Annotated in this window: 227 protein-coding genes, 4 tRNA genes and 2 riboswitches (2 of these 233 cut by a window edge); of the genes, 133 read left to right on the plus strand and 98 right to left on the minus strand. The window is 70.6% G+C overall.

The features are described from left to right. Positions 1-67 carry the start of a peptide MFS transporter gene (locus tag RY94_RS06270; RefSeq protein WP_052274019.1) on the minus strand. It extends 1397 nt beyond the left edge of the window, so 67 of the gene's 1464 nt are visible here — the first part of the coding sequence; its start codon is at positions 65-67; its stop codon lies off the left edge, out of view. A gap of 46 nt (positions 68-113) precedes the next feature. Then, positions 114-1508, minus strand: a complete 1395-nt coding sequence (locus tag RY94_RS06275; protein WP_043442807.1) for an amidase — start codon at positions 1506-1508, stop codon at positions 114-116. An 84-nt stretch (positions 1509-1592) separates the two neighbouring features. Here RY94_RS06275 and RY94_RS06280 point away from each other — a divergent pair, with 84 nt between their 5' ends. The 4 genes from RY94_RS06280 (at position 1593) to RY94_RS06295 (ending at position 4341) form a co-directional block, all read left to right on the plus strand. Further along, on the plus strand, positions 1593-1919 hold the full coding sequence (locus RY94_RS06280) for a rhodanese-like domain-containing protein (RefSeq protein ID WP_043442810.1): 327 nt from the start codon (positions 1593-1595) through the stop codon (positions 1917-1919). Further along, positions 1916-2896 (plus strand): prephenate dehydratase, encoded by a 981-nt coding sequence (gene pheA, locus RY94_RS06285; protein ID WP_052274020.1) that lies wholly within the window; start codon positions 1916-1918, stop codon positions 2894-2896. Before RY94_RS06280 ends, pheA begins: the two co-directional genes overlap by 4 nt. A gap of 44 nt (positions 2897-2940) precedes the next feature. Continuing rightward, entirely contained in the window at positions 2941-3915 is a 975-nt protein-coding gene (locus RY94_RS06290) for a DNA topoisomerase IB (protein ID WP_043442813.1), read from the plus strand. Positions 3916-3987: 72 nt separating this feature from the next. Then, positions 3988-4341, plus strand: coding sequence for a hypothetical protein (locus RY94_RS06295; protein WP_043442814.1), 354 nt, complete (start codon positions 3988-3990; stop codon positions 4339-4341). Here the strand turns inward: RY94_RS06295 and RY94_RS06300 are convergent. Then, positions 4338-5480 (minus strand): diacylglycerol/lipid kinase family protein, encoded by a 1143-nt coding sequence (locus RY94_RS06300; protein WP_082046166.1) that lies wholly within the window; start codon positions 5478-5480, stop codon positions 4338-4340. The two genes, RY94_RS06295 and RY94_RS06300, sit on opposite strands and share 4 nt — an antisense overlap. Positions 5481-5547: 67 nt before the next feature. Here RY94_RS06300 and serS point away from each other — a divergent pair, with 67 nt between their 5' ends. Next, positions 5548-6828, plus strand: a complete 1281-nt coding sequence (serS, locus tag RY94_RS06305; RefSeq protein WP_043442816.1) for a serine--tRNA ligase — start codon at positions 5548-5550, stop codon at positions 6826-6828. A 46-nt stretch (positions 6829-6874) separates the two neighbouring features. Further along, positions 6875-7711 (plus strand): HAD family hydrolase, encoded by an 837-nt coding sequence (locus RY94_RS06310; protein ID WP_043442818.1) that lies wholly within the window; start codon positions 6875-6877, stop codon positions 7709-7711. A gap of 29 nt (positions 7712-7740) precedes the next feature. Here RY94_RS06310 and RY94_RS06315 read toward each other — a convergent pair whose 3' ends face one another. Both RY94_RS06315 and RY94_RS06320 read right to left on the minus strand, forming a co-directional pair. Next, positions 7741-8370, minus strand: a complete 630-nt coding sequence (locus RY94_RS06315; RefSeq protein ID WP_043442820.1) for a hypothetical protein — start codon at positions 8368-8370, stop codon at positions 7741-7743. 140 nt (positions 8371-8510) lie between these two features. After that, positions 8511-9077 carry an inorganic diphosphatase gene (locus RY94_RS06320; protein WP_043442822.1) on the minus strand — a complete coding sequence of 189 codons (567 nt, stop codon included), beginning with the start codon at positions 9075-9077 and terminating at the stop codon, positions 8511-8513. Between the two features lie 172 nt (positions 9078-9249). On the opposite strand from RY94_RS06320, the gene dacB reads away from it, so the two are divergent. The 25 genes from dacB to dhaM all read left to right on the plus strand — a co-directional run bounded on the left by dacB (position 9250) and on the right by dhaM (position 34403). Continuing rightward, on the plus strand, positions 9250-10683 hold the full coding sequence (dacB, locus tag RY94_RS06325; RefSeq protein WP_052274021.1) for a D-alanyl-D-alanine carboxypeptidase/D-alanyl-D-alanine endopeptidase: 1434 nt from the start codon (positions 9250-9252) through the stop codon (positions 10681-10683). A gap of 76 nt (positions 10684-10759) precedes the next feature. Next, complete coding sequence (locus tag RY94_RS06330) at positions 10760-11917, plus strand: zinc-dependent metalloprotease (RefSeq protein WP_043442827.1); 1158 nt, start codon at positions 10760-10762, stop codon at positions 11915-11917. Beyond that, the gene (gene tilS / locus RY94_RS06335) at positions 11910-12842 is read left to right on the plus strand and encodes a tRNA lysidine(34) synthetase TilS (RefSeq protein ID WP_052274022.1); all 933 of its coding nucleotides are present in this window, start codon (positions 11910-11912) and stop codon (positions 12840-12842) included. The genes RY94_RS06330 and tilS overlap by 8 nt, the downstream gene beginning before the upstream one ends. Before the next feature lie 3 nt (positions 12843-12845). Continuing rightward, the gene (gene hpt / locus RY94_RS06340; RefSeq protein WP_043442830.1) at positions 12846-13397 is read left to right on the plus strand and encodes a hypoxanthine phosphoribosyltransferase; all 552 of its coding nucleotides are present in this window, start codon (positions 12846-12848) and stop codon (positions 13395-13397) included. A gap of 170 nt (positions 13398-13567) precedes the next feature. Then, positions 13568-15637, plus strand: a complete 2070-nt coding sequence (ftsH, locus tag RY94_RS06345; RefSeq protein ID WP_052274023.1) for an ATP-dependent zinc metalloprotease FtsH — start codon at positions 13568-13570, stop codon at positions 15635-15637. A 76-nt stretch (positions 15638-15713) separates the two neighbouring features. Further along, positions 15714-16331 carry a GTP cyclohydrolase I FolE gene (gene folE, locus RY94_RS06350; protein WP_052274024.1) on the plus strand — a complete coding sequence of 206 codons (618 nt, stop codon included), beginning with the start codon at positions 15714-15716 and terminating at the stop codon, positions 16329-16331. A gap of 11 nt (positions 16332-16342) precedes the next feature. Next, the gene (gene folP / locus RY94_RS06355; protein WP_043442834.1) at positions 16343-17245 is read left to right on the plus strand and encodes a dihydropteroate synthase; all 903 of its coding nucleotides are present in this window, start codon (positions 16343-16345) and stop codon (positions 17243-17245) included. A gap of 2 nt (positions 17246-17247) precedes the next feature. Beyond that, positions 17248-17655 (plus strand): dihydroneopterin aldolase, encoded by a 408-nt coding sequence (gene folB / locus RY94_RS06360; RefSeq protein WP_052274025.1) that lies wholly within the window; start codon positions 17248-17250, stop codon positions 17653-17655. Then, positions 17652-18146: a 2-amino-4-hydroxy-6-hydroxymethyldihydropteridine diphosphokinase gene (folK, locus tag RY94_RS06365; RefSeq protein ID WP_043442836.1), complete on the plus strand. Its 495-nt coding sequence runs from the start codon at positions 17652-17654 to the stop codon at positions 18144-18146. The genes folB and folK overlap by 4 nt, the downstream gene beginning before the upstream one ends. A 6-nt stretch (positions 18147-18152) precedes the next feature. Next, positions 18153-18644 (plus strand): DUF3180 domain-containing protein, encoded by a 492-nt coding sequence (locus tag RY94_RS06370; RefSeq protein WP_043442838.1) that lies wholly within the window; start codon positions 18153-18155, stop codon positions 18642-18644. Beyond that, a complete protein-coding gene (locus RY94_RS06375; RefSeq protein WP_043442841.1) occupies positions 18637-19152 on the plus strand; it encodes a PH domain-containing protein in 516 nt (171 codons plus the stop codon). Before RY94_RS06370 ends, RY94_RS06375 begins: the two co-directional genes overlap by 8 nt. Beyond that, a complete protein-coding gene (locus tag RY94_RS06380) occupies positions 19149-20867 on the plus strand; it encodes a PH domain-containing protein (RefSeq protein ID WP_082046100.1) in 1719 nt (572 codons plus the stop codon). The genes RY94_RS06375 and RY94_RS06380 overlap by 4 nt, the downstream gene beginning before the upstream one ends. Then, positions 20854-21819 carry a Rossmann-like and DUF2520 domain-containing protein gene (locus tag RY94_RS06385; RefSeq protein ID WP_043442844.1) on the plus strand — a complete coding sequence of 322 codons (966 nt, stop codon included), beginning with the start codon at positions 20854-20856 and terminating at the stop codon, positions 21817-21819. The genes RY94_RS06380 and RY94_RS06385 overlap by 14 nt, the downstream gene beginning before the upstream one ends. A 64-nt stretch (positions 21820-21883) precedes the next feature. After that, complete coding sequence (panC, locus tag RY94_RS06390; RefSeq protein WP_043442847.1) at positions 21884-22810, plus strand: pantoate--beta-alanine ligase; 927 nt, start codon at positions 21884-21886, stop codon at positions 22808-22810. 92 nt (positions 22811-22902) lie between these two features. Further along, positions 22903-24360 carry a lysine--tRNA ligase gene (lysS, locus tag RY94_RS06395; RefSeq protein WP_082046167.1) on the plus strand — a complete coding sequence of 486 codons (1458 nt, stop codon included), beginning with the start codon at positions 22903-22905 and terminating at the stop codon, positions 24358-24360. 38 nt (positions 24361-24398) lie between these two features. Beyond that, on the plus strand, positions 24399-24560 hold the full coding sequence (locus RY94_RS06400) for a hypothetical protein (protein ID WP_231554435.1): 162 nt from the start codon (positions 24399-24401) through the stop codon (positions 24558-24560). An 83-nt stretch (positions 24561-24643) separates the two neighbouring features. Beyond that, positions 24644-24979, plus strand: a complete 336-nt coding sequence (locus RY94_RS06405; RefSeq protein WP_043442857.1) for a histone-like nucleoid-structuring protein Lsr2 — start codon at positions 24644-24646, stop codon at positions 24977-24979. A 124-nt stretch (positions 24980-25103) separates the two neighbouring features. Beyond that, entirely contained in the window at positions 25104-27611 is a 2508-nt protein-coding gene (locus RY94_RS06410) for an ATP-dependent Clp protease ATP-binding subunit (protein ID WP_043442860.1), read from the plus strand. Between the two features lie 162 nt (positions 27612-27773). Next, a complete protein-coding gene (locus tag RY94_RS06415; RefSeq protein WP_043442862.1) occupies positions 27774-29801 on the plus strand; it encodes a S9 family peptidase in 2028 nt (675 codons plus the stop codon). 181 nt (positions 29802-29982) lie between these two features. Next, positions 29983-30873: a bacteriorhodopsin-like gene (locus tag RY94_RS06420; RefSeq protein WP_082046102.1), complete on the plus strand. Its 891-nt coding sequence runs from the start codon at positions 29983-29985 to the stop codon at positions 30871-30873. A gap of 88 nt (positions 30874-30961) precedes the next feature. Next, a complete protein-coding gene (locus RY94_RS06425; RefSeq protein ID WP_043442864.1) occupies positions 30962-31471 on the plus strand; it encodes an amino-acid N-acetyltransferase in 510 nt (169 codons plus the stop codon). A 128-nt stretch (positions 31472-31599) separates the two neighbouring features. After that, entirely contained in the window at positions 31600-31776 is a 177-nt protein-coding gene (locus RY94_RS06430) for a CsbD family protein (protein ID WP_043442868.1), read from the plus strand. A 214-nt stretch (positions 31777-31990) separates the two neighbouring features. Further along, positions 31991-32992, plus strand: coding sequence for a dihydroxyacetone kinase subunit DhaK (dhaK, locus tag RY94_RS06435; protein ID WP_043442871.1), 1002 nt, complete (start codon positions 31991-31993; stop codon positions 32990-32992). A 2-nt stretch (positions 32993-32994) separates the two neighbouring features. Next, positions 32995-33645 carry a dihydroxyacetone kinase subunit DhaL gene (dhaL, locus tag RY94_RS06440; RefSeq protein WP_043442874.1) on the plus strand — a complete coding sequence of 217 codons (651 nt, stop codon included), beginning with the start codon at positions 32995-32997 and terminating at the stop codon, positions 33643-33645. Further along, a complete protein-coding gene (gene dhaM, locus RY94_RS06445) occupies positions 33642-34403 on the plus strand; it encodes a dihydroxyacetone kinase phosphoryl donor subunit DhaM (protein WP_043442877.1) in 762 nt (253 codons plus the stop codon). The genes dhaL and dhaM overlap by 4 nt, the downstream gene beginning before the upstream one ends. A 149-nt stretch (positions 34404-34552) precedes the next feature. On the opposite strand, the gene RY94_RS06450 is transcribed toward dhaM, so the two are convergent. After that, positions 34553-35575, minus strand: coding sequence for an A/G-specific adenine glycosylase (locus RY94_RS06450; RefSeq protein WP_082046103.1), 1023 nt, complete (start codon positions 35573-35575; stop codon positions 34553-34555). An 82-nt stretch (positions 35576-35657) separates the two neighbouring features. Here RY94_RS06450 and RY94_RS06455 point away from each other — a divergent pair, with 82 nt between their 5' ends. Continuing rightward, positions 35658-36380 carry a hypothetical protein gene (locus RY94_RS06455; RefSeq protein WP_043442879.1) on the plus strand — a complete coding sequence of 241 codons (723 nt, stop codon included), beginning with the start codon at positions 35658-35660 and terminating at the stop codon, positions 36378-36380. A gap of 30 nt (positions 36381-36410) precedes the next feature. Here RY94_RS06455 and disA read toward each other — a convergent pair whose 3' ends face one another. The 3 genes from disA to RY94_RS06470 all read right to left on the minus strand — a co-directional run bounded on the left by disA (position 36411) and on the right by RY94_RS06470 (position 40272). Next, entirely contained in the window at positions 36411-37487 is a 1077-nt protein-coding gene (gene disA / locus RY94_RS06460; RefSeq protein WP_043442881.1) for a DNA integrity scanning diadenylate cyclase DisA, read from the minus strand. Between the two features lie 221 nt (positions 37488-37708). Then, complete coding sequence (gene radA, locus RY94_RS06465; protein WP_043442884.1) at positions 37709-39094, minus strand: DNA repair protein RadA; 1386 nt, start codon at positions 39092-39094, stop codon at positions 37709-37711. A gap of 50 nt (positions 39095-39144) precedes the next feature. After that, positions 39145-40272: an FUSC family protein gene (locus RY94_RS06470; RefSeq protein WP_043442886.1), complete on the minus strand. Its 1128-nt coding sequence runs from the start codon at positions 40270-40272 to the stop codon at positions 39145-39147. 221 nt (positions 40273-40493) lie between these two features. On the opposite strand from RY94_RS06470, the gene pstS reads away from it, so the two are divergent. The 4 genes from pstS to pstB all read left to right on the plus strand — a co-directional run bounded on the left by pstS (position 40494) and on the right by pstB (position 44663). Next, positions 40494-41615 (plus strand): phosphate ABC transporter substrate-binding protein PstS, encoded by a 1122-nt coding sequence (pstS, locus tag RY94_RS06475; RefSeq protein WP_043442889.1) that lies wholly within the window; start codon positions 40494-40496, stop codon positions 41613-41615. A gap of 153 nt (positions 41616-41768) precedes the next feature. Further along, positions 41769-42701, plus strand: coding sequence for a phosphate ABC transporter permease subunit PstC (gene pstC / locus RY94_RS06480; protein ID WP_043442891.1), 933 nt, complete (start codon positions 41769-41771; stop codon positions 42699-42701). A 1-nt stretch (position 42702) separates the two neighbouring features. After that, positions 42703-43806 carry a phosphate ABC transporter permease PstA gene (gene pstA, locus RY94_RS06485; protein ID WP_043442893.1) on the plus strand — a complete coding sequence of 368 codons (1104 nt, stop codon included), beginning with the start codon at positions 42703-42705 and terminating at the stop codon, positions 43804-43806. Positions 43807-43883: 77 nt separating this feature from the next. Next, positions 43884-44663: a phosphate ABC transporter ATP-binding protein PstB gene (gene pstB / locus RY94_RS06490; RefSeq protein ID WP_043442895.1), complete on the plus strand. Its 780-nt coding sequence runs from the start codon at positions 43884-43886 to the stop codon at positions 44661-44663. Positions 44664-44752: 89 nt separating this feature from the next. Here the strand turns inward: pstB and RY94_RS06495 are convergent, their stop codons facing one another. The 3 genes from RY94_RS06495 to RY94_RS06505 form a co-directional block, all read right to left on the minus strand. Then, complete coding sequence (locus tag RY94_RS06495) at positions 44753-45763, minus strand: inorganic phosphate transporter (protein ID WP_043442898.1); 1011 nt, start codon at positions 45761-45763, stop codon at positions 44753-44755. After that, positions 45764-46381 carry a DUF47 domain-containing protein gene (locus RY94_RS06500; protein ID WP_043442901.1) on the minus strand — a complete coding sequence of 206 codons (618 nt, stop codon included), beginning with the start codon at positions 46379-46381 and terminating at the stop codon, positions 45764-45766. A 214-nt stretch (positions 46382-46595) separates the two neighbouring features. Continuing rightward, on the minus strand, positions 46596-47243 hold the full coding sequence (locus RY94_RS06505; RefSeq protein ID WP_043442903.1) for a hypothetical protein: 648 nt from the start codon (positions 47241-47243) through the stop codon (positions 46596-46598). A gap of 142 nt (positions 47244-47385) precedes the next feature. Here RY94_RS06505 and RY94_RS06510 point away from each other — a divergent pair. From RY94_RS06510 to RY94_RS06535, 6 genes are all read left to right on the plus strand, one after another. Beyond that, positions 47386-47459 (plus strand) — tRNA-Lys (locus RY94_RS06510). A gap of 231 nt (positions 47460-47690) precedes the next feature. Continuing rightward, positions 47691-48311 (plus strand): hypothetical protein, encoded by a 621-nt coding sequence (locus tag RY94_RS06515; protein ID WP_043442906.1) that lies wholly within the window; start codon positions 47691-47693, stop codon positions 48309-48311. A 124-nt stretch (positions 48312-48435) separates the two neighbouring features. Beyond that, positions 48436-49707 (plus strand): endonuclease/exonuclease/phosphatase family protein, encoded by a 1272-nt coding sequence (locus RY94_RS06520; protein ID WP_043442909.1) that lies wholly within the window; start codon positions 48436-48438, stop codon positions 49705-49707. A 249-nt stretch (positions 49708-49956) separates the two neighbouring features. Then, positions 49957-50190: a hypothetical protein gene (locus RY94_RS06525; RefSeq protein ID WP_043442912.1), complete on the plus strand. Its 234-nt coding sequence runs from the start codon at positions 49957-49959 to the stop codon at positions 50188-50190. A 148-nt stretch (positions 50191-50338) separates the two neighbouring features. Beyond that, positions 50339-51076, plus strand: coding sequence for a helix-turn-helix domain-containing protein (locus RY94_RS06530; RefSeq protein ID WP_331375109.1), 738 nt, complete (start codon positions 50339-50341; stop codon positions 51074-51076). Beyond that, the gene (locus RY94_RS06535) at positions 51073-51795 is read left to right on the plus strand and encodes a hypothetical protein (RefSeq protein WP_052274028.1); all 723 of its coding nucleotides are present in this window, start codon (positions 51073-51075) and stop codon (positions 51793-51795) included. Before RY94_RS06530 ends, RY94_RS06535 begins: the two co-directional genes overlap by 4 nt. Before the next feature lie 269 nt (positions 51796-52064). On the opposite strand, the gene RY94_RS06540 is transcribed toward RY94_RS06535, so the two are convergent. From RY94_RS06540 to RY94_RS06560, 5 genes are all read right to left on the minus strand, one after another. Next, entirely contained in the window at positions 52065-52343 is a 279-nt protein-coding gene (locus tag RY94_RS06540; RefSeq protein WP_043442914.1) for an HPr family phosphocarrier protein, read from the minus strand. 52 nt (positions 52344-52395) lie between these two features. Continuing rightward, positions 52396-54489 (minus strand): PTS fructose transporter subunit IIABC, encoded by a 2094-nt coding sequence (locus tag RY94_RS06545; RefSeq protein ID WP_043442916.1) that lies wholly within the window; start codon positions 54487-54489, stop codon positions 52396-52398. Then, positions 54489-55508, minus strand: a complete 1020-nt coding sequence (locus RY94_RS06550) for a 1-phosphofructokinase family hexose kinase (protein ID WP_052274029.1) — start codon at positions 55506-55508, stop codon at positions 54489-54491. The genes RY94_RS06545 and RY94_RS06550 overlap by 1 nt, the downstream gene beginning before the upstream one ends. Continuing rightward, positions 55505-56272, minus strand: a complete 768-nt coding sequence (locus RY94_RS06555; RefSeq protein WP_043442918.1) for a DeoR/GlpR family DNA-binding transcription regulator — start codon at positions 56270-56272, stop codon at positions 55505-55507. Before RY94_RS06555 ends, RY94_RS06550 begins: the two co-directional genes overlap by 4 nt. Positions 56273-56466: 194 nt before the next feature. Further along, a complete protein-coding gene (locus RY94_RS06560; protein ID WP_043442920.1) occupies positions 56467-56721 on the minus strand; it encodes a DUF6458 family protein in 255 nt (84 codons plus the stop codon). A 341-nt stretch (positions 56722-57062) separates the two neighbouring features. On the opposite strand from RY94_RS06560, the gene RY94_RS06565 reads away from it, so the two are divergent. After that, positions 57063-57332 carry a GlsB/YeaQ/YmgE family stress response membrane protein gene (locus tag RY94_RS06565; RefSeq protein WP_043442922.1) on the plus strand — a complete coding sequence of 90 codons (270 nt, stop codon included), beginning with the start codon at positions 57063-57065 and terminating at the stop codon, positions 57330-57332. A gap of 219 nt (positions 57333-57551) precedes the next feature. Then, positions 57552-58307 (plus strand): hypothetical protein, encoded by a 756-nt coding sequence (locus RY94_RS06570; protein WP_231554436.1) that lies wholly within the window; start codon positions 57552-57554, stop codon positions 58305-58307. Here the strand turns inward: RY94_RS06570 and RY94_RS06575 are convergent. After that, positions 58304-59551, minus strand: coding sequence for a DUF445 domain-containing protein (locus tag RY94_RS06575; RefSeq protein WP_052274118.1), 1248 nt, complete (start codon positions 59549-59551; stop codon positions 58304-58306). The two genes, RY94_RS06570 and RY94_RS06575, sit on opposite strands and share 4 nt — an antisense overlap. Positions 59552-59681: 130 nt before the next feature. Between RY94_RS06575 and RY94_RS06580 the strand changes: the two genes are divergently transcribed. Both RY94_RS06580 and RY94_RS06585 read left to right on the plus strand, forming a co-directional pair. Beyond that, positions 59682-60548, plus strand: a complete 867-nt coding sequence (locus tag RY94_RS06580) for a glycerophosphodiester phosphodiesterase (protein WP_156135044.1) — start codon at positions 59682-59684, stop codon at positions 60546-60548. A 19-nt stretch (positions 60549-60567) separates the two neighbouring features. Next, on the plus strand, positions 60568-62400 hold the full coding sequence (locus RY94_RS06585; RefSeq protein ID WP_269429730.1) for a glycoside hydrolase family 15 protein: 1833 nt from the start codon (positions 60568-60570) through the stop codon (positions 62398-62400). A gap of 69 nt (positions 62401-62469) precedes the next feature. Here the strand turns inward: RY94_RS06585 and RY94_RS06590 are convergent, their stop codons facing one another. After that, entirely contained in the window at positions 62470-63660 is a 1191-nt protein-coding gene (locus RY94_RS06590) for a zinc-dependent alcohol dehydrogenase (RefSeq protein ID WP_043442928.1), read from the minus strand. A gap of 98 nt (positions 63661-63758) precedes the next feature. Between RY94_RS06590 and RY94_RS06595 the strand changes: the two genes are divergently transcribed. Next, positions 63759-64496: an AzlC family ABC transporter permease gene (locus tag RY94_RS06595; protein ID WP_052274033.1), complete on the plus strand. Its 738-nt coding sequence runs from the start codon at positions 63759-63761 to the stop codon at positions 64494-64496. After that, positions 64493-64804, plus strand: coding sequence for an AzlD domain-containing protein (locus RY94_RS06600; protein ID WP_043442930.1), 312 nt, complete (start codon positions 64493-64495; stop codon positions 64802-64804). The genes RY94_RS06595 and RY94_RS06600 overlap by 4 nt, the downstream gene beginning before the upstream one ends. A gap of 29 nt (positions 64805-64833) precedes the next feature. On the opposite strand, the gene RY94_RS06605 is transcribed toward RY94_RS06600, so the two are convergent. The 3 genes from RY94_RS06605 to pta are packed head-to-tail and all read right to left on the minus strand — an operon-like array spanning position 64834 to position 68443. Continuing rightward, positions 64834-65172: a YnfA family protein gene (locus RY94_RS06605; protein ID WP_043442932.1), complete on the minus strand. Its 339-nt coding sequence runs from the start codon at positions 65170-65172 to the stop codon at positions 64834-64836. A 26-nt stretch (positions 65173-65198) separates the two neighbouring features. After that, positions 65199-66314 carry an acetate/propionate family kinase gene (locus tag RY94_RS06610; RefSeq protein ID WP_043442934.1) on the minus strand — a complete coding sequence of 372 codons (1116 nt, stop codon included), beginning with the start codon at positions 66312-66314 and terminating at the stop codon, positions 65199-65201. Between the two features lie 47 nt (positions 66315-66361). Continuing rightward, the gene (gene pta, locus RY94_RS06615) at positions 66362-68443 is read right to left on the minus strand and encodes a phosphate acetyltransferase (protein ID WP_043442936.1); all 2082 of its coding nucleotides are present in this window, start codon (positions 68441-68443) and stop codon (positions 66362-66364) included. A 116-nt stretch (positions 68444-68559) separates the two neighbouring features. Here pta and RY94_RS06620 point away from each other — a divergent pair, with 116 nt between their 5' ends. After that, positions 68560-68907, plus strand: coding sequence for an ArsR/SmtB family transcription factor (locus tag RY94_RS06620; protein WP_043442939.1), 348 nt, complete (start codon positions 68560-68562; stop codon positions 68905-68907). A 12-nt stretch (positions 68908-68919) separates the two neighbouring features. Then, positions 68920-69417: an SRPBCC family protein gene (locus tag RY94_RS06625; protein ID WP_043442941.1), complete on the plus strand. Its 498-nt coding sequence runs from the start codon at positions 68920-68922 to the stop codon at positions 69415-69417. An 82-nt stretch (positions 69418-69499) separates the two neighbouring features. On the opposite strand, the gene RY94_RS06630 is transcribed toward RY94_RS06625, so the two are convergent. Next, positions 69500-70645 (minus strand): fatty acid desaturase family protein, encoded by a 1146-nt coding sequence (locus RY94_RS06630; protein ID WP_043442942.1) that lies wholly within the window; start codon positions 70643-70645, stop codon positions 69500-69502. A gap of 19 nt (positions 70646-70664) precedes the next feature. After that, complete coding sequence (locus RY94_RS06635; protein WP_043442944.1) at positions 70665-71777, minus strand: ferredoxin reductase; 1113 nt, start codon at positions 71775-71777, stop codon at positions 70665-70667. Between the two features lie 97 nt (positions 71778-71874). Between RY94_RS06635 and RY94_RS06640 the strand changes: the two genes are divergently transcribed. Continuing rightward, the gene (locus tag RY94_RS06640) at positions 71875-73080 is read left to right on the plus strand and encodes a PucR family transcriptional regulator (protein ID WP_082046106.1); all 1206 of its coding nucleotides are present in this window, start codon (positions 71875-71877) and stop codon (positions 73078-73080) included. Here the strand turns inward: RY94_RS06640 and RY94_RS06645 are convergent. Further along, the gene (locus tag RY94_RS06645; protein WP_231554437.1) at positions 73077-73940 is read right to left on the minus strand and encodes a DNA-3-methyladenine glycosylase family protein; all 864 of its coding nucleotides are present in this window, start codon (positions 73938-73940) and stop codon (positions 73077-73079) included. The two genes, RY94_RS06640 and RY94_RS06645, sit on opposite strands and share 4 nt — an antisense overlap. A 146-nt stretch (positions 73941-74086) precedes the next feature. Between RY94_RS06645 and RY94_RS06650 the strand changes: the two genes are divergently transcribed. The 4 genes from RY94_RS06650 to RY94_RS06665 all read left to right on the plus strand — a co-directional run bounded on the left by RY94_RS06650 (position 74087) and on the right by RY94_RS06665 (position 76837). Then, positions 74087-74686, plus strand: a complete 600-nt coding sequence (locus tag RY94_RS06650; protein ID WP_043442946.1) for an SOUL family heme-binding protein — start codon at positions 74087-74089, stop codon at positions 74684-74686. 99 nt (positions 74687-74785) lie between these two features. After that, entirely contained in the window at positions 74786-75091 is a 306-nt protein-coding gene (locus tag RY94_RS06655; protein ID WP_043442948.1) for a DUF4193 domain-containing protein, read from the plus strand. 110 nt (positions 75092-75201) lie between these two features. Continuing rightward, positions 75202-75843 carry an alpha/beta hydrolase gene (locus RY94_RS06660; protein WP_052274034.1) on the plus strand — a complete coding sequence of 214 codons (642 nt, stop codon included), beginning with the start codon at positions 75202-75204 and terminating at the stop codon, positions 75841-75843. Positions 75844-75910: 67 nt separating this feature from the next. Further along, positions 75911-76837, plus strand: a complete 927-nt coding sequence (locus tag RY94_RS06665; protein WP_043442950.1) for an AEC family transporter — start codon at positions 75911-75913, stop codon at positions 76835-76837. Here the strand turns inward: RY94_RS06665 and RY94_RS06670 are convergent. Beyond that, the gene (locus RY94_RS06670) at positions 76827-77846 is read right to left on the minus strand and encodes a GlxA family transcriptional regulator (RefSeq protein WP_052274035.1); all 1020 of its coding nucleotides are present in this window, start codon (positions 77844-77846) and stop codon (positions 76827-76829) included. The two genes, RY94_RS06665 and RY94_RS06670, sit on opposite strands and share 11 nt — an antisense overlap. An 81-nt stretch (positions 77847-77927) precedes the next feature. Between RY94_RS06670 and RY94_RS17710 the strand changes: the two genes are divergently transcribed. Beyond that, on the plus strand, positions 77928-78095 hold the full coding sequence (locus RY94_RS17710) for a hypothetical protein (protein ID WP_156135045.1): 168 nt from the start codon (positions 77928-77930) through the stop codon (positions 78093-78095). Between the two features lie 36 nt (positions 78096-78131). Here the strand turns inward: RY94_RS17710 and RY94_RS06675 are convergent, their stop codons facing one another. Then, a complete protein-coding gene (locus RY94_RS06675; protein ID WP_043442952.1) occupies positions 78132-79319 on the minus strand; it encodes a low temperature requirement protein A in 1188 nt (395 codons plus the stop codon). A gap of 135 nt (positions 79320-79454) precedes the next feature. Here RY94_RS06675 and RY94_RS06680 point away from each other — a divergent pair, with 135 nt between their 5' ends. Further along, complete coding sequence (locus tag RY94_RS06680) at positions 79455-80330, plus strand: YsnF/AvaK domain-containing protein (RefSeq protein WP_156135046.1); 876 nt, start codon at positions 79455-79457, stop codon at positions 80328-80330. Between the two features lie 80 nt (positions 80331-80410). Here the strand turns inward: RY94_RS06680 and RY94_RS06685 are convergent, their stop codons facing one another. The 10 genes from RY94_RS06685 to RY94_RS06725 form a co-directional block, all read right to left on the minus strand. After that, complete coding sequence (locus RY94_RS06685; protein WP_043442955.1) at positions 80411-80809, minus strand: VOC family protein; 399 nt, start codon at positions 80807-80809, stop codon at positions 80411-80413. Between the two features lie 72 nt (positions 80810-80881). Beyond that, on the minus strand, positions 80882-82975 hold the full coding sequence (locus RY94_RS06690) for an iron ABC transporter permease (protein WP_043442957.1): 2094 nt from the start codon (positions 82973-82975) through the stop codon (positions 80882-80884). Positions 82976-82980: 5 nt separating this feature from the next. Continuing rightward, on the minus strand, positions 82981-83973 hold the full coding sequence (locus tag RY94_RS06695; protein WP_043442958.1) for an ABC transporter substrate-binding protein: 993 nt from the start codon (positions 83971-83973) through the stop codon (positions 82981-82983). A 47-nt stretch (positions 83974-84020) separates the two neighbouring features. After that, positions 84021-84854 (minus strand): ABC transporter ATP-binding protein, encoded by an 834-nt coding sequence (locus RY94_RS06700; protein WP_043442960.1) that lies wholly within the window; start codon positions 84852-84854, stop codon positions 84021-84023. Between the two features lie 60 nt (positions 84855-84914). Beyond that, on the minus strand, positions 84915-85088 hold the full coding sequence (locus tag RY94_RS17715) for a hypothetical protein (protein WP_156135047.1): 174 nt from the start codon (positions 85086-85088) through the stop codon (positions 84915-84917). Next, positions 85085-86935 (minus strand): allophanate hydrolase, encoded by a 1851-nt coding sequence (gene atzF, locus RY94_RS06705; protein ID WP_082046108.1) that lies wholly within the window; start codon positions 86933-86935, stop codon positions 85085-85087. Before atzF ends, RY94_RS17715 begins: the two co-directional genes overlap by 4 nt. After that, the gene (gene uca / locus RY94_RS06710; protein WP_043442961.1) at positions 86932-90642 is read right to left on the minus strand and encodes an urea carboxylase; all 3711 of its coding nucleotides are present in this window, start codon (positions 90640-90642) and stop codon (positions 86932-86934) included. Before uca ends, atzF begins: the two co-directional genes overlap by 4 nt. Next, a complete protein-coding gene (locus RY94_RS06715; RefSeq protein WP_043442963.1) occupies positions 90639-91298 on the minus strand; it encodes an urea amidolyase associated protein UAAP2 in 660 nt (219 codons plus the stop codon). The genes uca and RY94_RS06715 overlap by 4 nt, the downstream gene beginning before the upstream one ends. Beyond that, the gene (locus RY94_RS06720) at positions 91295-92158 is read right to left on the minus strand and encodes an urea amidolyase associated protein UAAP1 (RefSeq protein ID WP_043442965.1); all 864 of its coding nucleotides are present in this window, start codon (positions 92156-92158) and stop codon (positions 91295-91297) included. The genes RY94_RS06715 and RY94_RS06720 overlap by 4 nt, the downstream gene beginning before the upstream one ends. 52 nt (positions 92159-92210) lie before the next feature. Then, a complete protein-coding gene (locus RY94_RS06725; RefSeq protein ID WP_043442967.1) occupies positions 92211-93707 on the minus strand; it encodes an amino acid permease in 1497 nt (498 codons plus the stop codon). 207 nt (positions 93708-93914) lie between these two features. Between RY94_RS06725 and RY94_RS06730 the strand changes: the two genes are divergently transcribed. Next, positions 93915-94652 carry a TetR/AcrR family transcriptional regulator gene (locus RY94_RS06730; RefSeq protein ID WP_052274036.1) on the plus strand — a complete coding sequence of 246 codons (738 nt, stop codon included), beginning with the start codon at positions 93915-93917 and terminating at the stop codon, positions 94650-94652. 122 nt (positions 94653-94774) lie between these two features. Here the strand turns inward: RY94_RS06730 and RY94_RS06735 are convergent, their stop codons facing one another. Together RY94_RS06735 and RY94_RS06740 are read right to left on the minus strand one after the other, a co-directional pair. Continuing rightward, complete coding sequence (locus RY94_RS06735; protein ID WP_043442969.1) at positions 94775-95011, minus strand: DUF1059 domain-containing protein; 237 nt, start codon at positions 95009-95011, stop codon at positions 94775-94777. 93 nt (positions 95012-95104) lie between these two features. Beyond that, entirely contained in the window at positions 95105-95944 is an 840-nt protein-coding gene (locus tag RY94_RS06740) for a sigma-70 family RNA polymerase sigma factor (protein WP_043442971.1), read from the minus strand. An 80-nt stretch (positions 95945-96024) separates the two neighbouring features. On the opposite strand from RY94_RS06740, the gene RY94_RS06745 reads away from it, so the two are divergent. The 3 genes from RY94_RS06745 (at position 96025) to RY94_RS06750 (ending at position 97259) form a co-directional block, all read left to right on the plus strand. Then, positions 96025-96372 (plus strand): hypothetical protein, encoded by a 348-nt coding sequence (locus RY94_RS06745; protein WP_043442974.1) that lies wholly within the window; start codon positions 96025-96027, stop codon positions 96370-96372. Positions 96373-96515: 143 nt separating this feature from the next. Next, positions 96516-96674, plus strand: coding sequence for a hypothetical protein (locus RY94_RS17720; RefSeq protein ID WP_156135048.1), 159 nt, complete (start codon positions 96516-96518; stop codon positions 96672-96674). 183 nt (positions 96675-96857) lie between these two features. After that, positions 96858-97259 carry a phage holin family protein gene (locus RY94_RS06750; RefSeq protein WP_043442976.1) on the plus strand — a complete coding sequence of 134 codons (402 nt, stop codon included), beginning with the start codon at positions 96858-96860 and terminating at the stop codon, positions 97257-97259. A 405-nt stretch (positions 97260-97664) separates the two neighbouring features. On the opposite strand, the gene RY94_RS06755 is transcribed toward RY94_RS06750, so the two are convergent. After that, positions 97665-98453 (minus strand): FadR/GntR family transcriptional regulator, encoded by a 789-nt coding sequence (locus RY94_RS06755; RefSeq protein ID WP_197060606.1) that lies wholly within the window; start codon positions 98451-98453, stop codon positions 97665-97667. A gap of 92 nt (positions 98454-98545) precedes the next feature. Here RY94_RS06755 and RY94_RS06760 point away from each other — a divergent pair, with 92 nt between their 5' ends. Together RY94_RS06760 and pxpA are read left to right on the plus strand one after the other, a co-directional pair. After that, positions 98546-100054 (plus strand): amidase, encoded by a 1509-nt coding sequence (locus RY94_RS06760; RefSeq protein WP_082046111.1) that lies wholly within the window; start codon positions 98546-98548, stop codon positions 100052-100054. A 142-nt stretch (positions 100055-100196) separates the two neighbouring features. Next, on the plus strand, positions 100197-100928 hold the full coding sequence (pxpA, locus tag RY94_RS06765; RefSeq protein ID WP_043442981.1) for a 5-oxoprolinase subunit PxpA: 732 nt from the start codon (positions 100197-100199) through the stop codon (positions 100926-100928). Between the two features lie 567 nt (positions 100929-101495). Here the strand turns inward: pxpA and RY94_RS17725 are convergent. The 5 genes from RY94_RS17725 to RY94_RS06790 form a co-directional block, all read right to left on the minus strand. Then, positions 101496-101717 carry a hypothetical protein gene (locus RY94_RS17725; RefSeq protein WP_156135049.1) on the minus strand — a complete coding sequence of 74 codons (222 nt, stop codon included), beginning with the start codon at positions 101715-101717 and terminating at the stop codon, positions 101496-101498. Positions 101718-101994: 277 nt separating this feature from the next. Further along, positions 101995-102330 carry a GYD domain-containing protein gene (locus tag RY94_RS06775; protein ID WP_043442984.1) on the minus strand — a complete coding sequence of 112 codons (336 nt, stop codon included), beginning with the start codon at positions 102328-102330 and terminating at the stop codon, positions 101995-101997. A gap of 112 nt (positions 102331-102442) precedes the next feature. Next, positions 102443-103210 (minus strand): SCO1664 family protein, encoded by a 768-nt coding sequence (locus tag RY94_RS06780; RefSeq protein ID WP_043442986.1) that lies wholly within the window; start codon positions 103208-103210, stop codon positions 102443-102445. Further along, positions 103210-103758, minus strand: a complete 549-nt coding sequence (locus tag RY94_RS06785) for a DUF3090 domain-containing protein (protein WP_043442988.1) — start codon at positions 103756-103758, stop codon at positions 103210-103212. The genes RY94_RS06780 and RY94_RS06785 overlap by 1 nt, the downstream gene beginning before the upstream one ends. 9 nt (positions 103759-103767) lie before the next feature. Beyond that, positions 103768-104475, minus strand: coding sequence for an MSMEG_4193 family putative phosphomutase (locus RY94_RS06790; protein ID WP_043442991.1), 708 nt, complete (start codon positions 104473-104475; stop codon positions 103768-103770). Between the two features lie 224 nt (positions 104476-104699). Here RY94_RS06790 and RY94_RS06795 point away from each other — a divergent pair, with 224 nt between their 5' ends. From RY94_RS06795 to RY94_RS06805, 3 genes are all read left to right on the plus strand, one after another. Next, the gene (locus tag RY94_RS06795) at positions 104700-105782 is read left to right on the plus strand and encodes a TerC family protein (protein ID WP_043442993.1); all 1083 of its coding nucleotides are present in this window, start codon (positions 104700-104702) and stop codon (positions 105780-105782) included. 197 nt (positions 105783-105979) lie between these two features. After that, entirely contained in the window at positions 105980-106810 is an 831-nt protein-coding gene (locus RY94_RS06800) for an oxidoreductase (protein ID WP_043442995.1), read from the plus strand. 40 nt (positions 106811-106850) lie between these two features. Next, complete coding sequence (locus RY94_RS06805) at positions 106851-107735, plus strand: NAD-dependent epimerase/dehydratase family protein (protein ID WP_043442997.1); 885 nt, start codon at positions 106851-106853, stop codon at positions 107733-107735. Between the two features lie 20 nt (positions 107736-107755). On the opposite strand, the gene RY94_RS06810 is transcribed toward RY94_RS06805, so the two are convergent. The 3 genes from RY94_RS06810 to RY94_RS06820 all read right to left on the minus strand — a co-directional run bounded on the left by RY94_RS06810 (position 107756) and on the right by RY94_RS06820 (position 110633). Next, complete coding sequence (locus RY94_RS06810; RefSeq protein ID WP_043442998.1) at positions 107756-108973, minus strand: cation:proton antiporter domain-containing protein; 1218 nt, start codon at positions 108971-108973, stop codon at positions 107756-107758. A gap of 63 nt (positions 108974-109036) precedes the next feature. Beyond that, positions 109037-110194 carry a glutamate--cysteine ligase gene (locus tag RY94_RS06815; protein WP_043443000.1) on the minus strand — a complete coding sequence of 386 codons (1158 nt, stop codon included), beginning with the start codon at positions 110192-110194 and terminating at the stop codon, positions 109037-109039. A gap of 16 nt (positions 110195-110210) precedes the next feature. Then, positions 110211-110633 carry a hypothetical protein gene (locus RY94_RS06820; RefSeq protein ID WP_043443002.1) on the minus strand — a complete coding sequence of 141 codons (423 nt, stop codon included), beginning with the start codon at positions 110631-110633 and terminating at the stop codon, positions 110211-110213. Positions 110634-110809: 176 nt separating this feature from the next. Between RY94_RS06820 and RY94_RS06825 the strand changes: the two genes are divergently transcribed. Together RY94_RS06825 and RY94_RS06830 are read left to right on the plus strand one after the other, a co-directional pair. Beyond that, positions 110810-112678 (plus strand): alkyl/aryl-sulfatase, encoded by a 1869-nt coding sequence (locus RY94_RS06825; RefSeq protein WP_043443004.1) that lies wholly within the window; start codon positions 110810-110812, stop codon positions 112676-112678. Further along, the gene (locus tag RY94_RS06830) at positions 112675-113343 is read left to right on the plus strand and encodes a GAP family protein (RefSeq protein WP_043443006.1); all 669 of its coding nucleotides are present in this window, start codon (positions 112675-112677) and stop codon (positions 113341-113343) included. The genes RY94_RS06825 and RY94_RS06830 overlap by 4 nt, the downstream gene beginning before the upstream one ends. A 21-nt stretch (positions 113344-113364) precedes the next feature. Here the strand turns inward: RY94_RS06830 and RY94_RS06835 are convergent, their stop codons facing one another. Then, entirely contained in the window at positions 113365-114636 is a 1272-nt protein-coding gene (locus tag RY94_RS06835) for an LssY C-terminal domain-containing protein (protein ID WP_052274037.1), read from the minus strand. Positions 114637-114803: 167 nt separating this feature from the next. Between RY94_RS06835 and RY94_RS06840 the strand changes: the two genes are divergently transcribed. Next, positions 114804-115604: a CPBP family intramembrane glutamic endopeptidase gene (locus tag RY94_RS06840; RefSeq protein ID WP_156135050.1), complete on the plus strand. Its 801-nt coding sequence runs from the start codon at positions 114804-114806 to the stop codon at positions 115602-115604. Positions 115605-115629: 25 nt separating this feature from the next. Here the strand turns inward: RY94_RS06840 and RY94_RS06845 are convergent, their stop codons facing one another. After that, positions 115630-116094: a GyrI-like domain-containing protein gene (locus RY94_RS06845; protein ID WP_052274038.1), complete on the minus strand. Its 465-nt coding sequence runs from the start codon at positions 116092-116094 to the stop codon at positions 115630-115632. A 56-nt stretch (positions 116095-116150) separates the two neighbouring features. Continuing rightward, entirely contained in the window at positions 116151-117713 is a 1563-nt protein-coding gene (locus RY94_RS06850; protein WP_043443010.1) for a chitinase, read from the minus strand. Between the two features lie 197 nt (positions 117714-117910). Here RY94_RS06850 and RY94_RS06855 point away from each other — a divergent pair, with 197 nt between their 5' ends. Further along, positions 117911-120346, plus strand: a complete 2436-nt coding sequence (locus RY94_RS06855) for a glycosyltransferase family 2 protein (protein WP_231554438.1) — start codon at positions 117911-117913, stop codon at positions 120344-120346. A 38-nt stretch (positions 120347-120384) separates the two neighbouring features. Here the strand turns inward: RY94_RS06855 and RY94_RS06860 are convergent, their stop codons facing one another. From RY94_RS06860 to RY94_RS06875, 4 genes are all read right to left on the minus strand, one after another. Next, a complete protein-coding gene (locus RY94_RS06860) occupies positions 120385-120636 on the minus strand; it encodes a hypothetical protein (protein ID WP_156135051.1) in 252 nt (83 codons plus the stop codon). Positions 120637-120798: 162 nt separating this feature from the next. Then, on the minus strand, positions 120799-121101 hold the full coding sequence (locus tag RY94_RS06865) for a hypothetical protein (protein ID WP_043443015.1): 303 nt from the start codon (positions 121099-121101) through the stop codon (positions 120799-120801). Between the two features lie 105 nt (positions 121102-121206). Then, the gene (locus RY94_RS06870; RefSeq protein ID WP_043443017.1) at positions 121207-122670 is read right to left on the minus strand and encodes a protein adenylyltransferase SelO; all 1464 of its coding nucleotides are present in this window, start codon (positions 122668-122670) and stop codon (positions 121207-121209) included. Positions 122671-122743: 73 nt separating this feature from the next. Further along, complete coding sequence (locus tag RY94_RS06875; protein ID WP_043443019.1) at positions 122744-123658, minus strand: LysR family transcriptional regulator; 915 nt, start codon at positions 123656-123658, stop codon at positions 122744-122746. A gap of 72 nt (positions 123659-123730) precedes the next feature. Here RY94_RS06875 and hisD point away from each other — a divergent pair, with 72 nt between their 5' ends. From hisD to RY94_RS17730, 5 genes are read left to right on the plus strand one after another with little or no spacing between them, the layout of a single operon-like run. Further along, positions 123731-125077, plus strand: coding sequence for a histidinol dehydrogenase (gene hisD / locus RY94_RS06880; RefSeq protein WP_043443021.1), 1347 nt, complete (start codon positions 123731-123733; stop codon positions 125075-125077). Then, positions 125074-125883 (plus strand): ABC transporter substrate-binding protein, encoded by an 810-nt coding sequence (locus tag RY94_RS06885; protein ID WP_052274039.1) that lies wholly within the window; start codon positions 125074-125076, stop codon positions 125881-125883. Before hisD ends, RY94_RS06885 begins: the two co-directional genes overlap by 4 nt. A gap of 21 nt (positions 125884-125904) precedes the next feature. Beyond that, the gene (locus tag RY94_RS06890) at positions 125905-126576 is read left to right on the plus strand and encodes an amino acid ABC transporter permease (protein ID WP_082046113.1); all 672 of its coding nucleotides are present in this window, start codon (positions 125905-125907) and stop codon (positions 126574-126576) included. Continuing rightward, positions 126569-127453: an amino acid ABC transporter ATP-binding protein gene (locus RY94_RS06895; RefSeq protein WP_082046114.1), complete on the plus strand. Its 885-nt coding sequence runs from the start codon at positions 126569-126571 to the stop codon at positions 127451-127453. The genes RY94_RS06890 and RY94_RS06895 overlap by 8 nt, the downstream gene beginning before the upstream one ends. Before the next feature lie 50 nt (positions 127454-127503). Beyond that, entirely contained in the window at positions 127504-127662 is a 159-nt protein-coding gene (locus RY94_RS17730; protein ID WP_156135052.1) for a hypothetical protein, read from the plus strand. Positions 127663-127714: 52 nt separating this feature from the next. Here RY94_RS17730 and RY94_RS17735 read toward each other — a convergent pair whose 3' ends face one another. Both RY94_RS17735 and RY94_RS06900 read right to left on the minus strand, forming a co-directional pair. Then, entirely contained in the window at positions 127715-127879 is a 165-nt protein-coding gene (locus RY94_RS17735; protein ID WP_156135053.1) for a hypothetical protein, read from the minus strand. 72 nt (positions 127880-127951) lie between these two features. After that, complete coding sequence (locus RY94_RS06900) at positions 127952-128797, minus strand: metal-dependent hydrolase (RefSeq protein WP_043443023.1); 846 nt, start codon at positions 128795-128797, stop codon at positions 127952-127954. Between the two features lie 143 nt (positions 128798-128940). Here RY94_RS06900 and RY94_RS06905 point away from each other — a divergent pair, with 143 nt between their 5' ends. The 4 genes from RY94_RS06905 to RY94_RS06920 all read left to right on the plus strand — a co-directional run bounded on the left by RY94_RS06905 (position 128941) and on the right by RY94_RS06920 (position 132762). Continuing rightward, positions 128941-129945 carry an MsnO8 family LLM class oxidoreductase gene (locus RY94_RS06905; RefSeq protein ID WP_043443026.1) on the plus strand — a complete coding sequence of 335 codons (1005 nt, stop codon included), beginning with the start codon at positions 128941-128943 and terminating at the stop codon, positions 129943-129945. 110 nt (positions 129946-130055) lie between these two features. After that, positions 130056-131006, plus strand: coding sequence for a PRC and DUF2382 domain-containing protein (locus tag RY94_RS06910; protein ID WP_052274040.1), 951 nt, complete (start codon positions 130056-130058; stop codon positions 131004-131006). A gap of 110 nt (positions 131007-131116) precedes the next feature. Further along, a complete protein-coding gene (locus RY94_RS06915; RefSeq protein WP_043443028.1) occupies positions 131117-131551 on the plus strand; it encodes a hypothetical protein in 435 nt (144 codons plus the stop codon). A gap of 74 nt (positions 131552-131625) precedes the next feature. Further along, positions 131626-132762 (plus strand): aminotransferase class V-fold PLP-dependent enzyme, encoded by a 1137-nt coding sequence (locus RY94_RS06920; protein WP_052274041.1) that lies wholly within the window; start codon positions 131626-131628, stop codon positions 132760-132762. Between the two features lie 180 nt (positions 132763-132942). On the opposite strand, the gene RY94_RS06925 is transcribed toward RY94_RS06920, so the two are convergent. Continuing rightward, entirely contained in the window at positions 132943-133689 is a 747-nt protein-coding gene (locus RY94_RS06925; RefSeq protein WP_043443030.1) for a hypothetical protein, read from the minus strand. Positions 133690-133829: 140 nt separating this feature from the next. Next, positions 133830-134294: a GtrA family protein gene (locus tag RY94_RS06930; protein WP_043443032.1), complete on the minus strand. Its 465-nt coding sequence runs from the start codon at positions 134292-134294 to the stop codon at positions 133830-133832. A gap of 167 nt (positions 134295-134461) precedes the next feature. On the opposite strand from RY94_RS06930, the gene RY94_RS06935 reads away from it, so the two are divergent. After that, positions 134462-135475 carry a zinc-binding dehydrogenase gene (locus RY94_RS06935; protein WP_043443033.1) on the plus strand — a complete coding sequence of 338 codons (1014 nt, stop codon included), beginning with the start codon at positions 134462-134464 and terminating at the stop codon, positions 135473-135475. Positions 135476-135500: 25 nt separating this feature from the next. On the opposite strand, the gene RY94_RS06940 is transcribed toward RY94_RS06935, so the two are convergent. Both RY94_RS06940 and soxR read right to left on the minus strand, forming a co-directional pair. After that, complete coding sequence (locus RY94_RS06940; RefSeq protein WP_043443034.1) at positions 135501-136025, minus strand: flavin reductase family protein; 525 nt, start codon at positions 136023-136025, stop codon at positions 135501-135503. Between the two features lie 34 nt (positions 136026-136059). Further along, complete coding sequence (soxR, locus tag RY94_RS06945; protein ID WP_043443035.1) at positions 136060-136512, minus strand: redox-sensitive transcriptional activator SoxR; 453 nt, start codon at positions 136510-136512, stop codon at positions 136060-136062. A gap of 188 nt (positions 136513-136700) precedes the next feature. Here soxR and RY94_RS06950 point away from each other — a divergent pair, with 188 nt between their 5' ends. Both RY94_RS06950 and RY94_RS06955 read left to right on the plus strand, forming a co-directional pair. Then, the gene (locus tag RY94_RS06950) at positions 136701-137789 is read left to right on the plus strand and encodes a Gfo/Idh/MocA family protein (protein WP_043443036.1); all 1089 of its coding nucleotides are present in this window, start codon (positions 136701-136703) and stop codon (positions 137787-137789) included. Beyond that, entirely contained in the window at positions 137789-138541 is a 753-nt protein-coding gene (locus RY94_RS06955; protein WP_043443038.1) for a ThuA domain-containing protein, read from the plus strand. Before RY94_RS06950 ends, RY94_RS06955 begins: the two co-directional genes overlap by 1 nt. A gap of 10 nt (positions 138542-138551) precedes the next feature. Here the strand turns inward: RY94_RS06955 and RY94_RS06960 are convergent, their stop codons facing one another. After that, positions 138552-139190, minus strand: a complete 639-nt coding sequence (locus RY94_RS06960) for a nucleoside/nucleotide kinase family protein (protein WP_043443040.1) — start codon at positions 139188-139190, stop codon at positions 138552-138554. An 88-nt stretch (positions 139191-139278) separates the two neighbouring features. Next, positions 139279-140025, minus strand: coding sequence for a hypothetical protein (locus tag RY94_RS06965; RefSeq protein ID WP_043443041.1), 747 nt, complete (start codon positions 140023-140025; stop codon positions 139279-139281). Positions 140026-140228: 203 nt separating this feature from the next. On the opposite strand from RY94_RS06965, the gene RY94_RS06970 reads away from it, so the two are divergent. The 5 genes from RY94_RS06970 (at position 140229) to RY94_RS06990 (ending at position 146763) form a co-directional block, all read left to right on the plus strand. Next, complete coding sequence (locus RY94_RS06970; protein WP_043443043.1) at positions 140229-140543, plus strand: MmcQ/YjbR family DNA-binding protein; 315 nt, start codon at positions 140229-140231, stop codon at positions 140541-140543. 373 nt (positions 140544-140916) lie between these two features. Next, complete coding sequence (locus tag RY94_RS06975; protein ID WP_052274042.1) at positions 140917-142377, plus strand: hypothetical protein; 1461 nt, start codon at positions 140917-140919, stop codon at positions 142375-142377. A gap of 58 nt (positions 142378-142435) precedes the next feature. Beyond that, on the plus strand, positions 142436-144130 hold the full coding sequence (gene pelF / locus RY94_RS06980; RefSeq protein ID WP_052274043.1) for a GT4 family glycosyltransferase PelF: 1695 nt from the start codon (positions 142436-142438) through the stop codon (positions 144128-144130). After that, entirely contained in the window at positions 144127-145206 is a 1080-nt protein-coding gene (locus tag RY94_RS06985) for a putative glycoside hydrolase (protein ID WP_043443045.1), read from the plus strand. Before pelF ends, RY94_RS06985 begins: the two co-directional genes overlap by 4 nt. Positions 145207-145254: 48 nt before the next feature. Beyond that, on the plus strand, positions 145255-146763 hold the full coding sequence (locus RY94_RS06990) for a hypothetical protein (protein WP_156135054.1): 1509 nt from the start codon (positions 145255-145257) through the stop codon (positions 146761-146763). Between the two features lie 10 nt (positions 146764-146773). Here the strand turns inward: RY94_RS06990 and RY94_RS06995 are convergent, their stop codons facing one another. The 4 genes from RY94_RS06995 to RY94_RS18090 form a co-directional block, all read right to left on the minus strand. Continuing rightward, the gene (locus RY94_RS06995) at positions 146774-147763 is read right to left on the minus strand and encodes an acyl-CoA thioesterase (protein ID WP_043443048.1); all 990 of its coding nucleotides are present in this window, start codon (positions 147761-147763) and stop codon (positions 146774-146776) included. 54 nt (positions 147764-147817) lie between these two features. Then, a complete protein-coding gene (locus RY94_RS07000; RefSeq protein ID WP_043443049.1) occupies positions 147818-148861 on the minus strand; it encodes a zinc-dependent alcohol dehydrogenase family protein in 1044 nt (347 codons plus the stop codon). Positions 148862-148959: 98 nt separating this feature from the next. After that, complete coding sequence (locus RY94_RS07005; protein ID WP_197060607.1) at positions 148960-150183, minus strand: MFS transporter; 1224 nt, start codon at positions 150181-150183, stop codon at positions 148960-148962. A gap of 167 nt (positions 150184-150350) precedes the next feature. Continuing rightward, on the minus strand, positions 150351-150626 hold the full coding sequence (locus RY94_RS18090; RefSeq protein ID WP_197060608.1) for a hypothetical protein: 276 nt from the start codon (positions 150624-150626) through the stop codon (positions 150351-150353). A 328-nt stretch (positions 150627-150954) separates the two neighbouring features. Here RY94_RS18090 and RY94_RS07015 point away from each other — a divergent pair, with 328 nt between their 5' ends. The 3 genes from RY94_RS07015 to RY94_RS07025 are packed head-to-tail and all read left to right on the plus strand — an operon-like array spanning position 150955 to position 152712. Beyond that, positions 150955-151296, plus strand: coding sequence for a thiamine-binding protein (locus RY94_RS07015; protein ID WP_043443051.1), 342 nt, complete (start codon positions 150955-150957; stop codon positions 151294-151296). Positions 151297-151348: 52 nt separating this feature from the next. Then, a complete protein-coding gene (locus RY94_RS07020; RefSeq protein WP_052274045.1) occupies positions 151349-151885 on the plus strand; it encodes a GNAT family N-acetyltransferase in 537 nt (178 codons plus the stop codon). A gap of 14 nt (positions 151886-151899) precedes the next feature. After that, positions 151900-152712 carry a spermidine synthase gene (locus RY94_RS07025; protein WP_043443053.1) on the plus strand — a complete coding sequence of 271 codons (813 nt, stop codon included), beginning with the start codon at positions 151900-151902 and terminating at the stop codon, positions 152710-152712. 37 nt (positions 152713-152749) lie between these two features. Here the strand turns inward: RY94_RS07025 and RY94_RS07030 are convergent, their stop codons facing one another. Continuing rightward, a complete protein-coding gene (locus tag RY94_RS07030) occupies positions 152750-153640 on the minus strand; it encodes a LysR family transcriptional regulator (RefSeq protein WP_043443055.1) in 891 nt (296 codons plus the stop codon). Between the two features lie 133 nt (positions 153641-153773). Between RY94_RS07030 and RY94_RS07035 the strand changes: the two genes are divergently transcribed. Then, the gene (locus tag RY94_RS07035) at positions 153774-155180 is read left to right on the plus strand and encodes an MFS transporter (RefSeq protein ID WP_043443057.1); all 1407 of its coding nucleotides are present in this window, start codon (positions 153774-153776) and stop codon (positions 155178-155180) included. Further along, the gene (locus tag RY94_RS07040) at positions 155177-155962 is read left to right on the plus strand and encodes a 3-hydroxybutyrate dehydrogenase (RefSeq protein WP_197060609.1); all 786 of its coding nucleotides are present in this window, start codon (positions 155177-155179) and stop codon (positions 155960-155962) included. Before RY94_RS07035 ends, RY94_RS07040 begins: the two co-directional genes overlap by 4 nt. Before the next feature lie 63 nt (positions 155963-156025). On the opposite strand, the gene RY94_RS07045 is transcribed toward RY94_RS07040, so the two are convergent. Beyond that, positions 156026-157477: an NCS2 family permease gene (locus tag RY94_RS07045; protein ID WP_043443059.1), complete on the minus strand. Its 1452-nt coding sequence runs from the start codon at positions 157475-157477 to the stop codon at positions 156026-156028. Between the two features lie 134 nt (positions 157478-157611). On the opposite strand from RY94_RS07045, the gene RY94_RS07050 reads away from it, so the two are divergent. Then, the gene (locus RY94_RS07050; RefSeq protein WP_052274046.1) at positions 157612-158229 is read left to right on the plus strand and encodes a copper resistance CopC family protein; all 618 of its coding nucleotides are present in this window, start codon (positions 157612-157614) and stop codon (positions 158227-158229) included. 34 nt (positions 158230-158263) lie between these two features. On the opposite strand, the gene RY94_RS07055 is transcribed toward RY94_RS07050, so the two are convergent. Further along, positions 158264-158899 carry an FAD-dependent monooxygenase gene (locus tag RY94_RS07055; protein ID WP_052274124.1) on the minus strand — a complete coding sequence of 212 codons (636 nt, stop codon included), beginning with the start codon at positions 158897-158899 and terminating at the stop codon, positions 158264-158266. 264 nt (positions 158900-159163) lie between these two features. Here RY94_RS07055 and RY94_RS07060 point away from each other — a divergent pair, with 264 nt between their 5' ends. Continuing rightward, entirely contained in the window at positions 159164-160183 is a 1020-nt protein-coding gene (locus RY94_RS07060; protein ID WP_043443061.1) for a universal stress protein, read from the plus strand. A gap of 33 nt (positions 160184-160216) precedes the next feature. Here RY94_RS07060 and RY94_RS07065 read toward each other — a convergent pair whose 3' ends face one another. After that, positions 160217-160588, minus strand: coding sequence for a metallopeptidase family protein (locus tag RY94_RS07065; RefSeq protein WP_331375167.1), 372 nt, complete (start codon positions 160586-160588; stop codon positions 160217-160219). Between the two features lie 146 nt (positions 160589-160734). Between RY94_RS07065 and RY94_RS07070 the strand changes: the two genes are divergently transcribed. The 13 genes from RY94_RS07070 to RY94_RS07130 all read left to right on the plus strand — a co-directional run bounded on the left by RY94_RS07070 (position 160735) and on the right by RY94_RS07130 (position 168803). Next, positions 160735-160807: transfer RNA gene (locus RY94_RS07070), tRNA-Glu, on the plus strand. 100 nt (positions 160808-160907) lie between these two features. Then, a tRNA-Asp gene (locus tag RY94_RS07075) sits at positions 160908-160981 on the plus strand. A 71-nt stretch (positions 160982-161052) separates the two neighbouring features. Next, a tRNA-Phe gene (locus RY94_RS07080) sits at positions 161053-161125 on the plus strand. Between the two features lie 311 nt (positions 161126-161436). Then, a complete protein-coding gene (locus RY94_RS07085) occupies positions 161437-161829 on the plus strand; it encodes a hypothetical protein (protein ID WP_156135056.1) in 393 nt (130 codons plus the stop codon). A 61-nt stretch (positions 161830-161890) separates the two neighbouring features. After that, complete coding sequence (locus RY94_RS07090) at positions 161891-162349, plus strand: Asp23/Gls24 family envelope stress response protein (RefSeq protein WP_052274047.1); 459 nt, start codon at positions 161891-161893, stop codon at positions 162347-162349. A 7-nt stretch (positions 162350-162356) separates the two neighbouring features. Further along, the gene (locus RY94_RS07095; protein WP_043443064.1) at positions 162357-162548 is read left to right on the plus strand and encodes a DUF2273 domain-containing protein; all 192 of its coding nucleotides are present in this window, start codon (positions 162357-162359) and stop codon (positions 162546-162548) included. A 44-nt stretch (positions 162549-162592) separates the two neighbouring features. After that, positions 162593-162973 (plus strand): hypothetical protein, encoded by a 381-nt coding sequence (locus tag RY94_RS07100; protein ID WP_052274126.1) that lies wholly within the window; start codon positions 162593-162595, stop codon positions 162971-162973. Next, positions 162970-163572, plus strand: coding sequence for a DUF6286 domain-containing protein (locus RY94_RS07105; RefSeq protein ID WP_052274048.1), 603 nt, complete (start codon positions 162970-162972; stop codon positions 163570-163572). Before RY94_RS07100 ends, RY94_RS07105 begins: the two co-directional genes overlap by 4 nt. Then, positions 163569-164204 (plus strand): hypothetical protein, encoded by a 636-nt coding sequence (locus RY94_RS07110; RefSeq protein WP_043443066.1) that lies wholly within the window; start codon positions 163569-163571, stop codon positions 164202-164204. The genes RY94_RS07105 and RY94_RS07110 overlap by 4 nt, the downstream gene beginning before the upstream one ends. Positions 164205-164384: 180 nt before the next feature. Next, the gene (locus tag RY94_RS07115) at positions 164385-165737 is read left to right on the plus strand and encodes an ABC transporter substrate-binding protein (protein WP_043443068.1); all 1353 of its coding nucleotides are present in this window, start codon (positions 164385-164387) and stop codon (positions 165735-165737) included. Between the two features lie 127 nt (positions 165738-165864). After that, a complete protein-coding gene (locus RY94_RS07120; RefSeq protein WP_043443070.1) occupies positions 165865-166830 on the plus strand; it encodes a carbohydrate ABC transporter permease in 966 nt (321 codons plus the stop codon). Then, positions 166827-167789, plus strand: coding sequence for a carbohydrate ABC transporter permease (locus RY94_RS07125; protein WP_043443072.1), 963 nt, complete (start codon positions 166827-166829; stop codon positions 167787-167789). The genes RY94_RS07120 and RY94_RS07125 overlap by 4 nt, the downstream gene beginning before the upstream one ends. 3 nt (positions 167790-167792) lie before the next feature. Next, on the plus strand, positions 167793-168803 hold the full coding sequence (locus tag RY94_RS07130) for a LacI family DNA-binding transcriptional regulator (RefSeq protein ID WP_043443074.1): 1011 nt from the start codon (positions 167793-167795) through the stop codon (positions 168801-168803). A 42-nt stretch (positions 168804-168845) separates the two neighbouring features. Here the strand turns inward: RY94_RS07130 and RY94_RS07135 are convergent, their stop codons facing one another. From RY94_RS07135 to RY94_RS07180, 10 genes are all read right to left on the minus strand, one after another. Further along, positions 168846-169685, minus strand: a complete 840-nt coding sequence (locus tag RY94_RS07135; RefSeq protein ID WP_043443076.1) for a hypothetical protein — start codon at positions 169683-169685, stop codon at positions 168846-168848. 5 nt (positions 169686-169690) lie between these two features. Then, on the minus strand, positions 169691-170500 hold the full coding sequence (locus tag RY94_RS07140) for an exodeoxyribonuclease III (protein ID WP_043443078.1): 810 nt from the start codon (positions 170498-170500) through the stop codon (positions 169691-169693). A gap of 26 nt (positions 170501-170526) precedes the next feature. Continuing rightward, entirely contained in the window at positions 170527-171351 is an 825-nt protein-coding gene (gene nadE / locus RY94_RS07145; RefSeq protein WP_043443080.1) for an ammonia-dependent NAD(+) synthetase, read from the minus strand. Between the two features lie 114 nt (positions 171352-171465). Further along, the gene (locus RY94_RS07150) at positions 171466-172464 is read right to left on the minus strand and encodes a sugar phosphate isomerase/epimerase family protein (protein WP_043443081.1); all 999 of its coding nucleotides are present in this window, start codon (positions 172462-172464) and stop codon (positions 171466-171468) included. A gap of 25 nt (positions 172465-172489) precedes the next feature. Then, entirely contained in the window at positions 172490-173668 is a 1179-nt protein-coding gene (locus RY94_RS07155; RefSeq protein ID WP_052274049.1) for a Gfo/Idh/MocA family protein, read from the minus strand. Further along, complete coding sequence (locus tag RY94_RS07160; RefSeq protein ID WP_043443083.1) at positions 173665-174573, minus strand: sugar phosphate isomerase/epimerase family protein; 909 nt, start codon at positions 174571-174573, stop codon at positions 173665-173667. Before RY94_RS07160 ends, RY94_RS07155 begins: the two co-directional genes overlap by 4 nt. Positions 174574-174610: 37 nt before the next feature. Beyond that, positions 174611-175849: a substrate-binding domain-containing protein gene (locus tag RY94_RS07165; protein ID WP_052274050.1), complete on the minus strand. Its 1239-nt coding sequence runs from the start codon at positions 175847-175849 to the stop codon at positions 174611-174613. After that, positions 175849-176943, minus strand: coding sequence for an ABC transporter permease (locus tag RY94_RS07170; protein WP_043443085.1), 1095 nt, complete (start codon positions 176941-176943; stop codon positions 175849-175851). Before RY94_RS07170 ends, RY94_RS07165 begins: the two co-directional genes overlap by 1 nt. After that, the gene (locus RY94_RS07175) at positions 176940-178013 is read right to left on the minus strand and encodes an ABC transporter permease (RefSeq protein ID WP_043443087.1); all 1074 of its coding nucleotides are present in this window, start codon (positions 178011-178013) and stop codon (positions 176940-176942) included. The genes RY94_RS07170 and RY94_RS07175 overlap by 4 nt, the downstream gene beginning before the upstream one ends. After that, a complete protein-coding gene (locus tag RY94_RS07180) occupies positions 178010-179527 on the minus strand; it encodes a sugar ABC transporter ATP-binding protein (protein WP_052274051.1) in 1518 nt (505 codons plus the stop codon). Before RY94_RS07180 ends, RY94_RS07175 begins: the two co-directional genes overlap by 4 nt. A gap of 121 nt (positions 179528-179648) precedes the next feature. Between RY94_RS07180 and RY94_RS07185 the strand changes: the two genes are divergently transcribed. After that, positions 179649-180851, plus strand: coding sequence for an ROK family transcriptional regulator (locus tag RY94_RS07185; protein ID WP_052274128.1), 1203 nt, complete (start codon positions 179649-179651; stop codon positions 180849-180851). A gap of 142 nt (positions 180852-180993) precedes the next feature. On the opposite strand, the gene RY94_RS07190 is transcribed toward RY94_RS07185, so the two are convergent. Continuing rightward, a complete protein-coding gene (locus RY94_RS07190) occupies positions 180994-181821 on the minus strand; it encodes a DUF559 domain-containing protein (RefSeq protein WP_043443091.1) in 828 nt (275 codons plus the stop codon). Between the two features lie 335 nt (positions 181822-182156). On the opposite strand from RY94_RS07190, the gene pyrE reads away from it, so the two are divergent. Together pyrE and RY94_RS07200 are read left to right on the plus strand one after the other, a co-directional pair. Continuing rightward, positions 182157-182729, plus strand: coding sequence for an orotate phosphoribosyltransferase (pyrE, locus tag RY94_RS07195; protein WP_043443093.1), 573 nt, complete (start codon positions 182157-182159; stop codon positions 182727-182729). A gap of 32 nt (positions 182730-182761) precedes the next feature. After that, entirely contained in the window at positions 182762-183763 is a 1002-nt protein-coding gene (locus RY94_RS07200) for a thioesterase domain-containing protein (RefSeq protein ID WP_082046116.1), read from the plus strand. 7 nt (positions 183764-183770) lie between these two features. Here the strand turns inward: RY94_RS07200 and RY94_RS07205 are convergent, their stop codons facing one another. Then, positions 183771-184550: an HAD-IIA family hydrolase gene (locus RY94_RS07205; RefSeq protein WP_043443097.1), complete on the minus strand. Its 780-nt coding sequence runs from the start codon at positions 184548-184550 to the stop codon at positions 183771-183773. A gap of 88 nt (positions 184551-184638) precedes the next feature. Between RY94_RS07205 and RY94_RS07210 the strand changes: the two genes are divergently transcribed. The 5 genes from RY94_RS07210 to RY94_RS16745 all read left to right on the plus strand — a co-directional run bounded on the left by RY94_RS07210 (position 184639) and on the right by RY94_RS16745 (position 188297). Next, positions 184639-185307: a TrmH family RNA methyltransferase gene (locus RY94_RS07210; protein ID WP_043443902.1), complete on the plus strand. Its 669-nt coding sequence runs from the start codon at positions 184639-184641 to the stop codon at positions 185305-185307. Positions 185308-185411: 104 nt separating this feature from the next. Then, positions 185412-186431 (plus strand): class II fructose-bisphosphate aldolase, encoded by a 1020-nt coding sequence (fbaA, locus tag RY94_RS07215; RefSeq protein ID WP_043443099.1) that lies wholly within the window; start codon positions 185412-185414, stop codon positions 186429-186431. Positions 186432-186435: 4 nt separating this feature from the next. Further along, positions 186436-186855, plus strand: a complete 420-nt coding sequence (locus RY94_RS07220) for a DUF3151 domain-containing protein (protein WP_043443101.1) — start codon at positions 186436-186438, stop codon at positions 186853-186855. 195 nt (positions 186856-187050) lie between these two features. After that, on the plus strand, positions 187051-187260 hold the full coding sequence (locus tag RY94_RS07225; RefSeq protein ID WP_418909715.1) for a helix-turn-helix domain-containing protein: 210 nt from the start codon (positions 187051-187053) through the stop codon (positions 187258-187260). A 95-nt stretch (positions 187261-187355) separates the two neighbouring features. Next, positions 187356-188297, plus strand: coding sequence for an oxygenase MpaB family protein (locus RY94_RS16745; RefSeq protein ID WP_052274053.1), 942 nt, complete (start codon positions 187356-187358; stop codon positions 188295-188297). A 73-nt stretch (positions 188298-188370) separates the two neighbouring features. On the opposite strand, the gene RY94_RS07235 is transcribed toward RY94_RS16745, so the two are convergent. Beyond that, positions 188371-188973 carry a hypothetical protein gene (locus RY94_RS07235; RefSeq protein WP_043443102.1) on the minus strand — a complete coding sequence of 201 codons (603 nt, stop codon included), beginning with the start codon at positions 188971-188973 and terminating at the stop codon, positions 188371-188373. Between the two features lie 240 nt (positions 188974-189213). Between RY94_RS07235 and RY94_RS07240 the strand changes: the two genes are divergently transcribed. After that, positions 189214-190500: an adenylosuccinate synthase gene (locus RY94_RS07240; protein ID WP_043443104.1), complete on the plus strand. Its 1287-nt coding sequence runs from the start codon at positions 189214-189216 to the stop codon at positions 190498-190500. Positions 190501-190573: 73 nt separating this feature from the next. Here the strand turns inward: RY94_RS07240 and RY94_RS07245 are convergent, their stop codons facing one another. Both RY94_RS07245 and RY94_RS07250 read right to left on the minus strand, forming a co-directional pair. After that, positions 190574-191347, minus strand: coding sequence for a SurA N-terminal domain-containing protein (locus tag RY94_RS07245; RefSeq protein ID WP_043443108.1), 774 nt, complete (start codon positions 191345-191347; stop codon positions 190574-190576). Positions 191348-191450: 103 nt separating this feature from the next. Next, positions 191451-191957: a DUF427 domain-containing protein gene (locus RY94_RS07250; protein WP_043443110.1), complete on the minus strand. Its 507-nt coding sequence runs from the start codon at positions 191955-191957 to the stop codon at positions 191451-191453. Between the two features lie 79 nt (positions 191958-192036). On the opposite strand from RY94_RS07250, the gene RY94_RS07255 reads away from it, so the two are divergent. The 10 genes from RY94_RS07255 (at position 192037) to RY94_RS17745 (ending at position 204148) form a co-directional block, all read left to right on the plus strand. After that, positions 192037-192843, plus strand: coding sequence for a carbon-nitrogen hydrolase family protein (locus RY94_RS07255; RefSeq protein WP_043443112.1), 807 nt, complete (start codon positions 192037-192039; stop codon positions 192841-192843). 76 nt (positions 192844-192919) lie between these two features. Beyond that, positions 192920-193924, plus strand: a complete 1005-nt coding sequence (locus tag RY94_RS07260) for a LacI family DNA-binding transcriptional regulator (protein WP_043443906.1) — start codon at positions 192920-192922, stop codon at positions 193922-193924. 162 nt (positions 193925-194086) lie between these two features. Continuing rightward, on the plus strand, positions 194087-195808 hold the full coding sequence (gene araB / locus RY94_RS07265; RefSeq protein ID WP_043443113.1) for a ribulokinase: 1722 nt from the start codon (positions 194087-194089) through the stop codon (positions 195806-195808). Further along, positions 195805-196518, plus strand: a complete 714-nt coding sequence (locus RY94_RS07270; RefSeq protein ID WP_043443115.1) for an L-ribulose-5-phosphate 4-epimerase — start codon at positions 195805-195807, stop codon at positions 196516-196518. The genes araB and RY94_RS07270 overlap by 4 nt, the downstream gene beginning before the upstream one ends. After that, positions 196515-198029: an L-arabinose isomerase gene (araA, locus tag RY94_RS07275; RefSeq protein WP_043443117.1), complete on the plus strand. Its 1515-nt coding sequence runs from the start codon at positions 196515-196517 to the stop codon at positions 198027-198029. The genes RY94_RS07270 and araA overlap by 4 nt, the downstream gene beginning before the upstream one ends. A 57-nt stretch (positions 198030-198086) precedes the next feature. Further along, complete coding sequence (chvE, locus tag RY94_RS07280) at positions 198087-199205, plus strand: multiple monosaccharide ABC transporter substrate-binding protein (protein WP_043443119.1); 1119 nt, start codon at positions 198087-198089, stop codon at positions 199203-199205. A 116-nt stretch (positions 199206-199321) separates the two neighbouring features. Then, positions 199322-200851 carry a multiple monosaccharide ABC transporter ATP-binding protein gene (gene mmsA / locus RY94_RS07285; RefSeq protein WP_043443121.1) on the plus strand — a complete coding sequence of 510 codons (1530 nt, stop codon included), beginning with the start codon at positions 199322-199324 and terminating at the stop codon, positions 200849-200851. A gap of 4 nt (positions 200852-200855) precedes the next feature. Then, complete coding sequence (gene mmsB, locus RY94_RS07290) at positions 200856-202091, plus strand: multiple monosaccharide ABC transporter permease (RefSeq protein WP_043443123.1); 1236 nt, start codon at positions 200856-200858, stop codon at positions 202089-202091. Between the two features lie 213 nt (positions 202092-202304). Continuing rightward, a complete protein-coding gene (locus RY94_RS07295) occupies positions 202305-202853 on the plus strand; it encodes an RNA polymerase sigma factor (protein WP_043443125.1) in 549 nt (182 codons plus the stop codon). Then, positions 202850-204148: a hypothetical protein gene (locus RY94_RS17745; protein ID WP_043443127.1), complete on the plus strand. Its 1299-nt coding sequence runs from the start codon at positions 202850-202852 to the stop codon at positions 204146-204148. Before RY94_RS07295 ends, RY94_RS17745 begins: the two co-directional genes overlap by 4 nt. Here the strand turns inward: RY94_RS17745 and RY94_RS07305 are convergent. Together RY94_RS07305 and RY94_RS07310 are read right to left on the minus strand one after the other, a co-directional pair. Further along, positions 204145-204657: a CoA-binding protein gene (locus tag RY94_RS07305; RefSeq protein ID WP_043443129.1), complete on the minus strand. Its 513-nt coding sequence runs from the start codon at positions 204655-204657 to the stop codon at positions 204145-204147. The two genes, RY94_RS17745 and RY94_RS07305, sit on opposite strands and share 4 nt — an antisense overlap. Beyond that, positions 204654-206033, minus strand: coding sequence for an O-acetylhomoserine aminocarboxypropyltransferase/cysteine synthase family protein (locus tag RY94_RS07310; protein WP_052274054.1), 1380 nt, complete (start codon positions 206031-206033; stop codon positions 204654-204656). Before RY94_RS07310 ends, RY94_RS07305 begins: the two co-directional genes overlap by 4 nt. Positions 206034-206124: 91 nt before the next feature. Next, positions 206125-206229: riboswitch (SAM riboswitch) on the minus strand. A gap of 84 nt (positions 206230-206313) precedes the next feature. On the opposite strand from RY94_RS07310, the gene RY94_RS07315 reads away from it, so the two are divergent. Continuing rightward, positions 206314-206544 carry a hypothetical protein gene (locus RY94_RS07315; RefSeq protein WP_043443131.1) on the plus strand — a complete coding sequence of 77 codons (231 nt, stop codon included), beginning with the start codon at positions 206314-206316 and terminating at the stop codon, positions 206542-206544. Between the two features lie 120 nt (positions 206545-206664). Continuing rightward, positions 206665-206847, plus strand: a riboswitch (cyclic di-AMP (ydaO/yuaA leader). A 3-nt stretch (positions 206848-206850) separates the two neighbouring features. Beyond that, a complete protein-coding gene (locus tag RY94_RS07320; protein WP_043443133.1) occupies positions 206851-207750 on the plus strand; it encodes a LysM peptidoglycan-binding domain-containing protein in 900 nt (299 codons plus the stop codon). A 91-nt stretch (positions 207751-207841) separates the two neighbouring features. Here RY94_RS07320 and acs read toward each other — a convergent pair whose 3' ends face one another. The 4 genes from acs to RY94_RS07340 form a co-directional block, all read right to left on the minus strand. Beyond that, positions 207842-209788 (minus strand): acetate--CoA ligase, encoded by a 1947-nt coding sequence (gene acs / locus RY94_RS07325; protein WP_052274055.1) that lies wholly within the window; start codon positions 209786-209788, stop codon positions 207842-207844. Beyond that, positions 209779-210639, minus strand: a complete 861-nt coding sequence (locus tag RY94_RS07330) for an ABC transporter permease (RefSeq protein WP_082046119.1) — start codon at positions 210637-210639, stop codon at positions 209779-209781. The genes acs and RY94_RS07330 overlap by 10 nt, the downstream gene beginning before the upstream one ends. Beyond that, positions 210636-211673: an aliphatic sulfonate ABC transporter substrate-binding protein gene (locus RY94_RS07335; protein ID WP_052274056.1), complete on the minus strand. Its 1038-nt coding sequence runs from the start codon at positions 211671-211673 to the stop codon at positions 210636-210638. The genes RY94_RS07330 and RY94_RS07335 overlap by 4 nt, the downstream gene beginning before the upstream one ends. Before the next feature lie 88 nt (positions 211674-211761). After that, positions 211762-212577, minus strand: coding sequence for an ABC transporter ATP-binding protein (locus RY94_RS07340; RefSeq protein ID WP_043443134.1), 816 nt, complete (start codon positions 212575-212577; stop codon positions 211762-211764). 256 nt (positions 212578-212833) lie between these two features. On the opposite strand from RY94_RS07340, the gene RY94_RS07345 reads away from it, so the two are divergent. Beyond that, a complete protein-coding gene (locus tag RY94_RS07345) occupies positions 212834-213250 on the plus strand; it encodes a CoA-binding protein (protein WP_043443136.1) in 417 nt (138 codons plus the stop codon). 3 nt (positions 213251-213253) lie between these two features. On the opposite strand, the gene RY94_RS07350 is transcribed toward RY94_RS07345, so the two are convergent. Continuing rightward, positions 213254-214096, minus strand: a complete 843-nt coding sequence (locus tag RY94_RS07350) for a DUF1206 domain-containing protein (RefSeq protein WP_043443138.1) — start codon at positions 214094-214096, stop codon at positions 213254-213256. A 210-nt stretch (positions 214097-214306) separates the two neighbouring features. Here RY94_RS07350 and RY94_RS07355 point away from each other — a divergent pair, with 210 nt between their 5' ends. Both RY94_RS07355 and RY94_RS07360 read left to right on the plus strand, forming a co-directional pair. Beyond that, positions 214307-214870: a DUF1990 family protein gene (locus RY94_RS07355; protein ID WP_043443140.1), complete on the plus strand. Its 564-nt coding sequence runs from the start codon at positions 214307-214309 to the stop codon at positions 214868-214870. A gap of 128 nt (positions 214871-214998) precedes the next feature. Next, entirely contained in the window at positions 214999-216405 is a 1407-nt protein-coding gene (locus RY94_RS07360) for an acetamidase/formamidase family protein (RefSeq protein WP_043443142.1), read from the plus strand. Positions 216406-216496: 91 nt separating this feature from the next. On the opposite strand, the gene purL is transcribed toward RY94_RS07360, so the two are convergent. Genes purL through purS form a run of 3 tightly spaced genes read right to left on the minus strand, consistent with a single transcriptional unit; the run spans position 216497 to position 219843 of the window. Beyond that, complete coding sequence (gene purL / locus RY94_RS07365; protein WP_043443144.1) at positions 216497-218785, minus strand: phosphoribosylformylglycinamidine synthase subunit PurL; 2289 nt, start codon at positions 218783-218785, stop codon at positions 216497-216499. Further along, entirely contained in the window at positions 218786-219556 is a 771-nt protein-coding gene (purQ, locus tag RY94_RS07370) for a phosphoribosylformylglycinamidine synthase subunit PurQ (RefSeq protein ID WP_052274131.1), read from the minus strand. It lies immediately after the preceding gene. A 26-nt stretch (positions 219557-219582) separates the two neighbouring features. After that, entirely contained in the window at positions 219583-219843 is a 261-nt protein-coding gene (gene purS / locus RY94_RS07375; RefSeq protein ID WP_043443148.1) for a phosphoribosylformylglycinamidine synthase subunit PurS, read from the minus strand. 183 nt (positions 219844-220026) lie between these two features. On the opposite strand from purS, the gene RY94_RS07380 reads away from it, so the two are divergent. Next, positions 220027-220521, plus strand: coding sequence for a hypothetical protein (locus RY94_RS07380; protein ID WP_043443150.1), 495 nt, complete (start codon positions 220027-220029; stop codon positions 220519-220521). Positions 220522-220564: 43 nt separating this feature from the next. On the opposite strand, the gene RY94_RS07385 is transcribed toward RY94_RS07380, so the two are convergent. Both RY94_RS07385 and RY94_RS07390 read right to left on the minus strand, forming a co-directional pair. Continuing rightward, on the minus strand, positions 220565-221161 hold the full coding sequence (locus RY94_RS07385; RefSeq protein WP_052274057.1) for an SSI family serine proteinase inhibitor: 597 nt from the start codon (positions 221159-221161) through the stop codon (positions 220565-220567). Positions 221162-221245: 84 nt separating this feature from the next. Continuing rightward, on the minus strand, positions 221246-222130 hold the full coding sequence (locus RY94_RS07390; RefSeq protein WP_156135058.1) for a 3-methyladenine DNA glycosylase: 885 nt from the start codon (positions 222128-222130) through the stop codon (positions 221246-221248). Positions 222131-222349: 219 nt separating this feature from the next. Here RY94_RS07390 and RY94_RS07395 point away from each other — a divergent pair, with 219 nt between their 5' ends. Continuing rightward, positions 222350-222680 carry the 5' portion of a S8 family peptidase gene (locus RY94_RS07395; protein WP_052274058.1) on the plus strand. It continues 2849 nt past the right edge of the window, so the window shows 331 of its 3180 coding nt (coding positions 1-331); its start codon is at positions 222350-222352; its stop codon lies beyond the right edge, outside the window.

Consider the following 222680-nt stretch of genomic DNA (forward strand, 5'->3'; position numbering starts at 1 on the left):
CCAGCATGCGCGGGTGGCCGAGGAAGGTCTTCCCGCCGGTGTCGATGGTGCGCTGCGTAGTGCTCATTCTTTCCATGGTGCCGCGCGGAACCGGAGGATGCCAAATCGCGGGACTACTGCCGATGCGCCTCGATGTGTGCTGCCGCGGCGAGGAGCTGCGCCTCCTCCCCGGGCCGGCCGATGAGCTGCACGCTCATCGACAGGCCGCCGGGCAGGCGCAGGGTCGGCACGGTCACGGCCGGCAGGCCGCAGACGTTCACCATCGAGGTGTAGGGCGAGTACTGGCACTGCCGCAGGTAGTCGGTGTCGCCGCCGGCATCCGTGTACCAGCCGATCGGTCGCGGCGTCATGGCGAGCGCCGGCGTCAGGATCATGTCGTAGCGGGAATACTGCTCGATCGTGTCGTGCTCGAACTGCCGCAGGACGTCGACGGCGCCCGCGAGGTCCGCCGCGCTGCGTCCCAGGGCCCGGCGCCGCAGCACCCGCGTGATGTCCGTCAGCCGGTCCTCGCGGTCGTCGGGGATCGGGGCCGTGGCCAGTCCGGCCGTCCACACGAGCTGGAAGGCGTCGTGGTAGCGCGGGTCGTAGGACAGGTCGGCGTCGACCAGGTCGTGGCCGGCGCGCTGCAGCGTCCGGATGCCGGCGGTGAACGCGTCCGTCGCCGCGCTGTCCAGGCCGATCTCCAGGGCGCCGGCGAAGGGCGACGCCGTGCTGACGCCGATGCGGAAGCGCCCGTCCGCGCGGAGGGCCGCCTCCGTGAAGGAGCCCGGGTAGCGGGAGGCCGCGCTCGTGGGCCGGTAGTTCGGTTCCTGCACAAGCGCGTCGAGCAGCAGTGCGGCGTCCACCGCCGAGTGCGCGAGGGGGCCGGCGACCACCAGCTGCCCGAGATCGGCCTGCCCGGATCCCGACGGGACGCGGCCCCGGTTGGGCTTGAGGCCCACCAGGCCGGTGGCCGCCGCGGGGATGCGGATCGATCCGCCGCCGTCGGTCCCGGGCGCGAACGGGATCATCCGCGCCGCCACCGCGGCGGCGCTGCCGCCGGAGGAGCCGCCCGGGCTGAGCCGGCGGTCGAGGGGGTTGCGGGCCGGCGGGGCGATCCGGTTCTCGCTGTAGCAGCTCAGCCCGAACTCGGGCACCTGGGTCTTGCCGAGGCTCACCGCCCCGGCCCGCCGCAGCACCGCGGCGAGGGGGGCGTCCTGCCCGGCGACGGCGTGATCGAGGGCGGCCGTGCCCAGCGTGGTCCGCACGCCGGCGACGTCGGTGAGGTCCTTGTGCGCGAGGGGCATGCCGTGCAGGGGCCCGAGGGGCGCACCGGAGGCACGGACGCGGTCGGCGTTGTCCGCGGCGCGGAGCGCGTCCTCGTGCGTGACCGTGACGAACGAGTCGAGCTCGGGGTCCAGGGCGTCGATCCGCCGGAGGAAGTGCTCGGTGACCTCCCGGGCGCCGGCGGCACCGCGCGCCAGGGCGTCCCGGAGGGTGAGTGCGGAGAGTTCGTGGAGTTCGCTCATCAGGCACCACTATAGGAGCCGCCGCGGGGCAGGGGCCGACCGTAGCAATGGCGACGCCCCGCCGGCCCGTGAAAAGGTAGGCGCATGAGCGAAATCCAGAACGTACCGGTGACGGCAGTACCCGACGACGCGCGCATCCTCGACGTCCGCGAGCAGTACGAGTGGGAGGCCGGGCACGTGGCCGGTGCGCTGCACGTCCCCCTCGAGGAGCTGCCGGCCCGGCTCGGGGAACTGGACCCGGACGAGGACCTGCACGTGATCTGCCGCAGCGGTGGCAGGTCGCAGCGCGCCGCCGAATGGCTGGAGGGGAACGGCTACACCGCCGTCAACGTGAGCGGGGGCATGGGCGCCTGGCTCGAGGCCGGGAAGCCGATGGTCTCCGAGGTGGGCGGCGAGCCCACGGTCCTGTGACCGGCACCGCCCGGACGGACCGTCCCTCCTACGCGTACCTGGGACCCGAGGGGACCTTCACCGAGGCCGCACTGCTCCAGGTGCCGGGCGCGCACGCCGCCCGCCGTGTCCCCGCCGCGACGGTGGGGGCCGCGCTCGACGCCGTCCGCGCCCGCTCCGTCGACGCCGCGATGGTGCCCATCGAGAACTCGGTCGAGGGCGGGGTGAGTGCCACCCTGGACGCCATCGCCGTGGGGGAGCCGCTGCGCATCCTGCGCGAGGAGCTCGTGCCCATCACGTTCGTCCTCGCCGCGCGGCCCGGCACCACCCTGGACGGGGTCCGGCGCATCGCGACGCACGGTCACGCCTGGGCGCAGTGCCGGAACTGGGTCGACGCCCACGTGCGGGACGCGGAGTACTTCCCGTCGTCGTCGACCGCGGCGGCCGCCTTCGGCCTCGCCGGGGACGAGCACGCCTACGACGCGGCGATCTGCTCGCCGCTCGTGGCCGAACGCCTCGGCCTGGCCGTGCTCGCCACGGACATCGGGGACGTCACCGATGCCGTCACCCGTTTCATCCTGGTGGGCACGCCGGATGCCCTGCCCCCACGCACGGGAGCGGACAAGACCACCCTCGTGATCCCCCTGCCGGACGACCACCCCGGCGCCCTCATGCAGATCCTCGACCAGTTCGCGGCGCGGGGCGTGAACCTGAGCCGCATCGAGTCGCGGCCCACCGGGCAGTTCCTCGGCGACTACTTCTTCAGCGTGGACGCCGACGGCCACGTGGAGGACGCCCGGGTGGCCGACGCGCTCAAGGGCCTGCACCGCATCAGCCCCGGCCTCCGGTTCCTCGGCTCCTACGCCCGCGCCGACCGCCGCTCGCCGGCCGTGGAACGCCACACCTCCGACGACGCCTTCGGGGCTGCCGACGCCTGGCTGGAGGACATCGTCCGGGGCGGGAGGGCGGCCGAGCGGGGAGGAGCTGAAACACAGTAGGCTTAGTATCGAAGGTCCTCCTCCCACCGAAGGCTGGTTCCACGATGGCTCGATTGCGGCGCAGCAATACGCGCAGGCCCGGTATCACCCGCCGCCGGCACGGCAAGGGCTTCAGCTACCGCGCACCCGACGGCGCGCTCCTCCAGGACCGCGCCGAGGTGGAGCGCATCAGGGAACTGGTGATCCCGCCGGCGTGGAAGGACGTGTGGATCGCGCCCTACCCGAACGGCCACGTCCAGGCCATCGGGACGGACGACGCCGGCCGGCGGCAGTACATGTACCACCCGGCGTGGCGGGAGCAGAAGGACCGCGAGAAGTTCGACCGCGCCCTGGACTTCGGCGCGAAGCTGCCGAGCGCCCGCCGCGCCATCACCCAGCACCTGCGCAGCGACGGCGTCCCCAGGGAACGCGCCTTCGCCGCCGCGCTCCGGATCGTCGACGCCGGGGCCCTGAGGATCGGCTCCGCCCAGTACGCGGAGGCCAACGGGTCCTTCGGCGTCACGACGCTCCTGGTGGAGCACTGCACCGTGGAGGGGCAGGTCATCCTGTTCGACTTCCCCGGCAAGAGCGGCCAGCTGTGGGACACCCGCCTGGAGGACGAGGACCTCGCCGAGGCGCTGCGTCCCATGCTGGAGCGCGAGGACCCCGACACGGTCCTCGCCTACCGGACGGAGGACGGCGCGTGGCACCACGTGGACGGCTCCCAGCTCAACGAGTTCCTGCGGCAGGTCACCGGCGGGCCGTTCACCGCCAAGGACTTCCGGACGTGGCAGGCCACCGTCGTCGCCGCCATGGCCCTCGCCAAGGAGGACCTCGGTGCCACCACCCGCACCGCACGGCAGAAGGCCGTCAGCGCCACCATGCGGGCCGTCGCCGACCACCTGGGCAACACCCCCGCCGTGGCCAGGAGTTCCTACGTGGACCCGCGGCTCGTGGACCGCTTCATGAGCGGCGAGGTCGTCCCCATCACCTCCTACTCGGCCTCGGAGAAGGCCGTGCAGGAATTGCTGCGCGACTGACGCCGAGCATTTCCAACCATCCCGTTCCTCAGTACGCTGGCAGCGGGCGCCCAACGAGGAGCGCATCCTCCCATGAAAGGCAGCATCATGACCGAGAACTCGCATGACGGACACATCGTGAACCCCAACAAGGGTGACGGCTCGACGTCGGACCCCAACTGGCACGGCGACGCCGGCGACCAGGGCAACGATCTCCGCTTCGCCGAGGAGCAGGCGCTGATCAACGAGCAGGCCGAGGGCGGCCCTGCGGAGGCCGAGGACGCCGTCGAGCAGGAGGGCCACTACACCAGTGCCGAGCCCACGGGCGGGTCCGGCGGCTACACCTCCGCGGAGAACCCGGCCGAGGAGGGCGAGTACACCGACAAGGACCGCCCGCTCATCGACAAGCCCCACGGTGAGGGCGAGTACACCGACCGCGACCGCTAGGAGCGGCCGGAGGACCCCTGTCCGGCGAGGCGCAGGCGCCCCCGCCAGGACGGGAGCGCCGGAGCGGACCCCGGTGGTCCGGGGACCGGCGGCGGCACCCTGACCATCAGGGCGCCGGGATCCGCGCGGGCCGTGAGCGAGGTGATCGTCCCCGATGCGTCGCCGTCGAGCTGCGTGGCGATCGGCTCGCCGGACCACACGGTGACCTCCCGGGCGCGGTAGTAGCTGATCACGGGGGTGCCGCCGCGGTGGCGGAGGAGGATCTTCGCGGCCATGAGCGTCCAGCCGAGCAGGCTGCGCGGACTGAGTACGACGACGTCGAGATAGCCGTCGTCGATCCGCGCGTCGGGCACGAAGTCCACGCCCGCCGGCAGCTTTCCGCAGTTGGCGACCAGCAGGCTGCGCACCTTCCGGGTCTGCGGGGGCTGGCCGTCCAGGCTGATCGAGACGCGCCGCCGCCGGCCGGGCAGGTGCCGCACGCCCGCCTCGCTGTAGGCGAGCCAGCCGTATTTCTCCTTGAGGTCGTCCTTGGTGGCCGCCATGACGCTCGCGTCGAAGCCGATCCCGCCCATCACGAGGAAGGGATACTCCGACGCCGTCATCGTGTGCTCGTTGCGGAGCATGATCCGCGCCATGTCGATCCGCCGCTCGAAGCCGTGCAGCGCGAAGCGGAGGCACCCGGCGACGTCGTTGTACGGCAGGCCGAGATTGCGCACCAGCAGGTTGCCGGTCCCGAGCGGCAGCAGGCCGAGGGCCGCGGGCTGATGCGCGAGGGCCCGTGCGACGGCGCGCACCGTCCCGTCACCGCCCGCCGCGATCACGAGGTCCGCCCCGGCCGCCAGCGCCTGCTCCGCCTGGCCCGTGCCGGGGTCCTCGAGCGTGGTCTCGAGGATGAGCGGAGGTCTCCAGCCGGCGTCGGAGCACGCCTGTTCCACCAGGGCCCGCGTGGCCGCGGCCTGCAGCTTGGTGGGATTCAGGACGAGGGCCACGCGCTGCGGTGTGCTGCCCACCGGCACCGGTTCATGGACGGACGGGGCGGGCGTCCGGGTCTGCTGGAGGCGCCGCACGGACCAGAACGACTGGAGGGACGCGACGGCGGCGGACGCCGCGGCGGTCCCGGCGAGCAGTTTGCGGCGCATGATCACCCACAATAGCGGCCCGTCCTGCCGGGCCGGGCGGGCACCGGAGGTTGGGTAGTCTTAGCGGGTGATCGACGTCAACGACCTCCGCCTGAATCCCGAGCAGTTCCGAGCATCGCAGCGTGCCCGCAGGGCGGACGAGTCGCTGGTCGACGCCGTCCTCGCCGCCGACACGCACCGCCGGGAGTCCGTGACGGCGTACGAGACGCTCCGCGCCGAGCAGAACGCCTTCGGCAAGCGGGTGGCCCAGGCCAGGGGCGAGGAGAAGCAGGCGCTGCTCGCCGAGGTCAGGGAGCTCGCCGGTGCCGTGAAGGCCGCCGCAGCGGCGTCCGAGGAGGCCAAGGCCGCGCAGGAGACGCTGCTGCGGAAGCTCCCCAACCTCGTGCAGGACGGCGTCCCCGAGGGCGGCGAGGCCGACTACGTGGTCGTCAGGACGGTGGGGACCCCCCGCGACTTCACGGCCGAGGGCTTCGAACCCCGCGACCACCTCGAGATCGGCGAGCTGATCGGGGCGATCGACATGGAGCGGGGCGCCAAGGTCTCCGGGTCGCGCTTCTACTTCCTGAAGGGCGTGGGCGCGCGCCTCGAGCTGGCCCTGCTGCGGATGGCGCTGGACCAGGCGATGGAGGCGGGCTTCACGCCCATGATCACCCCCACCCTCGTACGCCCCGAGACCATGCAGGGCACCGGCTTCGACATCGCCCACGACGCCGAGATCTACCGGCTCGAGGAGGACGACCTCTACCTCGTGGGCACCTCCGAGGTGGCCCTCGCCGGATACCACTCCGACGAGATCCTCGACCTCGGCGCGGGCCCCCTGCGGTACGCGGGCTGGTCCTCCTGCTACCGCCGCGAGGCGGGCTCGCACGGCAAGGACACCCGCGGGATCATCCGCGTGCACCAGTTCAACAAGGTGGAGATGTTCACCTACACCACGGTGGAGGACGCCGCGGCGGAGCACGCGCGCATGCTGGCCTGGGAGGAGGAGATGCTCGCGAAGGTGGAGCTGCCCTACCGGGTCATCGACACCGCTGCCGGTGACCTCGGGATGTCCGCCGCCCGCAAGTTCGACTGCGAGGCGTGGGTCCCCACGCAGGGCGACTACCGCGAGCTGACCTCGACGTCCAACTGCACCACCTTCCAGTCGCGCCGCCTGAACATCCGCGAACGCCAGGAGGGGGAGGGCCGGAAGGGCACGCGCGCCGTCGCGACCCTCAACGGGACCCTCGCCACCACGCGCTGGATCGTCGCGATCCTCGAGCACCACCAGAACCCGGACGGCTCGGTGACGGTCCCCGCCGCCCTGCGTCCGTACCTGAACGGACTGGAAATCCTTCCCGTACTGTGAGCGCTGCCCTACCCGGAGGTCGGGGGCGTCTGCTTCACTAAGAGGTATGACTACCCTGATCAATGCCGGCATCGATGACCGGCAGGAAAACCGTACACAGCATCTGGTCGCCCTCGACGTCGACGGCACCCTCGTGGATCACGAGGGCACCATGACGGACGAGGTCCGCGACGCGGCCCGGGCCGTCCTCGACGCCGGGCACGACGTCATCATCGCCACGGGGCGATCCCTCGGGGCCACGCTGCCCGTGATCGAACACCTCGGCATCACGCGGGGCTACGCCGTGTGCTCCAACGGGGGCGTCACGCTGAGGCTCGATCCCGCCCTCCCGTCAGGGTTCGAGGTCGTCGACCGCGTGACCTTCGACCCGAAACCCGCCCTCAGCGCGCTGCGGCACCGCCTGCCGTCCGCCAAGTACGCGCTCGAGGACGACCGCGGCAGGTTCCTCTCGACCGAGAGCTTCCAGGACGCGAGCTTCGGCTCCGAAGCGGAGAGCGTCGGCTTCGAGGAGATGCTCGAGTCACGCGCCGTGCGCGTCGTGGTCTTCAGCACCGACAGTTCGGCCGAGGAGTTCGGCGAGGCCGTCGCAGCCATCGGCCTGCACGGTGTCACCTACTCGGTGGGCTGGACCGCGTGGCTCGACATCGCCGCGTCGGGCGTCACGAAGGCCAGCGCCCTGGAGGTCCTCCGGGACCGCCTCGGGACGGCCCCGTCGCTCACGGTCGCCGTGGGCGACGGCCGCAACGACATCGAGATGCTCCAGTGGGCCGGACGCGGCGTCGCCATGGGGCAGGCGCCGGACGAGGTCCGCTCCGCCGCCTCCGAGGTCACGGGCAGCGTGTACGACGACGGCGCGGCGAAGGTCCTCCGCTCCCTGATCTGACCCCGGGCACCAGCGGGTGGTCCTGCGGATCAGTAGGCCAGGGCCGCGGAGGGGAGCGACGCAGGACCGTGCGCGAGGTCCAGCAGCCGCGCCGCTGCGGGCCGCGTGGCCCACTCCTCCGTCCAATGGGACCGGACGACGGCCCGGCTGACGGCCTGCGTGGTGATCCCCAGTTCCTGCGCCACGTACTTCTGCTGTCCCCGCGCGCCGGGTGTCATGAGGTCCACGACGGCCCACTCGGCGTCCGTCCGCGTGGCGACGATCTGCCCGAGCAGCCGCAGCACGGCCTCCGCCTCGGCGGCGATGCCGCCGTCCGGCCCCTCGACAGCGAGCGGGATCCGCTCGCCGGTCCTCCGGGCCCTGTCGACCGCGCGGCGTGCGTACACGAGGCCGTAGCCCTCGGCGTCCACGAGGCGTTCGGGCACCGGGGGCGTGAGGCCGCCGACGCCGATGCCCACGTGCCAGCGCCGGTGGCGGAGGGCGCGGAGCGCCGCCTCCACCGCCGCCGTCGCCGTCGCCACCACACCCTGCACCTCGTCACCGACCGATCGCTGGAACGGCACCGCGGCGGGCACATGGCGCAGCTCCTTCAGCAGGTCGGCGGTGAGGTCCCCGACCTCCCGCGAATCGCGCTGGTTGATCGTCAGGACGAAGTGCATTGCATCAGTATGGAGTCCCGGGCCCGCGAATCAACGCAAGTGCGTTGATTTCGCGCGGCTCCCGGAGCCCGGACACGGAAGAGCCCCCGCCGTCGGTCCCCCGAGGGGGCCGACGGCGGGGGCTCCAGGCAGGCTCCTGCCTAGCGTCCCTCGGGCGTCTCCGTGGCGTTCTTCGCCTCGACGTCGACGGAACGGCCCTGCGGCTCGTCCTCCGCGCTCGCATCGCCGAGGTCCTTGAAGCGCTGGAGGGAGGCCGCGACCTCCGCCTCGGCCTCCTCACGGCCCGCCCAGTCCGCGGCCTCGACCCACTTGCCCGGCTCGAGGTCCTTGTACTTCGTGAAGAAGTGCTTGATCTCGTCGAGCAGGAAGTCCGAGACGTCGGACAGGTCCTTGATGTGGTCGAAGCGCGGGTCCACGGGAACGCAGAGCACCTTGGCGTCCCCGCCGCCGTCGTCGGTCATGTTGAAGACGCCGATGGGGCGCGATTCGACGAGGACTCCCGGGATGAGGTCGAAGTCCTGCAGCATGACCAGCGCGTCCAGCGGGTCGCCGTCCTCGCCGAGGGTGTTCTCGAAGTAGCCGTAGTGCGTGGGGTACTGCATGGCCGTGAACAGGACGCGGTCCAGGCGCAGCCGGTGGGTCTCGTGGTCGATCTCGTACTTGACGCGCGAGCCCTTCGGGATCTCGATGGTGACGTCGAGCTTCATGGCAACTCCTGGGGTAGGTCGATGGTGTCCGCCGGCGGCCGCGCCCTCGGGACAAGGGGGCTCCGCCGGTCTACTGTTTGATCGTCAGCCCTAACATATCGGTCGTCCGCCGGTACCCGGGCATTTCCCGTACCTGCAGTGCTCCTCCCCGCACCGCGCGAAAGGACACCCCGTGCGCCCGCTCCGCCTGCTGACCGGCCTCCTCCTGGTCCTGGTCATGGCAGCGGCCGCGGTCCCCGTGGCCACCCATCTCACGCCGGGCGTGCTGGCCGCGGTGGCCCCGGCGCCCGTGCCGGCACCACCGGTCACGCCGGCAGCCCAGGTCCCACCGACGGCCGTCGCGGTGCCCGACGTCGTCACCCCGCTCTCGCCGTCCGCACCGGTGCCGGACCCGGCGGTGCTGGGGCCGGAGCTCGACGCCGCCCTCCGGATCCCGGGGGCGGGCACCTTCGCCGGGACCGTCGTCGACTCCACGGACGGGAGCGTCCTCTACGCCCGGGACGCCGGACGCCTCCAGGCGCCGGCCTCCAACATCAAGCTCCTCACCGCGGTGGCCGCCATGACGTTCGGACAGCCGGGGCAGGTGCTGACGACGTCGGTCCTCGGCGCGGACTCCACGCCCGGAGCCCTGTACCTCCACGGCGGCGGCGACGTCCTCCTCGGCTCCGGCGCGTCGGACCCGGACGCCGTCGTGGGGCGTGCCGGCCTCGGGACCCTCGCCGCGGAGGCGGCCGCCGCCCTGCCCGGTCCGGGAACCTACACCGTGTACCTCGACGACACCCTGTTCGTCGGGGCGAGCCTCAACCCCACCTGGGCGGAGGGGGACGTGGCGGCGGGAGAGATCGCACCGGTCCACTCCCTGGCCGTCGATTCCGCCTGGCTCGAGGAGGGGCGCCGCGGCGGGCCGCGCTCGCAGGACGCGGCACTCGATGCGGCCCGCGTGTTCGCCGCGGACCTCGTGGCGGCGGCCGCGGACCGCGGGATCGTCGTGGTCCCCGACGTGCAGCGCCGGCCGGCGCCCGAGGACGCCGAGCCGCTCGCGGCCGTGGACTCGGCACCTCTTCAGGACCAGGTCCGGCACATGCTGGAGACCTCCGACAACTACCTCGCGGAGGCCCTGGCCCGCATCGCCGCACGCGCGAGCGGACGGCCGGCCTCGTCCGGTGGAGCCACGGAGGCGCTCGCGGCGGCCGCCGCGGCCACGGGGGTCCCCGGGGACGGGCTGCTGGTCGGGGACGCGGCCGGCCTGTCCACCCGGAACGCCGTCTCACCCGCGCAGCTCGCGGCGCTGATGCGCGGGATCACCACCTCGGAGCTGCCCGGCGTCGCCGGCATCGCCGGATCGCTGCCCATCGCGGGCCTCACCGGCACCCTCTCCACGCGGTTCACGGCGGAGGACGGCCCCGCCGCCGCCGGTGCGGGCACCGTCCGCGCCAAGACGGGGACGCTCAACGCGGTCACCGGGCTCACCGGGCACGTGGTCACCGCGGACGGGCGCCTCCTCGTGTTCTCCTTCCTCGCGGCCGGGCTGGACGGCACGACGGTCGAGGCGCGCGCGGCCGCCGACCGCGCGGCGGCGATCGTCGCCGGGTGCGGCTGCCGCTAGCCGTCCTCCGCCCCGGGGCGGAGCGGCCGGTTGGTCCCTGGGAGCCGCCGCCGGCGGGATGTGATCGAATAGGCGCATGTCCAGGAACGAGTCAGCCACGCCCCGCCCGCAGCTGGTCAACTGGGATCTCGCGGCCTCCACGGCCGCGTCCCTGACCCCCGCCGGGCCCACCATGACACCGGCCGACATCAACCGTGCAGTCGAGAACATGCGCCACCTCGCGGGCGTGTCCGTGAACCATGTCCACACGATCTCGCGGCTCGACGCGGCGCGGGACCTGCGGGACTCCGAACTGCTGGTCGTGGACCGCGCCTCCTGGTCCCGGGCCAATTCGCAGAGCTTCCGCGCCCTCATGGAACCCGCCCTGGACCAGCTCGCCGCAACGAGGCCCGAGGTCCTGAAGTCCGCGTCCCTGACCCTCGGCGGGACCGTGACGGGGGCGCAGCTCGGCGCGATCCTCGCGTTCCTCTCCAGCAAGGTCCTCGGGCAGTACGACCCGTTCGTGCCGCCGCGCACCGGGCTGGGCGGCCGGCTCATGCTCGTGGCCCCGAACATCATCTCGGTGGAGCGGGAACTGAACGTGGACCCGTCCGACTTCCGGCTCTGGGTCTGCCTCCACGAGCAGACGCACCGGGTGCAGTTCGCGGCAGCGCCCTGGCTGAAGGACCACATGACCAGCCATATCGGGCAGCTGACCTCGGGCCTGATGGACCAGGCGGACACGCTCTCCGAACGGCTCGGCGCCGCGGTCAGGAACATCACCGCCGCGAAGGCCCGCTCCCGCGGCGAGGTCGTGGCGCGCGAGGAGGACGCAGCGACCGAGGGTGTACCGCCGCGGCCCGCCGGCGTGCTCTCCCTCCTGCAGGCCCCGGAGGACAAGGCGCTGCTGTCCCACCTCACCGCCGTCATGAGCCTGCTCGAGGGCCATGCGAACGTCGTGATGGACGGCGTCGACGGCAGCATCGTCCCGTCCGTCAAGACCATCCGCCGGCGCTTCAACGCCCGCGGCAAGTCCCGCGGCCCCCTGGAGAAGATCATCCGGCAGCTGCTGGGGCTGGACGCGAAGATGCGCCAGTACAGCGACGGCTCGAAATTCGTCCGGAGGGTCGTCAGCCAGACCGGGATGGACGGCTTCAATGCGGTGTGGGAGTCGGAGTCGCACCTGCCCACCGAGCGGGAGATCCACGCGCCCGACGAGTGGATCGACAGGATGAGCCTGCGGCGACATGGCTAGGCGCCCGCGCCTGCTCCCGGCGGTCGGCACCGCACGCAACCTGCTCGCCGCGAGCCTCGACGGACTCCTCGCGGAGCCCGCGCGGCCGGGCGGGCCCCCCGGTGGCGCCNACCCGGTCGAGGTGTGCCGTGTCACCGTGGAGCGCGACGGCGTGGGCCCGGAGGCCGCGGCCCGCGGCGCCCGCTACGCCGCGCTCGACGACGCCGCCTCCCGGCTCGGGGCGCTCGCCGTGCTGCTCGGCCACACGCTCGACGACCAGGCGGAGCAGGTGCTGCTCGGCCTCGCCCGCGGGTCCGGCACCCGGTCCCTGGCCGGTATGCCCGAGCGCCGCGGACCCTACCTCCGGCCGTTCCTCGAACTGCGCCGGGCCGACACCGAGGCGATCTGCGCCTTCTACGGCCTCGACCCGTGGCACGACCCCACCAACCTCGACCCCGCCTACGCGCGGTCCCGCGTCCGGGCTGAGGTGCTGCCGTTCCTCGAGGACCAGCTGGGGCCGGGCATCGCCCGGGCGCTGGCACGGACGGCGCGCATCCTCGGGCAGGACGCCGACCTCCTCGAGCAGTTGAGCGCCGACGCGTACGCCTCCCTGCGCACCGAGGGCGACGACGGCACGGTGCTCCTGCCGGAGGAGGGCCTGCGGTCGCTGCCCGCTGCGCTCCGCCAGCGCGTCCTCGCGCTCGCCGCCCTCGAGCTCGGCGCGTTCCAGCCGAGCTTCGAGCGGCTCCGCGCGGCCGAGTCGCTGCTGGACCGGAAGGGCTCGGCCGGTCCGGTGCAGCTGGGCGGGAAGGTGAGCGTGCACCGCCAGGTGCGCGGACGATCGGTTCTCCGGGGACAACCAAGCTATGGCAGTCTTGTTCTACGGAACAATGGCAGCAACAACGGTCCCGGCGTGAAGCAGTTCCGCCGGCCAAACCAGGAGTAATCGGTGGATTCCAACGACGTCCAGGCAGATCTCAAGCACGTCCTCTATACCCGGGAGGAGATCCAGCAGCGGATCAACGAGCTCGCGGAGCAGATCGACGCCGACTACCAGGGCCGGGACATCCTCCTCGTGGGCGTGCTCAAGGGTGCGGTGATGGTGATGGCCGACCTCGCACGGGCGCTGAACTCCCACATCACGATGGACTGGATGGCCGTCTCCTCCTACGGCTCGGGTACGCAGTCCTCGGGTGTCGTGCGGATCCTCAAGGACCTCGAGACCGACCTCATGGGCAAGCACGTCCTGATCGCCGAGGACATCATCGACTCCGGCCTGACGCTCTCCTGGCTCAAGGCGAACCTCCTGTCCCGCGGTCCCGCCTCGGTCGAGATCTGCACCCTCCTGCGGAAGCCCGAGGCCGCGAAGGTCGAGATCGACGTCAAGTACGTGGGCTACGACATCCCGAACGAATTCGTGGTCGGCTACGGCCTCGACTTCGCGGAGAAGTACCGCAACCTCGATTTCATCGGCACCCTGGCGCCGCACGTCTACGAGTAGGCCCGCGGCCTGCCGCCGGTACGCCAAGAGGGAACTATTGGCCTGATCCGCGCGTGGTCAATCTCAGACGGTGTATATGTTGAGGTGCTCAGGGGGCACCTGCACGGCAGTGCGCCCGCACATTTTTACTTGCATCAGCAGGAGGGACAGGGCTTGCCGCCCTGAGACGAATGAAATTCAAGAACATCTTCAAGGGGCCCATCTTCTGGATCGTCCTGGCCGTCGTGGCGCTCCTGCTGGTCCTGCCCAGCCTGTTCGGCACGGGCAGCTCCCGCGTCGACACGAACGTCGGGCTCCGGCTCCTCGAAGATAACCAGGTCTCCCAGGCCAAGATCTACGACGGCGAGCAGCGCGTGGACCTCACCCTGCGCGAGGACTACGAGGACATGGGCCAGAGCGTCCAGTTCTTCTACAGCACCGCGCGGGCGGAGGGCGTCGTGGAGGCCATCGATGCCTCCGACACGGACGGCTTCACCGACCAGCCCGCCGAGAGCAACTGGCTCCTCAGCCTCGCCGGCCTGATCTTCCCGATCCTCATCCTCGGCGTCATCTTCTGGTTCCTCCTCAGCCGTATGCAGGGCGGCGGCTCCAAGGTCATGCAGTTCGGCAAGTCCAAGGCCAAGCTCATCACCAAGGACATGCCGCAGGTCACGTTCAACGACGTCGCCGGCGCGGACGAGGCGGTCGAGGAACTGCTCGAGATCAAGGAATTCCTCCAGGAGCCCGCGAAGTTCCAGGCCCTCGGGGCCAAGATCCCCAAGGGCGTGCTCCTTTACGGCCCTCCCGGCACCGGCAAGACCCTCCTCGCCCGCGCGGTCGCCGGCGAGGCCGGTGTGCCGTTCTACTCCATCTCGGGCTCCGACTTCGTGGAGATGTTCGTGGGCGTCGGTGCGTCCCGCGTCAGGGACCTGTTCGAGCAGGCCAAGAACAACGCCCCCGCCATCATCTTCGTCGACGAGATCGACGCCGTCGGACGCCACCGCGGTGCCGGCGTGGGCGGCGGCAACGACGAGCGGGAGCAGACCCTCAACCAGCTCCTGGTCGAGATGGACGGCTTCGACGCCACCACCAACGTGATCCTGATCGCCGCGACCAACCGCCCCGACGTCCTGGACCCCGCGCTCCTGCGCCCGGGTCGCTTCGACCGCCAGATCGGCGTCGAGGCCCCGGACATGAGGGGCCGCGAGCACATCCTCTCCGTGCACTCCAAGGGCAAGCCGATGGCCGGTGGCGTGGACCTCAAGGGCGTCGCCAAGAAGACCCCGGGCTTCACCGGTGCCGATCTCGCGAACGTCCTCAACGAGGCGGCGCTCCTCACGGCCCGCTCCAACGCACAGCTCATCGACGACCGCGCCCTCGACGAGGCGATCGACCGCGTCATCGCCGGGCCGCAGAAGCGCAGCCGCGTCATGAAGGAACTCGAGCGGAAGATCACGGCCTACCACGAGGGGGGCCACGCCCTCGTGGCCGCGGCCCTGCGCAACACCGACCCGGTCACCAAGGTGACCATCCTGCCGCGCGGACGCGCCCTCGGATACACCATGGTGATGCCGAGCGACGACAAGTACTCGGTGACGCGCAACGAACTCCTCGACCAGCTCGCCTACGCGATGGGCGGCCGGGTCGCCGAGGAGATCGTGTTCCACGACCCCTCCACGGGCGCCTCGAACGACATCGAGAAGGCCACCGGGACCGCGCGCAAGATGGTCACCCAGTACGGGATGAGCGAGCGCATCGGCGCGGTGAAGCTGGGCCAGGGCGCGGGGGAGCCGTTCCTCGGACGTGACATGGGCAGCGACCGCGACTACTCCGACCAGCTCGCCCTGGTGGTGGACGAGGAGGTGCGCCGGCTGATCGACAACGCCCACGACGAGGCCTACCAGATCCTCACCGAGAACCGGGACGTCCTGGACCGTCTCGCCCTGGAGCTGCTCGAGCGCGAGACGCTCAACCAGGCCGAGATCGCCGAGGTCTTCACCCACGTCCGCAAGCGCGAGCTGCGGGAGGTCTGGCTGTCCAAGCAGACCCGCCCCGTGCATTCGCTGCCGCCGGTCACCTCACGCAAGGAACGCGCGGAAGCCCTCGAAGGGGGTCAGCCCGCTCCGGAGAGCGTGGCGCCGCAGGACCAGATCGCCCACGCGAACCTCCCCAACGACTTCGACGTCCACGCATCGGACCTGCCGTCGCCCGAGCCGTCGGAGAACGGGCCGCGGAACACCGGGGGCGGCACGGACCGCTAGGACGGCTGGTCCTGCAGAGGAACGCCTCCGGCCATGGGGCCGGCGGCGAGGAGTGCCACACCGAAGGGGAGAACCCGTGACAGATTTCGACGACGAAGTAGTGGACGCAGCCCTGGCCGCCACGGGATCGCCCGTCGACCAGCTCCGCATCCAGCGGGCGGTCCGGGAGATCCTGGCGGCCATCGGCGAGGATCCCGAGCGCGACGGGCTGCTCGAGACCCCGAAGCGCGTGGCGAAGGCCTACGCGGAGATGTTCTCGGGGCTGCACCAGGACGCGGGCGAGGTCCTCTCGACGTCCTTCGACATCGACCACCAGGAGCTCGTGCTGGTGAAGGACATCCCCTTCTACTCCACCTGCGAACACCACCTGGTCCCGTTCCACGGGACGGCGCACATCGGCTACATCCCCTCGGCGGACGGGCGCGTCACGGGTCTGAGCAAACTCGCGCGACTCGTCGAGGTCTATGCGCGGCGCCCGCAGATCCAGGAGAGGCTGACCAGCCAGATCGTTGATGCGATGATGGAACACCTGAAACCCAAGGGCGCGATCGTCGTCATCGAATGCGAGCACATGTGCATGTCGATGCGCGGGGTGCGGAAGCCCGGCGCCAAGACCGTCACGTCGGCCGTCCGCGGCCAGCTCCGTGAGACGGCGACGCGCGCCGAGGCCATGAGCCTCATACTCGGAAGGTAGGACCGATCCCGATGGATTCACTCGCCGCAACGCCCGGAACCGGACCGGCGACCTCGCCGCTGCCCGTCATCCGGCCCGTCCGCGTCGCCCGGACGGTCCAGGACCTTCCCGCGGACCGCGCCGTCGTCCTCGGCATCCTGAACGTCACCCCCGACTCCTTCAGCGACGGCGGCCGGTACGCCACGACGGACGACGCCATCGGCCACGGACTGCGGATGCACTACGGCGGAGCGGACATCATCGACGTCGGCGGCGAGTCCACGCGGCCCAACGCCCGCGAAGTGCCGGTCGAGGAGGAACTGGCGCGTGTCCTGCCCGTCGTCACGGCGCTCGTGAAGGCGGGAGCGCTGGTGAGCATCGACACCATGCACGCGGAGACCGCCCGGCAGGCCCTCGACGCCGGTGCGTCGATCGTGAACGACATCTCGGGTGCAGGGTACGAGGACGCGATGCCGGCGCTGATCGCCGAGCGCAAGGTCCCCTACATCCTCACGCACCGCCGGGGGACCGCCGCGACGATGGGCGGCCTGGCGGAGTACGACGACGTCGTCGCGGACGTGGTGCGCGAGCTCACCACGCTGCGCGACCGCTTCGTCGCGGCGGGGGTCGCCCCCGAGCAGATCATCCTCGACCCCGGGCTGGGCTTCGCGAAGACCGATGAGCAGAACTGGGCCATCCTGCAGAACCTGGACGCCTTCACCGGCCTCGGTCACCGTGTCCTCGTGGGCGCGTCCCGGAAGCGTTTCCTCGGGACCCTGCTCACCGCGGCGGGGAAGACGGCCGCGCCGGTGGAGCGCGACCACGCCTCGCTGGCCGTCGCGACCCTGGCCGCCGCAGGCGGCGCCTGNGTCCACGACCCCGCCGCGACGCTCGACGCCGTCAAGGTCGCGGCTGCCGCCGGCCGGCGACCGTGACCATGGCCGCGACCGTGCGGCCGGGCCGGCCCGGTTCGCCCTCCGGGGACCTCGACACCGTGGTGCTCACGGGCATCACGGCCACGGGCCACCACGGCGTCTTCGAGCACGAGCGCCGCGACGGCCAGCCCTTCGTGGTGGATCTCACCCTCCACCTCGACCTGCACCCGGCGGGGACCAGCGACGACCTCGCCCGGACCGCGCACTACGGCGAGGTCGCCGAGCTGGTGCACGGCATCATCCGGGGCGATCCCTTCGACCTCATCGAGGCCCTCGCCGAGACGATCGCCGCGGCGATCCTCGCGGCCTTCCCCGTGGCGGCCGTCGACGTCACCGTCCACAAGCCGAAGGCCCCCATCACGGTGCCGTTCGGCGACGTGGCCGTGACGCTGCGCAGGAGCCGGGCGTGAGCAGCACCGTGCGGTCCGTCTTGGCCCTCGGCAGCAACCTCGGTGCCAGCAGCGACACGCTGGTGCGCGCCGTCGCCGACCTCGTCGGGTCGGACCGCGTCCGCCTGCACGCGGTCTCGCCCGTGGTGCGCACCAGGCCCGTTGGCGGCCCGGAGCAGCCCGACTACCTCAACATGGTGATCGAGGTCGAGACGGACCTGGGGCCGTACGAGCTGCTCGCCCACTGCCAGGCCGTCGAGGAACGGCACCACCGCACGCGCACCGTCCGCTGGGGCCCGAGGACGCTCGACGTCGACATCATCACCTACGGCACCTGGGTCTCCGACGACGAGACGCTGACCGTCCCGCACCCGCGCGCGGCAGTCCGCGCCTTCGTCCTGCAGCCCTGGGCGTGGATGGATGCGGGGGCCGAGCTCGGCGGTCGGCGCGTGGCCGAACTCGCCGCGGAAGCCGAGGACCTCGCGGGCCTGGTGCCGTTCGAGGGAGTCTAGGACGCCGTGAGCACCCTTCGGTTCCGCTGGCTGGGCCTCGTGGGGCTGGTGGCCGGACTCGCCGGCTGGCTGGTCAACTGGTTCGCCACCCGCAACGGCTACGGCACGCCGGCGCTACCGCTGACCTCCCTCGTCACCACGGCGGTGATCATCGCGATCACCCTGGTGTTCGGCCGCCGCGTGCTGCGCTGGCGCAACGGCAGGCGCGACCGGCCGCTCGATCCGATCCTCGCCACCCGCACCCTCGTGCTCGCCCAGGCCTGCGCCTACGCCGGTGCGGTGAGCCTCGGCTGGCACGCGGGGATCTTCGTCGACCAGGTGGCGCTCCTGTCGGTCCGGTCCACGGTGGCACCCCTCTGGGGGTCGGTGGCGCTCATGGCAGGCGGGATCGTGATGATTATGGTGGGATTGGTGGTCGAGGACTTCTGCCGGCTCCCGTCCGACGACGACGACGGCACGGGCGCACCGGGCGGGGAGAGCGAGGGGGAGTATGCGTAGGGAACCGATCGACCCGTCAGGGCTCGAGTGGTCCAGGGTGTCACCGAAGTACCTGCGGGTCCGGGTGCTCGGCTGGCTCATCGGATCGCTGGTCTGGCTCGTCCTGGCCTGTGTCCCGCTCGTCCTGCGCCTCACCGGCGTCTGGGAGTCCTTCCCGCCCCTCTGGCTGGCGTGGGGGCTGCCCGGCGTCGTCCTCGTCGGCGCGGTGTGGCGCGGGCTGCTTCTTCGGCGGCAGGTGGCGGCCATCGGCTACGCCGAGCGCGACGACGACCTCCTCGTCCGCCAGGGCGTGATCTTCCAGCGCACCATGGTGGTGCCCTACGGCCGGATGCAGTACGTCGACGTCGCCGTCGGCCCCCTCGAGCGGGCCTTCGGGATCTGCACCCTCAAGCTCCACACCGCGTCGCCCGCCACGAACGCCGAGATCCCCGGGCTGCCGGCCGAGGAGGGGGCACGACTGCGCGAGCAGCTGTCCGCCCGCGGACAAGCCCGGCTGGCAGGGCTGTGACCGAGCCGCAGCAGCCGCCGCCCGAAGCGCCGCAGCCCGCGACCGGGGACACGCCGCAGGCCGGTCCCGGCGAGAAGTGGCTGCGCGTGCACGTCATCTCGCCCCTCGTGCGCGGCTGGATCGCCCTCGTCGCCATCCTCTTCATCGTGGGCCGGGACTGGTTCGAGGGGCTGTTCGGCCCGGGGCCGCGCGGCCGCTCCCCCCTGCCCGAGGGGTTCGGGGTCCTCGCGGCCGTCGGGATCCTGCTGGGCGTCGTCGTCATCATCGCCGGCGCGTTCCTCCTGTCCTGGTACTGCACGCGCTACCAGGTCACGCGGGACCACGTCCGCGTGCACTCGGGCGTCGTCTTCCGCCAGCAGCGGCAGGCGAGGCTTGACCGCGTCCAGGCCATCGACATCGTGCAGCCGTTCCTGGCCCGCATCTTCGGGCTCGCCGAACTCAAGTTCGAGGTGGCCGACGCCGGGGAGTCGGCGGTCAGGCTCGCCTTCCTGAAGCTCGACGACGCCCGCCGGCTGCGCGCCATGATCCTCGCCCGGGCTGCGGGGGTGGAACCGGACCCGGAGCACCCCGAGGAGATCGCCGAGGCGCCCGAGCGCGAGGTGGTGGTGGTCCCGCCCGGCCGGGTCGTCGGATCCGCGCTCCTGTCCGGGACGAGCATCGCCCTGGTGGTGGCCACCGTCGTCATCGTCACCCTCGGCGTGGTGTTCGAGACCCCGATCGTGGCGACGTCCTTCATCCCGATCCTGATCGGCGTGGCCGGGGCCTACTGGTCGGCCCTGAGCACGGGCTACAACTTCCGGGCGGCCACCTCCCCCGACGGCCTCCGGATCAGGTACGGCCTGCTGGACACCCGTGCGCAGACCGTGCCTCCCGGGCGCGTGCAGGCGCTGGGGATCGTCCAGTCGCCGCTGTGGCGGCTCAAGGGGTGGTACCGCGTGACCGCGAACGTGGCCGGGTACGGCGCGTCGGCGTCGAACGAGGGGCAGGCCCGCGCCACCCTCCTGCCCGTCGGCACGCGCGACGAGGTGCTGCAGATCCTCGCCCTCGTCCTGCCCGACCCCGGCACGGAGCGTCCCGTCGAGCTCTTCGCTGCCGGGATGGCGGGCCGCGACGGCGGGGAGGGGTTCGTCACCACGCCCCGCCGCGCACGGTGGCTCGCGCCGCTGGCGTGGCGGCGCACCGGGTTCGCGGTGACCGCGACGGCCCTGCTCCTGCGCTCCGGTGTCCTGTGGCGGCGGCTCGCCGTCGTCCCCCACGAGCGGACCCAGTCGCTGGCGATCGAGCAGGGACCCGTGGACCGCCGCTTCCGCGTGGCACAGCTGATCCTGCACACGACGCCCGGTCCGGTCAGCCCGCGCGTGAGCCTCGCCGACGCCCCGACGGCGTGGGAGCTGTTCCACGGCCAGGCGGCACGTGCCGCCGACGCGCGGCGCCGCAGCGGCCCCGAACAGTGGATGCGGCCTCTTCCGGAGACGGTGCCGCCGGCCGCCGTGCCGCCGCTCCCGGACCGTCCCCCCCTCGCCGCCGACTCTCCCCTCGCCGTCGACCCCGCCCCGTCCGCCGCCTTGCCCCTCGCGGAGGGCGAGGCCCTCCCCGACGGCGCCGCGCGGCAGCCCCGGCAGGTGACGCCGGCCACCCACCAGGTGATGCCCGTCGCCCCGCGCTACTCGCCGTCGCCCCGGAACACCGAGGAGGCCGCCGATGGCCCGCACTGACGCCTCCCGGCGCCCCGGCCGGCTCGGTGTCGGCATCGTGGGCGCGGGCCGGGTCGGCTCCGTGCTGGGTGCCGCCCTGCGGTCGGCAGGCCACGCCGTCGTCGGGGTCTCCGCCGTCTCCGAGGCGAGCCGCGAGCGGGCCGAGAACCTCCTGCCCGGGGTTCCGGTGCTCGAGATCCCGGACATCATCGAGCGGGCGGAACTCGTGCTGCTCGCGGTGCCCGACGACGCCCTGCCGGAGCTGGTCGAGGGGCTCGCGCGGCTCGGCGCCTGGCAGGCCGGCCAGCTCGTGGTCCACACGTCCGGGCGCTACGGCACCTCCGTGCTGGCGCCGGCCCGCGCGGCCGGGGCCATCCCGCTGGCGATCCACCCGGCGATGACGTTCACCGGGCTGTCGCTCGATCTCGGGCGCCTCCCGGACAGCGTGTTCGGGGTCACCGCCCCCTCCGCCGTGCTGCCGATCGCCCAGGCGCTCGTCGTCGAGATGGGCGCCGAGCCGGTGGTCATCGAGGAGGAGTCGCGGGCGCTGTACCACGCGGCCCTGGCCCACGCGTCGAACCACCTCGTCACCATCGCCGCCCAGTCCGCGCAGCTCCTCGCGGACCTCGGCGTCCAGCAGCCGGACCGCCTGCTCGGCCCGCTCATGAAGGCCTCCCTCGAGAACGCGCTGTCCTCGGGCGAGGGCGCCCTGACGGGGCCGGTGGCGCGCGGTGATGCGGAGACGGTCCGGGCCCACCGCGCGGCGCTCGAGGCGCACGACGCGCCGGACACCCGGCAGGCCTACCTGGGCATGGCACGCGCCACGGCCCTGCGCGCCCTCGAGCGGGGCGTCCTCGCGCCCGCCCAGGGCGAGGCGATCCTCGCGATCCTCGCGGACGGACCGGGCGGGGGCGGACCGTCCTCCCCCGGGGCCCCGGACGGTCCGGGCGCCTCCGACGTCCGGCCCGCCTGACTCCTCCTGCCCCGGCGGACCGCATCCGCGCGTCGGCCGTCCCACCACCTCCCGAAGGACCCCCGTGACCCCGACCGGCCCCGACAGCCCGGCCCTCCCGCTCCTCGTCTCCACCCCCGCGGATCTCCGCGCGGCCACGGCCACCCTGCTGGACGCCGCCCCGTCCCGGGCGGCGGACGATCCGCCCTCGCTCGGCCTCGTCCCCACCATGGGGGGCCTGCACGCCGGCCACGCCGCGCTCGCGGGTGCGGCGCGCGCCGCCAACGACGTCGTCGTCGCCTCCGTCTTCGTGAATCCCCTGCAGTTCGGCGACCAGGCCGACCTCGAGCGCTACCCGCGGACGCTCGACGAGGACCTGCGGCTGCTCGGGGCCCGGGGCGTCGACCTCGTGTTCGCCCCGGCCGTCGAGGACATGTACCCGGGCGGGGAGCCGCTGGTCCGCGTGAGCGCCGGGCCCATGGGCGAGGTCTTCGAGGGGGCCTCGCGGCCGGGCCACTTCGACGGCATGCTGACCGTCGTCGCCAAGCTCCTCCATCTGGCGCAGCCCGCCACCCGCGCCCGGTACCGGGCGTACTTCGGCGAGAAGGACGCCCAGCAGCTGGCCCTCATCCGCCGCATGGTCCTCGACCTCAACCTGCCGGTGCACATCGAGGGCGTGCCGATCGTGCGCGACGCCGACGGCCTGGCGCTGTCCAGCCGCAACCGGTTCCTGGCCGGCGACGAGCGCGCCGCCGCCCTGGTCCTGTCGCGGACGCTGGCCGCGCTCCGCGACCGGGCAGCACGCGGGGAACCGCTCGACCTCGCCGCCGCCCGTACGCAGATCGCCGCCGAGGAGGGTGTGGACCTCGACTACCTCGACGTCGTCGACCCGGCCTCGTTCGCACCGGCGGGGGGCCCCGGCCCGGAGCGGCCCGCGGCCCTCGCCGTCGTCGCCGCCCGGGTGGGCGCCGTCCGGCTGATCGACAACATCCTCCTGCCCGTCCCGCGCTGACCCGCACCGCACCGGGCGCCCGGGCGGGAGCCGTAAACTTGTCTACCGTGACCCACGACGACACCCTCCCCGCGGACGACCTCAACGAGCAGATGCGCTTCCGGCTGCAGAAGCGCGCAGCCCTGCTCGACGCCGGAACGCAGCCCTACCCGGTCCGCCCGGAGCGCACGCATTCCCTGGGGGAGGTCCGCGAGCAGTTCGCCGACCTCGGGACGGGGGAGTCGAGCGGGACCCACGCCGCCGTCGTCGGGCGCGTGGTCTTCATCCGGAACTCGGGCAAGCTGTGCTTCGCGACCCTGCAGGAGGGCGACGGCACGCGGCTCCAGGTCATGCTGAGCCTCGCCGAGATCGGCGCGGACAGCCTCGCCGAGTGGAAGGCCCTCGTGGACCTGGGCGACCACGTCCAGGTGCGCGGCGAGGTCATCAGCTCCCGCCGCGGTGAACTGTCCGTCATGGCCGACGCGTGGACGATGGCCTCCAAGGCCCTCCGCCCGCTGCCCACGCTGCATGCCGGCGTCAACGAGGAGACCCGCGTGCGCCAGCGCTACGTCGACCTCATGGTGCGCGAGGAAGCCCGCCGGATGGTGCGCACGCGCGCCGCCATCACGCGGACCGTCCGGGAGACGCTCCACCGCCACGACTACATCGAGGTGGAGACCCCCGTCCTCCAGCTCGTCCACGGCGGCGCCACGGCTCGCCCCTTCGACACGCACCTCAACGCGTTCGACCAGAAGATGACCCTCCGGATCGCCCTCGAGCTGTACCTGAAGCGGGCGGTGGTCGGCGGGATCGACCGCGTCTACGAGATCGGGCGCATCTTCCGCAACGAGGGCGTGGATTCCACGCACAGCCCCGAATTCACGATGCTCGAGTGCTACGAGGCCTATGCGGACCAGTTCGTCATGGCGGACCGCATGAAGGAGATCATCCTCGCCTGCGCCGACCTGCTCGGGTCACGCACCATCGAGACCGCGAAGGGCACGATCGACCTGGACGGTGAGTGGGCCTGGCTCGGCGTCTACCCGGGCCTGTCCTCGGCCGTGGGCCAGGAGATCACGCCGGACACCCCGGTGGAGGACCTGCGCGCCGTCGCCGGGCGGCACGAGGTCTCCCTCGACCCGGCGTGGGGTGCCGAGAAGGTGGTGCTCGAACTGTTCTCGGAGATCGTGGAGCCCACGCTCATCCAGCCGACCTTCGTCTACGACTACCCGCCGTCCGCCCAGCCGCTCGCCCGCCCGCACCGCGAGGACCCGCAGCTGATCGAGGCCTGGGACCTGATCATCGGGGGGATGGAACGCGGAACGGCCTTCTCCGAGCTCATCGACCCGGTCATCCAGCGCGAGCGGCTCACGGAACAGTCACGCCAGGCCGCGGCCGGCGACGACGAGGCCATGCAACTGGACGAGGACTTCCTCCGGGCGCTCGAATACGGGGCCCCGCCCATGGGCGGCATCGGACTCGGAATCGACCGCCTCGTGATGCTTTTCACGAACGTCGGAATTCGCGAGTCGATCCTCTTCCCGATCCTCAAGCCCGAAGGCGGCCAGTAGTCGTGGAATACATAGCGGTCCTCCTACCCTCAGCCTGCTTGGCAGTTCTTTTCTACTTCGTGATCAAGGCCATATTCAACGTCGACCGGGCCGAGCGTGAAGCCATGGCGCGCGCGGAGGAATTGCAGGACGCCGAGGACGCGCGGAAGCGCGGAACGGCGGACGAAGAAAAGGGCGAGCAGGAAAACGGATCCACATAGAAAAGTCCTTCTTTGACCTCGATCTAATAGTGCCGCATAATCAATTGAGGGGCATTCACATCGAGGAATATTAGGAGATCACCGTGGCACAGAAGGTAAAGATTATTCTCATCGATGACATCGACGGCGGAGAAGCCGAGGAAACCGTCCGGTTCGGCCTCGACGGCGTGCAGTACGAGATCGACCTCTCGGAGACGCACGCCTCGGAACTGAGGTCGGCATTGTCCGACTACGTCGGCGCGGCCCGTCGTGGCAACCAGCCGAAGCAGCGGTCGAGCACGTCGAGCGCGGCGTCGTCCTCCCGCAACCAGGAGGCCGCCCGGATCCGCGAGTGGGCGAAGGAGAACGGCTACAACGTCTCCTCCCGCGGGCGCGTGAACGGGGAGATCGTGGAGGCGTACCGGGCGGCCCAGCGCTGACCCACCCCGAGGATGCGCCGGGGCGGGGGCCCTCCGGCGTTATCTCGCCTGTGGCGAACACGCGCCCAAAGCACACCCCGTACCCGTAGCATCGAATTACGCGTTAGCTAGGAGTGTGTGTCTGATGTTTGAGAGATTTACAGATCGTGCCCGTCGTGTTGTTGTGCTGGCCCAGGAAGAGGCCCGCATGCTCAACCACAATTACATCGGCACCGAGCACATCCTGCTTGGCCTGATCCACGAGGGTGAGGGTGTCGCCGCCAAGGCGCTGGAGTCGCTCAGCATCTCGCTGGGCGCCGTGCGGGAGCAGGTCCAGGAGATCATCGGCCAGGGCCAGCAGGCCCCGTCCGGTCACATCCCCTTCACCCCCCGCGCCAAGAAGGTCCTGGAGCTCTCCCTGCGGGAGGCCCTCCAGCTCGGCCACAACTACATCGGTACCGAGCACATCCTGCTCGGTCTCATCCGCGAGGGTGAGGGTGTCGCCGCGCAGGTCCTCGTCAAGCTCGGGGCGGACCTGAACCGTGTCCGCCAGCAGGTCATCCAGCTGCTGTCCGGGTACCAGGGCAAGGAGCCCGCTGCCGCGGGCGGTCCCCAGCAGGAGGGAACCCCTGCCGGATCGGTGGTGCTGGACCAGTTCGGCCGCAACCTGACCCAGGCTGCCCGCGAATCCAAACTCGATCCCGTGATCGGGCGCGAGCAGGAGATGGAACGCGTCATGCAGGTCCTCTCCCGCCGCACCAAGAACAACCCCGTCCTGATCGGCGAGCCGGGTGTCGGCAAGACCGCCGTCGTCGAGGGCCTCGCCCAGGCGATCGTGCGCGGCGACGTCCCCGAGACCATCAAGGACAAGCAGCTCTACACGCTCGACCTCGGGTCCCTCGTGGCCGGTTCGCGCTACCGCGGTGACTTCGAGGAGCGGCTGAAGAAGGTCCTCAAGGAGATCCGCACCCGTGGCGACATCATCCTGTTCATCGACGAGATCCACACCCTCGTCGGAGCGGGTGCCGCCGAGGGTGCCATCGATGCCGCCTCGATCCTGAAGCCCATGCTCGCGCGTGGGGAGCTCCAGACGATCGGCGCGACCACCCTGGACGAGTACCGCAAGCACATCGAGAAGGATGCCGCCCTCGAGCGCCGCTTCCAGCCCATCCAGGTCGCCGAGCCCTCCGTGGCGCACGCGATCGAGATCCTCAAGGGCCTGCGCGACCGCTACGAGGCGCACCACCGCGTGTCGATCACCGATGGCGCGCTGACCAGCGCGGCGACGCTGGCCGAGCGCTACATCTCGGACCGCTTCCTGCCGGACAAGGCGATCGACCTCATCGACGAGGCGGGAGCGCGCCTGCGCATCCGCCGGATGACCGCGCCTCCCGAGCTCAAGGAGATCGACGAGCGCATCGCGAACGTCAAGCGCGAGAAGGAATCGGCCATCGATTCCCAGGACTTCGAGGGCGCCGCGGCGCTGCGCGACAAGGAGCAGAAGCTCCACGACGAGCGCAGCGACAAGGAGCGTCGCTGGAAGTCCGGCGGCCTGGACGACATCGCCGAGGTGGATGAGGAACTCATCGCCGAGGTGCTCGCGAACTCCACCGGCATCCCCGTGTTCAAGCTGACCGAGGCCGAGTCCTCGCGACTGCTCAACATGGAGGCCGAGCTGCACAAGCGGGTCATCGGGCAGAACGAGGCCATCAAGGCCATCTCCCAGGCCATCCGCCGTACGCGGGCCGGCCTCAAGGACCCGAAGCGTCCGGGCGGTTCGTTCATCTTCGCCGGTCCCACCGGCGTGGGTAAGACGGAGCTCGCCAAGGCACTCGCGGAGTTCCTCTTCGGCGAGGAGGATGCCCTCATCACGCTGGACATGTCCGAGTACTCCGAGAAGCACACCGTCTCCCGGCTCTTCGGTGCCCCTCCGGGCTACGTGGGCTACGAGGAAGGCGGCCAGCTGACCGAGAAGGTCCGCCGCAAGCCGTTCTCCGTGGTGCTCTTCGACGAGGTGGAGAAGGCGCACGCCGATCTCTTCAACTCGCTCCTCCAGATCCTCGAGGACGGCCGCCTGACGGACAGCCAGGGCCGCATGGTGGACTTCAAGAACACGGTGATCATCATGACCACCAACCTCGGCACGCGGGACATCTCGAAGGGCGTCATGACGGGCTTCCAGTCCGGCACCGACACCAGCACGAGCTACAACCGGATGAAGGCCAAGGTGCAGGAGGAGCTCAAGCAGCACTTCCGGCCCGAGTTCCTCAACCGTGTGGACGACACCGTGGTGTTCCCGCAGCTCACGCAGGACGAGATCGTCCAGATCGTGGACCTGTTCCTCGAGCGGCTGAGCGGTCGCATGGCCGACAAGGGCATGTCGATCGAACTCACGCCTGCAGCCAAGGTGCTCCTCGCGACCCGCGGCTACGATCCGGCGATGGGTGCACGGCCGCTGCGCCGCACCATCCAGCGCGAGATCGAGGACCAGCTCTCGGAGAAGATCCTGTTCGGCGAGATCAAGTCGGGCGAGCGGATCGACATCGACGTGGAGGGCGAGGGTGCCGATGCACGCTTCACCTTCGTCGGACATGGCGCTCCCAAGGAGATCGAGGACGCCCCAGCCGCCCTCGAGGCGACCGTCCCCGAGTAGCACCGGCGTTCCGACGTCAGCATCCGAACCCGCCCTGGACCACCAGGGCGGGTTCGCTGTTTCTCCGGAGACGGCGTGCGGCGGGTAAGTGCCCACAGCAACAACATTCGTCCCTGAGTGAACGGCTGTGACGGCGGCCACAGGCGGTGGTAGAGATGACGCATGACCACGCCCTTCTCCTCTCTCGACGACTTCGTCGCCCTGCCCCGCCTGAGCGGGCTCGCCCTCAACCGGGAGGGCACGCGGCTCGTGACCTCCGTGGCGACCCTCGATCCCAAGAAGACCGCCTACCGGACGGCGCTCTGGGAGGTCGATCCCACCGGCGGACAGCCGGCCCGACGGCTCACCCGCAGCTCCGCCGGTGAGTCCGGGGCGGCGTTCCTCGCGAGCGGTGACCTGCTGTTCACGTCGTCGCGGCCGGACCCGGACGACACCGACGGCGAGAAGCGCCCGGCACTCTGGCGCCTCCCGGCCACGGGCGGGGAGGCCTCGCTGGTGCTGACCCGCGCCGGCGGAGTGGCAGGGGTGGCGACGGCGGAGGCGGCAGACGTCGTCGTCCTGACCGGCAGCGTACTCGCGGGCTCGGCGAACGAGGAGGACGACGCCGCGCGCCGGAAGTCCCGCAAGGAGGCGGGCGTCGCCGCCGTCCTGCATTCCGGGTACCCCGTCCGCTACTGGGACGCCGATCTCGGCCCCGACGAGCCGCGCTACTTCGGGCTGAAGGATCTCGGCGGCTCCGACGGTGAGGCGTCACTCGACGACCTCGTCCCGTCGGCACGCGGCGGCTTCAGGGAGGCCCGCCCCGTCCTGGACCCCGAGGGGACCGCCCTGTTCTCCTCCCTCGCCCTGCCGGAGGAGCGCGGATCCCAGCGCTCCGTCCTCGTCCGCGTCGACGTCGGCACGAAGGAACTGACCGTCCTGCTCGACGACCGCGAGAACGACTACGCCCCGGGGCCCGTCAGCCCCGACGGACGCTTCCTCGCGGTCGTCAGGGACCGGCGCACCACGGTTGACCTCGCGCCGCGGACCGGCCTGCTGCTGCTCCCGCTGGACGGCGGGGAGCCGGTGGCGCTGGCGGAGGACTGGGACCGCTGGCCGTCCCCCGCGGCCTGGCTGCCGGACGGCTCGGCCCTCGTGGTCACGGCCGACGACGACGGCGCCGCGCCGGTCTTCGTCATCGACGTCGCCACCGGTGCCGTCCGGCGGGTGACACAGGACGCCGCCGCCTACACCGACGTCCGTGTGTCCCCCGACGGCGCCACCGCCTACGCCCTGCGCAGTTCCTATCTCTTCCCGGCGGAGGTGGTCCGCATCGACCTCGCGACCGGCCGGACGGAGCGCCTGCGCAACCCGGCGGAGCGCCCCGACCTGCCTGGCTCGCTCGAGCGGATCGAATCCGTGGGCGAGGACGGCCAACCCGTCAGGTCCTGGCTCGTCCTGCCGGAGGGGGCCTCGGCGGACCATCCGGCACCGGCCCTGCTGTGGATCCACGGTGGGCCGATCGGCTCCTGGAACGCCTGGAGCTGGCGCTGGTCGCCCTGGATCATGGCGGCCCGCGGCTACGCCGTCCTGCTCCCCGATCCGGCGCTCTCCACGGGGTACGGCCAGCACATGGTGGACCGCGGGTGGGGGCAGTGGGGGCGCGCTCCCTATACGGACCTGATGGCCGCCACGGACACCCTCGTGGCGCGGGAGGACGTCGACCCCACGCGGGTCGCCGCGATGGGTGGCAGCTTCGGCGGCTACATGGCGAACTGGGTGGCAGGGCACACCGACCGCTTCGCGGCGATCGTCACGCACGCGAGCCTCTGGGCCCTCGATCAGTTCGGCCCCACCACGGATGCCGCCTTCTACTGGGAGCGGGAGATGACGCCGGAGGCCAGGGAGGAGAACTCCCCGCACCACCACGTGGGCAGCATCGGGACGCCGATGCTCGTCATCCACGGGGACAAGGACTACCGCGTCCCCATCGGGGAGGGCCTCCGGCTCTGGTACGAGCTGCTGTCGGCCTCGAAGCTGGCCGCCGGCGAGGGCGGCGAGACCCCTCACCGGTTCCTCTACTTCCCCGACGAGAACCACTGGATCCTCAAACCCCAGCACGCCCGGATCTGGTACGGGGTCGTCGAGGCGTTCCTCGCCACCCACCTCCTGGGCGAGGAGCGTGAGCTGCCCCCCGAGCTCGGGCTGTAGGCGTCGCGGCCGGGGAGGGCCTCCGGCTCTCCCCGGCCCGTGGCGAGGGTCGGGGATCTGCCTCTGGACAAGTCTTCTACAGAGCGTAGAATCAACGCACGCTCCGCGTGGGACAGGCCATCACTGGGTTCGCCGGGGTGCAGGGTTCGATGCCACTGATTTCGTCCGAAGGAGCACGCTCATGATCCCAGACGCCCTCACCCAGGGCCAGTACGATACGGTCTACAACTTCCTCTCGCTCGTCATCGCCGCCCAGCTGTTCACCGCACTCTTCCTGGTACTCGCCCTCCAGCGGGTACTTCCCCGGTACCGGCAGGCCCTCATCATCGCGGCGGTCGTCTGCGGTATCGCCGCGTACCACTACTTCCGCATCTTCGACTCGTTCAGGGAGGCCTTCGTCACCGAGGCGGTCGGTGGCCGTGGCACGTACGAGCAGGCGGCCGGGTCCTCGTTCAACGAGGGGTACCGCTACGTCGACTGGCTGCTGACGGTGCCGCTCCTGCTCGTGGAACTCATCGCCGTGCTCGCCCTGGCCCGCGCGGTGCAGGCACGACTGCTGCGGCAGCTCATCCCCGCGGCGACCCTGATGATCCTCCTCGGGTACCCCGGGGAGATCAGTTCGACGGACGGCGCCCGCGTGCTGTGGGGTGTCCTGTCGACCATCCCGTTCCTGTTCATCCTGTACGTGCTGTTCGTCGAGTTGACGAAGTCCCTCGACCGGCAGCCCCCGGGCGTGAAGTCCCTGATCAGCCGGTTGCGGATCCTGCTGCTGGTCAGCTGGCTCGTCTACCCGGTGGCGTACGCCCTGCCCCTGCTGGGGATCTCCGGCGCGGACGCCTGGGTCCTCAAGCAGGGGGGCTACTCCCTCGCGGACATCGCGGCGAAGGCGGTCTACGGTCTCATTATCTATCGTCTTGCGAAGCTGAAGTCCTACGCGGACGATCCGGCCTTCGCCGCCGTCGAAGGGGGACTCGACGACGAGGAGGAGGACGACGCACGGCCCGGGCGCCGCAGCGCTGCCGCGGAACCTGCGCGCAGCATTCCCCGCCGCGACGCGGACGAGGCCGCCTGACCGCGGGCTCCACCGGCTCCATGCGACAGGCCCGACCGGGAGTCCCGGTCGGGCCTGTCGCACGGTGGGGCTCAGTAGAGTGGGGTCAATGACCGAGTCCATCACCATCCGCCCCGCCCGTACCTCGGACGTCCCCGCCATCAAGGCACTCGTCGAGCCGCTCGCCGAGGAGCGCATCCTGATGGCGAAGGAGACGGTGGCGTACTACGAGGGCCTTCCCGAATTCCGGATCGCGGAGTCCGACGACGGCGAGGTGCTTGGGTGCGGGGCACTGCACATCATGTGGGAGGACCTCGCGGAGGTGCGCACGCTGGCCACCTCGCCGGCCGCCCGCGGTCGAGGCGTGGGGCACGCCCTGGTGGAGCAGCTGCTGGAGGAGGCCCGGGCGTACGGCGTCAGCCGGGTCTTCTGCCTGACGTTCGAGGTCGGGTTCTTCCGGCGTCACGGGTTCGAGGTCATGGCCGACCAGTCCGCGGTGGACCCCCGCGTCTACTCCGAGCTCCTCAGGTCGCACGACGAAGGCGTCGCCGAGTTCCTCGACCTCGCACGCGTCAAGCCGAACACCCTCGGCAACACCCGCATGATCCGGGAGCTGTGACCCGCCGGGCGCGGCGCTGGCCTTCCGCCCGTCCGCGAGGATAAGGTAAGAGGGCTTAGCATCCCTCGGGGATGCCGGCAGGCCACCGGAACCGGTGGCCGTACACCGAGTTGAAGGAGGTCCCCACTATGGGACTGGATGACAAGATCGGGAACAAGGGCCAGGATCTCGGCGGCAAGGTCAAGGAAGGCCTGGGCAAGGCCACCAGCAACGAGAACATGGAAGCCGAGGGCCACAAGGACCAGGCCAGCTCGAGCCTCAAGGATGCCGGCGAGAACGTCAAGGACGCGTTCAAGCGCGACTGATGCATCACGGGACCGCCCCTCAGGGGGCGGTCCATCCACCTGAGGGAGGGGCCCGTACGGGCCCCTCCCTCAGGTGTTCGACGGGCGGGAACGGGCCGGGCCGACCTATAGGCAGGGGCAGGAACGGACGGTAACGTTCACAGTGGCCAGGGTGGTCCATGTGAGGCGGGCTGCAGGCTGTCAAAATGTCCGTTCGCAGTCAAGGAGCAGCGCCATGAAGAAGCTCATCAATGACCCCAAGGCCGTGGTCAACGAGTCGGTCGAAGGGTTCGGCATCGCGCACGCCGACCTCGTGACCGTCCACCCCGAGCCCCTGTTCATCACCCGCAAGGACGCCCCCGTCCGGGGCAAGGTGGGCCTCGTCTCCGGGGGCGGCAGCGGCCACGAACCGCTCCATGCGGGGTTCGTTGGCCGCGGGATGCTCGACGCCGCCGTCCCGGGGGCCGTCTTCACCTCCCCCACACCGGACCAGATCATCCCGGCGACCACCGCGGTCGACGGCGGTGCGGGCGTCCTGCACATCGTGAAGAACTACACCGGGGACGTCCTCAACTTCGAGACGGCGGCCGAGATGGCCGAAGCGGAGGGCGTCACCGTGCGGTCCGTCCTCGTGAACGACGACGTCGCCGTCGAGGACTCGCTGTACACGGCGGGCCGGCGCGGCGTCGGGGGGACGGTCCTCGTGGAGCGGATCGCCGGTGCGGCCGCGGAGCGCGGGGACGATCTCGACGGCGTGACCGCCGTGGCCCAGCGCGTCATCGACAACGTCCGTTCCATGGGCGTGGCCCTCGCGGCCTGCACCGTCCCGCACGCCGGTGTGCCGAGCTTCGACCTCTCCGACGAGGAGATCGAGATCGGTATCGGCATCCACGGGGAGCCGGGGCGGCACAAGATCGCCATGGAGAACGCGGACGGCATCACGCAGCGCCTCCTGGACCCCATCGTGGCGGACCTCAAGCTCGCATCCGGTGACCGCACGATCGTGATGGTGAACGGCATGGGTGGAACGCCCGCGAGCGAGCTGTACATCGTCTTCCGGAAGGTCGCGCAGCTGCTCGAAGGGCTCGGCGTGAGCATCGACCGCTCCCTGGTCGGGAACTACATCACGGCGCTCGAGATGCAGGGGGCGTCGCTGACCGTCCTGCGGGCCGACGACGAGATGCTGGAACTCTGGGACTCGCCGGTGCTCACCGCCGCACTGCGCTGGGGGGCGTGAGGATGACGCAGCCCCTGGACTCCCGGTGGGCCGTGCTGTGGGTCCACGACGCCGCCCGGGTCGTCGCCGAGAACCGCACGCGCCTGATCGAACTCGACAGGGCCATCGGTGACGCCGACCACGGCGAGAACATGGACCGGGGCTTCAGCGCCGCCGTCGCCAAGCTCGATGCGGGGGAGGCCCCCGGTACGCCGGCGGCGGTACTCAAGCAGGTCGCCATGACATTGATGTCCACCGTCGGAGGCGCCGCCGGGCCCCTGTACGGGACGGCGTTCCTGCGGGCCGCGACCTTCCTGGGGGATGCGGAGGAGATCGACGCCGCGGCGGCCGCCGGGATGATCAGGGCCGCGCGTGACGGCATCGTCGCACGCGGAAAGGCGGAGGTCGGGGACAAGACCATGGTCGACGCCTGGACCCCTGCCACCGACGCGGCCGAGACCGCCGCCCAGGCCGGGGCGAGCGCGCCCGACGTGCTGGCGGCGGCGGCCGCCGCTGCGCAGGCGGGAGCCGTCGCCACGGAACCGCTGACCGCCCGGAAGGGCAGGGCGAGCTACCTCGGCGAACGCAGTGCCGGGCATCGGGACCCGGGCGCGGAGTCGACGGCCCTCATCCTGCAGGTCGCGGCGGAGACCGCCGGAGGGCCGGTCGCATGAGCGTAGGCCTCGTCATCGTGTCGCACAGCGAGAAGATCGCGGAGGGGGTCGTCGAGCTCGCAGCCCAGATGGCACCCGACGTCGTCCTCGCATCAGCCGGGGGGACGGGCACCGGCGCCGGGACCGCCCGGATCGGCACGAGCTTCGACCTGGTGCAGGCCGCGATCGGGCGGGCGGACGGCGGCGACGGCGTCGTCATCCTCACGGACCTCGGGTCGGCCGTCATGACGGCCGAGATGGTGCTCGAGTTCCTCGAACCCGAGGTGCGGGAGCGGGTCCGCCTCGCGGAGGCGGCGCTCGTGGAGGGGGCCGTCGCCGCCGCGGTGCAGGCCCAGGGCGGTTCTCCCGTGGACGACGTCGTGCGGGCAGCCGAGGGTGCCGTCGTGTCCATCCGGCCCGAGGAGCTCGAACCCTTCGTGACCCACGCCGCGGCGGCACCCGGGGCGGGCTCGTCGGCCGCCCCGTCGGTCGGCGAGGCGCCGGAGGCGGCGGCAGGACCGACGGCCCGCGGCTCGTGGACGCTGCCGAACCAGATGGGCCTGCATGCCCGCCCTGCGGCCACGCTCGCCACCGGACTCACGGACCTCGACGCGGAGATCACCGTGAACGGCGTCGACGGCAAGTCGGTCATGCTCCTGATGAGCCTCGGTCTCGGCCAGGGCCGGACGCTCACGGTCGAGGCCGTCGGCCCCGACGCGCAGGCAGCAGTGGATTTCGTGGGCAGGGAGGTCGAGGCGGGCTTCGGCGAACCGGCCTGACGGCGTCCCGCTCCGTCCGGCCCTGCCCGCGCCCGGGTGTCCCGTCCGGCCGGCGCGGCCCGCTTCTGCCCGCTCCCGCGCTTGTGCGGGGGAGCCCCGGCCGGCCCGGCCGGCTTCTGCCCGCCCGCTCTCGCGCCCGGGTGTCCCGTTCAGCCGGGCAGTCGGATCCCCTGGGCCAGTTCCTCGGCGAGCCCATCGGCGAGGAGGCCGGCGAGGGCCCGTTCGAGCTGCTCGGTCGGTGCCCGCAGCCCGTGCAGGGCCGCCAGGGGGCCGGGCAGGGAGACGGCGGGACCGGTGGCGCCGTCGGACGATCCCATGCCGAGGTCCACGGGCGCTTCCAGCAGGAGGGGCCGCGGGACCGGGGCGTCGGCGTGCCGCAGCACGGCGACGATGGCGCCGCGCACCTGCCGGTCCGTCCCGGCCCAGGCCTGGCCCTTCGGGACGTAGTCCGGGGCGGGCCGTCCCGCGGCCACCCAGGCGCAGGCGTCCAGCACGGGACAGGCGTGGCACTGCGGGGCCCGGGCCGTGCACACGACGGCCCCGAGTTCCATCACGGCGGCGTTCCACCGGACGGAGAGCGCCTCCTCGCGGGGCAGGAGTGCCACGGCGCGCTTCGTCTCGGCGGCCGTCAGCGCCGGGGCCGGTAGGGCGCTGCCCCCGACGAGGCGCGCGTGGACCCGGCGGATGTTCGTGTCGACGACGGTCTCGCGCCGGCCGAAGGCGAAGGCGGCCACCGCGGCTGCGGTGTAGGTGCCCACCCCGGGCAGGGCCAGGAGGTCGTCGTAGGTGGAGGGGACGGCGCCGCCGTGGCGCTCGAGGATGGCGGTCGCCGCGGCGTGGAGGCGCAGGGCGCGCCGGGGGTAGCCGAGGCGCCCCCAATGCCGCACGGCGCTGCCGGAGGGTTCCCCGGCGAGGTCCGCGGGGGTGGGCCAGCGGTCGAGCCACTCGTGCCAGACCGGGAGCACCCGGACCACGGGGGTCTGCTGGAGCATCACCTCGCTGACGAGGACGCCCCAGGGGGAGCAGTGGGCATCCCGCCACGGAAGATCACGCGCCGAGTCGGCGAACCAGTCGGTCACCCGGCCGTGCAGTGCGGCCAGGGTGGTCGGTGCCGCGCCGATCGCGTCCGTGGGTCGTGCGCGACCGGCGGACGTCGCGGTGCCGGGTTCCATGGGTGCTCCTGGGTTCTTGTCCTGAATACTCTATCCACCGGCGCGGTGCCCGGAAGAACGGAGGACCCCCTAGCCTTGATGGATGGAATCCACGGAGCATGGCACGGGACCGACAGGCGGCGGTGGGCGGCGGCCGAGCCCCGGCGTGTACCGGCGGCGGCGCCTGGCGGTGACCATCCTGGCGCTCCTGGTCGTGGCGGCGCTCGCCGTCGGGGGTGCTGTCGCGGCGGGGCTCTTCGGCCGGCAGGACACCGCGGACGGTCCGCCCGCGGCCGGACCGACGACCTCCCCGACAGGCCCCGCCTACTCGGCGAGCCGGACGCCTCCGAGCGCGAGTGCGTCGCCGAGTGCTGCTCCCTCCTCGGCGCCGGCATCCCCCCGTGCCAGTGCCACTGCCGACGGGAGCCCGTCGGCGTCGGACAGGTGCGATCCCGCCGACGTGGTGGTCGTCGCCGACACAGACGAGCGCACCTACGCCCCGGGGGAGCCCCCGGTCCTGTCCCTGGTCATCCGCAACGGGGGGACTGCGGCATGCACGGTGAACGTGGGTACCTCGCAGATGGAGTTCGTCCTCACCCATGGCGCGGAACGCGTCTTCTCGTCGGTCGACTGCCAGGAGTCCTCGGAGGATCTCGACCGCGTGATCGGACCCGGCGGCGAGGAACGGGCCACCTTCGAGTGGACACGCAACCGCACGGTCCCCGGATGCACCGTCGTGGAGGAGGAGCCGGCCGAGGGCAGCTACACCCTGACCACGCGGCTGGGTGCGAGGAGCAGCGCCCCGGTGACGTTCACGCTGCAGTAGGCCGGCAGCCGCGCCGGGTGGCGCAGCGGCCTACATGAAGCGGTCGAGGAGGCTCGTCTCCGCGATGCGCGACAACCCCTCACGGACCGTTCGTGCGCGCTGCTCGCCGATGCCGTCGACGGCCATGAGGTCCTCGATGTTGGCGGCCATGAGGTTCTGCAGGCCGTCGAAGTGCTCCACCAGCCGGTTCGCCACGGCGGGCGGCATGGCCTTGATGCCCGAGAGCAGCCGGTAGCCCTTCGGCTGGATGACCGCCTCCAGCGAGTCCAGGGAGGGATTGAAGCCCAGCACGCTGGCGATCGTGCCGAGGTCGATGAGGTCCGTGGAGCTGAAGCACTGCAGTGTCGCCACGCGCTCCTCGACCGGCGCCGTGCTGCTGCCGAGGTCCATGTAGTCGCGCAGCACCATCTCGCTGCCGGGACCGAGGCCCGTGGTGAGCTCCTCCACCTGCAGCGAGAGCAGGCGGCCGTCGACACCGAGTTCCAGCACGTACTGCGAGATCTCCTCGGAGATCCTGCGCACCATCTCCTGGCGCTGCAGGGTGACGGCGACGTCGCGCACCGTGACCATCGCCTCGATCTCCAGGGCGGACAGCGAGCTGGTGACCTGGTCGAGCCGCGCGCGGTACCGCTCGAGGGTGGCCAGCGCCTGATTGGCCCGGGCGAGCACCGGCTCGGAGCCCTCGAGGACATGGCGCAGGCCGTCGATGTACAGGGCGATGATCTGCATCGACTGGCTGACGCTGATCACGGGGAGGCCGGTCTGCTTCGCGACCCGCTCGGCGGTGCGGTGGCGTGTCCCGGATTCCTGCGTCTCGATGGTGTGGTCGGGCACCAGCTGCACCGCGGCGCGGAGGATCTTGCTCGCGTCCTTGTCGCAGACGATCGCGCCGTCCATCTTCGCGAGTTCGCGCAGGCGCGTGGGGGAGAACTCGATCCCGATGTCGAAGCCGCCGGAACAGATGGAATCCACCGTGCGGTCGAAGCCGAGGACGATCAGCGCACCGGTCCGTCCCCTCAGGATTCGCTCAAGACCGTCGCGGAGGTGCGTGCCCGGGGCTACTCTGGCGAGGGTGGCTTTGAGCGCGTCCTCGGGAGTCCGAACCATGGCCCCATCCTTTCACCGCCCGCGCTCCTGAAGGCCCGGCGCAGTCGGGCGGCCGCCGTCGAACCCCGGACGGTGGTCGAACCCCGGGCGGCGGGCAGCGGCTCCCGGCGTAACGCCGGGGCCGCACCTAATACTACCGGCGCGCACAAAATCTTCGGTACCCACCGGAGATGCAGCACCGTACCACGCCCGCGTCCCGCCGTTGAGCCGCGGGCGGTACCTCAGAACAGCAGCGCCAGGGCCTCCGCGAGCGTGGAGACCTCCCGCACCGAGAAGCCCTTCGGCACCGGTCCTGTACCGGCGGGCGAGGCGGGGACGATCGCATGCGTGAAGCCGAGACGCTGCGCCTCCTGGATGCGCCGGCCGATGCCCGGGACCGGGCGCACCTCGCCTGCGAGGCCCACCTCCCCGAACGCCACGAGCCGCGCGGCCAGCGGATGGTCCGTCTTCGCGGAGGCGATCGCCAGCGCGACGGCGAGATCGGTGGCGGGCTCGGTCAGCCGGACCCCGCCGACCGTCGCGACGTAGCTGTCGTCCTTGTGCAGGCTGACCGACGCGCGGCTCTGCAGTACGGCCAGCAGCATCGCGACGCGGGAGCTGTCGAGCCCGCTGGTGGCACGCCGCGGCTGGGAGTTCGGCGACTCGGCGAGCAGGGCCTGGACCTCCGCCAGGAGCGGGCGCCGGCCTTCCAGCGTCACCGTGATGCACGTGCCCGACACGGGGTCCTTGGTGCGGGACACGAAGAGGCCGCTGGGGTCGGCCAGCCCCTCGATACCGCTGTCCGTCAGGTCGAAGCAGCCCACCTCGTCCGTGGGCCCGTACCGGTTCTTCACCGCGCGCAGGAGGCGGAGGCGGGAATGGCGCTCGCCCTCGAACTGGCACACGACGTCGACGAGGTGCTCGAGGAGCCTCGGTCCGGCGATGGAGCCGTCCTTGGTGACGTGCCCCACGAGCAGCGTGGTCATCCCCCGCGCCTTCGCTGCCCCGATGAGCGACGCCGCGACCTCCCGCACCTGCGTCACCCCGCCCGCGCTGCCGTCCACCGCGGCGCTGCTGAGCGTCTGCACGGAGTCGACGATGAGCAGGGCGGGGTCCACCTTCTCCACCTGGCCGAGCGCCTGGCCGAGATCCGTCTCCGCGCTCAGGTACAGGGAGTCGGCGACGGCGTCGATCCGGTCTGCCCGCAGCTTCACCTGGGCCGCCGATTCCTCACCCGTCACGTACAGGACGTTCTTGCCGAGCCGGGCGACCCGCGCGGCGACGTCGAGGAGGAGCGTGGACTTGCCGACGCCCGGTTCGCCGGCGAGGAGGATCACGGCACCGGGCACCAGCCCGCCGCCGAGGACGCGGTCCAGCTCGTCGATCCGGGTGGGCTGGTAGCCGGAGAGTGTCGCGTCCACCTCGGCGATCCGCCGGGCCGGCGTCGTGACCGCCGTGGCGGCAGTGGTGCGCGCGAGGACCTGCCCGGTCTCCTCGACGGTGCCCCACGCCTGGCACTCGCCGCAGCGACCCACCCACTTGGCGGTGGTCCACCCGCATTCGGCGCAGCGGTAACCCGGAGTGTTGTTGCGACCCGCACGTGAGGCGGGGGAGGTCTTCGTGGCCATGCTGTCAGGCTACCGGCGCCCACCGACAGCCCCGGCCACGCCGGCGGTCCTCAGAGCCGCGGCAGGTAGTCGGCGGCGTCCTCGTGCGGGAGGCCCGTGGCGCTGAGCAGGTCCACGATGAGCGGCCGGAAGAGGAGCACGAGGCCCTCGCCCTCGAGGCGGCTGATGTGGAGGGTTTTGGGGTGGAGATCCGTCGCGACGGCCGCCAGTTCGTTGCGTGCCTGCCGCAGATTGAGGCGCCGCTCGGCGGGATCGCCGGCCGACAGGGCGCGGCTCAGCACGTCGACGGCGTCGGCCGTGTCCTCGAGGGAATCGCTCAGGGCGTCGATCGCCTCGTCGGTGAGTGCCGCGTGGTTGATGACGGAGGTCAGGCGGCGGGAGAACACGCGGCTGTTGCGGATGGCGAGGTCGATGGAGTCGATGGCGTCCCCCAGGGAGCCGAGTTCCTCACGGTGGCGCCGGTGCGCGGGGGAGATGCGTGCCACCTCCCGGGCGGCCTTCATGCTGCCCGTCAGGCCGTCCAGCTGGGACTGGCAGTTCCGCGCACGGATCAGCGCGTGCCATGCCAGCGTGGAGTCGCTCTTCCGGAGGGCCGAGGCGCCGTCGCGGAGCACGCCGGAGAGTTCGTCCAGGAGCCCACGCACGTTCGTCTTCGGCTCACGGCGCGGGTCGCGGGGCAGGAACACGGTGATCACGAGCGCGAACAGCCCACCCACGATCGCGTCGGCACTCCGCGTGAACGGCCCGCCCTCGGGCGCCGGGAGCAGCACCACCAGCAGCGACTGCAGTCCGAGCTGCGTCGTGAAGATGGTCCCGCTGTCCAGGAACCGGGCCAGCAGGATCGAGATGAACAGCACGAGGGCGGCCTGCCACAGACCGGTGCCGAACAGGGCGAGCAGGAGATCCCCTACTGCGATCCCGAGGGTGCAGCCGATCGCCACCTCGAGGACGCGCCGCAGGCGGGGATCACGGGAGAAGCCCAGCGAGATCATGGAGGACGTCGCCGCGAACAGCGGTCCGTTATGGCCCAGGACCTGCTCCGCGAAGGCATAGGCACCCACCGCACAGACGGTCATCTGCAGGGCGGGGACCACGGAGTTGGCGCTGCGCTTGACGCCGATCCGGGAGCGCTTGCGCAGGAAGTCCAGCGTGGTGGACATTCCCTGGCGCGGCGGCATGGACCCAGTCTAGGAGGTGCGCCCTGCACCGGCGCGCCCCCCTTCGGGCGTGACGTGGCGGACCGGCGGGGGAATGGACCAGCGCTGTTCACCTTCCGTTAATGTTCTTTGGTCAGTCTCTTCACCTGCGCTACCTAGCTTCGATGGAGTACAGGAACGCGTACATCTCTCGAGCGCCGTCCGCGCATCGATGAATTGATCCCTGGAAGGGGCAAAATCTAGTGAAGGTTCTTCGCTTTGGCCGCGCTGCGGCAGTTATCTCTGTGGCCGCGCTGGCGCTGACCGCATGTGGTTCCGACAACGCCACGGGCGAGCCCGCCGCATCCGAGGGCGGCAACGCGTCCGAGGGCGCAGCTGCTGTCAGCGGCACCCTGACGGGTGCAGGTTCTTCCGCGCAGAACGCGGCGATGACGGCCTGGCAGGAAGGATTCTCCTCGGCCAACAGCGGCGCCACCGTGCAGTACTCGCCGGACGGTTCCGGCGCGGGCCGCGAGGCCTTCCTCGGGCAGGCTGCCCAGTTCGCGGGCTCCGACGCCTTCCTCGACGACGAGGAGTACGAGGCCTCGAAGGAGTTCTGCGGTCCCGACGGCGCGATCAACATCCCTGTCTACGTCTCCCCGATCGCCATCGCCTTCAACCTCGAGGGTGTCGATTCCCTCAACCTCGACGCCGACACCATCGCGTCGATCTTCCGCGGCGAGGTCGCCACCTGGGACGCCGAGCCCATCGCCTCGCAGAACCCGGACGCCGAGCTCCCCAGCACGCCGATCACCGTGGTGCACCGCTCCGACGACTCGGGCACCACCGAGAACTTCACGGAGTACCTCGCCGCCGCCGCTCCCGAGGTCTGGACCGACGAGGCCGACGGCGCGTGGCCTGCCGCCTATGTTGCCGAGAACGCCCAGGGCACCAACGGCGTCGTCTCGACGACCACCAGCACCGACGGCGCCATCACGTACGCCGACGCGTCGGCCGTCGGCGATCTGGGTCAGGTCAGCGTCAAGGTCGGCGAAGAGTACGTGCCGTTCAGCCCCGAGGCCGCGGCTCTGGCCGTCGAGACCGGGACTCCGGTCGAAGGCCGTTCGGACGTCGACATGTCCCTCGAGCTCGAGCGCGACACCACCGAGTCGGGCGCCTACCCGGTCGTCCTCGTCTCCTACCACATCGTCTGCAGCACCTACGAGGACCAGGAGACCGTCGACCTCGTCAAGGCCTTCGAGTCCTACGTGGTCAGCGAGGACGGCCAGCAGACCGCCGAGGGCTCCGCAGGGAACGCCCCGATCTCCGACAACATCCGCACGGACGCCGAGGCCGCTATCGAATCCATCACGGTAGCCTCCTAACCGATGCTGATGCCCCGTCCGGTTTCCCTCGGGAACCGGACGGGGCTGTCCACTGTCCGGGGTCCTGCTCGATGGGGACGCGTAGTCGAGGTTCCCGTACCGTGAAACTGTTCTGAGCGCGCAGCGCCCACCACCCGCTATGAAGGATTCCCCGTGTCGACCAACACCCTGACCAGAAGTGACGTGGGAGGGAAGTCCGGAGACAAGATCTTCTCCGGCGCCACCCTCGCGGCAGGCTGCCTCATCCTCGCGATCCTCTTCGGCGTCGCACTTTTCCTCGTCATCGAGGCGCTCCCGATCTTCGGCGCGGATCCTGCGGACATCACCGGTGGTGAGGGTTTCGGGGCCTACATCTTCCCGATCGTCATCGGGACGATCATCGCAGCGTCGATCGCGCTCCTGATCGCGACGCCCCTCGGGATCGGCGTCGCGCTCTTCATCTCGCACTACGCGCCGCGGCGCCTCGCCCAGGGCTTCGGCTACCTGGTGGACCTCCTCGCGGCGATCCCGTCCGTCGTCTACGGGGCCTGGGGATACGCGGTCCTCGCACCGCAGCTCGCCATCGGCTACGGCTGGCTGGCGGAGAATCTCGGCTGGCTGCCCATCTTCGAAGGACCCGCGAGCCAGACCGGGCGCACCATCCTCACGGCGGGCATCGTCCTGGCCGTCATGGTCTTGCCCATCATCACCTCACTCAGCCGGGAGATCTTCCTGCAGACGCCGACACTCCACGAGGAGGCGGCGTTGGCCATGGGGGCCACGAGGCTCGAGATGATCCGCATGGCCGTCCTGCCCTTCGCACGGGCGGGTATCGTCAGCGCGGCGATGCTGGGCCTCGGCCGGGCGCTGGGAGAGACGATGGCCGTCGCGCTCGTTCTCTCCGGAGGGGCGCTCACAGCAAGCCTCATCCAGTCCGGCAACCAGACGATTGCGGCGGAGATCGCCCTCAACTTCCCCGAAGCCTTCGGCCTGAGGCTGAGTGAGCTCATCGCTGCCGGCCTGGTGCTCTTCGTCATCACCTTGGCAGTCAACATCATCGCGCGCTGGATCATCAGCCGCCACAAGGAATTCTCAGGGGCAAACTGACATGAGCAGCTCAACACTCCAGAAGCGGCGCTCGCAGCTGACGAAGGGCAGGATGCCCGGGTACGTCGTGTGGGTGGTCCTGGCTGCGGCGGTCGTCCTCGGCGCAGCAGTCTCCGCCCTCATCGGATTCAACGTGATCGTCTGGGCCATCCTGACCGCGGTGTTCTTCGTCGCCGGTGCCACGATCATCACGGCGGCCTTCGGGGGCACACGCAAGGCCTCCGACTCCCTCATGACGTACCTCGTCTACGGCTGCTTCATCATCGCCCTGCTTCCCCTCCTGTCGGTCATCTGGACGGTCCTCGTACGGGGCCTCCCGGGGTTGTCCTACGACTTCTTCTTCACCTCGATGAGCGGCGTCACGGGAGCCACCGACAATGCGTCGGCGGAGAACGGGACGCCCGTCCTGGGCGGCGCCTACCATGCCATCATCGGGACCCTCCAGATCACTTTCTGGGCCACGCTCATCTCCGTTCCCATCGGATTGATGGCGGCCGTCTACCTCGTCGAGTACGGGACCGGCGGACGGCTCGACCGCGCCATCACGTTCTTCGTCGATGTCATGACCGGCATCCCGTCGATCGTCGCGGGCCTGTTCGCGGCGGCGTTCTTCGGACTCCTGTTCGGTCCCGGAACCCGGACGGGTTTCGTGGCGGCCGTCGCGCTGTCCGTGCTGATGATCCCCGTGGTGGTCCGCTCCACCGAGGAGATGCTGAAGATCGTCCCGAACGAGCTCCGTGAGGCCGCCTACGCACTGGGGGTCCGCAAGTGGCGGACGATCGTGAAGGTCGTGGTGCCGACCGCCATCTCGGGCATCGCCTCCGGAGTGACGCTCGCCATCGCGCGGGTCATCGGGGAGACGGCGCCCATCCTCGTCACGGCGGGCTTCGTGAGTTCGATCAACACGAACGTGTTCGGCGGCTGGATGAGCACCCTGCCGACGTTCATCTACTATCAGATCCTCACGCCGACGTCCCCCACCAACATCGATGCCAGCACCCAGCGCGCCTGGGCGGCGGCACTGATCCTGATCCTGATGGTCATGCTCCTCAACCTGGCCGCCCGTCTCATCGCGCGCGCCTTCGCCCCGAAGACCAGCCGATGACGGCACCTTTCGCCTCGCTTCAGACCTCTCCCACGACCGGCCGCTGACAGCACGCGGTTACTACCGATAAGGAAGCAATGTCCAATCGCATCGACGTCAAGGACTTGAACGTCTACTACAGCAAGTTCCTTGCCGTGGAGGACGTCAACATCAACATCGAGGCACGTTCGGTGACGGCGTTCATCGGCCCCTCGGGCTGCGGCAAGTCCACCTTGCTCCGCACGCTCAACCGCATGCACGAGGTCATCCCCGGTGCCCGCGTGGAGGGGGAGGTGCTGCTCGACGGTGACAACCTGTACGACTCGGACGTGGACCCGGTGACAGTGCGCGGACGGATCGGCATGGTCTTCCAGCGCCCCAACCCGTTCCCCACGATGTCCATCCGCGACAACGTGCTGGCGGGCGTGAAGCTCAACAACAAGCGCATCAGCAAGTCGGATGCCGACGACCTCGCCGAAAAATCACTGCGCGGCGCGAATCTGTGGAACGAGGTCAAGGACCGCATGGCGCGTCCCGGCTCGGGACTCTCCGGCGGACAGCAGCAGCGCCTGTGCATCGCCCGCGCCATCGCGGTCTCGCCCCAGGTGATCCTCATGGACGAGCCCTGCTCGGCGCTGGACCCCATCTCCACGCTGGCCATCGAGGACCTCATCAACGAGCTCAAGGCCGAATACACCGTGGTGATCGTCACGCACAACATGCAGCAGGCGGCGCGCGTGTCCGACAAGACGGCGTTCTTCAACATCGCCGGAACGGGCATGCCGGGCAAGCTCATCGAGTACGGGGAGACCACGGCGATCTTCAACAACCCCGCCGTGAAGGCCACCGAGGACTACGTCTCCGGCCGGTTCGGGTAGGCGCACCCCCGCGACAGCGGCAGGACGACGGCGGCTCCCGTGGGGGCCGCCGTCGTCGTGTCCGGCGACCATGCGTGCCCGGTGCCGATCTACAGGAGCGGGCTGAGGGCCAGGAAAAGGACCGCTCCGAGGAGGGCGGTGGCCGGGGCCGTCGCGAGCCACACGCCGAGGATGCGGATCACCCGCGGGCGCTCGACGGAGGCGAACCGCTGGTTCGCGCCGGAGCCGACGATGGCCGCGGCCATCGTGTGCGTGCTGGACAGAGGCATGTGCAGGGAGATGGCACCGACGAACAGCATCGCCGAGCTCACGCCCTGCGCCGCCATGCCCCGCAGCGGGTCGATGTGCACCAGGCGGTTGCCGAGCGTGTGGGTGATCCGCCATCCGCCGAAGAGGGAGCCCGTTGCCAGGAGCACGGCGGCGAACAGCTGGACCCACAGGGGCATCTCGGATCCGGCCGCGTAGCCCGAGCCGACCAGGGCCAGCAGGATGACCGCCATGGTCCGCTGCCCGTCCTGGAGCCCGTGCCCCAGTGCGAAGGTCCCGGCCAGGACGGACTGCGCCATGCGGTTCCCACGGTTCACCTTCGCCGGTGACCCGTGGCGCAGCAGCCACGTGGCGGGGAACACCGCCGCGTAGGCGAGGAGGTACGCGACGATCGGTGAGAGCACCAGGGGCACCGCGATCTGCAGCAGCAGTGTCTCGCCCGCACCGCTCATCGCGGGCCCGTTCGTCAGCTGCGACGCGGCTCCCGCGCCGAGGATGCCCCCGAGGAGCGCGTGGGTCGACGACGACGGCATGCCGCGATACCAGGTGATCACGCCCCAGAAGCAGGCCGCGAGCAGCGCCGCCATGAGGATCCCGAGCCCGGTCGGCCCGGAGGGGAGGCCGATGGCGGCTTCCGTGAAGAACAGCGCCAGCGCCGTGCCGAGCAGTGCTCCGATGAAGTTGAAGAGGGCCGCGAGCAGGACGGCGACCGTGGGCGTGAGCGCGCGGGTCCGCACGGCGGCAGCCACCGAGTTGGACACGTCGTGGAAGCCGTTGAGGAAGGCGAATGCGCCTGCAGCGATGACCACCGCGCCGAGGAGGAGCGGCTCCACCTACGATTCCTTGACGAGGATGCTGCCCACCTGGGTTGCCACCCGCCGGATGTCCCGGGTGACGTCGACGAGCTGGTTGGCGACGTCGCGGTGCCGCGCGTAGACGAGCGGCTTGTGGTCGGTGAGGAGCTCGGCGCACCAGCTGCGGTGCGTCCGTTCGGCGCGCCGGGCCAGCCGCAGGATCTCGATCCAGTACTCCTCGAGGTCGTCCATCGAGTCCAGGCGCTGCATGGCTACCGCGGTCAGCTCGGCCTGCCGGTTGATCACCTCGAGCTGGTCGGCGGCCCGGTGGCTGAGCTTGCTCAGCTTGTACAGGGCGATCAGCTCCCCGGCGCCGTCGAGCTTCTCGATGGCCTCGTTGAGCAGGCGGGACAGGGCATACAGGTCCTCGCGCGGCAGCGGGTTGATGAAGGAGGTCCGCATCGAGGTCAGGAGGGCGAAGTGAAGGTCCGTCGAGGCCGATTCGTGCTGGTGGAGCTCCTCGGACAGGCGGTCGTACTCCTGGGTCGAGGCACCGAGGATGGCGGACATGGTCCCCACGCCGAGCACGAGCTGCCGGGCCATGCGGGAGAGGAGTTCCAGCCCAGCGTTCTCCTGCGGGAAGAGGCGTAGTCTCACTAAGTCTTCCTCAAAGGACACGGGCCGTCAGCAGACCGACGGCGGCCTCGCTGGATGCGGGAGGGCAGAATAGTGGCGTCGAACCGGGAGCGCCTCTCGGCGGAAGGCCGCTCGAAGCGGCTGAGTGTTGAAGCCCGGGGGTTCCACGGTCCGACGCCGACTTAAGTCTTGCCCCCACCGGAGCCGCTGTCAACATCGGCTCCGGGGAGGGGGGTCAGTCGAGCTCCCCGCGCCGCCAGGACGCCGCGGCGTGCTCGAGATCCTCGGCGGTCTTGATGAGCTGGTGCGAGTTGCGGGTGAGTTTCGTGGCGTGGGGGCCGTTGCCGACCTCGGCGTCGTCGGCGTGGTTCGCCTGTCCGAGCGCGACCACGCGGCAGAACGCGGCGAAGCGTTCGAGCGCGACGTCGAACTCCCCCTCGAACGCCCCGGACAGGATGGTGTCGGCCATCGCGGCCATCTCCACCGCCCCCGGTGGCTCGGCGACGCCGGCCACGACCTTCGAGACCTGCGCGGCCTCCTTGCCCGAGGCGAAGTACGAGGCCATGCGTTCCGGGTTCTGCTGGGTGGCCGCACGGAGCGCGTAGAGGCGCCACAGGGCACCGGGCAGGGACCGCGGCGGACTCGCCGCCCACATCTCCGCGATGGCGTCCAGGCCCTGCTGGTCGGCGAGTTCGACGAGCCGGCGCGTCACGTCCGGATCGTCGGAGTCGCGCCCGTGATGCACCAGGGCGTGGGCGGCCATGTGGGCTGCCTCCGAGACCCTCGACGGATCGATTCCCCCCGCGAAAACCTCGAAGTCCGCGGGGGCGAATGGCTTCGGCTTGTGGGGCCGTGGGCTGTTGTTCCTGTATTCGCCGTCCATGGAACGAGGATACTCCTGGGCGATTTCGGGCAGGAAGGCGGGAGCCCCGGGGCAGTCCTCGGGGCAGGGACGATTGCGATAAAGTAAGCGGGTCGGCGCCCGACGACGGTATCCACGGATGCGACGTCAGGGTGCGTGGCGCGGGCCCTTAGCTCAGTTGGCTAGAGCAACGGACTTTTAATCCGTGGGTCGTGGGTTCGAGCCCCACAGGGCCCACCCGCAGGTGGAGAAGGACCCCGGCCCGGCCGGGGTCCTTCTTCATGTCCGGTCCGCGGAGCGGACCATCCCTCTCCCCGTGATGCCCGGACCCGATGAGCAGCGCCCCCGGGTACATGAAGTCCCCAGCCGATCGGGGATTGACTCGGGGCGCCCGCTCGTTTGAACTGGTAGGAGCTGGTGCCGGTGGGTGTGCCGAGAGGCCTGCCGAGCCGCAGCGGAGAGGGATTGATGGACGCCGTCGCCCTGATGGGTAGCCTGGCCGCCTGTGCCGCCATGGTGGGTGCCGCCGCGCTGACCGCGTGGCGCGTCGATGCCGTCTCCCGGCGCGGCGGTGAGGCGGACGACCCCTTCTGGCTCGCTTTCGGTGGGGCGGTGGTCATCGCCGGGGCCGGCGTCGTCGCCGCAGTCCTCGGAGCCGCATGGCCGGCGTTCGTGGTGGGCATCACCTCCTCCACGGTGGCCGTCGCCTGGACCTTCCGCCGCCATGACCAGCGGCGCCGCCGCTCCGAGCAATCGTCGCGGGAGGCAGCCAGGAAGGACCTGCGGCGCCGCCACGACGACGTGCTGCGGCGGTGGGCGGACTACGACGTCGATCCGGGCAAGGCCATCCACTACCCGGGCATGCACGACTCCGGGCACCCTGCCGTACGCCCGGTGGTGCGGGCCGTCCGCGCGGCAGGGTCGGCCCGCGACACCGTCACGTCCTCCCCCGACGACGAGGCCGGGGAGGCGAGGTACGCGACCGCGGTGGCCCGGCTGGAGCAGGCGTTCGCTGCGGCCGAGCGGGACCTCGGCGCCCTCGAGCCGCGACGCCCGGGACGGCATCGGGCCACCCCGGGCCGACCCTGAATCGTTACCTCCGGGCCTGCTCCCCGACGCTTTCCGCGGCTAGGCTCAAGTTACCCGAGCGAACAGTTTGGGGGAGGGCGAGGCCGGAGTGCCACGCCATCCCGCCGACCCGAGGAGGAAAGCGATGCGACTCCCAGCCCGCTGCGCCACCGGCCTGCTGGCCGTCTCGCTCCTCGTGGTGCCCGCACCCCTCGCCGTCGCGAATCCGGCCGACGATACGCGCACCGTCCTTTCCGGCAGCGGCCGGGGCGCCGGGCAGGAGATCCGTTTCGCCACCTACAACGCGAGCCTGAACCGGTCCTCGGCCGGCGAGCTGGTGCGGGACCTGGAGACGCCCGGCAACGCGCAGGCGAGGGCGATCGCCGAGGTCCTCCAGATCAACCGCCCCGACGTGGTGCTCCTCAACGAGTTCGACTACGTCCCGGGGAACCGGGCCGCCGACCTGTTCGACCAGAACTACCTGTCGGTCGGCCAGAACGGCAAGGCGCCGCTCGACTACCCCTACGTGTACACCGCGCCGTCGAACACCGGTGCTCCCAGCGGGTACGACCTCGACAACGACGGCTCGGTGGGCGGCGCGGACGACGCCCTGGGCTTCGGCGCGTTCGAGGGCCAGTACGGCATGGTCATCTACTCCAGGTACCCGATCCTCACGGAGTCGGTGCGGACCTTCAAGGACTTCCTGTGGAAGGACATGCCCGGTGCGCTGCTGCCCGACAACCCGGCCACGAAAGCCCCGAGGGACTGGTACTCCGCGAGCGAACTCGCCGTGCTCCCGCTGTCCAGCAAGTCCCACTGGGACGTGCCGGTGAGCGTGGGCGGGAAGACCGTCCACGTCCTGGCGAGCCACCCCACCCCTCCCGTCTTCGACGGTGCGGAGGATCGCAACGGCAGGCGCAACAGCGACGAGATCCGCTTCTGGTCCGACTACATCACCGGCGGGACCGACGCCTCCTACATCTACGACGACGACGGGACGGCCGGCGGTCTCCAGCGCGGTGAACGCTTCGTCGTGATGGGCGACCAGAACAGCGACCCCCTCGACGGCGACTCGGCGGCCGGGTCGATCGACCAGCTGCTCGGCAACAAACTGGTCCGGGACCCGCTGCCGTCGTCGAGCGGTGCCACCGAAGCCTCGGCGTTCCAGGGCGGGGCGAATGCCGGCCATCGAAGTGATCCCCGCTTCGACACCGCGGACTTCGAGGATCTCGACGCCGGCAACATCCGGGCCGACTACGTCCTCCCGTCCCGCACGCTGCGGGTCGCGGGTGCAGGGGTGTTCTGGCCGCGGGCGGGCATGCCCGGGTCGGAACTGACCGGGATCTTCCCCTTCCCCACGAGTGACCACCGCCTCGTCTTCGTCGACGTCACGCTGCACGGCATCCGCCGGCGCTAGCCGATCGGCCGGTGGACGCCTCTTGTCCCGCCGCTTCGGCCGGGTGTACGGTCATGGGCATGAGGACACTTCTTTTCCAGTAGGTGAGCAGGCTTCGGCCGAGCTCCACGCCACTTGTCGATGACACCCTCCAAGGGCGCCCACTGAATCTGTCCGGTCCTCCCAGCACGCGTGCCGCAGGTCTTCCTGCGCCCCGCACGCTGACTGTCCAGACGTGTTCCGCGGGCGTCCGCACCCGAAAGGAACACCATGACCAGCACGCCCCAGAACCACCAGCCCCAGGATGACGCGTCGGCCGCCGCCGCCGACAGCATGCCCGCGGCGCCCGGCGCCCGGAAGCTGCAGGACGACCCCCGCGCGCAGCTCGCGCTGGCGAAGAAGAACCACGCCGCCAGTCCCGCCGCCGCGACCGGGGCCGGCCACGCCAAGGCCGCGCACGAGAGCAGCAAGCAGGGAAAGAAGGAGAAGAAGGTCCGCTGGTAGGCCCCGCGGGGCGGCCGATGCCGTCCAGCCACGGGCTGCCGCTTAAGTGGAGCTGGCTCCGAGTTCTGCGTATGGGGGAATCGCAGAACTCGGAGCCAGCGATCTCAGTATACTTCGACAGGAGACAGGAAAGTCCAATCGAAAGGTGATGATGGCCGTCACAGCCAAGGCGTTCCAGCTGTGGCGTTCCCGAATCGCACCCGACGACACCGTGACCGATCTCTGCAGGGTCGCGGGCATCAAGCGGTCCACCCTTGCCCAGCAGCTCGTCCGGGGCAAGGTCTCGGTGCCGACCATCGTGGCCATCGCCCGCGCCTACGGGCTGCCGCCCGCGGAGGCACTCGCCGAGTTCGAGGGCTACGGCGACCTCCCGGCCGGCATCCGGACGCCCACCGACGCGGAACTCGTGAGCCAGGTCTCGCACATCGACATCCTTCGACTGCTGGTGGCCCGCAGCGAGGACACGGAGTGCGCGGGGACCGGCCTGCAGCTGAACCTCGCACCCTTCCCGCACCGGAACTCGGTGCGGGCCTGGATCGAGGCGATCGACCCGGGTGACATCCGCCAGCAGCTGGCGGCCAGTACCGGTGTGGCCCGCCAGAACCTGTCCGCGCAGCTCACGGCGGGCCGGCTCGCACCCGAGATCGCCATCCAGGCCGCCAGGATCGCCGGCGTCTCCCTCACGAGCGGGCTCGTGGTCACCGGGCTGCTGACACCGCACGAGGGGGGCTGGCCGGAGGACGGGCGTGCCCGCGCCCTCTGCGGGCTGAGCGACCTCGAGCTCGTCTTCCTCGCCCGTGACCGCCTCGACGTCCTCGGCAAGCAGATCCGGCGGGCCGAGCTCGACGACGGCAAGGACCGCGCACTGTGGGAGAACCTCGGATGAATGCGACGACGATCCAGTGGGCCGCTCTCGGCCTGTGCTCGGCCGGAGCCGCAGTCCGTATCCCCGGCCTGCGTGAGGGCAGGGGACGCACCATGTTCGTGGCGCTGGTGCTTCTCACCATCGCCGTCGGCCTGTCGATCGAGCCGATCTACCTGGCGGTGGATGCGGCCCTCGGCGGAGTGAACATCGCGAACCTCCTGCTACGGCTGGCGCTGTACGCCGTCTTCCTCCTCTTCGGTATCCGGATGGCGGCGGCATTCGGGTCCACCCGCGCCCGGCGCCTGATCGTGGGACCCTTCGGCCTGTCGATCGTGGCCCTGACCGTCGCGGCGACGCTCTACTTCTTCGTGGCCAGTGAGCTCGCGGGAAGCTCCACCGGCCTGCATGCCTTCGGGGAGCAGGACACCGTGCAGCAGTATGCCGCCGTCGGCCGGCTCTATCCGGGGTATGTGGCCGCCTGCCTCGTGATCCCGGCGGCGCTGTCGGCCTTCGACCGGCATGCGCGGATCGTCCACCGCTTCGCGTGCGCCCTCGTGGCCTGCGGCAACGCGCTCGTCGTGGTGTTCGTGCTGCTGAGGCTGACCACCGTGGACCTGATGTACTGGGACATCCTCCTGCCGTTCTCGGCCATCCTGCTGACCGTCCTGGGCCTCTGCCTGATCTGGGTCAGCCATACCGTCGGCAGGAAGAGCGCCGGCTCCGCGAACAAGCTCGCGTAGAACCTGTTACCGATCAGCCCCGATTGCACTCCGTGCAGGAAAAGTGACGTGATGTGTCCCGTAGGTATTCACGTTTCCATGATCGTATGAGAAAATTATGATTATGTAACTGCCGCTTTCCGTGGGGGGTCAGCGGATCGTTACCCGGCAGGCGGGCGCTTCCATCGGAACGGATGGACTCACCTGCTGGTCCCATGCTGGGGACGCAAAGAAGGGCACCACCCGCCACGTATACACGGCGGATGGTGCCCTTTTCGTCGTGGTGCAGGCTATGCGGCGTCGTGGTCGGTCTCGATGATGCGGGCCAGGGCCTCGAGTGCGCTCTCGGCACCGTCACCCTCGGCACGCAGGACGACGACGTCGCCGTGCGAGGCGCCGAGGCTCATGAGGGAGAGGATGCTCGACGCGTCCATGGCCTCCTCGGCGGGCTCGCCGTCCATCGCGATGGTGACCTCGAGGGGAAGCTCGCCCGCTGCCTCTGCGAAGATCGATGCCGGGCGGGCGTGCAGCCCCACGCGGCTCGCGACGGTTGCCTTGCGTTCTGCCATGATGTGCTCCTTTGTGGTGAATGGGTCCCAGTACAGCCAAGCCGACTGTGGGTCAGGCTGCAACCGGCTCTGCGGCGGGGGTCTCCGTCTTGCGGGTCGCGTAGCGCTTGAGGGCGACCACCGCGAGGGCCGAGATGACCGTGCCGACCGCGATCGCGACCAGGAACATCGCGAAGTTGCCGATCGCGAAGAAGACGAAGAAGCCGCCGTGCGGGGCCTGCGAGGTGACGCCGGTGGCCATGACGATGGCTCCGGCGGCGGCAGAACCGAGCAGGGATGCCGGGATGACGCGCAGCGGGTCGGCTGCCGCGAACGGGATGGCACCCTCGGAGATGAAGCTGGCACCGAGCAGCCAGGCGGCCTTCCCGTTCTCCCGTTCGGGTGCGGTGAAGCGGTTGCGGTCGATCACGGTGGCCAGGGCCATGGCGAGCGGCGGGACCATGCCGGCGGCCATCACGGCCGCCATGATCTGCAGGGGCGCGACGTTGTCGATCGACGCGGCACCGAGTCCGGCGACGGCGAAGGAGTAGGCCACCTTGTTGACGGGGCCGCCGAGATCGACGGCCATCATGAGTCCGAGGATCACGCCGAGGCCGATGGCGGCCGTGCCGGTCAGCCCTGACAGCCAGGCATTGAGGCCCGCGGTGAGGGCGGCGATCGGTCCGCCGAGCAGGAGGAACATCAGGCCGGACGCCACGATGGACGCCACGAGCGGGATGATGACCACCGGCATGAGGCTGCGCAGCCAGCGGGGCACGGACAGGCGGCCGATCATCATGGCGGTGTACCCGGCGAGCAGGCCGCCGACGATACCGCCGAGGAAGCCTGCGCCCATGAAGCCCGCCACGGCGCCGGCGACGAAGCCGGGGGCGATGCCGGGGCGGTCCGCCAGGGCGTACGCGATGTAGCCGGCGAGGGCCGGGACGAGGAACCCGAGCGACAGCTGGCCGATCTTGAAGGCCACGGCCCCGAGGTACTCGCCGAGGCCTCCAGCCGGCAGGTTCGTGAGGCTGTTCTCGAGGACCACGGTGTCCGCGGTCTCGGTGATCAGGTAGCCGCCCAGGAGGAAGCCGAGGGCGATCAGCAGACCGCCACCGGCGACGAACGGGATCATGTAGCTGACACCGGTGAGCAGGGCGCGCTTCAGCGTGCTGCCGACGCTGTCCCGGCCGCCGTCGTCGTCCGACTGCTGGCCGTCGGCCGTGCCGGTGACGCGCCGGGCGTTCGGGTTCCCGGCCGCGGCGAGGGCCTCCTCCACCATCTCGCCGGGCTCGTCGATGCCGCGCTTGACGGGCGAGCTGATGACCGGGAGGCCGGCGAAGCGCTGCTTGTCGCGGACGTCGACGTCGACGGCGAAGATCACGGCGTCGGCTGCGGCGATGACCGCGGGGTCCAGCGGCGTGGCGCCGGAGGAACCCTGGGTCTCGACCTGGAGGTCGATCCCGCGCTCCTTGGCTGCCGCGACGAGGGAGTCGGCGGCCATGTAGGTGTGGGCGATGCCGGTGGGGCAGGCGGTCACGGCCACGAGGCGCCGTACCCGGGTGTCCGTGGCACGCGTGTGGTCGACGGCGGGTCCGGTGGTGTCCGTCCCGGCGGGCGAGGTGCCGAGCGTGGCTGCGGCCTCGCTCGAGCGGGAGCCGGTGGCGGACGCGGCGGGAGCGCCGGCGGAATGGGCTCCGGCGGCCGGCGCGTCGCCGAGGCCGAGGGCACCGTTGACCAGGGCGACGACGTCGGCCGGCGACTGCGCGGCGCGCAGCGAGGCTGTGAAGTCCTTCTTGATCAGTGACCGCGCGAGCTTGGACAGCAGTTTCAGGTGCTCCTGGTCCGCGCCGTCGGGCGCAGCGATGAAGAACACGAGGTCCGCCGGGCCGTCCTTGGCCCCGAAGTCCACGGGCGGTGACAGGCGTGCCATGGCGAGGGTCGCCTCCGAGACGGCCGTGGAGCGGCAGTGCGGGATGGCGATGCCGCCGGGGATGCCGGTCGAGGTCTTCTCCTCCCGGGCCAGTGCGTCGGCGTACAGGCCGTCGACCTCCGTGGAGCGGCCCTCGGCGGCGACCCGCTCCGCGAGGTGGCGGATCACCGAGGAACGGTTCTCCCCCAGGTCCTTGTCCAGAGCCACGAGCTCCGGGGTGATGATGTCGGACATCAGAATTCCTCCTGTTGGGGCCCTGCGATGGACCCGATTGCGCTCGGTACGATCACGGCCTGCGTGACCTTCAGGGGTGTGACCACGACGACGGTCGGCGTCGTCTGGTCGAGGGATGGGACGGTGGACCCGGGAAGGGCGGCGGCCGCCGATCCGTGGGCGACGGCCTGGCGCAGGCAGTTCTCGGGACGTTCTCCTGCAGAGTGCGCCAGCAGGTAGCCGGCCAGCGCGGAATCGCCCGCGCCGACCGTGGAGCGTGCCGTGACCGGCGGGTGCACGGCGTGCCACGCTCCCGCGTCCGTCACGAGCAGGGCGCCCTTGGATCCAAGGGTCGCCAGAACCGCTCCAACCCCCGCGGTGACGAGCACCGCGCAGGCCTTCGCGGCCAGTTCATGGTCCTGCTCGAGCTCGTCGCCCGTACCGATGCCGGTCAGCTCGCTGAGTTCCTCGGCGTTGGGCTTCAGCAGGTCAGGAGCCGGGACGCCGGCGGCGGCCTCGATGAGGGGCTCCCCGCTCGAGTCGATCGCGATCAGGGGCGCCGCCGGCCCGTACGCCGTCCGCACCGCAGCGGTGACCGTCGTGTAGAAGGTGGGCGGGACCCCGGGGGGCAGGGACCCGGCGAGGACCAGCCAGTCCGCGCCGTCGCTCTCCGCGACCACGACCGCGAGGAGTTCCTCGAGGCTGGCAGGGGAGAGTTCGGGGCCGGGTTCGTTGATCTTCGTCGTCGTGCCGTCGGGCTCGGTGACGGCCGTGTTGATGCGGAGCCCGGCGCCGATCGGCAGGTTGCGGAAGGGGAGGGAGATGCTGCGCAGGTTCGCGAGGACCGGATCGTCGTCGTCGCCGGGCAGGATGGCGAGGGTGCGGATGCCGGACATCGCGAGGGCGCGGCTCACGTTCACGCCCTTGCCGCCCGCCTCCTGCACCACGTGGATGGCGCGCTGGACGGCTCCGCGCACGAGGGGCTCGCTGAGCCCCACGGTGCGATCGATGCTCGGGTTCGCGGTGAGGGTCACGATCACGCGACGATCACCTCCACGTCGGCATCGGAGAGGGCCTCGACGAGGGGTCCTCGGGGTGTTCGGTCGGTGATGAGGGCATCGATATCCTCCAGGTTGGCGAAGCTGGTCAGGGTCTCTTCGTCGAACTTCGACGAATCCGCCAGGAGCACCACGCGCCGGGCGGAGCGGACGATGGCGGTCTTTACGGCCGCCTCGTCCACGTCGGGCGTGCTGAGGCCGAAGCCGGCCGCGAGCCCGTTGGCGCCGATGAAGGCGATGTCCGCGCGAAGGCGGGAGAAGAAGGCCACGGTGCTGCTGCCCACAGCGGCGCTCGTCAGTGCGCGGACGCGGCCGCCCACGAGCTCCACGCTCAGGCCGGCACCGGAGATCAGGGCGGCGATGGGGACGGAGTGGGTGACCACGGCCAGGCCCGCGTGGCCTTCCTCGACGAGCAGGTCGGCGAGGGCTCCGGTGGTGCTCCCCGCATCGAGCACGACGGCGCCGGTCGCGGGAAGGAGCGCGAGGGCTGCCTGCGCGATGCGCCTCTTCTCCGGGGAGTGCTGCGCCGAGCGGCTGGTCAGGCTCGGTTCGTTCGTCGTCGCGCCGCTCCCGGCGATGGCGCCTCCGTGGACGCGCCGCAGGACGCCGTCGTTCTCGAGGAGTGCGAGATCCCTCCGGACGGTCTCCTTGGTGATGCCGAAGCGCGAGGAGAGCCCTGCGACGGTGACGCGTCCGTCGGCGGAGACCAGGCTGCTGATCTGGCGATACCGCTCTTCCGCGAACATGGGGACTCCGTCGTCGGTGCCGTCGGTCGGGCCGAGGCATGTGGCTTTATCTTTGTTTGAGTGACTCTATCTTTGGTTTGGTGTGACGTCAAGCACTTTTAACACCGCGGGTGGACTCCGTGTCCGACGGGCGCAGGGAGGCGCACACAAGGAAGGCCGGGACATCGTCCCGGCCTTCCTGAAGGGGTGTGGGGCTAGAGCCCCGCGTCGCGTGTCTCGTTGCGCGTGATGGTCTCACCCGTGTGGGGATCGACGATGGATCGCGATTCCGAGACCCGGTTCTGACGGCGCGGCGCCGCGAGGACGAGGGAGGCGATCAGGCCCAGCGCGCCCACCGCCATGAGGATGTACCCCACCAGGGTGATGTCGACGAAGCCGACCTCGGCCTGAATGGCAAAAGCGAGAATTGCACCGAGTGCAATAAGAAAGATTGAAGAACCGATTCGCATTGGTAATACTCCTTCAGTGTGGGCTCGATGGGAGTTTCATTGGAATTCCCCAGCGGTTTCACTTCCAGTGCCACCCACTCCCGGGACGGCCCGCCTGCGGTCATCCTACGGCGTGGTACGGCGCGCGCGTCGGAGGCGAGGCGGCACCCCGGCGGTGAGGTCCATAACAATCAGGGAAAGATTTACCTGCACCCTGCTAAGTAGGGTTAGCAAGGTGGCAGGATTGCACCCTAAGCAGACTGATGAAGTACACTTAAGGCGAGTTGCACCCCGGTGCATCGAACTATCAGGTGCCGCGCTGCCCTGGGCGGCGTGGCGAATATCACTCAAGGAGCATTTTTATGGGAATTTTTGGTTGGCTTATTCTGGGCCTTCTCGCCGGTGCGATCGCAAAGCTGATCCTCCCGGGCCGTCAGGGTGGCGGATGGATCATCACGCTCGTCCTCGGCGTCGTCGGAGCCCTTCTGGGCGGATTCATCGGTAGCGCGATCTTCGGTGTCGGAGTCGACAGCTTCTTCGACCTGTCGACCTGGCTGCTGGCCATCGGTGGCGCACTGATCGTGCTCGTCATCTACGGCGCCGTCACGGGCCGCAAGGGCTCGCGCGTCTAGTCAGCAGTATCAGCCGCACCATGGGGGAGCGGTTGTGGAACGGGCGTCATCGGTCACCGGTGGCGCCCGTTCCTGTTCTCCCACCCCGCCGGAAGCGCTCTGCGCCGGCAGCAGAACCCCGACCCGGCAGCGCACGCCCCACCTAGAATCATTGCCAGCAGCACACCGATCACCGGCGGAAGGACCACGATGTTTGGCCGTAACAAGGAGAACCCAGCCGTGAAGGCTGCGAACGGGACGCTGTTCGACAAGGACGGCAACCCGAAGCCCGCCATCCTCCGTGGCATCGAACGTGCCCTGGACATCCAGCGGCCCCTGATCATCGCCAACATCGACAGGCTCCGGCGCCGCCACCCGGAGGCGTCCCCCGCGGAGCTGACGCGGCTGCTCGAACGCGACTACCTGCGCGCGACGACGGTCGCCGGAGCGGCCGTCGGCGCGACCGCCGCCGTCCCCGCCGTCGGCACCCTCGCCGCACTCGGGCTGTCCGGTGCCGCGACGATCGGGTTCCTCGAGGCCACGGCGCTCTACGCCGAGTCGGTCGCCGAACTGCACGGCGTCCGCATCCAGGACCCCGAGCGGTCGCGCACCATGGTGATGGCCATCCTCATGGGCGAGGAGGGCACCGCACTCATCCGCTCCGTCCTGGGGTCGTCCGCCGGGCAGGGCGCGCCCCAGTACTGGGGTCAGCTGGTCAACAAGTCCGCTCCGGCGTCGCTGGTGAAGACCCTCACCGGGTCCATCCAGCGGCGGTTCGTCAAGAAGTTCCTCGCCAAGCAGGGCGGCTTCATGCTGGGACGTGCCCTGCCGTTCGGGGTGGGCGCCGTGATCGGCGGAACCGGCAACCACCTCATGGGCAAGGCCGTCATCCGCACCACGCGTGAGGCGTTCGGCCCGCTGCCGCAGACCCTTCCGGGCGAGCTGGCCGAAGTGCTGCAGCTCCCCGAGCCGCATGCGCGGAAGAAGCGGGCCTAACCGAAGATCGCGTGGGCGGCGGAGAAGATCAGCAGGCCGGCCAGGGAGCCGACCACGGTGCCGTTGATACGGATGAACTGCAGGTCCTTGCCGACCTGCAGTTCGATCTTCCGTGACGTCTCCTCGGCGTTCCAGCGACCCACCGTCTCGGAGATGACACCGGCGATCTCGCTGCGGTAGGTGCGCACGGCGTAGGAGGCGCCGTCGGCGATCCACGTATTGACCCTGTGGGCGAGGTCGGCATCGCTCGTCAGCCGTGTGCCGAAGTCGCGTACAGCCGCCTTGAACTTCGAGGTCAGTTCGCTGTCCGGATCGTTGACGGCCTCGAGGAGGGCGGTCTTGATGGTCGACCAGGTGCGCGCGGTGAGGTCGCGGACCCGCGGATCGTCGAGCAGCTGGCCCTTGATCTCCTCGGCCTTGGCGATCGTCTCGGGCTTGTGCTGCAGGTCCCGCGCCAGGTCCCTGAGGTACTTGTCGATCGCGATCCGGACATCGTGCTGCTGGTCGTCCTGGATGGCGCGGATGAACTTCGACAGTTCGGCGTGGACGCGGTCACCGACGACTCCGTCGACGAGGCGGGGGACCCAGGTGGGGGACCGCTGGGCCACGACGCGCGTCACGACCGCGTAGTTGGCGTCCACCCAGTCGGCGGCGCGGTCCACCAGCAGGTCCACCAGCCGGTGGTGGTGCCCGTCCGCGAAGACGCGTTCGGCGATGCTGCCGATCGGCGGCCCCCACGGCGGATCCAGCAGGTGCTTCCGGACCATGGATTCGATCACGGACTGCACGGCGTCGTCGTTCAGGACCGTGAACATGCCGCGGATCAGCGCAGCTCCCTCCGCGGCCACCCGGTCGGCGCTCTCCGGTTTCGCGAGCCAGGCCCCGGCCTTCTGGGCGATGCGCGCCGAGTCCAGCTTGGCCCGCACCACGTCCTCGGACAGGAAGTTCTCCTCCACGAACTGGCCGAGCGATTCGCCGATCTGGTCCTTCTTGCGCGGGATGATCGCGGTGTGCGGGATGGGGATGCCCATCGGGTGCTTGAAGAGGGCCGTGACGGCGAACCAGTCGGCGAGCGCGCCGACCATGCCGCCCTCGGCCGCGGCGCGGACGTACTGGAGCCAGGGATAGGTGTCCTGCAGCGCGAAGGCCACCACGAAGATCACCGCCATGAGGGCCAGCAGCCCGGTTGCGAGCATCTTCATGCGGCGGAGGGCGGCTGCCCGTTCCGCGTCGGTATCGGTCATCTGCGCGTTCACCCTCCCGAGTCTATCGACGGAGGCCTCCCGCGCGCCGCGGGCCGGCTGCCCATGGTGCCCCGATCGGCCGGTCGCGTACGGTGAGGGGGACATCAATCACCATGTGAGGGGATGCCCCGTGCCTCCTGTGATCTTCGCTCATCGCGGCAGCAGCGGCACCTATGCCGAGCACACCCGCGCCGCCTACCTGCAGGCCCTCGCGGACGGCGCCGACGGCGTCGAATGCGACGTGCACCTGACCCGGGACGAGCAGCTCGTGTGCATCCACGACACCACGCTGGACCGCACCACCAGCGGGTCGGGCCGTGTGGCCGACCACACGCTGGAGGAGCTGCGCGGGCTCGACGTCTGTTCCTGGAAGGGCGCGAGCATCCCCGCGGAGTACGGCAGTCCGTCCGAGCAGTTCCTCACCCTCGCGGACCTGATCCTGCTGCTGCGCCGTGCGGGGCGCCCGGTCCGGCTGGCGATCGAGCTGAAGCACCCGAGCCCTTTCGGCCTGCGGCTGGAGGACGCCCTGATCGCCTTCCTCATGGACGAGGGGTGGGACCCGGAGTCCTCGATGCTCGGCAGCATCGAGGTGAGTTTCATGAGCTTCAACCCCGATTCGATGCGGCAGCTCGCCGAGTCGGCGCCGCCCCACATGCTGTGCCAGCTGGTGTCGGACATGAAGCCCAAGGAGGTGCGCGCTGCACTGCGCTTCGGCCCGCTCACCGAGGGCGCACTGATCACCGTCATGCGACGCGCCCTGAAAGAGGGTGAGCAGCTCGTGAACCGCCATCAGGTGGGCATGGTGGGACCGGGCATGCGGTACACCCGCACCCATCGCGGACGCGTGCGCCGCTGGGTCGGCGACGGCGTGCGGGTCCGGGTCTGGACCGTGAACTCGGTCAAGGACGCGCTGTACCTCGCGGAGCTCGGGGTGCAGGAGCTGACGACGGATTACCCGGCGCGGATCCGGGCCGCCTTCGAGGGTCAACACGGCTGACCGGGCGGTCGCGCGGAGCGTGTGGTTGAGTTGCAGCATGCAATCCCCGATCGAGGACTACGCGCTCCTGTCCGACCTGCACACCGGTGCGCTCGTCTCCCGGAACGGCAGCGTCGACTGGCTCAGCTTCCCCCGGTTCGACTCCGAGTCGGTGTTCGCGGCGATGCTCGGCACACCGCAGCACGGCCGCTGGCTCCTGGAGCCGTCGTCGGACGCCGAGGTGGTGGAGCGGGGCTACATCGATTCCACCTTCGTCCTCCAGACCCGCTGGAAGACCGCCGAGGGCGAGGTGCTGGTCACCGACTTCATGCCGGTGACGGACCGGCGCGCCAACGTGCTGCGACGGATCCAGGGGCTCCGGGGCACGGTCACCATGCGGCAGGAGCTGCAGATCCGCTTCGGCTACGGCGACATCATGCCGTGGGTCACGCAGGGTACGCACGACGGCGCCCCGGTACTGCTCGCCATCGCCGGGCCGGACGCGCTGCTCCTGCGCGGGCCGCGGCTGAAGGCGCGGGACCATCGCCACGAGGGCACGTTCACGGTGGCCGCGGGGGACGTCGTCGACCTGGAACTCGTGTGGTACCCCTCGCACCGTGAGAAGCCGGACGCCCTGGACGTCGACGAGGCGCTCGACAGCACCATCAGCTACTGGCGCGCCTGGGGTGCCAGCTGCAGGATCGAGGGCGGCTACTCCGAGGCCGTGCGGCGCTCCCTGCTCGTCCTGCGCGCCCTCACGCACGAGGACACGGGTGGGATCGTCGCCGCACCGACGACGTCGCTGCCCGAGCAGTTCGGCGGCTCCCGCAACTGGGACTACCGCTTCTGCTGGCTCCGCGACGCGGCCCTGACGCTCGAGGCCATGATGACGCACGGCTTCTCCGAGGAGGCGCTGGAGTGGCGCAACTGGCTGCTGCGGGCGGTCGCCGGTGATCCCGAGGACCTGCAGATCATGTACGGGCTGGCCGGGGAACGGCACCTGCCCGAACGCGAACTCGGGCACCTGCCCGGTTATGCCGGCTCGACGCCCGTACGCGTGGGCAACGGCGCCGTGGACCAGTACCAGGCCGACGTCGTGGGCGAGGTGATGGTGGCGCTCGAGAAGCTGCGCGTCCACGGCGTCACCGAGGACAGCTTCTCGTGGCCGCTCCAGCGGGCCCTCCTGGGCTTCGCGGAGAAGCACCTCCATGACCGGGACCACGGGATCTGGGAGATGCGCGGGGACCCCCAGCACTTCACCCATTCGCGGGTGATGATGTGGGCGGCGTTCGACTGCGCGGTCCGCGCGGTGCGGGATCACGGCCTGCCCGGCCCGGAGCAGCGCTGGACGGAGATCCGGGACGGCCTGCGCGAGGAGATCATGGAGCGCGGCTTCAGCGCCGACCTGGGCTCGTTCACCCAGGTGTACGGCGGGACCGAGGTGGATGCCTCCCTGCTCCAGCTGCCGCACGTCGGCTTCCTCGACTTCGACGACCCGCTGATGCTGGGCACCGTGGAGCGGATCGAACAGGACCTCCTGGACGCCCACGGACTGCTGCTGCGGTACCGCACCGGCAACTCGGACGACGGCCTCGAACCCGGTGAGCACCCCTTCCTGGCGTGCTCGTTCTGGCTCGTGGAGCAATATGCCCACGGCGGCAGGCCCGACGACGCCGCACGGCTCATGGATCAGCTGGTGGGCTACTCGAACGAACTCGGCCTGCTGGCCGAGGAGTACGACCCCGCCCGGGGGCGCATGGCGGGCAACTTCCCGCAGGCGTTCTCGCACCTCGCCCTGGTGCGTGCCGCGGACGCGCTGCACACGGCACACCGGAAGGCCGGGCCCTACGACATGATGGACGAGGTGCAGTAGACGGCAACGACGGGAGCCCGGCCACCAGGGCCGGGCTCCCGTCGTCGTACCGTTGCGGCTCCGCGCCTGCTAGAGCGTGACGCCCTGCGGCTTCAGGACCACCTTGATGGTGCCGTCCGTCTTCTTCTGGAAGTTCTCGTAGGCGGCAGGCGCCTCGTCGATCGAGACCTCGTGGGTCATGAGGTCCATGACGCCCAGCGGGTCCGAGGGATCCTCGACGATCGGGAGGAGCTCGTCCGTCCAGCTTCGCACGTTGCACTGGCCCATGCGGAACTGGATCTGCTTGTCGAACATGGTCATCAGCGGCATGGGGCTCGCCGTGCCGCCGTACACGCCGCTCAGGGACACGGTCCCCCCACGGCGGACGGCGTCGATCGCCGAGTGGAGGACGCTCATGCGGTCGCTGCCGCCGGTCTCCATGACCTTCTGCGCCAGCTTGTCCGGCAGGATGCCCACGGCGTTCTGCGCGAAGGCGCCGGCGGGGGAGCCGTGGGCCTCCATGCCGACGGCGTCCACGATCGCGTCCGGGCCGCGGCCGTCCGTCATGCTGCGCAGTTCCTCGGCGGTGTCCTTCGTGAAGTCGATGGTCTCGATGCCGTGGCGCTTGGCCATCTCACGGCGTTCGGGGACCGGCTCGACGCCGATCACGCGGTGGCTCAGGTGCCGGCCGATGCGTGCCGCGAACTGGCCGACCGGCCCGAGGCCGTACACCGTGAGGACGCCGTCCTTGGGTACGTCCGCGTACTGCACGCCCTGCCAGGCGGTGGGGAGGATGTCCGAGAGGTAGAGGTAGCGCTCGTCGGGCAGTTCCGCGCCGACCTTGACCGCACCGTAGTCCGCGAAGGGGACGCGCAGGAACTCCGCCTGGCCGCCGGGCACGGAGCCGTACAGCTCGGAGAAGCCGAACAGCGACGCGCCGGAGCCCTTCGCGTGCACCTGGGTGGTCTCGCACTGCGACTGCAGGCCGCGCGTGCACATGTAGCAGTAGCCGCAGGAGATGTTGAACGGGATGACCACGCGGTCGCCGACCTTAAGGTTGGTGATGCCCGCGCCCACCGCCTCGACGATGCCCATCGGCTCGTGGCCGAGGATGTCACCCTTGTGCATGTACGGGCCCAGGACCTCGTAGAGGTGCAGGTCCGAGCCGCAGATGGCGGTCGAGGTGATACGGACGATCGCGTCCGTGGGTTCCTGGATCGTGGGATCGGGCACGTTCTCCACGCTGACCTTGCGCTTGCCCTGCCATGTCACTGCCTTCATGTGGTGCTCCTCCGGGTAGTAAGTAGGCTTCGCTTCCCACTATTCACCCCTTCGCAGCGAATGGGAAGTCGAAGCTCGCCGTCGCCTAGCCTTGTCAGGTGGTACTTCTCCAATCCCCGGCGGTCCGTGTGGCCCTGTCCGTCGCGATCGCGACCGGCCTGTACGGACTGTCCTTCGGTGCCCTGTCCGTGGCTGCCGGGCTGACCCTCCTCCAGACCATGGCGCTCAGCCTCCTGCTGTTCAGCGGCGGTTCGCAGTTCGCCTTCATCGGCGTCATCGCCGGCGGGGGGAGCGGCGTGTCGGCGATGTCCGCCGCGGCCCTGCTGGGCATCCGCAACGGGGTGTACGGCATGCAGGTCAACGTGCTGCTCCGGCCCTCCCGCTGGCGGAAGCTGCCGGCCGCGCACCTCACCATCGACGAGTCCGTGGCCACGGCGACGGGCCAGACCGATCCTGACGAGCAGCGCCGCGGGTTCTGGGCCGCCGGGATCGGCGTCTTCGTGCTGTGGAACCTCTTCACCCTCGTGGGTGCGCTCGCGGGCAACGCCATGGGCGATCCGGCCCGCTGGGGGCTCGACGGTGCCGCCGTCGCCGCGTTCCTCGGTCTGCTGTGGCCGCGCATCCGCTCGCGCGAGCCCGCGGCGATCGCCGTCGTCTGCGCCGTCGTCACGATCATCGCCGTGCCGCTCGTGCCGCCGGGCGTGCCGATCCTCCTCGCCGCCGTCGTGGCGGCCGGCCTCGGACTCTCGGGCCTGGGTCCGGCGACGGAAGGCCTCGAGCCCGACGTCGAGCCCTACCCCTCCGGCCCCGCCGGTTCGGCGCGGGGGGACGCATGAGCCTCTGGGGCTGGGTCCTCCTCGCGTGCGCGGTGTCGATCGCCACGAAGTTCCTCGGCTTCCTCGTGCCTGCGAAGCTGCTCGACAACCCGCGGATGCTGCGCGTCGCCGGGTCGCTGACCATCGGCCTCCTCGCCGCCCTGACGGCGACGAACACGGTCGCGTCCGGTCAGGCGCTCGTCATCGACGCGCGGGTCGTGGCGCTGCTGGCGGCCGCCGTCGCGCTCTGGCTGCGGGCGCCGTTCCTCGTCGTCGTCGCGGTCGGGGCACTCGCTGCGGGACTCGCACGGCTGCTGGGGGCGGCGTAGGGCGAACACTGCGGCGTACGCGGCCCCGGCTACGCCGTCGAGCGGGGCATGAACATGATCAGCGCCACGCCGACCAGGCAGACCGCGGAGCCGAGGAGGTCCCAGCGGTCGGGCCGGAAGCCGTCCACGAGCACTCCCCACGCGAGCGACCCGGCCACGAACACGCCGCCGTACGCCGCGAGGATCCGCCCGAAGTTCGCGTCCGGCTGCAGGGTCGCCACGAAGCCGTAGGCCCCGAGCGCCATCACGCCGAGCCCGGCCCACCACCAGGGCCTGCCCTCGCGGACCGCCTGCCAGATGAGCCACGCCCCGCCGATCTCCGCGACGGCGGCCAGCACGAACAGGAGGGTGATGCGCAGGGTCGTCATGGTGCCAGTCTGCCTCGCGCTGCGGGTCAGGAGGCGCCGACGACGGCGGCCGTCGCCTCCGCGATCGCCGCCTCCTCGTCGGTCGGCACCACGAGCACGGGGAACGCCGACGCCCCGGTGCTGATGATGCGCGCCTCCTTGCTGCGCTCGCCGTTCTTCTCCTCGTCGAGGTCCAGTCCGAGCGCACCCAGCTTGGTGACGACGGCGGTGCGGAACGCGGACGCGTTCTCGCCGATGCCCGCGGTGAACACGAGTGCCTGCGCCCCGCCGACGGCCACGTGGTACCCGCCCACGTACTTCGCGAGCCGGTAGGAGGCCACCTCGATCGCGCGCCTCGCCCGGTGGTCGCCGGCGTCGGCGGCCTCCGTCACGGAGCGCATGTCGTTCGTGCCCGCGAGGCCCTTGAGCCCGCTGTCGCGGTTCAGGAGGGTGTCGAGGTCCTGTTCGGTGTACCCCTCGCGCAGGAGGAACAGCAGGATGGACGGGTCGATGTCACCCGAGCGCGTGCCCATCACCAGACCCTCGAGGGGCGTGAACCCCATCGACGTGTCGACGCTCTCGCCGTCGCGGACGGCCGTGACGGAGGCGCCGTTGCCGAGGTGCGCGATCACGCCCGTGAACGTGTCCGCGCCGAGCAGCTCCGCGGCCCCGCGCGCCACGAAGGCGTGCGAGGTGCCGTGGAAGCCGTACCGCCGGATGCCGAACCTCCGGTAGAGCTCGTCCGGCACCGCGTAGCGCCAGGCGTGCTCCGGGAGCGTGCGGTGGAAGGCGGTGTCGAACACCGCGACCTGCGGCATGTCCGGCCACTTGTCGGCGATGGCGCGGATGCCGGTGACGGCCGCCGGGTTGTGCAGGGGTGCCAGCGGGTTGAGGCGCTCGATGGCGCGGGTGATCTCGTTGTCGATGAGCACCGGCTCGCTGAAGCGCTCGCCGCCGTGGACCACGCGGTGCCCGACGGCGTCGATCCCGCGGTCGCCGAGGGCCGCGGACACCTCACCGTCCACGCGGTCGAGCGCCGCCGCGTGATCGGGCACCTCGGCCTCGCCGATCCGCTCGACGAGGCCTTCCGCCAGGACGTCGTCGCCCTCCCTGACCTGGTACTTGAGCGAGGATGAGCCGGAGTTGATGACGAGGATGATCATGGGGTCCTGTCCTGGGGAGGGGTGCAGACGGAGGGCGTCGGGAGGGGTCAGGAGGCGGCGGGCTGCTGGGCCTGCACCGCGGTGATGGCCACGGTGTTGACGATGTCCTCCACGGTGCAGCCGCGGGAGAGATCGTTGACCGGCTTGCGCAGGCCCTGCAGGACGGGCCCGACGGCGACGGCGCCCGCCGACTGCTGGACGGCCTTGTAGGTGTTGTTGCCCGTGTTCAGGTCCGGGAAGATGAACACCGTCGCCTGGCCGGCCACCGAGGACTCGGGGAGCTTGGAGGCCGCGACCGAGACGTCGACGGCGGCGTCGTACTGGATGGGCCCCTCGACCGCGAGGTCGGGGCGCAGCTTCCGGACGAGCTCCGTGGCGCGCCGCACCTCGTCCACCGCGCCGCCGTGTCCGGACTCGCCCGTCGAGTAGGAGAGCATCGCGACCCGCGGCTCCACGCCGAACTGCTCGGCCGTCTCCGCCGAGGCGACGGCGATGTCCGCGAGCTGCTCCTCGTTGGGCTCCGGGTTGACCGCGCAGTCGCCGTACACGAGCACGCGGTCCTGCAGCAGCATGAGGAACACCGAGGAGACGATCTTCACGCCGTCCTTGGTCTTCACGAACTCGAGCGCCGGCCGGATGGTGTTCGCCGTGGTGTGGGCCGCTCCGGACACCATGCCGTCCACCGTGCCGAGCTGCACCATCATGGTCCCGAAGTATGCGCCTTCGAGCATGCGCTCGCGGGCCTCCTTCATCGAGACGTTCTTGTGCGCGCGGAGCTTCACGTACTCGGCGGCGAAATCCTCCCGCAGGTCCGACGTCGCCGGGTCGATGAGCGTGAGGCCGCTGAGGTCGATGCCCTGGCCGGCGGCGAGTTCGCGGACCCGCGCCTCGGGGCCGAGGATGGTGAGGTCGCAGACGTCGCGGCGGCGCAGGATCTCCGCGGCCTTCAGGACGCGGAGGTCCTCGCCCTCGGGGAGGACGATGCGCTTGCGCTCCGCCCTGGCGCGCTGGATCAGTTCGTGCAGGAAGCGCAGCGGCGTCATGCTGACGGGGCGGGGCAGTTCGAGGCGTTCCAGCAGTTCGCTCTCGTCCACCTGCCGCGACCAGGCGCCCAGCGCGGCCGCGGCCTTGCGGCGCAGTCCGCTCGCGATCTCCCCGCGCACCTCGCTGACGTGGCGTGCCACGGTGTAGGTGTCGTCGTCGAGCGCGAAGACGGGGAACGGCGCCTGCGCGAGGAGGGCCAGGATGTTGGGGTCGGGGGCGAGCCCGCCGGTCAGGAACAGGGCCGACGGCACCGGGAACTCGGGGGAGAACGACGACGCGAGGGTCGCCACGAGCACGTCCGCGCGGTCCCCCGGCACGATCACGAGGGCGCCGTCGGTGAGCAGGTGCAGGAAGTTGCCGACGTTCATCGCGGCGACGCGGACGCTGGTGACGTCCCGCTCGAGGTTCGAGTTCCCGGCGATCTGGCGGGCCCCGAGGTCCGTGGCCACCTCGGAGACGGTGGGCTGGGAGATCTCGGACAGTTCCGGGATCACGTAGACCGGCCGGCCCGAGCGGCCGGGCCGGACGTGCTCGCTGATCGCGGTGACGGCGTCGTCGGCCGCGCGGTTGACCATCATCGCGAGGAGGGACACCTTCGCGGCGTCGAGTTCGCGGCGGGCGACGTCCACGGCGTCGGCCGCCTCCTCGACGGACATGCCCTTGGCGCTGACCACTGCGAGGACCATGGCGCCGAGGTTGTTGGCCAGGCGCGCGTTGAGGTCGAACTCGACGGCGGCGTCGTTCCCGGAGAGGTCGGTACCCTCGACGATCACGACGTCGCACTCGGCGGCGATCTCGCTGTAGATGGCGACGCAGCGGGCGTCGATCTCCGCGCGGTCCCCGGTGACGAGCAGGGCGCGGGCCTCGGCGCGGGTGAGGCCGCCGCGGGCACGGCTCTCGGGGAGGTCGAACGAGCGCTGCATGAGGCGGACCATGGGATCCGTGGTGGGGTCGTCGCCCTCCACGATGGGCCGGAAGAAGCCCACGCGGTCGGCGTGCCGGTGCAGCATGTCGGCCAGGCCCAGGGAGATCAGGGACTTGCCGGAGCCGTTGGTCATGGCGCTCACATAGATTCCGCGGGTCATGGGCCCAGTCTTACAGGGTGGCGGGGGGCCCGCCATAATCGGTGTCACGTCCTCGACGGCTGCTGCGGCTGCCCTACCCTTGACCGGGCCGATCCAGGGGACTAACGTACAACCACATGGTTGTACAAATGTCGAGGCAGGACGAGGTGGACCGCCTGTTCCAGGCGCTCGCCGACGCGACACGGAGGGACATCGTGGCGCGCGTCCTGGTCGCCGAGTATTCGGTATCCGGCCTGGCCGAGCACTACGACATGAGCTTCGCGGCAGTCCAGAAGCACGTGGCGGTGCTCCAGAGGGCCTCACTCGTCTCCAAGGAGAGGCGTGGGCGGGAGCAGATCGTGCGCGGAGAGGTGGACGGCGTGCAGAGGGCACGGCGCCTGCTCGACGACTACGAGAGGATCTGGCGGCAACGCGTCGACCGGATCACGGACCTCCTCGGCGAGGACGCCGGGGATGACGACTAGGAAGGCATCATCATGACGGTCATCAGTACGGAGAAGGACACGGAAGCTCTCCACTTCAGGCTGGTCGCGGAGTTCGACGCCGGCGTCGAACGCGTCTGGCGGATCTGGGCGGACGCGCAGCAGCTCCAGCGCTGGTGGGGCCCACCCACCTGGCCGGCGACCTTCGACACCTACGAGTTCGAGGAGGGTGGCCGTGCGGCCTATTACATGACAGGGCCCGACGGCGAGAAGGCGCGGGGCTGGTGGCGGATCACCGCCGTCGAGCCGCCCCGCCTGCTGACCTTCGTGGACGGCTTCGCGGACGAGAACGGCGACCCGGTGCCCGATATGGGGGAGACAGCTGCCACCGTCACGCTCGAGGACCTCGGCGGACGCACGCGGATGACCATGACCACGGCCTTCCAGTCCATCGAGCAGCTCGAACAGATGGTGGAGATGGGCATGGAGGAGGGCATCCGCGCGGCACTCGGCCAGGTCGATGCGCTCCTCGCCGAGGACGCCTCCGTCTGAGGTCCGGTCGGCGGCGAACCCCGGACACGCGAAGGCGCCGTCGGCCCCGGATGAACCGGGGCCGACGGCGCCTGCGTGAGACTTACGCCGTGGCGGTCGTGGCCTTGCGCGGCGGCAGGGCGAGCTTGAAGATCTTCGCCCAGGTGGAGCCGACCTGCTTGGGCAGGGGGCCCGTGGTGTAGGGGAGCTTGTACCGGGTGCAGATCTCGCGGACCTTGACGGCCACCTCGGCGTACCGGTTGGACGGCAGGTCGGGGAAGCAGTGGTGCTCGATCTGGTGGGACAGGTTGCCCGTCATGAAGTGCATGAGCTTCGAGCCGGAGATGTTCGCCGAGCCGATCATCTGGCGGACGTACCAGTCACCGCGGGTCTCGCCGTCCACCTCCTCCTCCGTGAACGTATCCGTGCCGTCGGGGAAGTGGCCGCAGAAGATGACCGCGTGCGCCCAGAAGTTACGGATGGCATTGGCGGCGAGCGTGCCGTAGAGGGCCTGCTTGCCGGAACCGGTCAGCATGGCGACGGCGGGGGTGGCGGCGTAGTCCTTGGAGAACTGCTTGACCACCTTGACGCCCACGGCCTTGAGGTCGCGGTTCATGGCCTCCTTGGACTTCAGGCCCTCCTTGTACTCCGGGATCTCGAGGTCGTACAGGGCGATGCCCCACTCGAAGACCGGCGCCAGGATGGCGTTGTACAGCGGGTTGCCCAGGTTGAACGGCTTCCACGGCTGGTCGGGGTCCATGCGGAGCAGGTTGTATCCGATGTCCCTGTCCTTGCCGATGACATTCGTCCAGCGGTGGTGCAGGTCGTTGTGGGTGTGCTGCCAGGAGCGCGCCGGGGTGACGAAGTCCCACTCCCAGGTGGTGGAGTGGATGTCCGGATCGCGCATCCAGTCCCACTGCCCGTGCAGCACGTTGTGCCCGATCTCCATGTTCTCCATGATCTTGGCGAGGCTCAGCATGGCCGTGCCGGCGAACCAGGCGGGCTTGTACTTGCTGAACAGGAGGGTGCCGCGGCCGGCGAACTCGAGGGAGCGCTGGATCTTGATGACCCGGCGGATGTACGCGGCGTCGGTGGCCCCGCGCTTGGCGAGGATCTCGTCGCGAACGGCGTCGAGTTCGCGGCCGAGCTCCTCGACCTGCTCATCGGTCAGGTGCTTGGCGGCATCGGGGCGGACCAGGGGGTGGCCGGACGCCGCGAGGGCGCCCGGGCGGGTCGCTGTGGTGGTCATGAGGACTCCTCCGTTGGGTTTACAGGTCGAGGTTCACGGGCCCGGCGGCTGCCGAGACACAGGTCTGGATGAGCTGGCCGGGAGTGTTGTGCAGCTCGCCGCTGCGCAGGTCGCGCACCTGGCCGGCGCGGAGCGGGATGAGGCAGCTGTGGCAGATGCCCATGCGGCAGCCGCTCGGCATGAGGACGCCGGCGTCCTCGCCGATGTCGAGCAGCGGGGTGTCGCCGTCGGCCTCCACCTCGCGGTCGGACTGCTCGAAGGTGACGAGGCCGCCGTCGTGCCCGGCGCCCGCCGTGAGGTCGGTGCTGAACCGCTCGATCGTCAGCGTGCCGGTCCGCACGCCCTGCGACCCGGCTCCGGTGGTGACGTCAGGGACGGTCCGTGACTGCTCGAGGGCCGCCTCCCGCTCCCAGAGCTCCTCGGCGTCGTCGAGGAACCCCTCGGGCCCGCAGGCATAGGCGGCACGTGAGCGCCAGTCAGGGCAGAGGTCCGCGATGGTCTGGGCGGTGAACTGCAGGCGGCCACGCGCGCTGGTGAACCAGTGGCGGACCGTGAGGTTGGGGAACTGGTCCGCCAGTTCGTCCAGCTCCTCGCGGAACACGCTCTTCTCGGGGGTGCTGTTGGAGTTGATGAGCACCACGTTGGCGTCCGGCCGGCGCGGGATGAGCGTGCGGATCATCGACATGACCGGCGTAATACCGCTGCCCGCCGTGAGCATGAGCAGGGAGCGCGGGTGCTCGGGGAGCACGAAGTCGCCCTGGGGCGGCGCCAGGAACAGGACGTCGCCCGGCTTGGTGTCGCGCACCAGGACGTGGGACACCGAACCGGCATCCTTGACGGTGATGGCGGGGTCGTGTCCTGCGGCATTGCTCAGGGAGTAGGAGCGCCACTGGCGGACCCCGTCGAGCTCGACGCCGATCCGCGCCCACTGTCCGGCCTGGTGCGCGTGCCAGCCATGCCCGGGGCGGAAATAGATGGTGGCGGAGTCGTCGGTCTCGTGCACCACGCGCGTCACGACGCCACGGAGCTGGCGCGAGGAGTACACGGGATTGAAGAGCGCCAGGAAGTCTTCCGCCGTGAGTGGGGTGGTCAGCGCAGCCGTTGCACGCGCCAACTTTCGAAACCGAATCATTGAACCAACAATATAGCCTCTCCCGCTAAAGTTCTGCACCGGTGACGTAGAGTTGAAGGGAGAAAATTGTCTTGACGAAACAGATCGGAGTTGTTCCTTGAGTTCTGGCACGCTGGAGATCGCTCCGCCGGAGCCGCCCTGGCTCAGTCTCCCTCCGGAGGTCAGCGACCGGTTGAGGCCTCTCACGCCGGATCTCGTGGAAGCCATCATCCAGGCGGTCCCGCAGCTGGTCCCGGCCTACGCACGGCCCATCGAGGGGAACTTCGGCCGCGGCCTGCGCCGGGGCGTGGCCGCGGCGCTCGAGCGGTTCCTCGAGCTGCCGGGCACCGGCCTGCCTGCGCTGTCCGATCAGAGCCGCCAGCTGGTGGCGGGCCTGGGCCGCGGCGAGTTCCGGCAGGGTCGCAGCATGGATGCGCTGCTCGGCGCCTACCGGATGGGCGCCCGCGTCACGTTCCGTGAGATGTCGCGCCGCTCCATGGAGGAGGGCCTCGGCCCCGCCGTGGTCGTGGATCTCGGGGAATCGATCATGGCGTACATCGACGAACTCTCCGCCGTGAGCGCCGAGGCCTACGCCTTCGAGCAGTCGGAGCGGGCCGGGGCCGTGGACCGCCGCCGTGCCGAACTGCTGGAGCTGCTGCTGCTCGGGCGGGCGGACGAGACCGCGCTCCGGCAGGCGGCGTCCCTCGCGGACTGGGCCGTCCCCGCGCAGGTGGTCGTGGTGACGCTGCCGCTGGACCGTGCCCGGGGGATCCGGCAGCGGCTCGGGGCGGGGGCGATCGTCGTCGAACGCGAGACCGATGCCGTCGCCCTGGTGCCCGAGCGGGGGCCGTGGCAGCGGGCGGAACTCGACCGCGTGCTCACCGGGCGGAGCGCGGCCATCGGGCCCGCGGGCGGCCTCGACCAGGTGGCGCAGTCGCTGCGGCTGGCCGTGCTGGCGGCCTCCATGCTGCCTCCGCGCGAGGGTGCGGACGAGCCACCGGTCTGGGCGGACGAGCACATGACCGAGGTGGTCCTCGCGGCCGAACCCTCGGCCATCGGGGAGCTGGCCCGACGGAGGCTCGCGCCGCTCGCCGTGCTGCCGGACATCCAGCGCGTCAAACTCGAGGAGACCCTGCTGGCCTGGCTGCGGCACTGGGGGCAGCGTGCACCGATCGCCGAGGAGCTCGGCATCCACGGCCAGACGGTCGGGTACCGCGTCCAGCAGCTGCGCGAACTGTTCGGCGACGACCTGCGGGACCCGAAGGTGCGCTTCGAACTGGAGATCGCGCTGCGCAGCGACCGGAGGGCCCCGGTCCGATCTTAGGGTCCGTCGTAGGTGGCGGCCGTCCAGAGATGGAACAGGGCGTAGGCGCGGTAGGGGCGCCAGGCCTGCGACAGCGTCTCGGCGTCCCGGATGCTCGGGTTCCCCATGGCGCGGCGTGCCACGAGATCGCCCGGCGTGAACGCGTCGGGATCGCGCAGGACCCGCACCGCGAGGTAGTCGGCGGACCACGGGCCGATCCCGGGGATGGCGAGCAGCTCCCTGCGCAGCCGCGGGTGATCGGCCTCCGGGTCCAGCGTCAGGCCGTCGACGACGGCGCGGGCCACATTCTGCACGGTCGCGGCCCGCGTGCGGGTCACGCCCACCGCGGCGCGCAGCTCCTCGTGCTGTGCGTCGGCGACGAACCGCGGCGTCGGGAACAGGGTCAGGCCGCATGGCGACGGCTCCCCGTACGCCGCGGCGAGCCTGCCGCCGAAGGTGCCGCCCGCGGCGACGGAGACCTGCTGGCCCAGGACGGTCATGACGGCGGCCTCGAAGGCGTCGGGGTAGCCGACGGCGCGCAGCCCGGGGCGCCGCCGGACCAGCGGGCCGAGGAGCGGGTCGGCGTCGAACGCGCGCTCGACGGCGGCCGTGTCCGTGTCCAGGTCCAGCCAGCGGCGGGTGGTGCGCGTCAGATGCGCGAACTCGTCGTCGTCGTCCGTGTCCGCGATGAGTTCGACGTCGTCGGCCCGGATGGTGACCGTGATGCGGCGTGGGCCGCCCGGCGTGGGGAGGAGCCTGGTGTGCGAGCGGCCGCTGCGCTCGGCGATCTCGCACCCCGGGATGGCGTGGTTCGCGAGGATCGCCGCCATGGGACCCGCCGCGAGGGCGCCGTTCGGGGTGAGGATCGCGGTGCGGCTCACGGGAGGACGGCGTCCACGGATCCGGCGTCCACCACGCCGCTCGGGTCGGGTGCCGATGCCATGGACGCTCCTGGAGGGTTGGGGAAGGGGGCTGCGTCCCACCCTACGACGGCCGACGGTCAGGATCGCGGCGTACCATCCCCGGCATGACGGAACAGCAGCCCTACACCCTCATCGACACCTATCCGGGGTTCGAACTGCGGGCCTACCCGGCGCACGTCGTGGCCGAGGTGGATGTCGACACGGCGTTCGACAGCGCCGGCAACGCCGCCTTCCGGACGCTCGCCTCGTACATCTTCGGTGCGAACACGTCGCGGCGGAAACTCACCATGACGGCACCCGTGACGCAGCAGGCGTCCACCCCGGCCGGGGAGGCGAGCTCGGAGCAGCTGGCGATGACGGCCCCGGTGACCCAGCAGCGGGCTCCGACCGGTCACACCGTCGCGTTCGTGCTGCCCGCCGATGTGTCCTTCGCCACTGCGCCGGTCCCCGACGACCCCCGCGTCCGCGTGGTCCAGAAGCCCGCGGCCACCACCGCCGCCGTGTCCTTCTCCGGCCGCGGAGGCCAGGCATCCTTCGAGCGGCACCTCCAGGGACTGCTGGCGGCAGTAGGGAAGGCGGCCTTCGTGCCGCGGGGCGAACCCCGGTACGCGCGCTTCGATCCGCCTATCACGCCCGGGGTCTTCCGTCACAACGAAGTTCAGATCGACGTGGTGGGGATGCGTGGAGAAAAGTCCCATCCGTAACCGGTATATTGCAGCCGGTATATGGAATACTTCCGCCTCTGCCGAGGTTGAGAGTGGCATCTGGGCGTCATTCCCGCCCATAGAAGGAGATCAACCGTAATGGCAACCGACTACGACGAGCCGCGCGTTCGTCCGGAAGACCAGCCGGCCAACGAGTCGTTGGAGGCAATTCAGGCTCAGCGCAGCGCAACCACGCAGACCGCGCTGATCGACGTCGAGGACGGTGAGACCGCCGAAGGCATCGACCTTCCGGGCGCCGACCTCTCGCACGAGGAACTCCTGATCCAGGTCATCCCCCAGCAGGAGGACGAGTTCACCTGCATGTCCTGTTTCCTGGTGCACCACCGCAGCCAGCTTGCGCGCGAGAAGAACGGCGACAAGTACTGCGCCGAGTGTGAGGGCTGACCGCTCCTTCGGGTTCGCGTCGAGCCCCTGGCCCCATGGCCGGGGGCTTTCTTCATTAACCGGTTAGGTAGCGTGCCCGCGCCACTGGCCCCGGCCAGTACGGTAAGGGCATGAAGCCTTCCCACGTCATCGTGCTGCCCGGCGGCGGCTACACCGAGCTGTCCGACAACGAGGGCGAGGTGGTCGCCGAGCGGCTGCGCGCCCTCGGCCTGTCCGCCGGCGTCTTCGACTATCCCGTCCGGACCCGCCACCCCGGACCGCTCGACGCCGTCCGCGCCGAGATCCGCCGGGTCCGCGCCACCGGCGTCGACCGTGTGGCGCTGCTCGGCTTCTCGGCCGGCGGCCATCTCGCCGGACACGCGGCGCTCGCTCCGGGCGCGCGCGACGACGAACGCGTGGACGCCGTCGTGCTCGGCTACCCGGTGGTGTCCATGGAACTCGCGACGCACCGCGGATCGCAGGACGAACTACTGGGGCCCGACGCCGGGGGGACGGTCCGCGCCGCGACCTCACTCGACCGGCTGGTCACCCGGGACGCGCCGCCATTCTTCCTCTGGCATACAGCCGCGGACGAGGATGTCCCCGTGGAGCACGCCTACCGGCTCGGGCTGGCGCTCGTGGCCCACGCCGTGCCGCACGCCCTGCACGTCTTCGAGGAGGGTGAGCACGGACTGGGCCTCGCGGAGGGACAGGGCGCCGCCGGGCAGTGGAGCCCCCTGGCCGCCGCATGGCTCCAGGCGCGGGGCTGGTGACCACCCCGCCCCTGCCCGCCCAGCTGTCGCGCGCCCGGCGTCCTTCGGCAGCAGTCCTGCCGGCCCGGTGATCGCCCAGACCCTCGTTGCGCTCGGCCCGGTGATCGGCCTGATCGCCCTCGGCTACGGCCTCCGGGCACGCAGTTTCCTGGCGCCTGCCTTCTGGCCCCCCGCCGAGCGTCTCTGCTACTTCGTCCTGCTGCCCGCACTGTTCATCAGCGGCACCGCGACAGCCGATCTCGCCGGTCTGCCGATCGTCCTCATGGCGCCGGTCCTCGCCGGGTCGGTCCTCCTCACGGCGCTCGGACTCGTCCTCGCGCAGCGCCGCCTCGACCTCGCCGGCCCCGCCTTCACCTCCGTGCTCCAGGGCAGCATCCGGTTCAACAACTACCTCGGGCTCTCCATCGCCCTCGCCCTGTTCGGGGCCGACGGCGTGGCGCTCGCCGCCATCGCCAACACCGTCCTCGTGCCGCTCGTGAACATCCTCTGCACGCTCGCCTTCGCGCGCTACGGCGCCGAGCGGCTGACCGTCGGCGGCACGGTCCGCAGCATCGCCACGAACCCGCTGATCCTCGGCTGCCTGATCGGGATCCTCCTGAACGTCACCGGCGTCGGCCTGCCGCCCGGCGTCGACGGCTTCGTACGGGCCCTCGGGACGGCGTCCCTGCCGCTCGGCCTGCTCTGCGTGGGCGCGGCGCTCGAGCTCCGCAGCATGGGCAGGAATCTCGGCGCCGTGGCGCTGGCCACCTCGGTCAAGTTCGTGGTGCTGCCCGGCCTCGGCGTCGCCGGGTGCCTGCTGCTCGGGCTCACGGGGGAGCCGGCCGCCACGGTGATCCTCTTCCTGTCCCTGCCCACGGCGTCCTCGGCCTACGTGATGGCGCGGGCCCTCGGCGGGGACTCGCGCCTCATGGCCTCGACGATCACCCTGCAGACCGTCGCCGCCGTGGCCTACCTGCCGCTCGTGTTCCTCGTCATCGGGGGCGTCACCGGCTGAGGGCCCGCCCGCCGAACTGTTCCTCCAGCTCGTGCAGGTCGAGGTCGCAGCCCTTGTCGGAGCCCCGGAAGGTGCGGCGGTACGCGGCCGGGCTGACGCCGAGGGCCTTCTGGAAGTGGTGGCGCAGCAGCACCGCCTGCCCGAAACCTGCCGCACGGGCGACGGCGTCGATGGTCAGGCGCGTCTCCTCCAGCAGCGACTGGGCGCGCAGCAGGCGCTGCCCGGTGAGCCAGGCGGCCGGCGTCGTGCCCGTCTCCGCACGGAAGCGCCGGGCGAAGGTCCGTTCGCTCATGTGCAGGCGTCGGGCGAGGGTCGCCACGGAGATGTCCTGGTCCAGGTGGTCCCCGAGCCACACGAGCAGTTCCTCCATGGATGCGCCGCACTCGGTGGGGATGGGCCGCTCGATGAACTGGGCCTGGCCGCCGTCGCGATGCGGGGGCACCACCATGCCGCGGGCGATCGCCGTCGCCGCCCTCGGGCCGAACTCCTGCCGGATGAGGTGCAGGCTCGCGTCGATCCCCGACGCCGTGCCGGCGCTCGTGAGGATGGTGCCGTCCTCGACGTAGAGCACGTTCTCGTCCACGCGGGTGCCCGGATAGGCCTCGGCCAGGCTCCTCGTGTACTTCCAGTGCGTCGTCGCCGAGCGGCCGTCCAGGAGCCCGGCCTCGGCGAGGGCGAACGCCCCCGAGCAGACCGAGAAGATGCGTGCGCCCCGGCGCTCCGCGGCCCGGAGGGCGTCCAGGACGGCGCCGGGCACCGCCGTACCGGCGGGGAAGGGCGCCATGATCACGAGGTCGGCGTCGTCGGCGCCCGTGAGGTCGTCGTCGACCTGCAGGGACACGCCCGACGCCGTCCGGACCAACCCGGGGACGGGTGTGCAGACCCGGAGGTCGAAGGCGGGGAGTCCGACGCCGAGGGCCGAGCGGTCCACACCGAACACCTCGCAGGCCACGCCGAACTCGAAGACGGCGAGGCCTGGCAGGACGATCACGGCGACTTTGGAGAGCATGCCTCAAGTTTGGCAGCTTTTGAGCGTTGTGGGTCGTTTCTGCCACTCTTTTTCTTCCGTCAGCGGGATCAGTATCGACGCATGAACATTCTGCTGATTCTCCTGGTCATCGTCCTCGCCGCGCTCCTGGTGCGGCATCTCCTGCGGACCGTCGGCGCGGACGTGCCGCCGGACCATCCGGCGTCCCACGCCGACTGGAGCGTGGACTCCCTGCCGAGCTCCGCGTACGCCCTGCGGCATGACGTCTAGCGGCGCACCCCCGGCGCGCCGGCGGCCGTTCGCCTGCTACTCCCGGATGGACACCCTCGCCTCGGCGTCCAGCCTGGTCTCCGCCACCACCAGCACGGCGGTCATCACGGACGCCAGGGCGAGGGCCGCCAATGGTGCCAGCGGGGCGGCGACGGGGATGAGCAGGAGCAGGACGGCGGCGCCGACGAGCCGCAGCTTCTTCCAGGAACCGGACATGCGGCGCCAGAAGGCCGAACTGCCGAGGAGGAACAGGGCGGCCCCGCCGAAGAGCGCGAACGAGCCGAGCAGGCCGAAGTCCTCCGTGTCGTAGACGTGCGCCAGGACGTCCTCCACCCCGAACGCGGAGAGGATGATCCCGGCCACGAGGGGCAGGTGCAGATACGAGTAGGCGTCGACGGCGGCCCAGATGCGTTCCTGGCCCCGCAGTGCCGCGAAGAGTCGCTCGGCGGCGATCGCCGTGACGTCGAAGTGCAGCCACCACAGGCAGACGGACAGGGCGATCCCGAACACCGCGCCGAGGAGGATCGGGACGCTCACCGGTTCACGGGAGGCGCCGACGCCGATGGCGACGATCGATTCGCCGAGCGCGAGGATGACCACCAGGCCGTGGCGTTCGGTCCAGTGCGCCGCCGAGGGGAGGCGCCAGTCCCCGCCGGAGACGAGGTAGGTCAGGGCGATGTCCACGACGAGCCCCGCCAGCCAGAACCAGGTCTGCGCCGTCCCGCCGATCACCGCGCCCACGAGGATGAGGGCGCAGCCCGAGAACATCGCCCCGGACAGCTTGAGGACCTGGCGCTGCAGCGGTTTGTCCGCCATGGCCGCGTACAGGTAGAGCGCCAGGTGCATCAGGCGGACCACGAAGTACGCCAGCGCGAGGACGAGCGGTCCGCTGAGGCCACCCTCGAGATCGTCGAAGGCCTCCGGGATGGCAAGGGCCGCGATGAACATGGCGACCATGACGACCGACAGCCCGAGACGCATGACCCCCTCGTCCACGTGCGTCTGGTTGCCGAGCCAGGAGAAGGCCACCCACGACCACCAGAGCAGTCCCAGGATGATCATGCCCTGCAGCACTCCGGGGAACGAGTGCTCATGGGCCATGAAGCCGGTGACCTGCGTGAATGCGAATACGAACACCAGGTCGAAGAAGAGCTCGAAGGTGGTGACGCGATGCGACTCGTCGGAGACGCGCGCCGCCCGAAGGGTTCTCCGTCGGAGCTGCATGCGGCACAGTCTAGGACCGCGTGGGCCGGTGGCCGAGGGGTCGGGGGATTATGAAGTGCACCCCGAGTGATAAGCATGCTTGCTATCACTCCGGACGGGACCTACGGTGAAGGGAAGCAACCCCTCGAAAGGATCATGATGATCACGCTTGAACAGATGAAGGACGCCATGAACGCCGGCGCGAACGTGCTGAGCGAGGATGGAGCCGTCCTCGGTCCCATGGGCCAGCTTTACGTCGACGACGCGACCGGCGATCCCAGCTGGGTCACCGTGGCGACCCACACGGCGGGCAACCCTGAATCCTTCGCGCCCCTCCGCGACGCCACCCTCGACGGCCAGGACGTGCGCCTGCCGTACCCGCACGGCACGGTCTACGAGTCCCCCAAGATGTCGCAGGACGGGCACCTCAGCCCCGAGGAGGAGCAGCACCTGCTCCGCTACTACGGCCTGATCGCCGCGACGGACGACGACGGCCTGGCAGCCGCGCCGACCGGCGACCGCTCCTCGCGCGCCGACGCCTACGCCGGTCGCTCCGACCGCTCCGATTCCTCCGAGGGACGCTCCGACGGCTTCGCGGGCGGCTCGGCCGATGACGACGAGGTGTCCATGACGCGTTCCGAGGAGCAGCTGCGCGTCGGCACCGAACTCCGGGAGACGGAGCGCGTACGCCTCGTCAAGCGCGTGGTGACGGAGGACGTCACCATGACCGTGCAGATCCGTCGCGAGGAGCTCGTCGTCGAGCGCGTGCCGGTCCAGGACGGCGCGCCGCTGTACGACGACGGCGCAGGAACGTTCAGCAAGGCCGAGCGTGAGCGCCTGTACTCGGCCGTGGAGACCGCCTTCAACGGCGACGTGGTCGAGATGGTCCTCTACGAGGAGAAGCCGCGCATCGAGGTGGATGTGGTGCCCATCGAACGCGTCCGCATCAGCCGCGAGGCACGGACGCACGACGAGGTCGTCACCGGCCAGGTGCGCAAGGAAGTCATCGAGACGGAGCGCATCGAGCTGTAGGGCTTACCGCCCTCCCGAATACCGGGAATGACCGCCGAACTGAGCTTTCGGCGGTCATTTCTGCCCTCTCGGCGTTCGTCCTAGTGCTCCCGTGAGGACAGCACGCAGAACTCGTTGCCGTCCGGGTCCGCCAGGACCTCCCAGGTGACGTCGGGCCCCTGCCCGATGTCGACGCGGTGCGCCCCGAGGGTGATCAGACGCTCGATCTCGGCGTCGCGGTCCTCGCCGGCATGGGGCGCGAAGTCGAGGTGCAGGCGGTTCTTCCCCTGCTTCCCATGCTTCACCGGGACGAACACGAGGCCGGGAGGGACCTGCTCGAAGGCCAGCGTGGGTTCCAGCTCGCGGGCCCACGGTGGTACCACCGCGGCCTCGTCGTCGTCCTCGAAGATCACCTCCCAGCCCAGTGCGGCGGACCACCAGTGCGCCAGGGCACGATGATCGGTGGATTCGATGACGGTGGAGTACCAGCGAAGAGCCATGCGCTGATTGTGCCGCGATGGCGGCGCCGGGACGGCCGAAGCCGGACAGCTCCGGTCCGCATGCTGTCCCCGTCAGCGGCTGGGCCGGCTCCGGAACAGCAGGTGGACGAAGTAGGGGGCGCCGAGCAGCGCCGTGAGCAGTCCCGCCGGCAGCTGCGCCGGGGCGATCGCCGTCCGGCCCACGAGGTCGCCGAGGCAGACGAGGAGTGCCCCCAGCAGCACGGCGGCGGGCAGGATGAGCCGGTGCGACGCACCCACCAGGGCCCGCGCGGCGTGGGGGGCCACGAGACCCACGAAGCCGATGACGCCGATGCCCGCGACGGAGGACGCCGTGAGCAGGACCGCGGCCGAGAGCAGCACCAGCCGCGCCCGCGGGACCCGGATGCCGAGCAGGCGCGGCGTGTCCTCGTCGAGGGCCAGGAGGTCCTGCGTCCTGTGGAGCGCCGCGATGACCGGCACGGCCACGAGCAGGGCGACGGCCATGGGCACGAGGTGCTGCAGCGACCGGCCGTAGGTCGAGCCGGACAGCCAGGTCAGGGCCTTGGACTCGTTCCACGGATCGGTGGCGACGATCAGCAGCGTGATGACGGCGGTGGCCGCGGCGGAGACGCCGATGCCGATCAGCACCAGCCGGTCCGTCTGCATCCCGCCGCGGAAGGACAGCCCGAACACGATGAGCGAGACGACGGCGGCACCCACCCCGGCTGCCGCGCTGACACTCCAGAAGCCGGCGAGCGGCACGGCCGTGATGACGACGACCGCTCCGACGCCCGCTCCACCGGACACCCCGAGGATCGCGGGTTCGGCGAGGGGATTCCGCGTGACGGCCTGGATCGCGGTCCCGGCCAGGGCCAGCGACGCGCCGGCGAGCAGGGCCGCGCCGACGCGCGGCGCGCGGGTGTCCAGCACGCTCGAGACCACCGGCCCGGCCTGGCCGGACATCCAGTTGGCGACATCGCCGAGGAGGAGCTTCGCGTCGCCGAGCAGCAGGCCGGCGACGGTCGCCGCGCCGAGCAGCACCGTCAGGGCCACGAATACGGTGGTGCTCCGGGCAGCCCCGACGGTGCGCAGCGAGACGGGTGCGGCGTCCCTGGTGGGGCCGTCCGAGCGCATCCGGTGGGCGAGCGCCACGAGGAAGACGGCGCCGAACACCGTCGTGACGACGCCCGTCGGTACCTCGACCGCGCTCTCCGCTCCGATCGCCGCCCGCAGCAGCACGTCCGCGCCGAGCACGAGGAACACGCCCATCAGTGCTGCGGCGGGGATCAGCGCGAGGTGCCGGTGCAGGCCGGTGATGCGGGGCGCGGCGAGGCGCACGACGGCGGGCGCGGCGAGCCCGACGAAACCGATGGGTCCGGCGACGGTGACGGCCGCGGCGGAGAGGAGCACGGCGAGCACGATGGCGAGGACCTGCGTCCCGCGGACGTTGATCCCGAGGACGCGCGCCTGGTCGTCGCCGAGCGTCAGCAGGTCCAGGGACCGCGACTTCACGAGCAGGAGGAGCAGGCTCGCGCCGACCAGCGGGGCGAGCAGCGTGACCTTCTCCAGTCCGCTCTGCCCGAGGGAACCGGACCCCCACGCGAACAGGCCGCGGGTCTCCTGCGAGAACAGCAGCAGGAGCGCGCTGGTGAGGGCGCCGAACGCCAGGGCGATGGCCGAACCGGCGAGGACCAGGCGCACGCTCGAGGCCTGTCCGGCTCCGGAGAGCGCAAGGACGAGGGCTGCCGCGGCGAGGCCGCCGATGAACGCCACGCCCACCGCGCCGAGCAGCGGCACCTGCAGGCCGAGCGCCGCGACGGCGACGACGGCGAGATGGGCGCCCGCGTTCACCGCGAGGGTGTCGGGGGAGGCGAGGGCGTTCCGCGACACGGACTGCATGACCGCGCCGGCCGCCCCCAGGGCAGCGCCGACGAGGATGCCGGCGGCCAGCCGGGGGATGCGGCTCGCGGCGACGACGGCGCCCGTGGTGCCGTCGTCGTTCCCGGCCAGCAGGCCGAGGATGTCCCCGGTGTCGACGCTGGAGGTGCCCTGTGTGAGGTGGACGAGGGCGAGGACCGCGGTGGCCACCGCGAGGAGGCCACCGGCAAGGGCGAGCCGCGCTCCCGGACGCGGGGCGGGGACCCCGGCGCGTGCGGGAGCGGACCGGGTCAGGGTTGCCGGCGGCACCGCCGCTACTGTCCGGCCTGCGCGGCCTCGACGGCCGCGTCCACGATCTGTCCCATGGAGCTGGGTCCCCCGAACGTCCACAGGGCGTCGGGGAAGCGCGTCACGTCGCCGGATTCGACGAACGGCAGGCCCTCCCACACGGCGTTGCCCTCGAGCTCGTCCTGGTACGGATCGCCGAAGGCGTCGTTGGCGATGTACCAGAACAGGGTGTCCCCGGGCAGGGCGGTGAGGCCCTCGACGTCGGTCTGGCCGAGACCGTAGGCGGGGTCGCCCTCGACGTCCCAGGCGTCGGTGAGGCCCAGCCGGGCGAAGACGTTCCCGACGAGCGATCCTCCGGTGAACGGGCGGATCGACACGCTGCCGGCGTCGACGTAGGCGTCGGAGAACGCGACCGGGGCGTCCGCGGCGCCCGCCGCCTCGATGGCTGCCTTGCCGTCGGCGATCTTCGCCTCGAGGCCGGACCGGAGGTCCGCGGCCTGGTCCTCGGTGCCCGTGAGCGTGGCGATCAGGTCGAGGTTCTCGTACATCTGGCCGAGGTTGTCGGTCGCGTCACCACCGGGGACGACGACGACGGGCACGGTCTGCTCGATCTGCTCGATCGCCCCCTCGACGAGCTGGTCGGTGACGATGACGACGTCGGGCGTGAGGGACACGAGGGTGTCGATGCTGGGCTCGCCCCGCACGCCGACGTCGGTGACGGAACCGTCGAGCGGCTCGGCGCTGACCCACTGGGCGTAGCCCTCCACGTCCGCGGCGCCCACCGGCATCACGCCGAGGGCCACGAGGTTCTCGACGGCGTTCCACTCGGTGGCCACCACGCGGTCGGCGGGTCCGTCCAGGCTGACCTCCTTGCCGCGGGCGTCGGTGACGGTGATGCGCTCGCCGGCCGCGGTCTCCTCGGGCAAGGAGTTGCCGGCGGCCTCCTCCGTGGTGCCGCACGCGGTCAGGGAGAGCAGGGTTACCGCGGCGAGGGCAGCGAGGATCTTCGGGTGTGTCATCGGCTTCGTTTCTGTTGGTGCGCGGACGGCGCGGGGGATGGAGCGGATCAGGGGGTGGGGACGGCCGCGCGGGGTGCGTTGTGGCGCCCGACGGCGCGGGTGTGGACGGTGCCGTCCGTGACGGTCACGTCGACGCGGACGCCGTAGGCGCGGGACAGGTTCTCGGAGGTCAGGACCTCCAGGGGTGCGCCCTGGGCCAGGACGGCGCCGTCCTCCAGCAGGACCACGTGGTCGGCGATGGCGGCGGCCTGGTCGAGGTCGTGCAGGACCACGCCGACGGTCACGCCGTGGTGGGTGGCGAGGTCGCGGACGACGTCGAGGATCTCCACCTGGTAGCGGAGGTCGAGGTAGGTGGTGGGTTCGTCGAGCAGCAGCACGCCGGTGTCCTGCGCCAGGCAGCCGGCGAGCCAGACGCGCTGCACCTGTCCGCCGGAGAGCGCGGCGACCGGCCGATCGGCGAGGTCGGTGGTGCGCGTGAGCTCCAGGGCGCGGTCGACGGCGGCAGGGCCCTCCGCGTCCTGGCCCGTCCAGCGGCTGCGGTGCGGGTGGCGGCCGAACGCGACGACCTCGCGGACGGTGAGGCCGCCGGGGACCGGCCGGCTCTGCGCCAGGAGGGTGATCGCACGGGCGAAGTCCCTGGGGGAGAGGCCGAGGACGTCCGCGCCGTCGTCGAGCGTGACCGATCCGGCGTCGGGCGCGTGGAGGCGGGCGATGCTGCGCAGGAGCGTGGACTTGCCGCTGCCGTTGGGGCCGATGAGCGCGGTGACCGTGCCCGGCGCGAGGCCGAAGGAGACGGACCCGATGACCCGCCGGCTGCCGTAGGAGACGCCCAGGCCCGCGACGGTGAGCGCTGGCGGGACGGAGGGGTCGTTGAGGGGCACGAGCTTAGGTTAGGTTGTCCTAACGTGAATGCGCAAGAAATAACGTCACATTGGTGTGTCCTATTTCCGTACCACCGTTCCCGTGATCACCGCGTCACCGGGCAGCAGCCACGCATAGTGCGCGTCGTCGGCGACCCGTGTGTCCGTGGTCTCCCCCGCCGGACGGGCCCGGCGCGTCAGCTTCCGCCACCACGTCCCTCCCGGACCGTGCGCGACCGCGGACCCGCCGGTCACGGTCGCCGCGTCCCTGCGTGGGAACCGCGGGACAGGGCGGTCACGATGAACTCCCGCACGGGCCCGGGCGCCCGTCGTCCCGCCGTCGTCGCGGGGGATTCCCCGGGCGTGGGGGCGGCGAGCCAGTCCCCCACGTGGGTGATGTCCGTCCCGTTCGCGGCGGCGACCGCGTCGCAGGCGAAGCCGACGGCGGTGGTCCCGTCATCGAGGACCACCGTGCCGAGCAGCATGGGTTCGGGCAGTGCCGCCAGGAAGCGGCCGAGCGCCGCCTCGGACAGGATCCACCGTTCGCCCACGAGCTCCGCGCCGTCCTCGGACCGGTAGACGCCCGGTTTCGGCGGCTGCGTGGCCAGTGCCACCATGCGGTAGCGGGCCGCCGTCCGGACCGGGCCGTCCCAGCAGGCGCCGAGCTCCTCGAGCTCCCTGGCCAGGACCTGGCCGCGCCGGTGGGCGCCGACGACGACGAGCGGGACGCCGACCGCCCCGGCCGCGAGCGGCCACGGTGTCACTGTCCCGTCCGGTCGGCCGACCGCCCCGGCGGCGAACAGTGCCGGGGGACGAGGGGTGGATTCGATCCGGCGCGCGATGTCGGCCACGACGGCATCGTCGAAGGTACGCCCGACGACGGTCACGCCGAACTGGGCGCCCCCGACCTCGCCCGCCGGCACGGCCACGGCGCACAGGTCGAACAGGTTGCAGAAGTTCGTGTACGTCCCCAGGCGGGAGTTCACTCCCACGGGGTCGGCGGCCACGTCGGCGAGCAGGGGGTGCAGGGGAGACGTGGGGACCAGGAGGGCGTCGAAGCCCTCGAGCCGCGCCATCGCCGTCCGCCGCAGAGCCTCGAGGCGGGCGGTGTCCGCCACGTAGTCGTGCGCGGCCAGGTGCCCCGCGCGCCCGATGATCCCCGCGACCGTGGGATCGAGGCCTGCGCTGCCGGCGTGGTCACCGGCAGCGGCGGTGTCGACGAACGCGCCCACCGCCGCGTGGCGCTCGGCCACCAGGGCGCCGTCGTAGAGGAGCCGCGCGGCCTGCAGGAACACGTCGATCTGCAGGGGTTCGACGTCCACCCCGGACGCCTCGAGCCGGGCGACCTGCCGGCCGAACTCCGCAGCCCAGGCGGGGGAGAGCTCCGGCAGGTCGGCGGGGTACGCGACGCGGGGCCGGGCAGGTGCCGCGAGCCTGACGTCGGCGGGCCAGGGCCGTCCGCCGCCGGCCATGACGCCCATCGCCCGCTCGGCCGTCCGCAGGTCCCGCGCTAGGATGGTCACGGCGTCCCACGACCGGCAGGCGGGCACCACGCCGTCGGTGGGGACGACGTGCAGGGTCGGCTTGATGCCCACGATGCCCTGCAGCCCCGCCGGGATCCGGCCGGACCCGGCGGTGTCGGTGCCGATGCCGAGGTCCGCGAGGCCCAGCGCGACGGCGACGGCCGACCCGGAGCTGGATCCGCCCGAGATGAACTCCGGCCGCCGGGCATCACGCACCGCCCCGTACGGGCTGCGCGTGCCCACCAGCCCGGTGGCGAACTGGTCCAGGTTCGTCGACCCGAGGACCACGGCGCCGGCGGCACGCAGGCGGCGCACCGCTTCGGCATCCTCCGCGGGAGGGTAGGCGTAGCCCGGGCAGGCCGCGGTGGTGGGGATGCCCGCCACGTCGACGTTGTTCTTCACCGCGAGCATCAACCCGGCGAGGGGCAGCTCCTCGCCGGTGCTGAGGCGGGTATCGAGGCCGTCGGCTTCCGTCAGGAGGTCCTCGGCCGGCCGCAGGGCCACCCAGATCTCGGGGCGGTCCACGGCGTCGATCGCCGCCAGGGCGGCACGCACGCGATCGGTCACCAGCGTGCTCATGCTGCCACCTCTTCCGCATCCTTCGACCCGGCGGGCACGTCGGGGGACGGGCCGGGGGAGGCTCCCAGCACCACGAGCGCCTCCCCGCCCACCACCTGCGCCCCCGCCGTCGGAAGGACCTGCAGCACCATCCCGTCGCAGGGTGCGGTAAGGACGGTCTCCATCTTCATGGCCTCCAGGGAGACGAGGGGCTGACCCTCCACCACGGCATCGCCGAGTGCCACGTCCACCTTCCAGACGCTGGCGGCGAACGGCGCGGAGACCAGGGTGGCGCCGTCGGGCACCACCAGGTCCTCCGTGGCGGGGACGACGGCGGCCGCGGCGTCGGCGCGGTCGAACTCCCCGGCGTCGGCCCACACCTGGCGTTCGACGGCGAAGGCCGCGGACTGCCGGGAGCGGAAGTCCGCGATGGAGCCGGCGTTCTCGGCCAGGAAGCGTTCGTGGTCCGCGAGGGAGAACGTGCCCTCCTCGATCTCCGCGCCCCGGCCCCGGCCCGCCGCCATGTCGGCGCGGAGGTCGAGCAGTTCCTCCGGGCTGACCGGGTACCAGGAGATGCGGTCGAAGAAGCGCAGCAGCCAGGGCGAGCCCGGTTCGAACGGCGCCGTGTCCGCGTAGCGCGACCACACCTGGGTGGTGCGGCCCACGAACTGATAGCCCCCGGGCCCCTCCATCCCGTAGATGCACATGTACGCGCCGCCGATGCCCACGGCGTTCTCCGGCGTCCAGGTCCGGGCCGGGTTGTACTTGGTGGTGACGAGGCGGTGCCGGGGATCGAGGGGCGTGGCGACCGGCGCCCCGAGGTACACGTCGCCCAGTCCGAGGACCAGGTACTCGGCGTCGAAGACGGTGTCGAAGACCTCGCTCACGGCGTCGAGCCCGTTGATCCGCCGGATGAACTCGATGTTCCACGGGCACCACGGGGCGTCGTCGCGGACGCCCGCCATGTAGCGTTCGATGGCCTCGCGGGTCGCCGGATCGTCCCAGGACAGCGGGAGGCGGACCCTGCGGCTGGGGACCACGAGCTCCGAACTGGACGGCAGGGTGGACTCGATCTCCTGCACCATCCCCAGCAGGCGGCGGGTGGGGAGGACGGCAGGGTCCACCTTGATCTGCAGGCTGCGGATTCCCGGTGTCAGGTCGACGACGCCGGGGACGCGCAGGGCCTCGACGGCCTGGTGCAGGGCGTGCACCCGTGCGCGGAGGCCGAGGTCCAGCACCATGTCCCCGTACTCGACAAGGAGGTTGTCGTCGCCGGAGCGCCGGTAGGTCACGGCGGGCCGGCCCGGTTGTTCGGGGCCGCGCGCCAGGACGCCGTCGTCGCCGTCGCCCCGGCGCACGGGAGTCCCGCCCAGGAACGAGGTGTCCGGCGCCGGCTCGGCGCCGGGCAGGACCAGCTGCCGTCCGGGCCCGAGGTCGCGGAGCGAGGGTGCCCGGACGGCTTCGACGGGGACGAAGCGCACGGTGTCCCCGGGGCGGAGTTGCCCGAGCTTCCAGCGGTCGGCGGTCACGACCGTCACCGGGCACACGAACCCGCCGAGGCTGGGCCCGTCCGGTCCGAGGAGGATCGGGGTGTCCCCGGTGAAGTCCAGCGCCCCGACCGAGTAGGCGGTGTCATGGATGTTGGAGGGGTGCAGGCCGGCCTCGCCGCCGTCGTTGCGGGCCCAGCGGGGCTTCGGTCCGATCAGGCGGACGCCCGTCCGAGCGGAGTTGAAGTGCACCTCGTAGTCGGTGGCCAGGAGGTCCTCGATGTCCTCGCGCTGGAAGAACTCCGGGGCGCCGTGCGGGCCTTCGACGACGGTGAGCTCCCAGCGGGACACCAGGGCCGGCCGCGCGTCGAGTGCCACCCGGGCGGCCGCTGAGGTCGGCTCCGTGGGCAGGGTCCTGAGGACGTCACCGGACCGCAGGACCCGCCCCGCGTGGCCGCCGAACTGGCCCAGGGTGAACGTGGACGCGCTGCCGAGGTAGAGCGGGATGTCGAGTCCGCCCGCGAACAGGATGTAGCCGCGCAGGCCGGCACCTTCGGCGGTGCCGACGTCGAGCGTCCCCCCGGCGGGGACCGTGACGGGCTCCCAGGCCGGGACCTCCCCGCCGTCGACCGTCACGCGCACCGCGGCGCCGGTGACGCACAGCGTGGTCTCGTGCGTGAACGTCAGGCTGGGCCCGGTCATGGTGAATTCGAGGCCCGGCGCGCCCTCCGGGTTGCCGAGGGCCTGGTTGCCGAGGCGGAAGGAGAGGTCGTCCATGGGGCCGCTGGGCGGGACGCCCACCTGCCACAGTCCGGTGCGGCCCGGCCAGTCCTGCACGCTCGTCTGCAGCCCGGGCCGGTCCACGGTGATGCGCGGCTCGGGGTCGCCCACCGCGTCCAGGGTGCTGGTGGAGTGCGCGGCGTCGCGCACGACGCCGAGGGTGCTGACGGCGCGGAGCATGCCGAGGTTGGTCTCGATGCCGTCGAGCCGCGTGCCGGCCAGCGCACCGGCGAGGCGCTCGAAGGCCTCGTCGCGGCTGCTCCCGGAGGTGATGATCTTCGCCAGCAGGGGGTCGTAGTTGGTGGAGACCTCGCTGCCGGTCTCGGCCCAGGTGTCCACGCGCACGTGGTGGGCGTCCGGGTAGACGGCATTGGTGATGGTGCCGGCGCTCGGCTGGAAGCCCCGGGCCGGGTCCTCCGCATACACTCGGGCCTCCACGGCATGGCCCGAGACGGGGACGCCGTCCGGGATCCCCGCGAGGACGGCGTGGGCGTCGGGGCCGCCCTGGGCGAGGCGGAGCATCCACGCCACGAGATCCACCCCGGTGACGAGTTCCGTGACGGGGTGTTCCACCTGCAGCCGTGCGTTCACCTCGAGGAACGAGGCCTCCCGGCGCACCGGATCGTAGACGAACTCCACGGTGCCGGCCGAGCGGTAGCCCAGCGAGGCGCAGAGCGCGCGTGAGCTGCGGTGCAGCTCCTCACGGAGGTCCTCGGGGAGGTCCGGTGCCGGTGCCTCCTCCAGGACCTTCTGGTGCCGGCGCTGCAGCGAGCAGTCGCGGTCGCCGAGGCTGACCACGCGGCCGTGGCCGTCGCCGAAGACCTGGACCTCCACGTGGCGGGCGTTCTCCACGTAGCGTTCGGCGAAGACCCCGGCCGTGCCGAAGCTGGCGGCGGCGAGGCGGGCCACCCGGGGGAAGCTCTCCCGGAGGTCCTCCCGGGTGCGGCACACCGTCATCCCGATGCCACCGCCACCGCCCGTCGCCTTGAGCATGAGCGGGAAGCCGATGGACTCCGCCGCGGCGAGGGCGGCGTCGACGTCGTCGAGGAGTCCCGAGCCCGCGATCATGGGCACGCCGGCGGCCTGCGCGGCGTCCCGGGCGGTGTGCTTGGTGCCGAAGATGCGGAGCTGGTGGGGCGTGGGGCCCACGAACACCAGCCCTGCCGTCTCGACGGCCTCCGCGAAGTCGGCGTCCTCGGACAGGAAGCCGTAGCCCGGGTGGATGGCCCCCGCGCCGGTGGCCGCCGCGGCAGCCAGCAGGGCGTCCACGCGGAGGTAGGACTCCTTGGCGGGGGCCGGGCCGAGGAGCACCGCCTCGTCGGCCAGCCGGACGTGGCGTGCGCCGCGGTCCGCCTCGGAGAACACGGCCACCGTGCGCAGGCCGAGGGACCGGGCGGATTCGATGATCCGGCAGGCGATCTCCCCACGGTTCGCGATGAGCAGCGTGTCGAAGCGGCTCATGAGGCGTCCTCCGGCGTGGTGACGATCATGCGGACGGGGGTGGGGTTGAACCCGTTGCAGGGGTTGTTGACCTGCGGGCAGTTGGACACGAGCACCAGGGTGTCCACCTCGGCGCGCAGCGCCACCCGCTTGCCGGGGGAGGAGAGGCCGTCGACGATCCCGAGGGCGCCGTCGGGGTCGACGGGCACGTTCATGAACCAGTTGATGTTGGAGACGAGGTCCCGCTTGCCGAGCCCCCAGCGGGAGCCCTCGATGAGGAAGTTTTCCACGCAGGCGTGCTGCTCCCGCGTGTGCTGCCCGTAGCGGAGGGTGTTCGCCTCCTGCGAGCAGGCGCCGCCGATGGTGTCGTGCACGCCCACCTCGTCCGCGACCACGGTCATCAGGGGCAGGCCGGTGTCGGCGCGGAGCACGGACCCGGTGGTCAGGATGATCGAGCGCTGCTCGGCGATGGTGACGGACGCCGAGTACCGCACGCTGGTGTCCGCTGCGGCGTAGAGCAGGCAGTCGACGGCCTGGTTGCCGTCGAGGTCCACGATGGTGAGGACGTCCCCGGCGGCGACGACGGCGGACCAGGGGCCGCGCGCCTCCACCTGTTCGTCGAGGACCACGGTCCCCGGGACGAGTGCGGCGTTCGGGGACGGGAGGGTGGTGCTCATCGGGTGCTCCTTGCGGCGAGGTCGTGCTCGGTGTTGTGCAGGGCCTGCAGGTGTTCGGGGGCCAGCGGCCCCACGAGGGTCCCGGCGGCCAGGGCGGTGAGGTCCCCGGGAGCCCGCCAGGCGGTGATGCCGACGGCGGATCCGGTGAAGTCGGCGCGCGGGTCCAGGGGGTGGGCGGTGTTGGCGAGCACGACGACGGCGTCGAGGTGCAGCAGCAGGTCCACATGCGTGCCCGGGCCGGCGCCCCCGGTGTAGCGGATGCCGCCGTCGGGCTCCACCCGGATGCCCTTGAACAGGGTCAGCGACGGTGCGACGTCCCGGGGTCCGAGGCCGCTCTTCAGCGCCCCGAGGGTCAGCAGTTCGCGGGCGGCGGGTGCCGCGCCGTGCGCTGTGCCGGTGCCGTAGCGGGCCGTGTTCCCGGCGAGCGTCGTCGCGCCGGTGAGGGCGTCGTGCCGGCCCGAGGTGTCCTCGACGATCGTCGCGAGGACGCGGCCGGCGTCGGACAGGAGGGGGTGCCCCGTCCCCGGGTAGGCCTGCCAGGGGATCTTGACGGAATCGGCGGCGTTGAAGCGCTCGTGCAGGGCGTCGGTCCGGTACAGGAGGGTGTGCACGCAGGCGTCGCCCGTGTCCGTGAGCCGGAGGCGGGTGCCGCGGGCAAGGTGCAGCGTGGCGTAGCGGCCGAAGGCCAGCAGCTCCGACCACACCAGGCGGTCGGCGGCGCCGTCGGGCAGTCGTTCCGCCAGGTGGGCCGGGGCCGTGGACACCGGGATGTGGCGCATGGTGTCGGCAGTGTTGGCGTGCTGCTCCCGGGCGTGCGCGCGGGCTCCGGCGGTGGTCGCCGTGGAGGTGGTCTGTGTCATCGTGGTTCCTGTCGGGGTGAGGCGGTCGGGAGGCGCGGGGCCGGGCGGCGGGTCAGGAGGCCCGGGCGGCCGTGCGGCTGCGGACCCAGAGGCCCGCGAGCAGCACGAGCGTGACCATGAGGGGTGCGGAGTAGAGGAGGATCCCGTTCTCGCCCGCGGGGTCGTACACCTCGGGGCGGGGCCAGGCGAGGTTGACCACCATGACGGCGCCGTAGAGCACGGCGAGGACGTTCACGGGTAGGCCCCACCGGCCCAGGGAGAACAGGCCCGCCGGCATGGTGCTGCCCACGCGGTCCCAGTCGCCGCGCAGGCGGTTGATCAGCTGCGGGACCGTGACGAGCAGGTAGGCGATGTACACCATGACGATGCAGACGCTCGTGAGGGTGGTGAAGAGCGCCGCGTTGCCCACATTGATGGCGAGGACGCCGACGGCGAGGGCCCCGATCACGATGGACGGCCACATCGGCGTGCCCCGGCGGGGGTGGACGGTGGAGAGCAGCCGGGAGGCGGGCAGCTTGCCGTCGCGCGCCATGGAGAAGACCAGGCGGGAGCCGGCGGTCTGGATGGCGAGGGTGCACACGAAGATGGCGATGGCGACGTCCACGAGCAGGACCTTGCCCCAGAAGGTGCCGAGGACGGCGGTCAGGACGTAGGGCAGGCCCTCGGTGGCGAGGCGGCCGTCGTCGAGGCTCGGTGCGGCCATGAGGGCGGTGATGATCATCAGCCCGCCGCCGATCCCGGAGATCACCAGCGCGGAGAGGATGGTCCGGGGTGCGGTGCGCCGGGGGTCGCGGGTCTCCTCTGACAGCTCGCCGGCGGAGTTGAACCCCACCATGACGTAGGCGGCCATGAGGCCGGAGACCAGGAAGGCGCCTACGGCACCGAGCTCCGAGTTCTGCACCACCGTGGTGTCGAGCACCACGTCGGGTCCGCGCTGTGCGGCGGTGATCAGCGCGAGGACCACGGCGATCACGCCGACGATCTCGCACGTCACCCCGATGGAGTTGACGTGGGCCATGAGCCGCACGCCGATCGCGTTGATGACGGTGGTCGCGACCAGCAGGACGGCCCCGAGGACGACGGCGTTCGCCGCCCCGGTCACGGTGTTGAGGGCGGGATCCCCTCCGACCACCTGGAATCCGCTCCACAGCTGGGGCAGGACCACCTGCAGGGCGATGGCCGCGGCGGCGGCCGTGACCACCTGCGCCACGGCCATGAACCAGCCCGCGAACCAGCCCACCGTCTCCCCGCCCACGCGTCGCGACCACTGGTAGACGGCGCCCGAGAGCGGGTAGCGGGCGGCCAGTTCGGCGAAGTTCAGGGCCACGAGGAGCTGGCCCACGAGGACGATGGGCCAGGTCCAGAAGAAGGCGGGCCCCGCGAACGAGTACCCGAAGGCGAACAGCTGGAAGATCGTGGTGAGGATGGAGACGAAGGAGAAGCCCGCCGCGAAGGACGCGTACCGGCCCAGCTTGCGGTGCAGGGAGGGTTCATAGCCGAGCGAGGTGAGGTCGGCGTCGTCCGTGGGCAGTGCGGTGGGTGCGGTCATCGGAGTCTCCGGGGGATCGGACGGGAAAGGTGCCGGCCCTGGATCGCTCCGTAATACCGGTCAATTGATAGTTTTCCAATCCGCGGTCCCGCGGGGGTTTCACCCAGGTAAAAGGCGCGTGAGGACCTCGTTTCTGGCATGTTTCGGGGCTCGGGTCAGGCAACTGCGGTGACGGGCGCGGTACCTGGCGGGTGCAAGAATGAGGCCGTGAATCTCACAGGACCGGGCCGTCCCCGGGTGCGGCAGTCCACCCGACCCGGTGCCACGGCGCGCGAGGAGATCCTCGATGCGGCCGCGGAGCTGTTCACCACGCAGGGGTACGCGACCACCTCCACCCGTGCGATCGCCGACGCCGTCGGGGTCCGCCAGTCCTCGCTCTACCACCACTACGCCACGAAGGACGACATCCTCGAGGAGCTGCTGGCGGGGACCGTCTCGGAGGGCCTTGCGTTCGCTAGGGAGGTCGCGAACCTCTCGGACACGGACCGCTCCGACACGGGCGACCCCGCGTCGGCCGTGGTCGTTGCCTCGCGGCTCCACGCCGTCGCACTGTTCGACGGGGCGCACCTGTGCAGCGGGCGCTGGAACATCGGCGTCCTCTACCACCTGCCCGAGGCCCGCAGTGAGCGCTTCGGCTCCTTCATGCAGGACCGCGAGGAACTGCGGGGCCTGTACCGGCGCATCGGGACGGCCGCGGTCCACGTGCCGCTGTGGGACGGCGATCCCCTGCACCACGGCGAGCTCGCCTTCCGCCTCGTCGAGTCCCTGGTCAGTCTCCGGGCGGACGGCCAGGCCACACCGGACTCACCGCTGCAGGTGGCCGACGCGGCGATGGTCCTCTGCGGGGCAGGGGAGATCCTCGGGAGCATCCGGGTGGAGAGCCTCGCCCTCATCGACCGGCTGGGACGCCGCCTGCCGGACCTCGCGGAGGCCGGGCGTTCCTGACTCGTCCGGGCGCTCGCAGGGAGTTCTGCGGACCGGCCTGCCCGCCCGAGACGGCAGAAGTGACCGCCGGAACGCGCTTCCAGCGGTCATTACTGCCATCGTGCATCTGGGAGCCGGCCGGATCAGCCCTCGGGCAGCGCGGCGAAGGCCTTCTTGGTGTCGTTGTACCAGCCCATGCCCTTGATCGGGTTCTTCCAGCGGCCCTTCATCGCGTCACGCGCCGCCTGGTGCTCCGTGTCGCCGGCCGTGGTGGCGTCCTTCAGGTGCTGGTCCTGGGCCTTGATGACGTCGTCCGCGGAGTCGCCGTGGAGCGCGAGGTCGCAGGGGCCGCCGAGCTGCCTGCAGGTCATGGTCTTCATGGGAGTTCCCTTCTGCTGGTGCGGTGTGCAGGGCCGGCGTCTGCCGCCCTCGTACTGATGACGTGTCGGGCGCCGGAAATGTGACCGACGAACCTACTTCCGTTCCGAGGTGACGCGCCGGACGAGGGAGCTCAGGACGTCCGGCCGGGCCCGGAACGTGATCGCGCTGACCACGCCGTCGGTGATCGTGAAGTCGAACGCCACCCGGGGCTCGCCGCGGAGGAACCACGCCGCGCCGGGCCGTCCGTCGACGAACACCGGGAAGGCGGTCGTGGCGGCGCCGTCGAACATGGCCGCCACCGTCTCGCGGCCTTCCAGCCGTGCCGGGGTGCCCGCGGCGATCGCCTCGGGATCGGCGCTGACGACGACGTCGGGCGCGAGCAGGTGCACCAGTCGGGCGAAGCTGCCGCCTCGGGACGCCGCGAGGAACGCGTCCACGACCTCCCAGTCGGCCGGCGTGCCGTCCGGGGCGAGGGTCGAGACCCGGGACCGGGCCCTCGACGCCAGCTTGCGGGCGGCCTCCGGTGAGACCGTGAGGACGGTGGCGATGGTGCGGAAGTCCACACCGAAGGTGTCGTGCAGGATGAACGCCACCCGCTCGGACGGTGACAGGCGCTGCAGCACCACCTGCAGGGCGACGCCCACGCTGGCGGCCTCGATCAGCTGCTCGGCCGGATCGGTGACCGCATCTGTCGCAGGGTCGGGCATGGTGTCCGTGGGATCCGGCACCCTGGAGCGCAGGCGGTCGAGGCAGAGGCGCGCCGTCACGACCGTCAGCCACGCCGGAACGTTCTCGATCTCGGTGTCGGTGGCGTTCAGGCGCAGCCAGGCCTGCTGCACCATGTCCTCACCCTCGGCCCGGTCGTCGAGGACACCGGCCGCGATGCGCACCAGGCGCGGGCGCTCGGCTTCGAACTGTTCCGTCAGGTCCATGCGGACACCCTAGGACGGTCCTGTGCGGGGGCGGTAGGAGGACTCTGGTCGGCCGTGGCCCGCGGGCGTACAGTCCGGCCATGGCACTCGATCCGGTTCAGACCAATCCCGAGCATTACCGCGTGGTTTTCGAGAACGATCGCGTTCGCGTCCTCGAGTACACGGACGAGCCCGGCGACATCAGCACAGAGCATCACCATCCCGACAGCGTCATGATCACGGCCGGTTCGTTCCGGCGGCGGCTGCACGCCCACGGGAGGAGCCTCGACGTGGAGCTCCCGGACGAGGCGGTCCGCTGGCTGCCCGCCCAGGACCACTACGGCGAGAACACGGGCACGACGCCGTCGCACGCCTTCTTCGTCGAACTGAAGGAAGCGGATCCGAACCCCGTCACGGGTGGCCCGCATCTGGGTCCGGTCAAGCTCTGACCCGCCCCGCCCCGATAGATACCAAGCAGGCTGATGAAAAGCGTAGGCTGGACGGACGACGTCGAACACCCCACCGTGGCGGTCCTACCCCGCACCTCTGCAGCGCGTCGCACGGCCAGCAGGATCCCATCGGAAGGACTCCCATGAGCACCCAGAACGAGCAGCCCCAGCACCACGAGTCGGCCGACGAAGAGCTGTCCGAGTCCCGCGAAGGGCACGAGGAGCTGTCGAAGGACGGCGGCGACGACGAATCGCCTCTCGAGGAGATCGAGGACAGCCCGGTCCGCACCAAGAACAGCTGACTTCGGGCTCGAACCCGCACGACGACGGGGCGTCCGCTCTTGCGGGCGCCCCGTTCCTGCGTCGTGCATGGCACTCGTGGCCGACCAGTCCTCGCTCGATCAGGTTCACCCGGAGTGGGCGACGCGTCATCGCTCGAGAGTGGAGAGGCTGGGACGAAAAGATCGACGAGATCGGACCTCGGAATGATTCGCTTCTTGATACACATTCTGATCAATCTCGCGACGGCAGCGATCGGGCTGCTCCTCGCGGGCTGGATCGTTCCTGGTGTGGTGCTGCAGCCGACCGGTTTCGTTGTCGCCGTGGTCGTCTTCGCCCTCGCCCAGGGCGTGCTCGGGCCGTTCGTGTTCAACGTCGCCCGGCAGTATGCGTCGGCCATCCTTGGAGGAATCGGGTTGGTCACCACGCTGATCGCTCTGGTGATCGCGTCAATGTTCGATGGCGGGCTCGAGATCAGCGGCTTCATGGCGTGGGTGGGCGCCACCCTCCTCGTCTGGATTGTGACTGCTCTCGGAGGGTGGATTCTGGGGTGGCTGTTCATCACCCGCCGTCTCGGAAAAGGAAAAGGGAGCAAGGTCGCCCAGTAGCCGAACAGCTCCACCGGCGTCCTCATGTTCTGGCGGTGCAGCGCGTCGTCCGCGCCGTCGATCGACAGATCGCGCGGGACCCGGCGTGGTTCGATGCGTGTCGGGTGATCCATGACCAGCCCGCGTGGCCGGCGGACAAGAAGCACCGCCGGCGGACCCGGGAACAGGCGTCGTGGGAGCACTACGCCGGCATCCTCACCCCGGACAGGACCGAAGCCCCGTTGCGCTGGGTGAGTGGGTGGGAACCCGGAGGGGAACGCGGATGCGTTGCGGGCGCGCCTCGATGATGTGAGGCAATTCAAGGCCGACACCGGCCGGTTCCCGATCTACGACCGCGACCGGTACCCGGAGGAGACGGTCCTTGCCGGTTCGATGATGCCGGGCGGTCGTGGGGTGAACCGGGTGTTACCTGGTTTCGCGGATGTCCGGGAGCGAGGCGACGGTGATGGATGAAGGGCTTCGATCGTTGAGCGCCGTCAGGCGCACGTGCGCCAGGTAGTCGACGTGAGCGGTGAAGGCTCGTGCTGCTGCATCTGGATCGCCGGCCTCGATGGCCTGATACAGCGCGTAGTGCTGTTCAGTGACGGTTGACCGGTCGAGTTGATCGACGAAGACACTATTTGTTGCCGGGCGGCTCAAGTGGACGGCGGTCATGGCGAGCTCGAGGATCTTGTTCTTGGCCGCCCGGCAGATGGCCGTGTGAAATTCGAGATCCAGGTCGAGCCAGTCCGCGATGTCCATCGAATAGTCGCGGGATCGCTCGACGGGCCGCAGGATCGCCTCGAGGTCCTCTGTCGTCCGTCTGCGGGCAGCCAGATCCACGCACTGGAGTTCCAGGATCGCGCGCGCCTCGTCGACGTCCTGCACGGTGACGTTTCCTGCCCTGAACCACAGCCGGATCGCATCTCCGAGTTGTATGGCCACCTCGTCCGCGTCCGGAAGGGAGACGAACGTGCCGCCGTTACTGCCTCGGGAGGTTGTCACCATGCCGGTGGCTGATAGAAGTTTCAAGCCCTCCCGGGCTGTTGACCTGGCCACGTCGAAGGCCGCGGCGAGTTCCTGTTCGCTGGGAAGTCGCTCCCCGGGACTCCACGTTCCCAGGGAAATTGCTTCCCTGAGTTGACGCGCGATCTGACCGGACGCGTCCCGACGTTCGAGCGGGGTCGGCGCAAAATCACTCACAATGTTCTCCATCCAAAGTCTTCCGGCCAGCATACCCATCGTGTAATACTTCCAATGTCAGACATTAGGTTTTGGCTGCTTGTTCCTCGTCAAAGGAGACACTCATGGAGACCATCGACAGCAAGCTCGACCTCAAGATCGAGAGTGCGAGTATCGCCGAGTTGCAGGCCGCCATGCGGACTGGGAAGCTCACCGCAGTGCAGCTCGTGGATTTCTATCTGGACCGCGTGGCGCGTTTCGACACCGCGGGTCCGGCGCTGAATTCCATCGTGACGCTCGCCTCCGATGCCCGTGACCAGGCTGCCGAGCGGGATGCGCAGCGCACCAGTAACCCCGATGGTGTCGGGCCGCTGCATGGCATCCCGATCCTGGTGAAGGACTGCCTGGAGACGGCGGATATGCCCACCTCCTTCGGATCCGAAGTCTTCGCCGACTACCAGCCCAGCGAAGACGCCACCGTCATTCGCAAGCTGCGCGAAGCCGGCGCGATCATCCTGGGCAAGACCACGCTGCCCGACTGGGCAACATCCTGGTTCACCTATTCCTCGCGTAGCGGTCTCACCAAGAACCCCTACGATCTCAGCCGTGACCCCGGTGGATCCTCCGCCGGGACGGGGGCGTCGATCGCGGCGGCACTGGCAACGATCGGACTCGGCACGGACTGCGGCGGATCGGTGCGTGTTCCCTCGTCCTTCTGCAACCTCGTCGGTGTCCGTTCCACCCCAGGGCTCATCAGCCGCAAGGGGTGCAACCCGCTCGTGAGCGTGCAGGACACGATCGGGCCGATGGGGCGAAGTGTCGCCGACGTCGCCCGCGTCTTCGACGTCATCACCGGATTCGACCCTGACGACGAGTTGACCTACGCCGCCGAGATCGCCCCCACCCAGGAGTCGTACCTTTCGGCACTGGTCCCCGATGCGATTGTCGGCGCACGCATCGGCGTCGTCCGGAACGCCTTCGGTTCCGATGACGACAAGTACGCTGCCCCGGTCAACGAGGTCATGCGCATAGCGCTGGAACAACTGACCGCAGCGGGGGCGATCCTCGTGGACGTCGAGATTCCGGACCTGCAGGACTGGAATGCCCGAACCTCGATGTACACGATCAAGTCGAAGTACGACATCGACAAGTTCCTCGCGGCAATGCCCGATGCTCCGATGCACTCCGTGGCCGAGATCATCGAATCGAAGCGGTACCACCCGAAGCTCGATCTCCTCGAGGCTCTCAGCGAGGGCCCGGACGATCCCTTCTCGGATCTGTCGTTCTACGCGGCGTATCTGGCACGCGAGGCGTATATGAAGACGGTGGTGAACCTGATGGGAGCGAACGATCTCCTCGCGCTGGTGTACCCCACCGTGCAGGTCGTGCCACCGACCCGGGAGGAGTGCGATTCGTCGCAGTGGAACACCCTGAACTTCCCGACGAACACGTTGATCGGTTCGCAGACGTGGATGCCGTCGATGACGATCCCCGCGGGACTCACCGAAACAGGATTGCCGGTCGGGATGGAGATCCTGGCGCGACCCTACGATGAGCGCACCCTGTTCCAGGTCGGATACGGCTTCGAGCAGGTCGCCAGCCACCGGCACCTCCCGGACTCCGTCGCGCACTAGCAGCACCGCGCGGCACCTCATGAGCTCGCGTCGCGGGACCAGGCCCCACACCGGTCCCGCGGCGCGTCCCCCGGACACCACGACCAGCGTGCAGAGACGCACACGCAGGCCACGCCGCATCGAAGCAGAGAATGGACCCTTGATGATCACGCTCAACGCCGACATGGGCGAAGCCCTGGGTATTCACTCCTTCGGCAATGACCCGGCGCTGCTGCCGCTGGTCGACACCGTCAATGTGGCGTGCGGGTTTCACTCCGGGGACCCATCCACCATGCGGCAGACCGTCGAGGCCGCCCTTGAGCACGGTGTTACGGTCGGCGCTCACCCTGGCCTGCCTGACCTCGTTGGCTTCGGCCGCCGCGAGATGAAGCTCGACAAGAGTGAGGTCCGGGACCTGGTGCAGTACCAGGTCGGCGCGCTGGTCGGCTTCCTCGGCTCGGCCGGTGCACCACTGAACCACATCAAACCCCACGGCGCCCTCTACGGGATGCTGGCCCGTGACGAGGACCTGATGGATGCCCTCTGCGACGTGGCACTCCACTACGGCGTACCAGTCCTCGGGCTGCCCGGGACGGCTCACGAACGAACTGCCAGCCGCCGCAATGTGCCATTTGTTGCCGAGTTCTACGCGGACCTCAGCTACGGGGACGACGGGATCGTCGTCGTGGAGCGACACGGAAAGCAACGCACCCCCGACGAATTCGCTGACAGGCTCCGCACCGCCATCACTACAGGATCCGTCATCACTACCACCGGCAACGAGCTGCCCGTCCGGGTGGAATCGGTGTGCATCCACTCCGACCTGCCCGCCGCACACTCCAACGCCCGTATCGCCCGCGACGTCATCAACGAGTACCCACGCGCTCGGACATAGGTCGCTGCCTCGCTTCGGGCACTCAGGACAGCATCTGCGCTTTCGCGTCCTCATTAGTTGCGCCCTCGGCGCTCACCTGGTCCAGCGCCGCGCCTCGAATGACTCCCGTAACAACCGTCAGGCCAGCCTATCGGCGGCATCGTCCGTGGCTTCCTCGGCGTCGACCGTAACCGGATGATCACCGATGTCGCCAAGCCTGCCTTGGGCCCGAGCAGCAGCCGGTGATCGCCGCCGCGATGACGATTCTCACCGCGGGAGCACCCCGCTCAACTGTCACCGGCGACGAATAGCCTATGGGCGGACTCATCACCAGCAAGAGAAGCCAGCCATGATCACCCACCCCGGCGAATACCACGACGCAGACTCGAAGACACCGGTCCCGCAGTCCCGGCGGACTCTCGAGCTCATCGATCGGGGCCGGCTGATGCCCCCGCTTCCGATCCAGGTAGCCCTGCGTGAGCGTCGTTCCGCCCCGGTGCTAACGCTGCCTTCACTGCCGCCGGTCATCGACGTAGAGGCGGCCTAGGAGCTTGCGATGAGCTGAGCGGGCAGCAGTCTCACACATGCCTACCCCTCCACCAAGGCAGAAGGGTAGGTGTCTGCTTCTGTCGATGAACAGAAATGGAGAAAACTCAGTGATTCGTCGCCCTGCCGGAAACTCTTCACGGCATCACGGAACTCAGCGATCCGGCCGGCCAGCTCCGGCGGGGCCGTTCTGGCGATTTCGTCGATCTCGAGCAGCATGCCCAGCGGATCTGTGCCTAGCTGTTCAGGTGCAGTGCGCACCATGTCGACGATGCGAGCACAGGCGTCGTCGATGGTGTCGGCACGACGGATCTCCTGTTCGGATCGGGTAACCCGGTCAACGCATCACAAGCATCTCACCCTACTGCTGAGCAGGCCCGAAACTGTCTCGCAACTGACCTCACAGTCAGAGATCCGCCCCTGCTCACGAGTGTCCGATAATCGGCGGGCGGGGTCCGGCCAGAGCATGACTTGTGCTGAACAGCAGCGACTCCGGAGTCAGTGCAGGAGAGCCACAGAAGGCGCGTCGGCGTCCTATAGGTCAGGAGTGTTGGGTTCCAGGAGGCCGGTACTTGATCTGCTCGGCCTTGCGCATGGCTTCCATCGTCTCGTCGACGGTCAGCAGCACTGTCGTCTCGAGCGAACTCAGTGCGCCGCCCCCGCTGATCGCCAGTGCAACTGACGCCATGGAGACGTTGTCGGGCGCCTCCCACAGGTTGTAGCCGTCGTGGGCGCCGAAGGCGTACCAGAATCCGTGCAGCTTCCCTCCGACGGATTCAATGTACGCTCGGGCGGCTTTTTCGCGGTCCTCGGGAGCGTTGATCAGCCTCGCCCAGGTCTCCGGTGTGTAGCTGAACTTCGATAGGTAGAGCGGCATCGTCTCGTCCCTTCATTCACTGCCGGACGTGCGGATCCACCAAGAATGGCAGCTTGCACCGAGGCCAGCAATGGGTAAGGGTACAGCCTCATCCAGGACCGCGTTAGTCCCCTCAGAACAGCGGCCAGGGCACCGCGGACATCTCACCTCTCGGACCCGGAAACCGCCCGGTCGCACGTAGGGCGGCACAGCGTGCGGTGAGCGACGAGACCTCCTCGGCGGTGAGCAACTCCGCCAGGTGTCGGCCCAGAACACCCCGCAGCCCTTCGCTGACACGACCGACGCCCTCGAGTTCGTCGGCCGTCAGCTCATCGCCGATCCACCCCCACAGCACCGTGCGCAGCTTGTGGTCGCTGTGGAACGTGAGCCCATGGTCCACGCCGTAGCGGTGCCCGTCCGCGACGGCAAGAATGTGGTCGCCCTTCCGGTCGGCATTGTTGGCGACGACGTCGAACACCGCCATGCGCCTCAGCACCGGGGTGTCCTCGTGCACGAGGGCGACGATCCGCCCGCTTTCGTCCTGACCCTCGAGGACCTGCTTCCACCCGGCCTCCGGCACCTCGTCCGCCGCGACGAGGTCCACGGCGCTCTGGTCGGCATCCGTCTCCTGCCAGAGCTGCACCATGCCCTCACCGAACGGACCGTCGCGCAGCCAGGTGCGCGGCACGATGTTCCAGCCGAGGACCTCCGACACCAGGTAGGCGGCGACTTCCCGGTGCGCCAGGAAGCCGTCGGGGAAATCCCACAGCGGCTTCTCGCCCCGGATCGGCTTGTACACGACCGCCGTGTCGCCGATGCTGCCCAGGAAGGTGGCGTTCGACGCCGTCGTGATGCGGCCGGTGAGCGTCAGCTCGGCGGTCACGAGGTCGGGCGCCGGCATCAGACCTCGGGGATGGCGCAGATGTGCCCGTCGGCATCGATGGGCTGCCCGCAGATCACGCAAATCGGGCGGCCCGCGCCCACGATCTCCCGGGTGCGCTTGGTGAAGGCACGGGCGGTCCCCACCGGCATGCGCACCAGCAGCATCTCGGAGGCGTCGGCCTCATCGTCGTCGAGCAGCGCGGCGTCGTCGTCGGTCTCGGGCAGCGGGTAGGCCTCGATGACCACCTGCGCCGTCGCCGGGTCCCACCCCAGGCTCATCGCACCGGTGCGGAACTGCTCATCGACGGTCTCGAGCTGGTCGTTGTCGACGAGTTCGATGGGCGTGCTCGTGGGAACGCTGAAGGGATTGCCGTCCAGGGTGCTGAGCTCGTCGAGGATCTCGTCGATCTTCTCGGCGAGCAGCGCCGACTGCTGCTTCTCCAGCGCGATACTCACGAGCTGGGACCCCGAGCGCACCTGCAGGTAGAACGTGCGCGCCCCCGGGAGGCCGATGGTGCCGACGACAACGCGGTCAGGCCAGGCGAACTCGTGAACAGTTGTAGGCATAGGAGTATTTTAGGCCGACGAGGTGCGTGCCGCCGTCGGCCCTGCGCCGCCGCCCACCGGCGCATCGCCGGAGACGGTGCCCTTCGCCAGCCACGACAGGTCCCCGGCATCGGTGTTGGTCGCATGAACGCTCGGCCGGCTGGAGCCGTACTGCACGATCGACACCGAGGCGGGGCCCACGCTGATGCGCTGGAACAGGTCGAGGTGCATGCCGTAGGCGTCCGCGAGGATCGACTTGATGATGTCGCCGTGGCTCACCGCCACCCACACGGCGCCGGGCCCGAACTCGGCTTCGAAGGCTGCATCGTGGCGTCGGATCGCCGCCACCGACCGCGCCTGCATCGCGGCCATGGATTCGCCGCCGGGGAAGGTGACGGCGGAGGGCTGCGACTGCACGACCGGCCACAGGGGCTCGGTGGCGAGATCACTGAGCAGGCGGCCCTGCCACTGGCCGTAATCGCACTCGGTGAGATCGGCATCGATCGGCGCATGCGGGGTGCCGGTCTGGCGATCGAGGATGAACCGCGCGGTCTGCTGGCACCGCTCGAGAGGGCTGGACACCACGCCGACCACGGGCACGGCGGCAAGCCGGTCACCGGTCACGGCGGCCTGGTCGCGCCCCGTCTCGTCCAGGCCGACGCCGACGGTCCTGCCGGCCAGCAGCCCGGTGGCATTCGCTGTGGTGCGGCCGTGCCGCACGAGGATTACTGTCGCCATCCACCCAGCCTAGCCACCCGCCCCACGGCGGTGGCCGCTCGCGCCCCGGGAATACGCACGGCCAGGCGTACGCTAGGCTTTTCATATCAAGGGGAGTACTCCCGTCTGTGATCGGCCCGTCAATACGGATGCACTGAAGCATCCCGGGCCCATCGGTTCCGGTTCCGTCCGGGCGGAGGAGACCTTGGCGCCTATGTCCGACGCCTACCCTTTGGAGTACCCACATGCAGGTCACCCCCACGATCTGGCTGATCACGATCGCCGTGACGATCCTCTTCTTCGTCTACGAGTTCTTCGCGCACGTGCGCAAACCCCACGAACCCACCATCGGTGAATCGGCCCGCTGGTCCGCGTTCTACATCGGCCTCGCCCTGCTCTTCGGCGTGGGCATCGGCATGGTCTCCGGCTGGGACTTCGGCGGCGAGTACTTCGCCGGCTACCTCACGGAGAAGGCCCTGTCGATCGACAACCTCTTCGTATTCCTGATCGTGATGACGGGCTTCGCGGTCCCGAAGAAGTACCAGCAGAAGGTGCTGATGGTCGGCATCATCATCGCGCTCATCCTCCGCGGCGGGTTCATCGCCATCGGCGCGAGCCTGATCGAGAACTTCTCCTGGATCTTCTACATCTTCGGTGCCCTGCTGCTCTTCCTGGCCTACAAGCAGGCGTTCGGCAGCCACGACGCCAACCCGGCCGACGGCAAGTTCATGCAGATGGTCCGCCGCGTCCTGCCGGTCACCGACGAGTACCACGGGGACAAGCTCACCGTGAAGAAGGGCGGCAAGCGCTTCGTCACCCCGATGCTGCTCACCATCATCGCGATCGGCTTCGTGGACCTCATCTTCGCCGTCGATTCCATCCCCGCGATCTACGGCCTGACCAACGAGGCGTACATCGTCTTCACGGCCAACGCCTTCGCCCTGATGGGCCTGCGCCAGCTGTTCTTCCTCATCGGCGGACTGCTCGAACGCCTGGTCTACCTCGCGCAGGGGCTCGCCGTCATCCTCGCGTTCATCGGCGTGAAGCTCGTCTTCCACGCCCTGCACGTCAACGAGCTGTCCTTCATCAACGGCGGGCAGCCGCTCCTCTGGGTCCCCGAGATCCCCATCTGGTTCTCGCTGCTGTTCATCGGCGCCACCATCACGGTCGCCACCATCGCGAGCCTGCTCAAGACCCGGGGCGACGACGCCAGGAACGACCGCGAGACGGTGCAGGACGAGCCGGTGATCGCGGCCGAGCCGGAGGATCGCACCGACGGTTCGCCAGTGGACGAGACCACGGGCTCGACGCGCGGCGCCGCCAAGTAGCAACAGGTCGACGGCCGCCGGTACCCCCACCTGCGGGGTGCCGGTGGCGTATCCGGCCCGGACCGTACCGCAGATCGGCACGGCGCGGCCCTCCCCGCCCTTCCGGCGCGTATTCCGTCATGGTTTGGACGGAACCACGGACTCTGGCGTTGACTGGTACGTACCCGGTGGAACGCCGGCGCCCTCGAGGAGACACCATGACCACCTGGCTGATCACCGGCTGCTCGACCGGACTCGGTCGCGCCCTCGCAGAGGCCGCGCTGCAGCGCGGCGACACCGTGGTGGCCACCGCCCGCGATGCCTCGAAGGTCGAGGATCTCGCAGCGATGTACCCCGACACGGCGCTCGCCCTCTCCCTCGATGTGACGGACCCCGGCCAGGTGCAGGCGGCGGTGCGGCGCGGTACCGAGACGTTCGGCGGGATCGACGTGCTGGTCAACAACGCCGGCTACGGATACCGCGCCGCCGTGGAGGAGGGTGACGACGACGACGTGCGCACCCTGTTCGACACGCACTTCTTCGGCACGGTGGACATGACCAAGGCCGTCCTGCCCCAGATGCGCTCCCGCCGCTCGGGCATCATCGTGAACCTGTCCTCGATCGGCGCGAGGGTCACCCCGGCCGGGTCCGGCTACTACGCAGCCGTAAAGGCCGCGATCGAAGGGCTCACCGGGTCACTGCGCAAGGAACTGCAACCCCTGGGTATCACGGCGATCGTCGTGGAACCCGGCGGATTCAGGACGGACTTCTCCGGCCGATCCCTCCAGCAGTCCGCGGAAGCCATCGACGACTACGCCGACACCGCGGGCAGGCGCCGCAAGGAGAACGACACCAGCCACGGGACGCAGCCCGGGGACCCTGCCAAGGCCGCGGCGGCCATCATCACCGCGGTGGATTCCACCGACGCACCCGAAGTGCTCATCCTCGGGGCCGACGCGACCACCGCCCACGCCGACGTCCTCCGGGCGCAGCTCGCCTCGCTCGAGACCTGGCGGCGTGTCAGTGAGAGCACCGGCATCGACGAGTAGCCGCCCTGCCAATCGACCCGCATCAACCCGAGGAGACACCATGAAGGTCCTGATCACCGGCGCCCACGGAAAGGTCGGTCGCGCCACCACGCAGGCGATGATCGCCGCCGGACACGAAGTGCACGCCACCGACCTCACGCGGCCCGGCTTCGAACGCAAGGCCGACGACGCCCCCCGGTACACGATGGCGGATCTCACCGACGCGGGGGAGGCCTACGCCGTCGTCCACGGCGCGGATGCCGTGGTGCACATCGCCGCGATCCCCGAGCCGACCGGCAACCCGCCCCACATCGTGTTCCAGACCAACCTGATGGCCACGTTCAACGTGCTCGAAGCGGCCATCCGATTCGGCGTCAAGCGCTTCGTCTACATCTCGAGCGAGACCGTCCCCGGGTTCTTCTTCCCCGAGCGTGACTTCCTGCCCGACTACGCCCCCGTGGACGAGGAGCACCCGATCCACCCGCAGGACCCCTACGCCCTGTCGAAGCATTTCGGCGAGCAGCTCATGGACGCCGCGGTGGCCCGGGCGGACATCCGGTGTATCTCCATCCGGCCCAGTTGGGTCCAGTTCGAGGGCAACTACGAGCACAACCTCGGGCCGCAGATCCGCGACGCCTCGGTCCTCAGCCCCAACCTCTGGAGCTACATCGACGTCTACGACCTGGCCGACGCGATCGTCCTCGCCACCGGGTCGGACCTGCCGGGGCACGAGGTCTTCTACATCGCATCCCCCGACAACGTGGGCGGCTACGACTTCGCCGAGATCCTCACGAAGTACTACGGCGACCAGATCGAACTGCGCGGACTGGACCGGACGGACGCCTCGGGCATCTCCAGCCGGAAAGCCCAGGAGCTGCTCGGGTGGGAACCCCGGCGGTCATGGCGCGACTACCTCGATGCGGACGGGAAAGCCCTCCCGAAGTAGACCGCGATCGGCGGCGCTTCCTACGGCCGGGCCGCGGGAGGGTTCGACGTCGACGCTGCCGCCGCCCGCCCGTACCGCGCGGCCAGTGGCGCGGCGCTGAGCCCGTGGGCCAGGACGCTGAGGAGGATGGTGACGGTGATGATCGCCACGGCGTCGTCGGCCTCGGGTCCGAGCGCCTCCAGCGCGAGCAGGGCGAACACGATGGACGCCAGGCCGCGCGGACCGAACCAGCCCACGAACAGCACGGTGTTGCGGTCCAGGCCGGTGCCGATCAGGGACAGGGCCACGGGCACCATGCGCACCACCGTGAGGCTGAGCACCGCGTAGACGACGGTCAGCACGGTGATGCGGTCCAGCACGATGGCGACGGTGACGGCACCGAAGACCGACCACACGAGGATCGACACCAGGCTGCTCGTCTGCTCGAGGAACACCAGCTCGCCCTCGGCGCGGGGGCCGGCGAACCTGCCGAACGCCAGCCCTGCGCAGAAGGCCGCGACGAATCCGTTGCCGCCCACCTCGACGGCGCCGGCGTAGGCCAGCAGGGCCAGGGCCAGGACGCCGATGCCCAGGAACTCCTCGGCGGCGCTCCCGCGTCGGCGGGCGCGCCGCAGCAGCCACCCACCTGCGCCGCCGACCGCCGCACCCGCCGCCACGCCGATGAGCAGCGTGATCACCGCAGGCCCGGCACCCTCGGCACCCTCCACGCCGGCGGCAGCGGCCGCTCCTGCGATGGCCAGCAGGACCACGGGGGTGGTGATGCCGTCATTCAGGCCGCTCTCCACGGTGAGCAGCCTGCGGATCCGCGACGGTACGGCCGGGTTCGTCACCACGGGGAGCCCCAGGGCGGCGTCCGTCGGGGCCAGCGCCGCAGCCACCACGAAGGCCAGCCACAGTCCCTGCTGCGGGAACAACCAGGCGGCCAGCGCCCATCCGGCCAGGATCGTCAGGGGCAGCCCGAGGCCGAGGAGCCGCACGAGCCGGCCCACGTCCTCGCGCAGCTGCTGCACCCGTAATCGGGCGGCGTCGGAGAAGAGCACCCACACCAGGGTGACCTCGACCAGGGGAGCGAACGTCTCGGGGATCGTGGAGCCGTCCACCAGGCCGAGCCCCGCCAGGGCCCCTCCGAGGACGAGGAACACGATCGACGGCGTCAGATCGGCCCGTTGCAGGCGCGCCGAGACCAGCGCCCACCCGAAGAGGGCCGCGGAGACGAGGACGATGGTCACCTCGTTCATGGGGGACCTCCTGGCGCGTCGGTGCACTGCGCCCGGGACCAGGGAGGACCGCCGTCCATCAGCTCAGCCGACCCCGGGGTCCACGGCGCCGGCCGTGGCGCCGCCCCGGTCGAAGGAGTGGGTGACCTCCACGGCATCGGTGACCACATCCGCCAGCCGGCCGGTGCGGTGAAGGACGGCGCGTTGCCGGTCGGCGCCGGTGCCGCGCTCGAGCAGCCGGACGAGCCCGTCCACCACGGCTTCGGTGTCCCCGGCCTCGTCCAGGGCGGGCAGCACATGGTTCAGCAGGGCCGCCACCACATCCCACGCCGGGGCGGGGCGCCCCGTCAGCGGATGCACGAGATCCGCCCCCAGCCCGGACAGCCTCGCCTGCCAGCCGGCGAGGCGCAGGGCCGGAGCGGAGATCTTCGCCGGCGGCAGGCCCGCGCGCCAGTCCCGGGCCGCGGTCTCCACGAGGCCACGCGCCAGGGCGGCGATCAGCCCGGCGTCGTCGGCGAACAGGCACACGTCGGCCACCCGGATCTCCACCGTCGGATAGGTGTGGGACAGCCGGGCATCGAAGTAGAGCATCTTGCGGTCCAGGAGGACGCCGGTGGCCATCAGCTCCTCCTCCCGGGCACGGTAGGCGTCCACCGACCCGTACACCGGTGAGGGTCCGGCCGAGGGCCACCCCTGCCAGACCTGCGAGCGGTAGCTGGTGAAGCCGGTGTCCTGCCCGTTGATGAAGGGGGAGTTCGCGCTCAGGGCCACCAGCACCGGCAGCCAGTTGCGGATGCGGTCCAGCACTCCCACGCCTTCCCGCGGGGACGTCACGAAGACGTGGATGTGCATGCCGCACGTCAGGTTCTCCCGGGCGAGGACGCCGTAGCGGTCGATGATCGTGCCGAACCGCGCCGTCGGGTGGACGTGCGGGGTCCCGGGCAACGGGGACGTGGCCAGGGCGGCGGCACGCGCCCCGACCGCGCGGGCAGCCCGGTCCGCGACGGCACGCCCGACGACGACGTCCGATACCAGCCGCACCAGCGCGCGGGGTGCGGAGGAGACCACTTCGATCATCTCCTGCTGCAGTTCGGCCTCGAGCTTCGGTCCCGCGGTGTCCTCCCCGGCCTCCGCGTACTCCTCGAGCAGGGCCCAGGAGGCAGCGAGCGGCTGACCGGTGGCACCGTCGACGAGGAGGAGTTCCTCCTCCACGCCGAACGTCCGCACTCCCTCGGCGTTCACGGGGTGTCCTCCACGGTCAGCCGCACCCGAGTTCGGCGATGTACTCGTCGCGCGTGACGTCGATCTTGGCGACTTCCGCCCGGAGGACGGCGGCGCGCTCGAGCAGCGGGGCGTTGTCGGGGACCGCGTCGACCGCCGTCTGGAACTCCCCGACGGACTTGTTCAGGGCTTCCCTCTTGTCCTCGGCCACGTCCCCGCCCTCCTCCATCAGATCCTCGAAGGTCCGCTGGACCTCCTCGCGTGCCGCCTGGACCTCGTCGACGGTCGTGTCCGGACTGAGGGAGGCCGTGAAATCCTTCACCGCGGTCCGGAAGGCTTCGGCGGAGGCACAGGCCTGGTCGGTGTTCTCGCTCGGGGTGGGTGAACTGCAGCCGGCCAGCAGGGCCGCGACCGCCCCACACATGATCAGTCCGGCCAGAACGGGTTTCCTCGTCGACATGGAGCGTTCCTTCCTTGGAGCGCGGTGGTGGTGCGGCCGTGCCGGTCGCCGGTGGTCTGGCCATTCTTGGTCGCTGCCGCCGCCCCTGTCCTCACCCGGAAAGGATGTTGCTCGCCCCCGGGGAGGTGTCCAGAGTGGGGAGGCAGAGTCCACCCGCGCAGGAGCGAGGCCACGCCATGCAGCAGAAACGCGCAACACCACCCATCGAACACGCGCACCGCGCGGCCCTGCAGTCCCTCCCGTTCTCGGACACCCGCGACTTCGAGAACGCGGACCGCGGCTTCATCGCCCGCGGCACGGGCGTCGTCACCGCCGACGACGGCAGGGTGGTCTGGGACAACGAGAGCTACTCCTTCCTCGCGGGCGACGCGCCGACGACGGTGCACCCGAGCCTCTGGCGGCAGTCGCAGCTCGCCGCGAAGCAGGGCCTGTACGAGGTCGTGGAGGGCATCTACCAGGTGCGTGGCTTCGACCTGTCGATCATCACCTTCGTGGAGGGCGACGCCGGGGTGATCGTCATCGATCCACTGATCTCCACCGAGACGGCGGCCGCCGCCCTTGCGCTGTACCGGGAGCACCGCGGCGCCCGCGCGGTGGTCGCGGTGATCTACAGTCACAGCCACGTGGACCACTTCGGCGGAGTCTTCGGCGTCACCTCCCAGGCGGACGCCGATGCCGGGCTGGTCGAGATCATCGCCCCCGAGGGATTCACGGGCCACGCGGTCGCGGAGAACGTCTACGCTGGGACGGCGATGGCGCGGCGGGCCGGATACATGTACGGGGCGTCCCTCGCCCGGGGTCCGCAGGGCCAGGTGGGCACCGGGCTCGGACAGACGGCCTCCAGCGGGGAAGTCGGCCTGATCGTCCCGACGGTGCTCATCACCGCAACGGGCCGGATCCACACCGTCGACGGCGTCGAGATCGAGTTCCAGCTCGCGCCCGGCTCCGAGGCGCCCGCCGAGATGCACTTCTATTTCCCCCGCTTCCGTGCTCTCTGCCTCGCGGAGAACGCCACACACACCCAGCACAATCTCCTGACCCTGCGCGGTGCACTCGTACGGGACCCGCACCTCTGGGCCGGGTACCTCACCGAGGCCATCGGCCTGTTCGCCGACCGCTCCGACGTCGCCTTCGCCTCCCACCACTGGCCCACCTGGGGGCGTGCCGAGATCGTCGAGTTCATCAGCACGCAGCGGGACCTCTACGCCTACCTGCACGACCAGACGCTCCGTCACCTGAACCAGGGCCTCACCGGCGCCGAGATCGCCGAGCTGATCGAACTCCCGCCGACGCTCGAGAACGCCTGGAACGCGCGCGGCTACTACGGCTCGGTGAGCCACAACGTCAAGGCGATCTACCAGCGCTACATGGGTTGGTTCGACGCCAACCCGGCACGGCTCTGGCCCCACCCGCCGGCCGAACTCGGTGCACGCTACGTGGAGGCGCTCGGCGGGATGGACCGGCTGGTCGACCTCGCGCAGGCCGCGTTCACCGCCGGCGATTTCCGCTGGGCAGCCACCCTCCTCGACCACGCGGTGTTCGCCGACCAGCATCATCCCGCCGCCCGGGCCCTCTACGCCGACACCCTCGAGCAGCTCGGCTACGGCGCAGAGAACGGCACCTGGCGGAATTTCTTCCTCTCCGGCGCCACCGAACTCCGGGAGGGGAACTTCGGGACGCCGGCCTCCACGGCCGCCCCGGCCCTGATCGCGCAGCTCACCCCCGAACAGCTCTTCGACGCCATCGCCATCTCCGTGAACGGCCCGAGGGCGTGGTCCCTCGACCTCGCCGTCGTCGTCGTCTTCGCGGACCTCGACCGGCGTTACCGTCTCACCCTCAGGAACGGGGTGCTGACCACCACCCGCTGCGGAGCGGACACGACGGCGGAGCTCACGATCACCCTCACCAAGCCGCGCCTGATCGCCCTCGTGGGCGGCGACCTCACCTCGGGGGGGCTCGAAGTCAGCGGCGACGAGGGCGTGCTCACCGCGCTGCTGGGGGTCCTGGACCGGGGCGACCCGGGCTTCCCGATCGATACGCCGTGATCGCCGCGCTCGGGGCCGTCCTGCCCATCGCCGTCGGCGGGATGCTCGCGTCACTGCCCGTCGTGGCGATGGCCGCGGTGCTCGGCACCATCGCCGGTCGGGGCGTGCTGCGCCGTTTCACCCTCGGCTGGCTGGTCGGCATGCTCGCCGTCGGGACCCTCGGGTTGCTGCTGGCGGACGTCGTCACCCTCGCCTCGGACTCGGCGGCCTGGCTGGCGTGGTTGCGGATAGCCCTCGGCGTCGCGCTCATCGCGCTCGCGGCGCGCGCCTTCGTGCGCCGGCCACGGGGCGATGCCGCCCGGGCGAGCCCGAAATGGATGACGACGCTGGAGGGCATGGAGGCGGGCCGGGCCTTCCGGATGGCCTTCCTCCTCGGCTCGGTGAACCCGAAGAACGTCGTGATCGTCCTGTCCGGCGTCGCGACGATCGTCGCGCAGACCGGGGACGTGGGCACCCAGTTCGCGGTGCTCCTGGTGTTCGTGCTGGTGGCGAGTCTCGGCGTCCTGGCACCCCTGGCCGCCCTCACCCTCCTCGGGGACCGCGCCGCGCGTCCGCTGGAGCGCTTCGTGGGATGGTTCGCGCACAACAGCCAGGTGGTCCTCGCGAGCGTGATCCTCCTGCTCGGCGTCGTCGTGCTCTCCGGCGGTCTCGCCGCCCTCGGCTGAGGTACCCGGTGCGCGCCGGGATCACGCCCGGCGGCGGCGCCGGTGCGCGAACTCGCGTGAGCGCTGACTCGACAGGGCGAGGATGAGCAGGATGTCGAGCGAGAGCCCCAGGAGCGTCGTCTCGAACGTCACGGGCGCGCCCGTCCCGAAGGCGACCACGGCCTGGCTCGTGATGGCGGCCGCACTGAGCATCATCGCGGTGATGCGAGCCCTGTTCCCGCCACGCAGCACGAAGCGGGCGAGGACCAGGTCGAAGAGCCCGAACGCGACGAGGACGGTGGCCACGGCGGGGATCACGCGGGCATTCGACCCCGTGGCGGTGACGGCGTCCGTCGCCCCGCCCAGGAGGGCCAGGCCGAGCGCCAGGGCGGCCAGCGCGCGCAGCCCGACGAGGACCGCGCCCACGATGGTGGGGGCCGGCGTCGTCCGCCGCTGGTCCACCGGCGGAAGGGGTGCTTCGGGGTCCGGGTCCACGCCCGTGAGGTCCACGACGGGCAGGTCGCCGTCCGTCGAGATGCTGTCCCCGCCTCCGTTGCGGGAGTGGTAGCCGGTGGAGAAGTCCTCGATGACCCTCACGCCGATGCGGGGGTCCGAGGCCTGGAGGGACGCCAGGACGAAATCCCGCTCCCGGTCCGTGTCCGCCTCGATCTTGTGCGTGATCTGCAGGGTGAACAGCGACAGCCCCACGGAGCGGTCGTACGTGCCCGCGGCCAGCCAGTCGACGGCGATCCCGCCCGGCAGCACCCAGCCGGGCGGGCACGGCCAGAACCGGATATGGTGCCGTTTGCCGGGGTTGCCGTCCACCTCCTGCTGGTAGGCGAGGTCCTGCTGGCGCCCGAAGAGGAACAGCGGGCTGACCGGGGCCTGGTCGTAGCTGCGCCGCCGGAGCGTGGCGGTCACGATCCGCCGGCTGCTGCGGAGGTCGACGGCGTCGGCGAGGATCCATCCGGCGCGGTGCATCGCCGTGTGGAGCTGCTGGGCGCTGCCGAGCAGGGCGACGTTGATCGGGTCGCCGAGCAGGCCGTCGCTCGTCCGCGCCCGGCCGATGAAGTAGTCGGGAAGGTAGATGCGCGTCAGGATGCGGTGCACCCGGGGGAGGACCAGGTAGGCGAGGACCACCCAGAAGACGAGGCCGAACCACAGCTGCCCCCACTGCAGGGTCTCCTCGAGGAGGATGGCGGCGAACCAGACGGCGGCGAGACCGCTGAACGCGAACAGGGCACGATCGAGGATGGTGTCCCGGGCGGCGGCACCATCCTGAGCCGGCAGGACAACACCGGGCTGGGCGGTCATGCGGAGAACAGTACAGCCCTGTCCGGGACTGCAGAAGGGTGCAGGATGCGGTCGGCGCGGTCGTGCTTCCGGCGATCACCCGGGACGGAGGATGCGGGCCGTTTCCCGGCGGCATATGGTCCCGTTGACCGCCAGTGCACCGGCGGACCTGCTCGAAGGGGTCGATCATGCCGCAGTCCAACACCTCCGCCGCCCTCGAACGTGCTCCCCGGATCAGGCCGTCCACAGGGCCTGCCCTGCTGGTCGTGGTGGTCTACGCCGCGGTCTTCACGGTCACGGCGGCGACGTCGGGCATCCCCTACACGGAGTGGTTCGACTCCTCGGCGAACGTCTGGCGCACCGCCGTCCTGCCCCTGGCGGCCGGGACGATCGTCCTCATCGCCTTCCTGTGGTGGTCCCGCTGGGACGGCATCTTCCGGGACAGGGAACGCCTGCGGGTCCCGGTCGTGCTCTGGGTCGCCGTGGCCGCCTTCGTGGTCGGCATCATCCTCCACCTCGTCTTCGTGGACTGGTCCGGGCTGGGCATCGACCTCCTGATCCCGATCCTCGTCGCAGGAGCACTGGTGGGATTCGCCGAGGAGACGCTGTTCCGCGGCATCCTCCTCCGGGGCCTGCGGGCCGACGGCCGCACCGAGGCAACGGTGGCGGTCGGCACGTCGGTGGTCTTCGGTGTGTTCCACCTGACCAACCTGATCACCGGTTCGCCCGTTCCCGCGGTCCTGAACCAGGTGCTGCTCGCGACGATGACCGGGGCCATCCTCTACTCGTTCCGGAGGATCAGCGGGCTCCTGGTTCCGGCGATCGCCGCCCACGCACTGTGGGACATCTCCCTCTTCCTCCCCGCGGCGGACCCGACCACGGCGTCGTCGCTGATCGGTCTCGCCCTCCTGGTCGTCATCCCCGTGCTCGGCCTCATCGCCCTCGTCACGGTGGCCGTCAGGGACCGGCAGACGCCGTCCATGGCGTGAGGCCGAGCGATCGCTGCGCCGCGCGTCAGCCCTGGTGCACGGGCCAGCAGATCTCGGTCCGCCAGTTCGCGGGATCGGGCTCCACCTCCGGGTCGCTGAGATAGGTCTCCCACATCACCGGTCCCGGCGTCAGCGACGAGTCCGCGAAGTAGCGCTCCAGCTCGGAATAGGTGTCCGTCATCGTGTCGTAGGGCCCGGTGTGGGTCGCTGCGGCCACCTGCCCGGCCGGCAGCGTCCCGGGCACCACGTTCCCGGCCGGTGCGATGACCGCAGCCACCGGGAAGCCCGCTTCGACGTCGACGACGGCGCCGGGCGGGCCGTAGTACTTCCCGAACGGCGCTCCGGTGGGGTGCACGCCCTGGGCCTGCAACGCCGCCATCGTGTCCGTGAACGCGCGGGAGAAGAACTCGGTGAGTTCCGTCATCGGCACCTGCTCCCGGACGCCCGCCGTGCGTTGCTCGCCGTGCTCCATGATGTGGATCGTCGCCATGGAGCAACCCTCGTTCTGCCGGCGCGCACCGCCCAGTGCCGAAGGTTCCCGACCGGTCAGGGGGCCGGGGGTTCCTCGAGGATCCTCAGGAGGGTGGCGTCGTCGAGCTTCTGCCAGGGCGAGGCGTCCGAGCCCTGCACGGCAGCCTCGGGGCTGTCGCTCTGGCTCCACCACTTCGCCTCGTACACGCGCCCGTCGACGAGGATCCGGTCGCCGCGTTCGTACACCTGCTTCGGGTCCCACTCCGGGTAGAGATCGGCCGGGGCGGTGACCGCGGGGACGGGCCGCTCGTCCGGCAGCACCGGACCGAGCAGCGTCCACGGGGTCTCCTCCGCCTGCAGCACCGGATCGTTCGGGAGGTCGCCCTGCGTCCAGTACTTCGCCACGTACACGTTGCCCTGCCACACCACGCGGTCGTCCTCGCGGTACGTGCCGACGTCGGACCAGATGGGGTACGGGCTGGTCTCGGGGTCGTCCTCCACGAGGACCTCGGGGGTCTCCTCGGTCACGGGCTCGTCCGCGAGCGTCGCCGCGCGGCCCTCGAAGTCCGCCCCGAGGATCGGCGCGAAGAGCAGGCCCTGCTGATCGATCCCGCTGCAGGAATCCGAGACCACCGTGGTGTCCGCGTAGTTCTCGCTGCACGTGGCGTCGCGGTTGAGCGACCACATCGACATGCGGCCCGCGCCGCGTTCGGCGGCGAACGCGTTGAAGGCCTTGGCGTCGTCGAGCGTGAACACCTCGCCCTTGACGTCGTTCTGCCCGATCATCGGGGTCAGCCCGATCTTCCGCCACGCGGCCTGCGGACCGATCGCGATGCCCGCCCGCTCGTAGAGGACCTGCACCTGGCGGTGCGTGGCATCCGCGGCGTTCTGCGAGGCGGTGAGCATGCTCGTACCCTCGGGCCGGCTGCCGCCGTAGTCCATCGTCATGACGTTCACGCCGGCGAGGTCGACGCCGGCCTCCAGGAACTGCGCGACGGCGGCGGTGCCGTCCGCGGTCAGGCCGGTCGGGGCGACCGGCAGGGTCAGCCACACGTTGAGCGGCGTGTCCGTGCCGGCCCGCTCGGCCTGGAGCGTCGCCATGGCCTCGGCACGGCGCTTGCCGGCGGCGACGTCCTTGAGGTTCTCACCCTCGATGTCGAGGTCCACGGTGGTCAGCATGTAGCGGTCGATGACGGTGGAGTAGGCGTCCACCAGGTCCCCGGGGTCGGTGCAGGCGGTCGCGAGCTCGCTGTTCAGGAGTCCGCCGAAGGACACGATGACCTCACCATCGTCCTGTACGAGCCGTGCCACGCGGCGGTCGAGGTCGAGGGCCGCCTCGGCCTCGTCCAGGCCGTAGTAGGTGCCCCAGGACGGGGTGCACGGGTCCTCCTTCGACGCCACGATGAAGGACAGCACCGCGCTGCCGCCGGCGCCCTTCGCGGGGTCCTCGAACGCGTAGGAGGGCGTCGCCGTGACGTCGACGTAGCCGGCGAAGAAGGCGCCGGCGCCCTCGGCGGCCCTCGCGTCCTCCCACCGGTTCCAGCCCGTGAGTCCACCCGCGGACACGGCGACGACGACGGCGGACAGCAGGAGCAGGCGGAGGACGGACAGCCTCCGGCCAGGAAAGCGTGAAGACACAGGAACCCCAGATCATGGCCTCCACAGGAGGCGGGAGTGCGCACCCGGGGATGCGCGAGACGCTTGAAGCGTATGGGAGATTCCGGCCTCCGTCATTGTTTTGCCTAACGCTCACGGAGGGCGGGCCGAGGGTGGAGAGTGACGCTGCATGTCGCGGGGGGACGTCATCCACCCGCCCGCCAACTGCCGAGGTAGCCATGTCCAGATCCAGCGATGCCACCGAGTCACCGGCACCTCGAGCAGGCGCCGATGCCACGCCCGCCGGGACCGCGGGCATGACCGCCGACCCGTTCCCGGGCGCCGCCGCCGCCGCGGTCCTCGAGAAGGCGTCGCCGGCCGCCGTCGCGGCCCGACGCCGGCAGTGGGGCGCGGAGCGTCGCTCGGAGCCGCTGTCCATCGTGCATCCGACGCCGTCCTCGCGGAAGATCGCTCTGGGCCGGCTCGGCATCGTGGTCACCGTGCTGGCATGGCTGACCTACATCGTCACGACGATCCTGCGGCAGTTCGCCAACAATCCCGATGCCGGCTTCCGGTTCCAGGTCGAGGCGGTCTCGTACCTGATCGTCGTCACGTTCCTGACCTTCTCCGCGCTCATGTACCTGCTGGCCCGCCAGGGTGCGCTGTACCGGTTCCGCGACCACCGGCGCGTGCCGCGCGGGGAACTGGACCGCCACTTCGCCGATCACCGGGAGGGCATCACCGTCCTCGTGCCCTCCTACGCGGAGGAGCCCGCCGTCGTCCGGGCCACCCTGTGGTCCGCCGCCCTGCAGGAATTCCCCAACATCCGCGTGGTCCTGCTCCTCGACGACCCGCCGCATCCCACCGACCCGGCGATCCGGCAGCGCCTCGAGGCCACCCGGGCACTCTCGTTCGAGATCGAGTCCGCACTCCTGGAGCCGTCCACGCGGGCGAGTGCCGCGCTGGCCGGCTTCGAGGCCTCCCTGGTGGCGCGCGGGCCGGACGCGCCGTCGTCGTGCGACGACCTGCCCCCGCTCATCAGGGCGTACGAGGACGCCGCCGTATGGCTCGAGACCATGGCCGACACCGAGGCGGTGGAGGACCACGTGGACGAGTTCTTCGTGGACCTGGTGGTCATGGGACTCGCCCGCGAGCTGCGGCTGACCGTGTACGCCCTCCGGGCCGCGCTGGCGCAGGAGCAGTGCCCGGAGCCGGACCGCCTCCGCGAGCTGTACGTGCGCCTCGTGCGGATCTTCAACACGCGGCTGGAGACCTTCGAGCGGAAGGCCTACGCCTCGCTGTCCCACGAGGCGAACAAGGCCATGAACCTCAACGCCTACATCTCCCTGATGGGCCATCGCTGGCGCAAGGAGCACGTCGCCACCGGCACGGTGCTGCGCCCGATGGCGGAGGGGGAGGACGCGGAGGACGACGACGTCCTGGACGTCCCCGATTCCACCTACCTGCTGACGCTCGACGCCGATTCCCTGCTGCTGCGCGACTACTGCGTGCGGCTCGTGCACCTGCTCGAGTCCCCGGGGAACGAGCGCATCGCCGTCACCCAGACGCCGTACTCCTCGTTCCGCGGCGCGCCGACGCGGATCGAGCGGGTGGCCGGTGCGTCGACGGACATCCAGCACATCCTGCACCAGGGCATGACCTACTACGGGGCCACGTTCTGGGTGGGCGCGAACGCCGTGATCCGCAAGCGCGCGGTCGAGGACATCGTCGAGGTCGAGAACGTGGGCGGCTTCGAGATCAAGACCTACATCCAGGACCGCACCGTCATCGAGGACACCGAGTCCAGCGTGGACCTCGGCAGCCACGGGTGGACGCTCATGAACTACCCCGAGCGCCTCAGCTACAGCGCCACGCCCCCGGACTTCGGTTCGCTCGTGGTGCAGCGGCGCCGGTGGGCCAACGGCGGGTTGCTGATCCTGCCCAAGCTGTGGAACCAGCTGCGACGGCGCCGCCACCTCCGCGAGCAGGTGCTCTTCCGGGAGGTGCTGCTGCGGGTCAACTACATGGCGTCGATCGCGTGGGCGAGCTTCGGGCTGCTGTTCCTCCTCGCCTACCCGTACGACAGCCGGCTCCTGAGCCCGGTCGTGTTCCTCGCCGCGGCGCCGTACTTCCTGGCGATGGGCAGCGACCTCCGCGACTGCGGGCACCGCTTCTCGGACATCTTCCGGATCTACGGATTCAACCTGGTGCTGCTGCCGGTCAACCTCGCCGGCGTGCTGAAGTCCATCCAGCAGGCGTTCACGGGGGAGAAGATCCCGTTCGTCCGCACGCCGAAGGTCAAGGACCGCACCGCGGCGCCCGGCCTCTATGTGGTGATCCCGTATGCGATCGTGGCCTTCTCCCTGCTGACCCTTACCCGGGACGTCCTGGAGCAGAACTGGGGCAATGCGCTGTTCGCCGGGCTGAACGCCGTCCTGGCGGCCGGTGCGATCCGCGCGTACATCGGCATCAAGAACTCGGCCGTGGACATGGGGCTCGGCGTGCTGAACTGGCTGTACGTGGCACCCCGGGTGAAGAAGGTCGAGGAGTCGAAGGTCATCGACAAGGCACCGGAGGAGGCGGACTGGGGGTCCATCCTGTACCACGGCGACCGCCGGCTCAACCGGGACCTGCGCTCGGGCAACGACCGCCGTCGTCGTGCCGGGGTGCGGTAGGGCGCTGCGTGCGGGTGCCCGGTAGGTGGGCCGGACCGTCAGGCGCTCGGCTGTGCCTGCGGGGAACCGGCCCGTGAGAGGGTGCGCTGCTCCAGCGCGTCGAGGGCGGCCAGCGGGGACAGATCGGCGAGGATCGCCACCGTCATGAGGGGTTCGCCGCTGATCAGGGCGTCAGCCACGGCGTCCTGGAGGTCCGTCCTGGTGTCGAGGCGGTCCTGGAACACGGCACCGGGAGTACCTGCTCCCTGGCGCCCTGCGGCCTGGACCCGGTCGAGATGTCGAGAGCTCATGCGGACCTCCTGTGCGATGGGTGGTAGGTCCAAGAGTGGTCCGCCGCGGTCGTCTCCGGAAGTCCGCCCCGGTCGGACGAAAAGACGTGCGCTGCGGCGCCGGATGTGGTGTCACCGGCCGGCGGCGTCCACGGGGTGCCCGATCCCCGGGGCTCGCGGACCCTACGCGTCGGGATCCGGCGATCCTTCGGCGAGGAGGCGCTGGATCTGCTCCGGGGCGTCGTCGTACGTCGCGAGGATGTCCTCGAGGTCGATCATGGGCGGGAAGTCGATGACCGACTGGTGGCGGGCCAGGAAGCGCGCCGTCGCCTCGACGACCGTCACCTCGTCCGCATCCGCGGTCCCGAGGCGGCCCTGCAGGTCGGGATTCATGCGGAACAGCGATTCCACGGGCTGTCCTTCCGCCTCGGTCCGCACTCGATATTCGTTGTCGCTGACCCGGGTGATGTCGAAGGATGCACTCATGGCTGCAACGCTACGCGGTTCGGCCTGAGGCGCCCGGAGACCACTTTCCGGTGGACAAGCCGCTCCGCATCGAGGTGTCGGGCGGTCACCGGACTCCCGTGACCGTCACGTGCCGCAGTACGTCGTGTACGCCCCGAAGTCGTCCGGCGCCCCGGCGGCGTAGCGCTCCAGGCCGGGCCGCTCCTCGAAGGGCTCCGTGAGGGCCTCGAGCAGCCGGCCCAGCGGGTCGAGGTCGCCGGCCGTCGCCGCGTCCAGGGCCTCCTCGACGAGGTGGTTCCGGGGGATGTACACGGGGTTCACGCGGTCCATCGCGTCGGCGTCGGGCGTGTGCGCGAGCCAGCGGGCGGTCCAGGCGTCGAAGGCGGCGACGTCGAGCACCCTGTCCCGCGCCGGGCGGGCGTCGCCGCGGACCACGGAGCCGAGGCCACGGAAGAAGGACGTGTAGTCGACGTGGTTGTCCTGCAGGAGGGTGAGGACGTCGTTGGCCAGTGCCGATGCGACCTCGCCGTCGACGTCGTCGGGCAGTCCCAGCTTGGCCTTCATCCCGGCCAGCCAGGCGGCGCCGTACCGGGGGCGGAACGTCTCGAGTGCGGCGACGGCGAGCGGGACCGCCTGCTCGCGGTCGTCGTCGATGAGCGGGAGCAGGGTCTCGGCGAGCCGTGCGAGGTTCCACTCGGCGATGAGCGGCTGGTTGGCGTAGGAGTAGCGGCCGTCGCGGTCGATGGAGCTGTAGACCGCGGCGTAGTCGAAGACGTCCATGAAGGCGCACGGCCCGTAATCGATGCTCTCGCCGGAGATGGTCATGTTGTCCGTGTTCATGACGCCGTGGACGAATCCGGCGAGCATCCACTGCGCCACGAGCGAGGCCTGCGCGGACACGACCCCCTCGAACAGGGCCAGGTAGGGGCGCTCCGCCGCCGCGGCAGCGGGGTGGTGCCGGCTGATCGCGTGGTCGGCGAGACGCTTCAGCAGGTCCGGGTTGCCCGTGGCTGCGGCGTACTGGAAGCTGCCCACGCGCAGGTGGCTGCTCGCCACGCGCGCCAGGACGGCGCCGGGCAGCATCGTCTCGCGGCGTACGTCGCTGCCGGTGGCGACGACGGCGAGGGAGCGCGTCGTCGGGATGCCGAGCGCCTGCATGGCCTCGCTCACGATGAACTCGCGCAGCATGGGCCCGACGGCGGCGAGACCGTCACCGCCGCGCGCGAAGGGCGTGCGCCCGGAGCCCTTGAGGTGGACGTCGCGGAGCCGGCCGTCGACACCGGTGACCTCCCCCAGCAGCAGCGCGCGGCCGTCACCGAGCCCCGGGTTGAAGCTGCCGAACTGGTGGCCCGCGTAGGCTTGGGCCACCGGCGTCGCACCCTCGGGCGCCGTCGTGCCGACCAGCAGCGACAGCCCCTCGGGGGAGCGCAGGAACGCCGGGTCGAGCCCGAGCTCGGCGGCGAGCGGCTCGTTGAGGACGAGGAGGGCGGGGTGCGGGGCGGGCGCCGCCTGCCACGCGACCGCCATCTCGGGAAGGTCCCGCGCGAAGCGCCCGTCGAAGGCCACCCTGGAATCTGTAGGCACGCTCATCCCTCCACCGTACGCCGCGGGATCAGGTGGCGCCGGGCTCCGGCGGAGGGGTTGCAGAACCGGGGTGCATCGGTCATACCAGGCTGGTCAGCCCTCCCTGGGCCGCGATGGCCCGCTCCGCGAACACGGAGAACCGATGGGTGGCCGGTGAGATGTAGCCGTGCTTCCGCTGGACGAGGGCGATGGTGTCGTAGAGGGGTTCGGCGAACGGGAAGCTCCTCACGTTGTCCTCGTGCCGCATGGACGCGAGGATGCCGCTGGCCATGAAGGAATCGCCCGCGCCGGCTGCCACGAGGCTGTACGCCGTCTCCGCGTGCTCCACCTCCATCTCGCCCTCGATGGAGAACCCTGCGAGGTCCGCGCGATCCCTCAGCTGGCGGCGCGTGGGATCCTTCCAGCCCGCGTGGGCGTCGTAGAGGACGAGCTTCGAGGCGGCCAGCTCCTGGATGCTCACCGGACCGGCGCCGGCGGGGCGGGTGGAGGAGATGAACCGTACCTCGTCGCGGGCGAGGGGGCGTATCTCGAGGCCGTCGCTGTCCACCGGCAGGACGACCATCCCGCATTCGATCTCCCCACCCGCGACCGACGCGGCCACCACGTGCGAGTTGAGGCCGATCATGCGCACCCTCACCTCCGGGTGCTGCCGGTGGAACTGCACGACGAGGTCCGCGAGGTCGTAGTTGGCCGCATACCTCAGCACGCCGAACGTCGAGACGCCTCCGTTGAGCGTCTGGAGTGCCTGCACGGCCTCGGCCCCGCGGCGTGCGGAATTCACGCAGTCGAGGGCGTGGGCATGGAGCTCCTCCGCCGCCGGGGCGGGGGAGAGCCCCTTCGACGTGCGGGCGAACAGGGGTGCGCCCAGTTCCTGCTCGAGCCGGGAGATCAGCTCGGACGTCGAGGCCTGGCTGATGCCGAGGTCCTTCGCCGCGGCGCTGAACGAGCGGCAGCTGTAGGCCGCCAGGAAAGCACGGAGCTGGTTGAGGGTCATAGGGCAAGCCTATAGGTCGCATTGGCAAAGGGAGGGTTCCCCTATGGCCGGGCGCGGATCTACGCTTCTTCCATGGAACTCACGGCGCACCATACGTCCTCGATCACGGGCTCCTACGAATGCCTGAAGAGCGCGGCGATCGGGGGCGTGCCGGCACAGCGACTGCCGGAGGTGGTCGGCACGGTCTCGGAGATGCTGTCGGTCATCGAGCAGGGCGGGCGCGACGCCGTCTCGGAGTACTCCCGCATCCTCGACGGCTGGGGCGGCGGTGACATCGAGATGGACGCCGACGCCCTCCGCCGGACCGGCGAAGCACTGACGCCCGCACTGCGGACCGCGCTCGAGGCGGGAGCGGAACGGACCCGCACGTTCGCCGGCCTGCAGCTCCGGCACCTGCAGGACTTCGAGGCCGAGGTGATGCCTGGAGTGGTGGTGGGGCACCGGTACGTCCCGGTCCAGCGCGTCGGCGCCTACCTACCGGCCGGCCGGTTCCCCATCCTCGCGAGCGCCTTCATGACCGTCGGCGTGGCCAGGGCGGCCGGGGTTCCCACCGTCATCGCGTGTTCGCCGCCCACGTCCCCGACGGCCGGCAACCCCGCGGTGCTCTACTCCGCCTACCTCTCGGGTGTCGACCGGGCCTTCGTGGTCGGCGGCGTCCAGGCCCTGGCCGCCATGGCCTTCGGGCTGCTCGGCGAGCAGCCGATGGACATGCTCGTGGGTGCAGGCAACGCCTACGTGACGGAGGCGAAGCGGCAGCTGTTCGGGCGGGTGGGCATGGACCTGCTCGCCGGGCCCTCGGAGGTCGCCGTGATCGCCGACGACACCGCGGACCCCGTGATCGTCGCCGCGGACCTCCTCGGGCAGGCCGAGCACGGACCCCAGTCACCCGCGGCCCTGGTCACGACATCGCGGGGACTCGCCGTCGCGGTCATCGCGGAAGTGGACCGCCAGCTCGCGGACCTGGGCACGCGTGACATCGCCGGTGCCGCCTGGCGGGACTACGGGACGGTCTACGTGGCGGAGGACAACGCCACGGCCGTCCAGCTGATGGACGTGCTCGCCCCCGAGCACCTGGAGGTCATCACCGCCGACGACGACTACTTCCAGAGGAACCTGACGAACTACGGATCGCTCTTCCTGGGGCCCTGGTCCACGGTGGCCTACTCGGACAAGGGGATCACCGGGACGAACCACGTGCTGCCCACGGGAGGCGGGGCGCGGTCCTCCGCCGGCCTGTCGGTCGCGCGGTTCCTGAAACCCCTCACCTTCCAGCGCGTCGACCGCACGGCGACCATGAACCTGGCCCCCTACGTGTCCGAGATCTCCGCCTACGAGGGGATGGAAGCGCACCAGCGCACGGCCGACCTCCGCATCACGCGGTACGAGACCCACCCAGCATCGACCAAGGAGCAATCATGAAGAGCAGGCGCACAACGACGTCCTTCGCAGCCGCAGTGATGGGGGTGGCCCTGACCCTCACCGCGTGCGGGGGAGGGGACACCGGCGGAGATGCGGCAGGGGGAGGCGACGGCGGAGCCATCGAGACGATCACCATCGCGACGTCGAACGACGCACCCTTCTCCTTCACGGACGAATCGGGGGCCCTGCAGGGCATCGACGGCGAGATGATCAACTGGATCGCCGACAAGAAGGGCTGGGAGGTCGAGGTGTTCGTGTCCGAGTTCGCCACCCTCATCCCGGCCATCCAGGCAGGCAAGGCGGACGCCGTCGTCGACGCCATGTACATCACCGACGTCCGGAAGGAACAGGTCGACTTCACCGATACCTGGTACCAGCAGGGCGAAGGCATGGTGGTCCCCGGAGACTCGACCATGACCAATCGCGACGACGCCAAGGGGACGGTGATCGGCGTCCAGACCGGCACCACCTTCATCGAGCTCGCCGAATCACTCGAGCCGAAGGAGATCAAGTACTTCGACTCGCAGGCCGCGCTCCTGAAGGCCGTCGAGAACAAGCAGGTCGACGTCGTCTTCACCGACGCCGCCGTGGTCGCCTACAGCCTGGTGCAGAACCCGAACGACGCCATCAAGATCGTGGACCCCTACGAGCCCTATTTCCCGGGCCTGATCGGTGCCGCCGTGACGAAGGAGAACACCCAGCTGCTCGAGGAGCTGAACTCGGGCCTCGCTGAGCTGAAGGCCTCCCCGGACTACATGGAGATCCTCACCAAGTACGGGCTGACCGAGAGCAACGCCGTCGACTGACCCTCCGCCCGTCCAGCAAGGTTGAAAGGAAGTTCGGCCATCGATTTCATCCAGGGCACTCTCAGCTATTTCCCGCGACTCCTGGCCGCCGCACCGGTCGTCGTCCAGCTCGCGCTGGGGGCGATGGCCCTCGCCCTCGTGCTCGGCCTGCTGGTGGCGCTGGCGCGGCTCTCGAAGTCGCGGATCCTCCGGGGGATCGCGCTCGTCTATGTGGAGGTGATGCGAGGCACGCCGCTCCTGGTCCAGCTCGTCTACATCTTCTTCGTCCTGCCGGCCATCGGGATCAACATCGATCCGATCCCGGCCGGGATCCTCGGGCTCGGCCTGAACTACGCGGCCTACCTGTCCGAGGTGTTCCGCTCGTCCATCCTCGCCGTCGAAGGAGGCCAGACGGAGGCTGCCCTGTCCCTCGGCTACACCCCGGGCAAGGCGCTGTGGAAGGTGGTCCTCCCGCAGTCGTTCATCGTCTCCCTGGGGCCGATCGGCAACTACTTCATCGCGATGGTGAAGGACACGGCCCTGACCTCGGTGATCGCCGTGACCGAGATCCTGAAGACCGCGAACGTGATCAACGCGCAGACCTTCGAGACGACACAGATCTACACGGCCGCCGCGCTGCTGTACCTGCTGATCAGCCTCCCGCTGTCCCGCATCGTGAGTGCCCTGGAGAAGAGAGCGAGGATCCATGTCTGACGAAGTGATCGTGAGTGCCCGGGACGTCCACAAGACGTTCATCGTGACCAAGACGCCCGGACTGTTCGAGCGGCTGCGGGGTCGACGGCGTGAGGTCAACCGCATCGAGGTCCTGAAGGGCGTCGACCTCGACGTCCACAAGGGCGAGACGGTCGTGATCCTCGGGTCGAGCGGCTCCGGGAAGAGCACGCTGCTGCGCTGCATGAACAAGCTCGAGACGATCGACAGCGGCCGGATCCTCGTGAACGGGCACATGGTGGGTTACGAGGAACGCGGCGGGAAGCTCGTCGACGAGAAGGCGTCCGTCACGGCCCTCAAGCGGACGGATCTCGGGATGGTGTTCCAGCAGTTCAACCTGTTCCTGAACAAGACGGCGCTGGGCAATGTGATGGCGCCCCTGCGCGATGTGAAGAAGATGTCGAAGGAAGCAGCGGAACAGCACGCGCTCGAGAACCTGAAGAGGGTGGGCCTGCTGGACCGGAAGGACAACTACCCGTCCAAACTGTCCGGCGGCCAGAAGCAGCGTGTCGCGATCGCCCGGGCGCTCGCCATGGACCCGAGTGTGATGCTGTTCGACGAGCCGACCTCCGCGCTGGACCCGGAGCTCGTGGAGGAAGTGCTGGCGGTCATCAAATCCATCGCCGCGCAGGGCACCACCATGGTGATCGTCACCCATGAGATGCAGTTCGCGCGTGACATCGCGGACGTGATCGTGGTGATGGACCAGGGAATCATCGTGGAAGCGGGTACGCCGGACGAGGTCTTCTTCAGGCCGAAGCACTCCAAGACCTACGCCCTTCTGAAGCGTTCCGGCCTGGCTGTCGAACCGCCGAAACATTCTGATGCCCCGCAGAGCGGCGAGCACGGAGTAAACTAGTAAGCCACCTGATGTTCTTGGGTGCAGACGCGCAACCAAAGGAGACCATCATGGGAATCAGCAACACGCTCAAAAACGCTGCAGGCCGTTACCTCGGCAACAAGGGCACCGGCACTGCCGGCAAGCCTGCTGGCACCGGCCAGCGCGGCACGCCCGTGCCGGCGGGCAAGGCCGGCGGGATCCTCCGCAGCCTGCTGAACCGCCGCTAGCAGCGAGATCCGGGCCCTGGTCCTCCGGGACCAGGGCCCGGGCGCTCTGCCGTCAGGGACGCCCCTGCGACATCCTCCTCAGTTCGTCCTGCACGCGCGCCAGTTCGCGTCGGCGCTGGACCTGGAGATCGTCCGGACCAGGACCCCGCTCGGGTTCCGGTGCGTGGACGTCCGCCTCCGTATCGAGGGGGTCGAAGAACAAGCCGTCGCGGTGCATGCGATCCTTTCGGGGGTCAGGTCTGCCCCGACCCTAATCCGCCCATGTTTCGGGCATTTTTCGCGCCGCCGATCATCCACCGCCGGCGAGGCGCGCGACCACCATCCCGCCGTCGTCGATCTTCAGGACCGCCCACCAGATCCCGCCGAGCGCGTAGAGCGAGACGGGCACGAGCAGGCACCACTCGCGCAGGGATCCGGCATTGCCGAGGACGGGCACCGCGATGTTGCCGTTGGGGCGCCAGACCTGCGCGACGACCGGCATCTTCGCCAGGCTGCGCGGCCTCCTGAGCCGCAGCGGGTACACGGGGTTGCAACCTCCGGTGGTCAGCATGTCGCCCAGGATGTGTACGACGACGCCGATGCCCACGGCGAGCGGGAACCAGAACTGCTCCTCGGGCGCGAACGCGGTGATGAACGCGCCCGCGGTGATGCCCACGGCCCACGGCGATTTCCGCATGCGGTCCGGGATGATCTTCAGGGCCTTCGCCGCGAAGGAGACCAGCAGCACCGTGAGCAGCCCCGCACCGGGATAGATGGTGCCGAAATCGACGGTCTCGACGGTCCACAGTCCGGCGACGAACGCGACGGCGACGAACGCGGCCACCCCGAGCAGCGAGTGCGTACCGCGCCGGTGGCCACCGGAGATCGCGCCGACGCCGGCGCAGAACAGATTCGACAGCGGCGGCAGGGAATGCGCGATGGTGGCGCTGTGATGATCGGCGTCGGGCAGGAGCGCCGCACCCGCTGTCACGAGGGCGCCGGTGACGACGCCGACGGGGCTGACGTCGAGGAGCCCCAGGCCGAGGGTCACCGATTCGGGCAGGCCGGGCAGCCATCGGCCCACGTGCACCTCGATCTGGGTGGTGGCGGCGACCCAGGCGGCAGCGCCGCAGGCAGCATGGTGGGCGCCCATCATGGCGGGGAGTCCTTCCGGTTGAGACCACGCCGTGCTGCAGGAGCTGCCGGCGATGAGAGCCCATCCTGACGCGTGCCACCCCCATTATCGGAAAACCGGTCCCGCACGCGGAATGACGCCGACGGGCCGCGGGTTCCCTCCATATGCCCCTTCCCTTCGCCGGTGTCTCGATCCTCGACCGCGCCCAGTCCCGGACCGGCTCCTCCGAGGCCGAGGCCCTGCAGCACGTGATCGCGCGGGCGCAGCGTGCGGAACGGCTCGGCTACCGGAGGTTCTGGGTCGCGGAGCACCACGGCGTGCCCGGCATCGCGGGGTCCGTGCCCGCCGTCCTCGCGGCCGCGGTGGCGTCCGCCACGACGTCGATCCGGATCGGCACCGGCGGCATCATGCTGCCCAACCACCAGCCCCTCGTGGTCGCCGAGCAGGCGGCGACCCTGAACGCGCTGAGCGGCGGCCGGTTCGACCTCGGTCTCGGCCGGTCCCTCGGCTTCACCTCCGCGGTCCGGGCCGCGCTCAGGGCGGACGGGGAGGACGCCGGCCGCTTCGAGCAGGACGTCACCGATCTCCTCGCCTTCCTCGATGGCACCGCGCCGATCACCGCCCGCCCCACGGATGGTGGCCGGACTCCCGTCTTCGTCCTCGCCACGGGCCGGGGCGTGGACATCGCTGCACGAGCGGGCCTTGCCGTCGTGCTCGGCGGGCCGGCCCTCTTCCGGGACGCAGACCCCGCGCTCGAGCGCTATCGGGAGTCCTTCCGCCCGTCCCGGTGGTGGGACGGGCCGCACGTCACGGTGTCGCTGAACGTGGCCGTGGCACGCACGACGGCGGCGGCCCGGCAGCTGCTCCTGCCCGAGGCCCGCGCGCTCGCCGCCTCCCGGACCACGGGGTCCTTCCCGCCCCTGGACGTCGCGGCGGCCCCGCTCACGGAGCGGCAGGAGGGGCTCGTGCGGGAGTCGCTTGCCGCGGCCGTCTACGGGACGGCGGACGAGGTGGAGCGGCAGCTCGCCGCGCTGCACGCACGCACGGGTGCCGACGAGCTGCTGGTCAGCGGTGGGGCCCACGACCTCGAGGCGCAGGCCGCCTCGGACGAGCTGCTGGCCGCGCTCGCCCGGCCCCGACTCCTGCCCGGAGCGGCCGCCGTCCGCTGACTGTCCACGGCGAGCCGAGATAGTAAGCCTGCTTGTTATGTCGGGTCGAACCGCTCTATCCTGTCGTCAATGCGCCGCTTCGTGCGGGCGACACCGACGACAGGAACGCCATGCTCACGATGCACGAACTCGATCCCCTTCTCGGCCACCGCACCGCGGTCGTCACGGACCAGGGGGACAGGGTGGGGTCCATCGGCGAGGTGTACCTGAACGATGCCACCGAGACGCCGACCTGGGTGACCGTCCACACGGGCCTGTTCGGCACGAAGGAGTCCTTCGTGCCGCTCGACGGCGCCACGGTGCAGGACGGCCGGCTCGTCGTCGCGTATCCGCGGGACCTCATCCGGCACGCGCCGTCGATCGAGCGTGACGGCCATCTGAGCCCGGAGGACAAGGGCGTGCTGTATGCGCACTACGGCCTGGACGGGCCGACGGCGGATGACGACGCGGCGGGCGACGGAGCCGAAGGTGATCCCACCGCGGGTCAGGGTGCCGCCACCCGTGAGCGGCAGGACGACGGCGGACCCTGGATGATCCGCTCGGAGGAGAGGCTCCGTGTCCGGACGGAGACGCACGCGGCTGCCCGCGTCCGGCTGCGGAAGTATGTGGTCACCGAGGAGGCACGCCAGACGGTGCCCCTGCTGAAGGAGGAACTGCTGATCGGGCGGGAGCCGATCACCACGCGCACTGCATCCGTGGGCGAGTCGCTCTTCCAGGAGGAGGTCGTGGAACTCGTGGGCCACGAGGAGCGGGCCGTGATCCTGGGCAGGGAGACCGTGCCCGTCGAGCGTGTCCGGCTGGCCAGGACCACGGTGGCAGGCAGGGCCACGGTGAGGGACGAGGTGCGGAAGGAACGCATCGTCACGAGCGTCGACGGCGAGACGGCAGCCGATGCCGATGCCGCCTTCGATGCCCGCTCCCGCCGGTCGGGCGGCCGCGCGCGCGGCAAGGCTGCCGGCACCGCAGGCCGTCGCCGGGCCGCACCGGCCGACGACGAGTCGGGCAGGATCGTCACGAACAGCCCCAACCCGTTGCTCAAGGGCAGGAACAAACGGCGCTGAGGGCAGGGGCGCAGGCCGTCCCGGCCCTGGTGCGCGGCGCAGCGGAGGTTCCCCATCCGGGCCGTCTCCCCGTGCAAGGATGAAGGAACGGGAACCACACTGGGGGAATTGTGAAGAAACTACTGACACTCGCCGCGCTGCTGCTCGCGCTCACCGCCTGCGGCTCGCAGGAGCCGTCGCCCGAGGCGGCCCAGCAGCCGTCCTCCGAGGCATCCGAGGCGGCGCAGGAACCGTCGTCCGAACCGTCGCAGCCGCCGACCACCGAGGCGCAGCAGCTGTCCACGGAGGACACGTGCTCCGAGGCTGAGGCGATCATGACGACGATCGACTCGGGCATGACGGACGAACAGGTCGCGGAGATGGGGAGCCAGCTCGATGACCTCGCGACGAGGGCGTCCGATTCCCTCCAGGACCCGCTTCGAACCATGGCAGCCGCGCTCATCAAGGGACGGGAAGAGGTTCGGGCGGAGGCAGCAGAGGACCCGGCCGTGATGGAGGAGCTCGACGACGTTGTTGCAGTAATCAGTGAGGAGTGCGGCCTCTAGACCGCCAGGACCGCCGCGCTGAGGACCAGCGGGGCGGCGGAGCGCGTCCTGGGCCGACAGCGGAGGAAGAGAGTATGACCAGTCCTGCGCAGCACGACGACGATGCGTTCGCGTCCTACCGGGCGTCGTTCACGGAAGCGCGAGGGTTCCTGAACTTCGCGAGCTACGGGCCGCCGTCGCGCGCGGTCCGAGAGCGGGTGGCGCGCCTGATGGAGCTCGCCGGCGACGGCGGTCCCCGGATCGGGGGCACCCTCTACGGGGAGGACCTCCGCGCGCGGGAATCCTTCGCGCGGCTCAGCGGCTTCCCCGTCGAGAACGTGGGGCTGACCGGGAGCACCTCGCTCGGCCTGTTCCAGGTGGCGTTCGGCCTGACTGGCGGCTCGGTGCTCGTCAGCGCGGGCGAATTCCCCGCGAACACGTACCCCTGGCTCCGCACCAGCGCTGCGGGCCGGGCGCGCGTCGAGCTGACCGGTGGGCCCGGCACCCGCATGACGCCCGACGTCGTCGCCCGCGCCCTGACGGCCGACACCGTCGCGGTGAGTGTCAGCGCCGTCGACTTCCGCACCGGGTACCGTGCCGACCTCGCGGGCATCCGCGCGGTGATCGGTCCGGATCGGCTGCTGGTGGTCGACGGCATCCAGGCGTTCGGTGTCGCGGACCTCGACTGGACGCCGGCCGATGTCCTGGTCGCCGGCGCGCAGAAGTGGGTCCGCGCCGGCTGGGGTGTGGCCGCGCTCGCGCTGTCGCCGCAGGGCCTGGAGCGGATCGAGCCGCTGCTCACGGGCTGGACGGGCGTCACGGAGTCCGGCAGGTACGACGGCGCGGAGCATCCGCCGCTGCCAGGAGCGCGGCGCTTCTCCGTCTCGAACCTCTCGCCCTACGCGACCGGCGCCTTCGCCGAGGCCCTCGCCCTGATCGAGACGGTGGGCGTGCCGACGATCGACGGCGCCGTGGCCGTCCACGCCCAGGCGCTCATCGGGCAGCTCGACGCCGTCGGTGTGCCGGTCCTCTCGCCGCGGGACCGATCGGACGCCGCGGGCATCGTGGTGGCCGGTATCCCCGGGCGCGCGGCCGAGGCCCACGCGGCCCTGGCGGCCGCCGATATCACGGCGACGCTCCACGGGGAGGACCGCATCCGCTTCTCCGTGCACGCGACCACCCGCTCCGAGGTGTTCGGCGAGGCCGCGGCGGTGTTGGCACCGTTCGTCTGAGGTCGCCCCCGTCGTTCCCGTGGTCCGGACGCCGAGAGGCCGGCATGCGGCGTGTCCCGATGCGACACGCAGGCGGTGGCGTCGAAGCCGGACACCACGGCGCGGCCCGGGACGATCCGGACGGAACGAGAGGCCTGATTCAGCGGCCCCGTCGGGTGGATGCCGGTCCGGTGCTGCCGGTCAGTGCGTGCCGCGTGGCCGCCGCGGTTGGGCCACGAAGGCGATCGCGAGGGCGAGGAGCAGGGCGACGATGCTGAGGATCCCGGCGATCGTGTACCGGAGCGATGTGCCCTCGGCGGGCTGCTGGAAGGCTTCGGCCTGCTCTGCCTGATCCACCTTGTCGATCCGCACCTCCTCGACCGGGGTCGGCACCCGGGAAGGCGCCGCGCTGTTCTCGGAGGGAGCGGGCACGGGCTGCGGCGCACGCGGCACCGACCGGTCGACGACGGATTCGCCGACGCCGGGCTGCTGCCCTCCCGGAAGGGCAGGAGCCTCGGCCGGGTCCGTCTCCTCCGGTGCTGCGCGGTCGGCGGGGGCGGCGGGCGTCGTCGGAGCGTCCGCTGCGGGAGGGACCGGCGACGTGTCCGGTGCCGGCTCGGGACCGGTCGTCGGAGTCTCGGTGGGCTCGGGAACCGTGGTGCCGGGGGTCGTGTCGATCACGTCCTCGACGGGAGGTTCCACGTCCGCCGGAGGGTCGGTCGGCGGGACCGCCGGCTCGCTCGGGGACTGCTCGACCGGCGGCGTGGTGGGCGGCACGGCGGGCGTGGTGCCGGTCATGGCCGGAAGGGGTGACGCCGACGGTGCCGGGGGTGATACCTGATCGGACAGCGTAGGGGCCGGAGCAGGGGACGCGTCGGCGGCCGCGGGCCCGCACAGCAGCAGTCCGATGCTGATGGCCAGGGTGGGGAGGGTTGAGGGGGCGCGCATGGCGGGGACTTCCAAAAACGGTGGTGCATGGTGGCGGGACGGCCCGTCAGCTTTGCAAGCAGGCTGACTACATCATTAATGTTACGCGGCGGGCATCCGCCATCCCACCGGAATCTTCCGCTGGACAGGTGGCGTCGGACTCATTCCGGGCTCGTCCCGGGGGCCGCGACCTCCACGCCCGATCGGCCGCCGGAGGCACGGTGCGGGGACTGGAACACCACGAAGCGGTACGCGAGGTAGCGGAACACGTTGCCGAGGAGGACGCCGATGACGTTCCCGGAGATGTTGTCCGCGAAAGGGCTCCTGAAGCCCAGGACGTAGTGCGAGACGAAGAGGCAGGCCGTCGCGATGCCGAGACCCACCAGGTTGGTCAGTCCGAAGAGGATCGCTTCCTGCCGCTTCGCCCGGCCCCCGAACTCGCGGAACGTGAAGTGCCTGCTGCCCCACCAGGAGACACCGGTCGCCAGGGCCACGGAGGACACCTTCGACGAGATGGGGCCCATGCCCAGCCCCGAGGACAGGATGTTGAACACCGAGATGTCCACGACGAAGGCCACGGTCCCGACGGCGGTGAATGAACCCAGCCGCTTCCAGGCATCGCGCACGAGCCGGTCCCCTCTGTCGATGACGGTTCATTCTAGGCTTTTGATCGTAGAGGCAACCAATGGCTCGCCGAGGCCACGGCCGGCCCCCGAGGTCAAGGTCGCCGTGGGGCCGGTGGCGCGGCGCGGCGCGCTGGCTAGCATGGGGGTTCACCGTCTGGAAGGACACCATGAACGAGACCATGCTCGCCGGAAGACTCGACGTCGGCACCGGGACCTTCGAGGTCAAGGAAGTCCCCGTGCCCGCGCCGGGGCCGGGCTTCGTACGCGTGAAGGTCCAGGCCGCCGGCGTCTGCCTGTCGGACGTCCACCTCATTCAGGGGCTGCTGAAGCCGATGCACCTCCAGGGCGACGAAGTGACCCTGGGGCACGAGGTGTCGGGCAGCGTCGACCTGACGGGCGACGGCGTCGAGGGGTGGACCACGGGTGACCGCGTCGTGCTGCAGGCCGGCTACGAGTACCGGGGAGTCACCCTCACGATGGGCGTCGACTACGACGGCGGCTGGGCCGAATACGTGGTGGTGCCGGCCGGCGTGCTGGTGCCGTTGAGTGCGGGGTTCTCCTACGAACAGGCCGCCATCATCCCCGATGCCGTCTCCACGCCCTGGGCCTCGATCGTCTCGACGGGACGCGTCCGAGCCGCCGAAGCCGTGGGCGTGTGGGGTGTCGGCGGGCTCGGCGCCCACGGCGTCCAGCTGCTCCGCATGATCGGGGCCGCCCCCATCGTCGCGGTCGACCCGCTGCCGGAGGCCCGCGAGCGCGCGCTCGCCTTCGGCGCCGATGTTGCCGTCGATCCTCTCGCCGACGATTTCGCGGCGTCCATGGCGGCAGCGACGGCAGGGCGGGGCCTGGACGTCGCCTTCGATTTCGCGGGAGTGGATGCCGTCCGGGCACAGGCCGTCGCGTGCCTGGGACGGCAGGGCCGGCTCGTGCTGGTGGGACTGAGCGGCACCCCCATCACCATCTCCGACAGCACCGCGTTCTCCTACACCCGCAAGGAGGTCCGCGGCCACTACGGGTCGGAGGCGCACCACGTGCCCGAGCTCGTGGCGCTCACGGAACTCGGGCGTCTGAACTTCTCGCGCTCGATCAGCGACACGCTGCCGCTGCGCGACGCCGCGACCGCCGTCGAACGCCTGGAGCGCAAGGAAGGCAACCCGATCCGGCTGGTCCTGGTGCCCTGAGGGCCGAAACCCCGGGCGGGGCTCGTCAGTACAGCAGGGAGTGGTCGCCCAGCCGGTGGTAGGAGCGGTTGTGGTAGACCAGCGGTGCCCCGACCGCGCCGTCGTCACCCTGTTCGATCGCCACGACCTCCGCCGCGAGGATCATCGACCCGCCGACGGGGAGGCGGTGCAGGATGCGGCACCGCAGGGCCCACGGCGCCTCCAGCAGGAGAGGTTCGCCCGAGGGCAGCGGGCGCCAGTCCACCGCCCCGCCGAAGCGGTCGGCGCCGCGTGTCGCGAAGAGCTGCGCGATGCCGACCTGGTCGGCGCCGAGCAGATGGACCGCCAGCGTGTCCGCCGCGATGAGGGCCGCCGCCGAGGACGACGCCGTCGACACCGAGAAGGCGAGAACGGGCGGCTCGGCGGAGACGGAGGACACGGAGGACGCCGTCAGGCCGACCGGTCCGTCCACTCCCCGTGCGGTGATGACGGCGATGCCGGCCGGGTGCGTGCGGAACGCGTCCTTGAAGAGCTCGGCCGTGGCGATCGGGTGGCCGGTGGGAATCGTCATGCCGTCAACGCTAGAACCTCAACAGAGGTTGAGGTCAAATCGGCGGGTCGGGGTCCAGGAGGGTGGACCGGATGCCCCTGGAGCCGGCGGCGTCGTCGGGGTTGACGAAGCCGCAGGCGGCCAGGGACAGGCAGCCGCATCCGATGCAGCCGTCCAGGCGGTCCCGCAGGTGCTCGAGCTGCGCGATCCGCTTGTCGATCTCCTGCTGCCACGCGGCGGAGAGCCGCTGCCAGTCCGCCTGGTCCGGGACGCCGTCGGTCGGTAGCTCGGCGAACGCGCGGGCGACGGTGGCGAGCGGGATGCCCGCACGCTGGGCGGCCCCGATGACGGCGACCCGGCGGAGGACCGAGCGATCGTACCGGCGCTGGTTGCCGGTGGTACGGCGGCTGGTGATCAGGCCCCGGCGCTCGTAGAAGTGCAGCGCGGACACGCTCATGCCGCTGCGTGCGGCCAGCTGGCCGACGGAGAGGTCCTGGTCAGTGGTCACGCGGGACTCCTTCCTGCTGCCGTGACGGGCGTCGTCGTGCCAGCGTAGCTGCGAAGCCGCTACCGGCCCGGCCCCCGACGGAGGCGGAAAGACTTCCCGCCCCATGGACAGCGCCCGCAGCGAGACGGTAGGACTGCTGGAGGGGCTCGCCACGCAGCCGCCGCACCCGACAGAGAAGGACAGCTTCCTTGGACGAGCACGCAACGCACGGACGACGACGCCTGAAGGTAGGTGTGGTGGGCATCGGCTGGGCCGGCCGCCAGCACCTCGAGGCCTACGCGAACAGCGAGGACGTGGAGATCATCGGCCTGGCGGGCATGGAACCGGAGCTGCTCGCCGAGCTCCGGGCCGAGTACCGGATCCCCCACGCGGTCGAGCGGTGGGAGGACCTCATCGACCTCGACGGGCTCGACGCCGTCAGTGTCGCCGTCCCCACGTTCCTCCACGCCCCCATCGCCGTCGCGGCCCTCGAGCGCGGCCTCCACGTGCTCAGCGAGAAGCCGATCGCCCGCGACGGCGACGAGGGCCGGCTCATGGTCGACGCCGCGCGCCGGGCAGGGCGCGTGCTCGACGTCGCCTTCAACCACCGGCGCCGCGGCGACATCGCGGCCCTGAAGCGTGTGATCGACGACGGCGGGATCGGGCGCCCCTACTACGCCAAGGCCTCCTGGCTACGCCGTTCGGGCATCCCCTCACTGGGCAGCTGGTTCACCAACCGGGAGATGGCCGGGGGCGGCCCGCTCGCGGACATCGGCGTCCACGTGATCGACTACGCGCTGCACCTGCTCGGCGAGCCGAAGGTGCTCTCGGTCTCGGCGTCCACCCATGCGGAACTCGGCCCGCAGGGCCGCGGCGGCGGAGCGTACGGCGCGCAGACCGCCGATTCCGCCTTCGAGGTGGAGGACCTGGCGACCGCGTTCCTCCGGCTCGAGGGCGGGGTGACGCTCCTGGTCGAGGCGGGGTGGGCGGCGTACCGCCCGGCGGCGGACCTCATGGACTTCCGGATCTACGGGACCGACGGCGGCGCCGAGCTGAGCCGCGTCGGGTCGCCCGCCGACGCCGTCGAGAGCCTCCACGTGTTCAGCGAGGACGGGGACTACGAACCGCAGGTCGGCCCCTCGGCCGGACACCAGGGTGTCATCGACGACTTCCTCGCCGCCATCCGTTCGGGCGAGACGGAATGGGGGCGGCACGACGGGTCCCTGGCGCTCACGCGGGCACGCGTCATCGACGCCTGCTACGCCTCCGCGGCCCAGCACCGCGAGGTGGAGCTCTGATGGTCTTCGACAGCAAACCCACCATCGTCGTCTGGAACGAGGGCGTCCACGAGGCCCGCAACCAGCCCGCGACCATCGGCGAGATGTACCCGCGGGGCATCCACGGCACCATCGCGGAGTCCCTCGCCGACTACTTCCCCGGCTCGGACATCACGACGGCGACCCTCGCCGACCCCGAGCACGGCCTCACCGAGGAGATCCTCGCCGGCACCGACGTCCTGCTGTGGTGGGGGCACATCGCACACGGCGACGTGGCGGACGATGTCGTGGACCGCGTGCACCGCCACGTCCTCGCCGGGATGGGCCTGGTGGTGCTGCATTCGGGCCACTTCTCGAAGATCCTCACGCGGCTCCTCGGGACCACCTGCTCGCTGAAGTGGCGCAACGACGGCGAACGCGAACTGGTGTGGACGGTCAAGCCCTCGCACCCGATCGCCGCGGGCATCGAGAGCCCGATCGTCATCCCCGAGCAGGAGATGTACGGCGAGCTGTTCGACATCCCCGAACCGGACGACCTCATCTTCATCAGCTCCTTCGAGGGCGGCGAGGTGTTCCGCTCCGGCGTGACCTTCTCGCGCGGCAAGGGGCGGATCTTCTACTTCAGCCCGGGCGACCAGGAGTACCCGGTCTACCACCACCCGCAGATCCAGCGTGTGCTGGCCAACGGCGTCGACTGGGTCGCGCAGCCGGGCGTCGATCGCACCCCTCCGGAGGTGGCGAATCCGGCGCGGGACTGGTTCCTCGCCGACTGAGGCACGCCGGTCAGCCGACGCGCCACCCGGACAGGTCGAGGATGCGGTCGGCCCTGTCCCGGGTGGCTGCCACGCGTGCGGCGTTGGGCTCGTCCACCCGGCGCACCCAGTCCTCGGCCGCCGCGGGTGTCTTGCCGAACCGGATGTGCCGCGCGACGAGGCGCTGCCGACGCAGCCCGGGCTCGACGTCGACGAACCACACCTGGTCGAGGTGGCTCCTGGCGTCCCGCCAACCCGGAGCGTCGAGCAGCAGGTAGTTGCCCTCGGTGATGAGCAGGCAGGACGTCGGCGCCACCGGCAGGGCATTGGCGAGCGGCTGTTCGAGCCCGCGCTCGAACGCCGGCGCGTAGACGGTGTGGTCGGGATCGCCCGCCAGACGAGCCAGCAGGGCGGCATAGCCGTGGGCGTCGAAGGTCTCGGGAGCGCCCTTGCGGTCCAGCAGGCCGAGGGCGATCAGGGCCTGGTCCGCCAGATGGAATCCGTCCATGGGGACCAGGGCATGGTGCTCGGGGTCGAGCCCGGCGACGGCCTCGGCGAGGGTGGATTTCCCCGCCCCCGGCGGCCCCACGATCCCGAGCAGGGTCCTCCGGCCGGGGACGGGGTCGGGCAGAAGTGCCTTCAGCTCGCCGATCGTGCTGACACTCGTCATCGCCGCGGACCCTCCTCCTGCGCCGGCCGTCCGGCCGGTGCGTCCCCGCGTCCATCATGCCGTCCCTGCGCCCGTCCGGGCAGTACAGCTAGCCGGCGGGGCGCAGGGACGTGAGCATCGTCCTGATCCGCTGGTATTCCTCCGTCTCCATGTAGGCCTGCGGCGTGTCGATGTGCATCGGTTTGCCGGGGTAGATCTCGTACGGGTCGTAGACGCCGCCGAACGCAGCCCCCGAGGGCGGCCACGTGAAGAAGTGGGCGATGGGGCAGGCGGTCGTCCCCTCCGGGAGGGGCCCGGACGTGATGCCGTAGGCGAGGGTCGATGCCGCCACGGGGTCGGCCACCGCGGGGTCCGTGCGGCCTTCGAAGACGAACATCGGGGTGCCCGAGGCCTGGGTCAGGGCCGGCAGCGGCTCGGAGTCCAGGAGGGAGTACGGAACCTTCGCCGGACACACGGCCCCGGTGACCAGGTCCGTCCGCAGGGACGCGAGCCGCCGGCCGGCGCCATCCTCGACGGCGACGGCCACGCCCTCCGGCGGGGCCGGGGTCGAGACGACGACGGTCCAGTCCCCGGGGTGGTCGAAGGACAGACCTCCGTCCGGGGTCGTGTAGGTGGCCCATCCAGGATCGGCGTCGGGCGGAGCGGTGGACGGGGATCCGGACGGCGGGTCCGTGGATGCCGGAGTGGCGGCGGGTGTGGTGCCGGGCGCCGAGGGGGCGTCCTGGGTCTCCGCGGTGTCGGCATCGGCGCCGGCCTCGGGAGGGGCACAGGAGGAGAGGAGAAGAGCGAGGCACACTGCCCCGGAGGACAGCAGCACGGTGGCTGGACGACCCATGGTTACTCCTTCGTAGCGCGGGTGGATCGCTCCATGATGGTGCTGTCCGGGCGCCCGGTCAGCACCCTGCCCGGATCGTTATCGAGGCTGCGGGATCGTTGCCGATCCGTGTGCGCTTCGTGATGCGGCGCCGGCCGCAGGATCTGAGGAACCGTGCCACAGAAGCACTGGACCGGCCGCGCGGCCGGTGCCATGGTTGGTCCATGGTCAGCGAAGACGATGTGCGTTCCGTTTGCCTCGCTCTGCCCGGGACCTCGGAGCGGCTGAGCTGGAGCCGGCCCGCCTGGTTCGCCCGGACCCTTTTCGCACGCATGTGGGATGACACGGTCCTGACGGTCAAGACCGAGGAACGGGACGCGCTGCTGGCCTCCCAACCGGGCGCCTTCTTCGTCCATCCTCACCATGAGCAGTACGAGTCGCTCGTGCTCGTGCGGCTCGGCCGCATCGACCTCGAGGAACTGACCGAGCTCGTCGACGAGTCCTACCGGATCGCCAACAGCACGGCGTCGAGGCGGTAGACGGCTGCCTTCTCCCAGAGCGCTGTGTGCTTGGTCACTCATCGGTCCGTCCGGTCCTGTTCCGCCGTCGCGCCAGCAAGCGGCACTAAGTAGTTGCCATCGTTTATCACGAGTAGTGCAGCAGCAGTTCTACGTAGGCAGCGACAGTATCGTCGACTGACAGTGCGTAGGTGTCACTCGTGCTCCGGGTAGACCCCGGCCGATAACTTCAAGGAAGGCGCTCGCTGGCAGAGCTGGCGAGGACGCCCCCATCACCTTTCGTGTGGGTCGACTCCCGGATCTCCCTGCCCTGCAGGCACCGACCTGTCTCACTCACGTCTCACACGAGGTCGCCCGTCCGCGCTGCGCGGTGGCGGGCGGCCCAGGGGAAATCATGACTTCGCTGCAGTCCCTCCTTCAGGACCCCCATGCCCGACGCCGTACGGTGGTGATCGTCGTCGCGCTCGTCCTGACGGCCCTCGTGCCGTTCGCCGACGCCGCGCTGCCCGCCGGCTGGTCCTACGCCCTGCTGGCAGCCGGAGCCGTGCTCGTCATGGCGGCCCTGCTCATGCTCACCCGACCCGATGCTGCGGGCGCCAGCAGCAGCCGCGTCCAATCCGATGGCGGGGCACGGCCGGGTGCCGGGCTCCTGCTGTACCTCTCGCCGGTCATCCTCCTCAACCTCGTGTATCCGCTGGTCAGCCCGGCCATGGCCGCGGTGGACGTCGGGGGAGTGCAACTGACCCTCGTGGTCCTGGCGTCCTCGATCACCGTCCCGTGGCTTGCGCAGGCCGCCTGCCTCCCCGCGTACCGCGCCATCGGGGACCTCATGGCGGGAAGGGACATGGCAGCCATCACCCGCCGCTTCTGCACCACCTGGCCCGCGATGTTCGTGCAGGCGCTGCCGGTCATCGTGGTCTTCGCCGTCCCGCTCTGGCTGGCCACGCGGTGGTCCCTCACCGCCCTGGCCACCTATGCAGCCCTCTGCGCCCTCCACCTCCTCTTCGTCCAGTCCCTCATCCTCGCCAACGTGGGAAGCCGTCGTGGGCTGTGGGCGGCCGCGTGGGCGGCCTACGCCGTCGCCCTTTTCGCGGCCCCGACCCTGTGGTGGCTGCCGCCGGTGGTTGGAGCACTCACGCAGGTGGTCCCCATGGGCCGCGGTCTGGCTGCCCTGAGCCTCGCCCGTCTGGGGGCGCGCGACTTCTCGGCAGACATCGCGCGGGGGCTCCTCCTCGGCTCGGTGCTGTGGGCTGACAAATTCGTGCTGTTCCTCGTCACCGACGGCGACTTCCAGGTGGTGATCGTGTTCCTCGCGATGCTGCCCGCGGTGATCGCCTACAACTACTACTTCGTGAACCTCGCCCCGAAGGTGGACGAGGCCGTCACCGACCTGCACCGCACCATCTCCGAGGAACCGCTCACGGTCCTCGCCGCGCGGTCCAGGCGGCTGAGCCGCACCGTGGACCGCGCCATCGTCAGCACCGGCGCCGTCGGCATGGTGCTGACGCTCGCGATCTCCCTCCTCCTCGACGGCCTCCAACCCGTCAACGTGCTGCTGGCCGTCTCGGTGGGGGTCGCGTCCTGGGCGTTCATGATCCTCACGCTCCTCAGCTACGAACTGGACTACATCGGCGAAAAGGTCCTGCCGCAGGTGCTGGGCGGCATCCACCTGGCACTCTGCGTGGCGGCCTTCGTGCTGATCGCCGCGACGCAGAGCTCCGCCGGGGCTGCGCTCGCCTACGGCGCGCTTGTGGTTGCCGACCTGGCACTCGTCGCCGTGGCCTGGGTGCTCTACAAACGCCACTGGAGCCAGCCCGAGTACACCCTGTTCTGGCGCCACGCCACGTCCTGGTAGCAGCGCCGCCGGCCCGGCCCCGCTCAACCCACCACTCCTGATCCCAGAAGGAAGAACCATGTACGTGTTCAAGACCCCGAAGGCCCGCCGCGCGGCGCTCGAAACGTCCGGCGCGGTCGTTCCTGCGGCCCAGGCCGCAGCCCAGCGCCACTACGAAGACGTCGACGTGGCGATCGTCATGGAGTCCACCTACCCCTACCTCAAGGGTGGCGTCTCGGCCGTGGTGCATGACATCGTCACGCACAACCCCGATCTCACCTACGGCATCATCCACATCACGTGGGATGCCGATTCGCCGCAGGAGGACCTCTACGGCATGCCGGAGAACGTGGTCTGGGTGCGGCCTGTCTTCCTGAGCCTGCAGGAGCACCGGCACGACTTCATGGCGGCGACCTCCAGGGATCTCGGCATGACCCCGGCGGAGCGTGCCGTACTGGTGGACCGTCTCTTCGACGCGCTGTATGCCCTGTCCGAGCGGCGCGAGGTGGAGCCGCTCTGGCAGCTGATCGACGAAGGATTCAACGAGCGCACGCGGAGCTACCCGCTTTGGGCCCTGCTCGGGACCAGGGAGTTCATGGAGGCGCTCTCCGTGCGGATGTCCCAGCTCGACCTGTCCCTCGCGGACTCCTTCTGGACCCTGCGCAACTTCTTCTCGCTCGCCTACGCCATTCTCGGAGAGACCATGCCGAAAGCGCGTGTCTACCACGCGCACACCACGGGGTACGCTTCGCTGCTCGGCGCCGCAGCGGCCCGTGACCACAACACCTCCTTCCTGCTCACCGAGCACAACCTCTACGTGCGCGACACCGTGAACACCCTGCTGGACCGCAACATGGCACTGTCCATCACCTCCGAGGACTACCGGACGTTCGACGTCACGCCTGAGCAGCGCGCGTGGATGGCGTGGTGGACCGAGATGGGCCACTTCTGCTACCCGAGTGCAGCCCTGATCACCTACCTGTATCCGACGGCGATCACCGAGGCCGCGCGCCTCGGTACCGATATCGACAAGGCCGTCGTGGTGCCCAACGCCATGGTGATCGAGGAGTTCGAGGACAAGTACCGTGCCCGGCTGGCGGCGCAGAAGATCCTCGAGGAGCGTGGCGACGACCACACGTGGAAACTGGTCTACATCGCCCGCGTCGTGCCGATCAAGGGGCTGCTCGATCTCCTGTCCAGCATGAACATCCTGCGCCACCAGGGCTTCCCCAATCTCCACCTCGACGTACTCGGCCCCACGGAGCATGTGCCCGAGTACTACGAAGCGTGCCTGGCCAAGATCGAAAGCCTGGGGCTGCACGACCACGTGACGATCCACGGCACGGTCAACGTCCGGGACATGCTCGACCAGTTCGACCTCCTGGTGCTACCGAGCTACAACGAGGGCCAGCCCATCGTGGTCCTCGAAGCGATGGCCGCCGGGATTCCCACGGTGGGCACGGATGTCGGAGGCATGCGGCAGCTGATCGGCGACGAGCTGCACACCCGGGACGGCCGCACGGTCGGTCCCTGCGGCGAGCTCGTTGTCGCCGGCGATATACAGCAGATGGCGGACAGCGTGCGTGCCGTGATCGGTGACAGGGAGCTCTACGCCAGCCACGCGTCGAACGCCCGGATCCGCGTGCAGGAGTTCTTCCAGATGCACGAGATCATGTCCTCCTACAACGAGATCTACCGGACCGTCGGAGACATCGCCGATCTCCGGGGTCTCTCGACGGCGGACCTCGCGGATTTCGTGCGGGCGGGCTCATGACCGGGGTCGGTGCCTGGATCCGGTACGGCGAGCCACTGCTGCCAGGGCAGCTCGAGTTCGCCGCCGAGCACTACCGGGTTGCCATCCTGCAGCCGTGGGAGAAGGCCGCCGCACTGGAACTCAAGCGCCGTCGTCCGGACATGACCGTGCTCTGCTACAAATGCCTGTCCTCGACGCGCAGCTACGAGCCCGGGCCCGTCTACACCTCCGGGGTCTCCTTCGCGGAAGCCGAATCCACGGCGGACGGCGTCTGGTTCGCCCGGCGGCTCGACGGCACGCGGATCGAGTGGGCGCGCTACTCGGGGCACTGGCAGATGCGTGTATGGGATCCCGCGTACCAGCGCCGCTGGGTAGAGAACGTGGTGGACGAACTGCGGGACTCACCCTTCGACGGGGTGATGGCGGACAACGATGTCTTCGACGACTACTACGGTCTCCACCTGCCCATCGACGGAGCGACGGAAATGGTCGATTTCCGCTCCGCGCTCGGCGATATGGTGCAGGCGGCCGGGACTGCGTTGAACGGGGTGGGAAAGATCCTGGTGCCGAACATCGCCGAGTCCCGCCGTGAGCCGGGCCGGTGGCAGGCGCATGCCGCCTACGGCGGGGGCTTCGAGGAGGTCTGGCTCGGTTACGGCGCGGAGCACCTGTTCGATCCGGTGACCGCGGAGGCGCAGCTTCCGCAGGCCGCCGGACCGGGCCTCTCGATCCTCCGCGTGCCCACCGACGGTGACGACCGGCACCCCAACCTCACCTACGGGCTGTCGGCGTTCTGGATCTTCGGAGCCGGGAGGGGAGCCTATGCAGCCACAGGGCACGACGACTACAGCCGTACGCAGCACGTCCCGGAGCTCGACTGGCAACTCGGCCGGCCGGTCATAGAGCCGAGGGGCAGGAACCACGCCTGGTGGCGGGAGTTCGAGGATGGTTTTGCGGCCGTCAACTTCAATTCGGACGGCAGGCGCCGCCGCAGGGTGCGGGTCCCCGCAGGGCTCGTGGACGCCGCCGGTGAGCCTGCGCCGTCGTGGGTGGTCCTACCGCCCCGGCGCGGCATCCTCTTCCGCCGCGCCGACTGACTCCGGAGACGAAGGCCCCCTACCATCAGGATCTCCGCAGGATTCGCCATGATCCGGTCTCCGGGGGTGGCCGGTATGCGCGTCATGCACCACCATGTGGACATGAAACTGCATGCCGCTGGGGCAACTCTTGTTTCCGCGGCACTCGCTGTCGCCTTCGCCGTCTGCTCGCTCGCGGTTCCCGCGCATGCCGGCGCCCTGACCTCGAGTACGGGCCAGAAACTGCCTGCCTATCTTCAGGGCTACCGGCAAGGCCAGCTGCTCTGCCCGGGTGCGTCCCTCACGGGCAAGGTCTCCGTGGCGATCGTCGATCCGATGATGGCCACCACAGATGCTCCGGGGGACTGCACGCTCTCGGACATGAAGGCCGCCAACCCGGGTACCACCTTCCTCGCCTATCTGAACATCGGTGCCATGAGAGACTTCGAGTCCTGGAACGGCGTCTTCCAGAACTCCTGTGCGGATACAGCCACTCATGCTGGGAAGCGGTTCGGCGTCACCACGACGAATCCGAGGATAGCCCGCACGGACGATGGCCTCGCCGGCTACCCGGGGTACTCCTACCTGACGGTCGCCGACCTTTCCCCGGCCTATGTGGACGCCTGTGCGGCGACGGCCCGTACCATGCTCAGCACCGACGCCCAGCGGGGGACGACGAACGCCCCTCCCGCCCGCTTCGACGGCATCTTCCTCGATGACGCGTCGATGTCGCCTGCGCACGGTCAGGACATGGTGGACGTCGGCCAGTGGGGCCCCTGGGCCGACGACGACGCCTACGGTCGGGCGCTGATCGCGGCGGTCAAGCGGTTCGATGCGACGCTCACACGCACTATGGGCCGTAACGTCCCCGTCGCGGTCAACCTGGGCGTCTACCCCGCCTGGGGCAACCAGGTGAACCTCGCCAAGACCCTCGCGGCCACGCGTTCCGTCGACTTCGCGTTGCGGGAGCATGTCGTCGCCGCCGGGACCGGCTTGCCCCTGCCGACCGTCGACCTGGAGCAGGCGACTTCCGCCTACCGGGCCATCACCGCGGCGGGGATGCCCGTGGTGGAGCACGACTATTCGGTTCCGCTGCGCGAACTGCCGACGAAGATGTACCGGCAGGGCAACGAGATCGCGAGTTCGGCCCCGTGCCTGCGGGACGGCTTCGGAAACCGCTCGTCCGTTGTGGCAGCGGCGAAGACCCGGCGCACGCTCGACCACCGCATGACCCTCGGGCACCTGCTGCAGACGAGGAACGTGACGGCCCGGCAGATGACGGCCACCATTTCGCAGGCCGAGCCCACCTGCCAGGACAACGCCTGGGACGACGGCTCGAACTTCGAGGCGGTTACCACAGCGTCGGTCAACGCGCTCGACTCCCAGGTCACAGCCCTCACGAGGGCGGTGACGTCCGGCGCCTACGCGACCACGGCGCCGCTGAAGTACTCCGGCGTCAGCATAGTGCGGCTCTCCAACGGCCGTGTCGTGGCCGTCAACACCACGACGGTCACGCGAACCGTGACCGCGTACGGCACGACCCTCAGCGTCCCGGCGCGGTCGGCGACGATCCGCTGACGCAGCGCCGTCAGCCGGCCTGCTGCCGCAGGTGCGTCGGCAGGACACTGCCCGGGGCGCGGCTGCGGATCAGCAGCAGGTTCCGGGCGTGATCGTGGAGCCGCCGGTCCTCCTCGGACCTCGGCACCCAGGGTGGTACCGGCAGCGCGGTGCCCTCGTCGTCGCGCGCCACCATGACCGTGAGGCACGTGGTGGTGAGCTCCATGTCGCGGGACCTCGGGCTCCCGGAGCGGACGTGCACCGCGATGTGCATACCCTTGGTGCCCGTGTAGACGAGCCGCGCCTCCACCTCGACGACGTCGCCGATGTGCAGGGGCTTCAGGAACCGGACACCGCCGGAGAACACGGCCACGGTGTCCCGCCCGCAGTACCGCGTGGAGCAGACGTAGGCGGCCTCGTCGATCCAGTCCATCACCGTGCCGCCGTGCACCTTCCCGCCCCAGTTGACGTCGGTGGGCGCCGCGAGGAACCGGAGGACCGTCCGCTCCGCCGTGCTGCCGTCGGTATATTCCTGGTGGCGCATCTCTTCGACGATCTCCTTGCGGACCTCGATGCGCGCGATCGCGTGGTCGCTCTCCACACGCTCGGCCTCCGTCCGCGGTTCGAAGGGCGGCACCGGGACGGGCCTGCCCTCCGGCCCGACCGCCACGAAGATGACGAGGCACTCACTGCGCTTCCCGCCGCCGTCCCCGGTCACGGATCCGGAGGAGACCCGCGTGCGGATGTGCATGGAGGACGTGCCGGTGTGGACGATCGTGGCCTCCACCTCCACGAGGTCGCCGACCAGCACGGGGTCGGCGAAGTGGATGTTCCCCACATAGGCGGTCACGCAGTAGGTCTTCGCCCACCCGACGGCCGCGGCGTAGGCGGCCTTGTCCACCCACTCCAGCACGGTGCCGGCGTCCACCGAGCCGCTGTGCCCGAGGTCGGTGGGGGAGGCGAGGAAACGGAGGGTGACCGAATTCGAGGGCGGGTCAGCGGGGTGGGGCGTGGGTTCCATGCCCCAGTATCCCCATGCGCGCAGCGCCGCGGGTAGAGCGGGCGCGCCGGCGCGTCACACCCCGACGTCGACGACGGTCACCCCGCCCGTGGACGTGTCGTCGGCCATCGCGACCAGGGCGTCGGGGACGTCGTCGAGGGCGATTCTGCGCTCGATGAGATCCTGTGGGCGCAGCCGGTCGACGGCCACGAGGTCCAGCAGGCCCGGGTAGTCGTGGGCGGGCATGCCATGGCTGCCGAGGACGGCGAGCTCCTTCCCGATCACGGCACCCATCGGGATCACGGGGTCCGCGGGGAACAGCCCGACCTGCACGTGGCGGCCCCTCGGGCGCAGGGACAGGATGCCCACCGCGGCGGTCTCCTCGCGGCCGAGGGCGTCGACGGACACGTCCACGCCCGAGGGCGCGGCGTCCCGGACGGCGTCGAGGACGGCGGCCCGGGAGAGGCCTGCCGAATGGACGGCGCCCACGGCGCCGAAGCGGGTGGCGCGCGCCAGGGCGTTCCCGTCGATGTCCACGGCGATCACGCGCGCGCCCAGCGCCACGCCGATCATGACCGCGCTCAGCCCCACGCCGCCGCAGCCGACCACGAGGAGGGTCTCGCCCGCGGCCAGGCGCGCCTGGTGCACGAGGCCGCGGTACGACGTCGCGAACCGGCAGCCGAGGAGGGCGGCGGCGCCGGCGTCGAGGGAGTCGGGGACGGCGATGAGGTTCGTGTCGGCGTCGTGCAGGGCCACGAGGTCCGCGAAGGAGCCCCAGTGCGTGAAGCCCGGCTGCGTCTGGTTGCGGCACACCTGGCCGTTGCCGGAGACGCATTCGGGGCAGCGCCCGCAGGCGCACACGAACGGCGTCGTGACGCGCTCGCCGACCGAGAAGCGCCGGACGTCCCTACCCACCGCCGCGATGGTGCCGACGAGTTCGTGCCCCGGCACGTGCGGGAGGCTGATGCCGTCGTCGTGCCCCAGCCAGCCGTGCACGTCGCTGCGGCACAGGCCGGTGGCCTCGACGCGGACGACGACGCCGCGCGGCGACGGGAGGGGTTCGGGGACGTCCCGGAGGACGGGACGGGCGGAGAACTCATCGAAGCAGACGGCACGCATCGCACCATTCTGCCCCGCGCCGGTGCTGCCCGCGCAGCCGGCGTGGGCCCGGTGCGCCACGCCGGCGCCGACGGGCGTGGCGCGACGGACCTGCGGGATCAGTCCGCGCGCAGCCGGTGCCGTTCCCGGCGGTCCTTGACGGTGTCCGTCGCGAGGCTCAGGGCCAGGCCCACCGCGACGATCACGATCATCGTGAAGGGGAGGACGTCGAGGCCGACGCCGTCCAGCAGGAGCCCGCCGAGAAGGGCGCCACCGCCGATGCCGATGTTGAACGCCGTCGTCTGCAGGGCGGCCGAGAGGTCGCGCGTGCGGAAGGATGCGGTGCGCAGCATGCGGGTCTGCAGCAGCGCGGGGATCCCGCCGAACGCGGCACCCCACACGATGACGCCGATGAGCACCACCACGGTGTTGGAGGTGGCGAGGGCGAGGGTGAGGACCGCGGCCATGACCATCAGGACCACGCCGACGAACGCCTTCCGGGGGAAGCGGTCCGCGGCGTAGCCGGCTCCGATGAGGCCGATGATGCCCGCGCCGCCGTAGAGGAACAGCACGAGGGCCACCGATCCGGGTTCGAAGGCCGAGACATCGGTCAGCCAGGCCGCGATGTAGGTGTAGAAGGTGTTCTGGCCGGTCAGCAGGATCAGGATGACCGTGCACAGCAGGATGACGGCGCGGAAACTCGGGTCGCGGCGCAGCGGGACGCGCTCCTCGCCCGCCTTCCGCTCCACGTGGTGGTTGACGGGCGGCAGGAACTTCACGATCACCAGGGCGAGCAGGGCCACGACCACGCCGATGATGGCGAAGGCCGCCCGCCAGCCGAGCGCGTTCCCGATCGCGGTGCCCACCGGGACGCCGAGGACGAACGCGGCCGTGCCGCCGCCCGCGGTGATGGCGACCGCCTTGCCCAGCTGGTGCGCCGGGACGAGGTGCGCGGAGTAGGCGGCGACCACGGCCCAGAACAGGCCGTGCGCCAGACCGCCGAGGATGCGCGCGGCCACGAGCACGCCGTAGGTGGGTGCGATCGCCGCGAGCACGTTCGCGACCGCGATCACCAGGAGGACGACGACGATCAGGGACTTGCGGGAGAACCGCTGCGTCACGGCGGCCAGGGGCGTGGTGGCGACGACGACCGTCCCGGCGAAGATGGTCACGAGATAGCCGGCGGTCGAGATCCCGACGTCGAGGTCCCGGGCCATGGCCGGCAGGAGGCCGGTGGGCAGGAACTCGCTCGTGACGGAGACGAAGATCGCCCCGGCGAGGGACAGCAGCCCGATGTAGGGGAACGGCGCGGTGGTGGACACCTTCGCGGAGGAGACAGACAAGGGGTACCAATCGTGGGATTTCCGGCGGTCATCGCCCGGGTGCACCGTTGAAGACCGGGAGGCATGCAGAGATCGGGCCCCATGCGTGGCGCGACTCCTGCGGCAACGCCGGCGCCGCGCGGAGCATTCCCGGGACCGCCCTCCGTGCCGTCGGGCCGGCGTGCGGCCTAGTGGCCGCCGTTGGCGCTGACGGCGCCGCCGTCGTCCTCGTCGTCCTCGTCGTGCTGGGGGACCAGGCTGAGTCCGGGTCCGGCGTCGCGGCCGTCGAGTTCGTCCGTGATCTCGTCCTTGCGGGCCGCCGTCTCGGGGTCGACCTCGCCCTCCGTCGCGAACTCGTGGTCGACCTCCCGGTGGACCTTGCTGTTGAGGACTTCGACATCCTCGTTCTTCAGCCCGCCGAGGTCCTCGGGGAACGGCTCGTCGGGGGAGATCCTGCTCTTCATGGCCATCCAATCTGCCGGCCGTGGGCTGGACGGCGACCGTCCGAATCTTAAGGTCTGGCAGGGGGTGGCGACAAGCAGGAGGCTTACCGACCGCCCGGGCCGGACTGTACGGATAAGCCCTGCCCTGGACTGCCGTGATCGGCTGCGCCCTCACGATCATCCTCGTCGAGGGCGTGGGCCGCTGGTACCTCCCCACGGGCAGGGCCATCGTCCGGGGCCGGCGCACGCAGGCGCTGTCTCGATGCTCACGGGCCGCGGCATGGACGAGTCGGTCCGCGCGATCAGCGGGGCCTGACCCCCGGGGACCTTTGCGTGCCAGACTGGGACCATGCTCGTAGCCTTCAGCGTCGCCCCGTCCGGAACCTCCGCGTTCTCCCACGAGAACCCCGACGGGTCGGTGCACGATGCCGTCGCCGCCGCGGTCGCCGTCGTGCGTGAATCGGGCCTGCCGAACTCCACCGACTCGATGTTCACCACCATCGAGGGCGAGTGGGACGAGGTCATGGCCGTGATCAAGCACGCCACCGAGGCGGCGGGGCGCTACGGGAGCCGCGTGTCCCTCGTGCTCAAGGCGGACATCCGCCCCGGGCGGACGGGGGAGCTGACCGGCAAGGTGGAGCGGCTCGAGGCCGCGCTCGCCGAACAGGAACAGTTCGAGGGCCACTCCTAGCTCCGGCCGCACCGGGCGCCGTCCGGTAGCCCCGGGCCACTAAGCTGACACGGTGACACAGCCCCTGCTGACGCTGCCCTACGTGATCCGGCAAGCCACCCCCGACGACGCCGAGGCATACGTCCGCACCCACGTCGCCGGCCTGCACGAGACGTACGAACACATCATGCCCCCGGAGTACCACGCGTACTACGACGCCGAACTGCCCGCCCTCATCGGACGACGCCGGGACGCCTTCGAGGAGGCGGCGCGGACGCCCGGCGGTGCGCGGAGCTGGCTGGCGTTCGACGACGACGGCGAGCCGGTGGCCATCGCGACCTCCGGCCCGGGGCGCGACGAGGACCGCCCCGACTTCGAGCTGCACCATATCTACACGCTGCGGTCCACGCACGGCTCGGGCCTCGGGCAGCGGCTCCTGGACACGGCCATCGGCACCCGGGACGCGTATCTCTGGATCCTGAACGGCAACCCGCGGGCCGAGCGCTTCTACGTCCGCAACGGTTTCGCACCCGATGGCACGTCCATGCTCTGCGGACCCACCTGGCACCACCGGCCCATGTTCCGCATGCACCGCCCCGACCACCAGTGAGAAGGCCTTCGACCATGGCGAAACCGGCAGGGCCGCGCCCCGAGATCGGCGAGTTCCCGATCGACACCGGGACGTGCGAGCTCGAGCCCGATCCGTACAGCCCGAACGGCTGGGTGCTGCGCGTCAACGGCGTCCCGAGCTCGCACATCGACCTGGCCGATCCGCTGCACCTGGACTTCGAGTACATGCACTGGATCGCCTCGCTCGTCGACTCCCGGTGGGCGGCGCAGGACCGCCTGCGGGTGCTGCATCTCGGGGGAGGGGCGTGCTCGATGGCGCGCCGCTTCGCCGCGAGCCACCCCCAGGCCCGGCAGGTCGTCGTCGAGCTCGACGGGCGGCTCGCGGAGCTGGTCCGGACGTGGTTCGACCTGCCGCGCGCACCCCTGGTGCGGATCCGGGTCGGGGAGGCCCGCGCCGTGACGGAATCCCTCAGCGAGGACAGCCGCGACCTCGTCATCCGGGATGTCTTCGCGGGGGCTGTCACGCCGGGGCCACTGACGACGACGGAGTTCACCCGCGCGGCCAAGCGCGTGCTCGCGGCCGACGGCGTCTACCTCGTCAACTGCGGCGACAGCCCCAACCTGGCGATGGCCCGGCGCGAGGCCGCGACGATCGCCGCGGAATTCAGGCACACCGCCATCGTCGCCGACCCGGCGATGCTCAAGGGCAGGCGCTACGGCAACGTGATCATCGCGGGCAGCGACGCCCCCCTGGCCGAGGACCCCGGACTGGCCCGTGAACTGCTCGGTGGGGGAGTGCCCGCGCACCTCTGGCAGGACGCCCGCGTGAGGACCTTCGCCGCGAACGCGCAGCTCCTCACGGACTGAGCGGGCACGACGCCATCCGAGCCCGCCATCCGCGCCGTCAGCCGCGGCCCAGGAGCTGCGGCTCCATGGCAGCGGTCGCGTGCCTCAGGGCGTCGACGACCGCGGCGATCGCCGGCTGGCGCAGCGCGTCCGCCCGCACCACGAGCCAGTAGTCGAGTTCCTCCGCGACGTCGTCGGGGAGCAGCCGCACGAGGTCGGAGTGACGGTCGGCCATGAAGCAGGGCAGCAGGCCGAGCCCGGCGCCGGCCCGGGTGGCCTCGACGTGGACGAAGACGTTGGTCGAACTCAGGGCGTCGCGCATGGCGGGCAGGAGCCGCCGGGGTGCGTCGAGGCTGTCCACCTGCAGCATCGCGTCGATGAAGTACACGAGCTGATGGTCCACGGCCTCCTCGAGCGTGGCCGGCGCGCCGTGCGCTGCGAGGTAATCCCTGGACGCGTACAGCCCGAGGACGTAGGTGCCCAGCCGTTCCGCCTCCGCGCGGTGCACCTGTGGTTCGCCGACCACCACCTCGAAGTCGAGGCCCGTCCGGGTCTGCGAGGCGCGGCGCGTCGCGGTGACGATCTCGATGCGCAGCAGGGGGTTGGCGGCCCGGAGCCGGGCGAACGCGGGAGCGGCGATGAACGCGCTGAAACCGTCCGTGGCACTCATCCGCACCACGCCCGAGAGCGCACCGTCGTCATCGCCCAGCCGGGCGACGGCCTCCGCCACGGCGGCTGCCGCGTCCGCCGCGCGCCGGCCCAGGTCGGTCAGCTCCCATCCGCCGCTGCCGCGCGAGAGAACCCGCCCGCCGAGCGCCTTCTCCAGGGCCGCGATCCGTCGGGACACCGTGGTGTGGTTCAGTCCCAGAGACTCACCGGCCGTGGTGAAGCGTCCGCTCTGGGCGACGGCCAGCAGCACCACGAGATCCTGGGCGTTGGGGTCGGACATGTCTGCAGTATTGCAGAGCCGCGGTGCCGATCTGGTCATTGGCTGCCCGGAAAGCCGCAGGGATACTCGAGAAGAACCAGCCAGGGCCCCGATGCGGGCCCCCACCCGTGTCAGCGTCGACAAAGGAGATCCCATGAGCGTCAATCAGCGCGCGAGTACCCCCGGTAGCAAGCAGGGCGATGAATCGTCGGGGGAGGCGTCCGGCCTGAAACGGATCGTCGCCGCCGCGATGGTCGGCACGGTCGTCGAGTGGTACGAGTTCTTCCTGTACGCCACGGCCGCGAGCCTGGTCTTCGGGACGTTCTTCTTCCCCAACGCAGGCTCCGAACTCGACGGCATCATCGCCGCCTTCCTCACCTACGCCGTCGGCTTCGTGGCGCGACCGCTCGGCGGGATCGTCTTCGGGCAGATCGGCGACAAGCTCGGACGCAAGCACACGCTCCAGCTCACCATCATCCTCGTGGGCGTCGCCACCTTCCTCATGGGCTGCCTCCCCGGCTTCAACACCATCGGCTACTGGGCTCCGGCGCTGCTGGTCATCCTGCGCTTCATCCAGGGCTTCGCGGTCGGCGGAGAGTGGGGCGGCGCCGTGCTCCTCGTCGCCGAGCACAGCCCCAACCGGTCCCGCGGGTTCTGGTCCAGCTGGCCGCAGGCAGCCGTCCCGGTGGGCAACCTCCTCGCGACGCTCGTCCTGCTGGGCATGAGCTGGATCCTGCCGCAGGACGAGTTCCTGAGCTGGGGCTGGCGCGTGGCCTTCTGGGCCTCCGCGATCATCGTGGTGATCGGCTACTACATCCGGACCCACGTCAGCGAGGCGCCGATCTTCCTCGAGGCACGCGAGAAGATCGAATCGGAGAAGGCGGTCAGCTACGGCGTCCTCGAAGTGGTCAAGCGCTACCCCAAGGGAGTCCTCGGCGCCATGGGCCTGCGGTTCGCCGAGAACATCCTCTACTACATCATCGTCAGCTTCACGATCGTCTACCTCAAGACCGTGCACCAGTACGACACCTCGCAGCTGCTCCTGGCCCTCCTGATCGCGCACGTGGTCCACTTCCTCGTCATCCCGCAGGTGGGCAGGCTCTCGGATGCCTTCGGCCGCAAGCCGGTCTACCTCGTCGGGGTGGTCCTCGGGGCCACGTGGGCGTTCTTCGCCTTCCCGATGTTCGACACCCTGAACCCCTTCCTGATCATCCTGGCGGTCACGATCGGCCTCGTCTTCCACGCCTTCATGTACGCCGGCCAGCCGGCCATCATGTCGGAGATGTTCCCCACGCGCATGCGCTACTCCGGCGTCTCCCTGGGCTACCAGGTGACCTCGATCCTCGCGGGGTCCCTCGCCCCGATCATCGCGACGGCCCTCCTGCAGGAATACGGCAGCTGGGTCCCCGTGGCCATCTATCTCGTGATCGCCTGCGGGATCACCCTCGTCGCGGTCCTGACCCTGAAGGAGACCCGCGGAGCCTCCCTGCGCGAGGTCGACGCCGAGGATGCGCGCCGCCACGGACTGGACGGGCAGCGCACGGGACAGGCCAAGCCATGAGCACGACGGCGGCCCAGCCGGCCCCGGCCCTGACGGCGGGTCCCCTGTCCGGTCGACGGGCACTGGTCACGGGCGGTGCGAGCGGCATCGGCGCGGCCTGTGCCCGTGCTCTCGCCGGACGCGGGGCGCACGTGGTGGTCGCGGACCGGGACGAAGCCGGCGCCGAAGACCTGGCCGCGGACCTCGGCGGCGACGCGTGGGCGGTGGACCTCCTCGACACCCGCGTGCTGGAGACGCTGACGCTCGAGACGGACATCCTCGTGAACAACGCCGGGATCCAGACCGTGAGCCCCCTCGAGGAGTTCGATCCCGAGGACTTCCGGCGCATCCAGCGGCTGATGGTGGAGGTGCCGTTCCTCCTCATCCGCGCCGCGCTCCCGGGGATGTACGCGCGCGGCTTCGGCCGGGTCATCAACGTCTCCTCGGTCCACGGGCTGCGGGCCTCGCCGTTCAAGGCCGCCTACGTGACGGCCAAGCACGGCCTCGAGGGGCTCTCCAAGGTCACGGCCCTCGAGGGCGGTGCCCACGGCGTCACCAGCAACTGCGTCAACCCGGGCTACGTCCGCACACCGCTGGTCGAGCACCAGCTGGTGGACCAGGCCCGCGTGCACGGCATCAGCGAGGAGGAGGTCCTCGAGAAGATCATGCTCACCGAGGCCGCGATCAAGCGGCTCGTGGAGCCGGAGGAGGTCGCCTCGCTCGTCGCGTGGCTGGCGGGCGACGACGCCGGGATGGTCACCGGGTCCTCCTACGTCATGGACGGCGGCTGGTCCGCCCGCTGACGCCCGGCCCCGGGAGGGACGACGGCGGCCCCCCGACCGCCGTCGTCCCTCCCGCCCGATCGGTCAGACGCCGAGGATCTCCTCGATCGGCCCGATGCCGAAGAACACCACGAATGCCGCGGCCACGGCCCACATCAGCGGGTGCACCTCGCGCCCGCGGCCCTGGATGGCGCGGATCAGCACGAAGGCGATGAACCCCGCGCCGAGGCCGTTCGCGATCGAGTAGGTGAACGGCATCAGGGTGAAGGTGAGGAACGCCGGGATGGCGATGCCCCAGTCGTCGAAGTCGATGCGCCCCACCTGCGCCACCATCATGAAGCCGACCACCACGAGGGCCGGAGCCACGGCCTCGAACGGCACCAGGCTGATGAGCGGGGTGAAGAACATGGCCAGGAGGAACAGCACGCCGGTCACGACGTTGGCGAGGCCCGTCCGGGCTCCCTCGCCGATGCCGGCCCCGGACTCCACGTAGATCTGGTTGGAGGAGACGGACCCGGCGCCGCCGGCCACGGCTCCGAGGGCGTCGATCACGAGGACGCGGTTCACGCCGGGGATGTTGCCCTTGGCGTCGACGAGCTTCGCCTCGTTCGCGAGGCCCACCATGGTGCCCATGGCGTCGAAGAAGATGCTCAGGAGGATGGTGAAGGTCAGCAGCGCCGCGGCGGTCCCGCCGAGGTGCCCGAAGGCGCCGAAGAGGCTCACGTTGCCGATGAGGCTAAGGTCGGGGATGCCGATCCACGAGCCGGACGGGATCTCGGGGACCACGAGCGACCAGCCGGCGGGGTTCGGCTCCTCGCCCGGGGTGAAGCTGGCGCCGACATCGAAGACGGCTTCGAGGACGACGGCGAGCACCGTCGCCGCGAGGACGCCGATGAGGATCGCCCCGCGCACCCTGCGGACCACCAGGGCGATCGTCAGGATCAGGCCGAAGACGAACACCAGGGTGGGCCACCCGATGAGGACGCCGCCGAAGCCGAGGCCCACGGGCACGGTGGTGTTGGCGACGTCGGGGATGCGGCGCACGAAGCCCGCGTTGACCAGGCCGATCAGCGCGATGAACAGGCCGATGCCCACCACGATCGCCGTCTTCAGGCTCTCGGGGACGGCGTTGAACACCGCCGTGCGGAACCCGGTCAGGACCAGCACGAGCATGGTGAGGCCCGCGAGCATGACCAGGCCCATGATGTCCGGCCAGGTCAGGCCGGGGTTCGTCGCGACGGTGATGGCCACGAACGCGTTGACGCCGAGTCCGGTGGCAAGGGCGAAGGGATACTTGGCCCAGGCGCCCATGACGATGGTCAGGATGCCGGCCACGAGCGCGGTCACCGCGGCGACGCGCTCGAACCCGAGCTCGGCGCCCGTGGAATCGGCGCCGGCGAGGATGAGCGGGTTGAGCACCACGATGTAGCTCATGGCGAAGAAGGTGGCGAGTCCGCCCCGGATCTCACGGGAGACGGACGACCCCCGCTGGGTGATGTGGAAGTAGCGATCCAGCACGGAACCGGTTTTGAGCATGGGAGGTCCTAGGGGGAAGGGGCGGGTCGGGGAAATTCTATCCCGGTGGCACCTCCGGGCCCCCTTCGTGACGGACCCCGCCCGGGAGGCCGCTGTCCCAGCGCCCCGTCAGGGACGCCGCGTAGGGTGGAAGCATGGCTGCCATCCTCCTCCCGCCCTCCCCGTCCTCGGCGCCCGTCCGCCGTCGGGCCGGCGCGGCCCTCGTGGGCTTCGTCCCTGCCGTCCTGCTCGCGCTCGTCGTGCTCCTGGGTGTCGGCGGGGCCGCGAGTGCGCATGACGAACTGACCGGAAGCAGCCCCGCCGAGGGTGCCACGGTGGACGTGCTGCCGCCGAGCCTCGAACTCAGCTTCTCCAGCGTCCCGTCCGGGATCGGCGCGCAGATCCAGGTGCTGGACGGATCCGGGACCGACTGGGCGGACGGCCCCACCGAGATCGTCGACCGTTCGGCCACCCAGCCGCTGCGCGCGGGTGCTCCCGCGGGCGAGTACACCGTCAACTGGCGCGTGGTCAGCTCGGACTCCCATCCCATCGAGGGGTCCTTCGCCTTCACCACGCAGGAGGGCGGGACCACGGTGCCGGACGCCGCGACGACGGCAGGCCCCCTGGACACGCAGGACGATCCGGCGGACGAGGCCCAGCAGGCCGGCGCGAGCGACGTCCCCTGGAGCATCATCCTGATGATCGCGGCGCTCGTGGCCGTCGCCGTCGTGCTCGCGGTCACGGCGCGGAAGCGGCTCGGCTCCGACAGGTAGGCGCCGACAGGCACGCGCCCCGCCGTCGTGGGGCCTACAGCTGGGAGATCGCCGCACGCGGCGGCGCGATGCGGTTCAGTGCGGACGGGCCCTGCTCCACGATGGCGTCGCTGACCAGCTTCGCCTGGCGGACGATCTCCCGCGTGGAGGGGGTCAGCAGCTCGCCGACTCCCACGAGGTACAGGCCGATCGCGCGGAGGGTGTCCTTGAAGTCGCGGCCGATCGCGATGTCCATCGAGCGCAGGAACCTGCGTAGCTCGTTCTGCGGGAACTTCGTGAGGACCACATGGTCGGCGAGGAGGACCCCGTCCGCCGTCTGGACCGCCCACTTCTTGCGCCCCACCGGGGTCTTGATGAGTTGGGGGTGGCCGATGATGCAGAGCTGCTCGGCCACGGTGGTCTGGCGGACGTCGATGTGGTGGGCGGTCGCGTAGCCGCGCAGGAGCCGCATCAGTTCGGTGCGCTCCGAGAGCGAGACGGAGTCCGTCATGACGGTTCGCAGGGGGCCGGAGTCGAAGCACTCGAGGCTCTCGACGACGATCGCGTCGATGCCCCGGCGGCTGAGTTCGCTGGCGACGGCGAGGCCTGACAGCCCGGACCCGATGACCACGGTGCTCGTCTGCTCCGCCGTGGCAGGCGCAGATGCGGAGCGGACCGGGTCAAGCGGCAAGGAATCCACCGGGCTACCTCCACACGAAGTTTGAATTCCGCACGGCCCGGCGCCTCTTCCGGACCGTGCGGACCCCTGGGCGCGAACGGTCCGACCAGGAGCACTGCGTGCGGGGTATCCGACCTGCAAGGCAGGGCCCCGCGACGGGTCATTGCAGCCTATATAACATTTGGGACCGTGGATAGACCGATCCTCCCGGGGTGCGCTACAAATGGTGGACCGGCCGCTTTCGGCGGTCAGAGGTGCGACCGAGGGAGGCCTGCCGTGAGCAGCGAGAACACAGAGGGCCTGTCGGAGGGGCTGGTCCAGCACGGGATCGTGGTCGGTGTGGATGGTTCCGACCAGAGCACCTGCGCGCTGCTGTGGGCGGCGCGCGAGGCCGGGCGGCGCAGCGCACCGCTCTACGTGGTGACCGCCTACACCGTGCCGGTCTTCGCGGCGTCGAGCATGGACGCCGGCTACGCCACCGTGGACGACGAGGTCATCCGGGAGGGTGCGCGGGCCGTCCTGGACGAGGCCATGTCCCGGCTGGAGGGCATGGCGCTGGAGGTGTATCCGCGGATCGAGACGGGCGACGCCGCGGGCGTGCTCCTCGATCTCTCGGAGGAGGCCGAGCTGATGGTGGTGGGATCGCGCGGTCGGGGCGGGTTCGTCGGCCGGCTGCTGGGCTCCGTGAGCAGCGCCCTGCCTGCCCATGCCAAGTGCCCGACGGTGGTCATCCCCGTCTGCACCGGTGCCCGTCTCGGCCACCCGGAGCTCGGCAGGAGACAGGGGAAGGACAGGGACGTCCCCGCCGCCGCCGTGGAGCCCGTGGTGGTGGTCGGCGTCGACGGGTCGGAGCAGGCCCGCACGGCCTCGCTCGCCGCCGCCGAGGAAGCCCGGTCCAGGGGGTTGCCCCTGCGCGTCATCTGCTCCGTGGCCCCGTTCAACGGCTCACTCGCCTGGGTCCCCGCGCCGGTGGACCGGAAGGCGTTGCATGCCGATCTCGCCGTCCAGCTGGCCGCCGGTCGCGACTGGCTCCAGAGCCACTTCCCCGACGTCGAGATCACGGTGGACCTCGTGGACGGGCCGCCCGCCGAGGTGCTCATCGAGGCGTCCGCCACGTCGGAACTGCTCGTGGTGGGCACGCGCGGGCGCGGGGGATTCGCCGGCATGCTCCTCGGATCCACGAGCCAGGGCGTCCTGCACCACGCCCGCGGACCGGTGCTGGTCGTCCCCGACCGGGCGGATCCGCGGCTCGAGGACCGCAGCTCGTTCGGTCCCATGGTGCCCCGGGCCGGCTGACGGACCTCCCCGGCCCGTCCGCTGCCCGGCGCGTCAGCCCCACCCGAGCTGGTGGAGCCGGTCGTCGTCGATCCCGAAATGATGCGCGATCTCGTGGACCACGGTCACCACGATCTCCTCGACGAGCTCCTCCCGGGAATCGCACAGGCGCATGAGGGGTCCGCGGAAGATGCTGATGCGGTCGGGCAGGGACCCGGCGTCCCACCAGGAGTCCCGTTCGGTCAGGGGCGTGCCCTCGTACAGGCCCAGCAGTTCGGTGTCCGCGGGCTCGCCGGGGTGTGGCTCGTACTCCTCCATCACGAAGATCGCCACGTTGTCCATGGCGCGCGCGAGGTCGTCGGGGATGCGGTCGATCGCGTCGTCGACGGCGTCCTCGAATTCCTCACGCGAGATCTCGAACGGCACGTCCCGATCGTATCGACTCCGGCCGCGGGCAGTGATTTTGTGTAAACGCCGATGTGCATCTATAGTTCTATAGGTCCACGACAGGGAATGATCCGCCGGAAATGCTCGTCCTCCGGAAGGTCGCAGGAGCCCGGACTGTGGTTCTGGCCCCCATCGTCTAGTGGCCTAGGACACCGCCCTTTCACGGCGGCGACACGGGTTCGAATCCCGTTGGGGGTACGCACGAGGCGCCCTCACGGGCGGTCAGCCGGAGCGAAAAGTGCTGGTAGGCTGGAACTCTTGCAAAAACAGCAAGTGAAGTACGTAGTGAAATTTGCAAGGCCCTGTAGCGCAGTTGGTTAGCGCGCCGCCCTGTCACGGCGGAGGTCGCGGGTTCAAGTCCCGTCAGGGTCGCTCAGGCGGCCGGATCCCTTCGGGGAAGCCGGCCGGGCTGGATACGGTGATCATCCGCAAGATGGTTGCAAGGCTCTGTAGCTCAGTTGGTAGAGCGTTCGACTGAAAATCGAAAGGTCACCGGATCGACGCCGGTCGGAGCCACCGCTGAAACCCCGCAGTTCCCCACGGAACGCGGGGTTTTCTCGTATGTCCTCCCTCCTCCCAGCCAACGCCGGGGTTCCGCCCGTAGCATTGCGGCGGGGTCACGCCGGTCGTGTCCGCGCCCGTGGTGCGTGGACGTCCTCACCCGGCCGGATTGCCTGGGGGAACTACGTGGGATAGTTCTGGCGTCACCGCGCGTTGGACCTCCGGCATCGCACCGAGACGAAAGGGCACCAGTGAGACTCCTGCCTTCCGCTGCCGTGGTGTGCCTCCTCGCGCTGGTCGCGACCGGATGCGGTCAGGGTGATCCGGTGCCCACCGAGACCATGCTGACGATGCCGGCCAGCCCGTCCCCGCAGCCCAGCGCCGCAGTCCCGCCCGGCGGCGTGGCCGGTGCACAGGGGGCGACGACGGCCCCCGAGGCCTCCGCCCACTGCGTCATCGTCGCCGGCGGCATGACCACCGCCATGCTCGCGCCGCTGACCCTGCTCTCCGGCTCGGACCCCGACGAGCTGCGGGCCCTCGAGCAGCAGATCCTGGACCTGCGTGACAAGGTGCCCGAAGACCTGCACGATGACTTCACCACGCTCGCGCTCTCCGTCGAAGCACCGCCCGAGGGGTCGGGCGCCTTCGACGAGGAGGCGTTCCGGCACGCCATGGTCCCGGTCCAGGACTGGCTCGGGCGGCACTGCACGGAGTCCTGATCCGGCGGTCGGGGCGGGCCGTGGCTTAGGCTGGGGCTCAAGCGAAAGGGGCGTTCCTGCGATGATCGACCAACCCACGGGCCGGCAGCTGCCCGTACCCCGGAATACGGCGACCGGGAGGACCGTGATCGGCGACGCCGCGGCGGTGAAGATCGCCGCCATCGCGGCCCGGACGGTCTCGGGCGTCCACGCGCTGGGCCCCGGCAGCGGACGCGCCCTGGGGGCCATCCGCGACGCCGTCGGAGCCAACGACCTCTCCCACGGCGTCAAGGTGGAGGTCGGCCAGACGCAGCTCGCCGTCGACATCAGCCTCGTCGCCTCCTACGGGTTCGCACTGAACGCGCTGGCCGACGCCGTGCGCGCAGCCGTGTACGAGGCCCTGACCGAGCTCGTCGGCCTCGAGGTCATCGAGGTGAACGTCGAGATCCTCGACGTGCACCTGCCGCCTCCGGCCGAACCGAAGACCATGGAACGCGTCCACACCACGGGTTCCACCCAGATCCAGCCGCCGGTCGAGTGAGGCACCCATGAAACCCACCCTCGTCGGCATGGCCACCGGAGCCGTGCTCGCCTTCGCGGCGCTCGTCTTCGGCTTCTGGGGCTTCCTCCTCACCTTCGTCCTCGTGCTCTGCGGAGCCGTCGTCGGGCGCATCATCGAGGGCAAGCTCGATCTGCGCGGGGTCGTCGACGCCCTGTCCGGCCGCCGCTCGTCGTCGTGACCGCCGAGTCCGTCCCGGCGCGCCTCCCGAAGCACATCCACCCGGTGACGGCGGTTCCCGGGCGCCCGCCCGGCGTGTTCCTCGCCGGCCACAACCGCATCACCACGCAGGCACTCACCAGTACCGCGCAGGCGGTCGCCGGCGATGTTCTCGGGGTTCCGCCCGCCCAGATCCGCGCGTCCTTCTCGGATGACCGGGGCCTTCTCGCGCTCCTGCTCGCCCTGCCCCTGCCCGTCCCGCCGCTGGCCCGCGTGGTGCGGGAACCCGACCTCGTCGGGACGTTCGGCGGCCCGCTGTGGGCGCGCGCGGACGCCGCACGGTCCCCGATCCTCGAGCGGGTCCAGGAGCTCACGGGAACGCGGCTGAGCCGCGTCGACATCCGCATCATCGGCAGCACCGTCACCAGGGGGGCGAGGGTCCTGTGAGTGTCGACCCACCCGACCGGTCGACGCCGTCGAGCACCGCGCGCCTCGTGCGCCGGGAGCTGCACTCCTCCCGCGCCGTGGCGTCGGTGGTGACCGCGGCGCTGCTGATCGTCGGCTGCCTCGTCCTGCTGTTCGAGGCCGTCCTGCAGGCCGTGGGGGACGAGCCGTTCCTGGTCGACCTGGACGCCGCGGCGGCGTGGCTGGGTGCCCTGCCCGACGGCGTGCCCGCGTCCCTGCTCGGCGCGGGCTCCGTCCTGCTGATCGTCGTCGGCTCCCTGCTGGTCCTGCTCGCCGTGTCGCCGGGCAGGCGGGCCCGCTACTCCATCCCCGACGGGCGCGCGGCCGTCGTCGTGGACGCGGAGATCGTGGCGTCCTCACTCGCCCGCAGGGCGCGGATCGCCGCGGGGGTGGGGCCGGAGCAGGTCCTCGTCACGGTGGGCCGCACGGCGGTCAGGGTGCAGGTCCGGCCGACGTCCGGGATCCCGGTCGACGCGGACGCCGTCCGCGCGGCGGTCGCGGACGACCTCCGGCTGTCGAGTGTCGACCCCGAACCGCGGATCGCCGTCGTCGTGGCGGACTCGGGGGTGATCGGGCAGTGAACACGACACCGCGGGGACTCAACCGCATGGTGCTCGCCGTCGTCGGGCTCCTCGCGTTCGCGGCCGGGGCCGCCGGCCTCGCGCTCCTGGCCGTGCCCGCCGTCGCTTCCTGGTGGCACTCCTCGGCGCCGCGCGTCGGCGAGGCCGTCGACGGCGCCCGGACGCGCACCACGCTGGACGGCCAGGAGGACACCTGGCTGTGGCTGGCGCTGGCGGCGGTCCTGCTGCTGCTGATCGTGCTGCTCGTCCTCTGGATCGCCGCGCAGGGGAGGGGACGCACGGGCACCTTCGCGTCCACGGAGGACGCCCGAGGCTCCGAGGTCGGCCGGGGCGCCGGGACCCCCGGGACGGTGACGATCACGGCGGCCGCCGCCGAGCAGGCGCTCAAGGCCGCGCTCCTGGAGCGGCCCGATCTCGCCGCCACCTCCGTCAGCACCTGGGTGGTCCGGGGCGTCCCGGGACTGCACGTCCGGGTGTTCCCCCGCAAGGGCGTGCCCGCCTACGCGGTGGCCGCTGACATCTCCCGTCTCGTCGAGGCCCTGGACCGGGTCACCGGCTACCGCACCCCGGTGCTGATCAGTATCAGGTCCGGTGCGCGGGTCCGATTCTCACGGGCCGACCGCGTCGCCTGAGGCGTGAGACGGGTCACATTTCGGTATCGAAAGCCGTCCAGTGCCGATCGTGCTTGTGACGCATCATGTAAGCGCTTACTGTTGCGATACCAATCAGTGAGGCGGAACTTCCTCGGGTCCTGGCGTGTCCAGCCGCAAGCCCGTACGTAGACGTACCGCCAGACAAAGGAGTCTGTTTCAATGGCGAATATTCGCTCACGGAAATTCGTGCTGCCCGTTGCAGCACTCAGTGTTTCCCTCCTCGCGCTCGCCGGCTGTGGTTCGGAAGGTTCGGACAGCGCGGGAGGATCGGGTGACGCGGACTGCGCCGCCTACGAGTCCTACGGGACCTTCGAGGACGCCGAGGTCAGCGTCTACTCGACCATCGTCGACATCGAGGCCGAGCGGCTCGAGGAGTCCTGGGCGGACTTCTCCGAGTGCACCGGCGTCGAGGTGGCCTACGAGGGCTCCAAGGAGTTCGAGACGCAGATCGGTGTGCGGGCCCAGGGCGGCACGGCGCCGGACCTCGCGATCTTCCCGCAGCCCGGACTGCTCGCAGCCCAGGCACAGGCCGGGTACCTCAAGCCGGCACCCCAGGAGGTCTCCGACCTGGTCGACGAGGGGTGGTCGGAGGACTGGAAGAACTACGGCACCGTCGACGGCACCTTCTATGCGGCCCCGATGCTCGCCAACGTGAAGGGTTACGTCTGGTACGTTCCCGCCACCTTCGAGGAGAAGGGCTGGGAGGTCCCCACCACCTGGGACGAGATGACCGAGCTGACCGAGACGATCGCCGGCGAAGGCGAGATGAAGCCCTGGTGTGCCGGCTTCGAGTCCGGTGAGGCCACCGGGTGGCCGGGTACCGACTGGGTGGAGGACGCCGTCCTGCGCGAGCACGGCCCCGAGGTGTACGACCAGTGGGTCACGCACGAGATCCCGTTCAACGATCCCAGGATCGTCGACTCCTTCGATCGCGTGGGCGACATCCTGAAGAACGACGAGTACGTCAACGGCGGGTTCGGCGACGTCCGTTCGATCCTCTCGACGCCGTTCGCCGAGGCCGGCCAGCCCGTCCTGGACAGCCAGTGCGCGATGCACCACCAGGCGTCCTTCCAGGCCGTGAACTGGCCCGAGGGCACCAACGTCGCCGAGGACGGCGACGTCTGGGCCTTCATGACCCCGCCGATCGATGCGGCCCAGGGTACGGCCATCACGGGCGGTGGCGAACTGATCGGCGCCTACGCGGACCGTCCCGAGGTCCAGGCGCTGCAGGCGTACCTGGCGAGCGCCGAGTTCGCGAACGCCCGCGTCGCCCAGGGTGGTGCGATCAGCGCGAACAAGGGACTGGATCCGGAGCTCGCGCAGTCGGACCTGGACCGCCAGTCCATCGAGTTGCTGCAGGACCCCACCACGGTCTTCCGCTTCGACGGATCCGACCTGATGCCGGGTGCCGTCGGCGCCAACTCCTTCTGGAGCGGCATCGTCAACTGGATCAACGGTTCCTCGACCGAGGAAGTCACCCAGACCGTCGAGGACAGCTGGCCCGCCTCCTAGACAGGTAGCAGCGGGCATCCCCACGGGGTGCCCGCCGACCTCCGGTGGAACGGGGAGGGCCGCGTCCTGCGGTCCTCCCCGCCCGCCTCCCCATTCACGTTCCGAAAGCACGCCAGGAGGCTGGGCTGTGGAAGAAATTGCAGACAAAGGTTTACAGGTGGTGGTGGGCCTCGCCGTCTTCGCCGCCATCATCGGGCTCATCATGCTGGTGGTGGACCGTGCCCCCAAGAGCGGGCGTGAGAAGGTCCAGATCGCGGGCTTCCTCGCACCGGCCCTGATCCTGCTCGCCGTCGGGCTCGTGTTCCCCGCGCTGCAGACCTCGTACCTGTCCCTGACCGGGCGCAACGGCGAATTCGTGGGGCTCGACAACTTCGTCTGGATGTTCACGCAGCCCGAAGCCCTGGTCACCCTGCGCAACACCGTCATCTGGGTTGTCCTGGTCCCCCTGCTGGCGTCCTCGATCGGCCTGGCCTACGCGGTGTTCATCGACCGGGCGCGCGGGGAGAAGGCGCTGAAGGCGCTCGTCTTCATGCCCATGGCGATCTCCTTCGTCGGCGCCGGCATCATCTGGCGGTTCGTCTACGCCTACAAGGGCCCCGAGCAGGACCAGATCGGCCTCTTCAACCAGATCCTGGTCTGGTTCGGCCAGGAACCGAAGCAGTTCCTGCTCGATGCACCCGAGAACACCCTGTTCCTGATCGCGGTCATGATCTGGATCCAGACCGGCTTCGCCATGGTGGTCCTGTCCGCGGCCATCAAGGGCATCCCGACCGAGATCGTGGAAGCCGCACGCCTCGACGGCGCCAGCGCATGGCAGCAGTTCCGCAACGTCACCATCCCCACCATCCGCGGTTCGCTGATCGTCGTCGTCACCACCATCACCATCGGCACGTTGAAGGTCTTCGACATCGTGCGGACCATGACCGCAGGACAGTACGAGACGTCCGTGGTCGCCAACGAGATGTACACCCAGGCCTTCCGGGCGGGTGAGCCGGGCCGCGGAGCTGCACTGGCCCTGATCCTCTTCCTGATGGTGCTGCCGGTGGTCGTGTACAACGCCCGGCTCCTCCGCAAGCAGAAGGAAATCCGATGAGCACTCTCCCCCTCGAGAACAAGGACCTCCTGCCGGACGTCAAGGACGACTCCACCGGGGGCCGCCCGACCATGCAGAAGCGGGTCAGGCAACGCCTGACCTCACGCACCGCGACGGCGGCCGCCGTCGTCATCGCCGTCATCTGGACCATCCCGACCTTCGGCCTGTTCATCTCGTCCTTCCGGCCCGAGGACAACATCAAGGGCAACGGCTGGTGGAACGTCTTCACGGACCGCGAGTTCACGCTGGAGAACTACGCGGACGTCCTCAGCCCCGGTGGCAGCCAGTCACCGAACCTGCTGTCCTACTTCGTCAACTCGCTGGCGATCGTGATCCCCGGGACCATCTTCACGCTGGTCCTCGGATCCATGGCCGCGTACATGTTCGCCTGGGGGCGCTTCCGCGGCAAGGACGGGCTGTTCATCTTCGTCTTCGCCCTGCAGATCGTCCCCCTGCAGATGGCGCTGATCCCGCTCCTGCAGCTCTTCACCCGGGTCCTGACGATCGGCGACTTCCAGCTGCTGCCCAGCGGCACCTACGCGCAGCTCTGGGTGGCCCACACCATCTTCGGGCTTCCGCTGGCGATCTTCCTCCTCCACAACTTCATCGCGGAGATCCCCGGAGAGGTGATCGAGGCCGCGCGGGTGGACGGCGCAGGGCACAGCACCATCTTCTGGCGCATCATCGTCCCGCTCGCCACGCCCGCCCTGGCCTCCTTCGGCATCTTCCAGTTCCTGTGGCTGTGGAACGACCTGCTGGTGGCCCTCGTCTTCTCGGGCGGCGGAGCCGACGTAGCCCCCATCACCCAGCGTCTGGCCGAGCTCCAGGGGTCACGCGGCGGTGAGTGGCAGCGACTGACCGCCGGGGCCTTCGTCTCGATGATCATCCCGCTCGCCGTGTTCTTCGGGCTGCAGCGGTACTTCGTGCGGGGCCTGCTGGCCGGTGGCCTGAAGGGCTGACCGGTGACGAGCATCGACGACGTCGCGGCGTCCCTCGGGGTCTCGACGGCCACGGTGTCCCGCGCGCTGCGCGGGCTGCCGGGCGTCGCCGAGGAGACGCGGGAGCGGGTCACCGCGGCGGCGAACAGGCTCGGCTACGTCCCGTCGTCGGCCGCCTCCGGCCTCGCCTCGGGCCGCACCATGGCCATGGGCGTGCTCGTCCCGGTGATCGACCGCTGGTACTTCTCGGCCGTGCTGGAGGGCGTGGACCGTCAGCTGCGCGCGGCCGGGTACGACCTCATCCTCTTCAGCCTCGGCGGCGCGGGCGTGAACCGGGACCGGGTGTTCCACCGCTCCATCCTGCGCAAGCGCATCGACGCGCTGCTGGTCATGTGCATGCATCTCACCGAGGACGAGCGGACGGCCGTCCAGCAGCTGGACTACCCCAACATCGTGGTGGGCGGCGCGGTCGAGGGTGTCCGGCACGTCGGGATCGACGACGCCCGCGCGGTCCGTGACGCGGTGGAGTACCTGATCGGGCTCGGCCACACGCGGATCGCCCACATGCGGGGCGGCGGGTCCTTCGACATCGACTTCGAAGTGCCGCGCCTCCGCGAACAGGCCTTCCAGCAGACCATGACGGACCACGGGCTGACGGTGCGCGAGGACTGGTCGGCCTTCGGCGACTTCCGCTTCGCCACCTCCCGCGTCTCGGCGCTGGAACTGCTCGCCGATCCCGCGGACCGGCCGACGGCGGTGTTCTGCTCCTCCGACGAGATGGCGTTCGGCGTGCTGAAGGCCGCGGCGGAGCTCGGCGTCGCCGTCCCGGGCGAACTGTCCGTGATCGGCATCGACGACCACGAGTTCTCCGAACCCATGGGCCTGACGACCATCCGGCAGGACCCCGAGGACCAGGGCGCCTACGCGGCGGACCTCCTGCTCGGGGAACTGCTGCGGCACGAGCCGGCGGACTACCCGCCCCCGCGGCCCCACACGCTCGTGGAACGGGAGACCACCGGACCGGTCAGGGCCTGAGGCGGCCCGCCGTCGTCGCGCGGGGTCGTGTACCGCGCGGGGTCAGGAGGCGCGGGCGAGCTGGCGGATCGGGATCCACCGGGAGGCCAGGCGCCGGTAGGAGGCGGCGGCCCCCATCATGTCGGCCTCGGCCAGGCTCTCGATCCCGAGGCGCACGTCCATCGGGGAGTCGTCCGGGAACACCCGATCGGCGACCGGCCCGTAGTCCACCTCGACGACGGCGTCCCGCCGGAAGATCTCGAGCCACTCGATGATCTCCGTGAGTTCGTCGAGCAGGTCCATCTCCGGGGCGCCGACCGCCAGCTGGGCGATCGAGCGGCGCCCGCGATCGATGCAGTCGCCGATCCGCGCCGTGATCCGGACGGTACTGACCCGCCCGTCGTCCTCGACGACCTCCGTGAGGTCGTCCTCGTGGATCAGGGCGAACCAGGCGAACGGTACGCCCCAGGTCGCCGAGCGTGTGTAGAGCTTCGCGACCGAGTCGGCGAAGGTGTCCGGGTCCAGTCGGGCCTGGTGCGCCTCACGGGCGATCTCCGGCACGAGGACGTCGATCAGGGGTCCGCGCAGGCTCTGGTCCAGGGATTCGGCGGCGAGCGTGGTGCGGACGGCGAGCTGGTTGGGGCAGTAGTAGGGCGTCGTCGTGCCGTTCAGGCTGGGGAAGTGGGTGACCCGCACGAGGTCGGACTCGTGGTGCGGGAAGGGGTCGGAGACGGTGCGCAGGATGCGCCGCAGCGACTGCTCCTGCTCCATCTCCTCGGTCAGTTCCCGTTCGCGTGCCCGCTGCTCGAGGATCGCGAGCTGCTGTGCGTCGGAGAAGGCGTCCAGGGGCTCGTAGACGCGGAGGTAGGAGACGTACGGGAACGGCCGGAGGATGCGGCCCATGCGGCTCACGGCCCGCTGAGTTCCACGACGACGGGGGCGTGGTCCGAGGCACCCTTGCCCTTGCGCTCCTCCCGGTCCACGAAGGCGTCGGTCGTGCGTGCGGCCAGGGCGGGGGAGCCGAGGACGAAGTCGATGCGCATGCCCTCCTTCTTCGGGAAGCGGAGCTGCTTGTAGTCCCAGTAGGTGTACAGGCCCGGCCCGGGGGTGAAGGGGCGCGCGAGGTCGGCGAAGCCGGAGTCGAGGAAGGCCTGGAACGCGGCGCGCTCGGCCGGGCTGACGTGGGTGTAGCCGCCGTCGACGAACAGGTCGATGTCCCAGACGTCGTCGTCCTGCGGTGCGATGTTCCAGTCGCCCATGAGGGCGATCTGCGCGTCGGGGTCCTCGGCGATCCACTGCTGCGCATGACCGCGGAGGGTGTCCAGCCAGTCGATCTTGTACGGCATGTGCGGGTCGTCGAGCGCCCGCCCGTTCGGGACGTACAGGCTCCAGACCCGCAGCCCGCCGCACGTCGCGGCGATGGCCCGGGCCTCCTGCACCTCGTCCGCTCCCGGCTTGCCGAAGGCGGGCTGGCCCGGGAAGGTCCGCTCGACGTCGTCGAGGCCCACGCGGGAGGCGATGGCCACGCCGTTCCACTGGCTGAGGCCGAAGTGCGCCACCTCGAAGCCGCTGTTCTCGAACAGTTCCCAGGGGAAGTTCTCGTCCTTGCACTTCGTCTCCTGGATGGCCAGGACGTCGACGTCGGACCGGTTCAGCCAGGCTTCGACGCGGTCGGCGCGGGCACGGAGGGAGTTGACGTTCCAAGTGGCGATCTTCACGCCCCCTACGTTACCAACGGCGCTGTTTACTCCCGCCACCACGAGTCGAAGATGGTGACCGGTACCGCGCGCTTGTGGCGTGTGGTCCAGTAGCGGTGTTCGATCGCCTTCGCGGCATCGGCGTCGACCTCGCGGCCCTCGAGGTAGTCGTCGATCTGCTCGTACGTGAGGCCGAGTTCGTGCTCGTCGGCGCGGCCGGGTACCTCGTCCAGCAGGTCCGCCGTCGGGATCTTGTCGTAGAGCGCAGCCGGTGCCCCGAGTTCCTTCAGGAGGGCGCGGTTCTGGCGCTTGTTGAGCCCGAACAGGGGCAGGACGTCGGCCCCGCCGTCCCCGAACTTGGTGAAGAAGCCCGTGACCGACTCGGCGCCGTGGTCCGTGCCGACGACCAGCAGGTTGTGCTGCCCGGCGATGGCGTACTGCGCCATCATGCGCGCGCGGGCCTTCGTGTTGCCCTTGGTGAAGTCCGAGATGCGCTCACCGGTGGTCTCCGAGTACTCCTGCTGGATGCCGTCCACGGCGGGAGCCACGTTGAACACCTTCGAGGTGCGCGGCTGGATGAAGGCGAGGGCCGCCTGCGCGTCCTCCTCGTCCTTCTGGACGTTGTAGGGCAGGCGCATGGCGATGAAATCGGCATCCGCCCCCTCGGACCGCAGTTCGTCGACGGCGAGCTGGGCGAGCCTGCCCGCCAGGGTGGAGTCGAGCCCGCCGCTGATGCCGAGGACGAACCCGCGTGTGCCTGTGGACCTGACGTAGTCCTTCAGGAAGCCGACCCTGCTGCGGACTTCCGCCGCCGGGTCGATGACGGGCTTGACGCCCATTTCCTCGATGATCCGTGCCTGGAGTTCATGCATGGCTCCAAGGCTACTCCGCCTGCATTTCTACAAGGTTACGAAATGAGCGGAATCACACCGGCGGATCGGCCGCGCCGGAGGCGCCGCCCGGCGCGGCCGATCCGAGGCCGACCCCTACTGGCTGAAGGCGGCGTCGAAGGATGTCTCCGACGGCGCGAAATCGAAGCGCTTCAGGAAGGCGAGGGCCTCGGGCGCTCCCTGCAGCCGGTCCATGCCGGCGTCCTCCCACTCCACGGAGATGGGGCCGGTGTAGCCGATGGCCGTCAGCGCCCGGAAGCTGTCCTCCCAGGGCACGTCGCCGCGACCGGTGGAGACGAAGTCCCAGCCACGCCGCGGGTCCCCCCAGGGCAGGTGGGAGGAGAGGATGCCGTTGCGGCCCCCGCCCATGCGCATCTTCGTGTCCTTGCAGTCCACGTGGTAGATGCGGTCCTTGAAGTCCGAGATGAAGGCCACCGGGTCGATCTGCTGCCACATGAAGTGGCTCGGGTCCCAGTTGAGGCCGAAGGCGGGGCGGTGCCCGATGGCCTCGAGGGTGCGCTGGGTGGACCAGTAGTCGTAGGCGATCTCCGAGGGGTGGACCTCGTGCGCGAAGCGGACCCCGCACTCGTCGAAGACGTCCAGGATGGGGTTCCAGCGGTCCGCGAAGTCCTGGTACCCGGCCTCGATCATCGTCGCGGGCACGGGCGGGAACATGGCCACGTACTGCCAGACGGAGGAGCCGGTGAAGCCGACGACGGTGTCCACGCCGAGCTTCTTCGCGAGGCGCGCGGTCAGCTTCATCTCCTCCGCCGCACGCCGGCGCACACCCTCGGGGTCGCCGTCGCCCCAGACCCTCGGCCCGACGATCGCCTCGTGGCGGAAGTCGATGGGGTCGTCGCAGACGGCCTGGCCCTTGAGGTGGTTCGAGATGGCCCACACCTTCAGCCCGTTGCGCTCGAGGATGTCGAGCCGGTCCTGGATGTAGGCGTCGTCGTCCCACCGCCAGGCGTCGAGGTGGTCCCCGGAGACGGCGATCTCCAGGCCGTCGTAGCCCCACCGGCCGGCGAGCTCGGCGACCTTCTCGAAGGGGAGATCGGCCCACTGGCCGGTGAACAGGGTGAAATTGCGGGTCATGCGGTCTCCTTGGGGACGGGGTGGTCTACGGCTGGGCGGGGGCGGCTGAACCGACCTGGACGACGGCGCTCTTGGCCGCCGCGCTCTCCTCGACGGCGGCGAGGACGCGCTGGATCTGCAGTCCGGCCTCGAACGAGGGCTGCGGGGGCTCGCCCGTCCGGATGGAGGTGAGGAAGTCGCGGAGCTGGTGCGTGAACGTGTGCTCCCACCCGATGACGTGGCCCGGGGGCCACCATCCCTCGAGGTAGGGGTGGCCGGGCTCGCCGACCAGGATGCGGCGGAAGCCCTGCTCCGTGACCGGCCCGGAGGCCTCCATGAACCACAGCTCGTTGAGGTTCTCGAGGTCGAAGCGGAGGGACCCGCGCTCGCCGAACACCTCGATGCGCAGCCCGTTCTTCACCCCGGTCGCCATGCGGGAGACCTCGACGGTCGCGACGGCGCCCCCGGAGAGTTCGGCGGTGACCCAGGCGGCGTCGTCGACCGTCACCGTCTCCGGTCCGTCCGGCCCCGGGCGCTGCCCCACGAAGGTCCGCAGCCGTCCGGAGACCTCGGTGACCTCCTGGCCCGTGAGGAACTGCACCTGGTCGAGGGCGTGGGACGCGATGTCGCCGAGGGCGCCGGACCCGGCGGTCTCCCTGCGCAGCCGCCAGGTCATGGGGGATCCGGGGTCCGAGAGCCAGTCCTGCAGGTAGGCGACCCGCAGCTGGCGGATGGCGCCCAGGCGTCCGTCCGCGATGAGGTTCCGCGCGTGGGCGAGGGCGGGCACGCGCCGGTAGTTGAAGCCGACCATGGACTGGATGCCCCGCGCCCTCGCGGCTGCCGCGGCGGCCACCATCTCGGCGCCCTCCGCGATCGTGTTGGCCAGTGGCTTCTCCACGAGGACGTGCTTGCCCGCCTTCAGGGCCTCGATGGCGATCTCGGCGTGCAGGTAGCCCGGCGTGCAGATGTCGACGATGTGGACGTCGTCGCGGTGGATCACCTCGCGCCAGTCGGTGGCCGATCCTTCCCAGCCGTAGCGTGCCGCGGCGTCCGCGGCCTTCTCGGCGTCGCGCCCGACGACGACGCGCCGCGCGATGTCGGGGACGTCGAAGTGGCTGCCGACCGTCCGCCAGGCCGCCGAGTGCGCCTTGCCCATGAAGGCGTAGCCGATCATGGCGACGCCGAGGGGGCCGGGCCGGGCGGGTTCGGGCACGGTGGTGGTCATGGGGTTTCTCCTTGTAGGGGTGGTGCGTCCCGGGGCCGGGAGGGTTCCGCGTGGCGGAGGAAGGTCAGCCCATTCTCCGCCAACCGGTCCTGGGATTCGGCCAGGGGACGCCAGATGGCTGCGGCCGTGGCGATGCTGGCGTTGTGCGCGGTGAAGCTCTCGATGTTCAGCGCCCCCTGGTACCGGACGTCGTCCAGGGCCCGGAACAGCCCGGGCCAGTCGGTCTGGTCGCCGCCGGGCGCGCCGCGGTCGCTGCCGCACACCTGCAGGTGGACGAGGTTGTCGCCGGCCCTCCGGACGGCGTCGGGCGTGGACCGTTCCTCGATGTTGAGGTGGTAGGTGTCCAGGGCCAGCCCGACGCCGTGGCCGAGGAGCGGGCCGAGCGCCTCGATCGCCTGGTCCACCGTGTTGATGAGGGAGGTCTCGTACCGGTTGAGCGGTTCGATCCCCAGGACGACGCCGGCATGGACCGCCGCCTCCGCCACGGGGGCGAGGTTCCGGCGCAGTTCCGCGTAGGCCCGGGCGCGTTCGGTGTCGTCCATGCGCCAGAGCCGGCCGGTCTGCGCGTAGAAGGGCCCGCACACCGCGGGCGCTCCGATGCCGGCCGCGAACCCGACGCACCCGAGGAGGTACTGCTGGGTGCTCCTGATGGTCGCGTCGGGGGCGCCGACGAGGTCACGTCCTGGCGCCATGGCCCCCACCACGTAGGGGCGCAGTCCCGTCTCCGCCAGGACGTCGCGGACCGCGTCCACGGTGAGGTCGCCGACGTTCTCGAGGGGCAGTTCGACGGCGTCGAAGCCCATGGCGGCGATCCGGCGCAGGAGGGGAGGCAGGTCCGCGTCCGTCAGCGGGGACGTCCAGACCCAGGTGTTGACGCCGATCGGGCGGACGTACGTGGTGTCCACGGCCCTGCCTCCTTCCTCCTGTCGGTGCCTCGTGCGGTCAGGGGATCTGGCGCTCCTGCCAGACCTCGGGGTACCCTGGCAGGTCCTCCCCGCCGAACTTGGCGTAGTGGCCGTCCGGCATGCCCTCGTTGGCCGTCAGGAACGCTGCGCGCTCGTTCTCGGTGATGGGCGACTGCGGAAGGACCCACTCCGCCGGGATCTCCTCGCCCTTGAAGATCTTCTCGAGCGCCAGCAGCGGTGTCCGCCACTGGAAGTTCGAGTAGACGGGCGCGAGGGCGTCGATGCCGGTCTCGTCCCATTTGCGCAGGAAGCTCATCTCGTCCTCGCCCGTCATGACGGGCAGGTCGGCCCCGGCGTCCTCGAACGCCTCGATGGCGGCGACGGCGCCGTCGCCCGCGTCCATCCAGACCCCCTGGACGTCGCCCGTGGCCAGTTCGTCGGCGATGATCGACTTGATCTCCACGGGGTCCGCCCCGGTGAAGTAGTCGACGGCCTCGATGCCGTTCTCCTCGAAGATGCGTTCGGCGGCGGCCCAGCGCTGCTCCAGGACGTCCACGCCGGGGAGGATCCGCAGGGCGACCACCTTGTCGCCCTCCCCGAGCCGCTCGCTGAGGAACTCCGCCGTGTCGATGCCCCAGGCGAAGCCGCCGATGGGGTGGATGAAGGTCACGGCGCAGTCGGTCTGCACGCCGCGGTCGAACACGATGACCGGCTTCCCCGTCTCGCAGGCCCGCTCGACGGCGGGCGTCATCGCCGCCGTCGAATTGGGCGAGATGATGAAGGCGTCGCAGTCGCCGTCGGAGATGAAGTAGTCGATGTCCGCGATCTGCGTGTTGTCGTCGTCCTGCGCGTCGCGCGTCTCCATCTCGGAGATGACGCCGGACTCCTGGAGCACCTCCAGCTGCTGGTTCATGGTGATCCAGCCCGTCTGGCGCCACGGGTTCGAGATCGAGGCGTTCGAGAAACACGCCTTCTGGGGCCCCTCGGCAGCGAACGCCGAGGTGTCGGTCATCTCGCCGTCGATGTACTGCAGGTACGGCTGCGCGGGGTTCCCCTCGAAGGTGGCCGAGCGCTGTTCGTCCTGCGTGTCGTACACGGCCTGGTCGAACCACTCCGTGCTGTCCTCGGTGGGCTGCTCGGCCGCCGCGGATTCGCCGGCCGCGGCGCCTTCGGAGGCCGGCGGGTTCTCGATGGATGAATCGGTGGTGCAGGCCGTCAGGGCGAGCAGCGTCGTCGCTGCGATCACCGTGACCTTGCCCAGGATGCTTCCACGCATCATGTTCCTCCCTCAGTGGTGCCCGGTGCGGGCTGTGGTGCTGCTATCGGACGGTGCTGGTCATGGGCCTGCGTGGTGGAGCCGCGCCGCTTGCGCTGCCAGTCCTGGGCGGCCGCGGCGACGGCGACGATGATGATGACGCCCTGCACGCTGTCACGCCACGTGGACTGGACGCCGAGGAAGTTCAGGAGGGTGAAGAGCAGCTCGAGGGCGAAGGCCCCCGCGGCGGCGGACAGCACCCAGCCGCGGCCCCCTCCGAGGACCACCCCGCCGAGGACGACGGCGGTGATGGCGGTGAACTCGTAGCCCTGGCCCACGGAGGGATGCACTCCGGCGTAGCCGACCAGGATCACGCCGGCCACGGTGGCCGCGAGTGAGGACAGCATGAAGGCGCGGGTGCGGATCCACCAGACCGGAGCCCCGGTCAGGGCGGCGGCCTGCGCGTTGTCGCCGACGGCGATCAGGGTGCGCCCGTAGGGCCTGCGCATGAGCCAGAAGGCACCGGCCGCGATGACCGCGAGGATGAGGACGGGGTACGGGATCACCTCGAGGACGGGGACGTCCTGGATGCCGCCGCGGCCGATCTGGCGGAAGCTGTCGGCGGGGTTCCCCGTGGCCGCCCCGCCCGTCCAATACAGGACGAGGCCGAGCAGGGCGAGCATCATCCCGAGGGTCGCGATGAAGCTCGGGACCTTCAGGAGGGTGGTCACGAGGCCGTTGACGAGTCCCACGAACGCGCCGAACACGACCATGAGGGCCAGGACCGGCAGGGTGAGGGACTCGTCCTGGCCGACGAGGTTGCCGGCGATGATGACCTGCGCCGTGACCACCGACCCCATGGACAGGTCGAACTCGCCGGACACGATGACGAAGTACTGGCCGATGGCGGCGATGGCGATGGGGGCGGTCCGGCCGATGAACCGGATCAGGGATCCCGGCTCGCCGAAGGAGGGGTTCGCCGCCAGGACGGCGGCCAGGAGGACGGCGACGAGGACGAAGATCGCGCCGCTCGGCGTGCGGAGGGCCCGGACCAGGCGTTCTCCCCGCGGGGACCGGTCCTGTTCGAGGACGGCGCGGCCGCCGGCCGCGCTCATGCGGACACCCCGTCCCGTGCCCCGCGGCCCGCGCCGTCGGCGGGTCCGTCGTCGTGCCGTGACGCCGCCGCGCCCGGGGGAGACCCCTCGCCGTGCGGGACGGCGCCGCGCCCGAACCGGGCCTGGCGGTGCATGACCGTCCGCCGCGCGTAGACGGCCACCGCCACCACGATCACGACACCGCGGACGACGTCCTTGAGGAAGGGGTTGACCTGCAGCACGCTCATGATGTTGTCCAGCATGGCGAAGATCAGGACGCCGCCGAGGGTCCCCACGAGGGATCCCTTGCCGCCGGCGAGGAGGGTGCCGCCGAGCACGACGGCGGCGATCGACAGCAGGTCGTAACCGCCCTGCGAGCCGATGGTCGGGCTGCCCACGCCGAGCCGGGCGGCCAGCAGCAGGCCCGCCAGGCCGGCCAGCAGGGAGCAGATCACATGGGCGGCGACGACCGGCGTCGCGGTCCTGATGCCGGACATCCTCGCGACGGAGGCGTCGCCGCCCACGGCGTACATCGCGTGCCCGAGGCGCGTGGTGTTCAGCATGAGCAGGACGACGGCCGCGCACGCCAGCATGATGAGGGTGGAGACCGGGACGGGCCCGATCCCCGTGGCGCCGATGAGGCGGAAGGCGAGCGGTGCCTGGCCCGAGCTGCCCTGGTAGTTGGACCCGAGGTAGCCGCTGATGATCAGGCCCATCCCGAGGGTGGCGATGAAGCCGTGGACCTTCAGCCCGGCCACCACCGCACCGTTGGCCAGACCGATGAGCCCGGAGACGAGCAGCGCGGCGAGCACCGCGGGGAGGATGTTCCCCGGCTGGTTCGCCATGATGCCGGCCCCGACCAGGCTCGAGAGGCTGATGACGTACGGCACGGAGAGGTCCAGGCTGCCGACGAGGATCACGAGGGTCTGCCCGATGGCGATGAAACCGAGGATGCTCGTCCCGGTGAGGATGTCGGAGATGTTGCCGGGACTGAAGAAGCTCCGGCCCGTCGAGCCGACGAGGATGGTGCCCGCGATGACCGTCAGCAGGGCCACGAGGTAGACGATGTGCGTGGAGGTCAGGCGGTTCACGACTCCACCCCCCGGGCTCCCGTCGCGAGGTGGAGGACCTGCTCCTCGGAGGCGCCCGCCGAAACCTCTCCGGCGACGCGGCCGTCCCGCATGACGATCACCCGGTCCGACATGCCGAGCACCTCGGGCAGCTCACTCGAGACCATGAGGATGGCCTTGCCTTCCCGCGCCAGGCGGCGCATCAGGGTGTAGACGGCGACCTTCGCGCCGACGTCGATGCCGCGGGTCGGCTCGTCGAGCAGCACGACCTGCGGGTCGATCGCGAGCCACTTGGCGAGGACCACCTTCTGCTGGTTCCCGCCCGAGAGGTACTGCACCTCCTGGTCGAGGTCCCGCGCGATGACCTCCAGGGACGAGAAGACGCCGGGCGCCTCGCGACGTGCCGCCCCCGTGCGGCGCGGATAGACGGACCGCACGACGCTCAGCGCGTTGTCGATGATCGACTGGTTCAGGCTGAGGCCCTCGGCCTTGCGGTCCTCGGTGATCAGGGCCACGCGGTGCCGGATGGCCTCCCGGGGCGAGGCCGGCCGGTGGTCGCGTCCCCCGAGGCCCACGGTCCCGCGGGTGAAGGGCGCCGCGCCGAAGACCGCGTGGACGAGCTCGGAGCGCCCCGACCCCTGGAGGCCGGCGACCCCGACGATCTCGCCGGCCCGCAGCGTGAGGTGGACGTCGTCGAGCTGGTCGTTGCCGGCGCCCCGGACCTCGAGGAGGGGGTCGCCGACGGCGGTGCCCGGCAGGGGGTCGGGGAAGAACGCGGAGATGGGCCTGCCGACCATGGCCCGCACGAGGGAGGCGTCATCCAGGTCCGCGGCGGGCGACGACGTCACGACGCGTCCGTCCTTGAGCACGGTGATGGTGTCGCAGAGGTCGAAGACCTCCTTCAGGCGGTGGGAGACGTAGAGGATCGCCGTCCCGCGCTTCCGGAGCCGGTCGATGATCCCGTAGAGCAGCTCGACCTCGGGGCCGGCGAGCGCGGCCGTCGGCTCGTCCATCGAGATGATCCGGGCGTCGTAGCTGATGGCCTTGGCGATCTCGACGATCTGCTGCTGGGCCACCGAGAGCGAACTGATCACGTCGCCGGGCCGGATGCTGGTGATGCCGAGTTGTCCGAGCAGTTCCGCGGTGTCCCGGGCCATGGCCCGGCGGTCCACGAGGAGCCCTTTCCTCGGCTCCCGCCCCAGGTAGATGTTCTGCGCCACGGTGCGCTCGGGCAGCAGGTTGAACTCCTGGAAGACGGTGGAGAGCCCCGCGCGGCGGGCCTGCAGCGGATGGGTGAACGTGACGGGCCGCCCGTCGATCTCCACGGTCCCGGCGTCGCGTACGTGCACGCCCGCGAGGAGTTTCATCAGGGTGGACTTGCCGGCCCCGTTCTCGCCGACGAGTCCGTGGACCTCGCCGGGGAAGAGCGTCAGTGACGCGTCCTGCAGGACCGGCACTCCGAAGAAGCTCTTCGAGAGTCCGGTGACGTGCAGGATCGGAGCCGGTTCCCTGCTGCTGCTGACGTCCTCGTCCACGCGCCCACTGTGACATGGCCCACCCACTTCTGTCGAGGGTCAGGCAAAAGCCGAACGCAGTTACAGGCAAAGACGCTCGTGCTTTACTGGAAGTGTGTCCTTCCCGCAGCCGGCACCGGCACTGACGAGCCACGGCGGTCCGCGCCCGCGGACGCCCCTCCCGCCGTCGGGCGCCAGTGAGATCTTCCAGGTCCTGCGCGACGGTCGGCCCCGCACGCGCGCGGAGCTCGCCCAGATCACGGGCCTCGCCCGCTCCACCGTGGCTGCCCGGGTGGACATCCTCATGGGACTCGGCCTCGTGTCACCCCTCGGCGGCGCCGCCTCCACCGGGGGCAGGCCGCCGTCGCTGTTCGCGCTCAACCCCTCGGCGCGCGTGGTGATCGGCGCGGACCTCGGGGCCACCCACGCCGTCGTCATCCTGACGGACCTGGCCGGCGAGGAGCTCGCGCGGGAACGGCAGGACATCAGCATCGCGGACGGGCCCGACGCCGTCCTCGGCTGGCTCGTCTCGGCGATCGGCCGGCTCCTGCGGTCGGCGGGCCGCGGCGCGGGGGACCTCGCCGCCATCGGCATCGGCCTGCCCGGGCCGGTGGAGCACGACACCGGACGCCCGATCAACCCCCCGATCATGCCGGGCTGGGACAGGTTCGACGTGCCGGGGCTGGTCCGGGCGAGCTTCGACGTCCCCGTCCTCGTGGACAACGACGTCAACATCATGGCGCTGGGCGAACAGAGCAGCAACTGGCCGGACGTGGGTGACCTCATGTTCATCAAGGTGGCGACCGGCATCGGCGCCGGCATCATCTCGGGCGGCGTGCTGCAGCGCGGGGCGCAGGGCACGGCGGGCGATCTGGGGCATGTCCGGGTCGCCGCCGGGGGAGACACCCCGTGCCGGTGCGGGAACACCGGGTGCCTCGAGGCCGTGGCCAGCGGTCCCGCGCTCGCGGCCGCGCTCGGCGGACCCGCGCGGACGGACCTCGCCGGCAGCCAGGACGTGATCGACCTGGTGCGGTCCGGGGATGCCACGGCACTCCAGGCCATCCGGCAGGCGGGCCGGGACATCGGTGACGTGGTGGCGATGTGCGTGAACCTCATCAACCCCTCGGTCGTCGTGATCGGCGGTTCCCTCGCCCAGGCCGGCGAACACCTGCTCGCCGGGATCCGCGAGGTCGTGTACACGCGGTCACTGCCACTGGCCACCGAGCACCTGCGCATCGCCCCGTCGGTGTCCGGCCAGAGCGCGGGTGTGGCGGGCGCGGCGGTCCTGGCCATCTCCCATGTGCTCTCCCCGGAGGCGATCGACGCGGCGAGTGCGGGCGGGTGACCGGCGGCGGGCCGTACCGGGCGCGGGGGCTCTGCCCGGCTGAGGGGCGTGTCGGGTCGCAACACGCCGCCTGAGAGGGCCTGACGCGGGCCGAAGACCCCGGAGGGGGAGCATGGCCGGGCGCGGTATGCGCCGGAACACGTCACCGGATCGGACGCCCGCCCAGCACCGCGAGGACCTGGGCTAGCACGTCCTGGCGGTGGAACATGATGTCCTCGTAGCCGTACCGGAGCACCAGGTAGCCTCCGACGACGGTCATGTTGTCGCGGCCCCGGTCCCGTCGGCGGGCCGCCCGGTCCGAGTGGTACGCATCGCCGTCGACCTCCACCACGAGGAAGCCCTCCAGGAGGAAATCCACGCGGCCCACGCCGTCGAGCTGGACCTGCGTCTCGACGCCGAGCCCCGCCGCCAGGAAGAGGACGCGCGCCACCACCTCGAGAGCCGACTCGCCCGTCCCGGTGACGAGGTCCAGTGCGGCGCGCGCCGGTCCGTTGCGGTTGCCGCGGAGGCGCTCGAGCAGGAAGGCCCGCGTGGTGTCTCCGCGCCGCAGGGAGCTCTCGACCATCACGGCCGCGTCGATCGCCGGAAGGCAGTGCAGGGCATGGAGCAGGGCGTCGACCCTGCCGACCAGCGGCAGGTGCGGGTGCGCCGGCACCGACAGCGGCCGGTGGTGGTTCGTGTGGCGCTCGTCCTCGCGGGCGTGCGAGGCCAGGTGCAGGGTGGCGGGTGGATGCAGGAGCCAGAGCCCGTAGTGCCGTGCCGCCGAGGCGCAGGTGAGCCGGGCGCCGTGGAGCACGGCGGCGACGATGTCCTCCGGTGCGTCGGGCAGGGCGACGACTCCACGGCATGGCCTGACGGCGGCCCCTGACCGGACCAGGGCCGCGACCTGCCGGCGGGTGACGCCCTGCTGGAGCAGCCGGCCGGTCCTGGTGACCGACCCCGCGCGGCGCAGGGCGACGATGGCATCCATGGGACGAGTCCATACGAGGAGTGGCCGCGGCGGGCCGCCGGGTTCCGGTACGTGGACAACCTCCTCCGGGAGCGGCCGGGCACAGGGCGTACCTGGTCCGGGAGCGGCCGGGCACAGGGCCGTACCGGTTCCGGGGGGATCGGGCGTCGGAAGGGGGTGTCCTGGCGCGACACGCCGTCTGCGGCAGCCCGGATCGGCTCGAAGACCCCGGAAGGGGACCGTGGCCGGGCACCGCAGCGCCGCCGACCCCAGCCCATGGCGCCGGGGCCGGCTCGACGTACGGCGGGGGCGGGGCGCAGCGCCTGAGGGCCCCCCGCCCTCGATGGACTGGGCCCATGACCGCCGAGACCGCGCAGACCGCCGACCGCTCCCGCCTCCTGGAGCTCATCAGGGAACTCGCCGTGGTCCACGAGCGCGTCACGCTCTCGAGCGGGGTCGAGGCCGACTACTACATCGACCTCCGCCGCATCACGCTGCACCACGAGGCCTCCGGGCTCGTGGGCCGCGTCATGCTGCAACTGCTCGACGACGCCGGTATCGCGTTCGAGGCCGCCGGCGGCCTGACGATGGGCGCCGATCCGGTGGGCACCGCCGTGATGCACGCCGCCGCCCGGGCGGGCCGTCCCATCGACGCCTTCGTGGTCCGCAAGACCCAGAAGACCCACGGCATGGCCCGCCAGGTGGAGGGGCCCGACGTGTCCGGACGCCCCGTCGTCGTGCTCGAGGACACCTCGACCACCGGCGGATCCGCGCTCACCGCCGTCGAGGGTGTGCGCCGCGCAGGCGGTGACGTGCGCGCCGTCGCCGTGATCGTGGACCGCGACACCGGGTCGAAGGAGCGCATCGAGTCCGAGGCCGGGGTGCCCTACCTCTTCGCCTTCGGCAAGGACGAGCTGGGCCTCGCCTGACCGGGACGCCCGCGCCCGATCCGGAGATCCACGTGCAGGACGACGACGGCAGGGCGCTGCGGCAGGCGCGTGACTTCCGCGAGTCCTCGCGCCGTTCCTTCCTGATCGGCTCCGCCGCGGCCGCCGTGGTGGCGGCCGACCTCGTCACCACGCGCGTCATCCAGTCCCAGCGGGACCAGACGCGCATCCTCCCGCTCGACGACGAGGACGCCCGCGCACGGTTCCCCAACGACCGCTGGGTGCTGTTCCCGGGCTACAAGACGAGCTGGGAAGAGGGGCTCTGGATCCTCAACTCGCTGCGCCCTGCCCTGTCCCGGCGGGCGCAGATGGCGGTGATGGGCTACTCCAACCGCGGCCTGGACATCAACAACGTCGTGGCCACCATGAACCGCTACGTGGACAACTTCCGGCTCGAGAAGCTCTACTTCTACGGCCACAGCTTCGGCGGCATGGTGGCGGTGGAGGTCGCGGCACGCCTGCGTGACCGCGGCATCCCGGTGGAGCTCATCCTCCTCGACTCCTCGCCGTCCAGCCGCTACGACGTCCTCGACCAGCGCATGTTCGACGGCGTGGTGCTCCTCTACGAGGCCGGCGTGCGCGTGCCGATCAGCCTGCGCGGCACGTACGAGCTCGGGGAGCGGATCGTCCACAAGAACGAGCGGACGTGGAGCCAGATCGTGGACCAGACGCTCGAGCAGCTCTCGCCGCTCGCGCCCAGCAGCGAGCTCATCCAGACCGAGTCCTCGTACATCTACCACTTCGACGTCTCGCGGTTCCGGCTCTCCCTCGGCGACACGAAGGTGGTCTTCGCGGGCAACCCGAACGACGGCGTCGTGGACTACGTGACGGCCCGCGCCGGCTGGGCGCGCTCGCTGCCGGACAACGTGGTCTCGGTGGACCACCGGACGGAGGGCGCCCTGCCCGCGCACGCCAGTCCGCAGTGGAACCCGGCGATCTACCAGGACGTCGTCTCGGCCGTGCAGCGCGAGTACGTGCCGGTGCTGCGGGGCGGCGGCTGGAAGCGCTTCTTCTGAGCCCGGATCAGACCTGGTCGATCAGCTCCGCCACCGAGCTGCAGATCTGCGCCGGCCGGAAGGGGTAGGCGTCGATGTCCTCCGGCTGGGTGATGCCGCTGAGCACCAGGACCGTGTGCAGTCCCGCCTCCATGCCGGCGATGATGTCGGTGTCCATGCGGTCGCCGATCATCGCCGTCGTCTCGGAGTGGGCGTCGATCCGGTTCATCGCGGAACGGAACATCATCGGGTTGGGCTTGCCCACGATGTACGGGTCGCGGCTCGTCGCAGCCGTGATCATGGCCGCGATGGCGCCCGTCGCGGGCAGCGGGCCCTCCTTCGAGGGGCCGGTCACATCCGGGTTGGTGGCGATGAACCGCGCGCCGTCGAGGATGAGGCGCACGGCCTTGGTGATCGCCTCGAACGAGTAGGTGCGGGTCTCGCCGAGCACCACGTAGTCGGGATTCGTGTCGGTGAGGACGAAGCCGGCCTCGTGCAGCGCCGTCGTCAGCCCCGCCTCGCCGATCACGTAGGCCCGCCCGCCCGGCAGCTGGTCCCGCAGGAACTGCGCCGTGGCCAGCGCCGACGTCCACAGGTTCTCCTCCGGGATCTCGAGCCCTGACGCCTTGAGGCGTGCGGCGAGGTCGCGCGGCGTGTAGATCGAGTTGTTCGTCAGGACGAGGAACCGCTTCGAGGTGGCCACCCACCGTTCGAGCAGCTCGGCCGCACCGGGGATGGCCTGGTTCTCGTGCACCAGGACTCCGTCCATGTCCGTGAGCCAGCACTCGATATGTTCGTTCTCGCGCATGGGGCTTCCTTTCCAGGGGGTACAGGGGAGCTGCCGCTGCCAGTCTCCCACCTTTGGTGCCGTCTACGCTTGAACGGTGAATGAACCCCTGCCGGAGACACCCGACCCCGTCGATGCGATCGACGACCCCGCCCACGGGACACCCGCCCCGACCGTCGGCGTGGGCCCGTGGGAGGGTGAGGCGCCCGACGGCGAGCACTGGGACCGTGACCTGCTGGCCGCCGGCGACACCCGCAACGTCGTCGACGCCTACCGGTACTGGACGCACGAGGCGATCGTGGCGGACCTCGACGAGCGGCGGCACGGCTTCCACGTGGCCATCGAGAACTGGCAGCACGACCTCAACATCGGCTCCGTGGTGCGGACGGCCAACGCCTTCCTCGCCCGGGAGGTCCACATCATCGGACGACGCCGGTGGAACCGGCGCGGCGCGATGGTCACCGACCGCTACCAGCACATCCGCCACCACCCCACCGTGGCGGACTTCACCGCCTGGGCGGCGTCCGAGGGGCTGGCCGTGATCGGGATCGACAACTTCCCGGACTCCGTGCCCCTGGAGACCTACGACCTCCCGGAGAAGTGCGTGCTCGTGTTCGGGCAGGAGGGGCCCGGCCTCACCCCGGAGGTCCACGAGGCGGCGGAGGCCACCCTCTCGATCGCGCAGTTCGGGTCCACGCGCTCCATCAACGCGTCCGCGGCCGCCGCGATCGCCATGCACGGCTGGGTGCGCCGGCACGTGTTCGGCCAGCCCGTCTGACCCTCCCCGTCATCCCCGCCGTCATCCCGCCCGCACCCCTGCGCCCGGCAGGTCCGCTCGCTAGGATGAAGCGAAGCACTCACCACCACGAAGGAGTCCTCAGCATGCCTATAGCAACCCCTGATGTTTACGCCGAGATGATCGACCGCGCGAAGTCGGGCGGCTTCGCGTTCCCGGCCGTGAACGTGACCTCCTCGCAGACCCTCAACGCAGCGATGCGCGGCTTCGCCGAGGCGGGCTCCGACGGCATCGTGCAGGTCTCCACGGGCGGTGCGGCGTACTGGTCCGGCGCGAGCGTCAAGGACATGGTCGCCGGTTCGCTCGGCTTCGCAGCCTTCGCCAAGGAGGTCGCGAAGAACTACGACGTCAACATCGCCCTCCACACCGACCACTGCCCGAAGGACAAGCTCGACGACTTCGTGCTGCCTCTGCTCGCGGCGTCCGAGGAGGCCGTGAAGAACGGCCGCGACCCCGTCTTCAACTCGCACATGTGGGACGGCTCGGCGGAGACCCTCGAGGAGAACCTGCGGATCGCCCGCGAGATCCTCCCCCGCGCGGCAGCCGCGAAGATCATCCTCGAGGTCGAGATCGGCACCGTCGGCGGCGAGGAGGACGGCGTGGAGAACGCCATCAACGACAAGCTCTACACCACGGTCGAGGACGCCCTCGCGACCATCGACGCCCTCGGCGCCGGTGAGCACGGCCGCTACATCACCGCCCTGACCTTCGGGAACGTGCACGGCGTGTACAAGCCCGGCGGCGTGAAGCTGCGCCCGGAGATCCTCAAGGAGATCCAGGACCAGGTGGGACAGAAGCTCGGCAAGGACAAGCCGTTCGACCTCGTCTTCCACGGCGGTTCCGGCTCCTCGGACCAGGAGATCGCCGACGCCGTCTCCTACGGCGTCATCAAGATGAACATCGACACCGACACCCAGTACGCGTTCACGCGCCCGGTCGCGGACCACATGCTCCGCAACTACGACGGCGTCCTGAAGGTCGACGGCGAGGTCGGCAACAAGAAGACCTACGACCCCCGCGTCTGGGGTGCCGCGGCCGAGGCCGGCCTCGCCGCGCGCGTCGTCGAGGCCGCAACCGCCCTCGGCTCCGCCGGCAAGAAGCTCTAGCGCCGTGTCGGACGAGTTCCGCAAGAACCTGCTGGGCCCGGAGCCCACCCTCCTGCCCAAGGAACCCGACGTCGTCGCGCGCCTCGCTGCGGGCGACGAGGCCGTGGACCTCGCCGCCGCGCACCCGACGTCGTCGCTCGTATGGGCCGTCCTCGCGGACGAGGCGTACGCGGAGGGCCGGACCATCGAGTCCTACGCCTACGCGCGCACCGGCTACCACCGCGGCCTCGACGCGCTGCGGCGCAGCGGCTGGCGCGGGGCCGGGCCCATCCCGTACTCGCACGAGCCGAACCGGGGCTTCCTCCGGGCCCTCTTCGCGCTCGGCCGGGCCGCGGCCTCCATCGGCGAGATCGAGGAGGCCGAGCGGATCGCGGCGTTCCTCAGGGAATCGGACCCGGAGGCCAGCGCCCAGCTCGCCGGCTGACCTCCCCGACGGGACGGCGGAGAAGACGGGCCCCGCTGCGGCGGGCCCGTCTTCTGTGCCCTCCGGCCCCCGTACGGCACAGTCCTACCCGGATGCGAAACCGATAAACGAGTAGTGCTGGTCCTTGTGCCGCTGTTGCCAACGCGACCACTGTTAAAAGCTCCACGCAATGTGGTGAGGCGGATGGGAGCAGTGGTGAGCATGGCTACGAACGTGAGTACCAGCGACCTGTACACGGTGGCGGAGGTCGCTGCCATGATGCGGGTATCGAAGATGACCGTCTACCGCCTGGTGCAGGCCGGGACGATCCACAGCATCCGGTTCGGGCGCTCCTACCGGGTGCCGCAGAGCGCAGTGCGCGAGTACATCGCCTCGACGAACTCGGGGTCCGACTACTCCATCTGATCCACCCGCGCCGCGCGGGTCCCGGCAGTGGTACGGTCCTCCGTGGAGGTCCGCACCAGGGCGCCCGACCGCCCGCCCGGGACCTGCCGGACCGGGTGGACGCCGACAGCGACGAGAGCATCGGGGACGCCGGACGGGACGACGGCGCTCCGCGCGGACGGGACAGTATGAGGGGCCTTGCCCGGTTCTTCCCGCCCGCGCCCGCTCCCGGGGCCGCGGGGGACGCCGGTCTCTTCGGACCGGGCTCGACGGCGTGGCGCATCGCGCGTGAGCGCCTGGTCATGGCGGGCGGGCCGGCGGCGCTCCTGCTGCAGGTGGCGCACCCGCTGGTCGGCGAGGGCGTGCGCGCCCACAGCGACTTCACCACCGACCCCCTCCGGCGACTGCGGGGGACGCTCGACGCCGTCCTGACGGTGACGTTCGGGGACCGGGCGCAGGTGCGCGCTGCCGCAGGACATGTGGCACGGAAGCACCGCCCGGTCACGGGGACGCTGGCCCGTTCCAGCGCATCGGTGCCCGCCGGCACCCCGTACAGCGCCACCGATCCCGGGCTCGCGCTCTGGGTGTTCGCGACCCTCGTGTGGACGGCCCTCCAGGTGAGGGACCGCTTCCTGCGCCCGACGACGGCGGAGGAACGCGACGCCTACTACCGGGACATGACACAGCTGGCCCACCTCTTCGGCGTGACGGACGCCGTGCTGCCCGAGGACTACCGCGGCCTCGAACGCTACGTCGCCCGGCAGTTCCGGGAAACGCTCGACGCCGGTCCCGCGGCCCGCCTGATCGCCCGGCAGATCCTCGCACCGGAACCGCCGATCATCCCGGCGCCGCTCCGGCCGCTGCCCTCCATCCTGGCGGCGGGCCTCCTGCCCGCGCGGCTCCGGGAGGCGTACGGACTCCCGTGGCGGCGTCGCGAGAGGGTGGTGTTCGCCGTCCTCCGCCGGACCACCCGGCTCGTGGTGCCCGTGCTCCCCGGGAGCGTACGCTACTGGCCGCACTACCGGATGGCCCGGGACCGGGTGCGCCCGGAGCGCTGACGGTCGGCGTGTCGTCGTGCACGGCTTCGGACGGGACGGGCGCCGGACCGCGTGCACGACGCCGCGCGCCCGGTCACTCCCCGGGGCGGCGGATCGTCGTCGTCACCGTCACCAGCTGCGGGCGGGGCGGCGCCGAGCTGAAGCCGAAACGGACGGGCGGGCTCACGGGGGCCAGTGCGCCGAGGTCCGCACCGCGCCAGATCGCGGTCACGGCCAGGACGGCCCGGGCCGAGGTGACACCGTAGTACTCGGTGCGGCCCTGCCCCGCCGAGCCGGCCGTCGCCACGCCCTTCACGAGCAGCGAGGCCACCGGGTTGATCAGTGCGAGCCACCGCGGGTGCGTGGCCAGGCGCCGCGGGACCAGGCCGAGGAGACGCCCGAGCAGCGTCACGCCGCCGAGCTCGGCGAGGACCTGCAGGTCCCCGGCGTCGACGACGAGCCTGCCGCCCGCGAGGGCCGAGGAGACGGGGGTGAGCACCACGTCGTCGAACGCGTACGTGGCGCCGACGTAGTCCGCGATCCCGGCGGTGGGTGCGAGCAGCGTGCGCCGGCCCGCCGCGTCCTCCATCATGACGTCGGTGAAGGAGCCGAAGGGCGAGGTGTCCCACCGGCCGATCACCAGGCGGGTACCCGAGGCGGTGCCGATGCCGGCGATGTGTCCTTCGAAGCGGTCCATGCCCCCATTGTGCCCGCGGGCGTCCGGCGGCGTCCCGACGCCGCGGGCAGGAGCAGTCGCAACGGAACCGCAACCGTCACGGGTGGAGCTTTTGCGGCGCTCCCCGGGCCCCTCGGCTAAACTCGGACGGTAAGAGCCCCAGTGGCCGCACCCTGCGTGCGACCGGTTGGGGCGTTCTGATGCACGGCGTACTTTCCGCGGTAGCGCGGGAGGGACCCGTACCTGATGGGGGAGGATCCCATGCCAGCAATCGTCATTGTCGGAGCCCAATGGGGCGACGAGGGTAAGGGCAAGGCCACTGACCTGCTGGGCGGCCGGGTCGACTACGTCGTGAAGCCGAACGGCGGCAACAACGCCGGGCACACCGTGGTGGTCAACGGCGAGAAGTACGAGCTGAAGCTCCTTCCCGCCGGCATCCTCAGCCCGAACGCCGTGCCGATCATCGGCAACGGCTGCGTCATCAACCTCGAGGCGCTCTTCGAGGAGATCGACGGCCTCGAGGCCCGCGGCGCGGACACCTCGAAGCTGCGCGTCTCCGCCAACGCCCACCTCGTGGCGCCGTACCACCAGGTCCTCGACAAGGTCACCGAGCGTTTCCTCGGCAAGCGCGCGATCGGCACCACGGGCCGCGGCATCGGCCCGGCCTACATGGACAAGGTGGCCCGCCTGGGCCTCCGCGTCCAGGACGTCTTCGACGAGTCGATCCTCCGCCAGAAGGTCGAGGGCTCCCTCAAGCAGAAGAACGAACTGCTGGTCAAGGTCTACAACCGCCGCGACGTCGAGGTGGAGGAGGTCGTCTCCTACTTCCTCTCCTTCGCCGAACGCCTGCGCCCCCTCGTCATCGACTCCACGTTCGTGCTCAACGAGGCGCTCGACGCCGGCAAGGTGGTCCTCATGGAGGGCGGCCAGGCGACCTTCCTGGACGTCGACCACGGCACCTACCCGTTCGTGACGTCGTCGAACCCCACCGCCGGCGGCGCGTCCGTCGGCTCGGGCATCGGCCCCACGCGCATCTCCCGCTCGATCGGCATCATCAAGGCGTACACCACCCGTGTGGGTGCGGGGCCGTTCCCCACGGAGCTCTTCGACGAGATGGGCACCTACCTGCAGAAGACCGGCGGCGAGTTCGGCGTCAACACGGGCCGGCCGCGCCGGTGCGGCTGGTACGACGCCGTGCTGGCGCGCCACGCGTCGCGCGTCAACGGCTTCACGGACTACTTCGTGACGAAGCTCGACGTCCTCACGGGGATCGAGAGCATCCCGGTGTGCGTCGCGTACGACGTCGACGGCGTCCGGCACGACGAGATGCCCATGACGCAGACCGAATTCCACCACGCCAAGCCGGTCTTCGAGTACTTCGACGGCTGGACCGAGGACATCACGGGCGCCCGGACCATCGAGGACCTGCCCGACAACGCGCAGACCTACGTGCGCGCCCTCGAGAAGCTGTCGGGGACCCGGTTCTCGGCCATCGGCGTCGGCCCGGACCGCGACCAGACCATCGTGGTCAACGACCTCATCAACTGACCGACCGACCACACGGCAGCGGCCCCCTTCGTCCTGCGAAGGGGGCCGCTGCCGTCCGGGGTGCCGGTCCGGGCTACAGGTTGACGGTGATGTCCGCGCCCTCACGCAGCTGCGCGATCAGGGCCTCGGCGGCCGCGGACGTCTTGCCGCCCTTGAGCTGCTCCTCGATCTCGTCGCGCACCTCGTCGAGCGGGGGCAGCGGCGACGCGGTGGCCCCACCGGCCTCCTGCTGGGCCGTCGCGGCGTCGTAGGCCTCCTGGATCTCCTCGTCGGTGGGCGTCGTGTCGCCGGCCTCCTCCTCGAGGAGCGCGTCGAGCTTCACCTGGTCGGAGAGCTGGGAGTCGAACTCGGCGTCGTCGAGCCCCTGCTCGGCGAAGGCGGCGCGCAACTCCTCCTCGGACCCCAGCTGGCTGGTCTCCAGCAGGTTCTCGATCGCCGCGGCCCGGGCTTCGGGCGTGGCCTCGATGCCGCGCTCGTCCGCCTCCTGCCGCAGCAGTTCGGTGCTCACGAGGTTGTCCGCGACGGTCGTCTTCAGGAGGTCCTGGTCCACCTCCTGGCCGCCGGCCTGCGCCTGGGCGGCCGCCTGCGGGAACTGGCCCTCGTAGGCCGTGGTGAACTCGTCCTTCTCGATCTCGGTGCCGTTGACGACGGCGACGACGTCGGGGAGGCCCTCGAGGTCCGGCTCCGGCTGGGCGGCGGCCGACTCGTCCGGTGCGGGCGCCGAGCTCGATGCGGCCGCGCCCTCCGGCTCGTCACCCGCGGCACCACACCCGCCGAGGACCGCGATGGAGCCGACGAACACGGCTGCGATGAGGCGCCGGCCCAGGATTGTTCCCTTGATGGTCATGCTGAGCCTGTCCTTGCGTTGCGTGCGATGGTCAGCCTGCGACGATAGCGGTGCCACCTGAACGTCCGCTGGACGCGCCCTCCGGACGGCGGTGCCACCAGCGCTACCAGCCCCAGGTCCCCGCACCGCCCTTGAACGGGCCGACGATCGCCGCGGTGATCCACCCGCCGTAGAAATCGCCCTCCTGGGACTGCACCCGCTCGCCGTCCACCGTGCACTCGTCCATCCGCGAGGGATAGAGTGCCGCGCGTGTGGCCAGGTCCTCGTACCCGCGCACCGGGGTGGGATAGGTCCAGGCGCCGCGCGGGCTGCGGGCGGTCCCGGCGACGACGTCGAAATAGCTCGCGGCACCCTTGAACTCGCAGTGCGTGGTGCCGTCGACGGGCACCAGGACCCCGGGTGCGAACGCGTCGATCGGCAGGTAGTAGACCGGCGGGTGGCTCGTCTCCAGGACCCGGACGGCGTCGTCCGTGCCGATGATCAGCTTTCCGCCGAACCGCACCTCGATCCTCGCCGTCGTCCGCTCCACCCGCGGCGGCCTCGGGTAGTCCCACACGGACTCCTGGCCGGGGCCGGGCTGCACGCGCTGTCTCTTCACCGGGTTCCTCATGGGACGAAGGCTACTCCGGCGTGCTGGACGGGGTCTGTACGCTGGAGAACAGGTGTCATCCACACGTGAGGGCGGGAACATGTTGGTCAGTGTCGGTCAGTTCAGGCCCGGCGGGGACGCCGCGGCGAACCTCGCCGTGATGCGGGACCTCGCGGCGGAGGCCGCCGCCGGGGGCTCGGAACTCATCGTCTTCCCCGAGGAGTCGATGTTCACGGTCGGCCGGGTGGAGGGCTCCCTCCAGCAGGCCGTGGAAGCCACCTGGACCTCCTTCGTCCAGCAGCTGTCCTTCATCGCCGCCGAGCACTCCATCGCCGTCGTCGCCGGGGGCTATGAGCCCAGCGGCGAGGGGCGGCCCTTCAACACGCTCGTCCTCGTGGACGGGACCGGCCGGATCGTGGACACGTACCGGAAGCTGCACCTGTACGACGCCTTCAGCTACCAGGAGTCCACGCGCATCAAACCGGGCGACGGCGGCATCAAGGTGGCCCGGATCGGCGGCCTCGGGGTGGGGCTCATGACCTGCTACGACCTCCGGTTCCCCGAGCAGGCCCGGGCGCTCGCCGACGCGGGGGCCGACCTCATCTGCGTGCCGGCCGCCTGGTTCAAGGGTGAGCACAAGATCGAGCACTGGGAGACGCTGCTCAAGGCGCGGGCCATCGAGAACACCGTGTGGGTGGCGGCCGCCGGGACCTCCAGCGGCCATACGATCGGCCACTCCGCCGTCATCGACCCCATGGGGGTCCCGCAGGCACACCTCGAGGACGAGGAGCGCGGCGTCGTCACCGTCGAGGTGACACGGCGCAGGGTCGACGACGTCCGCGAGTTCCTGCCCGTCCTGCGGAACAGGCGTTTCGCGCGGAACGAGACCATTGTCGACGCCCACTGACGCCGAGGCCTCACGCCCCGCCGAGCCGTCCCGCCCCGCGGAGGGGGCCCGGCCCCCGGAGGGACGTGCCGCCAACATCCGGGACGTGGCACGGCGGGCCGGGGTCTCGCACCAGACCGTCTCCCGGGTGATCAACGGCCACCCGAGCCTCCGCCCCGAGACGCGTGACCGCGTCCTGGCCGCCATGGACGAGCTCAGCTTCCGCCCCAACCGTGCGGCCCGCGCGCTCGTGACCAGCCGCTCCACCACCATCGGCGTGCTCGTCGGCAAGGGCTTCGAGTACGGGCCCGCGGCGAGCCTGCAGGCCATCGACAGCGCAGCGCGCCAGGCCGGGTACGCCGTGGACGTGGCGCACCTCGACGAGGTCGACGGCGGGTCGATCCGAGCGGCCCTGGACCGGTTGCTGGCCCACGGCGTGGACGGCTTCATCATCCTGGCGCCGCAGGCGCTGACCGTCGAGGAGATCGAGCGGCTGTCCATCACGCTGCCCTTCGTGACGGTGCACTCCGCGCGGGCCCCTGACGACCACCGGCTGTCCGTGGACCAGTCCGGCGGGGCCGTCCTCGCCACCCGCCACCTGCTCGAGCTGGGCCACCGGCGCATCGCGCACGTGGCGGGGCCGGACGGCTGGTTCGAGACGGACGCCCGCATCCGCGGGTACCGCACCGAGATGGAGGCGTGGGGGCTGGAGCCGGAGCCCCTCCTCTCCGGCACCTGGACGGCGGAATCCGGCTACCGGGCAGGGCTCGCGCTGGTCCGGGACCCCGGGATCACCGCCGTCTTCTCCTCGAACGACCAGATGGCGCTCGGGCTGATGCACGCCTTCCGCGAGCACGGACTGCGGGTGCCCGAGGACATCAGCGTGGTGGGCTTCGACGACGTCCCCGAGGCCGCCCACTACTGGCCCCCGCTCACCACGGTGCGGCAGGACTTCCCCGAACTCGGCCGACGCTGCGTCGCGCGGCTGCTCGGACTGATCGGCGCGCCGGGCTCGGCCGCAGCACCCGGGCCGGTCGGGGCGGCCGCCGACGTGCGGCCCGAGTTCGTGCTCCGCTCCTCCACGGCCCGCCTCCAGGGCTGACGCCCTCGCGCCCGGCACCTCCTCCACGCACGTTGACACATCCGGCGGGCAGGGCACACACTGGTGACCGCGGATGTGAACGGTCACATTAACCGGTCGCACTGCACCACGATCCATCAGGGCACTGCCTGCAGTCCCGAGAAGAACAAAGAGGTCCTTCCCTTGAGTGACTCCACCCTGGGCGCATCCGCGCCGACCGAGGACGCCGGCAGCCCCACCTACGTCATCGGCGTCGACTACGGCACCCTGTCCGGGCGCGCCGTCGTCGTCCGTGTCTCCGACGGCGCCGAGCTCGGCGCCTCGACGCTCGAGTACCCGCACGCCGTGATGGACTCGACGCTCGCCGCGACGGGGGAGCAGCTCCCGCCCGAGTGGGCCCTGCAGGTGCCCTCCGACTACGTGGACGTCCTCCGCACGGCCGTCCCCGACGCCGTGCGGCAGGCGGGCATCGACCCGCAGGACGTCATCGGGATCGCCACGGACTTCACGGCCTGCACCATGGTGCCCACGCTCGCCGACGGCACGCCCCTCAACGAAGTGCACGGCTACGAGGGCCGCCCCCATGCCTACGTGAAGCTGTGGAAGCACCACGCCGCCCAGGGCCAGGCCAACCGGATCAACGAGCTCGCGGCCCGACGCGGCGAGGCCTGGCTGCCGCGCTACGGCGGACTGATCTCGAGCGAATGGGAGTTCGCGAAGGGCCTGCAGCTGCTCGAGGAGGACCCCGAACTGTACGAGCGCATGGACCACTGGGTGGAGGCCGCCGACTGGATCGTCTGGCAGCTCACCGGCCGGTACGTACGCAATGCCTGCACCGCCGGGTACAAGGGCATCTACCAGGACGGCGCCTACCCCTCGGAGGAGTTCCTCGCGGCGCTCAACCCGGAGTTCGCCGGGTTCGCCCGCGACAAGGTGGAGCACACCATCGGGGCCCTCGCCTCGAAGGCCGGGACGCTGTCCGAGGAGGCCGCGGGCTGGACCGGACTGCCGGCGGGCATCGCCGTCGCCGTCGGGAACGTCGACGCCCACGTCACCGCCCCCGCCGCCCAGGCAACGGACCCCGGCCAGATGGTGGCCATCATGGGCACCTCGACGTGCCACGTCATGAACTCGGACCGGCTCGCCGAGGTGCCCGGCATGTGCGGTGTCGTGGACGGCGGGATCGTCGAGGGCTCCTACGGCTACGAGGCCGGCCAGTCCGGCGTCGGCGACATCTTCGCCTGGTTCGTGGCGCACCAGGTCCCGGGGGGGATCCGGGATGCCGCCGCGGCGCGGGGGCTCAGCGTCCACGAGTACCTCACCCTTCAGGCGCAGGCGGAGCCGGTCGGGGCGCACGGCCTCGTCGCGCTCGACTGGCACTCCGGCAACCGCTCCGTGCTCGTGGACCACGAACTGTCCGGGACCATCGTGGGCCTGACGCTCGCCACCCGGCCGCACGAGATCTACCGCGCACTCCTGGAATCGACGGCCTTCGGCACCCGGACGATCGTCGAGACGTTCAACGCCTCCGGCGTGCCCGTCACCGAGTTCGTGGCCGCGGGGGGCCTCATCCGCAACCCGTTCCTCATGCAGGTCTACGCCGACGTGCTCAACATGCCCATCTCGGTCATCGGCAGCGCCCAGGGCCCGGCCCTCGGGTCGGCGATCCACGCCGCCGTCGCCGCCGGTGCCTACGAGGACATCCACGCGGCCGCCGCCGCGATGGGCCGCCTGGATCGTGCCGCGTACACGCCCGACGCCGGGCGCGCCGCCGCGTACGACGCCCTGTACCGCGAGTACACCGCCCTCCACGACTACTTCGGGCGCGGCGCCAACGACGTCATGCACCGGCTCAAGGCCCTGCGCCGGTCCGCCCTCACCCGGCAGGAGGCGATCGCCGTATGAGCACCTTCAGCCCGGCCGTCGAAGCGGCCATCGCCGCGGTCCGGAAGGACGTCGCCGGCCTGCACGCCGAGCTCGTACGCTACGGACTCGTCGTCTGGACCGGGGGCAACGTCTCGGGCCGCGTGCCCGGAGCGGACCTCTTCGTCATCAAGCCCTCCGGCGTCGGCTACGACGAGCTGACGCCGGAGAACCAGATCCTCTGCGACCTCGACGGCACCGTCGTCCCGGGAAGTGCGGGCTCGGAGCGCGCCCCGTCGAGCGACACCGCGGCGCACGCCTACGTCTACCGGAACATGCCCGACGTCGGCGGCGTGGTGCACACGCACTCCACCTACGCCGTCGCCTGGGCTGCGCGCGGCGAGCCGATCCCCTGCGTCATCACGGCCATGGCGGACGAGTTCGGCGGGGAGATCCCCGTGGGCCCGTTCGCGGTCATCGGGGACGACTCCATCGGGCGCGGCATCGTCGAGACGCTCACCGATCACCGCTCCCGCGGCGTGCTGATGAAGAACCACGGCCCGTTCACCATCGGCCGGGACGCGAAGGACGCCGTGAAGGCCGCCGTGATGCTCGAGGACGCCGCCCGGACCGTGCACATCTCCCGCCAGCTCGGCACGCCGACCGGCATCCAGCCCGAGCACATCGACTCACTCTTCGACCGCTACCAGAACGTGTACGGCCAGCCCGCCATCCCAGGAGCCCCCGCATGAGCCCCCTCAGCACCACCCTCGACGCCTACGAAGTCTGGTTCCTTACCGGCAGCCAGGAGCTCTACGGCGAGGAGACACTGCAGCAGGTCGCCGAGCAGTCACAGGAGATCGTCCGCCTGCTCGGGGAGTCCGGCCTGCCCGTGAAGGTGGTCTGGAAGCCCACCCTGAAGGATTCCGCCTCCATCCGGCGCATGGCGCTGGATGCCAACGCCGCGGACCACGCGATCGGGGTGATCGCCTGGATGCACACCTTCAGCCCCGCGAAGATGTGGATCGCGGGGCTCGACGCCCTCCGCAAGCCCCTGCTGCACCTGCACACGCAGATCAACGTGGCACTGCCGTGGGGCGAGATCGACTTCGACTTCATGAACCTCAACCAGGCCGCCCACGGCGACCGCGAGTTCGGCTACATCCAGTCGCGCCTCGGGGTGCCGCGGAAGACCGTCGTGGGGCACGTGTCCAGTCCCGATGTCTGCGCGAGGATCGCGTCCTGGCAGCGGGCCGCCGCCGGCTGGGCCGCCGTCCACGACCTCAGGGTGGCCCGCTTCGGCGACAACATGCGCAACGTCGCCGTCACCGAGGGGGACAAGACCGAGGCCGAGCTGCGCTTCGGCGTCTCGATCAACACGTGGGGCGTCAACGACCTCGTCGCCGCCGTCGAGGCCCAGTCGGAGGCCGCCGTCGATGCCCTCGTCGCCGAGTACGAGGAGACGTACGACGTGGTCCCGGAGCTCCGCCGCGGCGGGGACCGGCACGAGTCGCTGCGCTACGGCGCCCGGCAGGAACTCGGCCTGCTCTCCTTCCTCGAGGAGGGCGGCTTCGGGGCGTTCACCACCAGCTTCGAGGATCTCGGCGCGCTCCGGCAGCTGCCCGGCCTCGCCGTCCAGCGTCTCATGGCGCGAGGCTACGGCTTCGGCGCCGAGGGCGACTGGAAGACCGCCGTCCTCGTCCGGGCCGCCAAGGTCATGGGCGCGGGGCTCCCGGGCGGCGCCTCCCTCATGGAGGACTACACGTACCACCTGGTGCCGGGGGAGGAGAAGATCCTCGGTGCGCACATGCTCGAGATCTGCCCCACCCTGACCACCGCGAAGCCCTCCCTCGAGGTGCACCCGCTGGGGATCGGCGGCAAGGAGGACCCCGTGCGCCTCGTGTTCGACACGGATGCCGGCGCGGGCGTCGTCGTCGCGATGTCGGACCTGCGCGACCGCTTCCGCCTCACCGCGAACGCCGTCGAGGTGGTGCCGCCCGACGCACCGCTGCCCAACCTGCCGGTGGCCCGCGCGGTGTGGAAGCCGGAGCCGAGCCTCGAGACCTCCGCGGCCGCGTGGCTCAGCGCCGGGGCCGCGCACCACACCGTCCTCACCACCGCGGTGGGCCTCGAGGTCTTCGAGGACTTCGCGGACATCGCCGAGGTGGAACTGCTGCGGATCGACGCGGACACGACGCTGCGGGACTTCCAGCGCGAACTGCGCTGGAACGCCGCCTACTACCGGCTGGCCCAGAAACTGTAGGACCCTCTCCCGAAAGCCGGCAACGCTGCCGGAAACCACTCACAAGAAAGATCCACCATGAATCGGAAATACCTGGCCGGCATCGCGGCCGCCAGCATCCTGACGCTCAGCCTCACCGCGTGCGGTGGGAGCCGCGGCGGCGGCGACGCCACCGCCGCGGAGGGCGGATCCAACGAGGGCGCGAAGATCGGCGTCGCCATGCCCACGCAGCAGTCCGAGCGCTGGATCGCCGACGGCGAGAACGTGAAGAGCCAGCTGGAGGACCTCGGCTACGAGGTGGACCTGCAGTTCGCCAACGACGACATCCCCACGCAGGTCTCCCAGATCGAGAACATGATCAACGGAGGCGTCAAGGCCCTCGTCGTCGCCTCGATCGACGGCACCACGCTCACCAGCGTCCTCGACCAGGCCGAGTCCCAGGACATCCCCGTGATCGCCTACGACCGCCTGATCAACGGCTCGGAGACCGTGGACTACTACACGACGTTCGACAACGAGGAGGTCGGCGTCCAGCAGGCCACGTCGCTGCTGACGGGCCTCGGCATCCTCGACGCCGACGGCCAGGAGACGGGCGAGGAGGGCCCCTTCGACGTGGAGCTCTTCGCCGGCAGCCCGGACGACAACAACGCCACGTTCTTCTGGAACGGCGCCATGGAGACCCTGCAGCCCTACCTGGACAGCGGTGTGCTGCGCGTGCCCAGCGGCCAGACCGACTTCGAGCAGGCGGCGATCCTCCGGTGGCTCCCCGACACCGCGCAGGACCGCATGGAGGACCTCCTCACCGTGGGTGGCGGCGAGCGCCTCGAGGGCGTCCTCTCGCCGTACGACGGCCTGTCCATCGGCATCATCTCGGCGCTGACCTCCGGCGGCTACTCCGCGGACGAGCTGCCCGTCGTCACCGGCCAGGACGCGGAGGTGGGCTCGGTGAAGTCCATCATCGCCGGCGAGCAGTACTCGACGATCTTCAAGGACGTCCGGGAGCTCGGCAAGCAGGCCGTCACGATGGTCGACGCGCTCATGAAGGGCGAGGAGCCCGAGGTGAACGACACCGAGACGTACGACAACGGCGTCAAGGTGGTGCCGTCCTACCTCCTCGAATCCGAGATCGTCACGGTCGACAACTACGAGGCCTCCCTCGTGGAGACCGGCTACTACACCGAGGACGACCTCAAGTAGCACTCCCGCAGCACCCCTGACGCCGGTGGCCCCGGACCTTCCCGGTCCGGGGCCGCCGGTGCCGTACCTCGCCCGGCTGCTGCCGGGACTTCCACTCACGTAAGCGAGGCTCCACCATGGCGGAGAACATCCTCAGGATGCGCCGCATCACCAAGACCTTCCCGGGCGTGAAGGCCCTCCAGGACGTCAACCTCGACGTCGCGCGGGGTGAGGTCCACGCGATCTGCGGGGAGAACGGGGCCGGGAAATCGACCCTCATGAAAGTGCTGTCCGGGGTGTACCCGCACGGCACGTACGACGGCGACATCGAGTTCGAGGGCGCGGTCGCGGAATTCAAGGACATCCGGGACAGCGAGCGCGACGGCGTCGTCATCATCCACCAGGAGCTCGCCCTCTCCCCCTTCCTGTCCGTCGCGGAGAACATCTTCCTCGGCAACGAGCGCGAGAAGCGCGGCTTCATCAACTGGAACGAGACCAACGTCGAGGCGGCCAAGCTGCTCCGGCGCGTGGGCCTCGACCTCAACCCGGTGGTGCGGGCCGGCGACATCGGCGTGGGCAAGCAGCAGCTCGTCGAGATCGCGAAGGCGCTGTCGAAGAACGTGAAGCTGCTGATCCTCGACGAGCCCACCGCGGCGCTCAACGACGAGGACTCCCGGCACCTCCTCGGGCTCGTCAAGGGCCTCCGGTCCGAGGGCATCACCTGCATCATCATCAGCCACAAGCTCAACGAGATCCGGGAGATCGCGGACTCGGTGACCATCCTCCGTGACGGCCGCACCATCGAGACGCTCAGCCTGCATGACGGCTCCGTCACGGAGGAACGCATCATCCGGGGCATGGTGGGCCGTGACATGGAGAGCCGCTACCCCGAACGCACGCCGTCGATCGGCGAGGAGGTGCTCCGGGTCGAGGACTGGACCGTCCACCACCCGCAGGAGAGCAGCCGGGTGATCGTCGACTCGGCGAACCTCTCCGTCCGTGCCGGCGAGGTGGTCGGTGTCGCGGGGCTCATGGGCGCGGGGCGGACCGAACTCGCCATGAGCATCTTCGGCCGGAGCTACGGCTCCAACATCACGGGCACGCTCTACAAGAACGGCACGCCGATCACCGCGAGGACCGTCGGGGACGCCATCCGGCACGGCATCGCGTATGCGACGGAGGACCGGAAACGGTACGGCCTGAACCTGATCGACGACATCAAGCGCAACATCTCCGGCGCCGCACTGGGCAAGCTCGCGACGCGCGGCTGGGTGGACAGCGGCCAGGAGGCCGTCGTCGCCGGCGACTACCGGCGGTCCATGAACATCAAGGCGCCCTCCGTGACCTCCATCACCGGGAAGCTCTCCGGCGGCAACCAGCAGAAGGTGGTGCTCTCCAAGTGGATGTTCTCGGACCCCGACGTCCTGATCCTCGACGAGCCCACGCGCGGGATCGACGTCGGCGCGAAGTACGAGATCTACACGATCATCAACCGCCTCGCCGGAGAGGGGAAAGCGGTGATCGTCATCTCCTCCGAGCTCCCTGAGCTGCTGGGCATCTGCGACCGCATCTACACCCTCGCGGAGGGGCGCATCACCGCCGAGGTGCCCATCGACGAGGCGACACCGGAACTCCTCATGCAACACATGACCAAGGAAAAGGACTGACTCCATGGCTACCACCGTCAAGGACCCCGTCGTCGCGACGCCGCCGCCCACCGTCAAGGACGGGTTCTCCTTCCTCGCGGGCAGGCTGCGGCAGATCGGCATCTTCGTGGCGCTCCTCGTGATCGTCACCCTGTTCCAGGTGCTGACCGGCGGCGCGCTGCTGCAGCCGGACAACGTCTCGAACATCATCGTGCAGAACAGCTACATCCTCCTGCTGGCCATCGGCATGGTCATGATCATCGTGGCCGGGCACATCGACCTGTCGGTGGGATCGGTGGCCGCGTTCGTGGGCGCCATGTCCGGCATCATGGTGCAGGACTGGAACTTCCCCTGGTGGGCGGCGTTCATCGCCTCGCTGATCATCGGCGGACTGGTGGGTGCCTGGCAGGGCTTCTGGGTTGCCTACGTGGGCATCCCGGCGTTCATCGTCACCCTCGCCGGGATGCTCGTGTTCCGCGGGCTCACGCAGATCGTCCTCGGGAACCAGCGCATCACCGGCTTCCCGGAGGAATACCGGCAGCTCGGCGGCGGCTTCCTCTTCCCGGGCCTCTTCCCGGCCGAGACGAACCTGCTCGACTGGACCACCGTGGGGCTCGGCGTCATCGCCGTCGCACTCCTCGTGATCACCCAGCTCCGGGGGAGGGCCACCCGGGCCAGCCTGAACCTCGAGGACGAGCCGCGGGCCTGGTTCCTGACGAAGCTCGCGTTCATCGCGGTGATCATCCTGGGCCTGACCTACCTGCTCGCGAGCTCCCGCAGCGGGACGCCGATCGTGCTCGTGGTCCTCGGCATCCTGATCGTCGCCTACAGCGCCGTGATGAACAACTCCGTCTTCGGCCGCCACATCTACGCCCTCGGCGGCAACCTGCAGGCGGCGCAGCTCTCCGGCATCAACACCAAGCGCATCGACTTCCTGCTCTTCGTCAACATGGGCGTGCTGGCCGCACTGGCCGGGCTCATCTTCACCGGACGCCTCAACTCGGCCGGCCCGGGTGCCGGCAACCTGTTCGAGCTCGACGCCATCGCGGCGGCGTTCATCGGCGGCGCAGCCGTGACCGGTGGCGTCGGTACCGTGATCGGGGCGATCACCGGCGGCCTCATCATGGGCGTGCTCAACAACGGCATGTCCCTGCTCGGGGTGGGGATCGACGTCCAGCAGTTCATCAAGGGCATGGTGCTCCTGCTCGCCGTCGGGTTCGACGTGTTCAACAAGCGGCGCGCCTCGAACGCGCTGAAGTAGGGCCCCGCAGAAGAAATCCCGGAAAAGACGGACCGGGCGTAACTTTCCCCGGCTCCCGGTCGATTACCCCACTGAAAGCGCCGCACCGAGGCTTATCCCCCAACGGGCCTCGGTGCGGCCTTTTGTGCACCTGCATGAAGGGCTCTCCGCCCGGTCGGGAGGCGGCGGTTACGATGGTCACGCCGTGCCGGTCGAACAAGGAACAGATGGAACGTGGTCTCAACGCTGCCTGCTGATGCGCTCGTCCGCGCGCAGACAGGCGAGCCGGCGGCCCTGTCCCTGATCTATCAATCCCTGAGCCCGGCCGTGCTGGGATACTTCTCGGGGCGCGGGTCCGAGGACCCGGAGGCCCTCACCCAGGACGTCTTCCTCGCGGTCTTCTCCAGGCTCGAGTCGGTGACCGGAGGGCTTCCCGGGCTGCGCACGTTCACCTTCTCCGTCGCCCACGCGCGCTACGTGGACGAGGTGCGCAGGAGGACGCGGGCGCCCGTGCTGGTGGGCTACGAGGTCGACGGCGACACCCGGACCACGGACTCCGCGGAGGAGGTGGCGCTCGGCAACCTCGACGTGGCAGGGGGGTTGCTCGAACAGCTCAGCACCGACCAGCGCGAGGTCATCCTCCTGCGCATCGTGGCGGAGCTGCCGATCGACCAGGTCGCCGAGATCCTCGGGAAGTCGGCAGGATCGGTGAAGCAGCTGCAGCGGCGGGGACTGCTCAGGCTGAAGGACCTCGTTCAACCCAATGAATCGGAAGCGCCATGACTGCACGTGAGACGCCGGACGCCGTACGGCACCTCCTCGACGAGGCCGGCGTCGCCGAGGACCCCGCCCTCGTGCGCGCCGTGGAGACCCTCCGCACCCTCGGGGCGGGACCCGCGCCCGAGGTGACCGCCGAACTCGCCCAGCTCATGGCCGACGGCGGCAGGGCGCCGTCGGGCCGCCGCAACAAGAGGCGTATCACCTTCATCGGTGGAGCGCTGGCCGTGTCCATGGGCGTCGGGATGTCCGGCGTCGCGGCCGGCACCGCCCTCACCGACGGCCTCACCGAGGCCGTCGAATCGATGGCACGCTTCAGCATCCGGGACAGCGTCGACCGGGCGCACCCGCTTCCCGGCGCACTGGCGGGGCCGGACGGCGGCGGAGGGCCCGTCGTCGCCCCGTCCGCCGAGGCCCCGGCCCGGTCGCTCGCGGAGCCGGTTCCTGCGCCGTCGGCCGCGGCGGAGGTGGGCCGGTCGGCCGATGCCGGTCCCCCCGTGACGGACGCCGGTCCGCCCGCGGACCATGCGGTGCCGCGTGGCCCGGCAGGCGCCGGTCCGTCCGGTCCGGAACACACCCCGCCTACTGCCGCCCCGGATGGGCCGGCCGCTGCGGGTCCACCCGCTGCAGTCCCTCCCGCGCGCCAGGCGCCCCCCGCCGGGACTCCTGCTGCTGAGGCGCCCCCGGCCGCTGTCCCCCCGGGTGCGGCGTCACCCGTGGGACCGGCGGGATCCGCGCCGGCGCCCGGACGCGAGCGTCGCTCCATGGCGGCGCCGCTCGCGTCCGGGAGCACCGTGCCGGGAAGCCCGGTGCCCGGGAGCACCGTGCCGGGAGGCCGGGCCCCGGGGACAGCGGTCCCCGGGAACGGACAGGCAGGCGGTCCGGCTGCCGGGAACGGAAAGCCGGTCGATCCGGCCACAGGCGACGGGAAGATGGGTCCGGCCCCCGGGCAGGGGACGGCGGACAGCCCGGTCCCCGGCAGGGGCACGGCAGGCGGTCCGGTCCCCGGGAACGGGACCGCGAAGGCGGGCGGCCGGGGTCCCGAGGTCCGGCAGCTGAAGCAGCCCGGGCCGGGGGCTCCGGACGGTCCTGCTGCCGACCCGCGGGAGAGCGGCGCGTCCGCTGATGGGCGGGCTGTCCCCGCGCCGCAGGGCAGGGTGTGGCTCCTCGCGCCCGCGGGCGGTCCCGGGCAGGTCCCGTCCGTGCCCGGCACCGGGGATCCCGGCGCGGAGGAGGCGACGTTCGTGCCCGGCCCCGTCCCGGCGCCGGATGATCCCGCCGGGCTGCCGGACCTCCGCTAGGAGGTGAGCTGCCGCTTGGAGGAGATGACGCCGGTGTTGAACCCGGCGAGGTTGAGCCCGCCGTGGAAGCGTGCGTGCTCGATCTTGATGCAGCGGTCCATCACCACGTCCAGGCCTGCGGCTTCGGCGTCGCGCGCCACGTCCTCGTGCCAGGACCCCAGCTGCAGCCAGAGCGTCCTCGCGCCGACGTCGAGCGCGTCCTGCAGCACCGAGGGCAGGTCGTCGTGCTTGCGGAACACGTCGACGACGTCGGGCACCTCGGGCAGGTCCTTCAGCGACGCGTAGGCCGGCTGGCCGAGGATCTCCTTCGCCACCGGGTTCACGAAGTACAGGCGGTAGGGGGAGGAGGACTGCAGGTAGGTCGCGACGAAGTAGGACGCTCGCGAGGGCTTGTCCGACGCGCCGACGATCGCCACCGACCGCGCACTCCTCAGCAGGTTCAGCCGTTCGGGTGCCGACGGCCCCTCCCAGGTCCGTTCCGGTGTCGTGTTGCCGGTGCTGCTGCTCATGCTCCCACTCCCACTGCCCGTGTTGCCGACGCGTCGTCGTCGTTCTCACCGGCCGCTTCCTGCGGCAGGTCCTCGAAGGCGGCGTCGGAGGCGTTCACCGCGATGTCCAGGGCCTGGTCCAGGTCCCAGAGGATGTCCTCGAGGTCCTCCAGCCCCACGGAGATGCGCACGAGGTCCTCGGGGACGCCCGCCGCGGCGAGCTGCTCGGCCGAGAGCTGCTGGTGCGTCGTCGAGCCCGGATGGATCACGAGGGTGCGGGAGTCGCCCACGTTCGCGAGGTGCGAGGCGAGCTGCAGCGACTCGATGAACTTCTGGCCCGCCCTGCGGCCGCCCCTGATGCCGAAGCTGAACACGGAGCCGGGGCCCTGCGGCAGGTAGGTCTTCGCCCGCTCATGATGCGCATGGGTGGGGAGCCCGGCGTAGTTGACGTATTCCACCCGCGGATCGGCCTGCAGCCACTCGGCGACGGCCAGGGCGTTCTCGAGGTGTTCGTCCAGGCGCTGCGCGAGGGTCTCGACCCCCTGCAGGAGCTGGAAGGCGGACATCGGCGAGAGGGAGGGCCCGATGTCGCGGAGCTGCTCGGTGCGCAGCTTGGTCAGGAACCCGTACTCCCCGAAGTTCGCCCACCACTGGATGTTGCCGTAGGACGGCACGGGTTCGGTCATCATGGGGAACTTGCCGTTGCCCCAGTCGAACCGGCCGCTCTCCACGATCACGCCGCCGAGCGTGGTGCCGTGCCCGCCGATGAACTTGGTGGCCGAGTGGATGACGATGTCCGCGCCGTGCTCGATGGGGCGCACCAGGTAGGGCGTGCTCAGCGTGGAGTCGACGATGAACGGGACGCCGGCGTCGTGGGCGACCTTCGCGAGGCCCGCGAGGTCGGCGATCTCGCCGGAAGGGTTCGCGATCACCTCGGCGTAGACCGCCTTGGTGTTGTCCTGGATGGCGGCCGCGTAGTCCGCGGGGTCCGTCCCGGGGACGAAGGTGGTCTCGATCCCGAACCGGCGCAGCGTGACGTCGAGCTGGGTGACGGTGCCGCCGTACAGCTGGGAGGCCGCGACGATGTGGTCCCCGGCCTGGCAGAGCGCCGCGAAGGTGATGAACTCCGCGCTCATGCCCGACGCCGTCGCCACCGCCCCGATCCCGCCCTCGAGGGAGGCGATGCGCTCCTCGAACGCGGCGACCGTGGGGTTGCCGATCCGCGAGTAGATGTTGCCGTACTTCTGCAGCGCGAAGAGGTTGGCGGCGTCGTTGGTGTCCTTGAACACGAAGGACGTCGTCTGGTAGATCGGGACCGCCCGGGCCCCGTGGGTGGCGTCGGGCGTGCCGCCCGCGTGCAGTGCGCGCGTGCGGAAACCGAAGGAACGTTCTGCCATCAGGCACCTGCCTTGCTGGATTCTGACACTGCGACGGTGGGTCGGAGGTCGGGGTGGGTGCCGCAGGCGGCCGGGACGATGCTCATGGTTCCCTCCATCGTTCTGGCAGTAGCACCCTCATGTCGCCGCGGGGACGCGGAGGCCAGGGTTGCTGCGGCGTCAGTGAGCCAGATCTCTCGGCCGCTCGGGATGGTCGGATCGAGTCTGACACCGGGCCGGTGCAGAACCAAACCATGTGTCCCCGTGTGAGGCAGGGGTTGCGGCGACCTAGGCTGGAGGGATGGAGGAATGGAGATCGGCAAGCCGGGCGCAGGACCGCAAGCTGTGGCAGACGCTCTGGTACGTCGGCGCCGCGCTGACGCTCACGCTGGCCAGCAGCATCCTCGTGGCCCTGGGCGGCTTTGGAGCGGCGGCCACGGACTGGTTCTACGTCCAGCAGGCGGTGCTGCTCTTGCTCAGTGCCGCCGGGACGGTCTTCGCCCTCCGTCGCTGGCGGACGCTGCGCGGCTGAGGAGCACTTCACCTCCTGTTACTCAAATGTGACAGAAGTGACTGCTGTTAGGTATGGTCAGCACGTGCTTCCGCGACCGTGGGGCGCTCCTGGACGGATTGCCGAGCCCTGCCGTCGTCCCGGACTCGTTTGCAACCACGAAAGGCAGGGACGGGGGAACCACTAGTTCCACCGGGCGCGCAGGAGACCCTGCAGGCGCCCTCGGGGTTAAGTCGCACCACATCACCCACGGGTGATGTCCGCGGCCGGGTGACTCCCATCCGAACCCGACAGCTCACCCCGCAGGCATGGGAGAGGTATAGAACCATGTCACGAAACATTTCTTCAGCGCGCCACCGTGCCGACGTCGACGGCAGTCTCGCGCTGCAGGGCCTGTCCCGCGCCGCCAAGGCCCACGCCACCGCCGTAGGCCGCCCCGTCGCGATCGCCGCCGTCACCTCGGGCCTCGCGCTCGGCGCCGTGGGCACCGCCCATGCCGGTGAGTACACCGAGCAGGGCACGACGACGGCCCCCGCGGTCGTCGCAGCACCGGCCGCCGGCGCCGCCGCGACGACGCACACCGTCGTCGCGGGTGACACCCTGGGCGCCGTCTCGGCACGCTACGGCGTCGACCTGACCGCGGTCCTCACGGCGAACGGCCTGTCCGTCGCATCGGTCATCTTCCCGGGCGACACCATCACCATCCCCACCGGCGGTGCCGCTGCGGCTCCGGCCCGGACGGTATCGGTGTCGGTGCCCGTCGCCGCGCCCGCGGCGTTCGTGGCGGCTGCTCCCGCGGCGCCGGTCCAGCAGGCCGCTGCTGTCGCCCCCGCTCCGGCCGTGTCCACGGCTCCGGCGCCGGGCGTGCAGCTGGCCTCCGCCGGCATCACCCCGATCGCGACCTCCGGCAGCGCCGGCGGTACCCTCCTTGCTTCCGCCCAGTCGCAGCTCGCCGCCGGTGCCGTCCAGGACTGCACCATCCTGGTCGAGAAGGCGCTGCGCGCCGCGGGCATCCCCGCGGGCGATCTCGGCCCCTCGCAGTTCTTCCGGTTCGGCCCCACCGTGGGCACCCCGGCTCCGGGTGACCTCGTCATCACCGGCGGTCACGTCGCGATCTACGCCGGCGGCGGCCAGGTCATCAGCAGCGGCATGAACGGCGCGAACCTCACCATGAAGCACTCCCTCTCGGATCTCCCGGGAGCCTCCTTCGTCCGGGTCGCTGGCTGACACCGGAACGAACCACACGCGGGAAGCGGCAGGCGCTTGGACGGGGCCCCTGCCGCTTCCTTCTTTTAACGCCGGATCGCCCGAGGGCGCATCACCGGCGGGACAGCACGTCCTGGATCCCAGGGATGCACCCTTCGTTCTGCAGGGAGGTGGTGTCCCCGAGCGCTGAGCCCTCGTAGAGCTGCGTCAGCAGGCGGCGCATGATCTTCCCGGAGCGCGTCTTCGGCACGTCGGGTACGACGACGACGGCGGACGGCCGCGCGATCGGCCCGATGGCCGTCGCGACATGGGCGCGGAGCGTCGAGGCGACGTCCGTGTCCGGATCGGCGCCCGAGGCCAGCACCACGAACGCCGCGATGGCATGGCCCGTCAGGGGATCGGGCACGGGGCAGGCGCCGGCCTCGGTGACGAGCGGGTGGGCCACGAGCGCCGACTCGATCTCGATCGTGGACAGCCGGTGGCCCGAGACGTTGATGACGTCGTCCACGCGGCCCAGGATCCAGGTGTCGCCGTCGTCGTCGTACCGTGCGCCGTCGCCGGCCAGGAACCAGCCCTGCGCCGCGAACGTCCGCCAGTAGGAGTCGAGGTAGCGCTGCGGGTCGCCCCACACGGTGCGTGCCATCGCCGGGCCGTGACGGTCCACCACGATCAGGCCCTGCACGCCCGGCGGGACGGGACGGCCCTCCTCGTCGACGATGCGCGTGCTGACCCCGGGCAGTGCGCGGGCGGCGCACCCCGGCTTGAAGTCCGCGTCGGTGGGGCTGGGGGAGAGCACGGTGGCGCCGGTCTCCGACTGCCACCAGGTGTCGACGACGGGCACCTCGTCGCGGCCGAGGTTCCGGCGGAACCAGCGCCACGCCTCGGGGTTGACCGCCTCGCCGACCGTGCCGAGCACGCGGATGCTCGAGAGGTCGTAGGAGCCCGGGACGCCGTCCGGGAACCAGCCCATGAGCGAGCGCACCAGCGTGGGCGCGGTGTAGTAGCTCGTGACGCCGTAGCGCTCGATGACCTCGAGGTGGCGTCCCGGATGGGGCGTGTTGGGTGTGCCCTCGTAGAGGACCTGCGTCGCCCCGTTGGAGAGCGGGCCGTACAGCTCGTAGGTGTGGGCGGTGACCCAGGCGAGGTCGGCGGTGCACCAGTGCACGTCCCGTTCGCGCAGCGCCGGGTCGGGGTTGCTGAAGAGATGCTCGAAACTCCAGGACGCCTGCGTGAGGTACCCGCCCGAGGTGTGCACGAGGCCCTTGGGCTTCCCGGTGGTCCCCGACGTGTACATGATGAACAGCGGCGTCTCGGCGTCGAACGCCTCCGGCTCGTGGTGCGGTGAGGCGGTGTCGACGACGTCGTGCCACCACACGTCGCGGCCCTCGCTCCAGCTGATGTCCGAGCCGGTGCGACGCACCACGAGGACGTGCTCGATGCCGTTGTCCCCGGCCACCGCGGCGTCGGCGTTGTCCTTCACGGGCACGGCGACGCCCCGCCGGAACTGGCCGTCCGTGGTGACCAGCAGCTTGGCGCCGGTGTCCTCGACGCGGAAGCGGAGCGCCTCCGCCGAGAACCCGCCGAAGACCAGCGAGTGCACGGCGCCGATCCGCGCGCAGGCGAGCGTGATGACCACCGTCTCGACGAGGACCGGCAGGTACACGACCACGCGGTCGCCCGTCCCGATGCCCAGGGCCAGCAGCGCGTTCGCGGCCCGCGACACCTCGTCCTGCAGGTCCGCGTAGGTGACGGTGCGGCGGTCCCCGGGCTCGCCCTCGAAGTGGAGTGCCACGCGATCGCCGCGCCCGGCCCGGACATGCCGGTCCACGCAGTTCGCTGCGACGTTCAGGGTGCCGCCGGAGAACCACTCGATGGCCGGGATGCTGAGGGTCCCGTCCGCCTGCGGCTCAGCCTTCTCGAAGGAGTGCACGGTGTGCCACGGCGTGTCCCAGTCGAGCCGTGCGGCCTGTTCGGCCCAGAAGGCGAGGCGCCCGGCCTCCTCCTGGGCTGCGGTGGCCGCGTCCGTGCCGGTGCCTGCCGTGCCGGTGCCTACGCCCACCGTCGCACCGCCCAGCGTTCCGCGATGCCGAGGAGCGCATCCGTCGTCTTGCCGATCACGGCGAGCAGGATGATCGCGAGGATGATCCGGTCCACGCGGCCTGTCTGCTGGGAGTCCGTGAGCAGGAAGCCCAGGCCCATGGACGAGGCGATGAGTTCGGCGGCCACGAGGAACAGCCAGGACTGCGCGAGCGCCAGCCGGAGGCCCGAGAACAGCGCGGGCACGACGGCGGGCAGCTGCACCGTGGTCAGCAGGCGGAGGCCGTTGAGGCCGAATGCCCGGGCGGCCTCGACGAGGTTGCGGTCCACGTGCCGCAGGCCGAGGTAGAGCGTGGTGAAGACGGGGAAGAAGGCGCCGATGCTGATGAGCGTGACCTTCGAGTCCTCGTTGATGCCGATCCACAGGACCAGCAGCGGGACCCACGCGAGGGACGGGACGGCGCGCAGGGCCCCCACGGTGGGGGTGAGCAGCACGTCCGCGAGTCGGGACAGGCCCAGGAGCGCGCCGGCGAGCACTCCGAGCAGGGAACCGATGACGAAGCCGAGGACCACGCGCTGGGTGGAGATCAGGATGTGCGTGGCGAGCTGGCCGCGCTCCACCAGGTCCACGGCGGCAGCGAGGACCGACGCCGGCGAGGGGAGCTGCGACGGGCGGAAGAAGCCCGACGCCGTGCTGACGTGCCAGGCCAGCAGGATCAGCGCCGGGACGATGAGCCCGAGCAGCACGACACCGGCCCGGCGGGCCGTCCGGCCCCGGCCCGCGTCGTTCCGAGGCGCCTCGGGTCCGGTCACCGACGCACCGATCGCCGCCAGGCCCTGCGCGCTCACCGGCGCCGCGTGGTCGGCGCTCATGAATCGGAGCCGATGGACGCTGGATCGGCGTTCTCGACGAGCGAGGCGTCGAACAGGGAGTCGAGGGCTTCGTCGATCTCCTCCTGGGACTTCACGTCACCGGTCTCCACGAACACGGGACCGATCTTCTCCAGGACGCTGCGCTGGGCGTCGCCCGGGGCGGGGTCGACGTCGAGGTTCGTGCGGTCGATGATGACCGACTCGGCGATCGCCGGGTCGATCGCGGCGACCTCGGCGAGGATCGCGGCGGTCTCCACGGGGTTCTCCTTCGCCCATTCCCGGGCCTTCTCGTAGGCGTCCACCACGGTCTGGGCGACGTCCGGCTTCTCCTCGAGGAAGTCCTCCGTGGCGTTGAGGAAGCCGTAGGTGTTGAAGTCGATGTCACGGAAGAACAGCTCCGCGCCGTCCTGCTCCGCGGCGGCCATGATCGGGTCCAGTCCGGACCAGGCGTCCACGGCGCCGCTGGCGAGCGCGGCACGGCCGTCGGCGTGCTGCAGGTTCTCGATGGTGACCTCGGACTGGTCCACGCCCGCGGCCTCGAGTGCCTGCAGGAGGAAGAAGTACGGGTCGGTCCCGCGGGTCGCCGCGATGGACTTGCCCCGCAGGTCCTCGACGCTCGTGATCCCGGAGTCGGGGAGCGTGACGAGCGCCGCCCACTCGGGCTGCGAGTAGATGTCGATCGCCTTGATCGGGGAGCCGTTGGAGCGGGCGAGCAGCGCCGCCGACCCGGCGGTGGAGCCCACATCGATCGCCCCGGCGCGCAGGGCCTCGTTGGCCTTGTTCGACCCCGCGGACTGCACCCAGTTGACGGTGATGTCCTGCCCGGCGAGTTCCTCCTCGAGCCACCCCTGCTCCTTGATGATGAGGCTCAGCGGGTTGTAGGTGGCGAAGTCGATGTTGAGCTCCCCGCCCTCCGTGGCTCCGCCGTCGGCGGCCTGCGTGTCGGAGGCGTTCTCTCCGGCCAGGCAGCCGCTGAGGCCGAGCGAGAGGGCGGTGGCGAGGGCGAGGGTCGGCAGGAGGGCACTGCGGTTCATGGTGGTCCTTCGGTGGAGGGTGGGGACAGCGGGCAGGCACGGTGGCAGCGCGGTACGACGGCGCTGCGGGAGGGGTGGGGCGGCGGGACTAGTGGCCGGTGACGCCGAGCATCGACAGCAGGGTGCTGCGGAGTGCTCCGAGGTCCGCGGAGTTGCGGTCGCGCGGGCGGTCGCCGGGCACGGCGACGAGTTCCGCGATGGTGGAGCCCTCCGGTCCGTCCTCGTCCCCGCGGCCGAGCACGAGGATGCGGTCGGCGAGCTGGAGGGCCTCGTCGACGTCGTGGGTGACCAGCAGCACCGTGGTGGGCTGCGCGCGGTGGATGTCCAGGAGGAGGTCCTGCATCCTGATGCGGGTGAGGGCGTCGAGCGCGCCGAAGGGTTCGTCGAGCAGGAGGACCCCGGGGTTGCGGGCCAGCGCGCGTGCGAGCGACGTCCGCTGGGCCATGCCGCCGGAGACCTCGCGGGGGCGGTGCTTCGCGAAGGTGTCGAGCCCCACGAGCTTCAGCAGTTCGAGGACCTTCGCCTTGCCCGCGCTGGCGCTGGAGGACTTCGGCAGTCCGATCGCCACGTTGGCCTGCAGGGTGTGCCACGGCAGCAGCCGGGGTTCCTGGAAAGCCACGGCGCAGCGCTCGTCGATGCCCGTCACGGGGGTGCCGTCGATGAGGACCTGCCCGCTGTCGGGGATGTCGAGTCCGGCGGCGGCGCGCAGGAGCGTGGACTTGCCGCAGCCGCTCGTGCCGAGGATGGCGAGGATCTCGCCGGGTTCCACGTCCACGGTCACATCCCGGAGGACGGTGCGGCGGTTCGCGGACGGACCGAAACTGCGCCCGAGCCCGGCGAAGCGGACGCCGAGGGCCTGTTTGTGGTGGGACTGGGTGCTGCCGGGTGCCAGAACTGCGGTCATGGTGTCTCCATCGGTCCTGGCGGTAGCACCCTACGGACCGAGCCTTCGCCACCGTGTCCGGTGGTTCCCGTGGCTCGGACCTCGATATCGTCCGGCATCAGGGGGATGCGGACGACCAGGGTTGCTGCGGCTTCACTGATCCAGGTCTCTCAGCCGCTCGGGATGGTCACTCCTATGAAACGCCCGGGGTCCCGCCGGAGCAAAATAGGACGTGTAACAAACGCTGTAACAATGGCAGGGCACACCGGGAGGCTCCGTGGCACACCAGAACGATCCGCAGGTCATCAGACGGCTTTTGACCGAGCACGGCCGGTGGGCGGTGGTGGGCCTGTCCGACAACCCGCGCCGCGTCGCCGTCGGGGTGTCGCGGTTCCTGCAGGACGGCCTGGGGATGGAGATCATCCCCGTGAGCCTGAAGGGCGACGCCGTCCACGGCCGGAAGGGCTACACGCGGCTGGCGGACATCCCCGGCCCGATCGACGTCGTCGACTGTTTCGTGAACTCGTCCCGGGTGGGCGCCGTCGTGGACCAGGCGATCGCCGTGGGCGCGAAGGCCGTGTGGCTGCAGCTCGGCGTGATCGACGAGGACGCCGCCCGCCGCGCAGCGGAGGCGGGACTCGACGTCGTCATGGACACGTGCCCCGCGATGGAGGCGCCGGCGCTCGGGCTCTGACGCCTACATGCGCTGGTACTTCGACCGCACCGCCATGAAGACGCCGTAGGCCATGAGGCCCAGGGCCACGGCGCCGAGGAGCCAGACGCCGAAGGGCTGGTCCCGCAGCGACTTCAGGGCGCCGTCGAGCCCGGTGGACTGCTCGGGGTTGTTCGTGACCGTGGCGACGATGATCAGGACGCCGAGGACCCCGAGGGCGAAGCCCTTCGCGATGTACCCCACCATCCCGAGCACGACGACGGCCGTGCCGGCCCGTCCCGAGGGGAGACCCGAGAGGTTCTTGAGGAAGTGGCGGGTGGCTCCGCTGTAGGCGAAGTATCCGCCGACCACGAGGATGCCGACGCCGACCGCGAGGAGGAGCGCCACCCCGGCCGGGTTGGTCATGAGGGAGCCGGTCAGCGAACTCGCGCCGCCGCTGCTGTCGCTGGAACCACCGAGTGCGTACCGCCCGAAGGTCACGCCGATCGCGGCGTACACCACGGCCTGCCCGCCGCTCTTGGCCTGTAGCTTGAGCTTGTCCTTGCCATGGCGTCCCTTCGCGCCGAAGAACACCTCGCTGAACTGGAACAGGGCGAGGGCGATGCACCCGACGAAGCAGAACCACAGGAGTGCCGTGCCGCCGGGGTTGCCGGCCAGTTGCCCGATCGCGCCGCTCTGGTCGGCCTCGCCGGAGCCGCCGCGCGCCAGGCCGAGGGCTATGAGGCCGATCAGGAGGTGCAGGATGCCGGCGGCCACGTAGCCGGCGCGGGCCGCGACCTCGAGTCCCTTCGAGTTCGCGGCGTCCTCCGCGGCGTCGGACGCCTTGTCCGCCGCGTCCCTGCCCGGCGTGCCGGTCCCTGGTGCCATGATGTTCCCGCCTCCCTTGTCGGTCTCCCGTGACGATCTCGTTCGTCGATCGGCGGGGCGGACGTCACAGGTGGGTCCGGGCCGGTCTGGACCTCCATCCTGCCACTGCTCGTCCATCGGCGCGCGCCGGTCCGTTCCGGGTCCACTAGGTTGGGACCGGACCCGTTCCGCCGGGGTCCCGGCGGCGAGGCATCGAGGGAAGAGGCACGCATGGAACAGTTCACGTACGAGGAGCGCGGCGCGACGGACCGGCCCTTCCCCGAGTCCCTCGAGGGCGGCTGGCCCGCCGGCTTCACCGTCATGGTGCAGTCCCACGAGATCGCTGCCGAGGACCCGTCGGCCGCCTTCGTCGCCCTCACGGAGGGCATCCTGGCGTGGGAGCTGCACCGCGGGGCCGGGCTCACCATGGAGTCCGACGCCGGGCGGGCCGATCCCGGTGTCCGCGTGGTCTCCGGGTTCGGGGTGGGCCCCGCGCGGATCAAGGCTCCGTGCAGGGTCATCTGGTCGCGGACACCGCAGCTCGACGGCGCGGGCAGGGCGGTCCCGGGCCAGCGCGGCGGGTTCGGGTACGGCACGCTGCCCGGCCACCCGGTGCGGGGCGAGGAGGGATTCTACGCCGAGCTGACGGCCGACAACCGGCTGCTGTTCATCTGCTCCGCCTACAGCGTGCCGGCGAGCCTCGTCTACCGGCTCGCGGCGCCGGTGACCAGGCTGACGCAGCGGTACGTCCTGTGGCGGTACGTGAAGGCCGCGCGGGCCCTCGCGGGCTCCTAGCCTCCTGCCCCGTGCCGTCGTCGGTCCCGCGCCTGCTGCAGCGGACATCCTGCCGTCGCGGATCCGAAACGGCCCCGTAACGCCCCGCCGCTAGCTTGGGAAGCTCCACGACCCGGAGGGAATCCAGCATGGCTGATGTAGTGGGGCAGGAAGCTGCCGAGGTGTTGACGGACGGATTGGGCAGGAGGAATTTCATGGGAGTGGTCGCCGCTCTCGGCGCGCTGTCCGCCGCATCGGTCGCAGGAGCGACGCCCGCGATCGCCGGCGGGCACGGAGCGGAGCGCGAACCTGCAGCACCGGGCAAGGCTCCGGGCGCGCCCGGCCACGGACCCGGGGGCACGAAGGGACAGGCCGACATCCTGCAGCCGGGACGCGGCCGGATCCGCGGCGATCACTACCTCTCCTCCACACCCGACGACGTCCTCTGGGGCTATGTGCCCACCGTGGACGCGGCACCCGTCATGACGATCCGGTCCGGCCGGACGGTCACCATCGACGCGCTCTCGCACGAGGGGATCCTCGAGGACCAGGGACGCGACCCGGTGGAGTACTTCGGCGCGCTCGGGGTCGGCCGGTCGTCGGTCCTGGACGACGCCGTGGACATCGCCGCCGGCTACCGTCGGACGGAGCGGCGCTTCGACGTCGACGGCCCGCACATCGTCACCGGGCCCATCGCCGTCGAAGGCGCCGAACCCGGTGACGTGCTGAAGATCGAGACCCTCGAGGCGGTCCCCCGGGTTCCCTACGGCGTGGTCTCCAGCCGGCACGGGAAGGGCGGCCTCGCGGTGCAGCCCGGTCCCACGCCACCGGCCGGGACCACCCTCGAGGAGATCATGCCGCCGGTGGCCACCGACAACCGGGCGTCGGGCATCCCGTCGGACTACGGCAACGTCTCGGTGTTCACGCGGATCGAGAAGGGCAAGGGCGTGATGACCAGCGGGGACATGACCGTCCGGTTCCCGCTGCGGCCCTTCATGGGGATGATGGGCGTGGCCTTCGCGGACGCCGACGGCCTGACGGCACCCGAGGCGAACTCCGTCCCGCCGACGCTCGGCGGAGGCAACATCGACATCCGCCACCTCGGCGCGGGGTCCACCTTCTACCTGCCGGTCAAGGCGCCGGGCGCCCTCTTCTACGTCGGCGATCCGCACATGGGCATGGGCGACGGCGAGGTGGCGCTCACCGCGATGGAGGGCTCGCTGCGCGGGACCTTCCGGCTGACGGTGTGCAAACCCGGCTCCGGCGATGCCCCCTCGGTCGCGTACTCCTACCCCTTCGGCGAGACGAAGGACGCCTGGATCCCGATCGGCCTGTCCGATCCGGACGGGCTCGCCGGCGGGGGCGTCTCGGGCGACCTGAACGTCGCCATGCGCCGCGCCATCATCAACGCCCTCGACTTCCTGCAGCACGATCGCGGCATGGACCGCGCGGTGGCCTACGCCTACCTCTCGGCGGCGGCGGACTTCGCGGTATCGCAGGTCGTCGACCGGACGGTCGGGGTGCACGGGCTGATCGCGAAGGCGCACTTCGGCTGAGCCGGGGACGGCGCGGCGGTCGTCCTGCGTGTGCGGCGTGACGCCGCCCACGCGGCCGGAAACCCGCGGCGGGTGAGCAGACCGGGACTGCTCAGCCGAAGTGCTTCGGCAGCGTCCCCTCATGGGCCTCGCGCAGCCGGTCCAGCGGCAGGGTGAAGTAGCCCTGCACGTCGAGCGCCTGGTTCTCCGTATCGACCACGCCGATCCGGATGGTGGGGAAGTTCCGCGCCGTGCACATGTCGTTGAAGCGGACCTCCTCGGAGCGGGGGACGCTGACGACGGCGCGGGCCTGGCTCTCGCTGAACAGTGCGGTGAACGCGTCGATGCCGTCGCGCTCGCACAGCTCGTCGAGGCCGATCCGCGCGCCGACACCGAAGCGCAGCGCCATCTCGCTCAGCGCGGCCGCGAGGCCACCCTCGGAGAGGTCGTGGGCGCCGTCGACCATGCCGTCCCGCGAGCAGTTGACGAGGATCGCTGCGAGCGTCTTCTCGGCGGCGAGGTCCAGTGCCGGAGGCTGCCCGCCGAGGTGCCCGCGCAGGTTGGCCCACTCGGAGCCGTCCAGCTCGTCCGCCGTCGTGCCCAGCAGGTAGATGGCCTGGCCGTCCTCACGCCAGCCCGACGGCGTGCGGCGGGCGACGTCGTCGAACACGCCGAGGACGCCGACCACCGGGGTGGGGTGGATGGCGACGCCGCCAGTCTGGTTGTACAGCGAGACGTTGCCGCCGGTCACGGGCACGCCGAGCTCCTGGCAGGCGTCGGCCAGGCCGCGGACGGTCTCGGCGAACTGCCACATCACCTCGGGGTCCTCGGGGGAGCCGAAGTTCAGGCAGTCGGTGACAGCGAGCGGCTCGGCGCCCGACGTCGCCACGTTCCGGTACGCCTCGGCGAGCGCCAGGCGCGCCCCCTCGTAGGGGTTCAGGTAGGAGTAGCGCCCGTTCGCGTCGGTGGAGATCGCGACGCCGAGGCCGGTCTCCTCGTCGACCCGGACCACGCCGGCATCGTCGGGCATGGCGAGGGCCGTGTTGCCCTGGACGTAGCGGTCGAACTGGTCGGTCACCCAGGTCTTCGCGCACATGTTGGGGGAGGCCATGAGTTCGAGGACCGCTTCGCGCAGGTCGGCGGGCCGCTCGGACCCGAAGGTGTCGGCCTGGACGCCGTCGAGCCATGCGGGCCGGTGGTACGGCCGCTCGTAGACGGGGCCCTCGTGGGCGACGGTGCGGGGGTCCACGTCGACGATCTTCTCGCCGTCCCACTCGATGATGAGCCGGCCGGTGTCGGTGACCTCGCCGAGCCAGGAGTACTCCACGGCCCACTTGTCCATGATCGCCTCGAACGCCTCCACGTTCTCGGGCGTCACGACCGCCATCATGCGCTCCTGCGACTCCGACATCAGGATCTCGCCGGGCGTGAGTGAGGGGTCGCGGAGCAGCACGTTGGTGAGTTCCACGTGCATGCCGCCGTCGCCGTTGGAGGCGAGCTCCGACGTCGCGCAGGAGATGCCTGCCGCGCCGAGGTCCTGGATGCCCTCGACCACGGACGCCTTGAACAGCTCGAGGCAGCACTCGATGAGCACCTTCTCGGCGAACGGGTCGCCCACCTGGACGGCGGGGCGCTTGGACGGCTTCGAGGAGTCGAAGGACTCCGAGGCGAGCACGGAGGCGCCGCCGATGCCGTCGCCGCCGGTGCGGGCCCCGAAGAGGACCACCCTGTTGCCGGCGCCGGACGCATTGGCGAGGCGGATGTCCTCATGGCGCAGCACGCCGACCGCGAGGGCGTTGACCAGCGGGTTGCCCTGGTAGACGGCGTCGAAGACCACCTCGCCGCCGATGTTCGGCAGGCCGAGCGAGTTGCCGTAGCCCCCGATGCCCGCGACGATCCCGTGCACGAGGCGCGCGGTGTCCGGGTGGTCGATCGCGCCGAAGCGCAGCGGATCCATGACGGCGACCGGGCGGGCGCCCATGGAGATGATGTCGCGGACGATCCCGCCCACACCGGTGGCCGCGCCCTGGTAGGGCTCCACGAAGGACGGGTGGTTGTGGCTCTCCACCTTGAAGGTCACGGCCCAGCCGTCACCGATGTCCACGACGCCCGCGTTCTCGCCGATCCCCACGAGGAGGTGCTCCTTCATGGCGTCGGTGACCTTCTCGCCGAACTGCCGCAGGTGCACCTTGGAGGACTTGTAGGAGCAGTGCTCGCTCCACATCACCGAGTACATGGCGAGCTCGGCGCCGGTGGGCCTGCGCCCGAGGATCTCCTCGACGCGCCGGTACTCGTTCTCCTTGAGTCCGAGCTCCGCCCAGGGGAGCGCCTGGCCGGGGGTGGCCTCCGCGTTCGCGACGGTGTCGATGTTGAACGCCCGGGATGTGGTTCCTGCAGTCACTTAGCCCACCAGTTTCTTGAGTACCGAGGTGAAGATGCCGAGCCCGTCGGTGCCGCCACGGACCCCGACGTCGCCGCGGGCCGAGGAGTCCGGGCCGAAGCCGGCTTCGACCGCGTGCTCGGGGTGCGGCATGAGCCCGACGACGTTGCCCGCGATGTTCGAGATGCCGGCGATGTCGCGGCGCGAGCCGTTGGGATTGCCGTCGACGTAGCGGAAGACCACGCGGCCTTCACCCTCGAGCTCGTCGAGGGTGCGGTTGTCGGCGACGAACTGGCCGTCCTGGTTCTTGAGCGGGATGACGATCTCCTCGCCGTCCGCGTAGTCCGAGGTCCAGAAGGTGTCCGCGTTCTCGACGCGCAGGCGCTGGTCACGGCAGATGAAGTGCAGGGAGTTGTTCTTGATCATGGAGCCGGGCAGCAGGTGTGCCTCGGTGAGGACCTGGAACCCGTTGCAGATCCCGAGCACGGGAAGGGCCTGCGCCCCGCCCGAGGCCGCGGTCGTGATCTGCTCCATGAGCGGCGCGAAACGGGAGATGGCGCCCGCGCGGAGGTAGTCGCCGTAGGAGAAGCCGCCGGGGATGATGACGGCGTCGACCCCCTGCAGGTCGTGGTCGCCGTGCCAGAGCTGGACGGCGCTGCCACCGGCGAGGCGGACGGCGCGGACGGCGTCGCGGTCGTCGAGCGAGCCGGGGAACGTGACGACGCCGACCCTCACGCCGTCGAGCGCGCCGTCGTCACCGCCGCCGACGGGAACGGGCTGGGGGCCGCCGATGAGCGGGGTCTCGAGGTTGGAGGCGGTCACTGGCCGTCCTCCTCGATGACCTCCACGCGGGTGACGTCCTCGATGACCGGGTTGGACAGCAGCGTGGTGGCGGCGTGGCGGGCCTGCTCGAGGATCTCCTCCGTGATGTCACCGTCCACGGTCAGTTCGAAGCGCTTGCCCTGGCGGACGCCGGCGAAGCCGGTGAGTCCGATCCGGGGGAGCGCTCCGGCGATCGCCTTACCCTGCGGGTCGAGGATCTCGGGCTTGGGCATGACGTCGACAACGATCCGGGGCATCCGGCAACTCCTGTGCGTGAGCGGCAAGTGCTGGGGGTTCCAGCATTAAATGCAGTCGCCCGGGAGTGCCGTCTCACGCCGTATCGGGTGGATACCGGCGCTCCGCGAGCTTGCGGTCCAAGTCTAGCGGGCCTTCGCACGCCTCCTGCGCCCCCGGTGCCTCCGTCCCGTAGGATGCCGGTCATGGCGGAGTCCCTCGAGGCGTGGACCGACTTCAATGTCGCCATGGTCGGGGCGACGGCGGCACTCGCCGGCCTGCTGATCGTGGCGATGTCGGTCAACATCTCCGCGATCGTGGCGTCGCCGGCGCTCCCGGCCCGTGCAGCCGCCTCGATCGGCACCCTCACCCTGGCGATCGTGGTCGGCGCGATCGGACTCGTTCCCGGTCAGCCCGGCTGGGCCCACGGACTCGAGGTCCTCGTCGCGCTGGTGGTCGTGCTCGCTCTCGAGGTGCACGCCGTCCGCCTCATCACCGCCGAGAGCGGCCGGAAACCCTCGGAGCGCGCCGCGAAGATCCTCTCGGGGGCGCTCCCCCTCGGCCCCTTCGTGGTGGGCGCCGCACTCCTGCTCGTCGGCGCGCCCGCGGCAGGGCTCGCCTGGCTCGCGGTGGGGTGTGTCCTCGCGATCGTCGGGGGCATCCTCTTCTCCTGGGTCGCCCTCGTCGAGGTGCTGCGCTGAGGCCGCCGGGCGGCCGATTCCGCGGTGCAGCGCCCACCGGGCACTACTGCGCGCCCGGTGCCCCCAGCAGGTCCTGCACACTGGTCCATCGCGAGATCTGGCAACCGTCCGTCAGCGCGAACGATCCCACCACCGACGTCCCGTCGATCTCACCGGTGATGCTCGCCGTCTGCGGTCCGCCGTACTGCTGGGTGCAGACCACATCCTTGTTCGGGCGCGCCGTGAAGAAGGCGGTCCCGAGGCGCGCGACGGTCGCGCACGCGGCGTCGGCGTTGGGATGCGTGGACGCCGGGCCGGAGACGCCGTCGACGCATTCGAGCACGTACTGCACGGGATCCGAGGAGGCGTCCTGCTGGACGGAGACGGTCAGCAGGGCGTTCGTCGAGGCCGCCGGCGGGGCCGTGGAAGCCGGTGGAGCGGAGGGCGCCGGTCCGGAGGGAGCGGAGGGCGTCGGCGCCGCGCTGTCGTCGGGCGTGGGGGTGGAGGACTGCACGGAGGTCTCCTGATCGGTCGGTTCGGGTGCCGGCCCGCCCTGGTCGCAGGCCGCGAGGGCGAGGGTGAGCGCCGCGAGGGGGATCAGGGCGCGCCGTGCGGCGGTGCGCGCACGGCCGGCGGTCGGCGTCGGATCGGTGCTGGTCATGGCGTCCCCTTCGGCTGGCTCCCCAGCGTAACGGCTGGCAGTAGCACAACGCGGGACGACGGCGAGGCGTCCCGCCCCGCGCGGCTAGGGAGTATCCAGCGCGGCGTCGAGAAGACCGAGGAGCCGCGTCCGGAGGGCCTGCGACTCCTCGGCGAAGCCGCGTTGCAGCCGGACGTACTCCGCCTTGCCCTCGACCGTCTCGATCGCGATGGGCGTGTAGCCCCAGTCCGCGAGGTCGTACGGTGAGGCCCGCATGTCCATGGTCCGGATCCGCCAGGACAGTTCGAAGCAGTCCATGACGATCTCGCTGGGCAGCAGCGGCGTGAGCTTGTACGCCCACTTGTACAGGTCCATGTTGGCGTGGAGGCAGCCCGGTTGCTCGAGGTCCCGCTGCGTCTGGCGCGTGGGCGCGTATTCGTTGAGGGGCACCGCTTCCGGGGTGTAGAAGCGGAAGGCGTCGAAGTGCGTGCAGCGGATGCGCGCGGAGTCGACGACGCCGTCGGTGCCGTCCGCTCCGAGGCGCAGCTGCAGGTACTCGTGCCGTACGCCGTTGACCGCCGACCGGTACGCCATCGCCCACTCGTGCAGGCCGAAGCACCCGAACTGCGCGGGCCGGGCCGCGGTCCGCGCGAGGATCAGCCGGGCGAAGTCGATCGCCTCGCGCCGCTCCGCGGCGAAGCGCCGGGCGTCCACCCGGACCCCGTCGTCATCGGTGGCGTAATACTTCCAGCCGACCCGCTCGAGCGCTGCAGGCCCCGTCAGGACGACGGCGGCGCCCGGGTGCCAGCGCATGAGCTGGCCGGGTTTCTGGGTGTAGTAGGTGAAGAGGAAGTCCTCCACCGGATGTCGGGCGCCGTGCGATCGCCGCTCCAGGTAAGGCTCCGCGAAGCGGGCCACCCGCTCGTGGTGCTGCCGTTCGCGGTCCTGCCACTCCGCCTGGGGGAGACAGGTCAGGAGGCCGGCGCGCATTCTTCCATTATCACCCGGTCGGCCGCTCGTAAACATCCTGTGTAAATTCTGGGAAACACGGCCGAATGTCTCTATTCAGGGTGTGTTGCCTCGGGTAAGTTTGTGCTCGCCGTGGCGTCTGTGAGCGTTATCACAGGGGTGGGGTCCCATACGGGAGACCACGGCATCGGGGGAACGGCTTCGGCTGGCCCGCACTTTCACGAGAGGCACTACCTTCCTATGACACAACGGAGAAATGCCCGGCAGGGGCGCACCAGCCTGCGCGCTGCCGCGGCGATCGTTCTGGGTCTGCCGCTACTGGTCTCATCCACGGCCGTGGCACCGGCAGCCTTCGCGGCGCCGGTCCCGGCGACCTCGGTGACGCCGCAGAAGGCGCCCGCCAAGAACCTCGACCCGGCGCAGTACCCGGCCGGCAAGTACATCGTGGTCCTCGCCGACAAGCCGGTCGCCACCTACGAGGGCGGCGTGCAGGGCATCGCCCCGACGAAGCCCCGGCCGGGCAGCAAGCTCGACGCCAAGGCGCCGAACGTCCAGCAGTACTCGGAGTTCC

Origin of the sequence: Arthrobacter sp. L77 (assembly GCF_000816565.1) — a bacterium.
In the GTDB taxonomy this organism is placed as follows: Bacteria; Actinomycetota; Actinomycetes; order Actinomycetales; family Micrococcaceae; genus Arthrobacter_D; species Arthrobacter_D antioxidans.

Excerpts from the sequence above, each read along its gene's own strand:
- RY94_RS06275 (WP_043442807.1), bottom strand. The coding sequence starts at position 1,508 with ATGAGCGAACTCCACGAACTCTCCGCACTCACCCTCCGGGACGCCCTG.
- RY94_RS06280 (WP_043442810.1), top strand. The coding sequence starts at position 1,593 with ATGAGCGAAATCCAGAACGTACCGGTGACGGCAGTACCCGACGACGCG.
- RY94_RS06290 (WP_043442813.1), top strand. The coding sequence starts at position 2,941 with ATGGCTCGATTGCGGCGCAGCAATACGCGCAGGCCCGGTATCACCCGC.
- RY94_RS06295 (WP_043442814.1), top strand. The coding sequence starts at position 3,988 with ATGAAAGGCAGCATCATGACCGAGAACTCGCATGACGGACACATCGTG.
- RY94_RS06300 (WP_082046166.1), bottom strand. The coding sequence starts at position 5,480 with ATGCGCCGCAAACTGCTCGCCGGGACCGCCGCGGCGTCCGCCGCCGTC.
- RY94_RS06310 (WP_043442818.1), top strand. The coding sequence starts at position 6,875 with ATGACTACCCTGATCAATGCCGGCATCGATGACCGGCAGGAAAACCGT.
- RY94_RS06315 (WP_043442820.1), bottom strand. The coding sequence starts at position 8,370 with ATGCACTTCGTCCTGACGATCAACCAGCGCGATTCGCGGGAGGTCGGG.
- RY94_RS06320 (WP_043442822.1), bottom strand. The coding sequence starts at position 9,077 with ATGAAGCTCGACGTCACCATCGAGATCCCGAAGGGCTCGCGCGTCAAG.
- RY94_RS06330 (WP_043442827.1), top strand. The coding sequence starts at position 10,760 with ATGTCCAGGAACGAGTCAGCCACGCCCCGCCCGCAGCTGGTCAACTGG.
- ftsH (WP_052274023.1), top strand. The coding sequence starts at position 13,568 with ATGAAATTCAAGAACATCTTCAAGGGGCCCATCTTCTGGATCGTCCTG.
- folB (WP_052274025.1), top strand. The coding sequence starts at position 17,248 with ATGGCCGCGACCGTGCGGCCGGGCCGGCCCGGTTCGCCCTCCGGGGAC.
- RY94_RS06375 (WP_043442841.1), top strand. The coding sequence starts at position 18,637 with ATGCGTAGGGAACCGATCGACCCGTCAGGGCTCGAGTGGTCCAGGGTG.
- RY94_RS06385 (WP_043442844.1), top strand. The coding sequence starts at position 20,854 with ATGGCCCGCACTGACGCCTCCCGGCGCCCCGGCCGGCTCGGTGTCGGC.
- lysS (WP_082046167.1), top strand. The coding sequence starts at position 22,903 with ATGCGCTTCCGGCTGCAGAAGCGCGCAGCCCTGCTCGACGCCGGAACG.
- RY94_RS06410 (WP_043442860.1), top strand. The coding sequence starts at position 25,104 with ATGTTTGAGAGATTTACAGATCGTGCCCGTCGTGTTGTTGTGCTGGCC.
- RY94_RS06415 (WP_043442862.1), top strand. The coding sequence starts at position 27,774 with ATGACCACGCCCTTCTCCTCTCTCGACGACTTCGTCGCCCTGCCCCGC.
- RY94_RS06420 (WP_082046102.1), top strand. The coding sequence starts at position 29,983 with ATGATCCCAGACGCCCTCACCCAGGGCCAGTACGATACGGTCTACAAC.
- RY94_RS06425 (WP_043442864.1), top strand. The coding sequence starts at position 30,962 with ATGACCGAGTCCATCACCATCCGCCCCGCCCGTACCTCGGACGTCCCC.
- RY94_RS06430 (WP_043442868.1), top strand. The coding sequence starts at position 31,600 with ATGGGACTGGATGACAAGATCGGGAACAAGGGCCAGGATCTCGGCGGC.
- dhaK (WP_043442871.1), top strand. The coding sequence starts at position 31,991 with ATGAAGAAGCTCATCAATGACCCCAAGGCCGTGGTCAACGAGTCGGTC.
- dhaL (WP_043442874.1), top strand. The coding sequence starts at position 32,995 with ATGACGCAGCCCCTGGACTCCCGGTGGGCCGTGCTGTGGGTCCACGAC.
- dhaM (WP_043442877.1), top strand. The coding sequence starts at position 33,642 with ATGAGCGTAGGCCTCGTCATCGTGTCGCACAGCGAGAAGATCGCGGAG.
- RY94_RS06450 (WP_082046103.1), bottom strand. The coding sequence starts at position 35,575 with ATGGAACCCGGCACCGCGACGTCCGCCGGTCGCGCACGACCCACGGAC.
- RY94_RS06455 (WP_043442879.1), top strand. The coding sequence starts at position 35,658 with ATGGAATCCACGGAGCATGGCACGGGACCGACAGGCGGCGGTGGGCGG.
- disA (WP_043442881.1), bottom strand. The coding sequence starts at position 37,487 with ATGGTTCGGACTCCCGAGGACGCGCTCAAAGCCACCCTCGCCAGAGTA.
- radA (WP_043442884.1), bottom strand. The coding sequence starts at position 39,094 with ATGGCCACGAAGACCTCCCCCGCCTCACGTGCGGGTCGCAACAACACT.
- RY94_RS06470 (WP_043442886.1), bottom strand. The coding sequence starts at position 40,272 with ATGCCGCCGCGCCAGGGAATGTCCACCACGCTGGACTTCCTGCGCAAG.
- pstA (WP_043442893.1), top strand. The coding sequence starts at position 42,703 with ATGAGCAGCTCAACACTCCAGAAGCGGCGCTCGCAGCTGACGAAGGGC.
- pstB (WP_043442895.1), top strand. The coding sequence starts at position 43,884 with ATGTCCAATCGCATCGACGTCAAGGACTTGAACGTCTACTACAGCAAG.
- RY94_RS06505 (WP_043442903.1), bottom strand. The coding sequence starts at position 47,243 with ATGGACGGCGAATACAGGAACAACAGCCCACGGCCCCACAAGCCGAAG.
- RY94_RS06515 (WP_043442906.1), top strand. The coding sequence starts at position 47,691 with ATGGACGCCGTCGCCCTGATGGGTAGCCTGGCCGCCTGTGCCGCCATG.
- RY94_RS06520 (WP_043442909.1), top strand. The coding sequence starts at position 48,436 with ATGCGACTCCCAGCCCGCTGCGCCACCGGCCTGCTGGCCGTCTCGCTC.
- RY94_RS06525 (WP_043442912.1), top strand. The coding sequence starts at position 49,957 with ATGACCAGCACGCCCCAGAACCACCAGCCCCAGGATGACGCGTCGGCC.
- RY94_RS06530 (WP_331375109.1), top strand. The coding sequence starts at position 50,339 with ATGATGGCCGTCACAGCCAAGGCGTTCCAGCTGTGGCGTTCCCGAATC.
- RY94_RS06535 (WP_052274028.1), top strand. The coding sequence starts at position 51,073 with ATGAATGCGACGACGATCCAGTGGGCCGCTCTCGGCCTGTGCTCGGCC.
- RY94_RS06540 (WP_043442914.1), bottom strand. The coding sequence starts at position 52,343 with ATGGCAGAACGCAAGGCAACCGTCGCGAGCCGCGTGGGGCTGCACGCC.
- RY94_RS06545 (WP_043442916.1), bottom strand. The coding sequence starts at position 54,489 with ATGTCCGACATCATCACCCCGGAGCTCGTGGCTCTGGACAAGGACCTG.
- RY94_RS06555 (WP_043442918.1), bottom strand. The coding sequence starts at position 56,272 with ATGTTCGCGGAAGAGCGGTATCGCCAGATCAGCAGCCTGGTCTCCGCC.
- RY94_RS06560 (WP_043442920.1), bottom strand. The coding sequence starts at position 56,721 with ATGCGAATCGGTTCTTCAATCTTTCTTATTGCACTCGGTGCAATTCTC.
- RY94_RS06565 (WP_043442922.1), top strand. The coding sequence starts at position 57,063 with ATGGGAATTTTTGGTTGGCTTATTCTGGGCCTTCTCGCCGGTGCGATC.
- RY94_RS06575 (WP_052274118.1), bottom strand. The coding sequence starts at position 59,551 with ATGACCGATACCGACGCGGAACGGGCAGCCGCCCTCCGCCGCATGAAG.
- RY94_RS06590 (WP_043442928.1), bottom strand. The coding sequence starts at position 63,660 with ATGAAGGCAGTGACATGGCAGGGCAAGCGCAAGGTCAGCGTGGAGAAC.
- RY94_RS06600 (WP_043442930.1), top strand. The coding sequence starts at position 64,493 with ATGAGCCTCTGGGGCTGGGTCCTCCTCGCGTGCGCGGTGTCGATCGCC.
- RY94_RS06605 (WP_043442932.1), bottom strand. The coding sequence starts at position 65,172 with ATGACGACCCTGCGCATCACCCTCCTGTTCGTGCTGGCCGCCGTCGCG.
- RY94_RS06610 (WP_043442934.1), bottom strand. The coding sequence starts at position 66,314 with ATGATCATCCTCGTCATCAACTCCGGCTCATCCTCGCTCAAGTACCAG.
- pta (WP_043442936.1), bottom strand. The coding sequence starts at position 68,443 with ATGACCCGCGGAATCTATGTGAGCGCCATGACCAACGGCTCCGGCAAG.
- RY94_RS06620 (WP_043442939.1), top strand. The coding sequence starts at position 68,560 with ATGGTTGTACAAATGTCGAGGCAGGACGAGGTGGACCGCCTGTTCCAG.
- RY94_RS06625 (WP_043442941.1), top strand. The coding sequence starts at position 68,920 with ATGACGGTCATCAGTACGGAGAAGGACACGGAAGCTCTCCACTTCAGG.
- RY94_RS06630 (WP_043442942.1), bottom strand. The coding sequence starts at position 70,645 with ATGACCACCACAGCGACCCGCCCGGGCGCCCTCGCGGCGTCCGGCCAC.
- RY94_RS06635 (WP_043442944.1), bottom strand. The coding sequence starts at position 71,777 with ATGATTCGGTTTCGAAAGTTGGCGCGTGCAACGGCTGCGCTGACCACC.
- RY94_RS06650 (WP_043442946.1), top strand. The coding sequence starts at position 74,087 with ATGACGGAACAGCAGCCCTACACCCTCATCGACACCTATCCGGGGTTC.
- RY94_RS06655 (WP_043442948.1), top strand. The coding sequence starts at position 74,786 with ATGGCAACCGACTACGACGAGCCGCGCGTTCGTCCGGAAGACCAGCCG.
- RY94_RS06660 (WP_052274034.1), top strand. The coding sequence starts at position 75,202 with ATGAAGCCTTCCCACGTCATCGTGCTGCCCGGCGGCGGCTACACCGAG.
- RY94_RS06670 (WP_052274035.1), bottom strand. The coding sequence starts at position 77,846 with ATGCTCTCCAAAGTCGCCGTGATCGTCCTGCCAGGCCTCGCCGTCTTC.
- RY94_RS17710 (WP_156135045.1), top strand. The coding sequence starts at position 77,928 with ATGAACATTCTGCTGATTCTCCTGGTCATCGTCCTCGCCGCGCTCCTG.
- RY94_RS06675 (WP_043442952.1), bottom strand. The coding sequence starts at position 79,319 with ATGCAGCTCCGACGGAGAACCCTTCGGGCGGCGCGCGTCTCCGACGAG.
- RY94_RS06680 (WP_156135046.1), top strand. The coding sequence starts at position 79,455 with ATGATGATCACGCTTGAACAGATGAAGGACGCCATGAACGCCGGCGCG.
- RY94_RS06685 (WP_043442955.1), bottom strand. The coding sequence starts at position 80,809 with ATGGCTCTTCGCTGGTACTCCACCGTCATCGAATCCACCGATCATCGT.
- RY94_RS06695 (WP_043442958.1), bottom strand. The coding sequence starts at position 83,973 with ATGACACACCCGAAGATCCTCGCTGCCCTCGCCGCGGTAACCCTGCTC.
- atzF (WP_082046108.1), bottom strand. The coding sequence starts at position 86,935 with ATGAGCACGCTGGTGACCGATCGCGTGCGTGCCGCCCTGGCGGCGATC.
- uca (WP_043442961.1), bottom strand. The coding sequence starts at position 90,642 with ATGAGCCGCTTCGACACGCTGCTCATCGCGAACCGTGGGGAGATCGCC.
- RY94_RS06715 (WP_043442963.1), bottom strand. The coding sequence starts at position 91,298 with ATGAGCACCACCCTCCCGTCCCCGAACGCCGCACTCGTCCCGGGGACC.
- RY94_RS06720 (WP_043442965.1), bottom strand. The coding sequence starts at position 92,158 with ATGACACAGACCACCTCCACGGCGACCACCGCCGGAGCCCGCGCGCAC.
- RY94_RS06725 (WP_043442967.1), bottom strand. The coding sequence starts at position 93,707 with ATGACCGCACCCACCGCACTGCCCACGGACGACGCCGACCTCACCTCG.
- RY94_RS06735 (WP_043442969.1), bottom strand. The coding sequence starts at position 95,011 with ATGAAGACCATGACCTGCAGGCAGCTCGGCGGCCCCTGCGACCTCGCG.
- RY94_RS06740 (WP_043442971.1), bottom strand. The coding sequence starts at position 95,944 with ATGGACCTGACGGAACAGTTCGAAGCCGAGCGCCCGCGCCTGGTGCGC.
- RY94_RS06745 (WP_043442974.1), top strand. The coding sequence starts at position 96,025 with ATGGCACTCGATCCGGTTCAGACCAATCCCGAGCATTACCGCGTGGTT.
- RY94_RS17720 (WP_156135048.1), top strand. The coding sequence starts at position 96,516 with ATGAGCACCCAGAACGAGCAGCCCCAGCACCACGAGTCGGCCGACGAA.
- RY94_RS06750 (WP_043442976.1), top strand. The coding sequence starts at position 96,858 with ATGATTCGCTTCTTGATACACATTCTGATCAATCTCGCGACGGCAGCG.
- RY94_RS06755 (WP_197060606.1), bottom strand. The coding sequence starts at position 98,453 with ATGGAGAACATTGTGAGTGATTTTGCGCCGACCCCGCTCGAACGTCGG.
- RY94_RS06760 (WP_082046111.1), top strand. The coding sequence starts at position 98,546 with ATGGAGACCATCGACAGCAAGCTCGACCTCAAGATCGAGAGTGCGAGT.
- pxpA (WP_043442981.1), top strand. The coding sequence starts at position 100,197 with ATGATCACGCTCAACGCCGACATGGGCGAAGCCCTGGGTATTCACTCC.
- RY94_RS17725 (WP_156135049.1), bottom strand. The coding sequence starts at position 101,717 with ATGGTGCGCACTGCACCTGAACAGCTAGGCACAGATCCGCTGGGCATG.
- RY94_RS06775 (WP_043442984.1), bottom strand. The coding sequence starts at position 102,330 with ATGCCGCTCTACCTATCGAAGTTCAGCTACACACCGGAGACCTGGGCG.
- RY94_RS06780 (WP_043442986.1), bottom strand. The coding sequence starts at position 103,210 with ATGCCGGCGCCCGACCTCGTGACCGCCGAGCTGACGCTCACCGGCCGC.
- RY94_RS06785 (WP_043442988.1), bottom strand. The coding sequence starts at position 103,758 with ATGCCTACAACTGTTCACGAGTTCGCCTGGCCTGACCGCGTTGTCGTC.
- RY94_RS06790 (WP_043442991.1), bottom strand. The coding sequence starts at position 104,475 with ATGGCGACAGTAATCCTCGTGCGGCACGGCCGCACCACAGCGAATGCC.
- RY94_RS06795 (WP_043442993.1), top strand. The coding sequence starts at position 104,700 with ATGCAGGTCACCCCCACGATCTGGCTGATCACGATCGCCGTGACGATC.
- RY94_RS06800 (WP_043442995.1), top strand. The coding sequence starts at position 105,980 with ATGACCACCTGGCTGATCACCGGCTGCTCGACCGGACTCGGTCGCGCC.
- RY94_RS06805 (WP_043442997.1), top strand. The coding sequence starts at position 106,851 with ATGAAGGTCCTGATCACCGGCGCCCACGGAAAGGTCGGTCGCGCCACC.
- RY94_RS06810 (WP_043442998.1), bottom strand. The coding sequence starts at position 108,973 with ATGAACGAGGTGACCATCGTCCTCGTCTCCGCGGCCCTCTTCGGGTGG.
- RY94_RS06820 (WP_043443002.1), bottom strand. The coding sequence starts at position 110,633 with ATGTCGACGAGGAAACCCGTTCTGGCCGGACTGATCATGTGTGGGGCG.
- RY94_RS06825 (WP_043443004.1), top strand. The coding sequence starts at position 110,810 with ATGCAGCAGAAACGCGCAACACCACCCATCGAACACGCGCACCGCGCG.
- RY94_RS06835 (WP_052274037.1), bottom strand. The coding sequence starts at position 114,636 with ATGACCGCCCAGCCCGGTGTTGTCCTGCCGGCTCAGGATGGTGCCGCC.
- RY94_RS06840 (WP_156135050.1), top strand. The coding sequence starts at position 114,804 with ATGCCGCAGTCCAACACCTCCGCCGCCCTCGAACGTGCTCCCCGGATC.
- RY94_RS06845 (WP_052274038.1), bottom strand. The coding sequence starts at position 116,094 with ATGGCGACGATCCACATCATGGAGCACGGCGAGCAACGCACGGCGGGC.
- RY94_RS06855 (WP_231554438.1), top strand. The coding sequence starts at position 117,911 with ATGTCCAGATCCAGCGATGCCACCGAGTCACCGGCACCTCGAGCAGGC.
- RY94_RS06860 (WP_156135051.1), bottom strand. The coding sequence starts at position 120,636 with ATGAGCTCTCGACATCTCGACCGGGTCCAGGCCGCAGGGCGCCAGGGA.
- RY94_RS06865 (WP_043443015.1), bottom strand. The coding sequence starts at position 121,101 with ATGAGTGCATCCTTCGACATCACCCGGGTCAGCGACAACGAATATCGA.
- RY94_RS06870 (WP_043443017.1), bottom strand. The coding sequence starts at position 122,670 with ATGAGCGTGCCTACAGATTCCAGGGTGGCCTTCGACGGGCGCTTCGCG.
- RY94_RS06875 (WP_043443019.1), bottom strand. The coding sequence starts at position 123,658 with ATGACCCTCAACCAGCTCCGTGCTTTCCTGGCGGCCTACAGCTGCCGC.
- hisD (WP_043443021.1), top strand. The coding sequence starts at position 123,731 with ATGGAACTCACGGCGCACCATACGTCCTCGATCACGGGCTCCTACGAA.
- RY94_RS06885 (WP_052274039.1), top strand. The coding sequence starts at position 125,074 with ATGAAGAGCAGGCGCACAACGACGTCCTTCGCAGCCGCAGTGATGGGG.
- RY94_RS06895 (WP_082046114.1), top strand. The coding sequence starts at position 126,569 with ATGTCTGACGAAGTGATCGTGAGTGCCCGGGACGTCCACAAGACGTTC.
- RY94_RS17730 (WP_156135052.1), top strand. The coding sequence starts at position 127,504 with ATGGGAATCAGCAACACGCTCAAAAACGCTGCAGGCCGTTACCTCGGC.
- RY94_RS17735 (WP_156135053.1), bottom strand. The coding sequence starts at position 127,879 with ATGCACCGCGACGGCTTGTTCTTCGACCCCCTCGATACGGAGGCGGAC.
- RY94_RS06900 (WP_043443023.1), bottom strand. The coding sequence starts at position 128,797 with ATGATGGGCGCCCACCATGCTGCCTGCGGCGCTGCCGCCTGGGTCGCC.
- RY94_RS06905 (WP_043443026.1), top strand. The coding sequence starts at position 128,941 with ATGCCCCTTCCCTTCGCCGGTGTCTCGATCCTCGACCGCGCCCAGTCC.
- RY94_RS06910 (WP_052274040.1), top strand. The coding sequence starts at position 130,056 with ATGCTCACGATGCACGAACTCGATCCCCTTCTCGGCCACCGCACCGCG.
- RY94_RS06920 (WP_052274041.1), top strand. The coding sequence starts at position 131,626 with ATGACCAGTCCTGCGCAGCACGACGACGATGCGTTCGCGTCCTACCGG.
- RY94_RS06925 (WP_043443030.1), bottom strand. The coding sequence starts at position 133,689 with ATGCGCGCCCCCTCAACCCTCCCCACCCTGGCCATCAGCATCGGACTG.
- RY94_RS06935 (WP_043443033.1), top strand. The coding sequence starts at position 134,462 with ATGAACGAGACCATGCTCGCCGGAAGACTCGACGTCGGCACCGGGACC.
- RY94_RS06940 (WP_043443034.1), bottom strand. The coding sequence starts at position 136,025 with ATGACGATTCCCACCGGCCACCCGATCGCCACGGCCGAGCTCTTCAAG.
- RY94_RS06955 (WP_043443038.1), top strand. The coding sequence starts at position 137,789 with ATGGTCTTCGACAGCAAACCCACCATCGTCGTCTGGAACGAGGGCGTC.
- RY94_RS06960 (WP_043443040.1), bottom strand. The coding sequence starts at position 139,190 with ATGACGAGTGTCAGCACGATCGGCGAGCTGAAGGCACTTCTGCCCGAC.
- RY94_RS06965 (WP_043443041.1), bottom strand. The coding sequence starts at position 140,025 with ATGGGTCGTCCAGCCACCGTGCTGCTGTCCTCCGGGGCAGTGTGCCTC.
- RY94_RS06970 (WP_043443043.1), top strand. The coding sequence starts at position 140,229 with ATGGTCAGCGAAGACGATGTGCGTTCCGTTTGCCTCGCTCTGCCCGGG.
- RY94_RS06975 (WP_052274042.1), top strand. The coding sequence starts at position 140,917 with ATGACTTCGCTGCAGTCCCTCCTTCAGGACCCCCATGCCCGACGCCGT.
- pelF (WP_052274043.1), top strand. The coding sequence starts at position 142,436 with ATGTACGTGTTCAAGACCCCGAAGGCCCGCCGCGCGGCGCTCGAAACG.
- RY94_RS06985 (WP_043443045.1), top strand. The coding sequence starts at position 144,127 with ATGACCGGGGTCGGTGCCTGGATCCGGTACGGCGAGCCACTGCTGCCA.
- RY94_RS06990 (WP_156135054.1), top strand. The coding sequence starts at position 145,255 with ATGATCCGGTCTCCGGGGGTGGCCGGTATGCGCGTCATGCACCACCAT.
- RY94_RS06995 (WP_043443048.1), bottom strand. The coding sequence starts at position 147,763 with ATGGAACCCACGCCCCACCCCGCTGACCCGCCCTCGAATTCGGTCACC.
- RY94_RS07000 (WP_043443049.1), bottom strand. The coding sequence starts at position 148,861 with ATGCGTGCCGTCTGCTTCGATGAGTTCTCCGCCCGTCCCGTCCTCCGG.
- RY94_RS18090 (WP_197060608.1), bottom strand. The coding sequence starts at position 150,626 with ATGAAGAGCAGGATCTCCCCCGACGAGCCGTTCCCCGAGGACCTCGGC.
- RY94_RS07015 (WP_043443051.1), top strand. The coding sequence starts at position 150,955 with ATGCTCGTAGCCTTCAGCGTCGCCCCGTCCGGAACCTCCGCGTTCTCC.
- RY94_RS07025 (WP_043443053.1), top strand. The coding sequence starts at position 151,900 with ATGGCGAAACCGGCAGGGCCGCGCCCCGAGATCGGCGAGTTCCCGATC.
- RY94_RS07030 (WP_043443055.1), bottom strand. The coding sequence starts at position 153,640 with ATGTCCGACCCCAACGCCCAGGATCTCGTGGTGCTGCTGGCCGTCGCC.
- RY94_RS07035 (WP_043443057.1), top strand. The coding sequence starts at position 153,774 with ATGAGCGTCAATCAGCGCGCGAGTACCCCCGGTAGCAAGCAGGGCGAT.
- RY94_RS07040 (WP_197060609.1), top strand. The coding sequence starts at position 155,177 with ATGAGCACGACGGCGGCCCAGCCGGCCCCGGCCCTGACGGCGGGTCCC.
- RY94_RS07045 (WP_043443059.1), bottom strand. The coding sequence starts at position 157,477 with ATGCTCAAAACCGGTTCCGTGCTGGATCGCTACTTCCACATCACCCAG.
- RY94_RS07050 (WP_052274046.1), top strand. The coding sequence starts at position 157,612 with ATGGCTGCCATCCTCCTCCCGCCCTCCCCGTCCTCGGCGCCCGTCCGC.
- RY94_RS07090 (WP_052274047.1), top strand. The coding sequence starts at position 161,891 with ATGATCGACCAACCCACGGGCCGGCAGCTGCCCGTACCCCGGAATACG.
- RY94_RS07095 (WP_043443064.1), top strand. The coding sequence starts at position 162,357 with ATGAAACCCACCCTCGTCGGCATGGCCACCGGAGCCGTGCTCGCCTTC.
- RY94_RS07115 (WP_043443068.1), top strand. The coding sequence starts at position 164,385 with ATGGCGAATATTCGCTCACGGAAATTCGTGCTGCCCGTTGCAGCACTC.
- RY94_RS07125 (WP_043443072.1), top strand. The coding sequence starts at position 166,827 with ATGAGCACTCTCCCCCTCGAGAACAAGGACCTCCTGCCGGACGTCAAG.
- RY94_RS07135 (WP_043443076.1), bottom strand. The coding sequence starts at position 169,685 with ATGGGCCGCATCCTCCGGCCGTTCCCGTACGTCTCCTACCTCCGCGTC.
- nadE (WP_043443080.1), bottom strand. The coding sequence starts at position 171,351 with ATGCATGAACTCCAGGCACGGATCATCGAGGAAATGGGCGTCAAGCCC.
- RY94_RS07150 (WP_043443081.1), bottom strand. The coding sequence starts at position 172,464 with ATGACCCGCAATTTCACCCTGTTCACCGGCCAGTGGGCCGATCTCCCC.
- RY94_RS07155 (WP_052274049.1), bottom strand. The coding sequence starts at position 173,668 with ATGACCACCACCGTGCCCGAACCCGCCCGGCCCGGCCCCCTCGGCGTC.
- RY94_RS07165 (WP_052274050.1), bottom strand. The coding sequence starts at position 175,849 with ATGCGTGGAAGCATCCTGGGCAAGGTCACGGTGATCGCAGCGACGACG.
- RY94_RS07170 (WP_043443085.1), bottom strand. The coding sequence starts at position 176,943 with ATGAGCGCGGCCGGCGGCCGCGCCGTCCTCGAACAGGACCGGTCCCCG.
- RY94_RS07190 (WP_043443091.1), bottom strand. The coding sequence starts at position 181,821 with ATGGATGCCATCGTCGCCCTGCGCCGCGCGGGGTCGGTCACCAGGACC.
- pyrE (WP_043443093.1), top strand. The coding sequence starts at position 182,157 with ATGACCGCCGAGACCGCGCAGACCGCCGACCGCTCCCGCCTCCTGGAG.
- RY94_RS07205 (WP_043443097.1), bottom strand. The coding sequence starts at position 184,550 with ATGCGCGAGAACGAACATATCGAGTGCTGGCTCACGGACATGGACGGA.
- fbaA (WP_043443099.1), top strand. The coding sequence starts at position 185,412 with ATGCCTATAGCAACCCCTGATGTTTACGCCGAGATGATCGACCGCGCG.
- RY94_RS07235 (WP_043443102.1), bottom strand. The coding sequence starts at position 188,973 with ATGGACCGCTTCGAAGGACACATCGCCGGCATCGGCACCGCCTCGGGT.
- RY94_RS07240 (WP_043443104.1), top strand. The coding sequence starts at position 189,214 with ATGCCAGCAATCGTCATTGTCGGAGCCCAATGGGGCGACGAGGGTAAG.
- RY94_RS07245 (WP_043443108.1), bottom strand. The coding sequence starts at position 191,347 with ATGACCATCAAGGGAACAATCCTGGGCCGGCGCCTCATCGCAGCCGTG.
- RY94_RS07250 (WP_043443110.1), bottom strand. The coding sequence starts at position 191,957 with ATGAGGAACCCGGTGAAGAGACAGCGCGTGCAGCCCGGCCCCGGCCAG.
- RY94_RS07255 (WP_043443112.1), top strand. The coding sequence starts at position 192,037 with ATGTTGGTCAGTGTCGGTCAGTTCAGGCCCGGCGGGGACGCCGCGGCG.
- RY94_RS07270 (WP_043443115.1), top strand. The coding sequence starts at position 195,805 with ATGAGCACCTTCAGCCCGGCCGTCGAAGCGGCCATCGCCGCGGTCCGG.
- araA (WP_043443117.1), top strand. The coding sequence starts at position 196,515 with ATGAGCCCCCTCAGCACCACCCTCGACGCCTACGAAGTCTGGTTCCTT.
- chvE (WP_043443119.1), top strand. The coding sequence starts at position 198,087 with ATGAATCGGAAATACCTGGCCGGCATCGCGGCCGCCAGCATCCTGACG.
- mmsA (WP_043443121.1), top strand. The coding sequence starts at position 199,322 with ATGGCGGAGAACATCCTCAGGATGCGCCGCATCACCAAGACCTTCCCG.
- mmsB (WP_043443123.1), top strand. The coding sequence starts at position 200,856 with ATGGCTACCACCGTCAAGGACCCCGTCGTCGCGACGCCGCCGCCCACC.
- RY94_RS17745 (WP_043443127.1), top strand. The coding sequence starts at position 202,850 with ATGACTGCACGTGAGACGCCGGACGCCGTACGGCACCTCCTCGACGAG.
- RY94_RS07305 (WP_043443129.1), bottom strand. The coding sequence starts at position 204,657 with ATGAGCAGCAGCACCGGCAACACGACACCGGAACGGACCTGGGAGGGG.
- RY94_RS07310 (WP_052274054.1), bottom strand. The coding sequence starts at position 206,033 with ATGGCAGAACGTTCCTTCGGTTTCCGCACGCGCGCACTGCACGCGGGC.
- RY94_RS07315 (WP_043443131.1), top strand. The coding sequence starts at position 206,314 with ATGGAGGAATGGAGATCGGCAAGCCGGGCGCAGGACCGCAAGCTGTGG.
- RY94_RS07320 (WP_043443133.1), top strand. The coding sequence starts at position 206,851 with ATGTCACGAAACATTTCTTCAGCGCGCCACCGTGCCGACGTCGACGGC.
- RY94_RS07330 (WP_082046119.1), bottom strand. The coding sequence starts at position 210,639 with ATGAGCGCCGACCACGCGGCGCCGGTGAGCGCGCAGGGCCTGGCGGCG.
- RY94_RS07335 (WP_052274056.1), bottom strand. The coding sequence starts at position 211,673 with ATGAACCGCAGTGCCCTCCTGCCGACCCTCGCCCTCGCCACCGCCCTC.
- RY94_RS07340 (WP_043443134.1), bottom strand. The coding sequence starts at position 212,577 with ATGACCGCAGTTCTGGCACCCGGCAGCACCCAGTCCCACCACAAACAG.
- RY94_RS07350 (WP_043443138.1), bottom strand. The coding sequence starts at position 214,096 with ATGGCACCAGGGACCGGCACGCCGGGCAGGGACGCGGCGGACAAGGCG.
- RY94_RS07355 (WP_043443140.1), top strand. The coding sequence starts at position 214,307 with ATGGAACAGTTCACGTACGAGGAGCGCGGCGCGACGGACCGGCCCTTC.
- RY94_RS07360 (WP_043443142.1), top strand. The coding sequence starts at position 214,999 with ATGGCTGATGTAGTGGGGCAGGAAGCTGCCGAGGTGTTGACGGACGGA.
- purS (WP_043443148.1), bottom strand. The coding sequence starts at position 219,843 with ATGCCCCGGATCGTTGTCGACGTCATGCCCAAGCCCGAGATCCTCGAC.
- RY94_RS07380 (WP_043443150.1), top strand. The coding sequence starts at position 220,027 with ATGGCGGAGTCCCTCGAGGCGTGGACCGACTTCAATGTCGCCATGGTC.
- RY94_RS07385 (WP_052274057.1), bottom strand. The coding sequence starts at position 221,161 with ATGACCAGCACCGATCCGACGCCGACCGCCGGCCGTGCGCGCACCGCC.
- RY94_RS07390 (WP_156135058.1), bottom strand. The coding sequence starts at position 222,130 with ATGCGCGCCGGCCTCCTGACCTGTCTCCCCCAGGCGGAGTGGCAGGAC.